The following is a 182,602-nucleotide window of genomic DNA, read 5'->3' as shown; positions in this document are numbered from 1 at the left end:
TTCCAGGAAAAACTTCTAAGCTTCAGGTAATAGTGAATCGTACTCTAAACCGACACAGGTGGTCAGGTAGAGAATACCAAGGCGCTTGAGAGAACTCTGGTGAAGGAACTAGGCAAAATGGTACCGTAACTTCGGGAGAAGGTACGCCGGTTTTGGTGATGGGACTTGCTCCCTAAGCTGAGGCCGGTCGAAGTGACCAGGTGGCTGCGACTGTTTATTAAAAACATAGCACTCTGCAAACTCGTAAGAGGACGTATAGGGTGTGACGCCTGCCCGGTGCCGGAAGGTTAATTGATGGGGTTAGCTTCGGCGAAGCTCTTGATCGAAGCCCCGGTAAACGGCGGCCGTAACTATAACGGTCCTAAGGTAGCGAAATTCCTTGTCGGGTAAGTTCCGACCTGCACGAATGGCGTAACGATGGCCACGCTGTCTCCACCAGAGACTCAGTGAAATTGAAATCGCTGTTAAGATGCAGTGTACCCGCGGCTAGACGGAAAGACCCCGTGAACCTTTACTACAGCTTTGCACTGAACTTTGAGCCTATTTGTGTAGGATAGGTGGGAGGCTTTGAAGCAGCGACGCTAGTTGTTGTGGAGCCGTCCTTGAAATACCACCCTGGTATGTTTGAGGTTCTAACTCTGGTCCGTTATCCGGATCGAGGACAGTGTATGGTGGGTAGTTTGACTGGGGCGGTCTCCTCCCAAAGAGTAACGGAGGAGTACGAAGGTGCACTCAGCATGGTCGGAAATCATGCAATGAGCATAATGGTATAAGTGCGCTTGACTGCGAGACAGACATGTCGAGCAGGTACGAAAGTAGGTCATAGTGATCCGGTGGTTCTGTATGGAAGGGCCATCGCTCAACGGATAAAAGGTACTCCGGGGATAACAGGCTGATACCGCCCAAGAGTTCACATCGACGGCGGTGTTTGGCACCTCGATGTCGGCTCATCACATCCTGGGGCTGAAGCCGGTCCCAAGGGTATGGCTGTTCGCCATTTAAAGTGGTACGCGAGCTGGGTTTAGAACGTCGTGAGACAGTTCGGTCCCTATCTGCCGTGGGCGTTGGAGATTTGAGAAGAGTTGCTCCTAGTACGAGAGGACCGGAGTGAACGAACCTCTGGTGTTCCGGTTGTCACGCCAGTGGCATTGCCGGGTAGCTATGTTCGGACGGGATAACCGCTGAAAGCATCTAAGCGGGAAGCCTCCTTCAAGATAAGATCTCCCTGAGGCCTTGAGCCTCCTGAAGGGCCGTGGAAGACTACCACGTTGATAGGCTGGGTGTGGAAGCGTTGTGAGGCGTTGAGCTAACCAGTACTAATTGCCCGTGCGGCTTGACCATACAACAGAGATGGTTACTAACGACTAGCTAAGCTAGCGGATTGTGAGTTAGAGACATACGATCCCTTGCGGTGTATTACTACAGATTGTTTTACCGACTTATTTGGGGTTATCGCCGGTCAATAATGACCAAGGCAAACAGCGATAACACGGCAGGCCAAGCACTTTGCTTATAAGACCAATGCCAACCCAAGCCAGTTTGCCTGACGACAATAGAGTTGTGGAACCACCTGATCCCTTGCCGAACTCAGAAGTGAAACGCAACATCGCCGATGGTAGTGTGGGGCTTCCCCATGTGAGAGTAGGTCATCGTCAGGCTTCTAATCCGAAAAGGGCCACCCAATAGGGTGGCCCTTTTTTTATGGCTGAAAATATTTAAAAAAACAAAAACAAAAGCTAAAAAAATAAGAGAGAGAAAGTAGAAAATACTTAGTAAAAATTAAATAGAAAAAATAAAAGTAATTCTGAAAAACTTTAATGCTCCACTTTCTCTTAAAAAGTCAGTCAGTAAATAAAAAAGAAAAAGCTAAAATTACCTGAGTACCTTAAACAGACGCTCTCCTAAAAAGCCTATAAAAATAGGTCTTTACCGACCTCCGTAGCAAACGCCTTTGCGTTCACTCAAAAAATAATCCAACAAAAATAACCCTCGTAAATACCAGAAAAGTACCCATACCACTCCCGCCAAAAATTAAAATTAGCCCATAAAAATATCGGTGATTTTTTAGTCTCTGCAGTAATCCCCTGTAACCACGGGGCCTGTAGCCCGTTTATTAAAGTTATGCACAACTCTATCCAGACTTTCTGTTAGTAACGTTCTGATCCTACTTTTAGTGGATAACCTGACACTTTTTCCGTTGGTTTTTTAATCGAATTATTTCATTGCACGAAATTAAAGGCTTCCAGACCTCTATCCAAAAGTTATGCACAGTACTATCCAAGAATTCTGTTAGTAACATCCCTGTAATGAAGAAAACATCTAAAAAGTTCCATTTTTACGATCTATTATCCAGTGTTGCAGTGGATAACCAGGACTGACTTTGCAGTTCTAAAAAGCTCGCTGGGGTATGCTGTTAAGGAAGCATTCTATTAACGACAAATTCCTCCGGGAGGCTTGCTAATGAGAGTTCTACTTTTAATTTCCATGTCATTAGTACTTTTAGCCGCTGGATCGCTAAGGGCGCAGACGTTGGTAGTAGGAAATAAATATGAGGGCACAGTGAGTTTTATTGACCTAGCTTCCGGCCAAGAGGTTAAGAAACCGGAAACTGGAGGTTCGCCCCATGAATTAATAGTGTCGCCGGATAAATCTAAAGTGGTGGTAGTTTCTTACCTTGAAGATGGCTACGTGGGAGAAGAGCTGAATGTATTCGATATCGCGAGCGGTAAGCGCCTGAAAAGAATTGATATCAGTCCGCACAAAGGCCCTCACGGTATCGCTTGGCTGGGCGATAGCAATAATGTGATTGTTACAACAGAAGAAACCAGCGACGTGATAAAGGTGGATGTGACTGAAGGAAAAGTATTGGGTGTTGCCCGTACTGATCAAGTAGGTAGCCATATGCTTGCACTATCCCCTGATCTGAAGACCGCCTACGTTACTAACCGGGGGTCGGATACGTTTAGTGTAATTGATACAGAGACTATGGAGTTGAAATCTACAATACCGGCAGGGGATGGGCCGGAGGCGGTGTGGGTAAGCCCCGATAATAGCGAGCTATGGATAGGAAATAATCAGTCAGAAAACATCTTTATTTTCGATACTGAAACGTTAAAGCAAAAAGAAACGATAGATGTTGGTTTTCTGCCTATCCGAATCAGGTTTCACCCCGAAGGCGAAGTGGTAGCTGTAGCAGACTTAAATGGTAATCGTATACTCGTGTATGACGCCAAGACCCGTAAACAGTTACATGAGATTGATGTCGGCAGCGCAGGGGCCAGACAGCCAGCATCGCTATTTTTCTCTCCGGACGGAAAGTTTTTGTTTGCCGGTTCTCAGAGAGACGGAAAAGTTGTTGAAATAGATACCGCAACTTGGAAAGTTAAGCGTATATTTAATGCGGGACAAGGGTCAGATGGTATTGAGTGGAGCCCAGTAAATATTCAGCAATAAATATTCCTGCACTCCACTGTTAAAATAATGAATCAGGTAGGAACTGTGTAGATTTTTAAGTCCTGAAATATTCCATCAATCGAATAATAATTTGGAATAGTTTCACTATGCACTCCACCTACGCGTTCTGCTACGGCTATGCTGGCACTATTTTCAGATAAGCATTGAATTTTCAACGCTTGAATATCGTGCAGATCTTTCAAGTAGCTAGATATTCTATTTACGATTCGAGTCACGATTCCATTGCCGTGGCAGCTTTTACATAGCCAATATCCTATTTCTGCATTTTGTTTTTTAAGATCAATTTCCTTGATACCAAAGATCCCGACTACCTTGCCTGAATAGTGGATCTTGTACCAGGATGCTCCGAAGCTATTACTGAATATTCTATCGGTAATATATTTTTCAGTGGTCGGGAGGTCGATAACAAGCTTTGCCCAATAGAGATATTTCTCTAGCAGTGGTCTGTTATTTTCAATTAAGGCAAAGATGATTTCTGTGTCACTATCCAAAAGTGGATCGAGTTTGATATCACTGTTTACTACTATAGGCTTTTTAGTCATCCTTTTGCCTCTCCATTTTTTAGCGATATTTTTAGTCATTAGCAACCTAACTAACTGGTAGAGTTTTCCTGATTAGGTGAAACAACAGAAAGAGCCTGTGGAAGGTCTCTAGGTTTCCAGCATAAAAGTTACCGGGCCGTCATTGACTAGTGAAACCTGCATATCCGCTGCAAATATTCCAGTGGCCACTGGCGTAAATTGGGCTTTGGAACTTTTAACGAAATAGTTGTAGAGCTCCTCCGCGTATTCTGGTGATGCGCCGCGACTAAAGCTCGGGCGTAAACCTCTATCAGTTTCGGCAACTAGTGTGAACTGACTGACAATCAGGAGCCCACCTCCCGCCTTTTTGAGGTTGAGATTCATACGCCCTTTACCATCGGGAAAAATACGGTAATTCAGGACTTTGTGCAGCAGCTTATCTGCACTATCGGTAGTGTCCTGGGCTTCGATACCTAGCAGCAGGAGGATACCCTTATCTATGGCCCCAACGGCCTCTCCCGCTACATTAACCTGGGCATGGCTTACCCTTTGGATCAATCCTTTCATCTCACTTCTCTCTGCTGCTCTGGAACCGATCGTCTAAATCGCCTAGATTAGCGGACTGTTCCCAGTAGAGAAACCGAGAATAACGGTATGAAGAGACAGCTAGTGGCACTGGTTGCCGGTGCACTTGCTGCGGTGAGTGTTCACGCAGCTGATAGCTATCCGGATAGTAAACCGGGTGCTCAAATTGATGAATATTTTGGTCAAAAGGTGGCTGACCCCTATCGCTGGATGGAAAAAATGTCCAGCGATGAGGTAAAGAGTTGGGTGGCCAAACAGAATGATCATTCATTACCGCGTTTGAAGGACCTGCCCGGGTGGCAGAAAATCAATGACCGGCTTGCAGAACTATGGCGCTACGAGCGCTACGGTGTTCCGTACAAGAAGGGCGATAGCTATTACTACAGCTACAACACCGGTGATTGGGATCAGAATGTTTTCTATAAGGCCTCTAGCCTGTCTGCTGAGGGCGATACGGTTTTAGATCCACGCACCCTAAGTGAAGATGGCACTATTGCTGCCAAGCGCCTCAAAGTCAGTCCAAAGGGCCGCTATCTGGCTTACGGTATCTCGGATGGTGGCACTGACTGGACCGACTATCGTATTCGCGACCTAAAGACAGGCAAGGATCTGAAGGAACAACTGACCGGTATCAAGTTTAGTGATGCCAGTTGGGCGCCGGATGAGTCCGGTTTTTACTATAGCCGGTACCCGTTTAACAGAGATGGCACGGCGGATGATAGCAAACAGGTAGCCGTATATTTTCACCGACTGGGAGATGCCCAGGAAAGTGATCAACTGGTCTATGAAATTACTGATCATCCCACCCGCAATCCAGGCGCGACGGTGAGTGACGATGGCAACTATCTCCTGTTTGGCATCTTCGACGGCTATGACTCGAACGGCTTTTACTATCGCGATTTACGGGATGAAAGCGGCAAGGTAATTAAGCTTCTGGATGACTGGGATGGCCTATACCAGTACCTCGGAAATAAAGGGAGCACCTTTTACTTTGAGACCAGTGCGGGGGCGCCGCTGGGCCGTGTAATCGCTATTGATCTGAATAAGCCGCAACGCAAACACTGGCGCGATCTGGTGCCGGAGACGACTAGTGCCCTGCAGAGTGCCAGTTATATCGGTGATCGCTTTGTGCTTCACTACCTGGAGGATGCGAAATCGCGAGTGCTGGTGACCGATACTAACGGTAAGAAACAGTACGAGCTGAAGCTGCCAGGGGTGGGCTCAGTGAAGGGGTTTTATGGTGAGCCGAATGAAGTTGAGACCTTCTACGCTTTCTCTAATTTTATTACCCCGCCGAGTATCTACCACCTGAATGTACTGACTGGTGAAACCAAACTGTTCAAGCAGCCAAAATATGCAGCAGACTTTTCCGATCTGACTGTGAGTCAGCATTTCTATAAGAGTAAGGACGGTACCCGGGTGCCTCTATTCCTCGTGCATAAGAAGGGAATGAAGCGAGATGGCTCCAACCCGACGCTGCTTTATGGATATGGTGGTTTTAACTCCGCTCAGTTACCGCGCTTCTACAACCGCTTTGTCGGTTGGTTGGATATGGGCGGCACCCTGGCACTGGCCAACTTGCGCGGTGGTAGCGAGTACGGCAATGCTTGGCACCAGGCGGGTACCAAGACGCAAAAGCAAAATGTCTTCGATGATTTTATCGCTGCAGCTGAGTGGCTGATCGAGGAGAAAGTCACTTCTCCTGAAAAGCTTGCTATTAGTGGTCGCTCCAATGGTGGACTATTGGCGGGGGCAACGCTGGTACAACGACCGGATTTGTTTGCGGCGGCATTACCGGTAGTCGGTGTCCTGGATATGCTGCGATATCATACCGCTTCCGCTAATGCCCGGCAGTGGTCGAGCGATTATGGGCTTAGTGAAAATCGCGATGAGTTCAAAGCGCTGCATGCCTATTCTCCGGTCCACAACACCCGTGAGGGCACCTGCTATCCGGCCACGCTAATCACCACTGCCGATCGCGATGATCGAGTGGTTCCCTGGCACAGCTACAAATTTGCGGCAGCCCTACAAAAAGATCAGGGCTGTGACAAACCAGTCTGGCTTGCCGTAGAGACTCGGGCTGGGCACGGTGCAGGCAAGCCGGTATGGATGCAGGTGGAAGACTTCGCCAATCAGTGGAGCTTCCTTGCCTACCAGCTGGGCATGAAAATCGAGTAGCCTTTCCAACTAACCCAACAAAAGTAATAGCGGGATCAATCAATAAAACTCCCGGTAGGACGATTGCAAAGGGGTTTAGTTTTGCGGCGGTGTCACTAATGAAGTTAGTGTGCCGCCCACTCTGTCGGAGTGGTGGTATCACCAACCGGTCTGCCCTTCCGGAAGGAGGTGGCTTCGATAGAGCTAATCACTGGGTATGAATAACGATAACAACTCATCCGGTGGATTTATGAAACACGCATTTGTAACCGGGGGAACCGGTTTTCTCGGCGCTAATTTGGTAGAGCAATTGGTTGGTGATGGATGGAAAGTTACCGCCATGCATCGGCGCACCTCTAATACCGATATGTTGCGCTCTCTGGGCGTTAATCTGGTTGAGGCCTCTCTGAATGACCCTCAGTCCCTTCAAGCTGCAATCCCAAATAATGTCGATGCGCTTTTCCATATGGCGGCTAATACCAGTATGTGGCGTGGCGGTAATGCCCAGCAGTGGAAAGATAATGTTGAGGGGGCAGCGAATATTGCCAAAGTTGCCAGAGAGAAAAATGTAAGGCGTATGGTGGTGACCAGCTCAATTTCTGCTTATGGCTACCATAAGGAAAGAATTACTGAAGAAAGTGATAAGCTGGCAGATGACCCTCATCATCACTATCTGTACACGAAAAAAAGAGAGGAAATTGCCGTTCGCAAGGAAGTTGAACGGGGCCTGGATGCGGTATTTCTAAACCCTTGTGCAATTGTTGGTAAATACGACACCACCAGCTGGGCGCAGACCTTTTTTCTGATTGATAAAAATCAATTACCAGGTGTTCCACCGGGCTGGGGTTCTTTTTGCCATGCCGGTGCAGTAGCGCGAGCCCACATCGATGCGGTTGAAAAGGGGCGGTGTGGTGAAAATTATATCTTGGCCGGAACGGATGCCAGTTTTTTAGAATTTTTTGGAAAGATCGCTGAGTTATTGCATAAACCTGTACCAAAACGCACCACACCGGCATTTCTAATTCAATCTATCGCCTGGTTTTCCGATCTCTGGTCTCGTGTGAGTGGGCAAGAGCCGGTTATTACTCCTGAAAAGGCCACGTTGGTAACGCGGAGAGTCGTTGCTAGTAGTGCTAAGGCTGAACGTGAACTCGGTTATCAATCGGGGGTGGCTTTGGATACTATGTTATGCGAATGTCGCGATTGGTTAGTACAGAACAATTTGTTGGAGTCGAAGTGAATCGTAATAATATTATTTTTGGGTTAGTTGCCTTGCTTTTGGTTTTACAGCTTATTCAGTATTACTTTTTCTCCGGCGCAAGCTAATCATAAAAAGGAAGTAATGATGGCGGAAAAGCGCTGTGACTGGTGCCTGTCTACACCACTTTATCAAAATTACCATGATGAGGAGTGGGGTAGGCCGGTTACCGATGACCAGATCCTGTTTGAGTTTTTGTTGCTGGAGGGGGCCCAGGCGGGCTTATCCTGGATTACAGTGCTCAATAAGCGGGAGAATTATCGTAAACTGTTTAATAATTTCGATGCTGAAAAAATTGCTCGGTACACCCCTAAAAAGGTAGAGAAATTACTTCTCAACCCGGGAATTATTCGCAACCGGCTCAAGGTTGAATCGGCCATCAAGAATGCACGGGCAACCCTCGAGTTGCGCGATCGCGGTATATCCTTAAAGGAGTTTCTCTGGCAGTTCACCGATGGAAGAGTGATTGTTAATCGCCCCCGCTCCATGAAGCAGGTGCCGGCCACTACAGCAGAATCTGATGCGATGAGTAAGGCGTTAAAGAAAGCGGGTTTTAGTTTTGTGGGATCAACCATTATGTACGCACATATGCAGGCAACTGGAATGGTCAATGATCACTTGGAAACTTGTCCGGCTCATCAGCGTTGTGTCGATGATGCACAGAATTTAGGTTTGGCTTGAATTTAAAATAGAGATTTATTTTTGGGGATCGATGAATATTAATAGCTTACTCAATGAGTATTGGCCCCAAGTAACTGCATTATCCCTAAAGTTGGCGGCCGCACTACTGGTAGTTTTGGTGACGCTGTTTGTGGCCCATCTTGCTCGCCGAGCGGTTGATCGTCTGCCGGACCGGTTTGATGTTACCTTGCGCCCGGTAATGCGCAGTATTTCGAGCTGGGCGGTTTATATTGTTGGCGCACTGCTGGTATTGGATGTATTTGGTATTAACACTACCAGCTTAATTGCTCTACTCGGCGCTACTGGTGTGGCAGTAGCCTTAGCATTGAAAGATACCCTGCAAAATATTGCTTCGGGGTTCCTATTGCTGGGATTGCGGCCGTTCCGCGTTGGGGATGTGATTCAGTTCGGTACCATAATGGGCACCGTTCGCGAGGTGGGGCTGTTTACTACGGAGCTGGATACCACGGATGGGCTGCGTATTACCGCACCCAACAGTGCTATCTGGGGGCAAGTGCTCACCAACTTTAGCCGCAATAAGACTCGCCGTATCGAGATTGTGGCGAGTATCGCCTATGGCGATGACATTGATCGCGGCCTAACAGTATTACGTCGCCTGGTAGAACAGGAACCCCGTATTCTCGCTGAGCCAGAGCCAAGTTTCGCTGTTAAGGCGCTTGCTGACAGCGCGGTCAATTTACAGTTGCGGGCCTGGGCTGCCAATGACCAGTACTGGGATGTTTACTGGTCCCTGATGCAAAAGCTTAAGCCTGCACTGGAGGCAGAAGGCTTGACGGTACCCTTTCCCCAGCGAGAGCTACATATCGTGGACCGGGTCACAAGCCGGCGTTAGTCCATTACCACAGGGTCACTTGTGGCAATATCTTGCTCCAGGTATTGGGCCCACCTAGTCCAAAATCTCCGATTTGCCTCAACTCAACGCAAACATATGGCGTTCTGGGGGGCATGAATCGACACCTCACCGAATTCGTGTCAAAGTTAGCGGCGTTTTTTTGTACAACTTTTGATCGAGATAGGAAGATGCCGATAAAGCTGAACAACCCACTGATCCCCAGCCTGCTGGCTGTCGCTATCCTTGCGGGCTGTCAGGGTGACAAGAGTACCCAGACTGTAGCCAACGCAGATAAGCCCCAAAATGCGGTTGCCGAGGCCTCAGTAACTGTAGATGCGGTTGCCGAAACCAAGCGCCTGACTGAGTGGCTGGATGAGCGTTATGAGGAACAGCTGCAGTTCAGTCCGATTCAGCTGTCCTACCTGGGTCGCAAAGACCACTACGACCAAATCGACGATATGAGTGAAGCCGCAGAGGCTCGCCGCTTGGTTTGGCAAGAGAAAAGTGTTGAAGAGCTCAAGAAGAATTTCGACTACAGCAAGCTGACCCAGGAAGGGAAAACCTCCTACGATATCTGGATTTATCAGTTTGAACAGGCCAAGGCCGCTGCGCCGTTTATCCGTCACGGCTACATCTTTGAGCAGATGGGAGGTGCACAATCGCAGTTGCCCAACTTCCTGCTGAACTTCCACAAGGTCGACAACGTTGAAGATATGCAGGCGTATATCACCCGTATCGGTGGTATCTCCCGCGCGATCAACCAGTTGCTTGACCGCGCCAAGCTGTCGTCCAAAGAAGGTATCCGCCCCCCGCGCTTTGCCTATGAGGGTGCGATTGATCAGTCCAGTAAATTGATTGAAGGCGCGCCGTTTACCGATGGTGAAGACGCGCCTCTGTGGGCCGGTGCCAAAGGGAAAATCGCTGAGCTGCTCGAAGCCGGTACTATTGATCAGAAGCAGGCAGACAAGCTGACTGCGGAAGCGCGCAAGGCATTAGAGACTGAGTTCTTCCCCGCATATCAAGGGCTGGTTACCTGGCTCAAAGCGGATATGCAGAAGGCCTCAGCAGAGCCTCAAGGTGCTAGTAGCCTGCCCAATGGTATGGCCTACTACAATCAGCGCCTGGCCAACACCACAACTACGGACCTGACTGCCGACCAGATCCACAATATCGGCCTGGAAGAAGTGGCGCGTATCCGTGGTGAGATGGAAACTATCAAGAAGCAGGTTGGTTTCGAAGGTAGCCTGCAGGACTTCTTCAAGTTTATTCGCGAAGATGGTCAATTCTACTATCCGAATACCGATGAAGGTCGCCAGGGCTACCTGGATGACTCAACCGCGTTCCTGGACAACATTACCAAGAAATTGCCGGAATACTTTGGCCTTCTGCCGAAAGCTGAGTTGGTCGTAAAGCGGGTTGAGTCCTTCCGCGAGCAGGATGGCGGTGCCCAGCATTACTACCCCGGCACTCCCGACGGTTCCCGCCCGGGTATTTACTATGCGCACCTGTCCGATATGAGTGCCTATTCCACGACTGATATGGAAACTGTGGCCTACCACGAAGGCAACCCCGGTCACCATATGCAGATCTCAATTGCTCAGGAATTGGAAGGTATCCCGCAGTTCCGCACTCAGGCTCACTTTACTGTCTATGTAGAGGGCTGGGCGCTGTACTCTGAGAAGCTTGCTAAAGAAATGGGGGCCTTCGAAGATCCCTATAACCTGTTTGGCCACCTGACGGCTGAAATGTGGCGAGCCATTCGCCTTGTTGTTGATACCGGCCTGCACGCCAAAGGCTGGAGTGAAGAGCAAGCGGTGGAGTACTTCCTGCAAAACTCTGCAATCCCCGAGACTGCAGTACGTTCCGAAGTGCGTCGTTACCTGGCGTGGCCGGGCCAGGCAACCGCTTACAAGATCGGTATGCTGAAGATTCAGGAGCTGCGTAAGCAGGCTGAAGATCAGTTGGGTGATAAATTCGATATTCGCGGATTCCACGATACTGTACTGGGTGGCGGTGCTTTGCCAGTGCCCGTATTGGAGAGCCGCGTAGCCTCTTGGGTGGAATCAGTGAAGCAATCATAAGCTTTTTAGCTGACTCTTTTAAAAAGCCGGGCATAGCCCGGCTTTTTTATTGGGCTTATTTCTGTGAATATCGTCTGTGTATAGAGGAAAGCTGGTTTTCCCTAAAATACTTGTTTATGGAAAAGTCCCAATGGATTCAAATATTTACTCTGCCCCAGAGGCTGAATTAGATACTGTTTCAGAAGATGAAGCGCAGTTTTATATAGTTTCACCAACCAAATTCTGGGTAATGAGCCTAGGTACAGTGGGTATCTATTCAGTTTATTGGTTTTACCGTCATTGGGCAGAATATCAGCGTGCTAGTGGAGAGAATATGTGGCCGGTTATGCGGGCGATATTCTCTATCTTTTTTACTCACTCCCTTTTTTCCAGGATTCAAAGCCGTATCGAGATTGATAAGGTGGATTACCGCTGGGTGCCGGCACTTTGGGCTACGTTATATGTGGTTTTTGCGATTGCCGGGGCTATTGTCGACAGGATTTCCTATTACTCCGATGTAATTTCATTGATCGATATAGTAAGCATACTCCTCTTACCCTTTACATTGTGGCCACTTTACGAGGGACAGAAAGCTGCCAATATGGTTAATGGAGATATTTCAGGACAGGCTAACTCGAGATTTACTCCCTGGAATTTTGTTTGGTTGGCTGTAGGGGCTGTGTTTTGGGGAGTGGGTATTTTTGGGGCTTATTATCTGCTGGGCAATGTATAAGAGAGGAGTATCTATGAGACGTTCAGGATTTATTATCGTAGCTCTGCTATTACAACTGTTTCCTTCCGCTTTATGGGCGGAGCCAACACCCACTGAAATTACCGTGCGCGCCAAGGCCATGGATGCCAAGTTTATTGGCTCCTCCATCGGTGGTGCCATGGTTATTATTCGCGATGCAGATTCTGGGGAAATTCTTGCCAAGGGGCTTACCCAAGGGAGCACCGGTGACACCACCAGAATTATGAAAACGCCCCGAGAGAGGTTCCAATCTATCGCCGATGGCGCTGCACATTTTACCGCTACACTGAATATCAGTGAGCCGGTGTTTCTGACGGTGGAAGTTCTTGCGCCGTATATCAAAAAACAGGCCCGAGTGGTGGCGCAGACACAGACATGGCTGGTTCCGGGAAGGCCTATTTCTGGTGATGGGCTGATTGTGGAAATTCCGGGAATGTTGGTAGATTTACTCAGCCCACAGACCCATCTCTATACAGGCTTGGACCAGAGTCCCTTTGAGATTCGCGCTAATGTGGTAATGATGTGCGGATGTTCACTTACCGATGGTGGGCTTTGGGATGGCAGTAAGATAGAAGTTGTGGCATTGGTTAAAAGAGATGGCAAATCATTTGCTCGAGTGCCGCTAGAGATACAGGAGACTATGAATACCTTTAGTGCGCCCTTTGCGACGGATTTGCCAGGTGTTTATGAAATTGTGCTATATGCCTATGATCCCAAGACTGGAAATACCGGTGTGGATCGGGGGAGCTTCATTGTGCGCTAGGCAAGTGCGGCAAGCCGTCTGAGATATGGATTTCTATGGATATTCGGCAGGCTAAAGAGAGTGACCTCGAAGGCATGTGGAGCCTCTTTAGTGTTGTGCGAATCAGAGGGGATCTGCCTTTCTCGCATAAGATCCGTCGAGAAGTGTTTTCTGCTCAATGGCTTAATGACGACTTACAGACTTATGTTGCCGAAGAGTTACCTCACCTGCTGGGGGTGTATAAATTAGGGGTTAATTTCCCTGGTATTCATAGCCATGTCGCGACAGCCAACTTTCTCGTGCACACGGATGTGCGCGATCGCGGTGTAGATCGTGCACTGGTCCAGCATGCAATCGCCAGAGCCCAGGACGCCGGCTATTTGGAAATGCAGTTCAACTACGTTCCCAGCGACAATGAATCCGCAATTACCCTTTATACCGAGCTGGGCTTCACTATTATCAAAACGCTAGATAGAGCATTTACCGACCCTTTGGGAAGGTTGCAAGATGCTTATGTTATGCAGCGGTTTTTACAGTAGCTCGCCTGGTTATGGACCGGCAAACCCCAAAACACCAACAGGAAAGCCGGGAAGCGCTAATTGAGGAGCATCGACCGGAGCGTATTGAGGCGCGCTTGCGAAGTCGTCCACAGTCACAGTGGCTCTCTGATTTTGTTTTGGGAGCGATAGATGGCTGCGTAACTACCTTTGCCATTGTTGCAGGCGCTTTTGGTGCAGGCTTCTCCGAAGCGGTTGTGCTCGTGATGGGCTTTGCCAACCTTATCGCTGATGGTTTCAGCATGGCGGTAAGCAATTATGAAGCTGCCAGTGTGGAGCGTGAGCAACGAGCCGCGGCTATGCGTACAGAGCGTCAGCATATTGCTTTAATTCCCGAGGGAGAGCGGGAAGAGATCAGGCAGATTTTCTATCGAAAGGGATTTCGAGGTGAAGTTCTCGATAATATTGTTGCCACTATCACCGCGAATCAAAAGCTGTGGATAGAGACAATGCTGGCGGAAGAGTACGGTATAAGCCGCTTAGAGCATAAGCCTCTGGGGGCGGCACTGATAACCTTCACCGCTTTTTTGTGTGTAGGTGCTATTCCCCTGTTGCCCTACCTTTTCCACAGCCTTAATCCCGCCGAACAATTTTATGCGAGCGCCGTTCTTTCGGTCTGCGCTTTTTTTGCTATTGGCTTGTGCAAAGGATTGGTGTTTTCCCACCACCTGCTGGTGGCGGGCTTAAAAACTCTGTTTTTTGGCAGTAGCGCAGCGGCCCTGGCACTCGCCGTTGGCTATCTACTGCGCCACTTGGTGACTTAATATTTATGCGGCTACCACTTTGTTGCGCCCGCCATTCTTGGCTCGATACATACGTTTATCTGCTTCGGCCAATAGCTGATTGAGTGGCTTGCCATTGGTGCTGCCTTCGACGACTCCGAGACTGATTGAGATTTTTACCGGGCGTGTATAGCGGCGACTGAGGGTGGATACTCTGCGACGAAGTTTTTCTGCAAGGACACTGCCGCCTTTCAAGTCAGTATTCGGCAATAGCAATAAAAATTCTTCGCCGCCCCAGCGCGCCACAATATCCTCAGATCGGGTGTTACTTTTCAGTATCTTGGCAACATCTTGTAATACGCGGTCGCCAAAGGAGTGCCCATAGGTATCGTTGATCGTCTTGAAGTTATCTAAGTCTCCGATAAGGATGACATATTGATCTTTCAGCTCATCATTCCGACGCTCTAATTCATGAATGGCGCGAAATGCTTCTCTGCGATTCGCTAATCCGGTCAATGTGTCCGTGGCAGCATAGGTCTCCAATTCACCTGTTAATCGCTGGAGGAGCTGTTGAGTTTGGTGACGGCTACTGTCAAGTAATGCAGTTAGAGCCGTGAGTGCACCAAATACTGCAATAAAACGCGCACGATAGGCCGTATCATATTTGGCCGTGAGCCCTGGGAAATCCGGATAAAACAGGATTGCTGCCGTAGCGAGACCTATGCCGAGCAGTGCAGTGGTGCCGGTTTTATAGCCGTAAAGGTTGATAAATCCGGGGACCAGCATAACTGCCCACATCAATCCGGTATTGTTTACACCACCAGTCATTAGTAAGTAGAAATACAGCGCCAATAAAAGAATTCCCACCAATAATGGCGTTTTCTCGGTAGGACCGATAATGTTGACAGTGATATATGCAAATAAAATAACCACCGCGACGATAAAAAGCGTCGATGCCTGCAGGATATTAGTTGCAGTAAGGGCGATGATCGCCATGGCTCCGGTGATAGCCATAGCGAATATCAGCATATAAGAGGAGGCCAATATCCGTCTGCGCAGATCTATGCGCTGCACTTCATCAATAGAGGTGGATATCGCGGGGTTTTGATTGTTATACCCTGAGCTCATAGTCATTCCCGTTGCTATACCGACTGCAACCTTCCGCTTGCTCGGGACCGTCCTGCATCATACAACTATGCTGGTAGCCACTGCCGGAGTGAAGCAATGGTGAGTATAGGGGGAATCTGTCACCGACCAAAGTAGCAAGCTACAGTATCAGTAACTCAAACTTTAGAACTGAGAAATCGTGACACAAATTCAACTGACTTCTGGCGATATCTTGACGATGCGTGGAGATGCTCTGGTGTGTCCGGCACACAAGCATCTTATTCGGGGGCGGGGGCTTTCAGCGCAGATTTATGCCCAGTGCGGGACTCGGTTAACCCCCCAATGTGCCAATCAAAGAGCATGCCCAGTTGGTGAAGCTCGCGTGACTCGAGCCTATGATTTACCGGTCGATTACTTATTGCATACTGTTACGCCCCAGTGGAGCAGTGGCGATCAATGGGGGAGCCAGGCCATAGTGCTGTTGAGACACTGCTATGAAAGTGTTTTAGAGTTGGCGATAGAGCGCGGCTGCAAAACGATACTGTTTCCGGCATTGGGAGCTGGCACTAACCGCTTCCCTCACGAGATTGCGGCACACCAGGGATTGGCCGTTTTACGCGCTTATGCCTCAAGGTTCGAGAGACTCACAGTTTGTTTGCACTCACAAACTGCATTGGCGCAGTGGCAGAAAGTTGAGCAGCGCTTTTATGGCCATAATTGATGTGTCACGGGTAATTGAATGGGATACAGCCTATTGTGTTAATTATTTAGTTAAGCACTATTGATTCCATGCAGTTAATGGTTCCTTCAATAACCTAATGTGGCGTATATAAAGTAGTTCTGCGGTGCAGGCAGATCGAACCACGGCATGTCAGTCTAACAAGCAATAACTTACCAAGTCGTCTTCTGATCTCATGAATTGAGAGTTATTCAGGTGCTATACAGTCTTTTCTAACTCTTCCGTTGATTATTAAGTGCTATGTCTCCACCTAACTATTTAGTTCTAACGTACTAAATATTGAAATCGTTAGTTGTAATGAGTCATCTATTCGCTAAAGATAGTTGTCAATAACTTAATAAATATGCATTATTTTTATATGTATTTTTTAAGCCTAAAAATTTTTAGTAACTATGGACCACTGCAAAGTCTGCATACAAGAACAAAATATCTATGAAGGCATAGGGCATAGATGTGCTTTGTGTCGGGGGTGAGTGTCCCCTAAAATGAAAAAGAAATCCTCTTTTTTACAGTTTCCCATGCCGCCTATGAATAGCCAGCGCGTTATTATTCACTGTAAGTAGGACTGGATTGTCATTCTGCTTACCACTTTCATTAGTGGCTCTTATAGTTACTTCTTATTTAAAATTTTTAGTATCTCAGCGAGAACAGTCTTTATCTGAGAACGCTATCTTGGCAGGCCTTACTACTGAGGGATATATTTTATCAATGCGGCCAGTAATGTTTGTTTCTATAATATTGTTTGCGACCTTCTTTAAGCTGCTTGCATACTTAATCCCTACGGAAAAATAGAACTTGATAAAGAGTTAAGTCTAAGATATTGGGAGACTATAGGTTGAGGCAATCAATTCGTAAAAATTTTAGAATCTTATCGTTTTTTTAACTTTGATAGTCTTGGGGATAAATAGTTATTTTGTTGCCAGCTCCAATAGAGTGAAATTTAACTCATTATTTTCCCTTTTTCCTAAAGAGTATAATTGGAGCCAAATTCAGGCGGTTGAAACAGCTAATGGCACTGGTCCGGCACCTAGCCGATGAATTCCAAAATACATTTTAAGAATGGATAATAAAAAATTAATTTAATTGATTGTAAGTTTTAGAGATTTATTGCCTCTTACCCCAGACTCAGAATTTATCTGCGAGATCAAAAGCACATTAAGTATGAGCAAAGTTTGACAGATAATGGTATTCGTTGGCTGAGATATATTTTGTCAAAGGATAACTTTGGTGAAGTGATGCATATCTTACAAGATACGCCGTAATAATTATTTTAAGGGCGGACTAAATAATAAATGGAAAGGACCCGATAAGGGCCCTTTTATTGAAATATTGAGCCGCCTTCCTTGAGAAGACGGTCAAAGTGTATCCAGGTTACTGGCAGGAACTCGCTTCCCAGTACTGGGGGGCGCTAGCCGGGGACCACCAGTTGGGACCAAAGGTAGACACATAAACCTGGCCTTCAAAGGTTACTAGGTCGCCAACTTGATAGCCTTCGTCACCAGCATATGGCTGCTGGAATTCGGGGCAGGAAGCGGTCTCACCTGAACCTTGATCGCTGTCGGTGTTGTCATCGGAACCGTTATTGGCGTTGTCGTCAGAACCGCTATCGGAGCCATTGTTGTTGCTATCGTCAGAGCCGCTGTCGGAACCATTGTCGGAGCCTTCGCCCTCAGTTTGACAGGTGGTTTCGGTCCACAGCGATGGCGCGGAACCTGGAGACCACCAGTTTGGCTCGTGGGTGGACTCGTAGGCGACTCCTTCAAAGACAACAACGTCACCGACTGAATAACCTGGGTCGCCGGCATAGGGCTGCTCAAACGCGACGCAGGCGCTGCTTCCGCCATTATTATTGCCACCGCCACTTCCGGTGTCGCCAGTATCTCCGGTGTCTCCAGTGTCTCCAGTGTCTCCAGTGTCTCCAGTGTCTCCAGTGTCTCCAGTGTCTCCAGTGTCTCCAGTGTCTCCAGTGTCTCCGGTATCTCCGGTATCTCCGGTGTCTCCGGTGTCTCCGGTGTCTCCGGTGTCTCCGGTGTCTCCGGTGTCTCCGGTGTCTCCGGTGTCTCCGGTATCTCCGGTATCGCCAGTATCTCCGGTATCGCTATCACTGGAGCCACCCTGTCCGAAAACTTCGAGTGCGGCATCGAGTAGTGGATACTGGTATTCATTGTTCTCCAATAGCATTCCACCGCGTAGCTGCCAGATCATCACGCCACCAAGGCCCTGGTCGAGCACATATTGGGCGCGTGCGGCGATAGAAGTCGTATCTTCGAAAGAGATAAAACCGCCATCCTCAAACCAACCATAGTGGGTGACGGCCTCGGGATCGTAAGCGGTCTGGAATGAAGAGTCGCTCTGCATTTTCTCAACGATCTGGTAGTAGCGCGTCTCGGTGTCAGAGCCCCAGTGAGCGACGTCTTGTCCGGAGGCGGCTTCACCGATTGCGGTGGCGCCAGCCACGCTGCGGCCGTAGTGGGACATACCCAGGGTGATTTTCTCAGCAGGAATATTGCCCTCAGTCATCCACATATTGCGGCAGCTGTCTGCGTCGAAGCCTTCGTTGACCTGGCCTTCATAGGGGTACAGCGGCGAGGTATGCTGGGCTACGGTATCCCAGTCGCCACCAAAGTCATAAGTCATCAGGTTGACATAGTCGAGGACTTCGCCCACAGCAGCAAAATCATAACCCTCTTCTGCAATCGAGGGGCCACAGGCCACGGCAGCGGTCAGTTCCAGATTTTTGCCGGTCTCCGCTTCAACCTCATCGAAGCGCGCGCGCAGCTCTTGCAGCAGGGTGGTGAAGTTTTCTTTGTCGATCGAGCGTCCGCCGTTCGGTGCATAGCCGGGGTATTCGAAATCGAGATCGAGACCATCGAAATCCCAGTCAGTAAGCAGTGTCACTGCATTTTCGATAAAGGCTGCACGTGCGGTGTCGCTCTCCATCATCTCAGAGACTTTGTGGGAGAGGGTCCAGCCGCCCATAGACAGGATCGCCTTGGCACCGTCGTCATGTACCGATTTTACAAAACCTGATTCGTGGTCATTCCAGCCCTGGCAGACCGCGGGCTGAATACTGGAATCGTATTGGCTGTAGGGGTGCCAGAATTGCGGCGAGCATTTTACGGGACCATCACCGGCGCCGCCGGAAAATGATTGGGCGCCCAGGCCGTAGAAAACGTAGGGGTCTGTAAAGTAGATGTTGCCGTCTTCGTCATTCCAGGCAAAGGCGTACTGAACGTGAGTGAGCTTGGAGAAATCCACGTTGTCATGGGTGAAGGATGAGTCGGCCCAGTATTCCCAATCGGCCCAATAGGCAGATACACGTTTAGAGGTTTCTTGTGCGCTGACGTTTCCGCTAATGGCGATTGCTGCTGCGAGTGCCGCCGCAGCTTTTAATTTAAACCCAAATTTAGATCCGCGTTCACTGCGGCTGCCCACCAACATCCTTGTTCGATCCTGAGATTGCAGGAAAGAAAACATTAGATTGACCTCCCATAGGTCTTAATTATGTATAAAGAAATTTGTCGTTATATGTGGAAAAATTTGAATAAGTGGAGAGGTAAAAGTTCCGCGAGGAAATGTGGAATAAATGTGCAAGCCACGGAGGGTAGTGGCTGAGTGGTTATATTTATTTCCGCTGTAATTTTATGATGGGGACAATAAAAAGTGCGGGCATAAATTTAATTGCACCTTCCAGGAATAAATATTTGAGCAGATCAACGATAAAAATGGTCGATTATTTAATATCAAAAGAAAATAAATTTTCTTTTTGGGGTAAGAGATCGGAAAAAAATACCGGATTCTGGCGAGCGATATTTACGGCCTCTTGCAGGCAGCCTCCCTGCAGTTTAGTGCAGCACGGCTTCTGTCGAGTTAATCAATCACCTCTTTACTATGGAATGTTGCTACGGAGAAGTTTTTGATTGTCCCTCTTCAGGGATTGAAGATGTCATGATATGGCAAAAACAAAAAAGGGCCCAGAGGGCCCTTTTTAAAGTTGAAGAAAATACTAATTATTTCTTCGCACGCTTGCGCATATTTTCCTGCAAAATTTTCTTGCGCAGGCGGATAAAGTTGGGAGTCACCTCTACCAATTCATCGTCTTCGATGAATTCCAGAGCCTGCTCAAGGGTGTGACGAATGGGTGGTGACAGAGTGAGCGCATCGTCAGTACCTGACGCGCGCACATTAGTGAGCTGTTTGGCCTTGGTAGGGTTTACTACCAGGTCGTTGCCACGGGAGTGAATACCGACGATTTGGCCTTCGTAGACCTCTTCGCCGTGGCCCAGGAACAAGCGACCACGATCCTGCAGTGCGAACAGACCATAGGCGAGGGTTTTGCCCTTGACCATGGAAACCAGTACACCGTTGATGCGCTTGGCCACCTCACCCTGCTTCACCGGACCGTAGTGGTCGAAGATACTGGTCATAATACCAGAACCACTGGTGATGGTAAGGAATTGGGAGCGGAAGCCGATCATGCCGCGCGAGGGCACGATAAAGGTTAGGCGCACGCGACCTTTGCCATCGGGCTCCATATTGGTGAGATCGGCCTTGCGCAGGCCCAGCTCTTCCATAATGGGCCCCTGATGAGGTTCCTCAACATCGATAACCACTTCTTCATAAGGCTCGTGGATCTCTCCGTCGACCTCTCTCTGCACCACTTCGGGGCGGGAAACGCCCAACTCGAAACCTTCTCGGCGCATGGATTCGATCAGGACAGACAAGTGCAATTCGCCTCGGCCGGAAACCTTGAACTTATCAGGAGAGTCGCCTTGCTCTACACGCAGGGCCACGTTGTGAATCAGCTCCTGGTCAAGACGCTCTTTGATGTTGCGCGAGGTAACGAACTTGCCGTCCTGGCCAGCAAAGGGGGAGTCGTTGACCTGGAAGGTCATGCTTACGGTGGGCTCGTCCACGCTCAGGGCGGGCAGGGCTTCTGGAGTATCCAGATCGCACAGGGTATCGGAGATATTTAGCTCACCCACACCGGTGATACACACGATATCGCCAGCACTGGCTTGCTCCACTTCTACACGCTCCAGGCCGAGGTAACCCATAACCTGCAGGACCTTGGCTTTGCGCGAGTTGCCCTCGCGATCGAGAACTACCACTTGCTGGTTCGGCTTCAGGGTACCGCGAGTGATACGGCCAACGCCGATTACGCCTACGTAGCTGGAGTAGTCCAGAGCGGAAACCTGCATCTGGAAGGCGCCGGTGGGGTCAACCTTCGGGGGCTCAACCTTGTCCACAATCATCTGGAACAGCGGCGTCATATCGTCGGCCAGGTCGGTGTCGTCGAGACCGGCGATGCCGTTCAGGGCGGAGGCGTAGACAACCGGGAAGTCCAACTGCTCGTCGGTGGCGCCGAGGCTGTCGAACAGGTCGAATACCTGGTCCATCACCCAGTCGGGGCGAGCGCCGGGGCGGTCGATCTTGTTAATCACCACGATCGGGTTGAGGCCCTGCTCAAACGCCTTCTGGGTTACGAAGCGAGTCTGCGGCATGGGGCCATCTACTGCGTCTACGAGCAGCAGAACTGAATCCACCATGGACAGTACGCGCTCTACCTCGCCGCCGAAGTCGGCGTGCCCTGGGGTGTCGACAATATTGATGCGGTAGTCATTCCAGCGGATAGCGGTGTTCTTCGCCAGAATGGTGATGCCACGCTCACGCTCTTGATCGTTGGAGTCCATGACGCGCTCGGCGCCTTCGTCGCGGCGGTCGAGAGTGCCGGACTGGGACAACAGCTTGTCCACAAGGGTGGTTTTGCCATGGTCTACGTGGGCGATAATCGCAATATTGCGCAGATTCTCTATCACTGGGGGCCTCTGGGCGTTAAATCTTGGTAAGTCGGGGCGGGGGCCTGCGGGGTTTCTACAGCAGCATTCCGGCCAAAGGCGGCGATTATAGGGGGGCCGCATGACAATTGGGAGTGATTTTGAGTAAAAAATCACCGCCCCGGGGCGCTGATCGCTTTAAAACCCGCGCGGGCGGTGATTGCCCGCGCCTTGAGCAGAAGTTACTTCTTAATGGTTTCCGGTCTGTGGGGAATCAGCGGGCGCAGCACGCCCACATTGCGAAAACCTTCATCCAGCAGGTGTGAGGCGTGCAGGCGGCTCATAACGCCTTTGGAGCAATACAGGAGGTACTCACGCTCTTGGTCCAGGTGGGCAAAGTTGTTGTTGAGACGGTAGAAAGGAATAGTCTGCACCTCACAGCCAAGCTCCAGTGGATCCAGCTCCTCTTCATCCGGGTGGCGGATATCGATAACCACAGCGCTGCCCGGCTCCTCGCGGATCTCCACGTCCGGCGCTTCGCCATCGACTTCTTCGATCACCTGATCAATATTCTGCATCACCCGATTGCTGATAGCGCGATCGAGGACGGTGAAATCGAAGCGGTTTTCCTCGGACTCCACTTTTTCTATCTTGGCGCGGGTGGTGGGTTTTACCGAGATAACGCCGCAGTACTCCGGCATATTGGCGGCAAACTCTTCGGTGCCGATGGCCCGGGAGGTGCGAATAATATCGGTCTTGTCGGTGGTGATCAGTGGGCGCAATACCAGGGTATTGGTAACACTGTCGATCACCGACAGATTTTTCAGGGTCTGGCTGGAAACCTGGGCGATGGCTTCACCGGTGACTACGGCGTCCACCTCCAGCTCCTTGGCGATCACATCGGCGGCGCGCAGCATCATGCGTTTCAAAATGACGCCCATATGGGAGTCGTCGACCCGCTCGAGAATCTCTGCCACGACTTCGTCAAACGGCACAGTGATAAAGCGCACCCGATGGGAAGCACCGTATTTGTTCCACAGGTAGTAGGCGACTTCTTTCACGCCCAGCTCGTGCTGGCGTCCGCCCAGGTTGAAGAACAGGAAGTGGGTGCGGATACCGCGCTTCATGGTCATGTAACTGGCCACGGTAGAATCGAAGCCACCGGATACCAGCGACAAAACCGGGTCTTGCGTGCCCAGGGGGAAGCCGCCCAGGCCGGGATGCTGCTCTTCGATCACGTTGAGCTTATCGTGGCGGATCTCCAGCTTAACGGTGATGTCGGGGTTTTTCAGTTTGACTCCGGATGCCTCGGTGTTCTTGTTGAGGCCGCCGCCCACGTACTGCTCCACATCCAGGGATTGGAAGTCGTGTTTGCCGGTGCGCTTAACCCTGACGCAGAAAGTCTTGTCCTTCAGGGCGTCTCCCCATACCGACAGGGTTTTCTCGTACATGTCATGCAGGTCGCCCAGGGGGAACTGGCGCACGCGGGAGAAGTTGGCGATGCCGGGGGTGTGAGAGAGCACCTCTTCGATACGTCCACCCAGGTGGGACACAGCATCGGGCGCGATCACATCGATCTTTTCCCAATCCTTTCGCACCTGGATACGGTCGTCCAGCTGGCGCAGCAGGCGCTGCAGGTTGTCCTTGAGCTGGCGCGACATGCGCTTGCGCACAGGGTTGCTCTTGATGGTGATCTCTGGAAAAAACTTGACGACAAAGTGCATGGGAATCCGTGGGGTACCGCATGTTGATAGAAGGTGCGGCATTATAAACTAGCCGGAGCCAAGTTGGTTGTGCACTGTTTGCGGGCGAAGCGAGAGCAAGTATGTTCTATTTTGGTGCGTATTTATGTGGCTGCTCGGCCACAATACATCTATCCTGGCTGCGTCAGCACTTTGCTGGGACTCGCACCGGCGCCAACCGGGACTATGAGGCGATTGCCCTAATTTGGCACACTCCTTGCTTTATTTCACGCCAGGTAGAGAGTGAATGCCGGCAGCGACAGCAAGGCATAGCGACCAATTACTTTTCAAGACCTGGAGGACTGCAATGTCAGCGAAAACGCTCGGTTTGATTAATGAAAGTGAAGCGAAATGGATAGACCTGCGCTTTACCGATACCAAGGGTAAAGAACAACACGTTTCCATCCCTGCGTCGGAAGTTGACGGTGAGTTCTTTGAAGAAGGCAAAATGTTCGATGGTTCTTCCATCGCCGGTTGGAAGGGCATCAACGAATCCGACATGATCCTGATGCCGGACGACGAGACAGCTTTCCTCGACCCCTTCACCGATGAGAGCACCGTTATCATTCGCTGTAACATCGTCGACCCAATTACTGGTCAGGGTTACGAGCGCGATCCTCGCTCCATCGCATTGCGCGCTGAGGAATACCTGAAGTCCACTGGCCTGGGTGACACCGCTCTGTTCGGTCCCGAGCCCGAGTTCTTCGTATTCGACGACATCACCTGGGGTGCCGAAATGGGCGGCGCCTTCTACAAGATCAACTCCGAAGAAGCAGCCTGGTCCTCAGGTCACAACTTTGCAGAAGGCAATATTGGTCACCGTCCCGGCGTTAAAGGCGGTTACTTCCCGGTTCCTCCGGTGGATTCCCTGCACGACGTTCGCGCCGCAATGTGTTCTGCGATGGAACAGATGGGCCTGCGCGTAGAAGTGCATCACCACGAAGTGGGTACTGCTGGCCAGTGTGAGATCGGCGTTGCCGCCAACACCCTGACTAAGAAAGCGGACGAAGTACAGATCCTCAAGTACGCTGTACACAACGTTGCCCACGCCTACGGCAAGACCGCGACCTTTATGCCCAAGCCGCTGGTTGGCGATAACGGTTCCGGTATGCACGTTCACCAGTCCTTTAGCAAGGATGGCGTAAACCAGTTTGCCGGTGACGCCTACGCTGGTCTGTCCGAAGCTGCTCTGTACTACATCGGCGGTATCGTTAAGCATGCTCGCGCCCTGAACGCGCTGTGCAACGCTTCCACCAACTCTTACAAGCGTCTGGTACCTGGCTTCGAAGCGCCGGTAATCCTGGCTTACTCTGCGCGCAACCGCTCTGCGTCTATCCGTATTCCTTTCGTGCCCTCCCCGAAAGGCAAGCGCATCGAGACTCGCTTCCCGGACCCGACCGCCAACCCATACCTGTCTTTCGCCGCACTGCTGATGGCGGGTCTCGACGGTATCAAGAACAAGATCCACCCTGGCGATGCTGCGGACAAGGACCTGTACGATCTGCCGCCGGAAGAGTTGGCTGAGTACCCGACTGTCGCTTCCAGCCTGGAAGGCGCCCTGGATGCTCTGGATCAGGATCGCGAGTTCCTGACAGCCGGTGGTGTATTCACTAACGATGCTATCGATGCCTACATCGAGCTGAAGCGTGAAGAAGTAGAGCGCCTGAACATGACCACTCACCCGGTTGAGTTCGATATGTACTACTCCGTGTAATGGCGACCGGCATCACGATGATGCCGTCGAGCTGTTCTCGAAAAGCCCGCGCCACCCTGGTGCGGGCTTTTTTATTGCGAGTACACTGTCAGTGGAAGTGAATTGAGTGCCGCTATGCGGAGGCTCAGGAATATCCCATTGGCCCGATCTGGGAAGAAAGGAGCGTCCGCCCTGCGGTCGAAAACACTATGGCAAGGTTTTGGCAATTAAAGGCCCTGTTACTCGCAATGCCTCTGGTGGCAGTTGCGGCTTCTCAAGAGAATGAAGAGGCTGGCGCGATCTACAAAGTGGTTGGGCCCGATGGCCAGGTCAGTTTTAGCGATACACCACCGGCAAATGGCAACTCAGAGAAAGTGGATTTAGCCCCAATCAATATTCAGCCAATTGCGCTGCCCCGCCAGCTGCCCACAAGAAAGCTGTCGCCCAAAAGTGATGATGGAGAGTTGGGGCCGGTATCGATTCGAATTGTGAGTCCAATTAATGAGGCGACTATTCCGCCAGGGCAGACACTGATAGCGCTTCAGGTGGATGTGGCCCCCAATTATCCAGAGGGCGCTAGCTTTTATGCGGTTATTGATGGGCAGCGCTGGCAGGGAAGTTCGGCTGGTAACTCCCTGGATATCTCCGCCCTGGTCCGCGGTACCCATACGCTCAAGGCGGTTCTGCTAGGGCCCAAAGGGCAAGTATTGGCCCAGTCGCAAACGATCACAATTCATGTCAAGCGCCCGATAGCTCGGGGGTGAATGTTTGAGGGAGTGCAAAGCTCCCGCTACCCCTTACTTCGCTCTAAAGTCCGCCTGCCTGTTTTTTGACCTATGCACCTTAATGGTGCATTCTCTCTGTGGTCGGCGGCATCCTATTTCTGAGACTGAATACTCGCAATGCCGTTGTTGCTAATCGCGCACTGATTGTGTCCGGTTGAAGCTGCTTCCGCCTACAAATGCCAGCTTATGCGCCATTTTGGTTTGCTTTTTGCACTGACTAGATACAGCGCTAGTTTGCTGGGGGTGACCAAATGGAGTTTGGTCAGAGCCTCGGAATGAATCGGAAATTTTGTGAATGCTGAATGATCGCCAGTTGCGCCAATTACTCGATAGCCTGACTTCCGCAGTGTTGGTGCTGGATGAAAACTTATCGCTTTGCTATTTGAACAATGCTGCTGAGGACTTGTTGGCCGCCTCCAGTACCCGGGTTAAAGGCTCGAAGTTGGAGGAGGTGGTGCGAGAATCTCCCTCTGCCTATGGTGCTATGCGGGAAGCACTGCGCAAAAATGAGAAGTATACAGTGCGCCGGGCCAGCTGGAGGTTGAACAATCTTGAAACCCGGACCGTGGATTACTCAGTCAGCCCGGTCCCCGAGTTTTCTGTGTTGCTTGTGGAAGTGCAGCCGATGGATCGCCTGTTGCGAATTGCCAGGGAAGATGCGCTGCTCAGTGCCCAGGAAACGACACGAAACCTGGTTCGCGGTATGGCCCATGAGGTCAAGAACCCCCTCGGTGGTATCCGCGGGGCTGCACAACTATTGCAGCGCGAGTTGCCGGGCCGGGAGTTAGACGAATATACACAGATTATCATCGAGGAAGTGGATCGCCTGCGCAATCTGGTTGACCGTTTATTGGGACCACGCCAGCCGGTAGTACTGCAACCGGTTAATGTGCACGAGGTTCTGGAGCGGGTTGCCCAGTTGCTGGATGCTGAGTGTATCGGTGAGCTTCAAATTCGCAGGGACTACGATCCGTCTATTCCCGATGTCCCCGCCGATAGCGAACAATTGATTCAGGCGCTGCTTAATATTGCCCGCAACGCCATGCAAGCCATCGATGAAAGTATTGGTCTCAGTAGTGGGGAAATGGTACTGCGCACGCGTATCCAGCGCCAATTCACCATTGGCCGCCGCAATTGCCCATTGGTCTGCCGTATCGAAATTGAAGATAACGGACCGGGCATACCGGAGGAAATTCGCGAGCGGATATTCTTCCCGATGATCTCCGGCCGCGCCGAGGGTTCAGGTCTTGGACTTTCGATTTCCCAGAACATTATCAATCAGCACAAGGGGTTGATTAAGTGTGACAGCCAACCCGGCCGTAGCATTTTCCAAATTTATCTGCCCCTGACTACCGAATTAGCAAATACAGGAACCTAGAGAATGAGTAATCGCGTTTGGATTATTGACGACGACAGATCAATCCGCTGGGTGCTGGAAAGAGCGCTATCGCGTGAGGGAATTGATACCCAGTGCTACGAGAGTGGCGACCGCGCCCTGGATGATTTCTATAGCGATTCACCGGATGTAGTAATCAGTGATATCCGCATGCCGGGCTCCGATGGCTTTAAATTGTTGCAGCGTTTCCAGGCTGAACGACCGAGCCTGCCGATAATTATTATGACTGCGCACTCGGACCTGGATAGCGCGGTAGCTGCTTACCAAGGGGGAGCCTTTGAATACCTGCCCAAGCCATTTGATATTGATGAAGCCGTAGCGGTAACTCGGCGCGCACTGATGCACGCCAGCGAACAGAGTGCTGAAGAACGGGTTGAGCCGGAAAATGGACAGGGTAACAAAGAAATCATTGGAGAAGCGCCGGCGATGCAGGAGGTCTTCCGTGCGATTGGCCGTTTGTCTCACTCCAATATCACCGTTTTAATCAACGGTGAATCCGGCACCGGTAAGGAGTTGGTGGCGCAGGCTCTGCACAATCACAGTCCGCGCAGGGATAAGCCATTTATTGCATTGAATATGGCGGCTATACCCAAGGACCTGATGGAGTCCGAATTATTTGGCCATGAAAAAGGGGCCTTTACCGGTGCCAGCTCCCAGCGTGCCGGACGTTTTGAACAGGCCAATGGTGGCACCCTGTTTCTGGATGAAATTGGTGATATGCCCGCGGATACTCAAACCCGGTTGTTGCGCGTGTTGGCTGATGGTGAATTTTACCGTGTCGGTGGCCACACCCCAGTCAAAGTGGATGTGCGTATTATTGCGGCGACTCACCAGGATCTGGAAGAGTTAGTATGTCAGCATAAATTTCGCGAGGACCTGTTTCACCGCCTGAATGTTATTCGCATCCATATTCCCAGACTGGCGGATCGCCGTGAGGATATTCCGCGATTGGTGAGACATTTCTTTAATGCTGCGGCAAAAGATCTGGGGGTGGAGTCAAAGATCCTAACCAAGGAAACTGAGGAGTATCTCTCTGGGCTGGATTGGCCCGGTAATGTGCGACAACTGGAAAATACCTGCCGCTGGATTACCGTAATGGCCTCCGGACGCGAGGTACATATTGAAGATTTGCCACAGGAGTTGCATCAGCAGGGCGCGACGACAGAAACACCGGCAGACTGGCAAAAAGCTCTGCGTCTGTGGGCCGACCAGGCCCTATCCTCTGGGCAGCGAGAAATTTTAAATGAGGCTGTTCCCGCATTTGAAAAAGCGTTAATAGAAATTGCGCTAAAGCATACAGCTGGGCGTAAACGCGATGCAGCTGATCTGTTGGGATGGGGTAGAAATACCCTGACACGGAAGTTAAAAGAATTGGAAATTGGTGGAGAGTAAATAACAGTGAGGTCTTATCAAACACCATGGGAAGACCTACTTGAAATATACTCATATCTCATTATCAGGCCGCTCTTAATTTTTTTTGTTCCTGATTGAGTCTTTTACTAGCAGTCATCTATTAATATTTATTTAGATAGGTATTTTGTGTTTCAGCGAATAAATTTGAAAATGCAGCTATGTATAGAATCCTGAGCGATATTTTTATTGCCTGCTAAAGTTAGAGTTAATTGCTGGTATTTAGATGATTGAGACGATATGACTGCTGATGAACTGAAAGTAGTTGCCGAGGTTCCATTTTTATTTTGGATTAAAGATCAAACAGGCGTATATCTATGGGGTAATCGCCAAATATGTCAATTGGCCGGTGGTGAAGTGACTGGTAAGACAGACCGGGAACTTCCCTGGTCAAATAATGCTGATGCATTAAAAGCTGCGGATGATCGGGTTTTTTCCTCAGGGAAACCCGAGCACCTGCAAGAGTATGTCGATAAATCCAGCCGTGGAGAGGTTACGTTGAATGTCTGCAAGTGGTTGGATGAATTTGAAGGGCGGGATTGCTGTTTTGGGATATCTTTTGTCATTGATTCCCAATAGCCCAATAGAGCACTGGGCTATTTCATCGTTTATTTAGTCGTTCCGGACTATTTATTATCAGGCTGACTCCTTTTTAACACCCAATTCACCAAGCGTTCGCGCTATATCCTCTGCGCTGGTTGCCGGCTTAATATCCTTGTCAATTTTTTTAATTCGTCCATCTTTACCGATATAAATGGTAACGCGACGGGCGATATTCATTACGGGAATAAGTACATCGTACGCTTTAGCCGTTTCACCGGTGGGGTCGCTGAGTAACGGGAAGTCCGCTTCGCTCTCTTCAGCAAATCGAGTGTTATCGTCAAGATCATCTGTACTGGCCATAAAGTAAGTGACTTCATAATCTTTGATCAAGTGACCGTTTTGGGCGAGCGATTTACATTCTATGGTGCAGCCACGGGTGAATGCCTTGGGAAACCAGGCGATCACAACAGCGCTTTTTCCCTGGAGGTCCGCCAATGTGTGGGTTTGGCCATCAGACCCCTTGAGAGTGAAATTTGGCGCGATTTCACCTACTTCCAGAGCGAGGCTGGGAAGGCTGATAAACGCAGTAATAAAGAAGGTCAGCAGGTATTTCACGAATATTTCCCTTGTAGTTTACCGATACGCCTATGCTACTGCCCTAAGGTCTAACTGGCCAATAGCTCAGCTATAACTGCTATGCTTTATGCGCCAAAGTAAGAATATTGGTGCGTCAATGCACCGTTATGGACTTGCCGTTTTGCAGGGGTTTAAATGCGCTTTGACAGCCTTTTCTATACTCTGCCACTTCCACTGATCTATACCATTTCAGTTGCCGTAGTGCTTTGCGCTTTAGCTGTGGGGATTTATCTGGGGCGGCGGCGGGTAGTGAATGCCAGTATCAAGGAGGATTCTTCCCTGGGCAGTGCGGTAGCTGCCACTTTGGGCCTAGTCGCATTCGTTTTGGCATTTACCTTTAATATGACAGCCGACCGATTTAATGAACGCAAGGCATTGCTGTTGCAGGAGGTCAATACCATCCAGGCCGCATATTTAAATGCGAGCTTTTTGCAATTGGATAAGCAGAATAAGGCGCGAGACCTAATAGCTGAATATGCAAATCTCAGGGATATTGACCCATCAATCGCCGTCACTCCGGAAGATGTAGCTCGCAGTGAGGAAATTCACCAGGCTCTTTGGCGTTTGATCGAGGCGCACATCGCACAGGATTACAACGCCGATTATTTACGCCAGTTTGCCGAGCAGGTTAACGGGATGGTAGATCTGCACCGTGCCAGGGTTGTGGTTGGGCTGCAATACCGTATACCGGGTCCACTCTGGCTCTCCCTGTACTTTATGACCATTTTGGCGATGCTGGCAATTGGATACCAGTTGGGTATAAGTCGCGGGGGATCTGCCCAGGTAGTTATAGCTTTGGCCCTGACTTTCTCAACAGTGATTTTACTGGTGGCGGATTTGGATCGGGCAAATGAGGGAGCACTGTTGGTTGATCAGTCGCCGATGAGCGATCTCAATTTGCAGCTGAAAGAGCTACAGGAGGCTGCCCCCTGAGCTGTTGTGCGAGCTGACTTTGCATATTAATTGGGTGGGGCGGAATTAAGGCTTTTCCGCCCCGGGGAACAGGTTAAAGATCTTCAGGTTTTTGTGGCATTAAGACATCTTCGGGATGCACAAACTCACGCATAAAAATTTCCCAGAAGGCGAGGAATAGTGCAGCGAGAAGGGGGCCTATCGCAAAGCCACTGATTCCAAACATAAACAGACCGCCGACAGTGGAGAAAAGCACTAAATAGTCGGGGAGTTTTGTGTCTCGACCCACCAATATTGGGCGTAACAGGTTATCTACCAGACTGATCACGGTGAAACCATAGGCGAGTAAAATCGTTGCCTTCATGGGTTCGCCAATAGCATAGAGGTAAATAGAAGCGGGGAACCAGATCAATGCGGCACCGACGGCGGGCAACAATGACAACAGTGTCATTAATACACCCCAAAGCACCGGTGCCGGTAGACCCAGCACCCAGAAAATAATTCCGCCCAAGCCGCCCTGGGTAATAGCGACTACCAGATTTCCTTTAATAGTTGCGCGAGTGACTTCAGCAAACTTTGCCAGTAAAAGGTGCTCGCGCTCATCACCCAGTGGTAGGGCATGGATAATCAGGTTTACCAGCCTTTCGCCATCGCGAATCAGGAAGAAGGTGAGGTAAAGCATTAAACCCAACATAACGAAAAAGTTAACAGTATTCTGTCCGACCTCAATCGCATTTTTTGCGACGAAGCTACCGGCATTCATCACTCCACCCATCAGGCGCTGCTTGGCCTCCTCGACATCCACGCCAATACTTTCGAGCGTGCTGTTAACCCTGGGGAAAGCACTGCGAATCTGTTCAAAAGATTTAGAAACATCAATTTGTCCTTCCTGGATCCGGTGATACAGAGTTACCGCTTCATTAATAAAAGAGGTGGCCACTACCAATACGGGTATCACCAATAGAACGATACACATAAACAGGGTTAGCAGAGCCATTAAATTAGGCGAATTGGGAAAGCGCTGCATCAGCAGACGGTACACGGGGTAGAAAATCAGTGCGGTGGCACAAGCCCAAAAAATAGGGGTAAAGAAGGGTTTTATTAGGAGTAAAAAAGCTACGCTGACCAATAACAAGGTCAATATAAATGAGCGCCTTTCCAGTTTTTCTTGCACTGCGACTTCCTCTGCTTCTCTTTCGGCAGCCCAGTGGTAGGGCGCCTAATTTTTGCTCTATCTAAGCAGATGCAGTGGGGTTTTACCAGCGCCTATATCCGCACGTATCCACGTGAAATCGAATGCCCCGATAGATTCCGAGGCCCATTTGCCACTCGCGGCCGTTGCGCTTGTGGATATCCCTCAGTACGGGCACCAATTGCTCTCGGGAGAACTTCTTTTTCGGAACTATATCCAGCCCGCAGAAATGCAGATGTTTACTTCCCTTGGAACCCCCGGCCTTACGGTTGTAATCCACTGTGCGCCACCCGGAGACCACTGTTACCGGGCCGACGCGGGGCACTATTTCCCGCTCGATTACCCGCAGAGTATTTATGATGCCCCACCAGAGCTCCTTGGGAGGGATGGCGAATGCGGGTTCGTCCAAATCCTGCCAGTCACTGCCCTGACGCAATAGCTCATAGGGTTGCACAACCTGTTCAACCCGGTTGGAGCGCAGGAATTTTTTGAGTTGAGTAAAGCGTGCATGGTTATTGCCTTTGCTCAGGAAGCGGCTGAATGCCCTCTCGGAAGCTGCCGGATAGCCCTGGATATCGTAAACCTCCGGGATCATTAGCAGCGGTAGGATATCGATAGGGGATTTCACCCGGTCATCAGCCTCGCGCGCTCGTTCGTAAGTAAAAACAAATAGACCGGTGAGAATTGCCAGTGCGATTGCCCCAATGATGATGATCCGCCGGCGCAGTTGACGCTGGCCGATTTCTACGCACTCTTTGTTACTTTGCATAACCATCGGGCAGCTCCCTCAATTACCAGGTGCGATAGCCACAGGTATCGACATGAAACAGGACATTGTCAATCAGGCCCATCCCGACATTGCTATCGGGACCGAGGCGTGCGTGCAGTGTGCTTAGCTCTTCAGCGAGTTCGTTTTTACCGATATTGGAATTCGGAATTAAGTCCAGCCCGCAAAAGTCACGGTGGCGGGGCTGGTCTTCGGTCGCAAGTTTTCGGTTGTAGGCATCAGTGCGGTAAGCGGAAACTACAGTGACAGGGCCAATTAGCGGTATTACCTGGTCTCGTACCAGGGTGAGGGTTTTCACAATATTGGACCACTGGTCCCTGGGTGGTATGGCGAATGGGGGTTCCCCCAGTTCCAGCCAGTCCCCCCCTTGTCGCAGAAGATCACGAATAGGAAAAACCTCAGCGACACCCCGGTCCCGAAGCAACTGATTGAGTGCTTGTACGCTGGAGCGGTTACTGCCCTCTCGCAGGAATTTGTTAAAGGACTCCTCGTTGGCGAGGCGATAGCCGCGCTGCTCGACATAGGGCTTCTCTTGCGAGGAGAGGAATAGATAGAGCCAGAGGGTAAACAGGATGGCACTGAGTATTAAAGTGAGGGCACTGACGACCACCCGATTGACTCTTTGCCCGGGCGGCCTGTGTGGGAACAGAGTTTCGAAGCGAGTAAACGAGTTACCTGCGGACATAGTGCTCGCGACTGCTGCTGAGAGAGTTTTTCCTCCGACGCTAAAATCGTCGGCGCCTGTTTACTCACTATAGCCGCAAAAATCGACGGGCTGCGGGCTTGGGATCAGCCACAAAAAAAGCCGCTGGTCCCGGGGGAGCAGCGACTTTTGGGTCACGGACAGCGCACTGTGCCCGACAACCTCTACTTAGGCTTTAGGGCCTGCATTTTTAACGTCTTCGCTGACATTGAACTTCTCAATGTTCTCGGCGAACAGCTTGGCCAGCTTGCCTGCCTGATCATCGTAAGCAGCTTTGTCAGCCCAGGCTTCACGAGGGTTCAGGTAAGACTTGTCCACGCCGGGCACTTCCATCGGGATATCCAGGTTCAGGGCATCCAGGTGCTCAGTGGCAACGCCTTCCAGGGCGCCGCTCTGGATAGCGGCAACGACAGCGCGGGTTACCGGAATCGGGAAGCGCTTGCCGTTGTCGCCGGAGCCGCCGGTCCAACCGGTGTTTACCAGGTAGACCTTGGAGCCGAACTCTTCGATGCGCTTCATCAGCAGGTCTGCGTACTCGCGCGGTGCACGGGGCATAAACGGCGCGCCAAAGCAGGTGGAGAAAGTCGGGTGGATTCCGGCCTCTGCGCCCAGTTCGGTGGAGCCTACGCGGGCGGTGTAGCCAGACAGGAAGTGGTAAGCCGCAGCCTCTTTGGAGAGGATGGATACCGGTGGCAGTACGCCGGATACATCGCAAGTCAGGAAGATAACATTCTTTGGCTCGCCGGCGCGGTTTTCCAGCTGACGCATTTCGACGTGTTCCAGCGGATAGGAGCAGCGGCCGTTTTCAGTCAGGCTGGTGTCGCAGTAGTCAGCAGTGCCGTGATCGTTGGTTACCACGTTTTCAACGATGGCGCCGAAGCGGATGGCATCCCAGATTACCGGCTCATTTTTCTGGCTCAGGTCGATGGTTTTCGCGTAGCAGCCACCTTCCATATTGAAGACTGCACCCTTGGTCCAGCCGTGCTCATCGTCACCGATCAGGTAGCGCTCGGGATCCGCGGACAGGGTGGTCTTGCCGGTACCGGACAGGCCGAAGAACAGGCAGGTATCGCCATCTTCGCCGACGTTAGCCGCGCAGTGCATTGGCATTACGTCTTTTTCTGGCAGCAGGAAGTTCTGTACGGAGAACATGGCCTTCTTCATTTCGCCGGCGTAACGCATGCCGGCCAGCAGTACTTTGCGCTGGCCGAAGTTGATAATTACGCAGCCTTCGGAGTTGGTGCCATCGCGCTCGGGCTCACAGACAAAGTGAGGAGCGTGCAGGATCTGCCACTCTTCCTTGGACTTGGGGTTGTACTTTTCGGCGCGGATAAACATGTTGCGGCCGAACAGGTTGTGCCATGCAGTTTGGGTGGTCACTACCACTGGCAAGTAGTGGTCTTCATCCTGGCCCACATGCAGGTGCTGAACAAAAGTATCGTGACCAGCAACAAAAGCCTCTACACGATCCCACAGGGCGTCAAACTTATCCTGCGGGAAAGGACGGTTGACGTTGCCCCAGGCGATGCTGTCGGCAGTGGAGGGCTCTTCTACAACAAAGCGGTCAGCCGGGGAGCGACCGGTGCGTGCGCCGGTTTCAGTCACCAGAGCGCCTGTATCTGACAGCTTGCCCTCGCCGCGCGTCAGAGCCTGCTCTACCAATTGTGCCGGTGATAGGTTCTTGAAGACCATCGCGGAGTCGTCGATCTGTGCCATTCGTGGAATACCCGTGAAAGTTGGACAGTAAATAAAATGGGGCTGCCCAAGGTTTAGACAGCCGTAGAAAATTTTGGGGGCGCATTATTGCAAAATTCAAAATATGCGGATACCAACTATGGCTATTTTGTAGTCAATGACAGCGCTGTCATGGAAAATAATGTCGACTTAAATTCAGGCAATTTATGGCCGAGGCCTTGATTATTCTTTTTCTGAATTTAATAGGGGGAGTAGAGGGACAGGTGGCAGGGCTGCGCTGAGGATTCGGCGGTTGCGCAGCCCTGCGCGCATTAGTGAAGAGTGTGGGGGGGAGCGTTGAGGAGCGACTCAATTTGATCCCGGTCAAAGCGGTACTGGGTGTTACAGAATTGGCAGTCCGCGATAATCTCACCCTGCTGCTCTTCCAGCAGGCGGTAGACATCCTCTGCACCCAGGGAAACCAGCGCGCGGGCGCTGCGCTCTCTCGAGCAGCTGCACTTGAAGCGAATAGTGTCGGTACCCAGGGTCGCCGGCTCCAATTGGTGGAATAGGCGGTGAATCAGCTCTGGGTGGGGAACGGTAAATAACTCCTCGTCAGTTACGGTTTCTGCCAAGTGAATCGCTGTTTCCCAGGCGTCCTGATTTTCTTCTTCCGTGGCGGCATTATTGCCCGGCAGAATCTGCAACATAAGACCGGCGACGGTATTGTCACTGCTTTCCAGCCATACGCGGGTAGCCAGCTGTTCCGATTGCTTAAAGTAGTCTTCCAGGCAGCCGGCCAGGTTGTCCTGCTCCATGGGAACCACACCTTGATAGCGCTCACCGCGCTTTGGCTCAAGGGTAATGGCCAGGGCTCCACGGGGGCCGATCATATCGCGCAGGGTGGCGGTTTCGTCGATTTGTGCACCCTCGGCAACCCGGGCGATGCCGCGCAGGTCGCTGTGGTGAGTGCACTCCGCCATAATCATCGGCACATCGCCTTCGCCACGGGCCTGGAGGCTCAGGACACCTTCGAACTTTAGTGTGGTTGAAAGCAGGCTGGCTGCAGTGAGGAATTCCCCCAGCAGGCGGGCTACTGGCGTAGGCAGCGGGTTGTGTTCCAGTACATCGCGGTAGGAATCAGTAAGTGTCACCACCTGTCCGCGAATATCGTGTTTGGAGAAAATAAAGCGTTCCAGCTGATCGGACATAGGTCGGGGGCTCTCGGTATTAAAACCGCAGGATTTTAGAGGTGGATATGCCTAAATGGTAGCTGTCGCTGATCATTGCTGGTGCAGTAGAGGAAGAATGTAGAGCGCTACCCCTTTATCACAATGGGTCAGCGCTCAAGTAGGAAAGTAACTAGCCGCAATAGTATTTAATTTCCCGCTGGAGCTTTTCAGCTATTTGCTGTCTCTCCCGCTCGGTGCGACGCACTTCTTTGCCGTTATTGTCGAGAAACACAACCCGCCCTTGAATGGCCTCAAGGTCACTGCGGGCCTTGTCGCAGGCTTTCTTCATCTTTTGCTGCTTTTCCTGTTTCTCGCGCAATTGGCGCTCGCGGTATTCATCATCAACCTTTTGAGAAACTCTCGATCTCGTTGCGGTTGTTAAAATAGGCCGCCGACTGCCATTGGAGCCAATAGAATTGATCGGGGCCAGATCCCCCGAAACATCCTCGGCTTTGGCGTCAGTCGGGGGGCGATCGCCAAAGTGTACCCGACCACTTTCATCGACCCAGCGGTACATCTCTGCGCTGCTTGCGGTTGCACTAGCGGCCAGTATAAGGCCGCCTATTACGGAACGTAGACACAGTAATTTCACGGCTACTCCATGCCCTTCTATATTTCTATTCTTCTTTATTGGCCAGCTGGCTGAATAACCCCTGTGAATGACGCTGGGGGATGTGGTAGGTCTGCAGTATCAGAGGCTGCTGTTCCTGGGCCTCTGCCGAATCCAAGACCATCCGGTATCCGGAGCGGTCGCGCAAATCTACAAAGTCCTGCTTGTTGCCTTCCATCAATTGAGCGAACTCGTCGAAGTCCTTGATGCTGTGGCCATTTACTGAGTCGATGATCCAGTTCTTCCAGTCGTGGTAACCGAGGTTCACATTGGCAGGCAGTACTTTCAGGGCGACGACCAGCTCGCGGCGTTCCTCGTCACTCCATTGATTGCGGGCATAGAGGTAGTCAATAGGCGCCTTGGAGTGCCAGTTTTTGCCCCAGCGTTTGATCAGGTTCATATTCAGGGGCACAAAGACAACACCGCCGTAGATATAGTAGCGGGGCTGGCGGTCAAATTGCTCTCCCAGCACCATAGCGCGTGAGGGAGGTGTTGCGGCCAGCGTGACCTCAGCGGTCTGCTCTTTACCATCGCGGGAGAAGCGCACCGGTAAACGTTCACCGACATGGTGGCGGTCCACGGCGTAGTGGTAGTTGGTGCGCTGGTTTTCCCTCCACTCCACAGTCCGGTCAGCCGCTACTTTAAAGCCATCGACTTCAAGCAGGACATCGCCGGGTTTAAACACTTCAGCTGCGGGGGAATTGTCGAACACTTTAACGACCATGGCGCCATCCTGGTCTTCCTCGAGACCGGCGGCCTTTTTCATCGATGGGCTTTCCAGGCTCTGGGTTACCAGTCCCAGTTCGGGGAACCCTTGGTGCACATTGTCCTTGGCATCTTCTAAGACATGAGCGATCACGCTGGGGGGGACAAAGTAACCCAGGTTTTCAGCGCTCTGATTGGTTTGCATGGCCACGCCGACGATGCGGCCATTGGAGATAACCGGACCGCCGCTGTTGCCCGGGTTGATTGCCGCATCTATCTGGCCCGCCATCAGGTAGCTTTCCGCATGGGCATAATACTGGTGCTCCACGCGGGAGAGTACTCCGCGGGTAATCGAAAGGGATTTGCCGCCTATGGGGTAGCCGTAGACGGTGACCTCTTCCTGCAGATCGGGCAATTTGCCCAGGGTCAGGGGGCGGGTATCATTGAAAAAGCTTTCGTCATCGACGGTCAGCAGGGCGAGGTCGGCATCGTGGGAGACAAATTTCACTCGGGCGCGGAATTTCTTTGCATCGCCGTGGCGCTGTACCTGGATGAAGCTGCCGTTGGCCACTACGTGTGCGTTGGTCAGGATTTGCTGGTTGCGGATAACGGCACCGGAACCGGACAGCTGCTTGGGGTTGAGCAGGGCCCAGGGATTGAAATAATCCGGGGCGGCGGCGGTGGTGTAAATCTTGATGATTGAGCGCTTGAGCTGCTCGTGTTCTCGGCTGTCTGCTAGGGCGGTTTGGGTACCGAGCAAAATCAGCAGGGAAATGGCGATCAGTCGTTTCAACATGGCTGTTTTCTATCCGGTTAAGTGGGGGCAGTTTAGCAGCTAAAGTGGGAAATGGCGGAAATTTCACCACTTTTGTCTGCTGAGTCTACTCTTGTTCCCGCAGGAAGCGGTGTATCTGGCGGCGTTGCTTTTTATTGGGTCGCTCCTGTTGTATCCCGGCATTGGCTGCCTGTCGCTCGGTTTTCTCTTTTTCCCGGCGGGCGATACTGTCTTCGGTCTCGCGGTATAAGGTGCGCGCAATCTCGGCGCCGCGCCGCTGATCCGATAGAGCGGTTACTTCAACTTCCAGTAAATCCCAGCCCTGGCGGATGCTCAGTTTGACACCGGTAGTGACTTCCTTGCTGGCTTTGACCCGCTGGCCATCGGCGTGGACTTTTCCACCTTCGATCGCCTGCTTGGCAATGCTGCGAGTCTTAAAGAAGCGCGCGGCCCAGAGCCACTTATCGATACGTACTTTTTCCATGGTTTCCTTGTGAAATCAGGCGGACCCGGTGTCCAGTCTACTGCGGTTAAAAGCCATGATCTCATCAAAATGATGGATCGCCGGGAAGTTGGTGATTTCCCGTTTGGGCCCGCAGCTATCCGGTTGGCGAATACACAATAGGTGGGCGATACCGTAGTCCTGGGCCGCGCTCAGAACAGATTGGTTATCGTCGACAAACAGGGTGTTCTCCGGGTCAAATTCCAGGTTATCTCGCAGAGAGTCCCAGAAATTGGCACTCTCCTTGGCATGTCCATAATCATGGGAGGAGATGATGCCGTCAAACCAGCGGTCGATACCGGTGATCTCCAGCTTGTGATCCAACCCTTGACGGTGCGCATTGGTCACGAGGTAGGTGGGCTTTTGCAGTTGTTGCAGGCCGCTCAGAAACGCCTCAGTGTGAGGGCGCAGGGCGATGCGGGTCTCGATCTCGCGCAATATGCTGAGGATATCCAGCTCCAGTTTTTCCGCCCAGAAGTCCAGGCAGTACCACTCCAGCGTACCGCGGCGGGCATTGATCTCAGCCTCGAGCTTCTGCTGGGCTTCCTGTGGGTCAAAGCCGTGGACTTCAGCGTAGCGCTTGGGCAGGTGCGTGAGCCAAAAATGATTGTCGTAATGCAAATCCAGCAGGGTGCCGTCCATGTCCAGCAATACGGTATCGATACTTCGCCAATCGAGCATGGGAGCTATGTACCTCTTTGAAATGGGGCGGGAAGACAAGTTTAGTTGGCTTGCCACTGCCTTCCCGGATCGTTTGCATTATGCCTGGGCGCGGCGGATTCCGTACAGGATACACAGTTGCGCACTGTAGTAGGTGAGCATAATGGCGGCATCGGCTAGCGGTAGTGGGGTGATGAACTTGTTAATAGCAATCAATGTATCTGAAGCCATAAAGATGACAGCCCCGGCAAATAGCAAGGTGGCGTCACCCTTGTGCATTGCGGCTGCGACCGCCATGGCGAGGATAGCCAGCAGATACGCTAATACTGCCGGGGCTAAATCCCCAGCAGCAGGGAGGATAATTTGAGCCAAAAGCAGTGCGGCAATCACTATAGGCAGTATCCGAATAAGGTTGCGCCGATTGGGGGGCTCCGCAAAACGCAGGAAGCCCAGCGCGTAGATTAGCTGGGCAATAAGAAAAGCACCCAGTCCAAACACAAAGTGTTGGGGGAATTGCATTTCGAGGAGTACATCCCCGATGGCGGAGGAACTGAGGGCTAGAAAAGTGAAAAGCAGGGTTTTGCCCCGCAGCTCCAGTCTGGCAATCATCATTAGGCACAGTATCGGCAGCGCTTTTAGCGCGGGCATCCACAAGTTATCCAGCTTCCAGGTATCCAGAAAGATGAATAAAGTGGCACTGGCCAGGAACATCGGTACCAGGTAATTGCGAAAGTTGTGCTGGGGTGCGGAATTTTCTACGGACATAGGTACTTACCTTATTTTTATTTTGTATACCTCCCCATCAATTTAACGGTTTTCCTCCGCATCATCGATAGCTTGTACTCTCTAATTCCAATTGAGTTTTCTCCAGTGCCGGCCGCGGGACATTTCTGGGGTAATATGGAGCATCGAAAATACATGCCCGGCAGTTGTTTGCCTTGAGCACTAGTCATGGAGAGCCTCACTGATGAAATCGGCCAATATTCTGGAAACAATCGGCAATACCCCTCACGTAAGAATCAATCACCTCTTTCGCCCCGATATAGAGGTTTGGATGAAGGTTGAACGCTTTAATCCGGGCAGCAGTATTAAGGACCGAATTGCCTTGGCGATGATTGAGGATGCAGAGCGTCGTGGAGCACTGCAGCCCGGTGGGGTAATAATCGAACCGACCTCTGGTAATACGGGTATTGGACTGGCGATGGTTGCTGCGGTGAAGGGTTATCGCCTGATCCTGACCATGCCGGAGTCTATGTCGGTAGAGCGTCGCCAGGTCATGAAGGCAATGGGCGCAGAATTGGTCCTTACACCTAAAGAGCGCGGTATGGGCGGGGCTATTGCTAAGGCGGAAGAGTTATTGGCCTCACATGCGAATAGCTGGATGCCCCAACAATTTAATAACCGCGCCAATGCTCAGGTGCACCGGGATGTTACCTCCAAGGAAATCTTGGCAGACTTTCCTGAAGGGCTGGATTATATGATTACCGGTGTGGGTACTGGCGGGCATATCACAGGCTGTGGCGAAGTCTTAAAAGAGCACTTTCCTAAATTACAGGTCTATGCGGTAGAGCCGGAGAAATCACCGGTGATTAGCGGTGGAGAAAAAGGCCTGCATCGTTTGCAGGGTATCGGCGCCGGCTTTGTACCCCAGGTACTCAATACGGAAGTGCTCGACGGTACTGTATTGGTGAGTGAGGAAGACAGTTTTGAAATGGCGCGTCGTTGCGCATTAAAAGAGGGAATTTTTGTGGGTATCTCCTCCGGTGCCAGCCTTGCGGCCCTGAAAAAGCGCGAGGGGGAGATGGATGCGGGCAGCCGGGTACTGGTGTTCAGCTATGACACTGGTGAGCGCTATCTGTCCGTTCAGGACCTTTTCTCCGCCTAAGATTTTATAATGGTGAATTCAAAGAGTATGGAGTTGTAATGGATAAAGCACTTTTGGAGCAGGTGATAGAGATCTGCAAACGCGCGGGAGAGGCGATTCTCGAGGTTTATCACAACAGCGCTGAGTTGGAAGTCGAGACAAAGAAAGATGATTCCCCAGTAACTGCCGCAGATCTGGCCGCCCACAAAGTACTGGAACCGGCGTTAGCACAGCTTATCGAGGGAGTACCGGTTTTATCAGAAGAGCAGGAAATGCCATCGTTCGAAGAGCGCAGTCAGTGGCAGCGTTACTGGATTGTCGATCCGCTCGATGGCACCAAAGAATTTATCCGACGCAACGGTGAATTTACCGTAAATGTCGCGTTAATCGAAAATGGCGAGCCCGTTTTGGGGGTGGTTTACGTACCGGTACTGAACATCACTTATGCCGGCTGCAAGGGCGAAGGAGCCTTTAAGCGGGATGCCAATGGCGAAACTGAAATTCGGGTGCGTCCACTGAAGCCGCGCCTGGATAATAGTGAAGTTGTTGAGCTTGTGGCCAGCCGCAGCCATGGAACCGGCACTGTCGACCAGTTGGTACAACGTATCGAGTCTGAGCTAGGAGCTGTCGAGTGCAAAAATATGGGCTCCTCGCTGAAATTATGCCTGGTTGCTGAGGGGGCAGCAGATTTGTATCCGCGTCTGGCTCCTACTTGCGAGTGGGATACTGCGGCAGCTCAGGCTGTAGTTGAAGCAGCAGGTGGTATTGTTGTGGACGAAGAGTTTAATTTGTTGCGCTACAACACCAAAGACTCTCTGCTAAATCCCTTTTTCTATGTAATTGGCGATTCTTCTTTTGATTGGCAATCCCTACTGCTGGATAAGTCCGCTGCTTAGGGTGTGACACCAATAAACATATAGAGAGTATATTTGTGCCTCCACCACCACTGGTGGAGGCTTTAAAGGGGATCTGGATATTTCCAAATTCAGGAGGCTCACTGATGTCTGGACCCGATCTGCGCTTTAACCAGGATAAAGGTGAAATTCGCTGTTTGCGTCGGGAACTGGAGGAGGAGATAAACTGGTTGCAGCGGCATTTTGAAGCCCTCTCCAATACAGTCGATGCAAATGATATTGCGTTGCGGCGCACCTATAACAGCATGCTATTTTCCCGCCGGGCCCTATTAGGTAGGATGCCCCGTTAACTAAATTCCAAATATTTTCTTGTGTGAAAAACTGTAGTGCTGCAGGTTTTAATTTGAATACGGCAGTTCTTCCTGCTCAGTGCTGTCACTTATAGTGTTGAATCTGTGCCAGCGCGAAATATTATTTTCCGGCTAATTAGCTAATTTCCTTGCCAAATTCCCCCGTAAAATGTAAATCAGTCTACGCTTTGGAAAGCTAATACATAAGAGTATTTTTCAATGCGCTACCCGGTTGTGGTGCACAATATTGAATATGCCGGATTTGGTGCCATTGCACCGGATCTGCCGCATTGCCACTGCTATGCCGATACCCTTGAGGGGACCCTGCAAAAAATGGCTGAAACGATTTTTCAGCGGTTGGAAGAGCTCCGTCAGGCTGGACAGCCAATGCCGCAAGCAGGTGATGTAGACAACCTGAAGAAAAACCCGGCTTTTGTAGGAGGCGTCTGGGCCATTATTGATGTAGAAACAACTTGAAATAATTTACTGAGCTTGAACTTGATGACTGGCTTTTTGATGTGAGTGGCGATGATAAAGCTATCCGTCTACCTGCTTTCCTTTTTTATAGCTGCGACCAGTTATGGATTCGAGGCGAATAATCCTTTTGATGGTGTCGCCACGGGAGAGTACCGGATTATCGGTACCGTTGGTTTTGGGAGTGGCGAGCAGCAGTTAAATAAGCAGAGGGATTCTTTTGGCTATGTCAGCCTTGGAATTACGCCGGCGGTAGGAGTCTGGCAAGTTGAGCTGCGGGCGTCACATTTTGATGATAATCATGTCACAGTAGATCAGGTAGGTTTAAATTTTAAAATTGATTTCACCCTGAATTGTCACGTTCAATGTCTCTATTGGATGGTGGGATATAATTATGCCGATGTGGATTTGAACAATGTTATAAGAAGAGGCTATTGGTATCGAGAATACCCACCATTTTATCCGGATGATCGATATATCTATATTATTGATGCCAGTGGCAGTGATACCTTTTGGAATGCCGGAGTGGGTTACCGAATTATGTGGACTCAGGATTTCGATACTTCATTAGAGTATAACTACAATAATATTGGCAAAATAGAACGTGTTAACCTCGGGCATCTGCGTACCCTGAGTTTGAATTTTTCCTATCGCTTTTAGTAGGTCCTCCGCCTTTTAACCTATTTTTCTCAATAATTTATTCGTAGAAATTTCTTAATTAAATACTGATTTTTTTAGAGAATGGAAAAGGGGCCCTGGGGCCCCAATAGTTTTTAAATTCGATAAATGGCTTTCAGCCAGAAGGTGCGTCCCGGTTCGTTAACCCGGGTCAACTGATCGAAACCAATAATATTGGCTCCAGAGCGACTGATATGTTCTGCGTAAGTCTCATCGAATAGGTTATCGATACCGGTAGTTACCAGTACACTTTTACTGGGTTTCCAGCCTGCATTGATGGAAACGACGTTGGCAGAGTCAGTTGCACCAATATCCTGACCAACAATATTGCCTTTGCCGATATCCACCCGGTCCTGGCTTGCGATAGCGCGCCATAAAACACCTGCTGACCACTGGGCCTGCTCAAAGTAGAGTCCCAGGCGGCCCTCCAAAGGAGGCAGTTGTGCAAGGGTAGTGCCATCGGTTTCGTTGGCACCGCGAACAGATGTTACGGTGAATTCAGTGCGCCACTGCTCGTTGAGCTGATATGAGGAGTCAAACTCCAAACCCCAGGAGCGCGCCTGGATGTTTCTGACAATGGAGGTAGTGCGAATATCGGAGGAGTCCATACCATCCATATTCATACTACCCATAGAATCCATGCTACTCATTACTGCCGCTTTTTCGTAATCCGTTTCAATCATCAGGTAGTCATCAATCTGATTGACGAATCCGGAGACACTGGCGGAGAGTTTTTCACCGCGATAGATATAGCCGATATCCAGCTGGGTGGTCTTTTCTGATTCGATATCCAGTGCGCTGTAGGAGTCTGCTGTCTCGTAGGAGAAAATTTCCCAATAATCGGGGAAGCGCTCGGTGTAGCCGAGCCCGGCAAAGAGTGTGGCAGAACTATTGGGGCCACTCTCGAGACCATATTCATAGCGCAGGAAGCCGCTGCTCAATAGCTCTGAGCGAGTTTCTCCCGCAGTGGGGTTATCCACTGAGGACATCATGGATAGAGCAACTTCATCGCGAAGGTCTTTTACTTCCCAGTCATCCACTCGTGCACCGGCGATCCAGCGTTGATTGGCTGCGACTTGCCAGCTGACCTCAGAAAATAACCCCAGCTGGCTAAATTCGGCATCGGCCTCTCGCTTCATATCCCGGTAGTCCATGGTGGACTGGTTCATGGTCGAACGGCCGGTGTGACGATTTTCCTGGGCATCAATTCCACTGGTCAATTCCACATCGTCCATAGGCGTAAACACCAGAGCCATCTTGAAACCTGTGGTCTCACTATCGAGATTCATGACCATGGGGGTAGCGGTGCTGGATAGCTCGCGCAGGCTGTAGTTATCCATGATGTGGTCGATATAGTTGTAGTAGGCCTGGAGCTCAATTGAGTCGAGCCAGCTACTGATATTGCTGCGGACATATTTCGCTTTGTGGCTCTCACGGGCAAACTTGGAACCGTCGACTCCCCGATCTGCATAGGCAGCTTCACCATCGCTAAATGCAGTATCAAACTCGACCCGTGTATCGTCGCTGGGTGTCCAGGCCAAATTGACCTGGCTGCTCCAGCGCTCATAACTGGAATTTACCTCATTGCCATCCCCGTCTTCGTAGTTGTCCGCAGATGCCGAGGTCGAGGAGCTGCGGATAGAAAAGTGCGGCGAACTATAGGATATATCGAATAGACCATCGCGACGCTCGGCACTGGCGCCGAGCAGGCTCGCATTCATATTCCAGTCGCTTTCAGTGGGGCGCTCCTGCTGCTGATTAAATACAACTACGCCGGCGGAATTTCCCGGGCCATAGAGGACGCTCTGTGGCCCTTTAATAACTTCAATTTCGTCCATTGCCTCGGGAAAAATATAGGCTGTAGGTGGGTCCATTCGGCTGGGACAACCACCCGCCATTGTTTCTCCATCCACTACCATTCCCAGGCGCGAGCCCCCCATTCCGCGAAGCATCGGATCGCCACTGGTACCGCCTTTACGCACTACGGAAAATCCCGGAATTGTTTTCAGGTAGTCGGCGCCGTCATTGGCAGGTAATGGCTGACGGGGTTTTTTCGGGTCGGTTACCAGGTTGAGGGGGAGTTCAGTCTTTACCCCAGTAACCACCATTTGTTCCATTTCACTATCTTTTAATGGTTCTGACTCTTCGGATTCTTCCGCTGCGAGATGTGCTGAAAAGGTACAGCAGGCAGCAAGTGCCAGGCTGAGAGGTTTTTTCAGAAAAATTTTTGCGTTGATGCTCTGATGCATGGTTTTCAATCCTTTTCGCTGGCGTTTCGAACACGCAGCAGTGAGCGCGCAGGCCTGAGTAATATTTGGTGCACGCGACATATCCCCACCTGAAAAAGTGGTCGTATTTTGGCAAGGCTCAAAGCGCTGAAAATGTTAAGACAGCAATGAGACTTGCGGTCCACAGCGAACTGCGGAGTGATGATGTTGGAATAAAAAAGGAATTAAACCGGGGGGGCGCGAATTAATGGGCGGCTGTAAGCGTTAGAGATAACGCGGAAAAAAGCCGGATAAGAGGGCGGTTGAGTAAAACCGGGTAGGACTATTTCCAGTTCTGTAGTTGGTGCGCTGGCAATACTGGCAGCGGCGGAAAAATTACAATGGTTATCGGCAAATGAGTGAGCGGTAAGCGTATCGTGGTTGTGGCTTGAAGAGTGGTCGCCGTGATGATCGCTGTGAGAGTTCGCTTTGAGGGTATTGAGCAATAAAGCGCTGCGGCTATCGCCATGGCAGAGCCCATAGGGCGTTCCCGCTGCAAAATCTGCCGGCATAAAACCTGCAGGAACCAGGCCTCGCGCGCTGAGAAATACCAGCAATAGCAATAGCGCCTGCCACTGGGACAGACGGGAACAGTATTGGGTGGTGCGCTTACCGCTCATAAATAAGAAGGTCTGTACTTTGCCCGGGCCCATTTTAAATACCCGGAGATGAGTAACAAGAGGTTAACGGGTGATACAGCAAAGTGCCACTGCCCCAAGTTAACTTTTGCGAACTAATACGAGGTAAATTGAGCTTTATCAGGTTTTGTTGGAATTTAATTTCTTTTCTTCCGCGCATTCTAAAAATAAATCTAACTTTGCTGGAAGCTAAAGGTTCCAGGAGGTAGCGCGCTCAATAAGAGATTCCCGGGATTGGGGAGAGTTCCCGGACAGCCCTGGATTATTGCGGGTAGTGGGAAGGTTATAGAGAAGGTTTAAATAGTGGGGGCTCGGAGAGTCCCCACTCGGTGAATTTGACGATTCAGATTCTGCCGCTGCGCTTTAGGCGCCAATAGGCCTCTACCAGAGACTGGTGCAAAAGCTCCGGCCTCGAGTCAACCACTATGACATTGTGTGCCTGCAAATGCTGAAGTAATTGCTCCCTGCGGCGCAGGAAGTCCCTCGCTGCTGCGCTGTTTACTGCACTATCAAAGTTCTGAATCGGCTGTTGCAGCAATTTGTCCACAGAAGTCTCCCGCAGACTGGCAATCATCACCAGGTGATTGCGCGACAGCAATTTGACTGCTGCTAGGAGTTCGTCACTATCTTCATCGCGCAAGTTGGTAATCAGGATTACCAGGGCACGTCGCTTGTGGTGGGCCATCAACTGTTGTGCGGCGCTAGTGTAATCTGCGCTACTAGTGCCAGAGTGGAGGTCGTAGACATTATTCAGCAGTAGGTTGATTGCACTTTCGCCTTTTACTGGAGGCAGCTGTCCACCACTGCTCTCCTGTGCCGCAGCAAATGCCTGCAAGCCGACCGCGTCCCCCTGTTTGATGGCGACATAAGCTGAAAGTAGCAAGCCATTGAGTGCGTGGTCAAAGTGGCTCAACTCGCCGTCTTTGGCACGCATCCTGCGGCCGCAATCCAGCATGTAAATAATTTCCTGGTCGCGCTCGTCCTGGTATTCACGGCTGATCAGTTTGCGCAGCCGTGAGCTCGCGCGCCAGTCCACCTGTCGCTGGCTGTCTCCCTGGCGGTATTCCCGCAGTTGGCGGAAGTCCATGCCCTCACCGCGACGCTGCTGCTGGTGCAACCCCATCAGGCGCAGGCTCTGTTCGGTGGAAAGAGATTGCAGTGAGGAGATACCGAGAAAATTGGGGTAGACCTTGACGGTCTGCTCCTGTCCCAACCATACCCTTGTCTGCCAGAGTCCCCAGGGAGAGTTGGCCAGTACCTCGATTCGTCCGAAAGAGGCGCTGCCTCGGCGACGGGGTACCAGGTCGTACTCGATGGTGATTTCCTGGTCGGGGTTAAGTTGTGCGGAGCGCGGCAGCCCTGTCGATCCCAGTTGCTGTGGGATTGAGTCGGAAACCTGGAGTAATAGTGGGCGTGGGCCGGTATTGTGAAGTTTTAGCCGCGCAGTATTGCGTACGCCCAGGGCCAGGTTGCCTGGCAATCGCCGCAGCCCCTGCAGACCGGTTACACGGTAACCGGTGAGATAGTCCAGCAGGGTGGCGCTGATTAACAGCGCACTCGCTCCCCACCAAAGGTTGCCGATAAATGAGCTGGCTTGCGGAAACCAAATTCGCGCTGCTGTAATTGCCAGAGCTGCCAGGCACCAGTAGCCGAGCAGTTTGACCAGGCGCGGACTCGGGCCGGTGCGACCGCTTTGTGCTGGTGCTGCCTGTTGCTCTGTTGCAGCTACAGTCTGTGTCACAGTCGCGGCGCCTCAACACTGTCGATAATCATTGCCAGCGCCGTATCAGCAGTTTCACCGTCAATTTCCATATCTGGAGATAGGCCGATGCGGTGGCGCATTACCGGGATGGCCATGGCCTTGATATCATCCGGCAGTACAAATTCCCGTCCCTGTAACAGCGCATTGGCGCGAGCTGCCTGCAGCAGGCCGATACTGGCGCGCGGGCCGGCGGAGCTGCGCAGCTGGGGGGATTGACGGGTGGCACGTACCAGGCGCACAGCGTAATTCAATACCTGCTCGTCCAAGCCCACCTGAGGTACCAGGGCCTGAAGTTGCTGCAATCCCTCGACAGTAATTTCCCCGGCCAGCTTTTCCTGCAGGCTGCGCTCAATTCGGCCACTGCTGGCGGCGGCGGCCAATTTCAGTTCCGCTTCGAGGCTGGGGTAATCGATGAGGACTTTCAGCAGGAATCGGTCCAGTTCCGCCTCTGGCAGCGGGTAGGTACCTTCCTGCTCGATGGGGTTTTGAGTGGCGAGTACCATAAATGGACTGGGTACTTTCAGTGCCTGGCCGTCGATAGTGACCTGCTTCTCTTGCATCACTTCCAGCAGGGCGGCCTGGGTCTTGGCGGGGGCGCGGTTGATTTCATCCGCCAGCAGCAGGTTGGTAAATATCGGCCCGCGACGCACCTCAAAGCGGCTCTCTCCCATGTTGTACATGGCGTGGCCGGTAACGTCGGCGGGCATCAAATCCGGGGTAAACTGGATGCGGCGGAAATTGCCGCCAAAGCAGTTGGCCAGGGTGCGCACCAGAAGGGTTTTGCCGAGTCCGGGTACACCTTCGAGTAGTACGTGGCCAGAAGCCAGCAGAGCTACGAGTACCTGGTCAACCACCTGCTCCTGGCCAATCAGCAACCGGTTGATATTGTTGCGCAGTATCTGAAGTTTGGCGGACGCAGCCTGCCAGTCAGGTGACGGGCCCGTGGTTTGTTGTTCTGGTTGAAGGGTGGTCTCGTTCATAGGACTGCCTCAATTCGCTGCAGATTACGCATGTGTTCAGTAAATGTTTCTTCGGTTGTAGGGGGCTTGCCCCACAAGGTTTCAACTATTAGCCGTTCATCCATACCGGTGGAGGCACAGAGCTTGTCGCACAGTTTGCGTTTTTTAGTGGCGTTGATATGGGTGGCGCCAAGGCGACGTAGAAGCTCTTCCCGATGGCCGCGCAGCAGGGTTTCCCCCTGGTCGTCCTGCCAGTAGTAATGGCCGCAGGCGGATATATGTTCTAGCAGAGAACGGCGGGACACTTCTGGCTCCGGCTGCAAGGGGCCGAAGCGGCGCCCGTGTAGTAATAGCCAAGCGAGTAAGGCCAGTGCGCCGGCGAGAAAAAACTCTGCAGCGTATTGACGAGCAACCTTAGAAAGGGTTTCAAAGCGGGGGCGGGTGAGAAAGACAAACTCTCCTTCGCCGGCCAGCAATTGTAAGAAATAGGCGTGATCGAAGTGGCCAATACGCTGGGACTGCCACAGGGTGCTGTCAGTCATCAGGGTAATCACACCATTGCCGCGCTCGAACTGCATAAACGGTACGCCGACATCGCCGCGTCGTACTTTTGCCCAGAAGACAGGTCCATCGGTGATAGTCTCGTCATTAAACGAAGGGTGGTAGAGCAGGTGGCTGGCATCGAGGTATAGCTGTATTTCGCTGCCGCCCTCAACAGGCAGGGTTACCAGATCCTCTTCTGACACATCGGGGTTGCGAGGTTCCTCTTGTTCCTTCGGCTCATCTTCCGTTTCGCCTTCGTCCAGTTTGCGATTGTGCTCCCGCATGGCATCAGCGGGGCTCTGCTCAGGCTCGAGTACGGCATCCTCCCCGAGCAGTTGCTCCAGGGTTTCTTGCAGTTCGAACTTACTGTGTCCCTCTTGGATAGAGACGTCCATGGACTCAAGTAGCCAATCGCGGTTTTCACTGCGCCCGGAGTCGCTGTCGAAGTTGCCGGTATAGGCTACAACGATGGCGTGGCCACCGCGCTCGACCCACTCTAGAAGTTCTTGGGCCTTGGTGGGGTTATAGACCTGGCTGGAGCTGTTGATAAACAGGGTGGCATCGGAGGAAAGGCCTTGGAGTACAGATATATTATCTGCCTGATGCGGCGCCAGTTGGATATCGGTGAGGTATCTTTCTGCTGCCAGGTAGGGATTTCGTCTGGCTTCCATGCTCCAGCCGCTGTCGATCTCCTTGGAGTAGCGCTCGTAGAAAGTGAGGAATAGCCATACAAGTGCCACGCCACTTATGACCAGGGCTGCCAACAGAATTCTCTTAGCGGTCATTGCCAAATTCCTCCTGCCATTGGCTACAAAGTGAGCTTACCTGAGCCTCTTTTGGCGGCCGGTGGGCATAGGCAAGCTGCTGCCAGTTTGCAGTAAGCTCTTGTACAAATTGACTCAGGGCGGGACTTACTGGGCGCTGTACTTCATTCGGCTCCTGTTGCCTTACTTGTACCAGCTGTGCGCATTCACTTTCGGTAAGGTGATCGCCAAAATAAAACTCGAAGTCTTCAATCAGGTGAGAGAGGGTGGCGCGGTACAATAGTCCCAAACTGGCTCGCTTGTCTCCCTCTGTCCACAGGCGCATGACCTCCGCGCAAACGTCATCGGGCAGACTCGATTGGCGTACATCCAGGCCGAATAGGGTTTCGGGGACGGGCTGCTTTTTCTTTGGCTTAGGCTGCCATTTCAAGCTCTGAAGAATTTTATCGTGATGTCTCCAAAGCAGATAGCCCAGGCCGAATACCAAGCCAATCCAAAGCAGCAGCTCCAGGATTTTCGCAATTGTTGGGCCCCATTTAACTTCATCGTCAACTTCAGGCGTATCTTTAGAGTTCTCAAAAAGCCATTCGATAAAGTTAATTAACCACTCGGGGAACTTTTCTTTGACGGCTTCTGTTTCAGATTTGTCTTTTTTGCGCCAACCACTGATCTCTTTCATTTGATGAAATTCATCGCCAGCGAGGATTTCGTCAATATGCTCTTGGGCCTGCTGCGGGGTTTCCAAAGATGCGGCGCTGGCGGGGGGCGCTGGAATTAATGAGCCAAAGGTGAGCCCGCAGATCAGGATTAGCGCAGCAGTGCTTGGTTTTCTTCTGCGGTGGGACTCCTGTTCACGCTGCTGGCGTTCCAGCAGGTCCCGAAACTGGATTTCTATATCCCAGCCTTCCAACTCAATACGACGGCCAATATAAAGGCAAAATCCGCTAACGATATAGAAGGGGGCTACTGCTGCCATAACAAACAGGTAGAGTCCGTTATATATCCATTCCAGCCATTGAGTATCCCCTTGGAGCAGAGGGATCCAATCGATCCCATCGGAATACTGTTCAGGGATAAACAGAAATGCCATCACACTTAATGCGGCAAGTAGAAATATCTCAATATGGTAAAGCGTTAGTGTTAGCCAGGTGGCGGCCCCAGAGTGTTTGCGGTGCAGTACCCCAAGGCGCGAGGTACGGGCCTTACCTGTGGATTGCTCCAGCACGGTGACTGGCATATCGAAAGAGCGTGTGGGGCTCAGCCGACGGAGGGTAAGCCACATAAACCAGTCGCGACGATTCTGGCTAAAGAAATGCTTCAATGCCTCACCAATGGATACCGGTGAGCCAAATAATGCGCGGCTGATCATAAACAGGGGCAGCCGATCAAATACGGGTTTCAGCCACCAAATAAATAAGATGGAGAGCGTTGGTGACTCTGGAAACAGCCAATAACACAAAGCAAATAGCGGTGCTGCAGGCAACAGGTAGACTATAAAAAGTTGCCACCAGTATTTTCGTGCCAGGGCGATACCGAGATCGACAGACTCCCAGGGAGAGCGCAAGCGGGCTCGCACTGCCAGATTCTTAATTTGCATGAGTTGCGCCCTCCCTGCGTCCCGCCAGGATAAAGTACGCAAAGACCAGTACCCAAAACAGGGCGCCTACCCCGAGCTTGATCGCAATCGGTGTGCTGGCACTGGAGGACCAGAAGGCTTCAAGGAAAGCGGCAATCACCAGCATCAGGAAAGTGCCGTACATAATCTTCATTGCTTCGACAGCGGCCAGGCGCAGTGCGACCGTGCGTCGGTGTTGGCCCGGATCCACTAGAGAGCGTCCCAATATCAGGCCCGCTGCTCCCGCCAGTACTATGGCGGTCAACTCAAAGGCGCCGTGGCCAATCACAAATGGGTAGAAGGTGGAGACAAAGCCCACCCGGGTGATATGCCCAAACGCTGCGCCAATATAGATGCCGTTAAACACCAGGAAGAAAATTGAGCCCAGGCCAAACAGTACACCGCCGGCAAAGGTGCGAAAGGCGATGCCAATATTGTTTTTGATATAAAAACCGAACATGAACAGGTCGGTATCAGAGCCGCGCTCGCGGCCCAGTACCCGGTTGCCCGGATCATACATGGATTCAAAACCCATAACCTGTTCCGGTGACATTACTGCGTACACCAGGGCATCGTTGTTGTAAGTGCCGACTCCCAGGATCAGGCCAGGTATTAAAAACAAAGCGGATGCCAGCAGTACTGCGCGGCTATTAGCGCGCACGGCTTGGGGAAAACCTGCCAACAAATAGTGCAACCATCCCTTGCGGCGCAAGGTTTCCTGGCGGTAGACACGGTGATGTGCCGCCATAACCAGCTGGTTGAGGTGGTCTATCAGGCGGTTGGTATATTGCCGCTCCTTTGCCATTGCCAGCTGCTGGCAAAGGTTGCGGTAGGCGACGGGTAGGTCCAGGGCCGCAACTTCGGACTTGTTCCGATCCGCTTTCAGCCAGGCTTCTAATTGCTCCCAGCTGTCGCGGTAGCGATTCTCAAAGTCTCTCTGCTTCATAGGTACCTCTGCCTATCCCCTGCCACCGAGTAGCCAACTGCCCACGGAGCGCAGGTAGCTCAAGGCATCGCTGTCCCTTTTCCGAGTAATCGGTTCGAGCAGATTGGCGAGCTCTTGCTGACGCGCTTCGCTTAAATCCTGGTGGCGCTCCAAAAGGCTAACCAGTGCCTGTTGGTCTTGCTGGCGAAGGTTTTGTGGTGGTGGGAGCGGGGTGGTATCCGGCAGGGCAACAGGTGCCTTTTCCTCTTCGCGATAGACCACCAGGGTGGCTGCTGCCAGGTCGCCAAGGCGCTGGAAGTGACGCCCCAGTGTCATGCTTATTACGCCAGTGGCGTAGGCAAATGGCATAAAATCCGCAAAGCGTAGCAGGTTGCGAACGATGGATGCTCCCCAGGATACCGGCGTAAGGTTGTCGTTGACCACCATTAGGCCAAAGGCCTTTTTGCCCGGTGTCTGGCCGTTCCGCAAAACTTCAAAAAACACCGGGTAAAACCACTCGAGAAGAAAGGCGCAGACGAGCCAGATACCCGCACCGGCAAAGCCGGCAAATAGCAGCGCAAAGCCGATCGCAGCCAATATCAATGATCGATAAAACACATCCACTGCATACGCAAGGATACGTGGCACGGGCCCAGCGGCCCGCGCGCGCAAATCAATCCCCTCGGGTGTTTCGACGTTATAGGTGGTATCCAGCAAGCCACCGCTCCTGTTTGGTAGAACCGATTATGTGTTTTGAGTGGGGGCGCCGAAGACCTGACGGTAAGCAACGCCGTAAGTCGCAAAAATCCAGGGAAGGGCGAATATTAATCCTATGAGGAATAGAAGGCTGCCTGCAACGTAAATGACCATCATTACCAGCAAAAGGCCAAAAAAGGCGAACCAGTTTTTGGTGATGGCTTTACGTGAAGCCTCCATAGCCTGCCAGGGACCCAGGTTGTGATCTACGATAAGCGGCAGGGCCATCATATAGGCGACTGAAAGATAGATACCGGGAATAAGTAACAGGTAAAAGCCAATCGAAACGAGGAAATATAATAAAAACATTGCCAGGCCAAGGGGCACGATTTTATCGAAATAGGAGAATACCTCGGTGGCGCTGGTTTTTTCTCCTCTGGCAATCTTTATACTTACCATCATAGAACCTGCCATAAGAGGGGCAACGATCACTATTACGGCGATAGGCGCTAAGATGACTAGGAATAGCATGCCTGATAAACCAGCAGCCGATGATATAGAACCCCACATTAATGCCGCTAGGATGAGCATTATTGCGGATGCGCCCAGTGCGTAAAGAATAAAACTAAGCCATATAGTTCCCATATTGCTTAGTGATAATTGCCACCCTTCACTGAGGGCTTCACCGAGAGAAAACGAATAGTCCCCTGCAATCCCCTTCTCTACAGAGCCGAATTCCTCCATTTCCCGCGTACTTGCCAAATCGGCTTTTGGTGCCGTATAGATGTCACTCATCCTGTTAGCTGTCCTTATTGAGATTTAGATTATTAATGGGGTGCAGAGTCTTGGGAGGGAAATATCTCATAGGCAGGAGTGGCGAACAATGCCACGCCAATACATTGGCAAATTAGGTGATACATCTTTCTCAGCATAAAATCCCCGGGGAGTGACTAAGGAATAGAATTGATGAAAAAAATACTGTGGATGAGCGGCCTGGTTTTGGTGTTGATTACCGCTGGGTATGTCGCCTTGCCGTTTTATTCCATCGAGCAATTGCAGCGTGCGGCGAAAATGGCTAAATCCAATCAGCCGCAGGTTAGAGCTGAGAGTATCGACACGTTAGAGCGCTATGTCGATTTTCCTGTTTTACGTGACAATTTAAAGATCCGCTTACAGCAGCAACTTAGGAATTCTCTAAGTAACTCTATTCCTCAGGAATTTGATGAATTACTCAGTGCTGGTGCAAATTTCTTTATGGATCCACTTTTACAACAGTTTATTACTCCTGAGGGCATTGCCGACCTTCTTCGTGGGGGAGAGGATCTGGAGGCATTTCAGCGGGAAATTTATCGACAGGGTGGTGAAACACCGGATATTTCCGAGAATGAGACTTCTGCAGCGGAAGAGAATGAAGATTCCTGGCAGCGCATGGGGTGGCATTTTACCGACCTCAATCATCTGAGTGTTGAATATGGTGAGCATGGTCGGCCTGAATTGCGCATGTTGATGCAACGCAATGGTCTGCGCTGGCAGCTGGTGGACATTCAGCTAATTGGTGATAGAAGTGGAGAGAGTCAGGAATGGAGATAGAAAATTCAGTCAACGTCTTTGGTGATCCACTGGTGCCTTGTAGCCTGGACCCGAAGACAGGCTTCTTTCGCGATGGCTGCTGTAACACCTGTAAAGAGGATCTCGGTTCTCACACCGTCTGCGTTGCCGTGACTGATAAGTTCCTGGAGTTTTCCCGCAGTCGCGGCAATGATTTGAGCACACCGGTAGAGGAGTTTAATTTTCCCGGTTTAAAGGAAGGGGATCGTTGGTGTCTCTGTGCCGCGCGCTGGCTTGAAGCGGAGAAATTGGATATGGCACCCCGGGTATTTTTACAGAGTACACATGTGAAGGCGCTGGAAATTATTCCTATGCAAACATTGCGTCGCTATGCGCTGGATTTGCTTTAGTTGATTGGGTGGATCAGCTTCTTGCCCACCTATTAACGCCCTTCAAATGGCGGCACGTCCCTGTGTCGCCACGCTACAAACAAGATAGCTATCGGAACTTAAGAAGGCAGGAAGTCGATTGAGTAGTTCTTGGTAGTACTCTCAACGTTGGCAGAACCAAAATTGATCATGCGGATTCTCGCCAGCAACTTGCGTTCAAGTGCCGGGTTATTGAGCTCGCTCTCTACCAGTTTGATCGACGCGATAGCACCATTCGGTGCGATCACCAACTGTACGGTGAGTCTTCCCTGCAGAGTTGGGTCCCTGCGCAGCGCGCGATTATAGATTCCAATAATGGCCTCTTTATTGGCTTCCATAACACTGCGAATGGAATCGTCGGTACGTATGGATTTTTGCCCTCGGGCCTTGGCCACCGCTTCTTTGGCTGAACCCGTTGCCTGGGTACTTTGTACTCGGGTGTTCTCACGTCCGGCCAGTGAGACACCACCGGTATCCCGACTTACTCTACCGGCGGCAACGCCGCCACTGGAGGCTTTTGACTTATCCGCGATCATACTGCGTTCTATTTTAGTGGCAGTAGCATTCCCCGAGCTGAGCTGGCCCCGGCTAATATCCGATGTATTAAAACTCTCGCGCATATCCAGCAGATCATCGGCGAGTGCATTCAGACCGCTATTGGCCGCTTTCTCCCGGGCCTGCTGTACCTTGGCAACCGGGGGATTTTCAACCTTGCGCGGCTTCTCCACAGGCTTGGGCTTGTCGGGTGTTTCCGCTTTCTTTTTGGGTTTCTCTTCGGGCTTTTTCTTTTCCTCGGGCTTCTTTTGCTCTTTGGGTTTCGGCTTTGGCTTGGGTTTTGGCAATTCCTTTTTTTCCAGAATCACTTTGGCCAGCTGTGGTGGCACCCTTTCGGCCTGTTCCCGGGTGAGTTCGGGTACTGGCGCCAGTGCAACGGCAATGCCACTGATGGCCAGGGCTATCAGGCCACCGCGCAGCAATTTGATAAAGCGCTGATCCTCCTCTCTTGAGGCGGACCAGGGAAGCACTGTTTCCTGTAGTTGCCAGGGGGCGTAACTAATGGTTGCTGTACTCATATCAGGATTCCACCCCCGAGGGATCTTCCGGCGCTGTTTGTTCTACGGCGAAAGACATATCGCGGAAGTCTGCGGCTGCGCAGGTGTGCATGATCTGCTTCAGCAACTCATAGGGAACTTGTTCATCACCTAAAATAGTCACTGCTCGGCCCAGAGTTTTCTGGGCTTCGCTCAGCTCTCCCGCTCGTTCAGCACGGTATTTAAGCTCTGTTACCAGGGCTTCAATATTCTCTGCGCTGGGATCGATGTCATCGATGCTGGCGATAAATCGGTCCCCGACAAACAGCTGTTTATTGTTGACCCGCACTACAGTAGTCACCTCGGGTTTCTGTTGTGAGGTGGACTTGGGCAGTTTTATGGTTTTATCAGTCTGCAGAACCTGAACATCACTGGTTGAGTTCACCAGAAGGAAAAATACCAGGATGGTGAAGATATCCATCAGTGATACCAGGTTCAGTTTTGACTGCTGCTTTTTTTGCCTTTGCCTGCGCTCTTGCAGTTTTGCGGCTGCATTTATCTTCATAGTTTGGCCCCGCTATTTTGTCTGCTCCGGTGCATCGCCGAGAGATATCTGGGGGAACAGTTCTGCATCAACAACAGATGCGGCCACTACAGCCCGGTAGCTGCGTGCAGTATCCATGGCGGCGACCAGAGTTTTGTAAGGCGTTCCCTTTTCTGACAGGATCACCAGATCATCTTTGTCGATAGATTTTTCTCGCAACTGCCGTTTTATCTGCTGTAAAACGATAGATATCGTGGCGAAATCCGGTGAGTTTTCTTCGTGTGGGATGCGTTTAACCCGCTGCCCAGCGGGATAATTGATATCGACATACTGCGTGCGCAAAACGAGTTCGAGCTGGTGATTTTCCTCCACACTGCTGGAACTTCCATCGCTGATACCCGGCAGGTTCAGCTTGAGCACGGAGATATGGGAAAACACCATATTTAGCAGTAGCACAGGAACCAAAATGGTCATCAAACTCATAAACGAGGTGATATCGAGTTCCGCTTCCTCATATCCACGCCGGCGAATATTTATGTTCAGCATGGCGGTATCCCTTAGCTGTTAGCGGTGCGTTGTTCCGCTTTCTGTGGGCGTCCCATGGTCAGCAGATTAAGGAATTTAACCCCGGCCATTTGCAAACTATCGACAATCTCATTGGTTTTATTTTGCAGCATTGAGTTAAACAACAGCAGGGGAATGGCAGAAATCAAACCGAATGCTGTAGTGTTCATCGCTACGGAAATACTGGTGGAGAGCATGGTCGCTTTTTCAGATGGGTCGGCACTGGCTACTGCGGTAAATGCAGCAATCAGACCCATAATAGTGCCGAGTAGGCCCAGCAGAGTGGCAATATTAGCGAGAGTGGCCAAGTAACTGGTGCGTTTTTCCAGACGGGGAACTGCTTCGAGAATCCCTTCCTCAATAGCCAGGGCAATATTTTCCTCGCGCTTGGCAAATTGCAAAGTGTTGATGCCCGCTGCGGCGATACGGCCCATTGCTGCATCGTTGTCTCGGGCCAGCTGCAAGACACTTTGATAGCTGCGTTTTTGCAACATGGACAATACTTGTTGATACGCCTTTTTATTGGCATTCCGCGCGCGTGATAAAAATATCCAGCGCTCTACTACCATTGCCAGTCCGATCACCAGGACTACCGCAATTGGGTACATGAAGGGTCCGCCATTTTGGAAAAAACGCAGCATCGCTTGAGTGAATTCCATGATTTAATTCTCCACAGATAAAGTTATAAATTTGTAGTGCAAAGGGAGAGCGATTGAGTTCCCACCCTTGGTGTATAAAGAGGGCCGCGGGACGTTGAAGCCTGCTGCGGCGGTTCCATGTCTTCGCTGTATAAATTCAGCAGCGCCGCTTCCATACGCCGCAAAAAATTATTTTTTATTTTGATGGGTCGGCCTAATCGGTTTTTTCCTGTTCAGCTTGTAACAGCTTTATTTCCCGCCGAAATTCCGAATATTCCTGATGTTCAAATACAGAGGAGAAAGTTTGCGGCAGAACGCTGTCGAGCCTTTGTAAACTGTCGGCTTGCTTCCAGGGAATGATATATAAAACCTTAGGTTGTTCCTGACTGCCAATTACGGTGGACTCCAGCGTTGTTATTTCCTCTGCTGTTGCGCCATATGCAAAGATAGACAGGCTCAGTATGAGCCTAGAAAATAATTTCATTGTTAAAGTCTCCGCTCCAGCTCGAGTATCCATGCACTGAGCAATTTATCCTGTTCAGTACCGGAATCTTGCGCTGCCATATAGTGCTGAAGGGCGCGCTCGGGTTGTTGCAGGTAAAGGTCGTAGAGGATTCCCAGGTTGCGGTGTGCATCGGCATAGTGTGGCCAACGCTCTATGGCCGCGTTGTAGTATTGCTCCGCATCTTCGAATCGCCCCCGGTCACGCATCAGCGCGGCGAGACGATTCCAGGCAAATACATTGTTATCGTTTACAGCAATGGCCTGTAGAAAGCTGCGCTCGGACTCCTCGTATTTCTCGCCGGAATGCTGCACGATTGCCAGGTTAAGCCAGGCTCCAGAGAGCTCCGGCCACTTTTCGGTAATTTGGAGCAGTTGCGATTCAGCTGCAGGTAAATCATTTGCCTGAAAATTCTGGCGAGCCAGTTCCATCGCCGCACGGGCCTGTTGCGGTACCCTTTTAACATCTCGCAAGTAGGGATTTTCTGTCAGTTGTTGCGCGGTGTCACTATCTGCGGGCGATATCGTCTTTTGCAGACCGCTACATGCGGAGAGTAAAAAAAACAATAGCGCAGTAGTGAATAACCGTGCGATTGAAGATATTTTCTGTGCGCTCAATTCAGTGCAGTGCATCACTCCACTCCAGGGTTTTTTCTTCTTTTTTGTAGCGTGCAGGTAGCAGCTCTCCCAGTGAGTGGAAGCTGCGTTTAACCCAGTCGTCGTAAATACCTTCAACCGTGCGCTGGATATTGGCCTCGTGAAGCTCTATGGACTTCTCCTCAAAGGGATAGGCCTGTTCCTCCAGCAGAATTTCGTATTGTTCCAATTCCAGCTCGTTCAGGTTTTTAGGGCGCTGTGAGTCCATCAGGTCACGGCTGAGCTGTCGGTACACTTCCGCGAGGCGATAGTTTGCTTGAGGGGTGAATTCTGCGATGCCAAACTCCAGGACTTTGCGGTAATCCGCCACGGTAGTTTGCATGGCCCGCTTTTTATTAGCGAGACTGGTCTTTAATGGCAAGCGCAGTGCCAGTTCAGCAAATTTCGCATAACTTTGTTCCGCCAGTTCACTTTGAGAATAAGCGGCCAGGTAACGCCCGCGGGGTGACTGCAGCGAGTTCTGTGCAAGTTGTTGTAGCCAGTAATTCCGCTTGGTGGGCTTTTTAGTCTGAGCGTAGATTTCGACCAGCTGAAATTGCGCTTCCAGACGTTGCTCAGCGGGCTCTGGCCACAATTTGCTGTAGTTGCGATAGCTTTCAATAGCCCTGTTGTACTCACCGGCTTTTTGCAGGTTTTCTGCAGCCATAAACAGGGATTGACGGCGAACTTCCCGATCCGGATCTGTAGCGGCTAATTGCAGTAATTCTGAGGCGGCAGCCGCCGGCATTTCCAGAGCTTCAAAGATAACGATGGCTTTGGCAGCCAGTGTCGGCGTCAAGGTGTGCGCGGGATAAAACTGGCGGAAATCAGCGAGTTCTGTGCTGGCGCGCTGCCACTGCCCTAATTGAATAAGAAAATTAATCGCATCATATTGGGCGGTGGCCGCAACCTCTGTGCGCCCGCTATCGCGGATACGCAGCAGGTGATTGAGGGCTTCCTCACTGGGAGCGGCATCCTCACTCTCGCGCTGGGCCAAAATGATTTCTGCCTGGCGATAGATGGATAACTGCAATTGGCGCAATGCGTCTTTGCGCAGCTTATCGTCTGGCTGGTAGCCGAGCGCGCGAGTATAGGCAGCCTCTGCCTGGGGATATTGCTTCAGGGAAAAATGGCTGTGGGCCAGTATTATTGCAATACTTAGTTGCTGTTGCCTATTGGCTGGCGGTTGCCATTGATCGGCGTGCTCGGCAGCGGCGATGGCTTCGGCAAAGCGCGATTGTTGTAACAACTTATCGGCAGCGGCCAGCTGTACTGGCAGAGCTTCTCGGGTCTTGGGGCCAGCTCTGTGCAAATTTCAGGCTCGCTTCGATATTGCGATCGAGCCACAGGATTTTCTGTTCCGACTCTTGATCCGGAGTTTGTTCATGCACTCTGGCTGCACTGAGGATGGCTCCGTAGCCGGCTTCGGCAGCATACTTGGGATCTTGGTATTCCCAGGCGACCTGGCTGTAAGCGCGCCAGGCGGCGGGGTGATCTGCAGCCTGCTCAAGACACTCTGCCATCAGGAAAACCATGGATGGCGTGCGTGGATCTTGTGGAAAAGTCTGCGCGTATTCCTGATATAACGCGGCGGCGCTGCGATAGGCACCCAGTGATTGTGCGCTGACAAGGCGACGTTCTTTCACCTTATTCGCGGGTAGTTTTGTGACCTGCTGAGCCAATTCCTGAGCGCGGGCGTGGTCAAACTGGGCCAATTCATACAGCCATGGTTGCAGGGTTTTGGCCAACTCCTGTTGTTGAGTTTCACCTGCTGCTTGCCAGTAATCACTGTTCACACCATAGCGACGCACAAAGTCCCGCTTCGTGGGCAGAACTTCCTTATGTAGTCTCCCCGCTTGCAAGGTTTCAACGGCGAGAAGATGAAGCTGTGGGGCTTGCTGGGTTTGTGGGTAGTGATTGACGAATTGTAAAAAGGTATCGGCACTATTGCGGAACAACTCTTTTTCCCGATACCAGGTACCGAGTGCACTGTATAGCTGGTGCTGATAGGGACGTGGCTCTCCATTGAGGTTAAAAGGCTCAATGGCTTCAGCACCTCCCAGGTAGCTGAAGTTTAATGCGAGCCCGCGCAGGCTGTCTTCACGCAGGCGTTGCCGCCCAACAGGGAGTTCCTCCCCCTGTTCCTCACTGTGCAAAATATCCAGCGACTGGAGAAAAATTTCTGTGGATGCGCGGTAATTGCTCGATTTAAATTCTGACCAAGCCAGCATATAGCGAGCATTATCCGTAAATGGACTCGGCCCCTGCTTGAGCAATGCACGGAAATCTCGGGCGGCACTGGGGTAGTCTTTGCGGTTGAATGCCGCCTCGCCACGGCGGAATAAGACTTCGCCGATAAACGGTGAGTCCGGTGCGCTACCGGCAATCTTTTCCAATGCCTGTAAGGCCGCAGGCATTTCCCCGTCCAGTGCTCGGGCGCGGGCTAAGCGATAGAGAATGTAATCATCTTTTGGGCGCTGTGCAGAGAGGCTTTGGTAATAATCGACCGCGCTGGAGTAGTCGACAATAGTATCCGGATTGTCGGACTGTTTTTGCTCCAGTCGTTCCATTTCCAAGTCAGCCAGGCGCAGATGGATTTGTTGCCGAACCTTGGGATCGGTGTGGCTCTCCAGTGCCATGCGGTAACTTTGCACCAGGTTTTCCAACGCGATAACGGTTTGCACGGGCGGACTTTGCGGTGCCTCTTCCTGGGGGCTGGGTGGGTTGGCGCGGGGCAGGTCAGCCAGGGTTTGTACCGGTTGATTGCCGCAGGCTGTCAGGGCACAGCAAATACCAATAGCCAGGGAGCGCAGGGTAAACACAGCTGCCGGATGCGGGGCGTTATTCATTGTCTGCGGCCCCGGTATTATCCGTGTCACTGTCAGCCTGAGAGGCTGCGGGAATTGCCTGGATTTCAGCGTCTTGCAGACGTGCGATAGCCAGGCGTGTGTGGGCCATATAATTGTGAATTTGCTGCTGCTCCCTACCCAGCTGGGCGATAACTTCTCGGCGTAGGTCGGCTTCAATCAATTCGCTGGCTCGACCAATCGCCGCTTGCTGAGCTGGAATTTCGTCACCGGCGGTGACCACCCGATAGGCTAGTTGGCGCAGTTGTGGCCCTCGCTGTGCTTCGGTATCTGTTTTCTTGCGTTGTTCCCGCCCCCTGCGTAACTGATCTTCGAGCAGTTGTAGGGATTTTTGCTGCTGCCACAACTTCTCGTGATACTGTTCACTGGCTTGCCAAAGCAAAATCCCCCGGGCTTTCGCCAGGGTTTCTGCTTGTTGTTGGCTGGCTTTGCCGCTGTCCTGGATTTTTTTAAGACGTTCTTGAGCGCCGGTGAGAATTTCCAGTAATTCGAGGGTTTCACTTTGTTCATTTGGAGTGGCGGTGGTCGCCAATAAAGTGAGTGCGTCGCGCTCCTGTTCAATATGCTCGAGAGCTGCCCTCAAATGATCATATTGCTGTGTTGCCATCTGCAACTGCTGGTCAAACTGGGCGCTATTGTAGTTATCAATAATCGTTGTACGGCGCAGGTGACGCTCTTCGATAAGGTCAGCAAATTGAGGTAGTTTATCTTGCCAGGTCTGTAGGACCTGGGTGAGCTGCTGTAGATCGCGCAACTCGGTGAGCCGCAATTGGAAGCGGTCACTTTGCAGGATTGGCCGCAGGAAGTGCTGGTTGTCACGCAATAGGGGAGAAGCCTGGGCTAGTTGTAACCAGCCATAGCGCCAAGCCTCGCGCTGAACAGGATCATAGGCCAGCGGTTCCGTCGCCAGGTCTTGCTGTAACTGGTGTAACTCAGTGAGCGTTTCCAGGTAATAAGCTTCAGCGCTTTGATATGCTCTGAGGGCTACAGAGCGATTTTCCAGTTTTTCGTAACCATAAGGCAGGGCTACCATCGCTTCCCGTGCGGCGGGACTGTAGCGGTGTTTATCCAGTAAAAATTGCAGTGCGTCTATGCCCGCTTGGTAGTCCTCACCATTGATAGAGGACCAAGCCATTCCCAGGAGTGCGCGAGTTGCCCAGGGCGTGTTGAGGCGAACCCTGGAAAAGGCTTCTTTAGCTGCGCTGTGTTGCTCTGCAAGAGCCAGGGCGTACCCCATACCAATATGGGCTTTATCAATGAGTATGGGAATTTCAGATGAAGGAATATCAATTGTTTCTGCAAAATCAACAGCGACTTGATATTCGTGAATTGCTGCAGGCAATTGGCCGGACCTGGCAAAGGCAGCGCCTAAGTTGATATGTCCCAATAACTTTTCCGCAGGGTATAAATCGCTGGTTTCCAGTAATTTTTGAGCCGTGGTGAGGTCTTTATTGCGCAGCGCTAAGTTGAGAGGTAGAGAGGACTCCTCGGCAACCCCTGACTTTTCCAAGTGTGCTGCTGCGCTGACAAAATCACCGTTCAGGTAATTTAATTCGGCCAGCTTTAACCAGGCAGTGCGGCGATATTTTGGCGCAGCCTCGACATTACTCTGCTGTTCAAAAAGTTCAGCTGCTCGTCTATGTAAACCAAACCCTAGGCTGATCCCGCCCTCTATCAATGCGGCGTTATCCCTGTGAATTTGAATTGAATCCCGCTGTTGAGCAACCAGCAGTGTGCTCAGGGCATCAAAGTAATCCCCTTCAAAATACTCGTAAAGCGTAGCGCCATAAGCCAGGTCTTGAGCCCTTTGGTATTTTTGTGGGGCTCGCTGCTCATTGCTGGGACCGTTTGTTTCGGCCACAGTATCAGCTTCCTGAGCGCAAAGGTTACTTGCGGCAAGGATGAGCGCCAGGGATAGGGTGCGGGTAAAAGATGGGTAGTACATGGCTAATCAGGGCGTTGGCCACTGCACCAACTCAAACTCCGGCTGTTGTTTTCCGGAGTTGTCTGAGATAACCAGTTCAATAACGGCGGGCTCATCACTTTTATTCAATTCCAACTTGGCTGCCCGCTTGTATTCGCGCCCTTCGGGCCCAAGGCCAGTTATAAAAGCAGAAATAGTGTAATCACCGGATTTTAGGTTGCTTTTGTAAAGCGGTTGAATACCACCGCGAATCAACGCTTCCCGCTGATGTTCCGTATACAGATGACTTGCACTTAACTTGTTATCGATGTGTAGCTTTACTGCATCCAAAGTAAAATAGTGGCCTACATCCATAGACACATAAAAGGCGATTTGGCTCTGTGCGGGATAGAGCAAATCTTCTTCAAGAATCAATAAATCCCTGTTTAATTTAAGTACATCGCGCTTTAATTCTTCCAATTTCTCCGCAGAGAAATCGCTTTCCTGAGCCTGCACAAACGCAGAGCCTAAAAGGCCGATAAATAAAATAAAGCACTGAAAGGGGCGTCTCATGGCAGACCTTTTGATAGGAATTGGCATTATTCTTTGGTCGGCGCAAATTATGTCAGGGGATCAACGATCTGATGTGATCTTGTTGGCAAATTTTCTATGAAGATAAAACGGATTACTCAAAGATTCTCCAAACCGCGACTGAAAAACAACTTCCGGTTACTATCTATAACTACTGCTTCAAATTGGGGCAATCGATTAATAAGTGCCAAGCCTTTCTCTTTTCCCAGAACAAACACACTGGTAGAAAGGGGGTCGGTATCAAAGCCGCGGGGGCCAATAATGCTGACACTAATCAACTTATCAGTGTCTTTTGCAGAAGTTTCCGAGGGTTTTCCTGTGGATGGGTTAAAAATATGGTGCACTCTATCCTGCTGCTCATCAATAAAATAACGCTCGTAATCACCTGAGGTAGAGATAGCAATATCACGCAGGGGGATAACCGCAGCATTTTTACTTTTTTCACGGGGGTGGCGAATACCCACTAACCAGGGTTGCCCCTGTTTATCTCCCAGCATGCGTGCATCGCCACCGGCACTGACGCTGGCGCAGCAAATGTCTGCCTGCTTGAGGATCTCAATTGCCCGATCAACCGCATAGCCTTTGGCAATTCCCCCCAAATCTATTTTTGTGCTTTTGTGGCCAAAACGGAGTGTATTGGCCTTTTTATTCAGTTTTAAGTGGCGGTAATTCAACGCTTCTAACAACGAGTCCGTCAGCTGGGCGTCTGCCTGTCTTTGCTGGCGAAAATCATAGTGCTTGCCGAGGGTGGCATAGCTGATATCGAACGCACCATCAGTGAGCTGACTAAACCAAAGGGATTTATCAATCAGGTTGGTGAGTTCTTTGGATATATTGACGTTCCCCCGGCCAGCTGTGCGGTTGACGAGAGATAGTTCACTGTTTTCCTTATAGGGTGAGAGCTGATCGTCAAGGCGATGGAACTCTGTCATGACCTCTTCAATAAGGTGCTCGGCTTCATTGCCGTCCTCGTGCCAAAGTTGCAGGCGAACCTGAGTCCCCATAATTGCACGTTCAGCGTAGTGCCACTCGGCCACAGAAGGAATCGCGCAAAGTGTGGCACCGCACAGTAATAGTGATTTAAAAAAGCGGAACATCACTTATCCAACTTAAATAATGGGGGCGAAGGCAGTCATGCTGTCTTGTAAGTTACTATCGCCGAGGCCATGGTTGGGAAATAAGGTGGAGAAATTACCTTGCTCTCCGTGCAGGGCCATATAATTGAGCACTACAGTTTCCACCAATAAATTGACGTTGTTAGCGGCGGGGGTGGATGTTGTTTCTACGTCACCGGAGCTGCGCATATAGCCGAGTTGCTGGTGGATCGCCTGTTCGTCCGCCGTGCCACCGAGTAATTGTGGTCGGCCCGCCGGGTTGTATACCAGGAAAAATGAGGCGGCTGTCTGTTGGTCATCACCAGTCCAGACACCTTTGCCGCGGCCCTCTACAGAGTCGTCCAGCATTCCATTAGAGAAAACGGAACCATCACTAAAAACGTAAATCATCAGGGGCTGGTTGCGGCGGGCGGCATACTCCAGGCAAGCGCCAATACAGCGCCCAGCGCGCAAATCGCGAATCTCTCCTGTGGCGCGGTCGCCGGTATGGTAGTCATAGCCACCCATGGTAATAGTGCCTGCACCGGCATATCCATTGACGACCAGCTTCATCACTGAGGCAGTCTTTTGGAACTCTCTGTCTCCACTCAATTCTGAACTGGTAAAAACACCGGATGGCCCGACGATATCTGGATCGGATTCGGGATTTAAATCGGCCGGGTTGCCAAAGCGATCAGCCAGGTCAGCACTTTTCATATAGCCACAACGCACCAGGTCTTTAATGACTGCATCGGTGCTGACTTTAGTATTTACGTTGCTGAGTTTCGCTTCGGAGATGCGGTACATGGACTCCATCACTGCGACAGTGTCCTCCTGACTGAGCAGCCCCACCAGGTCTCCTACATCTACAAGGCCAGTAACGTCGGAAGAGCGATCCACTTTGGTGGGGCGAACTTCGGGGTTGATCATGGCGGAAGGAGCCATGGAGTTGCCACCGGAATCACTGGAGCTGGAGCCGATCAGGGCCAGCAGGGAACCGTTGGCTCCCGCTTGGTTAATACCGTACATGGGATTGTGTGGGTTGTTGCCGGTGTCATTTTCCGAGCGAGCGGGAATAACTGCACCGTTGGTCGCCGATGCTGTGCCAGCAGCGATTTTTTCCAGAATGCCTCGCAACATACCGCTGTCACTATGGAAGGCGAGACCCAGGTCAGTATTGATAAATTCATCACCGAGGGAGGGAACCATATCCCCGGGGAGGCCTTGCTTGTTGTAGCCGGCTGTGCCGAGAAAATCCATTTGTCCGCCCTCTTTACCTACCAGCACATTGGAGCCTGCGATATTTGCACCGCCGGCGAGATCGAAACAAATAAAAGGAATTTTACCGGCACCGAATGCACTGACGTCACAGGGCCCGCCATTGGTTTTTCGCAGTGCTTCCAGGTCCGAGGAAAGGGCTGCATGGGCACTACGGGGATTGGCAAACAAGCTGAAGACAGAGCCGCCCAGCACTGTTCCCATACCCGCTCGGAAGCCTTGAGCGAGAAAGTCGCGGCGTGTTACCGGGCGGTGGTGGTCCGGGTGCCGTAGGGGCTGGTCCAGATCAAAGTGTTTTTTCTTGCTCATAATATTCCCGGATATAGTTTTCGGTGTGCCGGCTCTTTATTGTGGAGGGGCTCTACCGGCGAAAGTTTTGCCGACAAAGCCGCTAGTCTTTTTTATGCGATCAGTGAATCAGGATCATGGCACTGCCCATGGCGGCAGCACATACGGCTTTCACCGTAGTTTCTGTGCGACCTGAATCGCAGCTGCTGCCACAGGCGGTCATGGTGTCGATAAGCGTGTCCAGTTCTGTCTCTACAGAGGCCAGGTCCGGGGCGCTGGCAAGTTGCGAGACGCTGCCGTCGTGCCAGTTCATCTCGTGGCCAAGCAAACCTTCCATGAGCGGATCGATAATCTGCGCGCGCTTGCTGGCGCTGTCGAAGGCGGTGTCTGCGGAAGCGCTGAAGTCAAACCCACTGAAGTAGCTGCTGCGCTCACTGGAGTCCACCAGGGTGCTGCAATACTTCACTGCCAGCTGGGTGATACCCATTTGCTGTGCAGCGAGGAATCCTTCAATGTCACTTTCAACCGGAAGCTGGCGTTTCACAGTTTCCCAGGTTTCATAAATCTCCGGGTGGGACATGGAGACTCCGGTCGCCTGGGACAAGCTTGCATGGATTTGTTCAAATCGGCGCAGACCTATGCGCGATTGCGCTTCCAGATCAGCGGCATCCGCAGGTTCAGCTGGAGTAACCTCAACCCGGTTATAGGTTTCGCTGCCGATTTTTTCGAAGGTCAGGAAAAATTCATCATCGAGGGGGCCTTTATCCAGAGTGATAATGGTCCCGAGCCTGGAAAGCTGCTGGCCTTCACCTGCTACGTAGCTATTGTCGACTGCAGTGGATAACTTGGACCAGGCCTGGCCCACCTCCGCTTCGCGGCCATTAATACCGATACGCATTCCCTCAATGGCGATTCCAGATGGATCGACACTGTCGTCGAGGCTGACAAAGGTGGGTTCACTGAACAGGTAGGCATAATTATCAAATTGCTGCACAGTAAACATTACATAGCTTTCGGCAATGCCTGTGTGCTCTTCAACTTTGAATAACAGCAGGTATTTTTCACCGACGCCGACTTCGTAGTTGGTAGCGATATCCTCTTCCGATAGGGCGCGGGAGTGAATTGCCAAAAGGCGAATGGAGCCTTCCCAACTGTTGCCGTTACTGACTTCGCTGCCTACTGCGAGAGCAAAGGTATCGTCCCAGGTAGAGAGTAAACCGGATTCACTTGGGTCCGGCTCCCCGGTATTTGCACCGTTAACGTAAAGCTTGCGTCCGTTAATTGGATCGTAAGTGGCCACCACATGCTGGAGACTGGCTTGTACAACCTGGTCGGCATCATCGGTTGCCAGGGCAGGCATACCGTCCGCATCGGTGTTGTCATTGCGGTTTTGCACGGTGTAACTGTATTGATCCTGGCCGAGAGTGAAGTTGCGAATATCATCGCCACCGGAATAGGTGACGATACGCGCAGGCCCATCCTGTGAGACGTTGGCGGGTGCCGCCCAGATTTCAATTGAGTATTCACCGGTGGCTGTGAGTGTATCGTAAAGTTTGCTGCTGGTTGCAGTAGCCCCCTGTGCTTTACCCCCCTTCAATTGCAGCCCCCAGGAGTCGATCCACTCCACATCGCCAGATAGGGCGAGATCAATTGCGGGGTTAACTCCGGAGGTATCGTAGGCAGTGGTGCCGCTGCCGGTTTTAAATTCATAGAGAGCAATTGCATTGCTCTCTATACGGCCGCCACTACTCGCAACAATACCGTCTGTGAGGCGCAGTGCCTTACTGATAACCCAGTCGGGGTCTACCTCGGTGACATTGATAGTGTCGGCGAAGGCTTGGATCGCATCGGTCATTTCCGCTTCGTTATCTGAGCAGTCATCCCAGCAGTTGTGAAATTCACTGCCCAGGCGCACAGAGAAACGGGAGTCGGCTGGAGAATCCAGGTTAATTTTGCTGACCGCAGATGCGTAGGCGAGATCGACATCAGAGCTGGCAAAGTAGGGGGTTTGTGCCGTTGTCGCATCTTCACTGTGACAGTTGGCACAGTAGCTGCGCAACAGAGGGTAAACTGTAGTGCTAAAGCTGCCGCTGGATTCGGGGAAACTTTTACTGGCACCCACCTCACGCTCGACAGGTGCGACAAGGGTGATTGTATTGCTTAGGCCGCCGCTAGCCCGAGCCCATTCCTCGATGTAGTTGGTAATAATTTCCGCACAGGCATCATCGCTGGAAAGCCAACAATTGTGCCCACCACCAACCTTGGTTACCAAACGGGATTCATCGGGAACTGATAAGTTAATTAACTCACGCCCGGCATCGTAGGCAGCATTAATATCATCGCCGCGGACAAAATGTGGGCTCTGGTTATTTTCAATATGACAGCTGCCGCATCGATTTGTCGCTGCCAGGTTATCCCAGATGTACTGTTTATATTGATTGACATCATCAGTTTCAGGGTCCGGTCCGGAATAGGCAGCGGTGCCATCGTTGTCGCTGGTATCCGGTTGGCTTTCGGTGCCCTCTCCACTGCCACCACTACAGGCACTGATTGCCAGGGCAGCACAAAATAGTGAAGCGATACGAAGCGTGCGAACTATCAGTGTATTTTCTATCACTGGGAGACTTTTATAGGTTTTCATTTTTTAATCTCCCGCGCAGTAAACCGCAGTGTCTGCGTATACCTGCTTAAGTTTGTAGCCGGTATTGCTGAAATCATCGGTAATTGTTTCGATTCGGTTGCGGTCGGTAGAATCTTCCGGCTCGCGCAGACAAACTTGGCGAAACACCTTAGTTACTTGGCATTTGGCGAAAGCTCGGCTGTTAGACAACTCCTCTCCCAGGGATTTGATGCCGTTGCCGTTGCCGGACAAGGTGTCGCTCCAGCCCAGATGCATATTTATGCCCTCGCGCCAGTAGTTAACCCAGCTGTCGTCGGGAATGATAAAACCGTGGGGAAAATTGCCGCTGTTGATCAGGTTTTTGGCCTTAACACGGCTGCCGGTTTCTGGATCTATATCACCGGCTGCGTTGTAATCCAGGGCTCCCTCTTCTCCATCGGGATCATTGTCTGCATCGTATACATAGTCGTAGTAAGCGAATGCCTGTGCCATGGGGTCCATGCCGCTGTGGCAACCGATACAGTTATTTTGGAATACCCGACTGTCGCCCCCAGGGCTGCGGCTTACGTCCTGGCGAATACGATCCGGTGAGCGGGAAGTATCCTGCACCTGCTCCATGTCGTTACACAGGTGATTGAGCATGGTAAAGCGAAACATGGCGCGATTGGTTCCCGCACTAAAAAAAGCCTTGGCAGCTGCGCGGCTGGTAAGAACGCCGGCGGTGGCATCTGCGGGGAGACCATTGAGAGAGGATTGAGCTTCCTGCACCAGATTGTCCTGCAGGGAATAACCCCCGGCTTCCAGTGTCTCGTAGTGGTCGTTATTTCCCGTGTTGTAGGAGGGCAGGCCAGAAATATCACCGGTGTAGAGAATATTTGCCGAGAGCAGTTGGCGGAAGTCCATATCGTCCCGAACCATGCCGATTACCGTCGCAGTGTAATCATTTAATGGTTCAAATACGTCCTGCTCCTCATTAGTCCAGGGGGTGGCCAGATTTTTTAGGGTGACATTATAGAAGGCGTCATTCTCCATTGCCGTATACGCCGCAGCGGTGGGATCACCGTTTTCTATATCCTCTGCCATATCCAGCAATACACTCTCGCTGGGAATGGTTCCGGTGATGCGGCTGTGAATTTGGAGAGCCTGGTCCTGCGATGCTGATAGGGCAGAATTGCTCCACAAACCTACTCCGAGCAGTGCGGTTACCGTGGTGAGCCGGAGTACACGCGCTCGAGACGAATTATTTTTCATTGGACTATTTTTGTCGGTGAGATCACTGGGATGTGGCAAAGCAGTCTAAAAGCAGATTTCAACAATGTCAGAATGACTTTCAATATTTGCGTCCCAGTTGGCAAACTTTTTGTGCGCAACTTGCGAGAATTAGCCTCAGCGGTCAAAGCCGTATAAAAAAGTTCTTAGGCTAAGAGCACAAAAAAGGCGTGTGCTGCTCGTGCCAAACCCGGGTGGATAACAAAAATGAAATGTTTGCGTGCGCTACCGCTTTTGCTATTGGTGACGGCCTGTAGTGGCGGTGGCAGTTCCAGTGGTGGTGAAGACCAAGCCGAAGATCCCGTGGTGGAGGACTATCCTGTTGCTTTTGTACTTCGTCAATTAAGTAGTGACGATGATGGCAGCCTCCTTCAGGATAATATTTATGAGCCCGGGGAATTTTTTGCCGGAGCTCAACTGATTTTAAAAGACCGTGCAACCGCCAGTGCTGCAGAAACTGTCATTACTGCAAATATATTTGACGGTGATTACGATGTAAAAGATCTGAATACTTCAGCAGATGGTAGCCAGCTTTTATTTGCTATGCGGGCACCGGAAATAGAAGACGCTGATGACGATGAGCAGCCTACCTGGAATATTTGGGTATACAACACCGAAACAGAAGAACTCAATCGGGTAATTGAGTCAGATTTAACTGCTGAAGAAGGCCAGGATATCGCTCCCGCTTTTTTACCCGATGGACGCATTATTTTTTCTTCTACCCGCCAGCGGCGCTCCAGAGCTCTTTTACTGGATGACGGTAAACCGCAATTCTCGGCCCTGACTGAAAATCGAGAGGAGCCGGCATTTGTACTCCATGTAATGGAAGCGGACGGAACCGATATCACTCAGATATCGTTTAATCAGAGCCATGATTTAAATCCAGTTATACTGAGCGATGGACGGGTCCTGTTTAACCGCTGGGACAATGCGGCAGGTATCGATAAATTAAGCTTATATACAGTAAATCCAGATGGTTCTGACCTGGCGGTTTATTACGGTTATCACAGTCAAAATACGGGTACAGAAGAGACTGAGGCCGCCTTCAATCGACCGCACGAAATGCCGGATGGCCGCCTTTTGGTAACGTTGCGCGCTCCCTCTGGGCTCACTTATGGTGGCGATCTCGTGACTATCGATGGAATTGTTTATAGCGAAGCCTACAGTGAGCCGGAGCAAAGTGGTGAAATGGTCGGGCAGGCTTCTATCACTGTTGGAGAAGTCACTACCGACGATACTATTTCTCCCCATGGTACTTTTGCTTCCGCATGGCCATTCTACGATGGGACAAGTCGTTTGTTGGTAACCTGGAGTGAATGCCGGGTTATCAATGAAGAAACCGAGCTGCTGGAGACCTGCCCGGATACTCTTGCCGAAGACGAAGAAGTTCAATTGGCAGACCCACTCTACGGCCTGTGGATTTACGATTATATCGCCGGCACCCAGCTTCCTATTGTGGTTGTGGAAGAGGGAGAAATGATATCCGAAGGGGTTACTCTGGAGCCTCGCACTGAGCCCACCTATATTCCAGACCCCGTCCCGGGAGTCGATGTCGATGCGGATCTGGTGGAGGAATCTGTCGGAATCCTGGATATTCGCAGTGTTTATGATTTTGATGGTGAAGATATTGCCGGAATCGAAACCTTGGCGGATCCCGCCCAAACCACAGCAGATTTGCGGCCTGCACGATTCCTGAAAATTTCCAAGGCCGTGGGCATTCCCGATGATGATGTTCTGGACTTTGATGGGGCAGCATTTGGCCGCAATGGTAATCAGGGCATGCGTGAAATATTGGGTTATACCCCAATCCAGCCCGACGGCTCCGTCAGGGTAAAAGTTCCCGCAGATATGCCCCTGGTAATTTCCGTTGTCGATGCAGATGGAAAACGCATTTTCGATAGTCATAACAACTGGTTACAGCTACAAGCGGGTGAAGTGCGAAGTTGTAACGGTTGTCATACTAGCGATAGCGAAGCTCTTCATGGCCGCACGGATATGCAGCTGGAAGCAGCTTGGGTTGGAGCGCCGACCTCGGCAGCACCATTTGCCAATACTGAGCCCGCACTACTGGCGGAAATGGGCGAGACTATGGCTCAATTATTGGCCCGGTATATTGGTGAGGCTGAACTTGAAGGAGATCTGCACTTTACCGATTTATGGACTGATCCTGCGGTACGGACTAAGGATGATGAGTTATTGCTTTCATACGGTGATTTGAGTACGGATGCACCGGTGGAATCCACCTGTTTAACAGAGTGGGAAAGTAATTGTCGAATCGTCATTCACTATGAACAACATATTCAGCCGCTCTGGGATTTCCCCCGTGAAGTATTGGATAGTACAGGAGCAGTAATAGCTGATTATACCTGTACAGGCTGTCACTCTCCTGTTGATGCTGCCGGAGCAACCCAAATACCCGATGGGCAATTAGATCTCACAACCTCGGCTTCCTCTGTTAATGATGCTTGGTTTGTTTCCTATTCCGAGCTGGTGGCCGATCGCGCTGAATTGGAGTTATCCAGTGGGGTGCTAACACCGCGGCTCGTACAGGAATTTGATGATGATGGAAATCCTGTTTACGAGGTTGATGAGGATGGCGAATTAGTTCTCGACAGTAACGGTGATCCGATCCCGGTAATGGTTACCGTCAATATTTCCTCTCCCTTGACGAGCTCTGCTCTTGAGAGCTCGTTTTTTTCTATCTTTGAAAATGGTGGCGCACACCAAGGGTACTTAGAAGATGCCGAGTTGCGCTTGATTGCCGAGTGGTTTGATATTGGCGCTCAATACTATAACGATCCTTTTGCGGCGCCGGCAGATTAAACCATGTTGAAGTTACACCAAAATTCTATTGGCAGTTTCGCGGTATTTGTATTGCTGCTACTTTTTTCTGGACAGGCTTCTTCTGAACGAACTTTGATGGAATCTGATTCTTCAGATGAAACCCCACAAGAAGAATTGGTTGAGACGGAGACTGAGACTGAGAAAAAATATAAAGGCCTTGAGGATGCAGAGCTGGTTACAGTCGGTAATGCATTTATTAATATTTACCGAGGCCCGGGGCGCGGTTACCCGATATTCTATGTCGCTGAGTATGGTGAACAAATTTGGCTGCTTAAACGCCGCACCGACTGGGTAAAAGTGCTTACTTCACGCAATAAAAGTGGCTGGGTAAAAGTTGACGACTTACGTGAAATCTACGGAGAAAATGGAGAAATTGTTCGAGTTCCTCTACCGGATTTTTCCGATGTTGACGACGGTTACTTTTACCTAGGTTTGAATTACGGTGATTTTGCTGGAGCGGAATCCCTGGGAGTTAGCCTGGGCTACCAATTTACTGCCAATCTGGCTACTGAAATACGTGCAACCCAGGCGGTAGGTTCCTATTCAGACAGCCAAGTCTATCAGGTGGCAATGGTCCACCAGCCATTTCCACGTTGGAAAATATCCCCTTATTTTGTTTTGGGAGCCGGGATAAATGTTACCTCTCCAAACGCCACTATCGTTGCCACCGAAGATCGGCAAGATACAACGATGTTGGCGGGCGTAGGGTTGCGTACTTACTTATCGCGCCGTTTTGCCATCAGGGCTGAATACACAAATCACTACTTGCTTACTACGCAGGAAAATAATCAGGAGATAGTCGAGTGGAAACTTGGTTTCGACGTATATCTGTAGGCTCTGCGGCGCTTTCCGCACTGGTGGGGACCCAGGTATGCAGTGCTCAGCAGGATGATGAAGTACTTGCGGATATTGTCGCACCTGAACTGGAGCGGCGAGAGATACGTGACGCCCTGATAGATAGTGAAAATATAGAAATTGGTCTGTTTGCTGGTGTTATCAATGTCGAGGATTTTGGCTCAAATTCCCTGTACGGTACTTCAGCGGCCTACCATATCAGCGAAGATTTTTTTATTGAGGCCACCTATGCCCAGACTGAGTTGGGAGAATCCAGCTTTGAAAGATTGAGCGGTGCAGCACCGCTGTTGACTGATGAGCAGCGTGAACTCAGTTATTACAATACCTCTGTGGGCTGGAATATTTTCCAGGGTGAGTACTTTGTATTTGATGACTGGGCTTTTAATGCCAATTTTTATGTTGCGGGAGGTGTGGGAAATACCTCGTTTGCTGACGAGGAGCACTTCACTTACAACTTTGGTGCAGGAGTGAGAATGCTTGCCAACGATTGGCTCGCAGTGCGCCTGGATGTTCGCGACCATGTTTTTGAGCATGAATTATTTGGCGAGGCCCAAGTCACCAATAATCTGTCTGCCCAATTGGGACTTACCATCTTTTTTTAATTGATCATCAAAAAATAACAAGGACTCTTCCATGAAATACCTGGCTGCTTTCCTGACGCTGCTTTTATCGATGTCACAGGCTTCCGCCGCAGAGCCCTCTAAGGATTTTACCTTGAGTTCCAACCAAGGCGGAAATTTGAGGCTTGCAGAGCAGCGCGGCGATGTCATTATGCTGAATTTCTGGGCTTCCTGGTGTGGCCCTTGTCGTCAGGAAATGCCGCTGTTGGATCAGCTACATGCTCGCTATGAAGCTGCTGGCTTCCAGGTTTGGGGAGTCAATGTGGATGCACAGCGCAAGGATGCGGACTCGCTATTAGCGAAAATTCCAGTGGATTTTCCGATTCTTTTTGATAGCAAAGGGGAAGTGAGCAAAATGTATGGTGTTGCCGCTATGCCCAGCACCGTATTTATTGATCGTGATGGCAACGTTCGCTATATCCATAAAGGTTATCGTGATGGGGATGAAGCTGCCTATAAAAAAATGATTAAGGAATTGATTCGGGAGTAGTGTCATGCGTGCACTATTGCTAGTTTGCACTTTCTTGATGAGTACAGGTTGCACTGTTAACCCGTGGATTGCACCCTACGAACGACAATTTCTTGCGGATCCTATTATGGGGTTTGAGCAGGATCCGGTAGCTGCTCGCTATATGAATCACGTGTATGAAGCTCGCGAAGCTGCGCGTGGAGCTGAAGGAGGCAGTGGAGGTGGATGTGGTTGTAACTAAGCTTCTATCTCGCTGGGGCGGGTTGGCATTTTTGGCACCGCTCGCTGCCGTGGCCGCAGTGCTTCCCGAAGAGCGGGCAGACAATATGTATCACGCCTATAGCGGTGGTGGAGTGACCATTGATGGGCCTTCAGTATTGATTCGCCAGAATGTTGGCAACAATATTTCCCTGTCTGCCAATTACTATGTGGACATGATTTCCGGGGCCTCTATTGATGTGGAGGCCACGGCCAGTGAGTATTCGGAGCAGCGGGATGAGTACTCCTTGGGTGCTGACTACCTGGTGGATAAAACTACTATCAGCGTGGGGTACACCAACAGTTCTGAGAATGACTACGAGGCACAAACCGTTGCTTTCGGCATCAGTCAGGGTTTCTTTGGCGACCTAAGTACTATCGACCTGCGGGTTAGTTACGGAAGTGATGATGTGTTCCGCAATGGCGACGATAATTTTGCCGAGGAAGCGCAACACCGTCGCTACGCATTTAGTTGGAATCAGATTCTCACGCAAAAGCTGATTGCAGAGGTGAGTGTCGAAACTGTGTCGGATGAAGGGTATCTCAACAACCCTTATCGCAGTGTTAGGTATCTCGATGAAGCATCTGGAACAGGATTTAGCTATCAGGCCGAGGTTTACCCCAGAACTCGTAACAGTGATGCGGTTGCCCTAAGGGCCAAATATAGATTGCCCTATCGCGCAGCGATTAAAGGGGAGTATCGACACTATGCGGATAGTTGGGGAATCGTTGCAGACAATGTAGAGTTTCGCTATACCCATCCTTGGAAAGAACAAGACGAGTGGGTTTTTGAAGGAAAGATCCGTTACTATCAGCAGAGTAGTGCAGATTTTTACAGCGACCTTTTTCCCTATCTCAACGCTACCAACTTTCGTGCTCGTGATAAGGAGTTGAGTAATTTCACAACCTTGGCCCTTGGCCTGGGAGTGTCCTATGAGTTGCCACGGCGCTGGTCTCTATTAAATCGCAGGAATACAATTAATCTTTACTGGGATCATATTCTATTTGACTATGATGACTTTCTCGATGTCACAGTACACGGTTCAGCTACATCTATCAGTCCTGGTGACGAACCCGCTTATAGTTTCTCTGCCAATGTAATTCGATTATTTTGGTCGGTCCGTTTTTAGGAATGGGGGCCTCTGCGTTCTATTTTTCAGTAAAAGAACAAGATGCAGAGGCTTTATAGTTTGAGTCAAATTTGACTGTTGATTTATTGCATAGAGTAATCCCGCAGAATTTTTCCAATCCTTATACGATAGTTGTCAAATAGTTGTTTTTTGCCTAGGTGTTGTGCATCAAAATGAGCCTTGTGATTTTTCCAACTCACTACAGATTCTTCATCCCGCCAAATAGAGAGTGACAAAATTTTTTCTGGCTGATTGAGGCTTTGAAATCTCTCGACTGAGATAAATCCATCGAAGCTGATTAGGTGTTCTTTTAGGTCGGCTGCAACGGCCAGATATTTGTCTTTTCCTGAAGGTTTTGGTGTAACTTCAAATATGACGGCGATCATCAGTGACTTTCCTGTGGGAACTTCAGGTAGGTTTCTGGCACAGCATTTAAAAAGCTTCGCTTCTCTTCAAGAATAAACTTCTCTCTCGTCGCAAACTGAAAATTTTCACTGCCCTGAGGAGACTGCTTAAGCAGTTTTCGATATTGTTCATAATGAGCCAAGCTATCGAAATTAATAATACCAAAGGCCTGAAAGTTGGTGCCCTCAGAAGGTAGAAAATATCCTAATAGTCGTCCGCCACAATTGGGAATGATCTTGCCCCAGTTCTCAGCATACTGCCGGAAAGCATCAAGCTTAAACGGATCGATCTTGTATTCAATAAAACAGGTTACAGTCATCTAAGTTGCCTCTATTCATAATTTGCTGGCATTCTAGATGGTTTAATTTTCTATACTTCGGTGTTCAGCGAACTGTTGCGAGGATAACCATGGAACCTGACATTTCGGTAATATCCAGTTTGATTGGGGATCGGGCGCGCTCAAAAATATTGATGGCGCTTATGAGTGGAAAAGCACTGACAGCAACAGAGTTAGCCTGTGAGGCTGATGTGACTGCACAGACTGCAAGTAACCATCTTTTCAAGCTGGTAGATAGCAAGCTGCTGATAGTTCGCAAGCAGGGTAGGCACAAGTACTTTCAGCTGGCGAGTCATCAAGTTGCCGAAGCGCTAGAGGCACTGCTCAATCTGAGTAGCACCCTGGTACCTCAAAAAGTTACCACTGGGCCCACAGATCCAGATTTAAGGAAGTCCCGCATCTGCTATGACCATTTAGCAGGAATGGCTGGTGTACTATTGTACGAGGCCCTATTGGCTAGTGAGTTGCTCTCTGAGCAATCACAGCAAGTTTCCTTGACCAAAGAGGGTGAAATATTTTTTCAGGAACGAGGAGTAGCCGTAGCTAGTTTTAAGCAGCGTAAGCGCCCGGTTTGCAAGTCATGCTTAGACTGGAGCGAACGAAAAAGCCACCTTGCAGGCAGCTTGGGTCAATGGATACTCGAAGATGCCTTGGCAAAGCAGTGGGCGGTAAGAAGAGCGGATTCCAGGGCGATTACTTTCTCCCAGAAGGGGCTTTTACTGTTCTCGAAGCGTTATCAGATTGATCACTCCAAGTTGCTATAAATTATTTGTCAGCTCGTTATCAGATTAAAGGAAAGCCCCGTTAACCATATCAACTGTGCTCCATAGCTGAGACGTTGGTGCAGACCGGGGTTGGTTTTTTCTTCGTAGGCTTTTTTTAAGGTAACAGTAAAATAGATAGAAGCGAGCAAGCAGGCTGTACTAAATAGCCTGAATTCTATTGAGAAGTAACTACTGAAAGTACTTAGCAATGGCGCAATGAGTAAAGACAACAACATAAGCATCCCCGCCCAAGAGTGTATCTGGCATTCAAGACTAGGGGTTTTTGTATAGGGATCTGCATCCATAGGAAAGTAACCCGCAATCCAGGTTCCAATACCGTGGATGATAATTAAAACTCCAATAATGGTAAGTACAACTGGGGCCTGTTCAATTTGAATTATATGCAGGCCAAATAAGAAGAATAATATGCCAAGTGGGTAGTTGTTAATGAGGGGGGAGAGCTTCTGGGTTGGGCTTCCAACGGCTCCTAGTTCGCTACAGAATTGTCTTGAATGGCTATAGCCAGAGTATTTTGCTCCTGCCAATGTAACACCTACAACCATCCATACCAGCGAGATAAACCCCAAGTAAGCAAACACTGTATATGCCCCGACTGGTTATGTTGGGGTAGAAGATAGCACCAGATAAAAAGTCCTTTCAAGTTAATCCTTGTCTTCGATCGTGCCAGGTTTATTGCTATTTCAACTTTATCTAAAAGCGATTCTTGCCATAAAGATAGGTGTTTTTGTCCTTATTGTTCGTATCGTTTTAATTATTTTTTTATTAGTTTAAGTCTAATAGAGTAATTAATTTTTTATACTAGATCAGGTACTGGAAAAGGAGTTGAGGGGTCGAAAATGGATAATAATGACAGCAATAATTTTTCTAATGCCATAGAAGTACTATCCCTCGCAGCGCGGTATGCTGAGGAATATGTTTCCGATATTCGCGATCGTCGCGTAAGTCCGTCCGCTTTTGATATTGATCAAATGCAATTTTTTAACAGTGACTTGGCCCGGGCTGGGGAACCGGCAGAGGCTGTTGTCGAGAGCCTGCATCGTTATGGTTCTCCGGCAACAGTTGCCAGTACCGGTGGGCGATTTTTCGGATTGGTGGTAGGTGGGGCTACGCCAGCTTCTATGGGCGCGGCGGTAATGAACGCCGTTTGGGACCAAGTGGCGGTTCTGGAGGCGTCGGCGCCTTCTGCAATTTATCTGGAGCGTATTGCGGCAAACTGGATATTGGAATTGTTAACCTTGCCGATGGAAAGTAGTGTGGGTTTCACCACAGGGTCATCTATGGCCAATATGGTGTGCTTGGCTGCTGCGCGAAATACACTTTATCAAAAATTAAATATCGACCTGGCAAAAAGCGGGCTAACCGGTGCGCCGCCACTGCGTATTGTTGTTTCTGAACAGTCCCATGTCACAGTTCACAAAGCGCTCTCTATTCTTGGATTTGGTATGGATCAGGTGATTAAAGCGCCCTGTGATGAACAGGGGAGGGTACGAGCAGATACTTTTCCCGAGGTTGATGAAACCACCATTATTTGCCTTCAGGCGGGCAACGTAAACTCCGGCAGTTTTGATCCGTTTGCAGACATAATTCCCGAAGCTAAATCCAAAGGTGCCTGGGTACATGTCGACGGTGCCTTTGGTTTGTGGGCAGCGGCATCTCCAGCGAAATCAGTGTTGACTACTGGAGTAGAACAAGCAGATTCCTGGGCTGTAGATGCTCATAAATGGCTAAATACGCCTTATGACTGCGGTTTGGCAATTTGTCGAAAGCCGAGGGCTGTACACAATGTGATGACAACCCAGGCGCCATACTTACAAGTGGGATCGCTGGTGCCCCCCAAGGATATGGTGCCAGAATTCTCACGTCGGGCCAGAGGGGTGGAAGTGTGGGCGGCGATTCAGGAGATGGGCCCGAAGGGAGTAGCGGCGATGATTGATCGCTGCTGTATCCATGCCCAGCATCTGTGCGAAGGCTTGGCAGAAATGGGCTATGAGATCCTTAACGATGTAGTGTTAAACCAGGTGGTGGCAACTATTGGCACTGCGGAAGACATTCAAGAGATAGTCAGGACCATACAGGAGGAGGGCGTTTGCTGGTTTGGAACGACTACCTGGAGAGGAAAAGCGGCCCTGCGTATTAGCGTCTCTTCCTGGGCGACTACCGATAATGATATTGCCCTCACCCTGGATGCTATTTGCCGGGCGACGGAGGCTCAGATGTCCAGATAACCCTTTGTGTGACTTGAAGTACTAGGGGCCTTCTAAAGTAAATAGCACTTAATGTTTACGTCTTTTAGGTCAGGCTGGGGTAGTTGGTGAATTATTTGGAGGCCCTCTTGTTTCCACCTTTGGCGGTAGCAGCCAGTTTCAGTTGCGAGCGCCGTCTATCCTTGTTGAATGGGCGCGGATCTGGGCCATTATTTTCAAGCTTTTGCTTGCGGTATTACTATTTCCGCCAACTCAGCCACTTTTTCAGCACATAAAGGTGAGGGGCTCGGGTAGAACGATGACTTTTTGGCTGGTTTTAATTCTTTTTTTAATTCTACTCTGGCTTCTGTGGATGGCGTTTTGTAGTCCCAGTTTAAGTCGCAATGAGCTACTGAAATTCTCTTTTAATCAACTTACGCTAGCCGGTGGTTTATCCGTTAATTATCGCGAGATGGGGCCAGTTGATGGCGTTAATATACTTTGCCTTCACGGTGGTGGTGATTCACTGAGCGCCTGGAATGCCTGGGCGACAAAATTGGCAGAAAAATATCATGTTATTTTGGTGGACTTACCTGGGCATGGATTGACCGACCCGTTACCAGGAGGCACTTATACACCTAAGCATTTTGCCGATTTTATTGCAGAATTTGTCGCAACCCTGAAACTTAGGGACTTTGTGATCGCTGGCCATTCATTTGGTGGAAATGGGGTCTTACGCTATTTAACAGGACATCCGAATATACCCAAGGCCGCTATTCTTGTCTCTCCCGGTGGTTATAAATGTGGCAAGGGACTGGAAATGCCTGCCGGTATTGCTCGATTTGCCACCAGCCATTCGGGGCGAAAAATGGTTGCGCACATTGGTAGTCGTGGATTATTGAGAAAAATGCTGGCTTCCAAATTTTTCTACAATCCGCAGGCTCTGCCGGGGGAAATGTTGGAACGAATCTATTTGCTTTCCCGCTATGAGAAGAATCGCGGTACAGCGATCAATTTGGTTGCTAATGCCACAATCAATTTCCAGCCGTTGCCGGACTTGGAGACTATTAAAATTCCAGTTTTATTTATCTGGGGGGCAGAAGATCAAATTATTCCCTTGTCCGTAGGAAAGTATTTCTCTGACAAGTTGCCTAATGGAGAGTTAATTGTGTATCAGAAGATGGGGCATATGTCCCATGTCGAAAATGCTGAACAAAGTGTCACCGACGCAATGGAGTTTTTGCAGCGTCAGGGGCTGTGACAATACTGTGGAAAATTTAAAAAAGAGGCCGCAGTGCGGCCGAGTTTGGGGGGATGAAAATCAAGAGCGCCTAATTGATGACAACCAGGCCGGCTTTCACTATGTCGTAGTGACTGAGTTCTGGTACCTGCTGATGTAGGTCGCTTTCCAGTCGATCGATGGATTCCAGTTGTGTACACAAGCGGTTTGCAGACTGCTCAATACTCTTACCGCGCTGTTCCAGTAAGCGCTCCGCCTCTTCAGTGGCCTGTTCTTCAATGCTTTCTCCGCCGGTAAAGGCAGCTTTGAAGGCATGCCAGGCAATAGTTCCCGCGGACTCCATAGCGAGGCGTTCGATACGGGGTTCAAACTCTTCAGAGATGGTTTTCTCTATATAGTTACCCATTTCCTCGTTTCCCAGCTGGTAGATCTCGCCCTCTCGATTGAGGCGGTCCTCAGTGCGCTGGATCAGGTCGGCGGAAAACTGTTGGAGTTCGAGGATATCCGGGTGGTCCGGCCCGGCGAGGGTGCTGATGGCAATGGATAGGCCATCCATTGCAATATCGACCGCCTCAAGGGTGAGTACCAGTGTGTCGCGACCGGCGATGTGTAGCTGTTGGCGGTATTCCTGAAGTAGTTGCTCCTGCTGAGAATTGAGGGACAGCAACTCACCATCCACTGATAGCTGGTTGGGTAGCTGAAATGTCACCAGTTTTCCGTCTTCCCCATCGACGGTAAAGAAGTCCGGGCCTACTTCAATAGCGTAATTCGTAGACACTGTGCAGGTGCTGGTATCGACATGAAAAGAATCGTGGGCCATTGCCTGGGTACTGATACCGAGGCCTATCAAGGTTGAAAGTGCGATTGGCTTCCACATATGCCGGTTTCCTATTGTGTGTCTTTTCAATGTGACGCGCCTGAGTAGCCGAACAGATGCAGGCAGCTAGAAATATTCTTCATTTTTTCCTGACGCAGGCCCGGGGAGTGATGGCCAGGCGTGGATGTTCCAGCGGGTATTCTGTATTTTTAGCCCATAACACTTAATAAATTGAGGGTATTCAATGTTCATAAGCAGGCACATTGCCGCACTGTGCTTCTTGATAGTCAGCACAATGGCACAGGCCGGGAGCATCGCGGAGTACACCGCAGGCATGCATAGGCACAGCGGCTTCCACGACTTTTACTGGGACGAGGCTAACGGCCGGGTGTTGTTGGAGATCGATGAGTTTGAGCGCGAGCTGCTCTTGCTCACCGGGCTGGCCCAGGGACTGGGTTCAAACCCGGTGGGCCTGGATCGCAACCAGGTGGGTGAGAGCCGCTTGGTGAAGTTCCAGCAGTCGGGTAACAGGGTATTACTGCATCAGGTGAACCTGAAATACCGTGCCCAATCAGCAAATGCGGCTGAGCGCCGCGCGGTTGAGGAAGCTTTCGCTTCGTCCGTACTCTGGGGCTTCAAGGTGCTTGCCCAGAGCGATAAGGCGGTACTGGTGGACTTTACGCCCTTCCTGTTGAGCGATCAGCACGGCATTGCTACACGTCTCAAGGGCGCAGAGCAGGGCAGTTACAGTGTGGATAAGAGCAAGTCGGCAGTTTATCTGCCCCGCACAAAAAACTTTCCCAAGAATAGTGAGTTTGAGGCCCAGCTAACTTTTGCTGGATCAGCTCCGGGAAACTATCTGCGCGAAGTGGTTCCGACCCCTACATTGGTGTCCCTGCGCCAGCATATCTCCCTGATTGAATTGCCAGATAACGACTATGAGCCCCGCCGTTTTCACAGCCGCAGTGGCTACTTCCCGTTCGCTTATCGAGATTACGCTACGGCGATTGAAGAGCCTCTGGACCAGCGTTATATCTACCGTCATCGACTGGAGAAGAAGTCGGGTAGCGATGAGGTTGTGGAGCCGATTGTTTACTACGTAGATTCCGGAGTGCCTGAGCCGGTGCGCAGCGCCCTGATCGAAGGGGCGAGCTGGTGGGACCAGGCATTCGCTGCAGCAGGATTTAAAAATGCGTTTCGCGTAGAGATTCTGCCGGAGGGCGTCGATCCTTTGGATGTTCGCTATAACGTGATCAATTGGGTACACCGCTCCACTCGCGGTTGGTCCTACGGTTATTCGGTTTACGATCCCCGCACCGGCGAAATTCTAAAAGGCAATGTTACCTTGGGGTCCCTGCGTGTTCGCCAGGACTTTCTGATTGCTCAAGGGCTTGTACAGCCCTACCGCGGCGACACCGTCAGTACTGAGCAGCTAAAGAATATGGCCCTGGCCCGTATCCGTCAGCTGTCCGCTCACGAAGTAGGCCACACCCTGGGGCTGGCGCACAACTTTGCTGCCAGTAGCGAAGAGCGCGCTTCAGTAATGGATTACCCGGCTCCGCTGGTCTCTCTGCTGGGAGGTAAGTTGGACCTGACAGATGCCTACGCCACTGGCATCGGCAGTTGGGATAAGTTGGCGGTTCGCTATGGCTATGGCGAGAGCGATGATGAAAAAAGTTATCTCGACAGTGTTATCGCTGAGGCCGGGGAACAAGGGCTGCGCTTTATTTCAGACCCGGACTCCCGCACCATCAATAATGCTCACGCAGTCTCACACCTTTGGGACAACGGCACCGACCCATTGACGGAATTCCAGCGGATGGTCGACTTGAGGCGTCATGCCCTGGATAACTTCTCTGCGGCGGCAGCGCCGTTATCCGCGCCCCGCTCTGACCTGGAAGAGACCCTGGTGCCTGTGTACTACGGTCATCGCTACCAGGCGGAGGCTGTGGGCAAATTGATTGGTGGCTTGGACTATGACTATGTCTACAACGGTACCGATCAAAATAGCTATACCCTGGTGCCCGCAGAGCGACAACAGCGGGCAATTGATGCACTGCTGGATACACTTTCGCCGCAGTTTCTCACCTTGCCGGAGCAGGTCTTGCAGCTGATTCCGCCCAAGTCCTATGGCTACGAACGTACTATCGAGAGCTTCCCCTCATATACGGGGGTAGCTTTTGATGGGGTGGCTCTGGCGGAAGCGGCTGCTGGGCATACGCTATCAATCCTGATGGACCCGCAGCGCGCGGCGCGAATGAATCAACAGAGTGCCCGCAGCAGTGAGGTACCGGGGTTTGCTAGCCTATTGCAGCGCTTGAGCGCGCTGGCTCTGCAGGGTGAGGGTTATACCGGCCTGCAGGCGAGTGTGCACCAGCGGGTTAATCACGCCTATATCGAGCAGTTGATGTTACTGGCCAGTAATGCAAAGGCAGACGAATCAGTGCGGGCCAAAGCGCATTTGGAGCTGGCAAAACTTCTACAGGAAATTGGTTCTATGCGGCTGTTTGGCGATGATCCTGAGGGCTATAGTGCGCACTATTACTATGAGGCACAGCGCATCGATGCCTTTAAGCAGGGCAAGCTGGAAGTAAAACCTGGTGCGGTTAAAGCGTTGCCGCCAGGATCTCCGATCTGATCTGAAACGGATAAAAGGGGTGGGCTGTAAACGCTCACCCCCTTTGGGCATTAACCGCGAATAAACTGGGACTTCTTTACCCAGTGATTTCCTCGGTATTGTCGAGTGGGGGTTGGGTTTTTCTTCGCCCAGAAAAAGTGGCGGTTAAACTGAAATTCCGCATCGTAACCCTCCGCCAGCGCTGCCAGGGGCATGGCTTGCCAGCTGGTCTGGCGGCGTTTGCTGGTTGCCTCCAGCAGGTACTCTTGATCGTTCAAGATGGCCACTACCCAGGCGTGACCCTGACCTTTATGGGTTCCGAGTGCCACCCGCGCATCCACTCCCAATTCGATCAGCCAATCTGCCAGTAAAATAGCGTGGTCTTCACAGTCACCCCGCTTTTGGTAATAGGCCTGCCGGGATGTTTGCCAAATGTCTGACAAACCGGCGTATTGCAGGTGATCGTATTGGTACTCTTTATTCATAGCCAGTGTATAAAGAGGCACCCAAAGCTGTTGAGTCTTAAAGGGCTTGAACCCCACCAGGTAGCTGTTGGCAAAGTGGTGTTGCTGGTCCAGTCCCCGGGCGGACGCTGTCGCCGCCTCAATTCCCTGCCAGTTCCACACTGAGACATGAGCGCTCTCTTCCAGTGAGCGTTTGTCGACTACTTTCTGGATGGTTTTTTCTTCCAGAGGATAGCGGGTACCCACCACTCGCACTACACCTTGTTGTGAGTCCACAATACTGGCTAACTGACTGCCGCTGCTACCAAAGCTCCGTAAATTATCGGAAAGGGGGATTTCCGGTGTGCTTTTAGTTGGCGGCTCCTGTGTATTAGCTCGCCGTACAAGTTCAGGGGTGATCAGTGCGAGGGAAAGTATCAGTGTGATAGCCAGCCACTTGCGCATAGTGCTATCCCTTGAGGCCAAACGAAATAATGATGGCAACAAATATCAATATAGTTGATGCAAATATAGATACGGCGATATTGCCATTTTTTAGCTCGCCTTCGATATCTACAGAGCGAAGCAGTTTCTTATCAATGGTAATCAGTGCGGTGATACCAATAAATAACGCTAGCAGCGTATAAATTAGGTTAATGCCCAGGTTAAACAGGGTTGCCGTTAAAAATTCCAGTTCCATAAATCCTTCAGGCTAATTATGTTTATTAGTGACTGTTAATGGAATAATTTAAGCATAGGGCCTGATTGAGTGCAAAGGATGACCGACCCAGATAAACCGGCAGATGAATTTACAGGTGATTATCACCCTTAATTGGTAATCCGGACTTGTTGATTAGTATTTTATTTGGCTGGGTTGCAATTGGGGAATAGCTCTAGACGAAGAGTTGCTCCGTCGAAGGGCTTTTACGCTTAAGCTACCGGGAAAGCCGTTTGAAGAAGTGTATTTATTAGCTCGGTGTTATCCAGGCGGGAACCTGGATAACACACCGAGTTTGATTAGTTATCAATCTCGGTCATTTCATTCAATACAAACTCTTCAACGGCGCCCTCGGTTGCTTTCATATAGTCTTCCAGGTGCTTATTGTTCATGTGGGTTTGCCACAGATCGCGAGTTTCCCAATTTTCATAAAACAGGAAGTGTGCAGGATTGTCATTGTCTTGATGAAGGTTGTAATTAATGCAACCAGCTTCTGCTCGTGTTGTATTAATGAGTTTTAACAATTCAGATTTCACCAGGTCAATTTTGTCGGCCTTGGCTTTAATGTTGGCAACGATAGTGAGCCTGCTCATGTGAACGCCTCTTTGTTTCAATATGTGTTGGATTAAGGTTTGTACTCTTTTCCTTGATCCTTTCAGAGGAGACCTAGTGAACAGCTTAGCTGTCTCCTGGGTAAGGACTGGGATGTCGAGCTGATGAAGTCATTCTAGATCTAGATTGCATCGCTAGAAACACTATAATCTTTGAATCTTTATCAAAAATATATTGAAAATATGCAGCTTGAAGACTTGAGGGTCATTCTTAAAGTGGCTGAGTTTCGCAGTATCACTGCGGCCGCCGCCAGTCTCGACTTACGCACTGCAACTGCTAGCGCAGCGATCAAGCGTGTGGAGAGCGCGCTGGGAGCGGACTTGTTTATTCGCACGACGCGGCAATTGCGGCTATCCAGTGCTGGGGAAAGGTTTATTCCCAAATGTGAGGAGGCCCTCCTGACTTTGGACCTCGCCCGGCAAAATCTCAAGGAAGACAGCGGTCAGATAGATGGCGAGCTTCGCATAGGTGCATCCTCGGACCTGGGAAGGAACCTCGTAACTCCTTGGTTAGATCAATTGTTGCAGGAGCACCCGGGGCTGAGTCTAAGAGTGAATATCAGTGATAGCCAAGTGGACTTTTACCGGGATCCTGTGGATATCGCGTTGCGCTACGGCCCCCCAGCGGATGCCAACCTGTATGGTTTTAAGATTTGTGACGTGCCCCGTTTATTGTGTGCAACCCCGGCCTACTTACAGGAAAAGGGTTCCCCGAAAACACCGGAGGATCTCTCCGCACATAATGGCCTTTTTTATCAGCTTCACGAGATTGTGCACAATAATTGGGAATTTTTTCGGGGCGAAGAGATATACAAGATACGTATGTCTGGGAACAGGTCGTCAAATGACGGTGACCTGGTGCGACGTTGGTGTACCTCTGGCTATGGACTTGCCATTAAGTCATGTCTGGATATGTCTGCGGATTTACTTTCCGGTCAGGTAGTGGCCACTATGCGAGACTATAAACCCAAGGCGACGGAGCTATGGTTGGTATCTCCGGGGAGGCAGTCAATAACACCGACGGTACGATTAGTGCGCGACACTTTGAGAGAACGGTGTTCGGGCGTTTTAAAGCAGCTGCTCGCTGAGGGATTACTCTCTGAGAGCGATTTCAGTACGGGGGTGGATATATCTTGAGTCCCAAATAGTTTCTTAACCCTGTGGCTATCTATAAAAACTCTCAACAGGTTTTTCTCGGTTCTGGCAAAGGAAAGGGGAGCTTTGCTCCCCTTTCTTGTTTAAGCCCTAGTTAATCCGAATGGGATCAGGAGCCGGAGCAGCCGTAGGTATCCAGGTAGTCATAGGCTGCTTTTGCCTGGACGAGGCCGTAGCCGTAAGCATTATCTCTTCCCGCATCACCGAGATCTTCCGCTGTGGCTGTAAGGGCGTTGCGGATCTCTGTATTGCTACAGTTGGGGAAGTGGCTCCATACCAATGCGGCAACACCGGCAACGTGTGGGGTAGCCATGGAAGTGCCATTGAAATATTCGTAGCTTGTAGCCTCATTTTCCAAATCTACGCTGGCACTCAGCTGCGTGAGTAGAGTTGCACCATCAGTGTCAGAAATACCAACCGAGGGAATAGTGGTTACAGTATCGCTCAGGGTTGCGCTGGAGAGTAATCCCTCTTCATTGTTGTAAATAATCGCTCCGATACCACCACCGGACTCACAATTTAAAACTTTCTCCGCAAAGCTGATATTGCCTCGCGCAATCAGGCAAATCTTACCTGCCGCACTGGTGCAAGCGGATTCAGCCGTACCACAGTCTTCCATTGAACCGGTGATTGCACCAGCTGGGGTGCCTGATATTGGGGCTGATTCGATGTCAACACTGCCGACGGTTAAGCTAGAGATTCTGCCAGTATCAGTGGGAACAGAAGATAGAACCTGTACTCCGGGGGCGGAAAGTTCTACCTGGTCAGTCTGCTGAGAGGAGGACCAGATAGCTTTATCGCTATCGATAGCACCGACGGATACAACAGAGGAGTATGAGGCTGGGTAGGAGTGCGCAGTGTTACCGTCGTTTCCGGCTGCCGCGATGGACAGGATTCCCTGACGATTTAGGTTGTTAAAGGTTCGTCTTTCGAGGAAGTTGGCACTTTCACCGCCCAGACTCATATTGATGATGTTGGCACCATTGTCGGCACAAACCTCTGCGGCTGCCATCAGGGAGGAGGAGTAGGCCCAGCCGTCGCCATCAAACACTTTTACAATATGCAGGTTAATATTACTGCTGGGCATCACGCCAACGACACCAGTACCATTATTCATCGCAGCGATAGTGCCGGCCACATGGGTACCGTGACCGCTTTGATCTTCATACCAGTTACCTGCGCCGCTTGGGTCACTGGTACCAGTGACGGCGTTTCCGGATAAATCTTCGTGAACCAGGTCGTAGCCGGAATCAATAATACAGACTGTGCGGTTGCCGGCCTGAGTATCACCTAGTTGATCTGCCTGCACCATGGTGATCCCGTAGGGGGTTTCCTGGGACATCGGATACCGCTTAACGTCTTCTTCAATAAAAGCAACATCCGGGTTCGAGCGCATTTCTTTTAGGGTTGTTGCAGACATATGTGCTGCCATCGCATTCTGGCGGCGTATTTCAAGAGCCTGTCTTCCGCCTCTCTTCTTCATAAAAGACTTAACGGATTCGCCTTTTCCCTGCTTGAAAGTCACGATATAACGCTTGTCCTCAGCAGTGGCGTTGCCGGTCACGGCGAGCGCTAAAATGCTGGCTGCAAATACAGACAAGGATTTATTCATTGGATGCTCCTGAAGATTTCTATGTTTATTGTTGCTTTTGTCGACGTTCTAATTTCAAGTTTTTTAGTTGTTGATATTTACTTGAGCGTCGAAGAGGGGAATTTATCAGGCTTTTCTTGTCGTATGAATAATTATTTTTGACTGCTGTTGTTTTTGTTTTCTTATTGAATTTATATTTTGTTTTATTTTTATCTTTTTAAGGATGTTTTTAATTTTTTTTAAGTGTGGTCGTAGCTTTTATTTTTTGTTTGCTAGATTTTTAGGTTGTTTCTATTTCTGTGGGGAGTTATTGGGGTTTTAAAGTTGAAGCTCCGAGAGTCATCTTGATACCTAATAATGGAAATTGTGAGTTGGAGCAAAGAATTCTAGTTTGAATGCAGCATGTCAATTATTGTTGACTAGATGAGTAGCATTAAGGTGTGTTTCTATTTTTCATCGGTATTCATCCGTTTGGAACGATATAAGGCGGCCAGTCATACATGAGAGTACAGGCTGGCCGCTATCGCTAGCTTTTATCCCTCTTCAGTCGAAGTTGCGCCAGATAAATCCTTATCTACTTTGAGCTCGGTAACTGACCCCATACCAAGTTTACCAATTTTATCTTTTATCTTGGTTTTGTCTCCAACGATAATCCAGGTAAATTGATCAACCTTTAAAGTGTCTCGAGCAAGTGAATGGATTGAAGGTAGATCGACATTGCGAACTTCATTTGCATAACCTTCCATATAATTCAAAGGTCGATCGTAGGTAACCATTCCAGAAATAGCTCCTGATACAGCTCGAACTGTTTCAAAACGGCCGGGCAATTCATTGATTCGCTTGTCTTTAATTTTCTGCAGCTCGTCTTCTTTTGCTGGAGAATCGCCGACATAGGCTTGGAGTTCTTTATAAAGCTCTTTTAAAGATTCACTGGTCTTGTCCGTTTGAACTGGTGCATAGACTAAGAGCGGTTGCTGTCCTTTGGCCCCAGTCATAAATGAATAGGCTCCATAAGCCCAGTGCTTATCCTCCCGCAAATTCATATTAATTCGCGCGGTAAAAGTGCCTCCAAAGATATCATTCATCATATGTAAGGCTTCTCGCTGTGGCATCGTTTCCGACGGAGCCAGGAGGCCGCCAATAATTATGCTCTGTTCAGCTCCCGGTTTATCAATTAGATAAATTCTGGTTCTTTCTGGGTGCGCAACCTGTTGTAGATTCTTTGTAGGTAACGGCTCTTCGGGTGCTTTCCAATCTGCAAAGTGCTGCTCTAATTTTTTTGTCAGATCACCCATGCTGATATCTCCGACTGCAACCAGAGTGGCATTATCGGGGCGCATCCAGGTTTTGTGGTAATTTACCAGATCTTCACGGTTCAGGGAGCTGATAGAGCTTTCTGTTCCCGAACCGGTGAGAGGAACTGCATAAGCATGTCCTTCACCATATAAAAGAGGTGGCAAATTCCGCAACGCCATGTTTACCGGCTGGGTTTTTTCCTGCTGGATTCCTGCTATCCACCGAGCACGTTTCCGCTCAATCTCTTCATCGGAATAGGCTGGATGCATTACGATATCGGCAAACAAGGATATGGAGCTATCGAGATTGTTTTTTAATGCGTTGAGCCGTACAGAAGAAGTATCAATGTTCGAACCAGCCGAGATTCTGGCCCCTAACATTTCTGCTTTGGCATCAATCTCTAAGGCGCTTAATTTTTTAGTCCCTTCCTTTAGCATGGACATGGCATAGCTAGAGGTTCCCAATTTAGCACCCTGGTCTGCAGCGTAACCGGCATTAAACATAAGGCGAATATCGACTACTGGCGCAGAGTCGCGTTGGGCAAGTATCACTTTTAGACCGTTAGAGAGTTCCGTGGTCTGTAATTCTGGAAATGGGATGCTGGGGAATTCACCGGTATCGGGTAATTTAGACCTATCTGCACCAGTCTCGGAAGTAGTGTATTTGGGGAAAGGGTGTACTTCCAGATTATAATCACCACTGGAAAGCCATTTTACTGCGGCTTCTTTTACCTTTTGAGGGCTGGTGTTTTGCATTTTGGTTAACGCTTCCAGGTAAGCGTTGGGATTGTCGAGGTAGAGTTCACCCCGAGCCAAAATTACGCCCTTACCGCCCCAGCCACCTACCTGCTCGAGGTTGCGTGCTTGGGATGCATAGTGGCTCATATTAACCCTTGCAAGTTCCTCTTTGCTTGGCCCTTCCTTGAGAAAACGTTGTAGTTCTTCCTCAATGGCGGCCTCTACTGTTGCGAGTTCAACCCCGGGCTTTACATCGGCAACAATAGGGAAGATGGAAGACAATTCAAATTCATGCAGCCCAATATTAACTTTGGTAGCGATTTGATCTTCGTATACGAGGCGCTGGTAGAGCCGGGAGTTTTTTCCATCCCCCAAAACTGCTGCTGCCAGAGCAATAGCTCCAGCATCGTCGTGAGCTAGATTAGGGGTATTCCAGACTTTATAAAGACGCGATTGAGCAACTTGATCAAACATCTGCTCACGGCTGGACTGATCTCGCTTGGCAATCCACGCTTTTTTCTTGATAAGAGGAGGGCCGGAGGGAATGTCGCCAAAAAAATGGGCTGCTTTTTCTTTTGCTGTTTCTACATCAATATCACCGGCAAGTACTAGTACGGTATTAGCTGCGCCGTAATACTGTTTAAACCACTCGTGAACATCTTCAAGAGAAGCTGCATTCAGGTCTTCCATTGAGCCGATGGTGGTCCAGGAGTAGGGATGCCCAGCTGGATAAATTGCTTTCTGCATCCGCTCCCATACTTTCCCATAGGGCTGGTTCTGGCCCTGGCGCTTCTCATTCTGCACAACGCCACGTTGCTCATCGAGTTTTTCCTGAGTAATTGCGCCCAATAGATGACCCATTCGGTCAGACTCCATCCATAGAGCCATGTCTAAGGCATTGGAGGGTACTGTCTCGAAGTAATTTGTGCGATCCAGCCAGGTGGTGCCATTCATGCCCGTTGCACCAGCCAGTTCAAACGGTTTAAAAAACTCGTCATCGTAGTTTTCTGAACCATTGAACATCAGGTGCTCAAACAAGTGCGCAAACCCTGTTCTCCCAGGCTTTTCATCTTTTGAACCAACGTGATACCAGACACCCACGGAAACAATAGGAGCCTTGCGATCCTCGTGGACGATTACACGCAGGCCATTGGGCAGAGTAAATTTCTCATAATCTATTTTCAGGGACTCAAACTTATTTTCTAACTTCTCGGAGATAAACGGGTCTTTTTTGATCTCGGGATTTTTATTATTTTGGGGAGCGTCACTGCAAGCTGAGAGCGCAATAGCGAGCACTAATGGAGTACTGTACTTCCGTACCGTTTTCATAATGGTTTCCTTGTCCATTTTTCCTATAGGAGAGAGTTATCGTTCCATGGCTTTTTTTATAGTTCTAAACTGGCATTAGGTGATTTTCTTTGTGCTTCCATTAAATTAGATTTGGAGCACCAAACCAGCATTGGAAAACCCTGCATTGGTATAAGCAGAGAAAGCTGCCAGAAAGCCTGATAATAAATGGCTGGTTTGGGGCTTAGCAAATTTAAGTTGTAATTTTTTGGGCGTACGACTCAGTAGGCTTGGCGTATGATTTCAATACCCGGAAGAATCGCTCGATTCCAAGCAGCGTCAACTTCTGGTGAGTATTCCTCGTCGTGCTGTCTAATGGTGGCGAGCAGGGCGTCGAGCCAGAGGCGATACCATTCTGGGCGAATATTATAGCCATTGCGATCGTGACTTTTACCCAGAGCGCGCAGCTTGGTGTCTGGCATGCCGCGTGAATAAAGCACTAGCTGCATAATGCCGTTACGCAAAAGATGGCGCTGGGCTTTCATATCTGTATTGGCAAAGAGCTGGCGAATATCTGTAGAACTTCCCATAAAGCGATCATAAAAATCCACAAAAAACTGTTCTTTATTGCAACAGCGTCCATAGCTTTGAAAAACGATATCACTATCCGTTGGTTGCATCGTTTTGGTTACCTCTTATGTTGGCCACCCTCAGTTTTACTTTTAAGTGGCCTGTGTGACTAATATGCATTTGGAAGGGGGGCGGCGATTCTATCGATCGAACTTGGGTGCGGGAAGAGTAATTTGACTGTAAATGCGTGTTATCTGGCGTAATTAAAAAGTAGTTCTCAACCGGTGAATTACTAAATCGCCATTGTCACTTTGGGCTCCAATCAGCTTTCTCCTCATCGCTAGATGCCGATCGTGAGCCCCACAGCATATGTATGGACTCTTATAGCTACTTAAATAGCGGAGCGATTGCGGCAGTATCGTGAGAAAATCTAAAGTTGCTATAAGGCTGTTTGAAAATTGGCTCCAGGTGCCATCTTGAATGGAGGTGATTGCTCGCTTACAGCGCAAGTCAAGGGCGATAAGCATCGACTACAACTGATTATATGACCCAGAAGACAGTAACAACTGCGCTAATAATGCGTAGATTGGCTGTTATAACAACGTATTCCCCTGTTTTTAATATCGGCATCAATAGGTTCCAGTTGATATAATCGCCGCCCACATTTTTCAGTTAATCGAAGTAGAAGAGGATTGGCTAATGGCGGTCAAACTGATGGCAGATCTCGATCTCGCTGGTAAGCGCTTACTTATCCGTGAGGACCTGAATGTACCGGTTAAGGACGGTCGTGTAACTTCCGATGCACGTATTCGCGCGGCACTACCGACGATAAAAGCCGCCATCGAAGCCGGGGCTAAAGTGCTGTTGATGTCCCATCTGGGGCGCCCCACAGAGGGGGAGTACGCGGAAGAATTCTCCCTGGCCCCTGTTGCTGCACACCTGGGTGAGCTGTTGGGTCGTGATGTGGCGCTGGTCAAAGAGTGGCGCGATGGCGTTGAACTGGCCGATGGGGAAGTTGCCCTGCTGGAAAATGTACGTTTCAACAGCGGTGAAAAAAAGGACGATGAGTCTCTGGCAAAGGCCTATGCCCAGTTGTGCGATATCTTCGTGATGGATGCCTTTGGTACTGCCCACCGGGCCCAGGCTTCCACCCATGGTGTGGCTAAATTTGCACCGGTTGCTTGCGCCGGCCCTCTGTTGGCTGCTGAGCTGGACGCATTGGAGAAAGCCCTGGCTGAACCGGCGCGCCCGCTGGTTGCTATTGTTGGTGGTTCCAAAGTTTCTACAAAATTGACGGTACTCGAAAGCCTGGCTGACAAAGTCGATCAACTGATTGTTGGTGGTGGTATTGCCAATACCTTCCTGGCAGCCAGCGGCAAGCCAGTGGGCAAGTCCCTTTGCGAGCACGATCTGGTAGATACCGCCAAGGCCCTGATGCAGAAGTGTGATATCCCTGTGCCAACTGATGTAGTCACAGGTAAAGAATTCAGTGAATCCGCCGCAGCGGAAACCAAAAGTGCCGATGCTGTGGTTGAAGACGATATGATTTTTGATATCGGTCCGAAATCCTCCGAGCAACTGGAAGAAATTCTCAGCAGTGCGAAAACCATTATCTGGAATGGTCCTGTAGGTGTGTTTGAATTTGACCAGTTTGGCAACGGTACCGAGCACCTCTCTAAAGCCATTGCCGAGAGCGCAGCGTTTTCTATAGCTGGTGGCGGCGACACCCTGGCAGCTGTGGATAAGTATGGCATTGCCGACAAGGTTTCCTATATCTCCACGGGTGGCGGTGCCTTCCTTGAATATGTTGAAGGTAAGAAGCTTCCAGCGGTCGCTATACTGGAAAGCCGCGCACAAGACTAAATAACGAAAAGTAAGGCCTGTCGCAATTTGCAGGCAGGTCATAAAAGCAAAAATACAAATACTACGAGTAGACGAGAAAGGAATTAATTATGGCTCTTATCAGCCTGCGCCAAATGTTGGACCATGCCGCAGAGCATGGCTACGGTGTACCTGCATTTAATGTAAACAATCTAGAGCAGATGCGTGCGATTATGGAAGCGGCCAAAGAGACCGATTCTCCAGTAATCGTTCAAGCCTCTGCGGGCGCCCGCAAGTATGCCGGCGCTCCCTTCCTGCGCCACCTTATTCTTGCGGCTATTGAGGAGTTCCCTGAGATCCCGGTAGTTATGCACCAGGATCACGGCACCAGCCCCGCCGTTTGCCAGCGCTCTATCCAACTGGGCTTTAGCTCAGTGATGATGGATGGTTCCCTTGAGGAGGACGGCAAGACCCCGGCTTCTTACGAGTACAACGTAGATGTCACTAAGCGCGCGGTGGATATGGCCCACGCCTGTGGTGTTTCTGTTGAAGGTGAGTTGGGCTGCCTGGGTTCCCTGGAAACCGGTATGGCGGGAGAGGAAGATGGTGTTGGCGCTGAGGGCAAGTTGTCCCACGATCAGCTGCTGACCGATCCGGAAGAGGCTGCTGACTTTGTACAGAAAACCAAGGTGGATGCCCTGGCAATTGCCTGTGGTACCAGCCACGGTGCTTACAAGTTTACTCGTCCGCCCACAGGGGACATCCTGGCCATCGACCGTATCAAAGAGATTCACGCTCGTATTCCAGGCACCCACCTGGTAATGCACGGTTCCTCTTCTGTACCCCAGGAGTGGCTGGCTGTAATCAATGAGTTTGGTGGTGAGATCCCGGAAACCTACGGCGTACCTGTTGAGCAGATCTGTGAAGGTATCAAGTACGGTGTGCGCAAGGTCAATATCGATACCGACCTGCGCTTGGCCTCGACTGGTGCCACACGTCGCTTCCTGGCTCAGAACCCATCCGAGTTTGACCCGCGCAAGTTCTACAAAGCCGCTATGCAGGCGATGAAGGAAATCTGTATCGCTCGTTATGAGGCGTTTGGCACTGCTGGTAATGCCAGCAAGATTCGCCCTGTTAGCCTCGATGTTATGAGCGAACGCTACGCTGCCGGTGAGCTGGAGCCGCAAATCAAGTAACAGTCTTCCACTGTTGCGAAGAGGTGGGCTCTATGCCCACCTTTTTTCTTTTCAGGTTGTCTTTCCCGCTACGATATCACTACCCCTACCGCCAAAATGCAGTACCATTGCACTAATGGATACTTTGCAAGACCTCAGCACCTACGATAATAGCCCGGTAATAAAGCGACCGGACTACTCTGCATTGCGTCAGAAGTTGCCTGAACTGGATTTTGGCGCTGACGAAACCCCTCTGTGCAAAGAACTGCGGGATTATCGTAATTTTTACGATTTGCATTTTCCCCGAGCCCATAAGACCGGAGTCGGCACTTTTAAAGTTGCCGGATTTGAACTGGTTTCACAGTATTGGATGGTCGAGAATCCCAAGGGCACCTTGTTTATTTGCCATGGCTATTTTGATCATACGGGTATTTATGGTCCGGCAATCCGCTTTGGCCTGGAGCGGGACCTCAATGTAGTGATTTTTGATTTCCCCGGACATGGTTTATCCAGTGGTGAGCGTGTAGCTATCCATACTTTCCTGCAATACCGCCAGGCGTTTGATGGACTGTTGGAAGTTGCGCGAAATAAGTTGCCCGGGCCTTGGCATGCAATGGGCCAGAGCACCGGTGGCGCTGCACTACTGGCCCATCTGCAATACAGCCGCTGGCAGCCACTGGATAAGGTCTTTTTGTTGGCTCCCTTGGTAAGGCCGTCAAACTGGGCCTGGCTAAATCGCTGGAAATATTATGTGGGCCGCCTGTTTATCCGCGAACCCGGCCGGGCCTTTACGATTAATACCCACGATGTGGAGTTTTCTCGACGTCAGGCACTCAGGGACCCCCTTCAATCTCAATCAATCTCTATGAGCTGGCTCAGGGCGATGGTGGATTGGTTGCAGACATTTCCCCGCACGGCACGCAACCCGCGCCCGATCCTTTTGGTTCAGGGAACGGATGATAAAACCGTTGATTGGCGTTATGGTCTTCATGCTGTTCGGAATCGTTTTCCCAATTGCCACCGGGTATTGATACGCGGTGCCCGGCACCAGATGATTAACGAAACCCAACCTTATCGCCATCAAATATTAGCGGCGATGGATGAGTGGTTAACCAAATAGGCTGTGAGCGATAACTTGTATCGCTCAACTCGCAGAGTTTTGACCTGCACTTTTCACTCGGAAAGCCTTAGCGAATCTACTTAGTTAGAAGAAATGAACGCTCTGTAAATTTCCCCGATAAGGTCGAAGACGCCATCCATGCCTTATGCGGCGGTGCCCAAGTACAATATGTCCTTTCCTTCTCCTTTGGTCAAAAACTCTATTAATACTCCTCATGAGGCCAGCGCCAAGCCAGCCAAATAATAGCTAATTTGAGAATAATCTCGATAAATCCCAGATAGAAGTAGAAATACCAGGTGGACATTAAAAATGTTACAAATAAGAAAATAATGAAAGCTGAGGATGTAATAATATTTATCCAGCGAGAGATAGATGGTTTAAGTAATAAAGTAAGGGCAACCATAATACAGGGGAGTGACACAATGATTGATACAGTAAGTAGTGACTCTTGTGTGACCGCTCCAAATGGCCCGAACCCCTCAATTATTCTATCTATTTTTCCTGTCCTAAATAGCCCAAAGAAATCCCCATAGATGTAAAGTAGTACTACTGAAGCCCATAGCCCGGCTATTTTAATCTTAACATCTAAATGACTGTCAGTGAGCTTGGTCGATGTGCTCTTTAAGTTGTCTTTATCGTTCATGACATTCCCTCGATCTTACTGGTAGATAACTTTTGATTTGATTCGGTAATAGTTGGTGGAGTTCTAATGCCCATAATTAGTAACCATAGACAGGTTCCGATCTCCCCTAGAGAGGCGGGTACTCTAATAAAAGCGGGGATTTGATATTCAGGGAAAAGTAAATTTGCGCAGAACCTTACTAAATAGCTAAGGCATCCTGCCATTAACAGTATGCCCAGTATTTTTGGTAGTAAGTTTGATTTGTAGACCAGGTATCCGAAAGGAAGTAACCATAATCCCCAGAGAACATGGATTATTTGGATTCCGTTACTATACGATTTTAATAACAATAATACCTGGGTATAAATTTGTTCTTTTTCAAAAGTTAGGAGATATTCTGCTCCGCTAAGAAGTGTGAGAGCATCAACTTTGTTAACTATATTGAGTAGAGTAAATGGAATACTGGTGAGAGCAAAAATAACCATTAACAACGCACATCCTCTATTTACAGGTGCAAGTGTGCGATATAAAGCTAGTGGCAGTATTGAAAATAGTATATAGAGAAGTATCCCGCCTAAAATTCCTAATCTATATAGAAATTCATATTCCAGGATGTTTTGCGCTGTTAATGATGCATTTTCCCACGCTGTGGGAATTTTAGAAGGCACATATACTAAAGAAAATATTCCCAACAATATAGTAAGTAAATAAATAAGCCCAGAAAGTCTGGCATATTCTTTTTGAGTCATTTTATATCCTTGTAAAATCAAATTGACAGATAGAGAGCCAATAGTCGGTTAGGTCCTAGTCGCTGTAGCTATATAAAGGGTGCTACGGTGAAATTCCAACCACGGTAATCAGCTGGAATTTCATAAGAAGAATATGGTCAGCAAAGACGTACTTATGGTGTTGCTCCGTTGTGAATAGAGGTAAAGATTCTGTATCGCTAACGGTACTGAGACTATTGGGTGTGGGGTACTAGCTATTGACGCCATGGTGGTCTCTTTAGAGTCACTGTATGCAAAGAAACCTATTGGAATATTGAGTTGTGTGCTACCCAGCTAGGCATAGGCTGCGGAAAGCGTGGTTTGAAGTGCGGAATAGTGAGATAAGTGATTTGGAATGGTATGGCCATCCAGAAGCTTTGTGAGCCACCAACCGTATGCGGCTCACACTGTTTAGCCTGCTGTTAATCGGTTTGTTGACTGGCTTTCTTGGATTCGGAGGGACTCGGTGTGGAGGCTGGCTTCTTGCGGGGTTTATCACTTTTCTCCGAAGTCTGTTTTGCACTTGTGGGAACTCTGTTAGTAGGGTATTCAACCTTACAGGTACCCTGTCCATTGTCCGATAGCACAACTTCATCCAGGTCATCCATTACCCGAATTGGGCCCGAATAGAATTTACGCATTCCCTTAATAAAGCCGATCTTGTCAGCTTCAGTAACGGGGGGTGGTATTAGGTGTGTTAAGGCAACCGATTTTACTCCCGCTTTGGTTGCCATCTTGGCAATGTCCAGAGTATTGGAATGGTAGTGGATAATTTGATTTGCCTTCTCATATCGCAAACGAGCGCGGCGGTTATCCCCGGTTTGCTTCAGCTTGCTGATGTATTGGGCATAGCTGAGAGCCTCAGAAATCAGTAGATCGGCATCCCGTTCAATTGGCTCTAGCGCATCGAAAACATGGGTATCACCAGTAATGATGACTTTACAGGGGCCAAAACGTATCTCGTAACCAAATGCGGGAAAAACCGGTTCGTGATGTACGGCAAACACAGAGACATAGGTATCCCTGTGGTGCCACACATCTTGTACGACCTCGCTTTGATCCCCGGCAATATTCACTAGGTGGGGAGTGGCGACCGCTAGGACTGGATCGAGAATTCCCTGCCTATTTGCCGATCGAAAAAGGATGTCCGGCCCAAAACTCTTGTTAATTCCATCCAAAATGCGATGGATGCCGTAGGGTCCGTAGACATTAATAGGTGAGTCGGCACCAACAAACCAGGACTCGTTGATCACCATGGCCAAACCACCAAAGTGATCCGAGTGCCAGTGGGTAATAAAAATGGGGTCCAGCTGGGCGAGATTAAGGCCGAGCTGGCCAATTCTTGCTGTAGCTCCTTCGCCGGCATCCACGAGGAATAGTTTCCCACTGCTGCGAATAGCAACACAGGCGGGATGGCGCAAGTATTGATAGCCCGGATCTGGCGTGCCAGTTCCACAAAAGTAGATGTGCATTTTGCCATCATCTTCCACATAAGGTGGGTAACGCTTCAGAGATTCAGGCTGCTCGGCCAGGCTTGAAATCGCGAAAAACACCCCGAGGGCAAGAGTGGCAAATATATCAACGATCAGTCGCATGGTTTTATAGATTCCAGTCGGTGCGGAAAATACATACCAAGGATATGCAGACATTTTTAAACGTACAAAAAAATGATGAACAATTTTGGTCAAGTCTGTAGATGACGTGGACTCATGCCTTGTAAAGGATCAGGATTTAGGCTGCTATTAACTTAGTTTGTCATCAGGATTTTTATAGATGGTGGTTGGCTGTCCTTCCAGGCCGGAGTAAAAGAGAATAATAGTTACCGGAGTATCATCATCATTGCGCCCATAATGCCATTTGTCGGTAACTTCGATAAATGCCTTACCTGCCCCCAGAGTAAGCGTTTCCTTCTGTCCTGGGAGTACAATGGTTAAAGTGCCCTCTGCTACATAGACACCATTGAGCACTGGATGCTTGTGTACGGGCATCTGTTCGCCCACCGGGATAGTAACGCTAACAATCGTTAATTCCGGTTGCCCCGGTTTCATTTTTGGTAGGGAATGTCCTTCCCAGTCCTTTGTAGAGGAAACTAGAGTTTCAAACTTTACGTCTTTGGTTTTGTCCTGGCCAAATATATTTTCCGAGATAAATGCAAGTGTCAGAATGGCAAGGAAAAGCAGGTGGCGGCTCATTGAACTTTCCGGCAATCTTATGGAGATTTATGTAATTCTCATTCAAGAATTAATGCTGTCCAATAAATTCGGGATAATCTCTACGGACCTACGCCGGAGAAAAAATTGGCTTTTAAATGCCCCCTACTAAAAAACTGATTACATTTGGCGGAATAGATGCAGGTAACGCCGGCTTACCGGGAGTATTTCTTCCCTATTTAGCAGGGTAATTTGAGCGGTATCTCCGTCCCTTATTACATGGCGAACGGCCTTTAAATTGACGACAACAGAGCGATGAACCTGGGCAAAGAGTTCGGGGTCAAGTTGGTGGGTTAGATCCTTTAATGGCGTGCGAATACAGGCCTCCAGATTGTTATTGCCGGATTCGCTCCAGGCTACCAGGGTATACTTCTCATCTGAACGCAAATAGTGCACATCTTCTACCGGTATCATCCGCAATTGCTGGCCTATGGAAGCGCGAATCCAGCGCAGGTATGGTTTGTCTCCCTTGGATTGAAGCTGTCTCGCTAATTGCTCGAGTAACTCCTGTTGATGATTGACGGGTTTGCAACTGCTGAGCCGTTCCCTAAGCCGCTCGGCGGTATCGGCGAGCCGCTCAATCTCTACCGGTTTTACCAGGTAGTCCAGTGCACCCTGGCTAAAAGCTTCCACGGCGTAGTTGTCGTATGCGGTAACGAAAACTAAATGGGCCCGACGCCCGATACTCTGGGCTGCCTCAATACCGGACTTGCCCGGCATATGGATATCCAGAAAACAGATATCGGGCTGCTTTTCTTCAAATAGTTCTACGGCTTCACGACCATTGCGGGCCTCAGCAACAACCTTCAGCTCCGGCCAAACACTTTTGAGTTTGCGGACCAAAGACTGGCGCAGCAGTGGTTCGTCGTCAGCTACTAAGGCGGTGGTGGGCGTGGCACTCATATTTGCTCCTCGGCGGGGAATAGCAATTCGGCACAAAGACCTGTGGGCTGTTGGTCGATCAAACGCAAGCCTGCACTATCGCCATAGGTGAGTTGCAGTCGCTCTCTCAAAGTTGCCAACCCTGTCCCGAGACTGTTGGAATTGTCCTGGATGCCGATACCGCTATCGGTGACGGTGGCAATACAGAGGCCCTGTTCCAGCTTTATTTCAATATCAATACGTCCCCCTTCCTCACTGGGGTCTATGCCATGGCGGACGGCATTTTCAACCAGTGACATCAGAGACATGGGCAGGCAAGACTGACTTCGCACCTCGTCATCAGCGTTGATAGAAAATTCCAGGCGATCCGGCATACGCATTTGCATCAGGCCCAGGTAAGCCTGCACCAGAGTTAGCTCTTGCTCGAGGGTACTTTGCTCCGACTCAAGTTTCGGTACTGCGGCGCGCAGGTAGGCAATCAGGTTGTTCAGTAGTGCGGGTGCCTGAGGGGATGAAGACTCTACCAGCTCTTGTACATTGGCGAGTGTATTAAATAAGAAGTGTGGGGCCACCTGGGATTGCAATAAACGCAGCCGCGCATTGAGCGCCTGGTGCTCCAGGGCACCCCGCTGCCGTTCAAAAAGTTGCGCCTGCTCTCGTACAGCAATATCCCGCTGGCGCAACAGCGCAGACATAGCGAGCCAGGGCCCGAATAACATGCCGGTCACCGCTATCAGGAGAAAACTCCAGTGTCGGCTGTGGTCCTGCCAAAGTGGAAGTGCCCCCGGTTCTGTCAAGGCAGGAGACAGGATTAGCAGCGATAGTGGAATAGAGATTGCCACACCCACCACCTGTATTACCCAGCGAGGTAATCGTTGAGGCAAGTTGCGCGGCCATTGCTCGAACAGGCAAAAAGTAACCAATGCTGATATGGCAGCTGTACTGGTTTGCAGTAGGAGCTCTGTATAAGTACCTTTCCAGCCGAAGCTGAGTAGCAGGGTCCAAAGCAGAGTAGCGAGCAAAACAGTCAGCGACCGCTGCCTGCTGGGTAGCAGTCGCACTTGAGGTGGGTTGGCTGTCGGCGAGTAATTCATGATGGCCGCCTTCGGTTAATTTAGGCGGCCATTCTTACACAGGTTTTACCGTTAAAGCGCTGCCTTACCTTGTAGATGCAGCTTTCTCCGCTGTGCCAACGCATCGACAGAGTAGAGCGCTAGACCCAGCCAAACAAACATAAAGGTGGTGAGTTTTTCTTCGCTGAAAGACTCACCCAATACCTGGGTGGCTACCACCAGCATCAGTGTGGGGCCGATGTATTGCAGGAAGCCCAATGTGGATAAGTTGAGCCTGCGTGCGGCGATCGTGAACAGCAGCAGGGGAACCAGGGTAATGGGGCCGGCAAAGAGCAGTAAGCTGTTTAACTCCAGGTTGTTGTTCAGCAAGTTGCTGGTGGGGCTGTCGCTCCAAAACAGGTAGATTACGGCCACTGGCAATATAAAGAGAGTTTCTACCGCGAGGCCGGTAAGGCTTTCCACAGGGGCCTGCTTGCGGGCCAAACCGTATAGCGCAAAGGAGCAGGCCAGGAACAGGGCAATCATCGGTATGCGACCAAACTGCCAAAGCTCATAGGCAATGCCGGTAGCGGCCAGCGCTACAGCGATCCATTGCAGTCGCCGCAGTTTCTCACCCAGGAACAGGACCCCCAGCAAAATATTGATCAGTGGATTGATGTAGTAACCCAGGCTGCCCTCGAGCAAATGGCCGTTATTGATCGCCCAGATAAACACCAGCCAGTTACCGCCGATCAATACCGTGGTCAGGGCCAGCATCCGCATCTTCTTGCCATCGCGCAGGGTGGCCAGAAAGTCCGGCATTTTGCGTACAATCAGCAGAATACCAATAGCGAGTACCAGCGACCAGATACTGCGGTGGGCAAGGATTTCCGCAGCGGGAATATCCTGTAATTTATTGAAGTACAGTGGCGCCAGCCCCCAAATGAGGAAGGCGGAAATCCCGGCGAGAAGGCCGGTTGAGGCGGAATCATTACTACGCAAGGGAGCACCTGCTGTGGATAACTCTGGCTTTGATTCAGGGGTGGCACGTGGATGTGGTCACCTGGGCCTGAAGCAAAAGAATAGGTCTGGCCATTGTAGAAGCGGTGGCCGGGGGGGATCAATCTTTTTTACCGCGAGGAAGGCTCCGATTGGCGTGTCATTGGCGGGTATTTGTGGGTACCCGCCAACGACCGAAAGGCTTAGAAAAGCACGCGGCAGCGCAGGGTGCCGGGGATACTCTTCAATTTTTCCAGTGCCAGATCAGAATACTCTGCGTCCACATCGATTACTACATAGCCCACTGTTTCATTGGTTTGCAGGAACTGTGCGGAGATATTGATGGCATTTTCTGAGAACACCTGGTTGATAGCGCTCAGTACACCGGGCACATTCTTGTGAATATGCAGCAGGCGGTGGGTATCCATGTGACCGGGCAGTGCTACTTCCGGGAAGTTCACAGAGCTGGTGGTGGTGCCGTTATCGGAGTAGTGAGCGAGTTTCTCCGATACTTCTGTACCGATATTCTCCTGGGCCTCCACAGTGGAGCCACCTACGTGAGGGGTCAGCAGCGCCTTATCGATTCCGCGTAGGGGAGAGACGAATTCGTCGCTGTTGCCACGGGGCTCAACCGGGAAGACATCGATCGCCGCACCGGCCAGGTGATTGCTCTTCAGTGCTTCTGCCAGGGCATCAATATCTACCACAGTGCCGCGAGAGGCGTTGAGGAGAATACTGCCGGGCTTCATCTGCGCGATCTGCTCGGCGCCCATCATCATTTTGGTGGAAGGCAACTCTGGTACATGCAGGGAGACCACATCGGATTCCGCCAACAATTCCGGAAGTGAGTTTACTTGGGTGGCATTGCCCAGCGGCAATTTGGTAATCACATCGTAGAATCTGACTCGCATCCCGATAGCTTCGGCCATAACAGAAACCTGGGAGCCGATAGCGCCGTAGCCGATAATGCCCAGGGTTTTGCCACGGGCCTCATATGAGCCCACCGCTGACTTCTGCCAGCCGCCGCGATGACACACAGCATTTTTCTCTGGAATACCGCGCAGCATAAAAATAGTTTCGGCAATAATCAGCTCGGCAACGCTGCGAGTGTTGGAGTAGGGCGCATTAAATACCGCGATACCCAGTTCCGTCGCCGCCTGTAAATCCACCTGATTGGTGCCGATGCAAAAACAGCCTACGGCTACCAGTTTGGACGAATGTTCCAACACTTTGCGGGTTAACTGGGTACGCGAGCGAATACCGATAAAGTGCGCATCGGCAATTTTCTCGATCAATTGATCTTCAGGCAGGGAGGTCTTGAGGTACTCCACATTGGTGTAGCCTCGGGAGCTGAGTAAGTCGACGGCGGACTGGTGTACGCCTTCCAGCAACAGGATGCGGATTTTATCTTTTTGCAGGGACTTCTTTTGATCGGAACTGTGCGGAGCCATAAACTATCTCTTCACTGAGTGCGAATAACAGGTGCAAAGTGCTTAGATCACTTCTTCGGGGGTGCCGCAATTTTGGCGAAGGCGCGATCATAGCACATGCAGCCTCCAAGGCTTTATTCGAAATTTCTATCCTAACTATCTTGTTTATCTATGTACCAACATCAATTTACCTGTGGCAGTGAAGTACCGTTTGGTTTGGGGAAGGTTGTCTGTGTGGGGCGCAATTACGCAGACCACGCGGCGGAGTTAAATAATCCGGTGCCAGAAGAACCCCTGCTATTTATCAAGCCGGCAACAGCAGCGGTACCTATGGCAGACACCATCCATTTACCAGCGGGGCGCGGCAGTTGTCACTTTGAAGGGGAGCTTGCCCTGTTGATTGGTAAGCGTTTGAGTAATGCCAACGTGGCAGAAGTCCCTGGGGCCATTGCTGGCTTGGGCCTCTCCCTGGATTTAACTTTGCGCGACCTCCAAACGAAGCTGAAAAAAGCGGGACATCCTTGGGAAAAGGCCAAGGGGTTTGATAAGTCATGCCCTCTTTCTCCCTTTGTGAAACTCGATTGGTTGCCGGACTGGGACAAGCTCAGCTATTCCCTATGGCTGAATGGTGAACTGCGCCAGCAGGGTAAAACCGAAAATATGCTGACACCAATTCTCGATCTGGTGGCCTATGTCAGCAGTTACTTTACGCTCGAACCCGGCGATGTGGTTTTGACGGGCACACCAGCGGGAGTGGGCGAATTACACCACGGCGATAATCTGGCGATGCAGTTGGAAGATGATTGGCTGCGTGTGGAAACGCAGGTAGCTTAGTTTAGAATGACTTCAGCCCTTTGATTTGTGATCACATTTTCGATATAACCGGGAAAACTATCTCCAAGTTAAATGAGGTGTGTCATGTCAGCGAAAAATAATATCCCCCAAAACCTGCAGGAATGGCAGGCTCTGGCGGCCTCACTGAAGATCGAGGGTCGTGCCTTTATCAATGGCAGCTATGTCGATGCCCTTTCCGGTGAAACTCGCGCCACTTTTAATCCCGCAAATGGTGAAGAGCTGGCGCAAGTTGCCAGCTGCGGTCCAAGTGACGCGGATTTGGTGGTAAAGGTGGCTCGGGAAACCTTCGAGTCTGGTGTTTGGTCGAAAATGCCGCCAATGCAGCGCAAAAAAATTATGGTGCGCTTTGCAGAGCTGATGGAAGAGAATCTGGTGGAAATTGCCCTGCTCGAGAGCCTCGATGCGGGTAAGCCGATTGGCGATACCATGGCCGTGGATGTCCCTGGAGCGGCCACTACGATTCGTTGGAGCGGTGAAGCAATCGACAAGATTTACGATGAAGTGGCCCCGACCGGCCCCGGTGAGCTGGGCTTGGTTACCCGTATGCCTCTGGGGGTGGTGGCCGCCATTGTGCCCTGGAACTTCCCTTTATCCACCACCGCCTGGAAACTGGGGCCGGCCCTGGCCACCGGCAACAGCGTTATCCTGAAGCCCGCGTCTAACACACCGCTGACAGCGATTAAGCTGGCGGGCCTGGCTAAGGAAGCGGGCCTGCCGGATGGCGTGTTAAATGTGCTACCGGGACCGGGAAGTAGCTTGGGCAAGGCCTTGGGTCTGCATATGGATATCGATTGCCTGACCTTTACAGGCTCCACCGAAGTAGGCAAAACCCTGACCGAGTACTCAGGTCAGTCCAACCTCAAGCGTACTTTCCTTGAGCTCGGCGGTAAAAGCCCGAATATTGTATTTGCCGATGCAGATCTGGATAAGGCGGCAGAAGCAGCGGCCCTGGCCATTTTCTACAACCAGGGGGAGACCTGCACCGCCGGATCGCGTCTGCTGGTTGAAAAATCTATTGCCGATGAATTTATTCAAAAGGTGGCTAAAGCGGCAGAGTGCTTTAAGCCCGGGCATCCGCAAAACCCAAGTACCCGTATGGGTGCCCTGATCGATCGCAGCCAGTTTGATACGGTTGAATTTTACGTGGCCAAGGGCCTGGAGCAGGGTGCCCAATTGGTTTGCGGCGGCAAACCGGTAGATGAAGTAGCAGGCGGTTACTACTATGAGCCAACGGTATTTCGCGGTGTCACCGGTGACATGACGATCGCCCGTGAAGAAATCTTTGGCCCGGTACTGTCTGTTATCGAGTTCGAGACAGAGGAAGAAGCACTCGCCATTGCCAACGACTCAATCTACGGCCTGGCGGCGGGTATCTGGACCAATAACCTGGGGCGTGCCCACCGTATGGCCCGGGATATATACGCCGGCTCTGTTTGGGTAAATAACTATTTTGGCGGTGATATCACCGTACCATTTGGCGGTTTTAAGCAGTCTGGAAATGGCCGCGATAAGTCGCTACACGCGCTGGAAAAGTACTGTGAACTCAAGTCCACCTGGATTGATTTGAGCTAGCTTTTCAGATTTGAGGGCCGGATTCCCGGTCCTCATGCATTTTTCCCACTCACGCCGGAATTGCCACTAGACATACAGGGCTCCGGTGTAGTCAGTGTTTATCTCCCTCTACCTTCATACCAGCTGCCGGATCGACGCGCAGTGGATTTTCTGGCGTGAATTATCTAGTCAGCTATACCTAACTTATTGCCCTGAGAAAAGTTTGGGGCGACATTTTCAGGATATGAGTATTCCAGTTCACGAGTTTTATAGCGTGTAGGGGTGCTGATTTGAACAAAACTACCGTTCTATTTGTGGCTTTAAGTGCCATTGGTGCGACCTATGCCCATGCTGAAAAAGCGCCAGTTTTTGGCGAAATAGCAGGGCTTGTTAGCGCAGAAAAAATTTATACGAGTATGTCTCACAATAACAATCTCAAGCAGAGGCAAAGAGAGTGGATCAGGCTATTTGTCAATCGTGGTGATCAAGTTAGAAAAGGGCAGAAAATTGCTGAGCATCGCAATAGAAAAGGAAAAATTGTCCTTGAATATATTGCCAATCGCTCAGGCAGAATTCTATTGAACAGCCGTTCAGCAGTTGACTCCGTAGAGTCTATTCTGGAGATCATTACGGTTGGAGAAGAGAAATACTGTGAATATGAAAACTGTGGTTTGATCGGTGTGCGCTGAGAATTTTCAGGAATTGCCGGCTTGGCAGAAGCAGGGTTTGTTTGCAGATTAATAGCTGTGTAATCTGGGGATTCCTGATATTTGTGCGGCCCAATTATGAAACTTATTTATACCCATGAAAACCGTTTGCTGGTTGAGTTGGCAAAGAGTCGACTTGAAGTTGCGGGAATAAAAACACAATTAAAAAACGAATATGCCCAGGGGGCTACTGGTGAATTAGCCCCCAACCAGGTTTGGCCAGAATTATGGTTAGAGCGTGACCGCGATTTGGAGCGGGCCCGACAGGTCCTGGCTGAGGCTGAGGTGGATTCGAATAGCTGGTTCTGCCAGGCATGTGGGGAAGATAACGGTGCAGCTTTTGATTACTGCTGGCAATGTGGAGAACCCAAGCCAGCAGGAGCTGACTAAAGCGGAGTTTTGTGGGTCGCATATCACAATGCAAGTACTTCTCAACATTGATGTCGATGACTTAAACCGGGCGATCAATTTTTATCGAGATGCATTTGGCCTCTACGAAGGTCGCCGCCTGGGAACGGATATGATTGAGATGCTCGGTGGCACTGTGCCTATATTTCTACAGCAAAGGGATTCGGGGATCTGGCCGATAAACAGTAAAAAAAATATAGGTAGCTATGATCGGCACTGGACGCCGGTAAATATGGATATTGTTGTAGAGGATTTGCTTCTGGCAATAGAGCAGGTGGTCGATGCTGGTGGACAGATACAGGGTGAAATCCAGCAAAAAGAATGGGGAGTTAAGTCTTCATTAACTGACCCCTTTGGAAATGAGTTCTGTCTGGTACAGTTTGATGGCAGTGGTTCTGATACTATCAGCTTGTAGAGAGTAGCTATTCAAATACTTAAACCTATCACCTTTCAATTAATATGATCTTTTTATCTTAACTCATGAATTCATGGCTTTTTCGATGATTAAAGTATGGATTATGTAGTGATAATTCGTAAAAGATTTACAGGTGTCTTATGACTGTTACGTCCCATGGTGTGTCTATCGGTTTGGAACAGAAATTCGATTATATTTTCCTTACTGTGAAGGCCCGTGGTAAGTTGACCCATGATGATTACGAAACCATGGTACCAATGTTAACCGCAGCAATAGAAAAAGTTGAGCACCCAAAAATAAACGTATTTATGGATGCTCGAGAATTGGAGGGGTGGGAGCCTCGGGCGGCTTGGGATGATTTTAAGTTGGGTATTGAATACGGCCGGGAGTTTAACCGGGTTGCCGTACTTTCAGATAAACGCTGGCTAAAAGTCGCCGGAAAAGTAGGTAGCTGGTTTATTGGTGGTGAATATCGAACATTTGAATCAGAAACTGAGGCGAAAGCTTGGCTGGAGGAAGATACCTAGATTTTGAAGTGATAAAGCCAGAATAGAAAAATAAAGTATTTGTCCATTAAAGGCTTATTAAATAATAAATTATATAAGGATTAGATCGTATGTTTGAGTGGATAGCCAGCCCTGAGGCCTGGATAGCATTGGCCACGTTGGCGGCGCTGGAGATAGTGCTGGGCATCGATAATATTATCTTTATCTCCATTTTGGTTGGACGGTTGCCTCCAAAACAGAGAGAGCCCGCGCGCTTTATTGGTCTTACCCTGGCAATGGTGACCCGGTTGGTTCTGCTTTTCTCTATTGTATGGATTATGGGCTTGGTCGAGCCACTATTTAGCATCTATGGCATGGAAATTTCAGGTCGCGATATTATTTTGGTTGGCGGAGGGCTGTTCCTAATCGCTAAAGCTACCCATGAAATTCACAATAGTCTCGAGGGTGAAGAGGAGAGTGCATCCTCGCTCGGCAGTGCGGGATTTTGGATGGTGCTACTACAAATTGCACTATTGGATATTGTCTTTTCCTTGGATTCTGTAATTACCGCTGTGGGATTGGTCGACGAGATCTCAATCATGTCAATAGCGATTATTCTGGCGGTAATCGTTATGTTGGTAGCGGCTAAACCAATCGGGGATTTTGTTGATCGTCATCCTACCGTGAAAATGCTGGCACTATCCTTCTTAATTATGGTGGGCTTAACTCTGGTGGTTGAAGGGTTTGATGTCCATGTACCTAAGGGATATATCTACTTTGCCATGGCGTTTTCAATGGCTGTGGAGTTCCTCAATTTGCGCATGCGCAGTAAGAAAGCCCGTAAGACCCCACCGGTAAAGTTACATCACGCTCTACGTGAGGATAGTTAAAATAGTGAGAGGGTGGAGGTGTTCCTCCACCCTGGATTACTGTCTGGTTTACAAAAGTACCCTTAGTTACTATTTTTAAGCTTCAATATTAAGTAAGTAAGGCCCAGTGCGAGAGTGGCTGTAGATAACCCCAAAAGCTCGCCAGCATTGACCTTATCCAGATCTAAAATAATAAATTTTCTGGATAAAGCCAGAATAGCAATAAGTACGACAACTTTGGTTTGAATAATACTCTGTTGACGTGTAACTACATATTGAAGTGTATGGCTAAATTCCAGTGCAATCAGTAAAGTAATAATTTCGCCAAATATTGTTTGAAATACCTTGTGGTCCAGAGGGTCCTGCATGCCCACCAGTAACATATTGTATACAGAATATCCCAATCGACTGATCGCGACTATTACGATTACAACAATAATAAAAGTCAAAATTAAGGCAATCAGGCTTTCAAATTTTCGATAGTAGTTGTGAATTGCCTTATCTGTAATCGAAGTTTTTTCTTCTGGGCTGTCCATGCCTTACTTCTCGTTAAACTCATAAAATTAAAGCTAGTTTCTGTCAGTGAGCTTCTTAATCCAATCCTGATTTAATTTCCCGTTTTAGTAATGAAATTACCTTGCTACTTAGCGGCATCATTCGATGTAGTATCACTGGAACTTCGTAGGATGTTCCCAAGCCCAGGATAGCACTACTATGGGGCATAATGGTTATGTCATAGGGTGTCCAGATTGAAGCCGGTTCGGTAACCTCCAATTTTTGAATGCCTAAGTTCAACGCGCGTAAAAAATCACTGCCGATCCGCAATTGTTTCCCACCTTTGTAAGGAAGAAAGTTTGCCCAGTAACTACCATGATGGGGAGAGGAAATTGATATAAATTTATGCACCCGCTCCAAACCATTAAGGGCTTGTAAATAATACCGAGCGATTATCCCTCCCATGCTGAATCCCACCAGGGTACAGGTAGTTTCTTTATCTACGATGTGCTCCAATTTTGCGAAAAGCTGGGACGAAAGGTGTTCCATACCATGCCAGCCGGAGTTATAGCGTAGGTGGATATAGTGTACGTCATAATTTTCGGCAGCTAATTCGTGCTGCATTCTAAGTAAGGAGGTTCCTCGATCAAAAATTCCAGGTATTAAAAGAACAGTTCGGCTTTTACGTTTCATTCTTGTCGCAGGAGAAGTGATGCGTTAGGAAAAGCTTCAATCGCAATAGTTATTTGTCTGCCAAAAACTATTGGGAGCTTGATAGAGAAGTATAGTTGCAGAACTATTGTTGGATGCCACAAAGTAGCAAAGTAGTCTTAAGGGATAAGTTGGAATGCCGGCAACTATGTCTTTTATTTATATAGACGCCGGCATCTGAAATAAAAAAGTAATTCAAGCGTCTGTTTGAGGGTTTCCAAATATAAATATTAATATTTCATCGAGTCTAGAATTCCATGATTTCTCATCATGGGCATGACCCTCAAATACTTGGGTTTGCCAATTTAAATAGGAATACCCTTTCTGGCGCATGATTTTATCCACAGCCCGTTGCAGAGGCGGGTAATAAGCATCCAGGGTTTCTGTACCATGGTCAAAATAAAACCGGTGACTTCCAGGCTTAGGTAAATTTGCCTCTAGATAGTCGCGAATAGCCTCAGCTATCGGTAGTTTGTCGTCGGGGTTAATCCCTGGCCAATGGGTGGATATAGCTGCAGCCGTAGAGAACACTTCGGGGTACTCTGTGACCGCATAGAGTGATATTAATCCTCCCATACTCGCGCCGGCAATAAAGGTGTCGCTGTGATCACCACTCACAGCGTAATGACTATCAATATAGGGTTTCACCTTGGTCACCAAAAATTGTAAGTAAAGATCTCCACGCAATTCGGCTTGGTTAAATGGATGTTGGACCTGTGAAGCTTCTTTAGGCAAAAAACTCCGAGCTTTCTGGGGGAAGTAGTCACCGTGGCGAAGTGTCTCAATGTTATCGATAGCGACAACAATGAAGGGACGTACCTTCTTTTCTGCTATTAACCGAGAGGCGACTTCATCCATGCCCCACTCCTGGCCATTCCAGGTGGTTTTACTGTCGAACAGCATCTGTCCATCGTGCATATAAAGGACGGCATAGGGTTTCTGTGTAGGATATTGATCAGGCAGCCATACATGAATTGGGCGCTCAGCAAGTCCTTCCAGTGTCAGGGAGGGCAGTGTTTCAAGCTTTCCTGCCGATACCTGTACTTCTTTAGGGGGTTCTTCAGCTGTACACGGTGGTATTAGACTGAAAAGAATACCGAATAATAAGGTCTTATAGATATCCATAGCGCCCTGCCTTTGGGGTGTAGATAAAGTTCTACTCTATCTATAAAACCAGTGGCAGGGCTCCTCCCCCTAAGGGGCTGACTTTGGTGTTGGGCCTTCTTTAGAAATAACTGCGGACATCCCAGGTTTCACGTTTATCATCCAATTCGAGCATCGGTCTCATTATAGAGCTATGCCCCTGTCCACCGAGAACGAAAACTTTGGTACCCGGTTGGGCGACGGCTTGGATATTGGCATACATACGGAAGTTTCTGGACCACCATTTGGAGGATAGATCGGCACCGATAAAGTTATCACCCTGGCCAATGTCATTGAGCATTATATAGGAGCCTACGTTTATTTTATCTTCAGTGGGGTCATTGTGCTTGTCCAGAATTTCCTCCAATGACAGTGAGGCATGCATCTCATTAAATCGAATGCCCCAAGCCTTCAAAAATTCATCAGTTATTTTTTTTCGCTCGGGCGAATTACTTTCTAGATAGGATAAAAGTTCGCCATAGGGGAGATCTTGGCTAGCATCATAGCAGATGACTTTAGGCAGGCCGGCCTTCTTGGCTACTCTGAATCCCAGCTGTTCGCTTTCTCCTCTATTTAGCTTGTGCTCACCCTTGACATATTTGGCAAAGCGCTGATTCATTTTACTTTCGTCATTGGTGTGGCATTCCAGAAGAACATGTGTTGGCGAGTCGGCGGCAATCCGTGAGGATAGGTCCTCCAAATACCTTTGACTTTCTTCGGTATAAACATCAATAACTTGTGTTTTCACCACATCTTTACTGGGTTTGCTGAAGTGGCTAAAGTGAAAGCTACCAAAAAGCATAACTTGTGCGGGTTCTGTAGTTTCTACTGGCTCTGCATAGGCACTTAGACCAATAAGTCCCAAAGAAAGCATAATTGAGCCAGTGATTTGTCGTGTTAGGTTTTTCATTTAATATCCTTATTTTATTATTTAGCTTCTATAGTTTGGCTAAGTACTACACGAAATGAATAAGTTTGAATTTGACAGCGATAAAACAGCTCAAAATTGAATGCTTTAAATTGGTAATGCCTGCTTATAACAAGATAAATAAAGTGATTTTTCTGATCTGAAAAATTTTTTATTAATTTATTGCGGTGGGACTTGAGAACTCAGGGCTATTTTAGTAATAACCCCAAGTTGGTACGGTATCATTGTTAATGTATGTTTACTTAAGTACCACTTCTTAATCTGGTCACTTCAACATCTGCATTACGCATTTTAGCGGAATGGGCTACTTCCTTGCTGACAATAGTCTTTCCTATCGGAGAGAGTGAAATTGCCGCAAGCTTAAGGTGCTGTAAACCAAAAGGTATACCAATAATGGTAATAAAACAGGCAATAGCATGCAGAAGGTGGCCAATAGCAAGCCAGATACCAGCCAATAGGAACCAGATAATATTTCCGACTAAACCAAAGCCGCTTGTCCCAATATCACCGCGCAGGGTGAGTTCTTCTCGGGAAATTGCCTCCTTGCCGAAAGGGAAAAAGGAAAATTTGCCGATTACAAAGCAGGCTCTTCCCCAGGGAATACCAATAATACTGATAAAGGCAATCAGCGAGCAAAACCACCAGCAGAGTCCCATAAAGACACCGCCAAGGATAAACCAGAGGAAATTTCCAAGTGTTCGCATAACTACCCCTACCAATTCGGTTTATTAGTGAAAACGGTAATCTACTGATGTTACCGCAAATCCTAATCGCTATATCATTTATTTAAATTACAGTAGTTAGACGCAAGTCCTCACGTTTTAGATTCAGTTAAGGATACTTTCCTCGGTCTATACATGACCAGCTGGTCAGTCTGGGCGTTGGCTTGGATTTTACCCATTGGGTATAAAATTTACGGTATCAGCTCATTTGCCGGAGCATTACTATTCAGCAAGCGATGACATTGACTACTCCCTGTTACTGGTAGACCTGACTGCAATATACCCAATTGATCCAAGACAGTCCCTTGGTCCCAGTAAATATGCTCAGAGCTGATTTTTCTATTGGAGAAGCTAATAATTCCCACATGGGGGACTGATAGCTTCTTCCCTGTTGCTTCGATACCAGGTGCGAACCAATCCATACGAATAGAATGGGTAAAGTGAAGAATAAACTCATCCACTAAGCTGTCTTTGCCCACGGTGCGGGAAAGAAGCTGTAAATTTATATCCGCTGGCATTTGAGGAATAAATATATCCCTATAAAATTTTCGTAAGGGTTCTTTTCCCGTTGCGCCGGTACTAACCGGTACATGAATTAATACGGGATTTTCTGTCATGGTAGCAATTGCGGCGTCGGCATCTTTTAGATCGAATTCGGCCTCGGTATGGATTTCCCAAAGTTGAATTAAGTACTTTTCATCGTCATTGTATTCCATCTCATTCACCTTCCCATTTGAGGCGCAATATTACTAATCGTTGAGTTAATCTATCTTGTGCCAAAGGCAGTATCGCAATGTTTATAAATATCAATAAGGTCGGGAGCGTCAACAGTGAATATGACGATCTTGCAGCTACCTATAGTGATGGCTAATTTTTAGTACAGAATCAGAGAGTTTGTAGTACTAAAAGACCATAAATTATTGAGGAGGAGATGAAGGGAAGTTGTTTGAATGTTTGTAGATTTAGGGAGCCTCTGAATAACTGCGTGATACCTCTGGCTTGCAAAGCGGTTCACAATCAAGACGCGGCTTCGCAGGAATGTCTAGACCTTTCAAGAAGTCGCAACGCGGAGTGTGAATCGCTCTGCGAGCCCCGAAGGGCGGGCCTTGAAGGCTACAGCTGCTGCGTTGCAGCTCTTGCCAAGGGCTACGGCCATTCGCGGCGAGCTGAGCCTAACATCTGCAGCCTTCAAGGCCCGCAGAGGCATTACGGAGTTATTCAGAGGCTCCCTCGAATGCGTTACCCGTTCTACAAAGATAACGCATTCTTAATCCTTTAGCCGCGCCAGTAATTATTGGCTGCTGCAACGGTTTGGAAGTTAATGGCAACAACCTGAGAGGAGGCGATCAGGCTATCTGCATTTTCCTCATAGGCGGACCTCAGCTTACCCCGTACTTCATCTGAAGGCTGGGTATATTTTACTCCCATCCTGGATAGTTTCATTGCAAGTTCAAAGCCTTGTTGTGCATTTTCAGTAATTAGGCTTTCTAACCAGATTTGCGACATGGACATCCCTCTCTACTATCGGGTTGATTGATAAAGTTGTGGGAGCTGCTGAGCCCCAGTTATTTTGTGTATTTACTAAGGGTTGAATTCAGTCCAATATGTATTGGCTGATATATTTGTTGAACTGAATAAGATCGAAAGAACCTCTTATTTCGAACCTTACCTTACCGATCTCGCTTAAATAAACTTCTATTTCACAGTCCAGATCAAAAGTGCCAGCGGTCTCAACAGAGAATGCCTGGATCTTGCTGAAAGGCAAAGAGGTGTAGTCTACTTTTGAGCCCGTGATACCCTGAACATTGGCGGCAATAATGCGTTTGTTGGTGAAAACTACCTGATCGCGAATAGTTTTAAAACCTGCAAAAATAAACTCCCCCTCGATCAGGAACTTATTAAAGTCATCCCTGGATTCAGAGATATCTATAGGCTTGAGTTTAAATACTGGTGAGTTTTTAAAATCTATCACGGGTTATCCCTGTAATTCTATTGGAGGAGGAGATTACCACTGTGACGTATTAAGTTACAGATGATTTACTTTTTGGTTGTGTTTTTATGTTTAAATTTATTTAATTATTATGACAACTTCCACAATAGAGGATCGATCATAAGTAGTTGGTAATTTTTGAAATGCTTATCTCTCTATTCACTGGATTCTTGACTCGATTATTTCAGTATCACTAGGGATAAACAGCAGTGGCTATATCTGTCTATTGATTTGCAAGGCTTCCAAAAAAAGCTGCACAGCGGGATGAGTTGTTGCACTTTTTTTGAAGGTGACAGCATTTTGTATTTGGTAGTGAAACTTCTCCGGTAACAGGGGGAGCAGGGTTCCTTCCCCGACATATCTGCGGGCCAGGTATTCCGGTAGGAAACCCACAAAGCACCCAGAAAGTATCATCGCCAACCTGGCCGCCATATGGTTGGCTGTGGATCGCTTGGGAAACAATCGATACAGGTGCGCTGCACCAGAGAGAACAGTATGACTGGGTGCAGCTAACTCCTGCTGGGTGAGTAGCTCCTCATCAATAGCTGACACCTGGGCACAGGGGTGGCTGTTACTGCAATAGAGAATCGATTGGTGATAAAACAGGGGTTGGTACTCCAGCCCCGGCCGACGCGAGTGCAGGGGGTTGATACCGATATCGGCGCGGCCTGCGAGGATTTCCAACTCGAGCTTCCTGAGGGGCGGCCAGTTGTACTTCGAGGTGGAGTTGTGGGGCCTTCTCACGCAGTTGTGCAATAGTTCCGGGCAAGTTCAATTGCGGTATTTCCAATACATCGTCGGGCATTACCAGGCGCAGGGTACCGGTGAGTTGGGATTGGATTGCATTGACCTGGCTTTTGAAGGTATCCAGGTGCCCATCGAGCTCCAAAATAGCCCGATACAAGGCCTCCCCCTCCGGGGTCAGTTTGAAGTCGGCCCTGCCTCGAGAGCGCAAGCACAACTGCATACCCAGCCGTGTCTCCAGGTCGGAGATATGCACACTGATCGTGGAGCGGCTGATATTCAGGGTGACTTCGGCAGGGGTGATGCCTCCGGCGTGCACAACCTCGCGGAAGACGCGCAGCAGGCGCAAATCCATATCGCTGAGGCGGCCTCCCAGGGCGTTTTTGGTTTTGCTCATGGCTGCACTTCCAGGTTGTTTTCGGCGCTGCGGGCTGCGGATTCGATTAAAGTTTGATAAATATAAACTTTAGTTGGAAAAATACTACTATTCTCCTCAGTCAGCTGCGGCCAGAATCGCCGCATACTACTAATAACATCTATTTACTAGGAATTTTCCTGTGAAACTTGCAAATTCGGACCTGTTGAAATTTCAGAACTATATAGCGGGCGAATGGCGTGACGCTGCCGCCACTGTAGATGTATGTGACCCGGCAAATGGCGAGTTGCTGGGCCGTGTGGCCGACGGTACCGCAGAGGATGCCGAGGCGGCGGTGGCGGCTGCCAGTGAAGCCTTCCCAGCTTGGAGCCGCCGTACAGCTGGTGAGAGAGCTGCGGTGCTCAAGCGCTGGTACCAGCTGATCGTGGATAACAGCGACGACCTGGCAATGATCCTTAGCCTGGAGCAGGGCAAGCCGGTAGCGGAAGCGAAAGGTGAGATTATCTACGGGGCTTCCTTTATTGAATGGTTTGCGGAAGAGTGTCGCCGAGCCTACGGCCAGACGATTCCGACTCACAACCCGGCCATGCGCCTGAATACCATCCGCCAGCCGGTGGGTGTGGTGTCCTGTATTACCCCCTGGAACTTTCCTAATGCCATGATCACCCGCAAGGCGGGCCCGGCACTGGCGGCGGGCTGTACTGTGGTGATCAAACCGGCCCTGGAGACGCCACTATCTGCTCTGGCGCTGTGTCAATTGGCGGAAGAAGCGGGCCTGCCCAAGGGGACTATCAATGTAGTTACCGGCAGTGATTCTCCGGGAATTGGCAAGGTTCTGACCCAAGATCCCCGTGTGGCCAAATTCACCTTCACCGGCTCCACTGCTGTGGGCAAGCTGTTGATGTCCCAGTGCGCCAGCACCGTGAAAAAAATGTCCATGGAGCTCGGCGGCAACGCGCCGTTTATCGTATTTGACGATGCGGATATGGATACCGCAGTCAGCGCCTGTATGGCGACCAAATTCCGCAATGCGGGCCAGGTGTGCGTGGCCACCAACCGTATTTACGTGCACGAATCCGTGCACGATGAATTTGTGGAAAAGCTGCGCGAGCAGGTTGCCGCCCTGAAGATCGGCCACGCTACCGAGGAAGGGGTCAATATGGGCCCGATGATCTTCCGCAGGGCTGTGGACCGGGTTCAGGGGCTGGTACAGGATGCGGCTGAGGCCGGAGCAAAAATTGAAATTGGCGGTGAGCAGCTGGCCAATGGCGATAACTTTTTTGCGCCAACCATCCTCACTGGAGTTACCGATACCATGCGTATCGCCCAGGAGGAAATTTTTGGCCCTCTGGCGGCGGTACAGAAGTTTTCCGATGAGGAAGATGTGGTTCGCCGTGCCAATGAAACGCCCTACGGCTTGGCGGCTTACGTGATGAGTGAAAACATTCGCCGAGCCAATCGTGTGGTAGAGGCGCTCGACTACGGCATGATTGCCTGTAACACCGGGGTTTTCTCCACCACTGTGGCACCCTTCGGTGGTGTTAAAGAGTCCGGTATTGGCCGCGAGGGCGGTGTCGAGGGTATGGCCGAATTTTACGAGACCAAATATTGCTGTTTCGGGGCCTGAGCCCCGGTCTGAACACAACTGGCCTGCGCTTGTCCTAGGTGACAAGCGCCCGAACAGATTTTCGGGAGCCTGTGGCTCCCCTACTTAAGAGTTTGAAACTTCAGGGAACTTGCGGAGATTAATACTATGTCTGAGATGCAAACCGATGCTTTCTGGATGCCGTTTACCCCCAACCGCACCTTTAAGTCTGCACCGAGAATTGTAGAGCACGCCGAGGGGATTTATCTCACGGAGAAAGGCGGTCGCCAGGTTATTGATGCGACTGCGGGTTTGTGGTGCAGCAATGCGGGTCACTGCCGTTCTGAAATTGCAGAGGCAATTTACCAACAGGCAAAAACACTCGACTACAGCTCTATTTTTAATTTTGGTCACGAGTTGGGTTTTGAGTATTCCGAGCGTCTGGTAAAGCACACTCCCGATGGCCTGGACCATGTGTTCTTCGGTAATTCCGGTTCCGAGGCAGTTGAGAGCGCCCTGAAAATTGCCCTGCAATACCAGCGTGTACGCGGCAAGGGCACTCGCACTATGTTTATCGGCCGTGAGAAGGGTTATCACGGAGTAAACTTCGGCGGTATTTCTGTGGGCGGTATTCCTCCTAACTACCAGGGTTTTGGCCAGCCGGTGAAAGCCAACCATATGCGCCACACCCTGGATATCGAGCGCAATGCATTCAGTCGTGGCCTGCCGGAGCACGGTATTGAGTTGGCTGAAGACCTGGAGAGACTGGTAGCTTTCCACGGTGCCGACCAGATTGCCGCTGTGATTGTTGAGCCATTTGCCGGTGCCGGCGGTGTGGTATTGCCTCCCAAAGGCTACCTGCAACGCCTGCGGGAAATCTGTGATAAGCACGACCTACTGCTGATTTTTGATGAAGTCATCTCTGGCTGGGGCCGTACCGGTTCTGCATTTGCCTCCACCGAGTTCGGCGTAACCCCGGATATGATCACCTCCGCGAAGGGGATTACCAATGCCACAGTGCCCCTGAGTGCGGTATTTGTCAGCGACGAAATTTATAAAACCGTGATGAATGCGGCTCCCGATGGTGCGGTGGAATTCTTCCACGGTTATACCTACTCAGCACATCCGGTTGCCTGTGCGGCGGGTATGGCGACTCTGGATATTTACGAGCGCGAAGGCCTGTTGACCCGCGCTGCCGGTGAAATTGGCCAGCACTGGGAAAATGCCCTGCACAGCCTGGCTGACCTGGACAATGTGATCGATGTGCGCAATTACGGTTTGGTCGGCGCTATTGAGTTGCGCGCGCCGCAGGATCTGAAAGGGAAATACGGAGCTAAAGTCTCTGGTATGGCCTGGGAAGCTGGAGTGATGGCCCGTGGTATTGGCGATGCCCTGTGTATGTCCCCACCGTTGATTATCGAGAAGCACGAGATCGATGCTGTTGTGGATAAACTGCGTGGCGTGATCGGCGCTCTGGCCTGATTATGCTATTGCGGCAGCCCGTTTGGGCTGCCGTTCTCTCCAAATTACTCTTGTGCCAGAAGGAAAGAATACACTTCTCTCGAGACGCGCTGTGTATTCTCTCCTTCCTGCCTTATTAGTTTTCTCCCTTCCTCTCCTTTCATGACCCGCAGGGCAGTTTGCGTAACTTCCCTATTGTCGTTTAGAGCTACACTGAAAATAGTGGTCTGCGGCGCGGTCACAGTCTTTGCAGAGTCGACTGCCTGGCCGCGCTCGTAGGCTGCCTTTAAAAACCGCCGGGGAAAAATTCAATTCCCTGATGGTAAGGGATTCTTCAATATGGAAAGTTACTCAACCTGGGGACTTTTCTATGTCCGCTGACACTCCTCCCCTGGCGACCGGACCTATTTTGCAGGTGTTGTCTGCAAACTGGTGGCTACTCTTGCTGCGCGGTATTGTCGCGGTGATTTTTGGCGTGCTGACTTTTGTCTGGCCGGGATTGTCCCTGTTGACCCTGGTGTTGCTTTTTGGGGTTTACGCTTTCCTGGATGGTATTTTTTCCCTGGTTGCGGCGGTGATGGGGCGGCATAAGTCCACTCCACTGTGGTGGTTGATTGTCTCGGGGCTGATCAGTTTGGCTGCGGGAATTGTGACTTTTATTTTCCCGCAGGTTACCGCTTTAGTGTTGGTCGTTTTTATCGGTGCCTGGGCCCTGGTGCGGGGTATCTTTGAAATTGTCGGTGCTGTTCGCCTGCGCAAGGAAATTGATAACGAGTGGCTGCTGATCGCCATTGGTGTTCTCTCGGTGATTTTCGGAGTTGCGATTTTAGTCAGCCCCGGGGCTGGTGCTCTGGCGTTGCTCTGGGTAATCGGTGCCTATGCGATTATTTTGGGGCTGCCATTGATCTGGTTATCTTTCCGACTGCGCAAGCATAATAAATCTGCTTCTTCATAACCGTTTAACTCAAATACGCTCAGTAATAAAAAAGGCCGGTATTACTTAGTAATACCGGCCTTTTCGAATTGCTATTTAGATAACAGCTTTTGTTTTTTATTGTTTAGCGGCGAGATTGACTGCCTTCGGCAATGCCCCCATTAACGCTTTGCCTTTTTTCTCCAGTGCCATACACAGCTGGATTCGCTCCTCGGCTTGCGCGAGGCTGCGCTGGTATCCGGGGGCTAAATCACCTTGCTGGGCAAAGAGTTGTTGCAGTTCGCCCAGGTGCTGTTTATCGCAGAAGGCGGCGGCAAGTGATGGGGTGCGGCGGCGGATCTGGGCCGGAATCTTATCTACTACTTTGTCAAAGTTCTGTTGCAGCCACTCCCAGTGCTGTTCCTGAACCCTGGGCTGGGCCAGGGCGTAATGGATCAGGCCAAATGATTCTCTCGGCCCCATTTCGTCGCTGAGCGCTAATGCTTGAATGGTTTCCACTTGCTTGGGATTGTTGCTGGTGCCGATGGCATTGGCACTGGCATTTTCAAAGCGGGGATCATCCAGCTCGGCGCGGACTTTGATCAGGTGTGCGAGAAAATCTTCCCCTGCATCCTGTACTGCCACACTCAGGGCTGCCTGGTATAGGTCAGAGCTTAACGCCTTCGCATCCCGTTCCTGTTTAAAGCCGGTAAAGGCGGTTGCCATTTCCTGTAACTGCTTGCGCGAGTCAGGATCTTCTGCAACTTGCGCCATAAAGGTTAGCAGGTCGCTGTGCAGCATCTGCTGGTCGCTATCACTGCTATTGGCGCTGCGATTTAGTATCGGCAGGTACAGGTTCTGGGCAAAGTTCAGGAATGCAGAGCGCTGGGATTCACCCAGGTAATTATCCCGGTACTTCTGTAGGTAGCGCAATGGCATGGTGATAACCTGGCGCTTGTCCGCCACTGCGGATTTGCGCACTACTTCCAGCAGTGGTGCCGCAGTGAGATTGCCGGCCTCGAAAGCTGAGAAGGCGCTGTCGATAATGGACAGCTGTTCAGTGGCAGAGAACTGGGCAAGCTGTTTAATCAGTGCCTGCCACTGCGTCTTGGGAAGGTTCCAGCGGTAGTAGCCGCTGCCCTGAGCATTGGGCATTACCCAATTTGGGCAGGCACCGCCGGTAATCTCCAGGGTTTCCCTTGGCTCAGTCAGGATCTGGCACTGCTGCACGCCGCTATCGGTGCTGAAGCAGAAGGGGATGCTCCATTTATCGCTGGCGTCGGCGATAGGGGAGCCGAGTGGCCTGTAACGGCTCTGCTGAACCACTAGCGAGGCCTTGCCGTCGCTATTGCAGTCCATGGAGATATCCAGTTGTGGAACCCCTTTTTGCTCGACAAAACTGCGGAAAGTCTCGGTCAGTTCCGGGGTGTTGGTTTCCTGGCCGATCACTTTGTAGAAGGGTGGTGAGTCGGCCACGCTGTCGGAGAAGGTTTCCAGGTAACGTCCCAGTGCCGGGCGGAAGTTTTCCGCTCCGAAATAGGTGTCCACCATGTGGATAACGCCCAGGCTCTTCGAGTAGGTGATCGAATCGTAGGCGTTGCGAATATTGTTGTTGTCCGCGATGGGCTCACGAATGGCGCGGGTGCTGGCCAGGGAGTCTAGCTGCATGGCGCCGATCGCATAAGTCGCTGCGTTGAGGTCGTGCCCCTCTTCAGGTTCCATAATGGTGAGGGCCAGCGCCTCCCCCCAGGTAGCAAAACCTTCCTTCAGCCACAGGTCGTCCCACCAGGGAGGGGTGACCTGATTGCCAAACCACATATGGGCAATTTCGTGCGCATGAACTTCTACGAGAGCCAGGCGGGTGCCGGGAGCCGGGTTGTCGCCCACCAGGATACGCTGTTCGCGATAAGTAATTGCCGCAGACAACTCAGTAGCGCCACTGGGCCACTGGGGGGCGGCAATAATGTCCAGCTTCTTGAATGGGTAGGGGCGTTGCAGCTGGGTCTCGAAGGTCTCCACCATTTTGGGGGTGATATCGAGGATGTAGTTCATATCCTCACCGCGACCTTTACGGGCGAAGCCGCGCAGGGGTATGGGGTCTTTGCGGTATTTACTCGGCGGAATGGCTGGGCGCTCAACCTGGTCAAAGGGGCCGACAGACAGGGACAGCAAATAGGTGGACATCGGTGGTGTGGTGGCGAAAGTGACTTTCTCCATGCCGTCACCTGCCGCTTCGCGCTTCAGCTCAGGCCCATTGCTAATCGCTGCGTAGCCTTCGGGTATTGTCAGGCTGACAGTAAAGGGCGCTTTCAGGCCTGGCTCGTCGAAACCGGGTAAATACTTGCGGGCCTGGATCGATTCAGATTTTGCCAGGGCATAGGCATCGCCCTGCTCCTCGACCTTAAAAAGCCCGGCCAGGTTGCGATCAAATGCAGCACTGTAGTCGATGTGCAGTTTGAAAGTGCCCGCATCGATCTTCTCCGCAAACTCTACTGCGGCAACACCACTGTCCAGTACTTCCCGGTATTCGGCCGGAATCTGGCGGCCGTCATCGAGCTGTGCGTAGACTTCGCGCACATCCAGGTTTTTGCCATGCAGCCAAATATGTCGGGCACCCTCCGCCAGCTGGATATCGATATCCACCTTGCCGGTGAAGGTGTCTTTGCGAGGGTCCAGCACCAGTTCCAGTTGGTAATCCAAGGGGGTAGTGCCCTCGGGCAGGCGCCCTTCGGGAGCCTTATCAAAATCGAGGCCTTTAGCCTCGACTTCCTGGGCGGTACTGGTTTTTGCTGGTTCCGATGCTTTTTCTGCGGGGTTACAACCTGCTACTGAGAGCAGGGCCGCAGTTAGCAGGGCGAGCGGGATGTTCTTTTTCATGGTAGGGGGAGCACTCAGCCAAAAGGCTGATTGTACCGCTTTGGAGAAAAATTACGCGATGCAAATAGTTGGGTTGAGGGGACGGTGGGAGGAAACCCGGCAGTGAACGCCGGGTTTCTGTGGGGAGACCTACAGGTGCGGTACGGTCAGGCTAGAGACCTTGCTGCTGCTGTAGGGCACTGTGATGGTGTAATTGGTATTTTCCGGCTTCTGGTAGATGTACCCCTGAGTATCGATGGCCAATACTACACGGTGGCCAACCGGGACATCGTAGCTGGTGGTGAAAAAGTCCACTTCGAACTTTTGTTTTTGCCCAGACTTGTCTGAATGCAGGGTAATGGGGGCGTGAGTTATCAGGCGTCCCAATCCCAGCGGACCCACATCGTAGAGGTGCACGTTGAGTTGCACTTCTTTTTTGCTGGGTTCCACCCACATTTCGAGTCTGGGTTCGCCGCGAATCTTCAGGGTTTCCCACTGAATCGGTGATTTGTACTCGATGGCGTAGTAGCCGTTGATAGCGATCATGGGCGCGTAAACGGGGATACCGAAGCCTTCCAGTGCATCGGAAACCAGCGGGATACCGGTGCCTGCAAAGGTATCTGAGCCGCCGTGGAATTCGTTACTCCAGCTCCAACCGTCGTACTTGTCGCTCTCCATTTTTGCATTGTTAAACATGGTAAAGCGTGGCTGCAGGTACCAGGTGGTGCTTTCGTCCGTTACTGGGTAGTCCTCGAATTGCTCCAGCTCATTGCTGATGCGCACAGTCATATCCACCTTGGGTTCGGTGTCGATCCCGTTGTCCTCGCCTTTAAGGTGGTGGTCGAACCAGCGGAAACTGGTGGACCAGATATGGCCATTGTTACCGGTAAGAGTCTCGGTAATCGCGTGGGTGCCGGGGTTTAGCATGAGTTTCTTGGGCCCTTCGAGCAGGGAGTAGAAATCGGTCATGCTATTCGGCTTAAACAGGTAGTCGGCGAAATTGTTTGAGAGCAACACCGCTGTGCCGTTTTGATTGATTTCGTCCACGTAACTCATTGCGGAGCGCTCAGCACCGAAATTAATTACCTGTTCCATATTTTCGCCGTCGCGCAGGTTGCTCCATACCTGCTCGAGTTCGGCCTCTTTCTGGAAGGCCGTAGTAACAAGCAGCGTGCCCCATACCAGGTTGACGGTTTCATTGGGGTACAAAGCTTCCACTACATCTGCCCAACCGGATAGCGCAGCTACTGCATCGACGCGTGGGTGCTTGGCGGCACTCAGTAGTGAAATTCCACCGCCGTAGGAAATTCCGGCCATACCCAGCTTGCCCACCGGGTAATTGGTTTCCAGCCAGTCGATCAGGACTCCCACATCGTTAAGGCTGTTATCCCCTGCGACGTCAACAAGTCCTCCCGAGTGCCCAAATCCCCGGGTGGAGTAGCTGAGCACCAGGTAGCCGTTTTCTGCCAGCTCTTTGGCCTGGAAGTGGTACTGGTGCTTCTCCAGCCCCCAGCTGTTGGTAAAAATAACGGTGGGGTAACCGTCTGCTGGTGCGGGAGTCTCCGGGATAAATAAGTTCGCATCCAGGACCGTACCGTCAAAAGAAGTAATATCCACGTCGGCGATATATTCCGGTGCCGACCAGGCATGAGCAGACATTAGGGCGCCGCCAAGCAGCGCCAGTAGTGGCTTGGTATTCATTAGTTTTCTCTCATCTGATGAAATCATTATTATTTTTTTGACCAGGATTCCCTCCTTGGTCGACCCCGTACTATAGGAGTTCATCCTAGTTTTGTACGTAAATAGGGCTAAATTTGAGACGTTTGTCTCGCTTCATGTCGCAATCTGCTGCAGAAAACTGTTTGTGAACAGCTATCTATTTTGTGTCTTTCCGGTCACACAAAAACAGGCGAAAAGCTGTTTTGTGATCAAATTGATCTTTTTTTGATCAGTGAAAACCGGTACTGTGTCGTCTTCGCTAATCAGCTAGGGAGGGCTTCAGCAACAATGACCCGGTGGCCCGAACTATGGTTTCTCGTTCAGTTGTTCTATTAGTACTTTGTTTCGGATTTATCGCTTCAGCCTACGCCGCGCCGCGTGGTTTGGGGGAGGTGACCTGGTATGAAGTCGACAGTGATAATTTTCGCGTGATTACCGACGGTGATCCCAACGCAGTCAAAAGTCTGGTAGCAGACCTGGAGCGCTATCGCGCAGTGGCCTTGGAGTTACTCGATGCAGATCCAAAAAGTGAGCGATTAACTATTTATGCGGCCGCAGACCGGGACACCTATGCAAACCTGGTGGGTGTTGAGCTGGCGGATATGACCAACGGTTTGTTCGATACCTCTGCGGAGGGTAACTATGCCCTGGTAAACCTGGATGGCCGCAGCGTTGAGAGGCAGCTCAAAGCACGCGAATTCCTGTTCCACGAATACACCCATTTTCTGAGCTATAACGGCAACACTACCCACTACCCCTATTGGTATAGCGAGGGGTTTGCTGAATTTATGGCAACCATGTCATTCCCGGAAAAAGGTACCTACGAAATTGGCTCCATTCCCAGCGAGCGGGCTATGACCCTGATGTATACCGGGCTTATGCCGCTGGAAGACCTGTTGCGTGCGACAGTGTACAACACCGATGCGGACGAAAAGGCAGATGTCTATGCCGGAGGTTGGATTCTGTCTCACTGGTTGATGATGAAAAGCGGCAAGCAGGATAATTTCGATAATTTCGTCAAAGCCTATAACGATGGTGCCGACCCAGTACTTGCCCTGGAAGAAGCGCTGGGGATGTCGGTGAAAGAAATTGAAAAGGCCTATGTCGCCACTTATAAGGCGGATAGCTTTGAACATTTTAGTGGTGCTATCCCCGCGGACTTTAAAGAGGCCAGCCCTAGGGTTAAACGCCTCAGCAAAAGAGAGTCGGTGAGCATCCTGGCTGGATTTATCGCCCAGTCCGGTTACAACCTGCTGGCTTTGGATGAGTTGATTGAATATGCCTACAGTACGGGTATTTACAGTACTGAGCTGGCTGCGATTAAAGCGAGTGCCGATCTGCGATTGGGTAATTTCCCCCAGGCTAGCCACCTTTTGGCCAGTGTCCCCACTAAGGACCGGGGCCAGCTCTGGTACTTGAGTGCCCATGCTTGGTTAACGGTTAATCAGCAGGCGGTGGCGCCCGGTAGTAAGCGGGATCTTCGCAGCTTGAAAATGGCGCGGGAAGAGTTCGACTTCCTGGTGAAGGAAGAACCGAAAAATGCATCTCACTGGTTTGGCCTGGCGATGGCTATGGAGATGCTGGATTACCCCCGAGAGGAATATCTGGAAAAGCTGGAGCAGGCTTACAAGCGTGCCCCCCGTGAGCTGCATATTGCCCAGTGGCTGGCAGAAGAGCTCTACCAAAAGAAAGATGCGGAGTATTTTGCCCGAGTGGCGAAGCCGCTGATGTTCGAGCTCCCAGACGAGGAGCAGAACAAAGAAATAAAAATGAGGTTGGCAGAGCTGAAGGGCAAACCCAAGTCATCATAGCAACCATAAGAGCGCTCACTGAATAAAAAAGGCTTGTCACTCTGTGTAAGAGACATCCGACATTCGCCAACGTATATTTGCCCGGCAATTGACTTTGCCGGGCTTTTTTTTAGGGGATAATTTCCCTGCAAACTGGTACGATTTCTGTAACAGCGGCAATTCCATATTGCGAAGCATAGCGAGCGCGTTAAGGGTAATGCTTCTCATAGAATAAGAAAGGGTGCACTGTGAGCAGAAAACGGTTTTTCGTTATATTTCCGCTATTTGTCTTAATATTGCTGCTTGCCGCATGCGAGAGTAATAGAGATCCTGTTGTAGAAAACTCAAAGGTTTTAACGGAATCTCCCCAACAACCGATACCAACGCCGCAGAATAAACAGCCCGCAAAGCCGCAGTTTGAAAATTATGTAGAGCAAGGAGATCTGCCAGCCCTGTTAGAGCGAGGTGTATTGCGCCTGTTGGCTCCAAGGGGCCCCCAGGAGAGCGCCTTACCACGAGAAGGACTACCTGCAACAGAGTGGCGAAAACTTGCGGAAAATTTTGCTCGTAGCCGGGGATTAAAGCCTCAGTGGGTTTACGTAGGTAACTTTTCCGATTTAATTCCGGCGGTTATTGATGGACGTGGGGATGTAATCGCCACCAATTTTTCCCGCACCGAAGAACGCAAATTATCACTGGGTTTTACCCGCCCATTACAATATGTTGATGAGTTGCTAATTACTCATAAAGAGTTCGAGGTGGAAGAGGCTGTGCCCTTGCAAGTTGTGCTGCGGCGGGGCAGTGCATTTGCTGAAACCCTGGAGCAGCAAGTCGATAGGGAAAATTACAGGATCACTTACCTCGATAAGCCGGTTGCAACCAGCGAGCTTATCGCGGCTGTAGCAGCGGGTGAATACCCCGCAACAATTATTGATAGTAATTTGGCCGATGTACTTCTAACTGATTACCCTCAACTCACAGCCACCACAGAACTCGATTCCCGCAGGCCTATAGCCTGGGCTGTACGCAAAGGTGCTATCGCTTTGAGGCGTGAGTTGAATGAGTTCTTTACCGCAGAATTGGTATTGGCCAGTCAGAACCGAGAACAGCCACTGAGAGATTGGCAGGCAATAAAGGAGAGCGGAACTTTAAGGGTGCTCACTCGCAATCACCCCGCTTCCTACTTTATCTGGCGCGGTGAGTTGATGGGGTTTGATTACGATCTGCTAAGGAAGTTTGCTCGTGACCATAAATTACGCCTGAGCATGGTTGTGCCCGATAAGGACCAGGATTTGGTCGAGGCATTGAATGATGGAATGGGGGACATGATTGCTGCATCCCTTACTGTTACCGAGGCCCGCCGCCAGCAGGGATTGGCATTTTCCAAGCCTTATATGACAGTTACGGAACAGGTAGTAGCCGCAAAATCAAAGGTGCCTGATAAAGAGCTACCCCTTCCAGAGAACCTGCTTTCTGGGCAAACAGTAGTGGTTAATCCCACCACGAGCTATCACGAGAGTCTGGTCAAAATAATGGAAAAGCAGCACGGGCAAGATATGGTGCCGCTACAGATCCATCGTCTAAAAGGCGCTACCAGTGAGTTTCTTATTGATGCAGTAGCCAGGGGTATTTTTCCCTATACCGTAGTTGACTCACACTTGGCCGCCATTGAAAGCACTTACCGGGATGACTTTACTGTAGTGGGGGAGTTGCCAGGGGAGCGAGATATCGCCTGGGCCGTTCGAACTGGCCAACCGGAATTACTGGAACAACTGAATAACTTTCTGAACAAGCACAATCGGGACCTGTTCTTTAACGTTACTTACAATAAATATTTCAAGGAGCAAAAGCGTATCCTACAACATCAAGGGCAGCGCCTGCGCAGCACTGATGAACTATCGCCCTTTGATCCCATAGTAAAGAAATATACTGAGGCTACCGATCGGGATTGGCGTATGGTGGTTGCGCAGATGTATCAGGAGAGTCAATTTAACCCCCAAGCTCGCTCCTTTGCCGGTGCTCAGGGCTTGATGCAGGTATTACCTCGGACTGCACGACAGATGGGAGTTAACAATTTGTATGATCCTGAAAACGGTATCCGCGCAGGTGTATCTTATCTGGGGTGGTTGGATAAACGTTTTCCTGAAAATATACCCCTAGAGCAGAAGATCTATTTTACCCTGGCTGCATATAATGCGGGTCACGGCCATGTCAGGGATGCGAGGGCGTTAGCCCGACGACTGGAGTGGGACCCTAACCAGTGGTTTGGCCATGTTGAAGAGGCCATGTTGCTGCTGTCCCAGCCTGAATACTATCGCAATAGTCGTTTTGGTTACGTGCGCGGCAGGGAGCCAGTTAATTATGTGCGTGAGATACGGGATAGATATATTGGATATTTAGGAGTTGAGCGCCATCAGAACTATACAGATATTGATGGCAGCATTGCTCCCGATTAATTAATGCATCCCATCAGTGGGCCTCTGCAAGCCAGAGGCATTGTGGGTTTGCTCAAGGGTACTTTATTGATTGCCCTTTAGCTCCAGCGCAGCTGTATTGCGGAGGCGAGAGTTTCTTGCGGCCCAACTTTAGAGGCTCCACCAATCAAGTAGAGGCTTTCTCCTAGGGCTACTGCTCCGTGACCGTGTCGTGCCTGAGGCAAATGGCCCTGATTGTTCCAATCATCTGTGACTGGATCGTAAATCCAAATATTGTTAAATGCAGTACCAGTCTTCCAGTTGCCATTGAGGCCAAATGCCTCACCGCCGGTAACTATTAATTTATTATTTAATGGGGTTGCTGTGAGCCCGGCAACAGCTTGGGGGAGGGGGCGAATCTTTTCCCATTTATCCAGGCTGGGGTCATAAACTTCGGCGTAAGTTAGATTCCCGGCCTTGCGACCATTGTCGCTAACCTGGCGGCCACCAACAACATAAATTCTGTTATTTAAAGTTACCCCACCTGCGGAGTTTCGCTTGATACTGGCTGGTGCTGCTTGCTCCCAATGATCTCCTCTTGTAAGCACATAATGAGAATTGGTATCTCTATTTTTAGACTGTTCGTTGGGGGCCTTACCGCCAATGACATGGATGTTCTCCCCAATATTGGTGTAAATAGATTCAGCCAAGGGCCGGGGGAGAGGGCTGGTTTCTATCCAATGCTTATATTCGCTGGAAAGTTTATAAACGGTATTTCGGGCTTGCCAAGCGCTATCAGAATCGCCAAAAAATCCACCGATGCCATATAGGCTGTTGGAATTACTGGCCATGCCAAGGTGATGTCTTGACTCAGGTAAATTGGGCCCTGGCCTCCAGTTTTGTTCCCGCGGAGAAAAGATATGTGTTTGTTTAGTTGGAGAGAGACCGAAGAAAACTGCTGTATCCGATGGGATAAATCCCCCTGCTACATAGATCTCGCCAGAAAAGACTGCGGGGTAAATCTCCTGTAAAGGCATTTCCAGGCTGGGAAGACTTGATATAGATAGACTGGTAATAGCCTCTTTAGCGGTTAGATTGACTCCACCAAAAGTAAGGGAAGCTAAGCTGGAATATTTAATAAAGGATCTTCTGGATAGCGTCATAGTAACAAACACTCTCACACTGACCGATAAAGAATACCTATTGATTATAATTTTTTACCTAAAAATAGGCTAAAAGGGTCATTTTTATAGTGACTGAAAGGGTCGCAATCGTCAAATCCATAACGGCGATAGAGAGCGATTGCGGGAGCAAAAGCTTCAGTGCGGCCTGTCTCCAGCTTTATCTCTTTATATTTACGCTGCTTTGCCTCCTCCAATATTCTTTCTATCAAGGCGCGGGCAACGCCTTTGCGCAGAAACAGAGGATGAGTTTTCATGGATTTTATTTCACCCAAATTAGGGTCGATCTCTTTTAGAGCAGCACATCCGGCCAAAACTCCATCAATTCTTGCCCCCCAAAAGGTAATCATGGGGTCATTTAACTCATCAGGATTTAGTGCGTGAACGCTTCCAGGTGGGGAATGTCGGTACATTTCCCGTAGATGAGCTTCGAGAAGATTGTTAATGGAACCGTCGGACAGATCGTCTAATTGTACTGATATATACATCTTTATTTGATTGTCTTTCTTTTTAAAATAATGGCTTAAGCAGGAACGCCCGTTAATCTTTTGGGCTTTGAAATGTCACTTTAACAATATTTTCAGAGAAGGATAAGTATAAGTTGGCTGGTGCAATAGGTATGCTTTATTAGGGGGCATTGAGAAAAAATATATAACTTTTTGCACCGTTTTATTACGCATAATACCCGGCCAAAATCCTGGCAAGGGGAACTAAGGGCTGGATATTGCCCTTAGTTCAACATTAATAGCTAGTTTAAAGAAGATTTAGAGTAATCGCTTCCCGATATTGATACAGCGTTCACCGGAGTAGCGATGATTTTTTAATGCTTTTACCAATATGGGCTTAAGTTGTGGTTTTTCTTTCACTAGCTCGGCGACCTTATAGTTCTGTATAATGTTCGAATGAATATTATTGATGCATGAAGATTACCCGCTTCCGCTCAGGAGGAGAAACGTCGAACTGCGGTAAAGCTTTGGAAGAAATCGGAGCCTACAGTAGAAATTGCAAGAACACTGGATGTTTCCAGCCGTGCTGTGCAAAATTGGATTAAGGCTTACAAATTTGACGGATTCGAGGCATTAGCCGCTTAAAAGCGCGGCTATTTGAAAGTGGTGAATCGCAGCCTAACGGCAGAGCAAGAAAAGCAGCTTCAAAAAAATCGTAGCTGAACAGCTCAAACTTAACTATGCTCTGTGGACTTGTAAGACTTTCATGGAGCTAATCGAACGTGAGTTTGGCATAAAAATGTCAATTCGAACGGTCGGTGATTATCTGAAGCGCTGGGATTTTACACCTCAGAAGCCCGCCATACGCGCCTATGAGCAAAACCCCAAAGTAGTTAAAAAATGGATGGAAGAAGACTATCCATATATTAAACAACGTGCCAAAAAGGAAGGTGCAGAAATTTACTGGGGTGATGAAACGGACATTCGCAGTGATTGTCAGCATGAACGCGGCTATGCGCCAAAAGGAAAACCACCCATTGTGAAGTTAACCGCAAAGCGAGCTTCACTCAACATGATCTTAGCGATTACAAATCAAGGGACAGTGCGCTTTCAAATTTACGAAGGAAGCATGAATGCCGACAGATTAATTGGCTTTCTTAAGCGATTAATTAAAACCGCAGGCAGAAAGGTTTACCTCATTCTAGATAACCTTAGGGTACATCATGCCCGAGTGATTAAAGCTTGGCTGTCAGAGCATGAGGATGAGATAGAAAAATTTTATTTGTCATCGTATTCACCTGAATTGAACCCAGATGAGTATTTGAACTTCGATCTTAAAGGGGGTGTATATAGTGGGATTCCAATACAATTCAAAAAAAGTTAGAAAAAACTACTTTCTCACATGAGAACGCTACAGAAGAAGCCTGCGCGCGTAGTTTCCTACTCTAAGCATAAGGAAATTTAATATGCAGCATAGATGAACTATTGGGCCTCCGGGTTAATAGTAAAGAAGTGATACAGAATTCTGAACACTACCGCCAGAGGCTATGTATTAATTAATGCATTCGTTAAAAAGTGGAGTATTTAGAGTTTGAGCAGAGCGATCACTCACTATGCCCAAACTTTAATTAATCTAAGCAGGCTGGATCTGAAGTAACAAAAATATTTCCCGCCCATACGTTACTACTACTGCAGTCTAGATCCAGAGGTGAAAATAAATCAAAAATACCATTATCAATTGCTGTATTCGACACAATTACATTTTGAGTAGCATTTAAGTCGAGCAGATAGATGCCATAAGATGTATTGACACTAGCTTCATTGCCAGTAATAGTATTATTGTCAGCATCGTATATTTCTATACCCACGTTATTATTGTTTATAGAATTATTGACGACTGTAGTAAATTCACCCCTAAGCTCAATCCCTGCTTCGTCATTAGAATCTATTGTATTTAAAACAACGACATTAAATGATCCATCAAGATCAATCCCATCTTCAGTATTTAGTATTTCATTACCAGAAATAAAGTTACCATCTCCATCAAGTTCGATACCTTCATCATCAACCGTATCAATAATATTATTAGTGATTATGTTGGAATTTGAACTGGATCCAATATCTATTCCATCATCATCGGTATTGAAAGAGGAGGTATCGGTTACTGTATTGAAGCTACTATTGATAACAATGGCATCATCATCTGAGTCAATTATATTGATTGTAGATACTCTATGGCTTCCAGTACCCTCTATCTGTATGGAGTCAAAACACTCCTGAATATCACCATTGCTGAGCCTGGCTGCAGTACCCGTTAAAAGTATCCCATCACCTGTCGCGTTTACACACATTAAAGTGTAACCACCCATATCAAGGCGGCCCGAAGGTCCCTCAATAGTAAGAGATGGGTTAAAAATAGTTGAATCACAGGATAGGTCTTCTGTGAGAGTTTCCGAGGTTGTGATAACGTCGCCACAGCTAACGGCACTGGCAACTATGGGGACGGCTAATGTGCCAATTAAAATCGTCACTGAGGTAAGATGCATTGCTGTACTTTTCATAAGTTTTCACTCACGTTCTTGTAGTGATATGGATAGCTGTAAACATTAATCAAAGCTCAAATAAAAAAATAACAGAAAAAATCTAGAACTAATTACTACAAATCCATGTAGATAAAATTTCACTCAGGGGTCAATATGTAAAGATTCTGGCAGGTCTGAATCTTCTTCAAAAGTATCGGTTTGAAATAAATTGGCTCCATTTATTTCGATAACTTATTAAGTTTGTTATGAAAACCCCTGATATTATATAGCAGCCAAATGGTCCATCCGGAAGGTAATGTTATTTAAAGAAATTGTTCATCCTCACTAACGACCTGATCCTACCCACCAACGACGGACACACTCTTATGCGATAAACTATGCAGCAGAGGTGCTCTAGACAAGATCAAATAAACCAACCAAAACCGCTCGTAAACAATACTCAGAGGAGTATAGAAAAGATGCCCTGGCACTGGAAACTGGCCTAAATTGTGGTGAGGCCGGCCTGGTAAAGCCAATGTTGCTGCCAGGAATTAAGATCTTTGTCCGCAGCTTTGCCCAGGTGGTTGATAAAGTCATTGAGGGTTGAATTGTCGTAAGACAAGGCCTTTAAGTAATTATTGACGCCTTTGCGAAATTCTTCTTTGCCCAAATAGTAGGGCAATTGCTTGAGTACTGAGCCGCCTTTGCCATAAGTAATTCCATCAAAATTGGCAAAGGCTTCGTCAGTATTGTTGACTGGTAGTTGAATAGCGTGGGTAGTGGGGCGTTGATCAGTGTGGTAAGCCCATTGCTTGGCACCTAAGTAATAGTTCTCCCAAGCGGTAGTGAATTCGCTATTTTCGGCTAGAGCCAGATTGGCCGTGTAAGTGGCAAAGCTCTCATTGAGCCAAAGGTCATCCCACCAATTCATGGTGACCAAATTACCAAACCATTGATGGGCCAGCTCATGGGCAATAACATTGGCGAGGCGCATCCGCTGGGCCTGGGTCTTTTTTCCTCGGGATATGTAAGAATCGTTAAATGTTACAGCCCCAACATTTTCCATAGCGCCGGCGTTAAAATCAGGTACTAGTATTTGATCATATTTTTTAAATGGATAATCAATTTCAAAGTAGGGCTGAAAGAACTCAAAGGATTGTTTGGTGAAGGTAAACCAGTCTTCTGTTTTTACGTAATTTGCCAGGCTCTGTCTTGCCATTAAGCGAAGGGGAATATCTCCTGCCTTGTCTTCCCAGATGTGGTAAGGACCTGCATGGAAAGAGAATATGTAAGATGAAAATTTCTTGGTTTGAGGAAAAAACCAGTGGTTTGATTTCCTTTTCTCTTCTACTCTCTCCTCTCTTTCCGCGCTAACTACTACCCAGTCTTTTGGAGCCTTTACATCCAGGGTGTAGCGTGCTTTCAAATTGGGTTGGTCAAAATGTGGGAATAGGCGATTGGCATCATAAGGTTCAAAGTCCGTATATAAATAGACCTTTTCGTCTTTGGGGTCTTTAAAGCGATGTAATCCTGAGCCATTGTTAGAGTACGGGTGTTGATAATTCACCGTAATCGTGTGGGATTTTTCTGGTAGATTTTGATAATCAATAGATATAAAGTAGTTGTTGTACTCAAATGGAACAGATCTTCCATCGACCTGGATTGAATCAACCGCACCACCGGAAAAATCTATAGTGAGCGGCTGTTCAAGTATTTTTCTAAAATTGATATCTGCGTGCACAATTCCGGAGAAGTTCTTAGCTTGACTATCCAGATTGATGCTCAGCCGATAGTCCACTTCAGCAATTTGCTGACGACGAATGTCAGCATAAGATTCTGAAAGTCCTGGGGCTGTGGTTCTAATAGGAGATGAAATTTTCTTTGCTGGTGAGCTTATTTCTTGCTTAGTAGTTCTTTGCTCACAGGAACTTAATAAAATACCACATAGAATCGCTATAACCACTTTGTACTTTAGTAATACATTTGTAAGGCGAATATATTTGTTCATGGCGCTATTTTTAATATAGAGTTATTGAATTACTATTTGCGATTTACTTTGTATCATTAAAGATAGCTAGGCGGCGATATAAATTTTCCGTATCAGGAGGGGAAATCTTTTATACAGAGTGAGAAGGAATAGGTTCTGGCTACTGGCCGTTTGCGACCTCAGTAATTGATTCCGCTAATGCGTTGATAACTCCGTCAATTTCCTCTGCCTGTGCTATAAATGGGACGCCGATTTGCAATGTGTCGCCGCCGTAGCGAATATAAAAGCCTTTTTCCCACATCTTCATAGCAATTAAGTAAGGCCTGAGTAATGGCTCATCCGGAGCTGATTCGATTGTCAGGCCTGCGGCAAGTCCACAATTACGAATATCTTCTATTAACGGTAACCCATTGAGTTGATGGATATGGTCTTCCAGGATATGGGCAAGCTCCGCAGATCTCTCAAATAAATTTTCTTTCTTTAAAATATCCAGTGTCGCCAATGCCGCTGCGCAGGCTAGTGGGTGCCCAGAGTAGGTATAGCCGTGGGGAAGCTCCAGTTGGTATTGAGGTCCTCCATTTTCCATGAATATCTCGTAGATATCTTGACGCACAGCCACAGCGCCCATGGGAACAGCGCCATTTGTAAGCTGTTTGGCTGTATTGAGCATATCCGGGGTCACTCCAAAAAACTCTGCTCCGGTGGCTTTCCCCATGCGTCCGAAAGCGGTAATGACTTCATCAAATATCAACAATATGTCGTATTGAGTACATATTTCCCTAAGGCGATGGAGATAGCCTTTTGGTGGGGGCAATACTCCCGCAGACCCCGCTACGGGCTCGACAATAACAGCGGCAATGTTTTCAGAACCGTGCAGTTTGATAAGTTCCAGCAACTCGTCTGCCAGGAAACTTCCCTGTTCAGGCTGTCCTTTAGCAAAGCGGTTGTGGGGTAAAAGGGTGTGGCGAAGGTGGTCAGAATCTAAAGATGAGCCAAAGATTGCTCGATTAGCGCTAATACCGCCCACACTAAGACCGCCAAAATTAACTCCGTGATAGCCTTTCACGCGTCCGATGAATTTTGTTTTCCCTGGAGCGCCCATCTTCTGCCAGTAGGCTCTAGCTATTTTTAGAGAGGTTTCTGCGGATTCAGAGCCGGAGTTTGTAAAGAAAATACGATTGAGCCCCATGGGCATCATCTGGCTGACACGCTCCGCTAGTTGGAAGGCTCCCGGGTGGCCATATTGGAAAGCGGGGGCATAATCCAGAAGGGCTGCTTGCCGGGTAATGGAGTCAATTATCTCCGGGCGGTTGTGTCCAGCACCACAGGTCCATAAGCCAGAGAGACTATCGAATATGGGGCGGCCATCAGCACTACGGTAATAGCAGCCGTCGGCTGAGGTAATAATACGGGGATCTCTTTTGAATTGACGATTCCCGGTAAAAGGCATCCAGTAAGCATCGAGCTGTGATTTACTAAGTCCCGCTGATTTGTCGTTCATTTTTATTTTCCGACATTTGGCCTTATCGCATTAATTTTGGACCAACTTTTCTACTTTATAAATTGATTCTCACTAACTTTAGTTTCATAAGTGGGGTTTATTAATAGAGTATTGAAGTATTGCCTATGGCAGGAGTTGAGTGCCGGGGGAGGGTTTGCCGGAATGGCCTAAGGGAGAGAGGGAGATGAGAGGAGAAGAGAACCGGGGGCATTAGCCCCCGGTAATATTGCTGATTAAACAGCAGTGGCGATTCTGTCCACATAGGGGGCGAGTTCTGGTTTGTTCTCCAGAATCTCCTGCCGGGACAGACCGTCGATCTCGTGGGGGAATACCAACCACTCTTCGGTCTTGTGGATAAAGTAATCCGGCTCGCGCTTGGCCTTGTTGTTCTTCGGCTTGTAGTAAGGGGTCGCGATACGAATCTCCGGCGTGTTCTTCTTACAGGCAGCGCGCAGGTCTTCGATAGTTTGCTCAATACTCAGGCCAGAGTCGTGCACATCGTCCACGATCAACAGGGAGTCGTGGGACTCCAGGCGCTTGATCAGGTAGTTCAGGCCATGCACGCGCACTTTCTTATCGCGCTCACCGATACCGAGATAGGAGGAAGTGCGGATAGCGATATGGTCTGCATCCACTCCCATCACGTGCAGCAGCTCTTGTACAGCGATGCCCACAGGAGCGCCACCGCGCCAAACACCGACAATATAGTTTGGGCGAAAGCCGTCCTTATAGATTTGCTCGGCGAGAGCATAAGAGTCTATCAGGAGCTGCTGTGCGCTAATAAAGTGCTTTTTCATCAATGTACCCCTCAGAAAAAGGCAAACTTGGCAACAAAGAGTGCCGCTAACACGTAGACACTGATGCTGACGTCTTTGCTACGTCCGCTCAGCGTTTTAATAACTGCGTAGGAAATAAAGCCCAGGGCGATTCCGTGCGCGATCGAGAACGACAAAGGCATCATCACTGCGGCGATTACTGCCGGTGCGGCCTCGGTAATGTCATCCCAATCAATAGATGACATACCGGAAGTCATCAGGACGCCAACATACAGCAGAGCACCTGCGGTTGCATAGGCCGGAATCATACCGATTAGGGGCGAGAAGAAGGTCGCCAACAGGAATAGCCCGGCGCAAACCACAGCGGTCAGGCCTGTGCGACCACCGGCGGTTATACCTGCAGTACTCTCTACATAACAGGTAGTAGTGGAGGAGCCCAGCACAGAACCAACGACAGATGCGGAGCTGTCGGCCATCAGGGCCTTGCCCATTCCAGGCAACTTGCCATCTTTATCCAGCAGTTTGGCGCGATCAGAAACGCTTAACAGGGTGCCTGCGGTGTCGAACAGGTCGACAAACAGGAAGGCAAAGATCACGCTGATCATGCCTACTTCGAAGGCGCCAGCGATATCCAGCTCCAGGTAAGTCGGTGCCAAGCTGGGAGGCGCGGATATCAGACCGGTGAACTCTACCTTACCAATTGCCAGGGCGATGACGGTTACCGCAAGGATACCGATCATCACTGAGCCCAGCATACGGCGATAGGACAGGGCCACAATAATAAAGAAGCCCAGTGCTGCCAGGATCGCCTCAATTGACTTGAGGTCGCCCAGGGTTACCAGGGTAGCGGGGCTGGCCACAACGATACCGGCACTCTTCAGGGCAATGATCGCCAGGAACAGGCCAATACCCGCTGCCAGGGATTGTCGCAGGGAGAGGGGGATACTATCGATAATCCACTCTCGCAGCTTGAAGATACTGAGCAGCAGGAAGATTACCCCTGATATAAACACCGCACCCAGGGCTACTTGCCAGCTGTAGCCCATTTCACCGACGACAACGTAGGCAAAGAAGGCATTGAGGCCCATACCCGGTGCCAATGCGATGGGGTAGTTGGCGTAGAGCCCCATAATCAGGCAGCCAATAGCGGCTGCAAGACAGGTCGCCATAAACACAGCGCCCTTATCCATACCCGCTGCAGCCAGGATATTGGGGTTCACAAAGATGATGTAGGCCATCGTCAGGAATGTGGTAACGCCGGCAATCACTTCCCGGCGAACATTCGTCTGGCGCTCTGAGAGCTTGAACAACTTCTCCAGGAATGAGGCATTGCCTCCCACCTGCGGGATGTCGGACCCTGGGGTCGCCGATGTTTGGATATCAGTGGGTTTCATATCAGAAGTGGTACTTTACTAGCAGGTTAACGTTGCGCTCGTTGGAATCGACACCATAAGTGCCATCCTTGATTCCGAACTTGTCGTTCCAGTGTACGTACTCAATACCCGCGTACAGGGTCTTGGGTTCACCCCAGGTGGCGCCGGCATCCCATTTCAGCTGGGAGGTAAAGTTGGTGCTCGGATGTGAATCTTCAGAAGCACTGGTCCAATCGATAAACCCGTCGTAGACAAAGCTGGCATCACCCAGGGTAAAGGGCATAGCCCAAACCAGGGTCAGCTGCTCGTTGCTGGCCTTGTCATCGTTATCGCGGTGGTAAACATTCGCCTGTACAAAGGAAAAACCGGGTACCGCGAGATCAAAGCCCACACCTGTCAGGTAATTGGTGAAGTGGGGGCCTGTGGCCGTCAGGTGATCCGGGTCATCCATATTGCCTATCTCCACAGTTGTGGCGACAAGCACATCGGTAACCGGTCCGAAAGCCAGCTCACTGCCGCTGAGCTTGCCTAAGCTCAGGCGGGGAGAGATCTCACTATACAGCTCATTGGAGCCATCTTCCGAGTCCAGGTAGTCGGCAAAAATAAAGAGGTCACCCCAGCTGTGGCCACTGGCGTGCTCGAAAGTTACTACGGATCTCTCAGAGTCATCCGTGGTCTTGCTGTAGTCGACTTTGTAATCGTGGCCGTAAAGAAGGCTCAGGCTGTTGTCACTCCAGGTCATCTCAGCTTGGGCAGCTACGGACAACAGGCTAGAGGCCAGCAGTAGCAGGGGCTTGGTTGGTTTCATTCTATTACCTCTGTTACAGCGACAGGCGAATTTCGCACTGGCGGCCGATGAGAAAATCGGCAGTTGGTTAAAAAATAGTCGCGGAATGTACCAGAACTTAACCCCTGTTTTCCAGTGTTTTTTCTCGGGATTTACGCTTTTTTCCGAGCTTTTTAGGTAACTCTGCACCAAAAAATCACGCAGAGAAAAAACAAAGTACTCACTTGTTGGCTAGCGATGGGTTGGAGTAGCAAAAAAGTAGTGTTTGATTGGATTGAGAGCAGGGAATCGCTAAATTGCTGGGGTAATCTAGGTAAATTGTCCATAAGGTCGGTGTTGCTCCCTGATGGTGCTTGCATTGGCAATAAGAATGCTTTTGGTGCTTTTGGTGCTTTTGGTGCTTTGTGGGGACCCTGCTAAGCGGCATTTAATTTTGATGATACCGGCAGTCCCTCAGCTTGGTAGCTGAAATATGCTGATCGAAGTAGGTTTTTTGGGCGCACTTCAGGTTAAGAGTTCAAAGTCAGCCTTCCTTTATATAAGCGGGAACCGGTCTGAGCTTGACGATGGTGATTGGGAAATATTAATAAACTTTTAACCTGGGTAAAAATTATTGGGTTTGGGGTGCCTGGTAGGAAGTTGTCCCAGAGAGAGCCATAAGGAGGCTTATAGCGGGGGCGACTGCGAGGGTGGGCAGATGTTACTCAGGTGATGCCAGCCGGTGCGCTGTATTTTTGGATGGGAATAGTTACGTTATGCAGACTGTGAAGACTGGGGCGAGTATTGCGATCGCCCCAATATGCCTTTTCCAATTTTGCGTTTGGAATCAGGCTACCTGCTGTTCTGTACCTGACTGGTGCGCCAGGTATTCCTCGTAAGTGCCTTGAAAATCGATCAGTGCTTGATCTTTGATTTCAATAACTCGGGTTGCCAGGGATGAGACAAACTGACGATCGTGACTCACAAAAATAAGTGTGCCCTCATATTTCTCCAGTGCCTTGTTTAGGGCTTCGATGGCTTCCATGTCCAAGTGGTTGGTTGGCTCATCCATGATGAGCACATTGGTGTCCATCATCATTAGCTTGCCAAACAGCAGGCGATTTTTCTCGCCGCCAGAGCAGACCTTTGCCTTTTTATTGGCATCATCTGCGGTAAATAATAGTCGGCCCAGAATACCCCGCACAGCCAGATCATCGTGCTTGGGGGTGCGCCACTGGGACATCCACTCAAATATCGTCAGGTCACCATCAAAATCTGCACTGCTGTCTTGTGGACAGTAGCCGATAGCGGCATTTTCTGACCACTTGACGACTCCGCTGTTTGCTTGGATCTCATTGACAAGACAGCGCAGGAAGGTTGTTTTACCAACGCCGTTCTCACCGATAATTGCCAGGCGCGCACCGGCTTCCAGCAGCATTTCGCCACTTTGAAATAGCGTTTCACTGTCAAAACCATGGGTAAGCCCCTCAAGAGTCAGCGCCTGGCGATGCAATTTTTTACACTGGTTAAACGTAATATAAGGGCTGACCCGACTGGAGGGTTTGATTTCGTCCAGCTTGATTTTTTCCATCTTCTTCGCGCGGGAGCTGGCTTGCTTGGCTTTGGATGCATTGGCAGAAAAGCGGTTCACAAAGCTCTGTAGCTCGTCCAGTTCGGCACTTTTCTTGGCATTCTCTGCGTGAAGTTGTTCTTGTATTAGCGTGGAGGCCGCAACAAAGTCCTCATAATTGCCGGGGAAAACCCGCAATTCACCATAATCTATGTCGGCCATATGGGTGCAGACAGAGTTCAGGAAGTGGCGATCGTGGGAAATGATGACCATTGTGCTTTTGCGTTGATTCAGTACATCTGCCAACCACTTGATGGTGTGGATGTCCAGGTTATTGGTCGGCTCATCCAACAATAAAATATCCGGGTCGGCAAATAGCGCTTGGGCGAGTAATACACGCAATTTCCAGCCGGGAGCTACCTGTTTCATCAGGCCAAAATGCAGGGATTCGTCGATGCCAGCTTCAAGCAGGATTTCTCCCGCACGGCTCTCTGCACTATAGCCATCCAGCTCAGCAAATTGGACTTCAAGCTCGGCTACGCGCATGCCGTCTTCTTCGCTCATTTCCGGTAGCGAGTATATACGGTCACGTTCCTGTTTAATTTCCCACAGGCGGACATCTCCCATGATGACCGCATCGACGACGGTGTACTCTTCAAATGCAAACTGGTCTTGGCTCAAAGTACCCAAGGTGCATCCAGGCTCAATGGATACGTTGCCGGCCGAGGGCGCCAAAGCACCACTCAAGATCTTCATAAAGGTTGACTTTCCACATCCATTGGCCCCGATAAGGCCATATCGGTTGCCATTGCCGAACTTTACAGAAATGTTTTCAAACAGTGGTTGGGCACCAAACTGCATGGTGATATTCGCGGTGGAGATCAAGAGCGTATTCCTGAGGATTACAAATGGGCTCTGGTAAGCCAGTTTCGCCAAAATAGGAGGCGTGATGTGGGGGTCGCACTATAAGGATTTGGCGCTGAAGTGTCGAGGAGTACGTTCAATAACTAAGCAGTTTCTCCGCGGGTTCGATATTAGAGATTGAAATATATATGTTAAAGTATACTCCTAGGCTAGGAGGATATTCCATTTCGGGGTGGGGTGCTATGATATGCATCTGTATGCTCCCTGAGTCCGGGCTCTTTAGCTAAAGCTATGGGCCCTAATATTAGGAATATTCCCGGTATAAGTTGCCAGCGCGTAAAGCGGCCACTTTTATTTAAATAATTAACGGGATCACTTGATCTTATTTGTATCCTTTGGGTGGCTCCGACGGCAAAGTAAATGTTAATGCTGTTAGGGGGGAGGGTTGAAGGGCTAATGACTAGCAGATGTCAGTCAATCAATTTTTGATCTCTATGAGGAGCTAGCAAAGACTGGAGGCTATATGAAATCGAATTGTTTGCACCTTGCGATTCCGGCAGGGGACCTGGAAACCGCCAAGAAATTCTATTGCGATGTCTTAGGCTGCAAGACCGGCAACAGTGAAGAAGGTCGCTGGGTAGATATCGACTTTTGGGGTAACGAACTCACTCTGCACCAGAGTGAGGAGAAGCTCCCCAATGTTCGTCACAAGGTGGATATGGGAGAAGTGGCTGTTCCTCATTTTGGCATTCACCTGCCGGAAGATGAGTTTCAGGCATTGAAAGGCCGTATCGAAGCTGCCGAGTTGAAATACCTGGACAAGCCCTACCGTCGCTTTGTCGGCAATGAATACGAACAGGAAACCTTTTTTATCGAAGATCCAAATGGCAACGTCCTGGAAATGAAAACGATGGTTAATCCTGAACTGATGTTCAAGTAATCATCTGTGCCCTGCAGATAATTGAATCTGTGGGGCTGAGTTTCTCCCGCTATTCCCTGTCCTCGCTTATTCTTGCTAAGAATGAGATGCCTTAATCTGGGGTTGAGTTCTGATTGCCTGAATAATACCTCCGATAACTATCAGTAAGCTGCCGGCATAAGTATTCCAGGTTGGGAGTGTGCTATAAACAAACCAATCCAATATGCCGGAGAAAATCAGGCTTGTATATAAATAGGGAGATAAGCTGGCAGGTCTGTTTACCCGACGATAGGCTTTAGTGCGCAAGGATTGATTGCTGATTGTCGCCAGGCTAAAAGCAATAATCACAATCACAAAACTTACCGAGTCCGATAGAGATACCGCGACTTTCGTAAGCTCCCCAAGATTTCCTTCAATCAATAAAATGGCAAGCATATAGAGGCTGGATAGGCCGAACATCTTGGTGGTTGAAGATATCGTATTTTGCTTCTTTGAAGAGTGGTGCATTACAAACTGTGAACAAGCTCCAAAGAAGCCCGATAGCAGGCCCACAATCATATAGCTATCAAAGCCAGCAGTTGGCTTCAATATAAAAGCAACGCCGAGAAAGCTGATTAAACAGGCCGCTAATGTCTTCTTTTTTATCGGATCCTTTTTGGCAAACCGGGTAATAAAAGGGAGAAATAAACCTGACGTTGAAAATAGAAGGGCGGCGACAAGTAGAGAGCCTTTGGACAAATAATAAAACAGGCAATACTGAGCGAGACAAGTGAATAACGCCCTTGCACCATCAATCCTGTCTATTCGATGAGTCACAGGGTTTTCATCGAAAACAACGAGGCAAATCCAGGTTAGGATTAAAAATGGGGCAAAGAAACGAATAAAGACCACCAAGGATAAGGAGCTAAAGGTAGTTAGTTCTTTACCAAATAGCCCGGTTAGCGACATACAGCTGGCCGCCAGAATTGCGGTAATGACACTGAGGGCAAATTCTCTATTGGAAATGCGGGTACTCATGGTTTACTAGCACCCTCACTAGCAATAATCTCATCGACTGTTTTTACACTGGCTATCTTCGTGAGGAAGTCCAGGCTATTCTGTTTATTGTTTTCCGTGTCAGACTCACAGGCATCTGAGGCAATGAGTACTGAAAAGTCTCTATCGTGAGCTTCCCTGGCTGTCAGTTCGACTGTATTTTGTGTTGATACCCCACAGAGAATAATCCTTTCTATATTGTTGCTAGCAATAAGTACTGGGAGTTCGGTCCCATAGAAGCCACTGACACGCCTCTTATAAATAGATATATCGCTATCAGTGATATTGAGATCATCAACAAAAGCAGTGCCCCAGCTTTTCTGACGGAGGGCGCCTATATCTTTGATATAGCTGAAGAGGGGAGAGTTAGAGGAAGATTCCCTGTAGTCGGTGGAAAAAGCGACCCTGATATGGCAAATAAGATGACGTCGTGCTCTTCCCCACGTAAGGAGTTTATTGCTGTTTTCAATAACTCTATTCTTATAGACTCTTGGGGCCGCTGCTGATATTTGTCCCTTTGGATGACAAATATCGTTGATAAAATCGAGGGTAATGATTGCAGTCTTCATGACCAGGGTCTATTGAGGCGAGTATTGGTTTAGTTTAGTAATGATTAAGGAAGCCTTCGATAAAGAATTTTATGATCTATATAGAGTTTATGATTTCTTTGTCATAAATTGCTTTGCCCTTTTTTTTATTGCTGCCACTTCACTCTTCTCAAGCTTATCCAAAAGGCTGAACATCATTGTCATTCTATGATTGCCCTCTAGCATTTTTCTTTTTTCAATTAAGAAATTCCAGTAGAGGCTGTTAAATGGGCAGGCCTTCTCTCCAGTTCGTTGTTTGACGTCATAAATACAGTCGCTGCAATAGTTGCTCATTTTGTTGATATAGGAGCCACTACTAATATAGGGCTTTGTTGCAACCAATCCACCATCGGCGAACTGGCTCATTCCCCGCGTGTTAGGCATTTCAACCCACTGAATAGCATCTATGTAAATACCGAGATACCAACTTTCCACCTGGTCAGGGTCAGTTTGTGTTAATAGCGCAAAGTTACCGGTAATCATAAGCCGTTGGATATGGTGAGCATAGGCATTTTCCAAGCTATTCCTGATGGTGTTATGAAGGCAGTTCATGGACGTTTTGGCATCCCAGAAAAAATCTGGCAAATTATTTTTATTCTTCAACTTATTCTGATGCTCATAACTGGGCATAGACATCCAGTAGACACCGCGCATATATTCTCGCCAGCCCAATATTTGGCGTACAAAACCTTCAATCTGGTTAAGTCCTATTGAAATTTTTCCATCTTCCCAAGATTTTATCGCTGTATCGATAGCCTCTTTTGGAGATATGAGTTTACTATTTAGGGAGAAGCTAATTCGGCTGTGATAAAGAAAGGCTTCATCTGGATCCATTGCGTCCTGAAACTCGCCAAAATGAGCAAGTAGATGTTTACAAAAATGACGAAGTAGTTTTATAGATTCCTCCCTGCTGGTTGGCCATATAAAATTCTCTGGATCAATCTCTCCAATACTCTTAACTCCAGACTTTTTTATACGGGATAAAGTTGAAGTGACATTACTTGTTATTTTTCCCTGCTTGGGTTTGCCCAGCTTTCCATTCCATTTTTTTCTATTGCTTTGGTCGAAATTCCACTTTCCCCCTTCAGGTTTTCCATTGTTCATCAGAATGTCATGCTTCTTCCGCATATAGTGGTAGAAGCTTTCCATAAGTAGAGATTTTTTCCCCTGGAAGAAGTTTGCCAGCTCTTTTCGGGTGGTTAAAAAGTGTTCAGTGTCGTAGGCTTGAAATTCTATTGATAGTCTCTTTTCTAGTTGTAGCAGCTGCTGATCTAGTCGGTACTCATCGGGAAGTTGGTACTCAAATTTTTCAATTTTGTGCTTTCTAATAATATCTTCGATATTTTTTGTAAGGTTTTGTTTGTTGTTTTTATCGTCTATTCGATAGTAAATAACATTGCAGCCCCTATTTTTAAGCCACTCTGAGAAAATCTGCATAGCTTCAAAAAAGGCAACGATTTTTTGGATGTGGTGAACAACGTAATCGGTCTCTTGGCGCATTTCAGCCATAAAGTAGATTTTTTCCTCCTGGTTACCTCTAAACCAGGAGTGTTTTTGGTTCAATTGATCCCCTAATAGCAAGCGCAGCGTTTTCACATCTCACTTCCTTTATTTAGGTCTTAATATGCCTATAGATAGATCCTTCTATTCACTCCCACATTTTCTACAAAAGTAGAGTCATGGGAGATCAATAAAAATGTTCCGGGGTATTCTACTAGCGCAGTTTCCAGCGCTATACGCGACTCCAGATCCAAGTGATTGTCTGGTTCGTCCAGTAGTAGCAGGTCTGGAGCCTCAGTGCCACGAGTAGCGGCAAGTAAAGCAACCTTTAGTCGCTCCCCTCCACTTAAAGTATTGGTAGAGCGAAGTGCAGAATCACCTCGAATATTCATTGTGGCTAGGGCTGTGCGCCAGAAGTTGGTATCTTTATCAGGGTGCAGGCGGGATAAAGTTTCCAAGGCAGATAGATTTCCATTTAGTTGACTTAGGTTCTGATCCAGATAAAAACAGCTGCCAAAAGTTTTACACAAACCGCTGCGAGGTTTAACTCGACCAGCAATGATCTTTAGTAGCGTTGTCTTTCCGCTACCATTGGCGCCACAAATATGCCAGCGATCGCCACTGTGCATGGTGAGTGATATGGGATCACTCTGAATACCGTAGGGCAGTTTGAGATCCTCAACATGCAGACGAATACCACCCGTTAGCCCTGTTTTGCTAAGTTGCATATTTGGGAGCTTATGACTCTTATAGTCCTTTTGGCAACTTTCTAAATCTAGCTTTAACTTATGGTGCTGACGATCCAGGTTTCTAGTCAGCTTGCCTAAACTTTGCCCTGCACGATCTTTTTTCGCATCTAGTAGCGATTTACATTGGGAACCTTTTAATTTCTTACCCTGGTTTTTTCTGGTTGTAGTTTTTTCAGCAGAACTTTGCTTAAGTTTGTTTAGGCTTTTTATATTCTTTTTGGTATTTTCAATTTTCTTTTCTACAGACTGTCTCTGTATCTCTTTTTCTTTCTTGTAGTGTGAATAGTTACCACCATATGTGCGTAGTTTTCCTGAAACTAGTTCCACTATCGTGTCAGCTTGTTGGAGTAAGCTTCGATCATGACTGACCATTAGAATTCCGGCAGAATGGTTTCTAATTTTCTGCTGTAACCATTTTCTACCGTCTGAATCTAGGTGATTACTAGGCTCATCCAGTAGCAGGTAGTGTTTTTTATGAGAGAAGGCATTGATTAGAGCCAGTCGGACTCTTTCACCGCCGCTAAGATTGCCGATAGGAGTGTCTAACGTGAGATTTATTCCGGCGCTGTATAAATGCTGTTGCCAAATTGTAGGTAGTTCCCATGAATCTGAGACACGTATCAGATCTTCCTCACTCTGATTGCCAGATTCAATACGTGAAAAACAGTCATAGAGGCCCGTAGGGTCGAATATATCTACAATTCTCTTGTTGGAATTGCTGCTCACTTGATCCACTTTAAGGTAGTCCGTGTACCAAGTAATACTTCCCTGTTCAGGCTTTAGTTTCCCAATCAAAGCCTCTAAAAAAGCCGATTTTCCACTGCCATTATTTCCCACTAAGCCAGTAAATCCCGGAGGGAAGTCAAGATGGATCCCCTTAAATAGAGATTTCTCAGGGACGTTTAAGTAAAAATTTTTTATAGAACAAATGCTCTGCATGTCACCCTCCGGTAGTCGGAATGGGTGGCGCAATACCATGATCTTGAGAGAAAGTTGTAGAGAATGGAGTACGCCACTTGCACGGGAATTGATGGCCTCTTAAGAAACCGGTTTATCTCCAGTGTGTGCAAGGCTTAATTCATTGGCGTAGATAGCTCCAAAAAGAAAAGTTGTTAAGTGTTAGCTTAATAAAGTTTCAAAAAGACTTCAAGTCCCAACCTATAAGCACTCATTTGGTACTCTCAACTCTTAAAATAAAGTGGTATAAGAGTATTATTGATATTACATTGAGATGATGCATTTTTACGACTTGATTTAGAACAATAATTGTTTAAAAGCGGGGGTTACTATGGTATTTGAAGGTTTTATAGCAATTTGTCTATTGATCGTAAGTACTATGCTTTTTTCTTTTATCGAAAATCACAGCGGGAACGATTTTTAAGAGACTATCAATTCCATCCGTCTCTCAAACAAAGAGTGAAGAAAAAATACCCTCATCTCAGCAACAAGCAGCTGGGTATGGTACTTGATGGGTTGAGGGAATATTTTATTATCTGTCAAACGGCTGGTAGACAAATGGTCGCTATGCCATCTCAAGTGCTTGATGTCGCTTGGCATGAATTTATATTAAGCACACAGATGTATCGCAATTTTTGTAATAAAGCTTTTGGACACTTTCTGCACCACACACCCAATGAAGTTATGCCAGATAAGGATACAGCTAGTGAGGGGATTAAGAGGGTGTGGCGAATTGCTTGTGCTCGAAGTGGTATAAGTCCATCCAAGCCAAAGTCGTTACCTCTGGTTTTCTCAATTGATAAAAAGTTGGGGATTAAAGATGGATTTCATTATTCGCTAAACTGTCGATCGAGAAATAGTCCCGCTGCGGATCACTGTGCCAGTCATATTGGTTGTGCCGCGAGCTGTCAAGGCGGAACTTCCGGCAGTGTCTTCTCTGGTATTTGGGGTGGCGGCTCCTCTTCAGATTCTGGAAGCAATTGTGGTGGGGGCTGTGGCGGGGGTGGCAGCTAGAGGCAGCTATCACTGCTCTAGCAATCCTGTTCAACGTGATTAATGAGTGACACCCTGAACTTCGCAAAGCTCTTCAATTTCTTCAGCGCTAAAGCCGAGCTCACCCAGCACAGCGTGATTGTGCTCTCCCAGAGCTGCCCCTCGGTTAAATAAGTGGGGCTTTTGGCCGTTAAATCTAAAGGGTGTGTTGATCTGTTTAATATCTCCATTCACAGAACAGATCATCTCTCTGGATTGGATAAGATCGCTATCAGCAGCTTCTTTAAAATTAAGTACGGGTTCAATACACGCATCAATATCCTGAAATATATCAATCCATTCTTTCTGGCTTTTTGTGGCAATAATTTCTGCAATATCTTTCTTAAGTGTTTCTTGTTGTCCGTCTTGGACAATGCGAGTCAGCCACTCCTTTCGGCCTATTTTTGTTAAAAATTGCTCAGCAAATTGTGGCTCTAAACTTCCCACAGAAAGATAGCGGTTATCTGCCGTGCGATAGTAATCATAATAACTTCCACCGTTTAGCAGCTCGGATTCCAGCTTGGGATCGGTATTTAAAGCCAGTGCATTGGCCCCACTAATTGCGTTTAACGCGAAACTACAGTCCGTCATACTGATATCGATATAACTGCCTTCACCGGTTCTCTGACGATGATATACCGCAGCCAGTATCGACATAACCGCATGGTGTGAACCGCCGGCGATGTCTGCTATCTGTGTGCCGCTCAGGCAGGGGCCATGGTCACGGTTGCCGGAATAGCTGGCCAGGCCAGATAGTGCGAGATAATTGATATCGTGCCCGGCACGTTGCTTTAATGGTCCAGTCTGTCCATATCCGGTAATCGAACAGTAAATAATGTCTGCGCGCTGTTGGCTTAAGCTTTGGTGGCCAAGGCCCAGCCTATCCATCACTCCCGGGCGGAATTGCTCGATCACAATATCGTATTGCTGAAGCAATCGGTGAATCACCACTTGCGCCTTTGGATTTTTAAGATCGATCGCCAGGGAGCGTTTGTTGCGGTTAATGGTTGCGTGGGCGGCGGATAGGGAAGCCGTGTCATCGACTAAAGGCGGAAAGCCCCGTAGTAAATCTGGGCGTGTGGGAGACTCGATTCTTAGTACTTCGGCGCCCAAGTCCGCCAATAGCATAGTGGCATAGGGACCGGGAAGTAGGGTAGAAAAGTCGAGTACTTTAAGCCCCTCAAGAGGGGCGCAATGATTCTTCGTTTGCTGTTTCACTTTTTATTTCATTATTTTAATTGAGAACAGGAATTTCAATCTAGCACTTTAATTTAGTCATCGCGCAGGAGGTCCCGGGAAATAATTAATTTCATAATTTCATTGGTTCCGGCATAAATACGTGCTACACGAGCATCGGCCCAAGACCGGGCGATGGGGTATTCCCACATATAGCCATAGCCGCCATGTAACTGAACACATTCATCCAAAAGTTTGCATTGGAAATCTGTACTCAATAACTTGGCTTTCGCTGCAGTTGCAACGTCGAGTTCCTTTTTATAGTGAAGCTCCAAGCAGCGATCGATAAATACCCGAAGAGCGGTTAACTCACTGTCCAGTTCAGCCAGTTTGAATTGTGTATTTTGGAAGGCAGAGATGGGTTTGCCGAAAGCCTTGCGATCCCGTACATAATCAATCGTCCATTGCAAGGCTGCTTCTGCATTAGCTATTGCATAAATTGCCACACTTAAACGCTCTTGAGGCAATTCCTGCATTAAATAAATAAATCCCTGTCCCTCTCCACCGAGAAGGTTTTCCGCAGGGACTTTGACATCATCAAAGAACAACTCTGAAGTATCCTGGGCCTTCATGCCTATTTTTTCTAGATTACTGCCTCTCTTGAATCCAGGGCTATCTGCTTCCACAAGCAGCAAACTGACCCCAGAGGCCCCCTCGTGAGGGTCGGTTTTGGCCACGACAATAACCAGGTCTGCCTGCTGTCCATTGGTAATAAAAATCTTGGAACCATTGAGCAGATAGTGATCCCCTTTGCGCACAGCTGTGGTTCTCACGCCTTGTAGATCCGATCCGGCACCAGGTTCGGACATGGCGATAGCGGTAATCATCTCACCACTAATGCATTTGGGAAGGTACTTTTTCTTCTGTTCTTCCGTGCCGTAATTAATAATGTAGGGCACTGCAATATTAGAGTGCAGGCCCCAGCCAATACCGGAAAGTCCCGCTCGGGCCACCTCCTCATCAATAATGGAGTTGTAGCCATAGTCCAGCCCCAAGCCACCATACTTTTCGTCAACTTGCGGACACAGAAAGCCCATTTCTCCAGCTTTATTCCACAGTTTACGATCTATCTGACCATCTTTTTCCCACTGATGGTGGTAGGGTACAGCTTCATTTTCTAAAAATTTACGTAAAGTTTCTCGAAACTGTTCGTGATCTTCGTTGTAAACAGTTCTTGGTACCATCCTTACACCACCGCATTTTATTACTGAAAAATTGAACCAGTGTTTTGATTGGCGATGTAAACAGCAAGACTTTAAAAGCCTGTTTACATCGCTCAAACCCCTGGGTTAAGGGTTGTCCGCCAGAGCTTTTCCTGACTCTGCCAGATCCAGCAAAATTGCTGGCGGGGCAAATCGATCTCCATAGGCATCAGCCAGTTGCTGGGCGCGTTGGGTAAACGCTTTCAGGCCAAACTGGCTGATGTATTGCAATGCACCACCGGTCCAGGGTGGGAAGCCGATACCGAAGATAGAGCCAATATTGGCATCGCGTACGCTGCGTAGCACATCCTCTTGATAACAGCGAAGTGTCTCCAGAGCCATAATAAACAGCAGCCGTTCCTTCACATCTTCTATCGGCAGTGCCTCTTTGGCGGGGAACTCCTTCTCAAGGCCACTCCATAAGTGCTTTTTCCCGCCCTCAGGGTAAGTATAGAAGCCGCCACCTGCGGCCTTACCAGCGCGACCAACTTCAAGCATTCGGTCGATCACTCCGTCGGCGGGATGCGTGGGGGCGGGTTTACCCTCTTTTTGCAGGTCATTGATGGTCTGCTGGCGTATCCGGCTCATCAGCGTTAGAGAGACCTCGTCACTAACAGCTAGAGGGCCGACTGGGAAGCCAGCTAGGGCTGCGGCATTTTCAATGGTGGCGGGATTAACCCCTTCGCTAAGCATGCCGATACCTTCATTGGTAAAGCAGCCGAATACCCTTGAGGTGAAGAAGCCACGGCTGTCGTTAACAACGATAGGAGTCTTGCCAATCTGCAATACAAAGGCGAAGGCTTGGGCGAGAGTCTCATCACTGGTTTGCTCCCCACAGATAATTTCCACCAGTGGCATCTTGTCGGCAGGGGAGAAGAAATGTAGGCCGATAAATTGCTGGGGACGGTCGGAAGCTTGAGCGAGCCCAGTGATCGGCAGTGTCGAAGTATTGGAAGCAAATACTGCATTTTTCGGCAGCTGTGCTTCGGCTTCCTGGGTAACTTTACGCTTGAGTTCCCGGTCTTCGAAAACTGCTTCTATCACCAACTCACAATCAGCCAGGTCGGTATTGCTGTCTGTGGGCGTGATACGGGAGAGGATCTGATTGACCTTGTCCTCGGTAATGCGACCCCGCTGTAAGCGTTTTTGCAGGGATTTCTCTGCATATTGTTTGCCGGCTAAGGCACCTTCCATGGATACATCTTTTAATACGACATCAACACCTTTACTGGCACAGGCGTAGGCAATGGCTGAGCCCATCATGCCGGCGCCGAGTATGCCAATTTTTTGCATGGGCGACGTTTTATGATCGCGGGCGGCGGCGGGCAGCGATGCTCCGGCTTTGACTTCGTTGAGTGCAAACCAGAAAGTACCAATCATGTTTTTGGCAACCTGCCCGCAAGCGAGGCCTACAAAGTGTCGGGACTCAATTCGCGTAGCAGTTTCGAAGTCGACCCTTGACCCTTCGACGACGGTTGCCATTATCGACTCTGGGGCCGGCAGACATCCCTTGGTTTTTTTCTCCAGCATTGCTGGGGCGATCATCAGTAACTGCGCATTTTTAGGGTTCGTTGCGTCCCCTCCCGGCATCCGGTAATCCGGTTGATCCCAAGGCTGAGCAACAGGTTGCTCACTATTCTCTCGAATATAAGAGACAGCCTTCTCTAGTAATTCACTTTCACTGGTAACGAGCTGATGTATCAGACCGGCTTTGAGAGCCTGTTGCGGCCTCACCTGTTTTCCTTCAAGTAGGTAGGGTAGAGACTCCTGGATACCTAAAAGGCGGGGCATACGTACACAGCCGCCACCACCAGGTAGTAAGCCTAATGTGACTTCAGGCAATCCCAGTTTTATTGCGGTGCTATCGATAACAATGCGCTGATGGCAGCTGAGGGCAATTTCCCAGCCACCGCCCAAAGCTGTGCCATTAATCGCAGCAACGACGGGTTTACCCTGGGTTTCCAGCCAGCGCAGGTTGGCTTTCATTGATTCGCAGGATTCGAAGAAAGGTTTAGCTTCTTCAATTTTTGCTGCAAATAAAGATTTGAGGTCGCCGCCGGCAAAAAAGGTATTTTTTGTGGAGCGAACAATAATTCCAGAAAATTCTTGCTGCTTAAGTTGCTCAACCGCTGCGCTCAGCGACTCGGTAAAATCCCGATCCATCACATTGGCTGAGGCATTGGGGTTGTCCATAATCAGGTGGACAATATTGTGATCGTCTTTTTCCAGGCGAATGGATTTCATAGTCTGCCCCCTAAACTCTTTCGATAATGGTTGCTACACCCATACCGCCGCCCACACATAGTGTGACCAGGCCGTAGCGAAGTTGCCGTTGTTCCAGCTCATCCAATACTGTGCCGATCAGCATTGCACCGGTCGCGCCGAGGGGGTGGCCCATAGCGATTGAGCCGCCGTTAACGTTGAGTTTTTGTGGGTCCACGTCCAACTCGTGTTGGAAACGCATCACCACTGCCGCGAAGGCTTCATTCACCTCAAAGAGGTCAATATCCTGCACCGTCAGGCCTGCGGCCTTTAGGGCTTTGCGAGTGGCGGGCGCGGGGCCTGTGAGCATGATAGTGGGCTCAGTGCCCACTACCGCAGCGGAGACAATACGGGCGCGGGGGCTGAGCCCCAGATCCCGCCCGGCCTGTTCACTGCCGATCAGCAGGGCGGCTGCGCCATCGACGATTCCTGAGGAATTTCCCGCAGTGTGAACATGGTTGATTGATTCGACCTGTGGGTAACGGGATATGGCAATGCTGTCGAAGCACAGGTCACCCATCCCGGCAAAGGACGACTTGAGTTGTGCCAGGGCCTCTATGGACGCATCTGGGCGCACCAGCTGGTCGTGATCGAGAATGGTCAGGCCATTTTGGTCGCGTACGGGAATCACAGATTTTTCGAAAGCACCGCGCTTCCAGGCGGCTGCCGCCTTGTGCTGAGAGTCCAGCGCAAAGTTATCCACATCCTCGCGGGAAAATCCGCCGAGTGTAGCGATCAAGTCCGCGCCAATGCCCTGGGGTGCAAATCCAGTATCTATTGCTGTACGTGGGTCCATCGCCCAGGCGCCGCCATCGCTGCCCATGGGCACCCGCGACATGGACTCTACACCTCCGGCCACTACCAGATGCTCCCACCCGGAGCGAACTTTGGTAGCGGCGAGATTGACCGCTTCGGCACCGGAGGCACAGAAGCGATTCAGAGTTACGCCACCGATATCCCAGTCCCAATTGGCAGCTAAAGCTGCCACTTTTGCGATATCGGCACCCTGATCTCCGATCGGTGTAACACAGCCCATAACGATATCGTCCACTTTGGCAGTGTCGAATCTATTGCGGGTCTGTAATTCTTTCAGGAGATCTGAAAGCAGGGTGATAGGTTTGACTTCGTGAAGGGCACCGCTGGATTTGCCTCTGCCCCGCGGGGTGCGGATAGCATCGTAGATGTAGGCTTCGGTTGGCACGGTTTTAGCCTCTTTTTATTTTATGGTTTCGCTTATTACCATAGTGCGGTGCAGCTTGGGTTCAATGATAAAAATTGCCACGGAAGATGACTCAGCTTCCAGGTACTACCGAAAAATTCCTAGTCAAATATCTTTTTATTTATTCCAAATTAACCTAACCATGTGGAGGTACTGCCGTACACTCAAGTAAGGCGCCTAAATCTATTGAAATTTTGGCACGGTAAATTGGCACTTAAATTATCTTTGCGACTGGAGGAATTCCATGTCAGGCAGGGTTATGGGTGATTCAGGGCAGCTGAGAAAAATTTGAATGGGTAACACATGGGTGACCCCGGACAAATAAATGTACTTTGACGGTCCCCGAGGTGGTGAGCGAGGTTTGGCTATGGCGGATAATGTTTTGGATATGGCTACCGGCCAATTGGGCTCCGGGGGTATTGATGCGCTGACAAAGGCTTTGAATTTGCCGGCAGGGCAAGGTGAAGCTGCACTCTGTTCAGGCGTTGCTTACATACTGGCTGGTATGTTGAACAGGGCCAGTAGTAAAACAGGAATGGGTTATTTATTTAATTTAATTTCTGAAAGTGAAGCGCTGGATTTGTCTAAATTCGCCACCGCTATCTCCTCACCAGAAAAGTTGAAGTCAATTACAGATATCGGTGAGAAAATGCTGGAAAAAATTTTCAGCAGTCGTAAAAAAGAGGTCCTGGAAGTTGCAGCGAATAATCTGGGTAAAGAGGGCGGAGATCTATTGAGTGTATCCGCACCGATAGTTACTTCGTTGATGCAAAGCCAGGCCAAAGCTCAAAAAATGGATGTTTCCGACTTGGCTTCATTCCTGATTGGGCAGCGGGAGCATTTACAGGGGTATATACCGGATAACCTTCTTCAAGCAATCGACGTTCCAGATTTTGGAAGGTTGGGAGACGCTCTGGTTACCCATGGCCACGCCAAACCCCAGGAGCCTCGGGCTACAGCAATTCAAGGGCCCGAAGAAAAACGTAAACCGGTTAGTTTCAGTAGCTGGTTTTTTCCTTTGCTGTTGGTACTTGTGGTTCTCTACGCATTGAATATGTGTATGTTGAAAGGGAAAAAGGAAAATTCAGTAAGCAATCCTTCCATGACCTCCCAGGAAGCGAGCTTTATGGAGTCCGCTTCACAGCCGGTAGGGGATTCCCCCCTTGAAAAAGCGGAAGAGGAAGCGCAGCTGGGTCCCGATAACTTTTCCAGTAATTTGCGTGATTATCTCAAGAGCTTTTCAGACAATCCCGACCGGGAATTCCCCATGCGGGTGAACTTTGAAAAGGGAACCGCAAAAATCACTAACCCTGCAGCTGAGGATATCGATGCTCTGGCAAAAATCATGCAAGACAACCCCAACTTAACCATTGCGATTGAAGGGCATGTTAAAGGTGAGGGCAATGAAATTGCAGAGCAGGAAATTTCCCAAGAACGCGCGGATGTAGTGAAAGAACTTCTATTGAAGAAGGGGATAGCGGCAAATCGTATCACTGCAACAGGAATGGGCTCGGCTAAGCTTGTCCCGGAAGACATGTCAGAGAAGAGGGACCAAAAAGCCCTTAATGTTGAGCGAGTTAGTATCCGGGTAGTGACAAACTCTCAGGAGTAGCCGGGATACGGGAATCCCTTTGAAGGATATTTTCCAAGGTAGATTTCATTTATAAAAAATCCCGGTCTTTTGACCGGGATTTTTAGTGTCGCCTTAACTACGGAATTTATCCCTGTAAGCTCCGGGGGCTAGCCCCGTCCACTTTTTAAATGCGCGATTAAAAGCGCTGGGTTCGGAAAAGCCCAGGCGCTCGGCAATTTCAGCTACAGCAGTTTCCTGCTGCTTCAACTGGTAAACCGCCATATCCCGCCGAACAGAGTCTTTAATATCCTGCCAGCTGTTGCCCTCCTCTTTGAGGCGGCGGCGCAGCGTCTGTGGAGATGTGTATAAACGTGCGGCGACATCATCCAGTGACAGATTTTCGATACTGTTTTGCTGTTGCAGCATACGGCGAATACGACCGGTGAAACTGTGGTCGGATTTGTATTGGGTCAACAGGCACTCGGGGGCGCGGGACAGGAAGTCTGCCAGCTGTTGCTCATCGCGTACCAGGGGCATTTGCAAATAGCGAGTGTTAAATACCAGGCAGGTTTCACCTTGGTTAAAGTAGTGCCTGCAAGGGAACATATCGCTGTAGTCTTCGTTGTAGTCGGGCGGGGGAAACGCCAAAAGAACGCGCTCTAATAAAATGGTACGGTCGATCAGCCAGCTAAAAAAGCGCAACCAGATTACCGCGATAGATTCGACGAAAATTTGGTTGGGCAATTTTTTTTCATTGGTGTGGTGAATGATCAGTCGAGCTTCTTCACCGTCCTCGACCAGCTTGATGTGCAAGTCGTCACTCACCATGCTGATAAAGCGGCTAGAGCGAAGCAGAGCTCGGCGCAGGTTGGGACAGGTGATACAAGCGTGCCCCATCATGGCAAAAGTGCCCGGCAGCCAAGGGCGCGCCAGGAATCCTCCTGACTCATCGTTCAGAAAATCCCACTCAAGGCGTAACAAGTTGGCCATCTGCTCCCGGCCAACGCGGCTATCGGGATCATCTAGCTGGGCGGGGGCGATTCCGCTATCGATGAGTAGTTGTTGGCAATCCAGTCCGGTCGCTTGTGCACCAACCAGATGGGCCTTTACCGCAGCGGCGGGAATACCTAGCCCCGCTTCGCGGAGTTTGGGGTTTTCATTGTCCACTCTTTCAGCCTCACAATTATTTTCTGTCTGCTGCTGTATTACGGTATGGATTATGCGCAAACAGAGAGAGAAAGTCAGGCTTCTGCTTAATTTATATGCAACTGCCTGTGCTTTTATTAGTGGTGACAGTTTCGAACTTGATGGGCTTATGGAATAAAAGTTGTCTATTTCTGTCTTTTAATGTGTATTTTTTGCGTTAACGACTGAAAATCCCAGTGTTGCTCTCAACAATTTTCTATGCTTGTTCCTCTGTGGACTGACAGTTCTTTTAAAGTTTGATAGCGATAGTGAATCACTATTTCCTCGACCTGTAAGTCATATTCGTCAACAATAGGAAAAATTCCGTTAGTGAAGGACTGGTCAAATGTCACCGACGTCTGTTGCAAGTCTGTTAAACCCGACCATCTGCCGGCGAATGTTGATTGCTTACCTGATCGAGCATATTCCGCGTCCCAATAATCCTACTTTGGAGGAGGCAACTGGATGGCCTCGCCGTACGGTGCAGGACATTATTGCGAAAGGATTGCCGGGGCATGGCACAGTTGTAGAGTTCATTCAGGAGGGCGTGCGCCACAATGACGGCTACTACCTGCTGCGTGATTGGGGGTCTTTTGACAAGAATTGGGTGAAAACCAATTTGCCGATTATTTGCCAAGTGTTAGATGTAAAGCTGGATTTGAGTGACGCAATGAGCTGATCAGAGCGCCACTCACAAAGTTGGATTACTGCTGTGGCGCATGGCTTTGCTGAAGAATTTTGTTCACTTTCTCCAGTAGGGCGGGATTCGATTTAATGCTGTTGGCAATTTCCTGGTATTTGGTTTTGGAAAGGCCGGCTTTTTCAATTGCGGCGATCATTTTTCCCTGTGCTTCTTTGTTAATCGCTTCCGCTTCCTTGATATCGGCAGCAGCTTTCAGTTTGGGAGCGTATTCTCGACTCAGCATCACGATAGAGCGATAGGCGTTGGCAAATTGCTTTAGCTGCGGTTCGCTAAACGAAGCTTTGGGGGCGGTTGTTTGGCTGGTAGCAGGTTGTGCGAAGGTCATCGGCACGCTGAGTGATATTGCCAATACAGCCAGGTATTTCAAAAAGAGCTTCATCGGGCACTCCAAAAAGTATAAGGACGCTTTTGCTTCTCAGAGGGAGCACCCAGCGTCACGTTGGGGCTGTAAATTTATGCTTGTGGCGGAGCTTTAGTGACCTGTACCAAGTCTAAAGCGAGTAGCTATTAGTCTTCAGCGTAGTCAGTTTCTGGCGCCTTGTAGCGCCTTTTTCCGCCAGCAAGGAGAATTTTTCCTGGAGTGGTTGTGAGGTCATAAAATTTAGCGAGCGGCTGTCGCCGCTCATAATGCAGGAAAACTGCACCGGATTTAAACCGAGGTGGGCCTTGCGACTAACGGTCGTTGTGATCAGCTAGAAAATCCAGAGAAATTTCTTGCGTTTTTTCAGCGACTGTTCGCAGCTATTGAGTTGTTGCTGATATTTTTGCGCCCTGGCAGATACCTTGTGGGATACATTCTTTAGCCAGGCTTTATTCTGGAAAGTGCGCCGATTAAAACCACCGTGCCCCTCGTGGTAGGCGAGGTAAAGGCTGTAGGTGTCATTGGCGCGTATCTGGCACTGGCGTGCACTGGTGTTGTTATACCAGCCGATAAAATCGATGGCGTCGCCAAAATCATCCCGATCGGCACCGTAGTTAAAGGAAGACCTTTGGTAGTGGCGCCAAGTGGTCCCCAGAGCCTGGGGATAACCGTAGGCATCGGAAGGCCTCGGGCCGGGGATAAAGCCCAGGATCTTGGTGCGCGGGGGCTTGGCATCATGCACAAAACGGGATTCCTGGTGCATGATTGCCATCATCACTGCAATTGGAGAGCCCCATTTTTCCTCCGCGTCTTTTGCTTCGCCGTACCACTTCTTTTTTTCCTGGAAAATAGAGCAGACGTTGTCGAGATTACTTGGAGGTGCGGTTGCACAGCCGCTGCTCAGTGCAACAGCACTGAGCAAAACCAGCAGTCCGCATTTTTTATTTTTTTTGTGCATAACTATTTACGACATGTTTAAACGGTAATGGTCTTCACTCCGGCACTGGTGCCAAGCAGTAAAATATCGGCGGAGCGCTTGGCAAAGATACCGTTGGTCACCACACCGGTAATGTTATTGATGGTTTCTTCAAGGACAGTGGGGTGTTCGATACGCAGATTGTATACATCGAGAATGGCATTGCCATTATCTGTGATCACACCTTGACGATAAACCGGATCACCGCCCAGTTTAACCAGCTCCCGGGCAACCAGCGAGCGTGCCATGGGGATAACTTCAACCGGTAGGGGAAACTCTCCCAGGACTTTTACCCACTTGCTCTCATCGGCAATGCAGATAAATTCTTCAGAGCAGGCCGCCACGATTTTTTCTCTAGTCAATGCAGCACCACCACCTTTGATCATTTCAAGGGCCGGATTCACTTCATCGGCACCATCCACATAGAACTGGATGCCGTCGACGGCATTAAGCTCATAAACGGGAATGCCGTGGGATTTGAGTCGCTGTGCGGAGGCTTCAGAACTGGCCACAGTACCGTCAAAGGTACCTTTGATCTCCGCCAGGTAATCGATAAAGAAGTTAGCGGTGGAACCGGTACCTACGCCGACAATGGAATTGTCCTCCAGGCGCGGGGCGATATAGTCGATAGCGGCGCGAGCTGTCGCCTGTTTCAATTCATCCTGGGTCATACTCTGGATAGTTTCCTTTGCAATTATTTCGCCTTAATTTGTATCTGACGATAAAAAAAAGCGCGTCTGGTTGTTTTTTGTGGCAAATATGCTTCTCAAGGCTTAGACTGTCATGCCGGTGCTGCGCTTCACACAGGGCCTTTGTAACCCTGCTATTAGTCTACGCTGAGTCGCGCACAGTAATTAACCGCTACGGCCGTCAAACACGTCATGCCCAAGTCCTATATCAAGCGCATTTTAGACGCACGTATTTACGATGTCGCTACCGAGACGCCATTGGAGCAAATGCGCCAACTCTCCCATCGCTTTAACAACCGGATTCTGTTGAAGCGCGAAGATCTGCAGCCGGTGTTTTCCTTCAAGATTCGAGGGGCATACAACAAGCTCCTGCAGTTGCCCGCCGAGGAGCGGGCCCGGGGAGTGATTGCTGCATCGGCGGGCAACCATGCCCAGGGGCTTGCCCTGAGCGCTGCCCAAATGGGAGTGCGCGCCACTATAGTGATGCCCAAAACCACCCCGCAAATTAAGGTGAGCGCTGTGCGCATGCGCGGTGCCGAAGTCGTGCTACATGGAGATACCTTTGATGAGGCGGCGGCGAGGGCTCGAGAGCTGGTTGAAGAGCGGGGGCTGGTATTTATCCACCCCTACGATGACCCCGATGTAATCGCCGGCCAGGGCACCGTGGCTATGGAGATGCTGCGACAGCACTCGGGTAACCTGGACGCGGTGTTTATTCCGGTCGGAGGGGGTGGTTTAGCTGCGGGTATGGCCGCCTATATCAAATATGTTCGTCCGGAAACCAAAGTCTACGGTGTAGAGCCGCAGGATGCTGCCTGTCTGGAGGCCGCGCTGAAAGCCGGCGAGCGCGCTCGGCTAGCGGAGGTGGGGTTGTTTGCCGATGGTGTTGCCGTTGCACAAATCGGTGAGGAGACCTTCCGGGTTCTGCGCGAAACCGTGGATGGGGTTATCACTGTTAGTACCGATGAAATCTGTGCGGCTATTAAGGATATATTCGAGGATACACGATCTATCGCTGAGCCGGCCGGGGCCGTCGGTTTGGCGGGGCTGAAGAAATATCTGGAGCAAAACGACAACCGCAATGGCACCTTCGCCACAGTGTGCAGTGGAGCCAATATTAATTTTGATCGCCTGCGCTACATTAGCGAGCGCACTGAGATCGGTGAAAAGCGCGAGGCGGTCCTCGCGGTAAAAATTGCTGAGCAACCGGGAAGTTACCTGCAGTTCTGCCGGGATTTAGGGGACCGCTCAATCACTGAGTTTAACTATCGTTTTGCCAGCGATAACGAAGCGCATATCTTTGTGGGTCTGCAGGTGGTATCTGAGGAAGACCGCAGCCAATTGGTCAGTCAGCTTGAGTCCAAAGATTATCAGGTTACCGATCTTACCGATAACGAAATGGCGAAACTGCATATTCGCCATTTAGTGGGAGGTAGAGTGCCGGGCTTGCCCGACGAAGTCATTTACCGCTTTGAATTTCCCGAGCGCCCGGGCGCCTTGCGCAAGTTCCTCGAGCATCTCGCCGGGCGTTGGAATATAACGCTGTTTCACTATCGCAATCACGGGGCAGCTTATGGGCGTGTCCTTGTGGGATTGCAGGTGGAGCCGGCAGCGAGGGACGAACTAAAGACACTATTACACCAGCTTCAATTTCGTTTTTGGGATGAAACGCAGAATCCGGCTTATCGGTTATTTTTGGGCGCTTAAACCATCGCTTCCCGATACCTGAGAAAGACGTCTCATTTATCGAAACGTGTATAGACTGCAAATCCTGTTTTGTCGAACTTGCTTGTCTAATTTTGAGACAAAAAACTCATAAAATATCCAATAAACGGTTACTATTACGCCGCTTCTTGAGTATTGTCTATTCGCGTGGAACTTTTGCTGTGGCTCTGGTCATAAGCGGGGCGAAACGCATATAAAAACAAAATTATCGTACAGGATGGTCCCAATGAAAGCCGATGCGCTGACAATCGCTGTGGTTGTCTTTGTCGCGGGCGTTCTGTTGAGTACCAGTGGTTTATCTGAGGTATTTTCTTCCGAAGCTGAACCGCCGGCTGCTCTGCAACAGGGAGTGGTTACCCGTTAGGCTGATGCCGGGGGGGCGCTCTGCCCACGAGCAAACACAAAAAAAGCCGGACACTGAGGTGTCCGGCTTTTTTTGTGTTCCACTACCCACTTTTTAGCGGCAGCGGTAAATCCTTTGCTCTGTAACCACCATATCCAGTGGAATATCCCAATTGTCTATGGGCAGGTTATCCACACATTGTAGATGGTGCGCCGCGCCGATAAGTTGTGGTCCAGTGCCTGGTAATAACTGTTTGCGCTCAAAAGTCCGATCGTAGAAACCGGCCCCCATACCCAAGCGCGCTCCGCTGGGGTCGAAGGCGACCAGAGGAACCAAAACAAGATCCAGGAGCTTGGGAGCGCGGTAAGCTGTGCGTACAGGCTCCGGAATGCGATAGCGATTGCGAAAAGCCAGGGGCTCGCCTTGCCAACGCCTGAACCGGAGGTGGGGGTGTGGTTCTGCCGGTAGCTGTGGCAAATAAAAATGTTTTTGTGGAAAACGTTGCAGCAGATAGCGGACATCCAGCTCGCCATCAGTCGGCCAATAGATACCGACATGCACTGCTCGATTCATTTGTGGGATACGGCTCAGGAGAGTGATGGCTGCACGGCCATGCAAACGCTGTTGATAGGCGCTGAGTTCCCGTCGCCCCGCGCGCATACGGCGGCGCAGTTGCGTTTTGGTTTCAGTCATTGTGGGAAGAGAAGAGCGTGAAGAAATAGGGTACCCCGAGTGTGCGGCTGTAGACGGAGCCTTGAACCGTAAGGTTCAAGGTGGTGGGATCCGGAGTACATAAGGCTTTCCGCTACAAGGCGGACTTGCTCACCAGCACCCGCTGGAAACCACCGGGGTAAGATTATCGGCTCAAGGACATAGTCTGCTGGCCAACACCCCAGGGTATGAATCAATTATAACTTGTAGAGCGGGGGGCTGTTAACCAGAAATTTAAATGAAGTGACCGGTAGCAGAAAGTGGCTTCTTGTCACCTTACTCCTGAAGTTTTTCTTCCGAGTCTATTTCGCCCAGTGCACTTTGCACCTTATCAGTAAGCCGCTCCAACATTTCCTCTTGCAGGGGAATGGAGCTGAGCTCAGCTTTCGCCTGGATAAGCTCGTGGGCAATATTAAGCGCTGCCATTACGGCGATACGCTCTAAGCCGATGACAGTACCTGTTGCGCGGATGCGGGACATGCGTTCGTGTAGCAGGTGTGCCGAAGCCTGTAGTCCGGCACGCTCGCTTTCCGCGCAGGCGACACGGTACTCTTTATCGAGAATAGAAACAGTTACAGTTTCGGAGGGTGATGCGGTTTCAGACATCAGGTATCTTGCGTTAGCCCCTTAAGACGGTTAATCATAGCTTCTACCCGCGAGCGGGCGGCCTCGTTATTTTTTATCAGGCGCTGGCGTTCACGCAGCCAGTCGGCTTCCTGCCGGCGTAATTCACGATTGTCATCCGCCAATTGTTGACAGCGGGCAATGAGTGAATCCACGGTGCTTTCTAGCGCTTGCAGCTTATCCATATTTCCTGCATTTGAGGTCGACGTCTGAGTTCGCAACACGACAGACTGCGAGGGATTCCGCTACTATATTGCCGGCGTATTGGTGGGTCAATCGCTGCACCTGCGCGGACAATCACAAAATTGTCTCTTAATGCCTCAAATTCCCGGTTTGGCACCAGTGTGACGGCCGGATTGAAAAGCCTAATTTACAAAAAGCTGTACGGTAACCATGACTTCTGAAGCTAGCCGATTTGAACTCCTCGCCAACGCCATTCTCTCAGCTGGGGGGCAGGCTGACCCCAGTGAATTGCACGGTTTTATCTGTGGCATTTTGGCGGCGGGCGAGCGACCGGACAAACAGCGTTGGCAGAATGAGCTGGCCGGATTGCTCGATGTGGAGGCGGTGCCGGCAGATCTCAATCGGGATTTTTTCCAGCTGACTGAGGAAAGTCACAAGCAGCTCGACGGCTCTAACTTCGATTTTCAGTTGGTGTTGTGCGATGACGAAGATGTTGTCTCCCGCGCTCTGGCGCTGGGTCATTGGTGCGATGGGTTCCTGCACGGCTTTGGTGTCGGCGGGGCCCGGGAAAAATTGATGCCCACCAGTGATGAAGCTTTAAAAGATATTAGTGCCATCGCCCAATTGGATGCCGAGCATGTTGAAGAGGGTGAGGAGACTGAGCTGCAACTGGTGGAACTGCAGGAATACGTGCGCGTAGCCGTACTCAATATATTTACTGAGGTAAAGGGTAAGGACTCCAATAGCGAGCCCACCATTCACTGATGTCTAAGACCCCGAAAACCACAGCGGGAATCAGTCGATCTGAGTACGCCCGCCGACGCAACCGCCTGATGGCAGAATTGCCCGCAGGTAGTTTGGCAATCGTGTCATCTGCTGGGGAGCAACTGCGTTCCCGGGATACTTATTTTCCGTTTCGCCAGGACAGTGATTTTTTGTATCTCACTGGGTTTGATGAACCGGAAGCGCTGCTGGTTTTGGTGCCGGGACGAACACAGGGAGAAACCTTGTTGTTCTGTCGCGAGCGCGATGCGGAAAAAGAAAAGTGGGATGGCCCGCGCCTGGGGCCGGAGCGCGCGATGCAGCAGTGCGGCTTGAACGATGCATTTCCCATCGGTGATCTCGATGATATTTTGCCGGGGCTGCTAGAAGGGCGCGAGCTGCTCTATTTCCCCATGGGCCGCTACGCCCATTTGGATAAGCGAATCCGCAATTACCTGGAGCGGATTACCGCAGCGCCGGATACCGGGGGGGCACCGGAAATGGTCGACCTCGATTACCAGTTGCGGGAAATGCGACTGATTAAGTCGGCCCAGGAAATTCGCTTAATGGAGCAGGCGGCCAAAATCAGTGCCGAGGCACACAGCCGGGCTATGACCCGATGCCAGCCGGGCCTTTACGAATACCAGCTGGAGGCTGCCCTCCTGCATACCTTTGTCGACTCCGGAGCCCGGGAAACAGCCTACCCCACTATCGTTGGGGGTGGTGGCAATGCGTTGGTGATGCATTATTGCAGTAACAATGCCCAGTTGCGCGATGGGGACTTGGTGCTGGTGGATGCGGGGTGTGAGTACCGTGGTTATGTGGCCGATATTACTCGCACCTACCCGGTTAATGGTTCATTTAGCGGACCGCAGCGCGCACTTTATGAGATCGTTTTGGCGGCACAGCAAGCGGCGATTGGACAGGTTTCAGTGGGCAATCACTGGGATCATCCCCACGCTGCCAGTGTTGAGATAATCACTCAGGGGTTGGTCGATTTAGGACTGTTGCGAGGCGACACCCAGGGGTTGATAGAGTCTGGCGCTTATCGGCAGTTTTATATGCACCGGGTTGGCCATTGGCTGGGCATGGATGTGCACGATGTGGGTGATTATCGCATTCATGGAGCTTGGCGCCAGCTGGAAGCCGGAATGGTAATGACGGTCGAACCCGGAATTTATGTCCCGGAGGACGATGAGAGTATTCCCGCAGAATTTCGCGGGATCGGGATTCGAATTGAAGATGATGTCGCACTTACCAATAGAGGGCCTCAGATCCTCTCAGCAGCGGCTCCAAAAGCGATTGAAGATATTGAATACACCATGCTTCACGGGCGGGACTTACTGACCCGTTAGAAGTGATTGTTGGATTGTTCGGCCAATAATATTTCAATGCCGAATAATCAAAGGGGGAATTGGGATGGGTGAGTCGGCGCGTAAAGTAGATGTGGCCATTGTCGGTGGCGGTATGGCGGGAGCCAGCCTGGCATTGATGTTGTCACATTTTTGTCCTCAACTCAGTGTGGCGCTCCTGGAGCAGAGAGCACTGCCGGATGCCGCTGCCAGTATTCAGTTGCCGAGTTTCGACACGCGAGCCACAGCCATTGCCGCAGGCAGCTTGCAGTTGTTTGCGGAGCTTGGACTCTGGCCTGCTCTGCAAGCCTATAGCGCCCCGATTGATCGTATTCATGTGAGTGACCGGGGGCATGCATTTGGCGCCTCCCTCTCGACCCGTGAGGGACAGGGAGTCAACTTTGAGGGCATTCTGGGCACAGTGATAGAAAATGCAGCGCTGGGCCCGATTCTCCACAGTGCACTGACTAGCACTTCCACCCAATTATTAGCGCCGGCGCAGGTTACTGACATTACCATGACCTCTGCGGGCGCAAACCTGTTGTGGCGATCCGAGGATAATTCCCCCGATCAGGCGCTGTCCTGCGGATTGGTGGTCGTTGCCGATGGGGTGAACTCTCCCCTTTGCCGCCAGCTGGGAATAGAAATCAGCTCGGTTAAGTACTCTCAGAGAGCGCTGGTCGCTACGGTCGCTCTGCAACAGCCTCACCAAGGTGTGGCTTACGAGCGCTTCACCCGAATGGGGCCCATGGCACTTTTACCGCTGCCAGATAGAGAAGGGCAGCACCGCGCGGCACTAGTGTGGGCTTGCGAGGAAGCAGAGGCTGAGCGTGTCGGTGTAATGCCTGAGGCTGAACGCCTGAAAAAACTCCAGCAGGTATTTGGCTGGCGTGCCGGACGTTTTATTAAGGTTGGAGCCGTTCAGGGGTATCCACTGAGTTTATCGATCGCCCAGGAACAGTGGCGCCGGAATGTGGTGTTGATGGGCAATTGCGCCCACTTTCTGCACCCAGTAGCAGGGCAGGGTTTTAACCTGACTCTGCGGGACTGTTATGGATTGGCGCAAGCCCTGTCGACAGTGACGTCGGATACATTGCCAGGGCGGCTCGATTTCCTGCAGGAATACGGAGAGATGCGCCAGCTGGACCAGCAATTGACGATTGGATTCAGTGACCGTATTCCCACACTGTTTTCCTCTTCCGGTTGGCTGCAACAGGGAATTCGTCAGTTGGGAATGCTCGGCCTTACAATGGTCCCGCCGCTGCGCCGGGAATTTGTCAGTCAAGCGGCGGGATTTGGGCTTTAAAAGGTGCAGGGTCGGGGACGGCTACTGCCACTTCAGCGGAATTGGCTTTTATGAACAGACATCGTTTGGATTTTGCCATTGTGGGTGCGGGCATGGTGGGCATGGCCCAGGCAGCGCTGCTGGCAGTTCGGCACCCGGGCATGCGTCTGGCCTTGCTGGAGGCGTCCCCGGAAACAACGCCGCAATTGTCACCGCAGTATGAACCCCGCGTGGTGGCCCTGACACAGGCCTCCCGCGAGCTGCTCGAAGAGGTGGGAGCCTGGGATGATATTGCCAGCCGCCGCGCCTGCCCCTATGTGGAAATGCGGGTTTGGGATGCAGATGGAACCGGCTCAGTAAGCTTTAACAGCCGCGATGTGCAGCTGCCGAATCTCGGTCATATCGTCGAGAATAATGTCATTGTCGCCGCGTTAAGAGCACGGCTGGAAACCCTACCCAACGTGGAGTTGGTCAATGGTTTTCGCCTGGAGAGCTGGTGGCGCGACTGCGGACTCTGGCATTTACAGCCCCGCGGTGAAGATCGCTTAAATGAAGAGGATGGCCTCCGTGAGCAACCTGAGATAGTGCGCACCCGCCTGTTAATCGGTGCCGATGGCGCCCGCTCTAAAGTGCGGGACTTACTGCATATCCGCTCCCAGGATACCGATTACCATCAAACTGCGTTGGTGTGTGTCGCGCGCAGTGAGAAATCTCACCGTCACACCGCTTGGCAGCGCTTTTTACAAACGGGTCCACTGGCATTTTTACCTCTCGCGGGGTTGGGGGATGACAATCACTGTGCCGTGGTTTGGTCTGCGGATGAAGCGTTGGCGCAGGAGCTATTGATGCTGGATGACCAGGCCTTTGCCCTGAACCTGGAAAAAGCCTTTGAGAGCCGCTTGGGCAAAGTGGAATCCGTCAGTGAGCGCTTTTCCTTCCCCCTGCGCGCGCGCCATGCGGAACGCTATCGCGGTCCTGGTGCTGTATTGGTGGGAGACGCCGCCCACAGTATCCACCCCCTCGCGGGCCAGGGTGTAAATCTTGGGCTGCAGGATGTACGGGTGCTGGCAGATGAAATTGACCGCGCTATGGCACGCGGCCTGGAGCCCTCTCACTCTTCAGTGTTGGCCCGCTACGAACGCCGCCGTCGCGGCGACAACGCCGCCACTATGAAAGCGATGAGCGCCTTTAAGTCTTTGTTCGGTGCTGGCGATGTGCACTGGCGCTGGCTGCGTAACACTGGGTTGAGCATGGTAGATGCAAGCCCCATGTTGAAGAAGCGGATTATTATGCGGGCTATGGCGGTTTAAATTTGCTATTCCCGCAAAAATGGATCGGGAGAAAGTGCTCAGTGGGGGTGTCAGAGAAGTTGCTGGTGTTTACCTATCTACTAAGTGGCTTTTCCCTGAGGCAGAGGGGAATTAAAAGCCTTGCTGTCGGTAAAAAAGGTTAATTTCAATTGAGTCACTGGATTACTGTTTACTCATTTCCTATATCAAAGGATCTCAGCGCGCTTTTTCGCTTAATACAGCGTTACCAATTGCCATTGAGAATTGCTGAGGAAGAAAATCAGCAGGCGTTGCTGACGACAGATTCAGGTATAGCTGAATTGCTGAAGCCGCTTTTGCAAGATTGGGAGCGGGGATTAGTTGATCTGGACAGAGTTCAGCTAACAAAGGCGGAACCAGAGGACGGCGATCATTTACCGGGTGAAGAGGGACAAGCACCAAAGGAGAAAGCACCTGTAAGCCCCTCATTTTTACCGACTTTCCCAATGGATAAAACACCGATTAGTTTACTGCTTATCGGCCTGTGTTTTTTTGGTTGGTTTTTACATTCCAATAATCTGTCTGCCCCGCTTTTAATATATCCAGATACCAGTGGTGGCCCACTTTTCTCACAGTCGTCTTTAATGTGGCACTTGGAGAGAGGGGAGTTTTGGCGATTGTGGACCCCTGCAATCATCAACTTGTCTTTTCAGCATGCCCTGTTCAATGCTCTGGCTATCTGGATACTTGGGCGTCCATTGGAAGCACGCGGAGGGCCATTTATTTATAGCCTTCTAGTGTTGCTCGGCGGGATTGCAGCTAATTTATCCCAATATGCCTGGAAGCCCGAGGTGATATTCGCTGGAATGTCGGGTGTTGTATACACGCTGGTCGGATTTGCTGTGGTGATGCAGCGTTGGCAACCGGCATGGAGAGATATACCCCCGGGTATTATTACCCTGGCGATTGTGTGGATGATATTGTGCGTTCTTGGAGTGATTACCTATTTTACAGGGATCGGCATCGCCAATGCTGCGCATTTAGGAGGCTTTTTTGCCGGTTTTTTGATTGCGCTGGTTTACTGCGTTGCTGGTGGTGCGCGAAAATTTAACTCTTATCCCGCTTCAACCTGAATTATATGATTTTACTGATAACCTACGTTTTTATTGCCCTTGGCTTTTCTTTTCTGTGCTCGATAGCAGAGTCAGTTATTCTCAGCGTAACTACCCCATACGTGCGCCTGATGGAGCGGGAGGGGCATAAAGCGGGGTCTTTGCTGCGCAAATTAAAATCCGATATTAATGCCCCCCTGGCCGCTATCCTCACCCTGAATACCGTTGCGCACACAGCGGGTGCTGCAGGTGCCGGTGCCCAGGCAGCAGCGGTTTTTGGCAATGAGTACCTGGGTATCGCCTCAGCGATCCTGACCCTGCTGATCCTGGTTTTTTCTGAAATTATCCCTAAAACCCTGGGAGCCGTGTACTGGCGCCAATTGGCCCCAAGCACCGCTTATGTATTGCGCGGCCTGGTTTGGTTACTCCACCCGTTTGTAAAAATGTCCGAGTGGTTGACCAAAGGCCTGTCCCACGGCCCAACCCTGACGGGCTTTAGCCGCGATGAGTTCGCCATTATGGCGGAAATTGGCGAGGCCGAAGGGCAGCTAGAGCAGCGGGAGTCCAGCATCCTGCGCAACCTATTCTTCACCCTGCGGGACCACTCCGTACGCGAGGTGATGACTCCCCGCACGGTGGTCTTCTCCCTGCCGCAGGACATCACTGTGGAAGAGGCCTACGAGGATGCAGAGAAAGGGCGTTTCTCCCGTATCCCAGTCTATGAAAATCGCGACCCGGATTGTGTGGTGGGTTTTGTATTGCGACAGGAGCTATTGCTGGCCTACGCGAAAGGTGAGCACCAGAAAACTCTGGCGGATTATCGCCGTGAAATGTTGATCCTGCCGGAAACAGCCACTATCTACCAAGCGTTCCAGAAAATGCTGTCCCGCCGCGTGCAGATTAGTGCGGTTATGGATGAATATGGCAGTCTCGAGGGCTTGGTGACCCTGGAGGATCTACTGGAGACCCTGCTAGGGGAAGAAATTGTCGACGAGGCAGATAAAACACCCGACCGCCAGGAGTTGGCTAAGCGTTTGTGGCGCTGGAGATCGAAGAAGTACGGCCTCAAAGTCGACGAATCCGCAAACACAGAAGAGAACGCGGAAGAGGCTGGTCAAGGGCGCGATCGAGGCAGCGACTGATTAAGAATTTATCTGATCAAAAAGTGATCATTTCTGCACTAGCCCAATACAGCGGGTATTGGGTATTGCCCGATTCCCAAACGCGGGCGAATGCAGGATAGAGCGCCAGCGGAATCTTTGACGGCCTCTGTGAACCTGGACAGGTTTTACTACCAATGCCTGCTAGGCTTGCAGAGCATATATATTGCCGCGCCTGCCCCGCTGGAAAGGCCGGTACCCAAGCCGCTAGAATACGCCGCTTCGGAACCTGACGGACTGAGATTTTAAAAATGGGAAATAGAACTCCTCTGTATGACACGCATGTCGCTATGGGCGGCAAAATGGTGGATTTCGGTGGATGGGACATGCCGCTGCACTACGGTTCGCAGCTGGATGAGCACAACAAGGTGCGCACCGATGCGGGGATGTTCGATGTCTCCCATATGACCGTGGTCGACGTAGATGGCGCCCAAGCTCGCGACTACCTGCGCTACCTGCTGGCCAATGATGTGGCCAAGCTGGATGGCAACCCGGGTAAGGCCCTTTACACCGGCATGCTCAATGACAAAGGCGGTGTGATTGACGACCTGATCGTCTACCTGCGCGATCCCGGCTACCGAGTGGTTGTTAACTGTGCAACTCGCGAGAAAGACCTGGCGTGGATGCGCAAGCAGGCAGAGTCCTTCGATGTGACCCTGACAGAGTGCCCGGATGTAGCGATGGTCGCTATCCAGGGCCCCAATGCCATCGAGAAAACCAAAGAGGTTTTGGGCATTGATTGGACTTCCGCGATTGATGCACTAAAAGTTTTCCAAAGCGTTGCCCGGGGTGGCTGGTTCGTAGCGCGCACCGGTTACACCGGTGAAGATGGCCTGGAAATTATGTTGCCGGGTGAAGACGCCGGTGGTTTCTGGCGCGCCTTGGCCGAAGCGGGCGTTTCTCCATGTGGACTGGGTGCACGCGACACCCTGCGCCTGGAAGCGGGTATGAACCTGTACGGACATGAGATGGACGATGAGACCTCTCCGTTGGTTGCCAACATGGCCTGGACGGTTGCCTGGGCACCGGAGAGCCGCAACTTTATCGGCCGTGGTGTTCTGGAGCAGGAAAAAGTCGATGGTGTTAAGCACAAGCTTGTAGGCCTGGTGCTTGAAGAGCGCGGTGTATTGCGCGCAGGTCAACCGGTAGTGGTAGACGATAGTGATGACCGGGGTATCATTACCAGCGGCACTTTCTCCCCCACACTGGGTTACTCTATCGCCTTGGCGCGAGTTCCGGTGAGTGTTGGTGATACCGCACAGGTGGAAATCCGTAAGAAACTGCAGCCAGTCAAGGTGGTTAAGCCCTGCTTCGTACGCAACGGCAAGTCAGTTATTTAAGCGTCGCCCAGAGGTGTACGCGTCACTAAGACAATAAACTTAGATGCTTAATCAAGGGATAACAGCATGAGCGAAATCCGCAATGAATTGAAATACCTCTCCAGCCACGAGTGGGCACGCCTGGAAGAGGACGGCACCGTAACCATCGGCATCAGCGATCACGCTCAAGATGCCCTGGGTGATGTGGTTTACGTTGAGACTCCAGAAGTGGGCACCAACCTGGCTGCTGGTGACGAGGCAGGTGTAGTTGAATCCGTTAAAGCTGCCAGCGATATCTACTCCCCGGTTTCCGGTGAAGTAGTTGCTGTCAATGAAGCTCTGGAAGACGCTCCGGAAACTGTAAACTCCTCTCCTTACGACGATGGCTGGTTCTTCCGCATCAAGCCCTCCGACGTGAGCGAGCTGGACAATATGCTGGATGCAGACACATATCGTTCAGAGTCTGAAGACTAATAGAGCGAATGTGCTGAAAAGCATATTAAAAAAAGGCTGTGGCTAATCCCCACAGCCTTTTTTATTTGTCATGAGCTTTTTAAAGTTTGCTATCTTCTGAACTTGTATACCTAGAGTATGAGATAAATCCCTAATTAAAGGTTTAGAAAAATGCAATGTCAAAATGAATATCTTTTTAATTCCTGTGCATTTATTTCTTCAATTTAAATTAAATTTCCTACTTTCATTATCAAAAACCAATGATGAACGATTTAATTTCAGCCATTCTTTAAGCTCACCGGGCTGTAAATTTTGATCTGTAAGATAATTGAAAAAATCTATATTACTTCTGTAAGGGTTGTCGTATGTGCTTCCATTTTCGTTATTTGCAAGATAATCTAAAACAGGTATAAATCCTGTGATGCCCAATGGGTATGCCAAATACGCGAGTTCTAGTTTATTGACATCAGGTGACTGCCATAGCTTTTCTAATGAGGGGGTTAGAGTCAGCCATTCTAATTTTTCTATTCTTGAATAAAATATATGGCGATTTGCGCCACTATTAAAGAACGATTTCAGTATTAGATCCTCTGTGGCTGGATCATTTATCTGGGAAAATGCTGTCGCGAAGTGATAGTTAACATGACCATTCTTGTTTTCAACAAACTGTATTATTTCTTCTTTGAAATCTTTGCTCCAGCCATTTCTAGTTATGGCTTCGATAAGCCAAGGATATTTAGAAAAGTGTTTTTTCACAAAGTCTTTCATGCCCCTATCGGATATCATGGAAATGTAAGCATCGGATATATAAGAGTTCGGTGAATGCCAGTTAGATTTTGCCATTGGTAAGAAGTCTTCTTCATTACCTTTTAAAGCACGAGAAATCATGCTGACTTGCGGGTCGGTTTCTGTGTAGCTACGCTGGTTGCTTGATAGATAGAGTATTGTTTCAATGAAATCTTGTTTTTGGCAAAGAGAAGCATTCGCGGGTAAGTGTACTTTTTTCAATAAAGTAAAATCTGGTTTTCGATCTTTGACGGAAATTCTCTTGATAAGTTCTTGATCAGACATCCCATAATTTATTTGGAGACAATTCACCTCTTCATTACCAAGAATAATTTCCCGATTCTCTGGGTTCTCCGTGCATCCAAATAAAAGCAGTGATAATGTAGTTAGTTTTATGTTTTTTTTCATTTTTTCACCTCTAGATTTTCACAATAACCAACATGGTTGACGATAAAGAATGAGGTAAGCTGCTAATTGGTTGGTTAGCCTCCAAAGAACAAGCCAGTAATCCCATGGGATCGCATACCAACCAGCTGACCACGAAAGAACGATACCAGATCGAATCCTTCAATGAACAGAAATATTCATCTTGAGTCATTGAGTTACTACTTAATTTTCCCAGCAAAAACAGCTTTGTAGACCTCAATAGATTTATCTTTACTGTATAGAGAATTATCACAGCAAAGCATTACGAAGACAGCATGGGCTTTGTAATTAATCTAAGTTCGAATTCACTATGAAGATATAATGCGACTATTGGCTAAAAACGTAAAACCCGTACCAATTGTGGGTTAAATGAAGCTTGGCAGATGTTAAAAAATAGTAATTTGCGAAAATTTATCGCTGGATAGGTAAGCTCAATAGGAGATTGCGGCTACCAAGGAAGGCAAAGCTGATCGAAACCGTTCAGGCCTTCTTAGTAGAAGGTAATCTAATTCCAGAGAGCAATGAAATTATAGAAGGAACGATGATTTTCGATGAAAACACCAAACTTGGCAACAGGAAGGGAGATACAGTTTGTGGTCAAGGTAGCTATCTTGTTGCATTAGTTGATCGAGTTTCTAAATTATTGCTTACTCGGGGAGTGCTAAATAAGAGTAAGAAGACAGTAAATGGTACGATTTAGTAGTTACTGAAGCCGAATCAGGCAATATGTAAGACAACAACCTTTGGTATTGGAAATTCGAGTTAAACGAAAATGCCAATGTCCGACTGAGGCTTTCCCTAAAGACATGGAAATTGGAAGATACTTAAAAGTCAAATTGATGATGCAGTATTTCGAATTAATAATTGGTAAAAGGAATTTTTAAACTACTTGAGTACACTAGGAATTCTAGTGGACAGGCGTGTGCCAATTGTTTTGGTATTATAGAGTCTGGAGTCGAGTGATAAAATACAATTAACTGTTAATCAGTCAATTTATTTAATATGGTTACATTTTCAGATTGCACCGTTCACGCGCTTCACCATAACCTATTATTAAATAGGTACATACCACAAGAACTAGAAGTTTGAGTTTTACAAATTTACGTAACAATTAAGTTTGGACCCTATTGCTAATAAAAATACATCTATTGACAAATTCTCAGTGCCGGTTGAACTAGTATCTAAGGCGCTATTTACACTTACTTCTGATTTTTAAAAATTAAATACAAGGTCATAAACATTTCCATTAAACTCTCTAAAAGCTATCAATGGGTTAAGCTTAGCATCTTCAATAGTGGCTTCAATACGACCAATCAAGCATTCGGAGAGTTCTGCACGAATAAAAGTTTCTAGTAACACACCCATTGTTAGTCCTTTTCGCTAATTAGGTTCCACCTCTGTATTAAACCAAGCGAATAGGTTAAGCCGAGAATTAAACATATGCCAGAGCTGGTTAGCCAAAAAGTTAGCGAATTATCTGGGAAGGCTGGCATTATGAAATAAAAACCCAGCGCACGAGCCAAAAATATCGTTGAGATTAGTATCAGGCCAAGCCGAATCAGCGGTAACCTCACAATTAAACCCGCACCAGAAAAAGCGTAGCTAGCCCAAAGCAGTAGAACGGCTGAAATTACGCTAGTTACAATAGTTGGGTAGGGGTGGCCACTTTCAGCTAGTTGAGCCATATGCTCACCGGCACCGAGAAATCGATACCAATCACCGCCAAATACTATACACCCGATATGAACTAAAGCAGCTAACACTGTGAGTATCCCTGCTACCTGCAAATAATTAATTCTCTGACTGACCATTTATTCTCCTTGACTGGTCTATTCGTATAATCGAAAGTGGACGAAATCATATCACTTATCAGCATGCCCAGAGAATGGAAAACGACTCAAATCAGGGAAAGACATCCACTAGTATACCAACCAGTATCGATTGAAGAATATTCCAGTGGCATATCACGTGTACAGTATATCCGCCTCGCCTCCTTTGGAAATGGAAAAAACGTTATAAATTAACTAGTTAGGATGCATGCTGCAGTATTTTAAATATCAGAATGTATGATAAGTAGCACCCAGCCAAAATATACGGCTTGAGAAGAGTAATTAATGAGCTTTCAGGGACATTGAACTTTTAAATAGGTACGATCATGCAGGATATCTCTCCAAAATTATTGGCTGAAAATCAGAGTGCGAATGCCAATGGGTAAGTCACATAAAACCCATGGCAATATATCCAATACTTAGAAGATGCTTAGCCTTTTTCTTTTGAAATGAGGAGTACGTTTACTTAGTTATTTTTGATTGTCTTGTGCCTTGAGGTTCTAACGTAAAGGCTATTAAAGATTGCCAATTTTCTACATGCTCCGATATTTTCCAAGGCGATAACTTACAAAAAATAGGCACAAAAATGATCTTATTGAAATTTATTAAGTTTGTTTCAGTGTCAAATCTGCGTAAAATCGATAGATATTTATTGGTATTTTGGTCGTAAATGAGGCACTTTTTGAAGGCCGATGACCAAAGAGATTCAATAGAGCAAGATTTCTCTAAAAGAACCACTCTCTCAAAGGAGAACGATAGCGTGACGTAAGAGTAAGTAAAAGGCGCTGACCCAAGGTGCGGGAACACCAGGGGCCAGCTAACCAAATTGATACCTTAACTATCAAAATGGCTGTATGGATCATACGCTAGAAACCCGCTCGTCTCCAATAAATTGGAGTACATCCAGCGGCTTGGAGAGATTCTCTAAGCTTTGGGAGCGTTGCGTCCGCCTTTTCTTCTTCCATGCCTACCGTTCTCGCGCTCCCCCTGCATTCTTCAACAGATTAGTTTCTCAGCCGTCCATCAATAAAAGTCTACCCATGGCTTGAATATCAGAGAATAGAAATATGTTGATCTTAAAGCGTAGAACTGGTGAAAACCTAAGGATCGGAGCCAATGTCTCAATCACAGTATTGGAAGTTAAGGGAAATCAGGTAAAGATAGGAATACAAGCTCCCAGATCACTTCCAGTTCACCGTGAAGAAATTTACATACGTGTCCAGAAGGGAAGGGTGCAGGGGAATAGAAACTGTTGAGAACTTGGCCCTAATTATGGAACATCCAAAGCATCGGCATCAAAACCTTAGCAGAGCTTCGGTCTTGGTGCCAGGTACCGTTGCTAGTTACGTCTATTCACCTGATGGTACCACTTGATAAATACCGGCCTCATCTAAAAAAACGCCATTGGACATCATATAAACAAAAACTAACACAGATAAGATAACTACTGCTAAATGAACCTTCGTTGCTGAATTGGCGTACTTAGAAAGATAGTCCAGGCCATTCTTTTGGCCTGAAGTGGATGCAATGGCGAATGGTAATAATACAACTATTGCTAGTCCAGCTAAGAAGAAGTATGAAAGATATTCCTCATAGTAATAAGGGAACCATGACTCATAGAAAACTGTAAAAGTAAGGTAATATGCAGCAAGTGCAAGTAGGAGTGTAATGGTAAAAATAAATAGTTTCTTCAAATCAAATACCAAGACTTTCAATAGAGCGTAGGCTCCTGTAGTTAACAAGTTTTACAGTGAAGGGTTCTTCTTCAGAAGAATAATAACAAAAGATGGGTGCTAAAGCTCACCCTATCAATGAGCTTGTTGCAAACTCTCTTCATTATCTATCACAGAGATTGTTCTCTCTATGAATCTTTTGTAAGCCTTTTCAGGTATAAATGTGGTTTTATCGCTCGCGTTGAATTTCTGTAAAATGCTCTTTAATTGTGTATCCGCTATTATTTTCTCTAAATCTGATTCTTTATGATAAAGTTCTCGAACTCTATCTATCCATGCAAAAGTATTCTCTCTAAATTCAATTAGAGATGATTTATTGGCAGTAACACCATGCCCGGGTATGATTAAGCTTTGATCATCACCCATGTTTAAAATAGTATCAACTGCGTTGCCGAAGCTTTTAATTCCACCGGCATAAAATGTGGGGTGCCAGCTAGTATCGAAAATATCACCAACAAATATTGCATTACTCCCCTTGTGATAAAATATATTGTCAACCGGTGAATGAGACTTAACTCTAATGTGAGTAAACCCTTCTGGAGGAATGTCACCTTCTAGAAGCTTTCCACCTTTACTCTCAAAATACTTATTGCCTCCAGTGTGATCAGAGTGAGCATGTGTATTTAAGATAAAAATAACAGGCTTGTCGTAGATCGACTGAATCACTTGGTCTAATTCACTCAGATGATTATTTCCCGGCATAGGGTCAATTAATATCAAGCCATTTTCTACAGCTATTAAACCGATATTAGTACCATATTCCTTTCCACTTAAGATATATAGTTGTTCAGATATTTTCATCTTAACTATGCTTGATGAAGCAGTGGAGCTGATGAGTATGAATATTATTGAAAGAAGAATTTTGAAAATATTCAAAGCAAATCCTTTTGCATTTTAGTTAAATTTCATCGATATGTTAAACACCGTAAGACATGGTAATCAACATGTCGTGAGCTTTGATTCCTAAGTTTTGCTTACCTTACGTAATTTAGATACACCTCTGTGTCAGGGCTAAATCTAACTTTACAGGGTGTCTACTAAACGTGATTAAAAGCCCACTGTGAAGACTGGAAGTTCGTCAGCACCGGAGTTAAGCTCGTAGGGAGTCGTTGACAGTATTGTTATGGTTTTGGTGACTTTGTACGGAAATCACCATGTTAAACACCAGCCTTGATCATAGACTTGATTTTTTCTGCCTTTTCAAAGTGATCAAGTTGGTGTGTTTCTATCCACCATCTCGCAGCCTCCATTAGAATTTCTGGTTGATCATTCTTGTTTTTAAAAAATGCATAGAAAGATACACCTACGTTGCTGCCTTTCTTTTCTATCTTTTGATTACAAACATCAATGATCTTTTTTCTAAGCTCTGTCCTCATCAAATTTTTTCCTTATTTTCTCTTACTCCACTCAAAATGGTAGGCGTCTACTCAACGGGGGAAGGTTTCCTTTTTGCGCTGACGATATTGCCTACCCTTGTTAACTGTTTGGCCATAATAACTTCTCTACTTGATCATATTTCTCAGCTACTTTAAGAAATGGCTCGGCCCAGCCGCTACTTAAGCTAACTTCTTGCAATGGTCCAGTTGGTGCAAATAGAACAGAAGCTTCGACTTTTTCTGGTAAAGCATACGACTTTACCATATTAAGTAGTTTCTGGATTTCTTTAGTTGCCTCTTCAGAGTCATTCCATGAAGACCAACAAAAGTCATTATCTGGAATCTGTACCAGCTCTATCGCAGATTCCAGTACATGAACTAAAGCTTCATAAGGCTCTGTCTCATTGATTGTGCCGTGTATTAATTCTTTTGTACGATCTAATTTCATAGAGACAGTTGACGCCTCGCATCAGGCGCAGCCTTTTGGAGGTCGCTCTGCATGCATGTGTTATAAGGCATTTTTATCCTATCTGCTTCCAAATTACTGCAGATCCAAGACTGACTAGTCCAATTACGAATGCAAGATATTGAAACCCACTTACCCAGCCTATAGAGATTTTATTTACTAGGGGCCAATCGGCTATGGGGGCCTGTTGAACTGAAGAAGGCAT

168 protein-coding genes, 2 rRNA genes, 1 other RNA gene and 1 pseudogene (2 of these 172 only partly in view) are annotated in these 182,602 nt (G+C 49.5%); 70 read left to right on the top strand and 102 right to left on the bottom strand.

All coding sequences use genetic code 11. From position 1 onward, the window contains the following. The 3 genes from ACJJIY_RS04155 to ACJJIY_RS04145 all read left to right on the top strand — a co-directional run. Nucleotides 1–1,341, top strand: a 23S ribosomal RNA gene (locus ACJJIY_RS04155) (it extends 1,541 nt beyond the left edge of the window). A 201-nt stretch (nucleotides 1,342–1,542) separates the two neighbouring features. Next, nucleotides 1,543–1,658, top strand: a 5S ribosomal RNA gene (gene rrf / locus ACJJIY_RS04150). Between the two features lie 802 nt (nucleotides 1,659–2,460). Next, nucleotides 2,461–3,453, top strand: a complete 993-nt coding sequence (locus tag ACJJIY_RS04145; protein WP_445359167.1) for a YncE family protein — start codon at nucleotides 2,461–2,463, stop codon at nucleotides 3,451–3,453. 32 nt (nucleotides 3,454–3,485) lie between these two features. On the opposite strand, the gene ACJJIY_RS04140 is transcribed toward ACJJIY_RS04145, so the two are convergent. Both ACJJIY_RS04140 and dtd read right to left on the bottom strand, forming a co-directional pair. Beyond that, nucleotides 3,486–4,055 (bottom strand): GNAT family N-acetyltransferase, encoded by a 570-nt coding sequence (locus ACJJIY_RS04140; protein WP_445359166.1) that lies wholly within the window; start codon nucleotides 4,053–4,055, stop codon nucleotides 3,486–3,488. 69 nt (nucleotides 4,056–4,124) lie between these two features. Then, the gene (gene dtd, locus ACJJIY_RS04135; protein ID WP_445359165.1) at nucleotides 4,125–4,562 is read right to left on the bottom strand and encodes a D-aminoacyl-tRNA deacylase; all 438 of its coding nucleotides are present in this window, start codon (nucleotides 4,560–4,562) and stop codon (nucleotides 4,125–4,127) included. A gap of 87 nt (nucleotides 4,563–4,649) precedes the next feature. Here dtd and ACJJIY_RS04130 point away from each other — a divergent pair, with 87 nt between their 5' ends. From ACJJIY_RS04130 to ACJJIY_RS04090, 9 genes are all read left to right on the top strand, one after another. Beyond that, nucleotides 4,650–6,758 (top strand): prolyl oligopeptidase family serine peptidase, encoded by a 2,109-nt coding sequence (locus tag ACJJIY_RS04130; RefSeq protein WP_445359164.1) that lies wholly within the window; start codon nucleotides 4,650–4,652, stop codon nucleotides 6,756–6,758. Nucleotides 6,759–6,987: 229 nt separating this feature from the next. After that, complete coding sequence (locus tag ACJJIY_RS04125; RefSeq protein ID WP_444926213.1) at nucleotides 6,988–7,977, top strand: SDR family oxidoreductase; 990 nt, start codon at nucleotides 6,988–6,990, stop codon at nucleotides 7,975–7,977. Nucleotides 7,978–8,082: 105 nt separating this feature from the next. Beyond that, nucleotides 8,083–8,676 carry a DNA-3-methyladenine glycosylase I gene (locus ACJJIY_RS04120; protein WP_445359163.1) on the top strand — a complete coding sequence of 198 codons (594 nt, stop codon included), beginning with the start codon at nucleotides 8,083–8,085 and terminating at the stop codon, nucleotides 8,674–8,676. 31 nt (nucleotides 8,677–8,707) lie between these two features. Further along, nucleotides 8,708–9,529: a mechanosensitive ion channel family protein gene (locus tag ACJJIY_RS04115; RefSeq protein WP_445359162.1), complete on the top strand. Its 822-nt coding sequence runs from the start codon at nucleotides 8,708–8,710 to the stop codon at nucleotides 9,527–9,529. A gap of 188 nt (nucleotides 9,530–9,717) precedes the next feature. Continuing rightward, complete coding sequence (locus tag ACJJIY_RS04110) at nucleotides 9,718–11,610, top strand: DUF885 domain-containing protein (RefSeq protein WP_445359161.1); 1,893 nt, start codon at nucleotides 9,718–9,720, stop codon at nucleotides 11,608–11,610. Nucleotides 11,611–11,740: 130 nt separating this feature from the next. Further along, nucleotides 11,741–12,322 carry a hypothetical protein gene (locus ACJJIY_RS04105; RefSeq protein ID WP_444918527.1) on the top strand — a complete coding sequence of 194 codons (582 nt, stop codon included), beginning with the start codon at nucleotides 11,741–11,743 and terminating at the stop codon, nucleotides 12,320–12,322. Nucleotides 12,323–12,335: 13 nt separating this feature from the next. Further along, the gene (locus ACJJIY_RS04100; protein ID WP_445359160.1) at nucleotides 12,336–13,103 is read left to right on the top strand and encodes a hypothetical protein; all 768 of its coding nucleotides are present in this window, start codon (nucleotides 12,336–12,338) and stop codon (nucleotides 13,101–13,103) included. Between the two features lie 35 nt (nucleotides 13,104–13,138). Further along, nucleotides 13,139–13,621: a GNAT family N-acetyltransferase gene (locus ACJJIY_RS04095; RefSeq protein WP_445359159.1), complete on the top strand. Its 483-nt coding sequence runs from the start codon at nucleotides 13,139–13,141 to the stop codon at nucleotides 13,619–13,621. Between the two features lie 11 nt (nucleotides 13,622–13,632). Continuing rightward, nucleotides 13,633–14,403, top strand: coding sequence for a VIT1/CCC1 transporter family protein (locus tag ACJJIY_RS04090; RefSeq protein ID WP_445359158.1), 771 nt, complete (start codon nucleotides 13,633–13,635; stop codon nucleotides 14,401–14,403). Between the two features lie 3 nt (nucleotides 14,404–14,406). On the opposite strand, the gene ACJJIY_RS04085 is transcribed toward ACJJIY_RS04090, so the two are convergent. Then, nucleotides 14,407–15,489, bottom strand: coding sequence for a GGDEF domain-containing protein (locus tag ACJJIY_RS04085; RefSeq protein WP_444895763.1), 1,083 nt, complete (start codon nucleotides 15,487–15,489; stop codon nucleotides 14,407–14,409). Between the two features lie 178 nt (nucleotides 15,490–15,667). On the opposite strand from ACJJIY_RS04085, the gene ACJJIY_RS04080 reads away from it, so the two are divergent. After that, nucleotides 15,668–16,189, top strand: a complete 522-nt coding sequence (locus tag ACJJIY_RS04080) for a macro domain-containing protein (RefSeq protein ID WP_444895764.1) — start codon at nucleotides 15,668–15,670, stop codon at nucleotides 16,187–16,189. A 1,389-nt stretch (nucleotides 16,190–17,578) separates the two neighbouring features. Here ACJJIY_RS04080 and ACJJIY_RS04075 read toward each other — a convergent pair. The 3 genes from ACJJIY_RS04075 to thiI all read right to left on the bottom strand — a co-directional run bounded on the left by ACJJIY_RS04075 (nucleotide 17,579) and on the right by thiI (nucleotide 23,708). Then, on the bottom strand, nucleotides 17,579–19,684 hold the full coding sequence (locus ACJJIY_RS04075; protein WP_445359157.1) for a glycosyl hydrolase family 18 protein: 2,106 nt from the start codon (nucleotides 19,682–19,684) through the stop codon (nucleotides 17,579–17,581). 533 nt (nucleotides 19,685–20,217) lie between these two features. Continuing rightward, nucleotides 20,218–22,026: a translational GTPase TypA gene (gene typA, locus ACJJIY_RS04070; RefSeq protein WP_282930811.1), complete on the bottom strand. Its 1,809-nt coding sequence runs from the start codon at nucleotides 22,024–22,026 to the stop codon at nucleotides 20,218–20,220. A 200-nt stretch (nucleotides 22,027–22,226) separates the two neighbouring features. Continuing rightward, on the bottom strand, nucleotides 22,227–23,708 hold the full coding sequence (gene thiI, locus ACJJIY_RS04065; protein ID WP_445359156.1) for a tRNA uracil 4-sulfurtransferase ThiI: 1,482 nt from the start codon (nucleotides 23,706–23,708) through the stop codon (nucleotides 22,227–22,229). A gap of 101 nt (nucleotides 23,709–23,809) precedes the next feature. Between thiI and ACJJIY_RS04060 the strand changes: the two genes are divergently transcribed. From ACJJIY_RS04060 to ACJJIY_RS04035, 6 genes are all read left to right on the top strand, one after another. Beyond that, complete coding sequence (locus tag ACJJIY_RS04060) at nucleotides 23,810–24,058, top strand: hypothetical protein (RefSeq protein ID WP_444934430.1); 249 nt, start codon at nucleotides 23,810–23,812, stop codon at nucleotides 24,056–24,058. Next, on the top strand, nucleotides 24,034–25,440 hold the full coding sequence (gene glnA, locus ACJJIY_RS04055) for a glutamate--ammonia ligase (protein ID WP_108734896.1): 1,407 nt from the start codon (nucleotides 24,034–24,036) through the stop codon (nucleotides 25,438–25,440). The genes ACJJIY_RS04060 and glnA overlap by 25 nt, the downstream gene beginning before the upstream one ends. A 188-nt stretch (nucleotides 25,441–25,628) precedes the next feature. Continuing rightward, the gene (locus ACJJIY_RS04050) at nucleotides 25,629–26,183 is read left to right on the top strand and encodes a DUF4124 domain-containing protein (protein ID WP_444895769.1); all 555 of its coding nucleotides are present in this window, start codon (nucleotides 25,629–25,631) and stop codon (nucleotides 26,181–26,183) included. A 316-nt stretch (nucleotides 26,184–26,499) separates the two neighbouring features. Next, nucleotides 26,500–27,582 (top strand): nitrogen regulation protein NR(II), encoded by a 1,083-nt coding sequence (gene glnL, locus ACJJIY_RS04045; protein WP_444895770.1) that lies wholly within the window; start codon nucleotides 26,500–26,502, stop codon nucleotides 27,580–27,582. A gap of 3 nt (nucleotides 27,583–27,585) precedes the next feature. Next, the gene (gene ntrC, locus ACJJIY_RS04040; RefSeq protein ID WP_444906939.1) at nucleotides 27,586–28,992 is read left to right on the top strand and encodes a nitrogen regulation protein NR(I); all 1,407 of its coding nucleotides are present in this window, start codon (nucleotides 27,586–27,588) and stop codon (nucleotides 28,990–28,992) included. A gap of 258 nt (nucleotides 28,993–29,250) precedes the next feature. After that, nucleotides 29,251–29,589 carry a PAS domain-containing protein gene (locus tag ACJJIY_RS04035; protein ID WP_444926202.1) on the top strand — a complete coding sequence of 113 codons (339 nt, stop codon included), beginning with the start codon at nucleotides 29,251–29,253 and terminating at the stop codon, nucleotides 29,587–29,589. A gap of 57 nt (nucleotides 29,590–29,646) precedes the next feature. Here ACJJIY_RS04035 and ACJJIY_RS04030 read toward each other — a convergent pair whose 3' ends face one another. Then, the gene (locus ACJJIY_RS04030; RefSeq protein ID WP_445359155.1) at nucleotides 29,647–30,168 is read right to left on the bottom strand and encodes a peroxiredoxin family protein; all 522 of its coding nucleotides are present in this window, start codon (nucleotides 30,166–30,168) and stop codon (nucleotides 29,647–29,649) included. Between the two features lie 156 nt (nucleotides 30,169–30,324). Between ACJJIY_RS04030 and ACJJIY_RS04025 the strand changes: the two genes are divergently transcribed. Next, nucleotides 30,325–31,122 (top strand): bestrophin-like domain, encoded by a 798-nt coding sequence (locus tag ACJJIY_RS04025; RefSeq protein WP_444906943.1) that lies wholly within the window; start codon nucleotides 30,325–30,327, stop codon nucleotides 31,120–31,122. Nucleotides 31,123–31,195: 73 nt separating this feature from the next. On the opposite strand, the gene ACJJIY_RS04020 is transcribed toward ACJJIY_RS04025, so the two are convergent. From ACJJIY_RS04020 to ACJJIY_RS03975, 10 genes are all read right to left on the bottom strand, one after another. Then, the gene (locus tag ACJJIY_RS04020) at nucleotides 31,196–32,275 is read right to left on the bottom strand and encodes an AI-2E family transporter (RefSeq protein WP_413663709.1); all 1,080 of its coding nucleotides are present in this window, start codon (nucleotides 32,273–32,275) and stop codon (nucleotides 31,196–31,198) included. A gap of 82 nt (nucleotides 32,276–32,357) precedes the next feature. Continuing rightward, nucleotides 32,358–33,068, bottom strand: coding sequence for a D-Ala-D-Ala carboxypeptidase family metallohydrolase (locus ACJJIY_RS04015; RefSeq protein ID WP_445359154.1), 711 nt, complete (start codon nucleotides 33,066–33,068; stop codon nucleotides 32,358–32,360). A gap of 16 nt (nucleotides 33,069–33,084) precedes the next feature. Beyond that, entirely contained in the window at nucleotides 33,085–33,765 is a 681-nt protein-coding gene (locus ACJJIY_RS04010; protein WP_445359153.1) for a hypothetical protein, read from the bottom strand. Nucleotides 33,766–33,951: 186 nt separating this feature from the next. Next, nucleotides 33,952–35,499, bottom strand: a complete 1,548-nt coding sequence (locus ACJJIY_RS04005) for a phosphoenolpyruvate carboxykinase (protein ID WP_282930824.1) — start codon at nucleotides 35,497–35,499, stop codon at nucleotides 33,952–33,954. A 290-nt stretch (nucleotides 35,500–35,789) separates the two neighbouring features. After that, on the bottom strand, nucleotides 35,790–36,668 hold the full coding sequence (hslO, locus tag ACJJIY_RS04000) for an Hsp33 family molecular chaperone HslO (protein ID WP_445355456.1): 879 nt from the start codon (nucleotides 36,666–36,668) through the stop codon (nucleotides 35,790–35,792). A gap of 151 nt (nucleotides 36,669–36,819) precedes the next feature. After that, on the bottom strand, nucleotides 36,820–37,281 hold the full coding sequence (locus tag ACJJIY_RS03995; RefSeq protein WP_444926197.1) for a DUF4124 domain-containing protein: 462 nt from the start codon (nucleotides 37,279–37,281) through the stop codon (nucleotides 36,820–36,822). A gap of 25 nt (nucleotides 37,282–37,306) precedes the next feature. Further along, nucleotides 37,307–38,764, bottom strand: coding sequence for a S1C family serine protease (locus tag ACJJIY_RS03990; RefSeq protein WP_445359152.1), 1,458 nt, complete (start codon nucleotides 38,762–38,764; stop codon nucleotides 37,307–37,309). Nucleotides 38,765–38,885: 121 nt separating this feature from the next. Next, the gene (locus ACJJIY_RS03985) at nucleotides 38,886–39,263 is read right to left on the bottom strand and encodes an Hsp15 family ribosome-associated heat shock protein (protein ID WP_444906949.1); all 378 of its coding nucleotides are present in this window, start codon (nucleotides 39,261–39,263) and stop codon (nucleotides 38,886–38,888) included. Nucleotides 39,264–39,278: 15 nt separating this feature from the next. Continuing rightward, nucleotides 39,279–39,962 (bottom strand): GMP/IMP nucleotidase, encoded by a 684-nt coding sequence (gene yrfG, locus ACJJIY_RS03980; protein WP_445359151.1) that lies wholly within the window; start codon nucleotides 39,960–39,962, stop codon nucleotides 39,279–39,281. Nucleotides 39,963–40,040: 78 nt separating this feature from the next. Next, entirely contained in the window at nucleotides 40,041–40,706 is a 666-nt protein-coding gene (locus ACJJIY_RS03975) for a lysoplasmalogenase (RefSeq protein ID WP_445359150.1), read from the bottom strand. Nucleotides 40,707–40,908: 202 nt separating this feature from the next. On the opposite strand from ACJJIY_RS03975, the gene cysK reads away from it, so the two are divergent. The 5 genes from cysK to ACJJIY_RS03950 all read left to right on the top strand — a co-directional run bounded on the left by cysK (nucleotide 40,909) and on the right by ACJJIY_RS03950 (nucleotide 44,143). Next, on the top strand, nucleotides 40,909–41,826 hold the full coding sequence (gene cysK / locus ACJJIY_RS03970) for a cysteine synthase A (RefSeq protein ID WP_445359149.1): 918 nt from the start codon (nucleotides 40,909–40,911) through the stop codon (nucleotides 41,824–41,826). Nucleotides 41,827–41,864: 38 nt separating this feature from the next. Further along, on the top strand, nucleotides 41,865–42,701 hold the full coding sequence (gene cysQ, locus ACJJIY_RS03965; protein ID WP_282930833.1) for a 3'(2'),5'-bisphosphate nucleotidase CysQ: 837 nt from the start codon (nucleotides 41,865–41,867) through the stop codon (nucleotides 42,699–42,701). 104 nt (nucleotides 42,702–42,805) lie between these two features. Beyond that, a complete protein-coding gene (locus ACJJIY_RS03960; RefSeq protein ID WP_445359148.1) occupies nucleotides 42,806–43,009 on the top strand; it encodes a hypothetical protein in 204 nt (67 codons plus the stop codon). Between the two features lie 219 nt (nucleotides 43,010–43,228). Beyond that, nucleotides 43,229–43,486: a type II toxin-antitoxin system HicB family antitoxin gene (locus ACJJIY_RS03955; protein ID WP_108734877.1), complete on the top strand. Its 258-nt coding sequence runs from the start codon at nucleotides 43,229–43,231 to the stop codon at nucleotides 43,484–43,486. A gap of 51 nt (nucleotides 43,487–43,537) precedes the next feature. Then, nucleotides 43,538–44,143, top strand: a complete 606-nt coding sequence (locus ACJJIY_RS03950; protein WP_413663699.1) for an outer membrane beta-barrel protein — start codon at nucleotides 43,538–43,540, stop codon at nucleotides 44,141–44,143. A 113-nt stretch (nucleotides 44,144–44,256) separates the two neighbouring features. On the opposite strand, the gene ACJJIY_RS03945 is transcribed toward ACJJIY_RS03950, so the two are convergent. The 9 genes from ACJJIY_RS03945 to ACJJIY_RS03905 all read right to left on the bottom strand — a co-directional run bounded on the left by ACJJIY_RS03945 (nucleotide 44,257) and on the right by ACJJIY_RS03905 (nucleotide 55,125). Then, complete coding sequence (locus ACJJIY_RS03945) at nucleotides 44,257–46,491, bottom strand: TonB-dependent copper receptor (protein WP_445359147.1); 2,235 nt, start codon at nucleotides 46,489–46,491, stop codon at nucleotides 44,257–44,259. 122 nt (nucleotides 46,492–46,613) lie between these two features. Continuing rightward, nucleotides 46,614–47,081, bottom strand: coding sequence for a hypothetical protein (locus ACJJIY_RS03940; protein ID WP_445359146.1), 468 nt, complete (start codon nucleotides 47,079–47,081; stop codon nucleotides 46,614–46,616). Between the two features lie 328 nt (nucleotides 47,082–47,409). After that, nucleotides 47,410–48,807, bottom strand: coding sequence for a DUF58 domain-containing protein (locus ACJJIY_RS03935; protein WP_444895786.1), 1,398 nt, complete (start codon nucleotides 48,805–48,807; stop codon nucleotides 47,410–47,412). Further along, nucleotides 48,804–49,808, bottom strand: a complete 1,005-nt coding sequence (locus tag ACJJIY_RS03930) for an AAA family ATPase (protein ID WP_445359145.1) — start codon at nucleotides 49,806–49,808, stop codon at nucleotides 48,804–48,806. The genes ACJJIY_RS03935 and ACJJIY_RS03930 overlap by 4 nt, the downstream gene beginning before the upstream one ends. Continuing rightward, nucleotides 49,805–51,115 carry a DUF4350 domain-containing protein gene (locus ACJJIY_RS03925; protein WP_444915253.1) on the bottom strand — a complete coding sequence of 437 codons (1,311 nt, stop codon included), beginning with the start codon at nucleotides 51,113–51,115 and terminating at the stop codon, nucleotides 49,805–49,807. The genes ACJJIY_RS03930 and ACJJIY_RS03925 overlap by 4 nt, the downstream gene beginning before the upstream one ends. Beyond that, a complete protein-coding gene (locus ACJJIY_RS03920; RefSeq protein WP_444906956.1) occupies nucleotides 51,105–52,691 on the bottom strand; it encodes a DUF4129 domain-containing protein in 1,587 nt (528 codons plus the stop codon). Before ACJJIY_RS03920 ends, ACJJIY_RS03925 begins: the two co-directional genes overlap by 11 nt. Then, the gene (locus tag ACJJIY_RS03915) at nucleotides 52,681–53,655 is read right to left on the bottom strand and encodes a stage II sporulation protein M (protein ID WP_413663692.1); all 975 of its coding nucleotides are present in this window, start codon (nucleotides 53,653–53,655) and stop codon (nucleotides 52,681–52,683) included. The genes ACJJIY_RS03920 and ACJJIY_RS03915 overlap by 11 nt, the downstream gene beginning before the upstream one ends. Nucleotides 53,656–53,667: 12 nt before the next feature. Then, nucleotides 53,668–54,351 carry an RDD family protein gene (locus ACJJIY_RS03910; protein WP_444895790.1) on the bottom strand — a complete coding sequence of 228 codons (684 nt, stop codon included), beginning with the start codon at nucleotides 54,349–54,351 and terminating at the stop codon, nucleotides 53,668–53,670. A gap of 27 nt (nucleotides 54,352–54,378) precedes the next feature. Next, nucleotides 54,379–55,125, bottom strand: a complete 747-nt coding sequence (locus ACJJIY_RS03905) for a DUF2189 domain-containing protein (protein WP_413663690.1) — start codon at nucleotides 55,123–55,125, stop codon at nucleotides 54,379–54,381. A gap of 171 nt (nucleotides 55,126–55,296) precedes the next feature. On the opposite strand from ACJJIY_RS03905, the gene ACJJIY_RS03900 reads away from it, so the two are divergent. Both ACJJIY_RS03900 and ACJJIY_RS03895 read left to right on the top strand, forming a co-directional pair. Next, nucleotides 55,297–55,920, top strand: coding sequence for a DUF2939 domain-containing protein (locus ACJJIY_RS03900; protein ID WP_445359144.1), 624 nt, complete (start codon nucleotides 55,297–55,299; stop codon nucleotides 55,918–55,920). Continuing rightward, nucleotides 55,911–56,288, top strand: coding sequence for a DUF2237 family protein (locus tag ACJJIY_RS03895; RefSeq protein WP_413663688.1), 378 nt, complete (start codon nucleotides 55,911–55,913; stop codon nucleotides 56,286–56,288). Before ACJJIY_RS03900 ends, ACJJIY_RS03895 begins: the two co-directional genes overlap by 10 nt. Before the next feature lie 98 nt (nucleotides 56,289–56,386). Here the strand turns inward: ACJJIY_RS03895 and ACJJIY_RS03890 are convergent, their stop codons facing one another. The 14 genes from ACJJIY_RS03890 to ACJJIY_RS03825 form a co-directional block, all read right to left on the bottom strand. Further along, nucleotides 56,387–57,379 carry an AgmX/PglI C-terminal domain-containing protein gene (locus tag ACJJIY_RS03890; protein ID WP_413663687.1) on the bottom strand — a complete coding sequence of 331 codons (993 nt, stop codon included), beginning with the start codon at nucleotides 57,377–57,379 and terminating at the stop codon, nucleotides 56,387–56,389. A gap of 1 nt (nucleotide 57,380) precedes the next feature. Beyond that, nucleotides 57,381–57,902, bottom strand: a complete 522-nt coding sequence (locus ACJJIY_RS03885) for an ExbD/TolR family protein (protein WP_413663686.1) — start codon at nucleotides 57,900–57,902, stop codon at nucleotides 57,381–57,383. Between the two features lie 12 nt (nucleotides 57,903–57,914). Then, nucleotides 57,915–58,427 (bottom strand): biopolymer transporter ExbD, encoded by a 513-nt coding sequence (locus ACJJIY_RS03880; protein ID WP_413663685.1) that lies wholly within the window; start codon nucleotides 58,425–58,427, stop codon nucleotides 57,915–57,917. Between the two features lie 11 nt (nucleotides 58,428–58,438). Continuing rightward, on the bottom strand, nucleotides 58,439–59,104 hold the full coding sequence (locus ACJJIY_RS03875; protein WP_445359143.1) for a MotA/TolQ/ExbB proton channel family protein: 666 nt from the start codon (nucleotides 59,102–59,104) through the stop codon (nucleotides 58,439–58,441). A gap of 193 nt (nucleotides 59,105–59,297) precedes the next feature. Beyond that, on the bottom strand, nucleotides 59,298–59,567 hold the full coding sequence (locus ACJJIY_RS03870) for a hypothetical protein (protein WP_444915257.1): 270 nt from the start codon (nucleotides 59,565–59,567) through the stop codon (nucleotides 59,298–59,300). 2 nt (nucleotides 59,568–59,569) lie between these two features. Continuing rightward, nucleotides 59,570–60,217 (bottom strand): tetratricopeptide repeat protein, encoded by a 648-nt coding sequence (locus tag ACJJIY_RS03865; protein ID WP_445359142.1) that lies wholly within the window; start codon nucleotides 60,215–60,217, stop codon nucleotides 59,570–59,572. Further along, on the bottom strand, nucleotides 60,204–61,532 hold the full coding sequence (locus ACJJIY_RS03860; RefSeq protein WP_445359141.1) for a tetratricopeptide repeat protein: 1,329 nt from the start codon (nucleotides 61,530–61,532) through the stop codon (nucleotides 60,204–60,206). Before ACJJIY_RS03860 ends, ACJJIY_RS03865 begins: the two co-directional genes overlap by 14 nt. Further along, nucleotides 61,471–63,069 (bottom strand): tetratricopeptide repeat protein, encoded by a 1,599-nt coding sequence (locus ACJJIY_RS03855; RefSeq protein ID WP_445359140.1) that lies wholly within the window; start codon nucleotides 63,067–63,069, stop codon nucleotides 61,471–61,473. Before ACJJIY_RS03855 ends, ACJJIY_RS03860 begins: the two co-directional genes overlap by 62 nt. Beyond that, entirely contained in the window at nucleotides 63,062–65,032 is a 1,971-nt protein-coding gene (locus ACJJIY_RS03850; protein WP_444895797.1) for a hypothetical protein, read from the bottom strand. The genes ACJJIY_RS03855 and ACJJIY_RS03850 overlap by 8 nt, the downstream gene beginning before the upstream one ends. A 6-nt stretch (nucleotides 65,033–65,038) precedes the next feature. Beyond that, nucleotides 65,039–65,563: an AraC family transcriptional regulator gene (locus ACJJIY_RS03845; protein ID WP_444895798.1), complete on the bottom strand. Its 525-nt coding sequence runs from the start codon at nucleotides 65,561–65,563 to the stop codon at nucleotides 65,039–65,041. 116 nt (nucleotides 65,564–65,679) lie between these two features. Continuing rightward, nucleotides 65,680–66,678: an FAD:protein FMN transferase gene (locus ACJJIY_RS03840; protein WP_444895799.1), complete on the bottom strand. Its 999-nt coding sequence runs from the start codon at nucleotides 66,676–66,678 to the stop codon at nucleotides 65,680–65,682. Between the two features lie 12 nt (nucleotides 66,679–66,690). Beyond that, complete coding sequence (locus tag ACJJIY_RS03835; RefSeq protein ID WP_413663678.1) at nucleotides 66,691–68,262, bottom strand: hypothetical protein; 1,572 nt, start codon at nucleotides 68,260–68,262, stop codon at nucleotides 66,691–66,693. A 100-nt stretch (nucleotides 68,263–68,362) separates the two neighbouring features. Further along, nucleotides 68,363–70,882 carry a LamG domain-containing protein gene (locus ACJJIY_RS03830; RefSeq protein ID WP_444895800.1) on the bottom strand — a complete coding sequence of 840 codons (2,520 nt, stop codon included), beginning with the start codon at nucleotides 70,880–70,882 and terminating at the stop codon, nucleotides 68,363–68,365. Between the two features lie 3 nt (nucleotides 70,883–70,885). Then, nucleotides 70,886–72,112, bottom strand: a complete 1,227-nt coding sequence (locus ACJJIY_RS03825) for a hypothetical protein (RefSeq protein ID WP_413663676.1) — start codon at nucleotides 72,110–72,112, stop codon at nucleotides 70,886–70,888. A 225-nt stretch (nucleotides 72,113–72,337) separates the two neighbouring features. Here ACJJIY_RS03825 and ACJJIY_RS03820 point away from each other — a divergent pair, with 225 nt between their 5' ends. The 6 genes from ACJJIY_RS03820 to ACJJIY_RS03795 are packed head-to-tail and all read left to right on the top strand — an operon-like array spanning nucleotide 72,338 to nucleotide 78,306. After that, entirely contained in the window at nucleotides 72,338–74,953 is a 2,616-nt protein-coding gene (locus ACJJIY_RS03820) for an HzsA-related protein (protein ID WP_445359139.1), read from the top strand. A 3-nt stretch (nucleotides 74,954–74,956) separates the two neighbouring features. Continuing rightward, the gene (locus tag ACJJIY_RS03815; RefSeq protein WP_444895802.1) at nucleotides 74,957–75,808 is read left to right on the top strand and encodes an outer membrane beta-barrel protein; all 852 of its coding nucleotides are present in this window, start codon (nucleotides 74,957–74,959) and stop codon (nucleotides 75,806–75,808) included. Next, nucleotides 75,778–76,431, top strand: coding sequence for an outer membrane beta-barrel domain-containing protein (locus ACJJIY_RS03810; RefSeq protein ID WP_413663673.1), 654 nt, complete (start codon nucleotides 75,778–75,780; stop codon nucleotides 76,429–76,431). The genes ACJJIY_RS03815 and ACJJIY_RS03810 overlap by 31 nt, the downstream gene beginning before the upstream one ends. Nucleotides 76,432–76,462: 31 nt before the next feature. Continuing rightward, nucleotides 76,463–76,939, top strand: a complete 477-nt coding sequence (locus ACJJIY_RS03805) for a TlpA disulfide reductase family protein (protein WP_413663672.1) — start codon at nucleotides 76,463–76,465, stop codon at nucleotides 76,937–76,939. Nucleotides 76,940–76,943: 4 nt separating this feature from the next. Then, the gene (locus ACJJIY_RS03800; RefSeq protein WP_413663671.1) at nucleotides 76,944–77,159 is read left to right on the top strand and encodes a DUF4266 domain-containing protein; all 216 of its coding nucleotides are present in this window, start codon (nucleotides 76,944–76,946) and stop codon (nucleotides 77,157–77,159) included. Next, a complete protein-coding gene (locus tag ACJJIY_RS03795) occupies nucleotides 77,095–78,306 on the top strand; it encodes a DUF3570 domain-containing protein (protein ID WP_444895803.1) in 1,212 nt (403 codons plus the stop codon). Before ACJJIY_RS03800 ends, ACJJIY_RS03795 begins: the two co-directional genes overlap by 65 nt. Nucleotides 78,307–78,389: 83 nt before the next feature. On the opposite strand, the gene ACJJIY_RS03790 is transcribed toward ACJJIY_RS03795, so the two are convergent. Both ACJJIY_RS03790 and ACJJIY_RS03785 read right to left on the bottom strand, forming a co-directional pair. Continuing rightward, nucleotides 78,390–78,692, bottom strand: coding sequence for an antibiotic biosynthesis monooxygenase family protein (locus ACJJIY_RS03790; protein WP_444895804.1), 303 nt, complete (start codon nucleotides 78,690–78,692; stop codon nucleotides 78,390–78,392). After that, nucleotides 78,692–79,030, bottom strand: a complete 339-nt coding sequence (locus tag ACJJIY_RS03785) for an NIPSNAP family protein (RefSeq protein ID WP_444895805.1) — start codon at nucleotides 79,028–79,030, stop codon at nucleotides 78,692–78,694. Before ACJJIY_RS03785 ends, ACJJIY_RS03790 begins: the two co-directional genes overlap by 1 nt. 89 nt (nucleotides 79,031–79,119) lie before the next feature. Between ACJJIY_RS03785 and ACJJIY_RS03780 the strand changes: the two genes are divergently transcribed. Then, nucleotides 79,120–79,812: an ArsR/SmtB family transcription factor gene (locus ACJJIY_RS03780; protein WP_444895806.1), complete on the top strand. Its 693-nt coding sequence runs from the start codon at nucleotides 79,120–79,122 to the stop codon at nucleotides 79,810–79,812. Nucleotides 79,813–79,820: 8 nt separating this feature from the next. On the opposite strand, the gene ACJJIY_RS03775 is transcribed toward ACJJIY_RS03780, so the two are convergent. Then, on the bottom strand, nucleotides 79,821–80,411 hold the full coding sequence (locus ACJJIY_RS03775; protein ID WP_444895807.1) for a DUF998 domain-containing protein: 591 nt from the start codon (nucleotides 80,409–80,411) through the stop codon (nucleotides 79,821–79,823). A 258-nt stretch (nucleotides 80,412–80,669) separates the two neighbouring features. On the opposite strand from ACJJIY_RS03775, the gene ACJJIY_RS03770 reads away from it, so the two are divergent. Together ACJJIY_RS03770 and ACJJIY_RS03765 are read left to right on the top strand one after the other, a co-directional pair. Next, on the top strand, nucleotides 80,670–82,058 hold the full coding sequence (locus tag ACJJIY_RS03770) for a pyridoxal phosphate-dependent decarboxylase family protein (protein WP_444895808.1): 1,389 nt from the start codon (nucleotides 80,670–80,672) through the stop codon (nucleotides 82,056–82,058). A gap of 277 nt (nucleotides 82,059–82,335) precedes the next feature. After that, nucleotides 82,336–83,277, top strand: a complete 942-nt coding sequence (locus tag ACJJIY_RS03765; protein WP_445359138.1) for an alpha/beta fold hydrolase — start codon at nucleotides 82,336–82,338, stop codon at nucleotides 83,275–83,277. Nucleotides 83,278–83,347: 70 nt separating this feature from the next. On the opposite strand, the gene ACJJIY_RS03760 is transcribed toward ACJJIY_RS03765, so the two are convergent. Next, nucleotides 83,348–84,133: a DUF2884 family protein gene (locus tag ACJJIY_RS03760; protein WP_413663664.1), complete on the bottom strand. Its 786-nt coding sequence runs from the start codon at nucleotides 84,131–84,133 to the stop codon at nucleotides 83,348–83,350. A 184-nt stretch (nucleotides 84,134–84,317) separates the two neighbouring features. Between ACJJIY_RS03760 and ACJJIY_RS03755 the strand changes: the two genes are divergently transcribed. Beyond that, complete coding sequence (locus ACJJIY_RS03755) at nucleotides 84,318–86,711, top strand: zinc-dependent metalloprotease (RefSeq protein ID WP_445359137.1); 2,394 nt, start codon at nucleotides 84,318–84,320, stop codon at nucleotides 86,709–86,711. 50 nt (nucleotides 86,712–86,761) lie between these two features. Here the strand turns inward: ACJJIY_RS03755 and ACJJIY_RS03750 are convergent, their stop codons facing one another. From ACJJIY_RS03750 to ACJJIY_RS03740, 3 genes are all read right to left on the bottom strand, one after another. Then, the gene (locus ACJJIY_RS03750) at nucleotides 86,762–87,598 is read right to left on the bottom strand and encodes a transglutaminase domain-containing protein (protein WP_282930871.1); all 837 of its coding nucleotides are present in this window, start codon (nucleotides 87,596–87,598) and stop codon (nucleotides 86,762–86,764) included. Between the two features lie 4 nt (nucleotides 87,599–87,602). Then, nucleotides 87,603–87,833, bottom strand: a complete 231-nt coding sequence (locus ACJJIY_RS03745) for a DUF350 domain-containing protein (protein WP_108734840.1) — start codon at nucleotides 87,831–87,833, stop codon at nucleotides 87,603–87,605. A gap of 317 nt (nucleotides 87,834–88,150) precedes the next feature. Beyond that, nucleotides 88,151–88,444 carry a putative quinol monooxygenase gene (locus ACJJIY_RS03740; protein ID WP_282930872.1) on the bottom strand — a complete coding sequence of 98 codons (294 nt, stop codon included), beginning with the start codon at nucleotides 88,442–88,444 and terminating at the stop codon, nucleotides 88,151–88,153. Between the two features lie 171 nt (nucleotides 88,445–88,615). Here ACJJIY_RS03740 and ACJJIY_RS03735 point away from each other — a divergent pair, with 171 nt between their 5' ends. After that, on the top strand, nucleotides 88,616–89,599 hold the full coding sequence (locus ACJJIY_RS03735) for a LysR family transcriptional regulator (protein ID WP_444926165.1): 984 nt from the start codon (nucleotides 88,616–88,618) through the stop codon (nucleotides 89,597–89,599). Between the two features lie 127 nt (nucleotides 89,600–89,726). On the opposite strand, the gene ACJJIY_RS03730 is transcribed toward ACJJIY_RS03735, so the two are convergent. From ACJJIY_RS03730 to ACJJIY_RS03720, 3 genes are all read right to left on the bottom strand, one after another. Next, on the bottom strand, nucleotides 89,727–91,229 hold the full coding sequence (locus ACJJIY_RS03730) for a S8 family serine peptidase (protein ID WP_444895811.1): 1,503 nt from the start codon (nucleotides 91,227–91,229) through the stop codon (nucleotides 89,727–89,729). 512 nt (nucleotides 91,230–91,741) lie between these two features. Continuing rightward, the gene (locus ACJJIY_RS03725; protein WP_444895812.1) at nucleotides 91,742–94,570 is read right to left on the bottom strand and encodes a M16 family metallopeptidase; all 2,829 of its coding nucleotides are present in this window, start codon (nucleotides 94,568–94,570) and stop codon (nucleotides 91,742–91,744) included. A gap of 239 nt (nucleotides 94,571–94,809) precedes the next feature. Then, nucleotides 94,810–95,208 (bottom strand): globin, encoded by a 399-nt coding sequence (locus ACJJIY_RS03720; RefSeq protein ID WP_413663658.1) that lies wholly within the window; start codon nucleotides 95,206–95,208, stop codon nucleotides 94,810–94,812. Between the two features lie 589 nt (nucleotides 95,209–95,797). Here ACJJIY_RS03720 and ACJJIY_RS03715 point away from each other — a divergent pair. The 3 genes from ACJJIY_RS03715 (at nucleotide 95,798) to ACJJIY_RS03705 (ending at nucleotide 99,214) form a co-directional block, all read left to right on the top strand. Further along, complete coding sequence (locus ACJJIY_RS03715) at nucleotides 95,798–96,961, top strand: phosphoglycerate kinase (RefSeq protein WP_445355477.1); 1,164 nt, start codon at nucleotides 95,798–95,800, stop codon at nucleotides 96,959–96,961. Between the two features lie 89 nt (nucleotides 96,962–97,050). Further along, on the top strand, nucleotides 97,051–98,115 hold the full coding sequence (gene fba / locus ACJJIY_RS03710) for a class II fructose-bisphosphate aldolase (protein WP_282930878.1): 1,065 nt from the start codon (nucleotides 97,051–97,053) through the stop codon (nucleotides 98,113–98,115). Nucleotides 98,116–98,230: 115 nt separating this feature from the next. After that, on the top strand, nucleotides 98,231–99,214 hold the full coding sequence (locus tag ACJJIY_RS03705; protein ID WP_444918474.1) for an alpha/beta hydrolase: 984 nt from the start codon (nucleotides 98,231–98,233) through the stop codon (nucleotides 99,212–99,214). Between the two features lie 202 nt (nucleotides 99,215–99,416). On the opposite strand, the gene ACJJIY_RS03700 is transcribed toward ACJJIY_RS03705, so the two are convergent. The 8 genes from ACJJIY_RS03700 to serA all read right to left on the bottom strand — a co-directional run bounded on the left by ACJJIY_RS03700 (nucleotide 99,417) and on the right by serA (nucleotide 107,197). Further along, entirely contained in the window at nucleotides 99,417–99,857 is a 441-nt protein-coding gene (locus ACJJIY_RS03700; RefSeq protein WP_445355478.1) for a DUF6326 family protein, read from the bottom strand. After that, on the bottom strand, nucleotides 99,854–100,585 hold the full coding sequence (locus ACJJIY_RS03695; RefSeq protein ID WP_444911719.1) for a DUF4386 domain-containing protein: 732 nt from the start codon (nucleotides 100,583–100,585) through the stop codon (nucleotides 99,854–99,856). The genes ACJJIY_RS03700 and ACJJIY_RS03695 overlap by 4 nt, the downstream gene beginning before the upstream one ends. Nucleotides 100,586–101,025: 440 nt before the next feature. Beyond that, nucleotides 101,026–102,252, bottom strand: coding sequence for an MBL fold metallo-hydrolase (locus ACJJIY_RS03690; RefSeq protein ID WP_445359136.1), 1,227 nt, complete (start codon nucleotides 102,250–102,252; stop codon nucleotides 101,026–101,028). Between the two features lie 93 nt (nucleotides 102,253–102,345). Then, nucleotides 102,346–102,795, bottom strand: a complete 450-nt coding sequence (locus tag ACJJIY_RS03685; protein ID WP_445355480.1) for a cupin domain-containing protein — start codon at nucleotides 102,793–102,795, stop codon at nucleotides 102,346–102,348. A 138-nt stretch (nucleotides 102,796–102,933) separates the two neighbouring features. Then, nucleotides 102,934–103,716, bottom strand: a complete 783-nt coding sequence (locus tag ACJJIY_RS03680; RefSeq protein ID WP_444926159.1) for a LytR/AlgR family response regulator transcription factor — start codon at nucleotides 103,714–103,716, stop codon at nucleotides 102,934–102,936. Continuing rightward, complete coding sequence (locus ACJJIY_RS03675) at nucleotides 103,713–104,789, bottom strand: sensor histidine kinase (RefSeq protein WP_445355481.1); 1,077 nt, start codon at nucleotides 104,787–104,789, stop codon at nucleotides 103,713–103,715. Before ACJJIY_RS03675 ends, ACJJIY_RS03680 begins: the two co-directional genes overlap by 4 nt. Before the next feature lie 51 nt (nucleotides 104,790–104,840). Then, complete coding sequence (gene rarD, locus ACJJIY_RS03670; RefSeq protein ID WP_444906985.1) at nucleotides 104,841–105,749, bottom strand: EamA family transporter RarD; 909 nt, start codon at nucleotides 105,747–105,749, stop codon at nucleotides 104,841–104,843. 200 nt (nucleotides 105,750–105,949) lie between these two features. Beyond that, entirely contained in the window at nucleotides 105,950–107,197 is a 1,248-nt protein-coding gene (gene serA / locus ACJJIY_RS03665; RefSeq protein WP_445359135.1) for a phosphoglycerate dehydrogenase, read from the bottom strand. A 150-nt stretch (nucleotides 107,198–107,347) separates the two neighbouring features. On the opposite strand from serA, the gene ACJJIY_RS03660 reads away from it, so the two are divergent. From ACJJIY_RS03660 to ACJJIY_RS03630, 7 genes are all read left to right on the top strand, one after another. Next, a complete protein-coding gene (locus ACJJIY_RS03660; protein ID WP_282930887.1) occupies nucleotides 107,348–108,010 on the top strand; it encodes a fumarylacetoacetate hydrolase family protein in 663 nt (220 codons plus the stop codon). A gap of 84 nt (nucleotides 108,011–108,094) precedes the next feature. Then, nucleotides 108,095–109,603 carry an aldehyde dehydrogenase gene (locus ACJJIY_RS03655; RefSeq protein ID WP_445359134.1) on the top strand — a complete coding sequence of 503 codons (1,509 nt, stop codon included), beginning with the start codon at nucleotides 108,095–108,097 and terminating at the stop codon, nucleotides 109,601–109,603. 269 nt (nucleotides 109,604–109,872) lie between these two features. Continuing rightward, a complete protein-coding gene (locus ACJJIY_RS03650) occupies nucleotides 109,873–110,271 on the top strand; it encodes a hypothetical protein (protein ID WP_445359133.1) in 399 nt (132 codons plus the stop codon). Nucleotides 110,272–110,367: 96 nt separating this feature from the next. Beyond that, the gene (locus ACJJIY_RS03645; RefSeq protein ID WP_282930890.1) at nucleotides 110,368–110,679 is read left to right on the top strand and encodes a putative signal transducing protein; all 312 of its coding nucleotides are present in this window, start codon (nucleotides 110,368–110,370) and stop codon (nucleotides 110,677–110,679) included. After that, nucleotides 110,621–111,112, top strand: a complete 492-nt coding sequence (locus ACJJIY_RS03640; RefSeq protein WP_282930891.1) for a VOC family protein — start codon at nucleotides 110,621–110,623, stop codon at nucleotides 111,110–111,112. Before ACJJIY_RS03645 ends, ACJJIY_RS03640 begins: the two co-directional genes overlap by 59 nt. 140 nt (nucleotides 111,113–111,252) lie before the next feature. Further along, nucleotides 111,253–111,639, top strand: coding sequence for a SpoIIAA family protein (locus tag ACJJIY_RS03635; RefSeq protein ID WP_445359132.1), 387 nt, complete (start codon nucleotides 111,253–111,255; stop codon nucleotides 111,637–111,639). A gap of 89 nt (nucleotides 111,640–111,728) precedes the next feature. Beyond that, a complete protein-coding gene (locus ACJJIY_RS03630) occupies nucleotides 111,729–112,487 on the top strand; it encodes a TerC family protein (RefSeq protein ID WP_445359131.1) in 759 nt (252 codons plus the stop codon). A 62-nt stretch (nucleotides 112,488–112,549) separates the two neighbouring features. Here ACJJIY_RS03630 and ACJJIY_RS03625 read toward each other — a convergent pair whose 3' ends face one another. The 10 genes from ACJJIY_RS03625 to ACJJIY_RS03580 all read right to left on the bottom strand — a co-directional run bounded on the left by ACJJIY_RS03625 (nucleotide 112,550) and on the right by ACJJIY_RS03580 (nucleotide 119,596). Continuing rightward, a complete protein-coding gene (locus ACJJIY_RS03625; protein WP_282930894.1) occupies nucleotides 112,550–113,002 on the bottom strand; it encodes a phosphate-starvation-inducible PsiE family protein in 453 nt (150 codons plus the stop codon). Between the two features lie 55 nt (nucleotides 113,003–113,057). Then, a complete protein-coding gene (locus tag ACJJIY_RS03620) occupies nucleotides 113,058–113,654 on the bottom strand; it encodes a lipase family alpha/beta hydrolase (protein ID WP_445359130.1) in 597 nt (198 codons plus the stop codon). A gap of 213 nt (nucleotides 113,655–113,867) precedes the next feature. Continuing rightward, nucleotides 113,868–114,797: an alpha/beta hydrolase gene (locus ACJJIY_RS03615; RefSeq protein WP_445359129.1), complete on the bottom strand. Its 930-nt coding sequence runs from the start codon at nucleotides 114,795–114,797 to the stop codon at nucleotides 113,868–113,870. A gap of 100 nt (nucleotides 114,798–114,897) precedes the next feature. Continuing rightward, nucleotides 114,898–115,725, bottom strand: coding sequence for a DUF5694 domain-containing protein (locus ACJJIY_RS03610; RefSeq protein ID WP_445359128.1), 828 nt, complete (start codon nucleotides 115,723–115,725; stop codon nucleotides 114,898–114,900). Nucleotides 115,726–115,985: 260 nt separating this feature from the next. Further along, a complete protein-coding gene (locus ACJJIY_RS03605) occupies nucleotides 115,986–116,447 on the bottom strand; it encodes a YccF domain-containing protein (protein WP_444911708.1) in 462 nt (153 codons plus the stop codon). 209 nt (nucleotides 116,448–116,656) lie between these two features. Then, nucleotides 116,657–117,181 carry a nuclear transport factor 2 family protein gene (locus ACJJIY_RS03600; protein ID WP_445359127.1) on the bottom strand — a complete coding sequence of 175 codons (525 nt, stop codon included), beginning with the start codon at nucleotides 117,179–117,181 and terminating at the stop codon, nucleotides 116,657–116,659. A 559-nt stretch (nucleotides 117,182–117,740) separates the two neighbouring features. Then, complete coding sequence (locus ACJJIY_RS03595; protein ID WP_108734816.1) at nucleotides 117,741–117,971, bottom strand: hexameric tyrosine-coordinated heme protein; 231 nt, start codon at nucleotides 117,969–117,971, stop codon at nucleotides 117,741–117,743. A gap of 88 nt (nucleotides 117,972–118,059) precedes the next feature. Beyond that, complete coding sequence (locus ACJJIY_RS03590) at nucleotides 118,060–118,437, bottom strand: PH domain-containing protein (protein WP_282930901.1); 378 nt, start codon at nucleotides 118,435–118,437, stop codon at nucleotides 118,060–118,062. A 231-nt stretch (nucleotides 118,438–118,668) separates the two neighbouring features. Then, nucleotides 118,669–119,139, bottom strand: coding sequence for a substrate-binding domain-containing protein (locus ACJJIY_RS03585; protein ID WP_445359126.1), 471 nt, complete (start codon nucleotides 119,137–119,139; stop codon nucleotides 118,669–118,671). After that, nucleotides 119,027–119,596 carry a LysR family transcriptional regulator gene (locus ACJJIY_RS03580; RefSeq protein WP_445359125.1) on the bottom strand — a complete coding sequence of 190 codons (570 nt, stop codon included), beginning with the start codon at nucleotides 119,594–119,596 and terminating at the stop codon, nucleotides 119,027–119,029. Before ACJJIY_RS03580 ends, ACJJIY_RS03585 begins: the two co-directional genes overlap by 113 nt. A 160-nt stretch (nucleotides 119,597–119,756) precedes the next feature. Between ACJJIY_RS03580 and ACJJIY_RS03575 the strand changes: the two genes are divergently transcribed. From ACJJIY_RS03575 to ACJJIY_RS03565, 3 genes are all read left to right on the top strand, one after another. Next, nucleotides 119,757–121,202 carry an NAD-dependent succinate-semialdehyde dehydrogenase gene (locus ACJJIY_RS03575; RefSeq protein ID WP_445359124.1) on the top strand — a complete coding sequence of 482 codons (1,446 nt, stop codon included), beginning with the start codon at nucleotides 119,757–119,759 and terminating at the stop codon, nucleotides 121,200–121,202. Nucleotides 121,203–121,328: 126 nt separating this feature from the next. Further along, on the top strand, nucleotides 121,329–122,642 hold the full coding sequence (gene aptA, locus ACJJIY_RS03570) for an omega-aminotransferase AptA (protein WP_282930904.1): 1,314 nt from the start codon (nucleotides 121,329–121,331) through the stop codon (nucleotides 122,640–122,642). Between the two features lie 349 nt (nucleotides 122,643–122,991). After that, the gene (locus ACJJIY_RS03565; RefSeq protein WP_445359123.1) at nucleotides 122,992–123,576 is read left to right on the top strand and encodes an HdeD family acid-resistance protein; all 585 of its coding nucleotides are present in this window, start codon (nucleotides 122,992–122,994) and stop codon (nucleotides 123,574–123,576) included. A gap of 96 nt (nucleotides 123,577–123,672) precedes the next feature. On the opposite strand, the gene ACJJIY_RS03560 is transcribed toward ACJJIY_RS03565, so the two are convergent. Further along, on the bottom strand, nucleotides 123,673–126,411 hold the full coding sequence (locus ACJJIY_RS03560) for a M1 family metallopeptidase (RefSeq protein WP_445359122.1): 2,739 nt from the start codon (nucleotides 126,409–126,411) through the stop codon (nucleotides 123,673–123,675). 129 nt (nucleotides 126,412–126,540) lie between these two features. Beyond that, complete coding sequence (locus ACJJIY_RS03555) at nucleotides 126,541–128,091, bottom strand: CocE/NonD family hydrolase (protein ID WP_445359121.1); 1,551 nt, start codon at nucleotides 128,089–128,091, stop codon at nucleotides 126,541–126,543. A gap of 326 nt (nucleotides 128,092–128,417) precedes the next feature. Here ACJJIY_RS03555 and ACJJIY_RS03550 point away from each other — a divergent pair, with 326 nt between their 5' ends. Together ACJJIY_RS03550 and ACJJIY_RS03545 are read left to right on the top strand one after the other, a co-directional pair. Further along, a complete protein-coding gene (locus ACJJIY_RS03550) occupies nucleotides 128,418–129,920 on the top strand; it encodes a hypothetical protein (protein WP_445359120.1) in 1,503 nt (500 codons plus the stop codon). Between the two features lie 227 nt (nucleotides 129,921–130,147). Then, complete coding sequence (locus ACJJIY_RS03545; RefSeq protein ID WP_445359119.1) at nucleotides 130,148–132,355, top strand: transporter substrate-binding domain-containing protein; 2,208 nt, start codon at nucleotides 130,148–130,150, stop codon at nucleotides 132,353–132,355. 77 nt (nucleotides 132,356–132,432) lie between these two features. Here ACJJIY_RS03545 and ACJJIY_RS03540 read toward each other — a convergent pair whose 3' ends face one another. Both ACJJIY_RS03540 and ACJJIY_RS03535 read right to left on the bottom strand, forming a co-directional pair. Further along, nucleotides 132,433–133,476, bottom strand: coding sequence for a Kelch repeat-containing protein (locus ACJJIY_RS03540; protein WP_445359118.1), 1,044 nt, complete (start codon nucleotides 133,474–133,476; stop codon nucleotides 132,433–132,435). Nucleotides 133,477–133,520: 44 nt separating this feature from the next. Next, entirely contained in the window at nucleotides 133,521–133,907 is a 387-nt protein-coding gene (locus ACJJIY_RS03535; RefSeq protein WP_445359646.1) for a GNAT family N-acetyltransferase, read from the bottom strand. 582 nt (nucleotides 133,908–134,489) lie between these two features. On the opposite strand from ACJJIY_RS03535, the pseudogene ACJJIY_RS03530 reads away from it, so the two are divergent. Further along, nucleotides 134,490–134,585 (top strand): annotated as a pseudogene (locus ACJJIY_RS03530) (helix-turn-helix domain-containing protein); the annotation flags it as partial. 67 nt (nucleotides 134,586–134,652) lie between these two features. Next, nucleotides 134,653–135,324, top strand: coding sequence for an IS630 family transposase (locus ACJJIY_RS03525; protein WP_444916185.1), 672 nt, complete (start codon nucleotides 134,653–134,655; stop codon nucleotides 135,322–135,324). A gap of 244 nt (nucleotides 135,325–135,568) precedes the next feature. Here ACJJIY_RS03525 and ACJJIY_RS03520 read toward each other — a convergent pair whose 3' ends face one another. From ACJJIY_RS03520 to ACJJIY_RS03490, 7 genes are all read right to left on the bottom strand, one after another. Continuing rightward, nucleotides 135,569–136,501, bottom strand: coding sequence for a NosD domain-containing protein (locus tag ACJJIY_RS03520; RefSeq protein WP_445359117.1), 933 nt, complete (start codon nucleotides 136,499–136,501; stop codon nucleotides 135,569–135,571). 463 nt (nucleotides 136,502–136,964) lie between these two features. Continuing rightward, a complete protein-coding gene (locus tag ACJJIY_RS03515) occupies nucleotides 136,965–138,470 on the bottom strand; it encodes a M1 family metallopeptidase (RefSeq protein WP_445359116.1) in 1,506 nt (501 codons plus the stop codon). A gap of 139 nt (nucleotides 138,471–138,609) precedes the next feature. Beyond that, entirely contained in the window at nucleotides 138,610–139,950 is a 1,341-nt protein-coding gene (gene aptA / locus ACJJIY_RS03510) for an omega-aminotransferase AptA (protein WP_413663624.1), read from the bottom strand. Nucleotides 139,951–140,183: 233 nt separating this feature from the next. Continuing rightward, nucleotides 140,184–140,747 (bottom strand): phosphoribosyltransferase, encoded by a 564-nt coding sequence (locus tag ACJJIY_RS03505; RefSeq protein ID WP_413663623.1) that lies wholly within the window; start codon nucleotides 140,745–140,747, stop codon nucleotides 140,184–140,186. Between the two features lie 11 nt (nucleotides 140,748–140,758). Beyond that, a complete protein-coding gene (locus ACJJIY_RS03500; RefSeq protein WP_444895840.1) occupies nucleotides 140,759–142,120 on the bottom strand; it encodes an NCS2 family permease in 1,362 nt (453 codons plus the stop codon). A 1-nt stretch (nucleotide 142,121) separates the two neighbouring features. Next, nucleotides 142,122–142,907, bottom strand: coding sequence for an outer membrane protein OmpK (locus ACJJIY_RS03495; protein ID WP_445359115.1), 786 nt, complete (start codon nucleotides 142,905–142,907; stop codon nucleotides 142,122–142,124). 805 nt (nucleotides 142,908–143,712) lie between these two features. After that, nucleotides 143,713–145,320, bottom strand: a complete 1,608-nt coding sequence (locus tag ACJJIY_RS03490) for an ABC-F family ATPase (RefSeq protein WP_445359114.1) — start codon at nucleotides 145,318–145,320, stop codon at nucleotides 143,713–143,715. Between the two features lie 502 nt (nucleotides 145,321–145,822). Between ACJJIY_RS03490 and ACJJIY_RS03485 the strand changes: the two genes are divergently transcribed. After that, nucleotides 145,823–146,239 (top strand): VOC family protein, encoded by a 417-nt coding sequence (locus ACJJIY_RS03485; RefSeq protein ID WP_445359113.1) that lies wholly within the window; start codon nucleotides 145,823–145,825, stop codon nucleotides 146,237–146,239. A gap of 75 nt (nucleotides 146,240–146,314) precedes the next feature. Here the strand turns inward: ACJJIY_RS03485 and ACJJIY_RS03480 are convergent, their stop codons facing one another. From ACJJIY_RS03480 to ACJJIY_RS03465, 4 genes are all read right to left on the bottom strand, one after another. Continuing rightward, a complete protein-coding gene (locus ACJJIY_RS03480; RefSeq protein ID WP_445359112.1) occupies nucleotides 146,315–147,235 on the bottom strand; it encodes a DMT family transporter in 921 nt (306 codons plus the stop codon). After that, a complete protein-coding gene (locus tag ACJJIY_RS03475) occupies nucleotides 147,232–147,822 on the bottom strand; it encodes a cysteine hydrolase family protein (protein WP_445359111.1) in 591 nt (196 codons plus the stop codon). The genes ACJJIY_RS03480 and ACJJIY_RS03475 overlap by 4 nt, the downstream gene beginning before the upstream one ends. An 87-nt stretch (nucleotides 147,823–147,909) precedes the next feature. Beyond that, on the bottom strand, nucleotides 147,910–149,436 hold the full coding sequence (locus tag ACJJIY_RS03470; RefSeq protein WP_445359110.1) for a cryptochrome/photolyase family protein: 1,527 nt from the start codon (nucleotides 149,434–149,436) through the stop codon (nucleotides 147,910–147,912). A 32-nt stretch (nucleotides 149,437–149,468) separates the two neighbouring features. Then, nucleotides 149,469–151,028 carry an ATP-binding cassette domain-containing protein gene (locus ACJJIY_RS03465; RefSeq protein ID WP_445359109.1) on the bottom strand — a complete coding sequence of 520 codons (1,560 nt, stop codon included), beginning with the start codon at nucleotides 151,026–151,028 and terminating at the stop codon, nucleotides 149,469–149,471. 375 nt (nucleotides 151,029–151,403) lie between these two features. On the opposite strand from ACJJIY_RS03465, the gene ACJJIY_RS03460 reads away from it, so the two are divergent. Further along, nucleotides 151,404–152,060, top strand: coding sequence for a glycine-rich domain-containing protein (locus tag ACJJIY_RS03460; protein ID WP_445359108.1), 657 nt, complete (start codon nucleotides 151,404–151,406; stop codon nucleotides 152,058–152,060). 39 nt (nucleotides 152,061–152,099) lie between these two features. Here the strand turns inward: ACJJIY_RS03460 and ACJJIY_RS03455 are convergent, their stop codons facing one another. The 4 genes from ACJJIY_RS03455 to ACJJIY_RS03440 all read right to left on the bottom strand — a co-directional run bounded on the left by ACJJIY_RS03455 (nucleotide 152,100) and on the right by ACJJIY_RS03440 (nucleotide 157,979). Continuing rightward, on the bottom strand, nucleotides 152,100–153,296 hold the full coding sequence (locus ACJJIY_RS03455) for a CaiB/BaiF CoA transferase family protein (RefSeq protein ID WP_445359107.1): 1,197 nt from the start codon (nucleotides 153,294–153,296) through the stop codon (nucleotides 152,100–152,102). A 53-nt stretch (nucleotides 153,297–153,349) separates the two neighbouring features. Continuing rightward, a complete protein-coding gene (locus ACJJIY_RS03450) occupies nucleotides 153,350–154,498 on the bottom strand; it encodes an acyl-CoA dehydrogenase family protein (protein WP_445359106.1) in 1,149 nt (382 codons plus the stop codon). Between the two features lie 105 nt (nucleotides 154,499–154,603). Beyond that, nucleotides 154,604–156,760, bottom strand: coding sequence for a 3-hydroxyacyl-CoA dehydrogenase NAD-binding domain-containing protein (locus ACJJIY_RS03445; RefSeq protein WP_445359105.1), 2,157 nt, complete (start codon nucleotides 156,758–156,760; stop codon nucleotides 154,604–154,606). Nucleotides 156,761–156,770: 10 nt separating this feature from the next. After that, nucleotides 156,771–157,979, bottom strand: coding sequence for an acetyl-CoA C-acetyltransferase (locus ACJJIY_RS03440; protein ID WP_444892236.1), 1,209 nt, complete (start codon nucleotides 157,977–157,979; stop codon nucleotides 156,771–156,773). Between the two features lie 343 nt (nucleotides 157,980–158,322). Here ACJJIY_RS03440 and ACJJIY_RS03435 point away from each other — a divergent pair, with 343 nt between their 5' ends. Then, nucleotides 158,323–159,609 (top strand): OmpA family protein, encoded by a 1,287-nt coding sequence (locus ACJJIY_RS03435; RefSeq protein ID WP_445359104.1) that lies wholly within the window; start codon nucleotides 158,323–158,325, stop codon nucleotides 159,607–159,609. A gap of 93 nt (nucleotides 159,610–159,702) precedes the next feature. On the opposite strand, the gene ACJJIY_RS03430 is transcribed toward ACJJIY_RS03435, so the two are convergent. Further along, nucleotides 159,703–160,737 (bottom strand): AraC family transcriptional regulator, encoded by a 1,035-nt coding sequence (locus tag ACJJIY_RS03430; protein WP_282930930.1) that lies wholly within the window; start codon nucleotides 160,735–160,737, stop codon nucleotides 159,703–159,705. 364 nt (nucleotides 160,738–161,101) lie between these two features. Between ACJJIY_RS03430 and ACJJIY_RS03425 the strand changes: the two genes are divergently transcribed. After that, nucleotides 161,102–161,434, top strand: coding sequence for a helix-turn-helix domain-containing protein (locus ACJJIY_RS03425; RefSeq protein ID WP_413663608.1), 333 nt, complete (start codon nucleotides 161,102–161,104; stop codon nucleotides 161,432–161,434). A 25-nt stretch (nucleotides 161,435–161,459) separates the two neighbouring features. Here ACJJIY_RS03425 and ACJJIY_RS03420 read toward each other — a convergent pair whose 3' ends face one another. The 3 genes from ACJJIY_RS03420 to rpiA form a co-directional block, all read right to left on the bottom strand. Next, nucleotides 161,460–161,837, bottom strand: coding sequence for a DUF4168 domain-containing protein (locus tag ACJJIY_RS03420; RefSeq protein WP_282930932.1), 378 nt, complete (start codon nucleotides 161,835–161,837; stop codon nucleotides 161,460–161,462). Between the two features lie 313 nt (nucleotides 161,838–162,150). After that, a complete protein-coding gene (locus ACJJIY_RS03415) occupies nucleotides 162,151–162,777 on the bottom strand; it encodes a transglycosylase SLT domain-containing protein (RefSeq protein ID WP_282930933.1) in 627 nt (208 codons plus the stop codon). 17 nt (nucleotides 162,778–162,794) lie between these two features. After that, nucleotides 162,795–163,466, bottom strand: a complete 672-nt coding sequence (gene rpiA / locus ACJJIY_RS03410) for a ribose-5-phosphate isomerase RpiA (protein WP_444892233.1) — start codon at nucleotides 163,464–163,466, stop codon at nucleotides 162,795–162,797. A 210-nt stretch (nucleotides 163,467–163,676) separates the two neighbouring features. On the opposite strand from rpiA, the gene ilvA reads away from it, so the two are divergent. Further along, complete coding sequence (gene ilvA / locus ACJJIY_RS03405; RefSeq protein ID WP_445359103.1) at nucleotides 163,677–165,191, top strand: threonine ammonia-lyase, biosynthetic; 1,515 nt, start codon at nucleotides 163,677–163,679, stop codon at nucleotides 165,189–165,191. A 244-nt stretch (nucleotides 165,192–165,435) separates the two neighbouring features. Next, nucleotides 165,436–165,573, top strand: coding sequence for a hypothetical protein (locus ACJJIY_RS03400; protein WP_192879435.1), 138 nt, complete (start codon nucleotides 165,436–165,438; stop codon nucleotides 165,571–165,573). Nucleotides 165,574–165,666: 93 nt separating this feature from the next. Here the strand turns inward: ACJJIY_RS03400 and ACJJIY_RS03395 are convergent, their stop codons facing one another. From ACJJIY_RS03395 to ACJJIY_RS03380, 4 genes are all read right to left on the bottom strand, one after another. After that, nucleotides 165,667–166,245, bottom strand: coding sequence for a 5-formyltetrahydrofolate cyclo-ligase (locus ACJJIY_RS03395; protein WP_445359102.1), 579 nt, complete (start codon nucleotides 166,243–166,245; stop codon nucleotides 165,667–165,669). A gap of 28 nt (nucleotides 166,246–166,273) precedes the next feature. Then, nucleotides 166,274–166,454: non-coding RNA, 6S RNA (ssrS, locus tag ACJJIY_RS03390), on the bottom strand. Between the two features lie 85 nt (nucleotides 166,455–166,539). Further along, a complete protein-coding gene (locus ACJJIY_RS03385) occupies nucleotides 166,540–166,869 on the bottom strand; it encodes a cell division protein ZapA (protein ID WP_413663605.1) in 330 nt (109 codons plus the stop codon). Continuing rightward, a complete protein-coding gene (locus ACJJIY_RS03380) occupies nucleotides 166,869–167,072 on the bottom strand; it encodes a TIGR02449 family protein (protein ID WP_108734784.1) in 204 nt (67 codons plus the stop codon). Before ACJJIY_RS03380 ends, ACJJIY_RS03385 begins: the two co-directional genes overlap by 1 nt. A gap of 208 nt (nucleotides 167,073–167,280) precedes the next feature. Here ACJJIY_RS03380 and ACJJIY_RS03375 point away from each other — a divergent pair, with 208 nt between their 5' ends. The 8 genes from ACJJIY_RS03375 to gcvH all read left to right on the top strand — a co-directional run bounded on the left by ACJJIY_RS03375 (nucleotide 167,281) and on the right by gcvH (nucleotide 175,802). Continuing rightward, nucleotides 167,281–167,835: a UPF0149 family protein gene (locus tag ACJJIY_RS03375; protein WP_413663604.1), complete on the top strand. Its 555-nt coding sequence runs from the start codon at nucleotides 167,281–167,283 to the stop codon at nucleotides 167,833–167,835. Beyond that, on the top strand, nucleotides 167,835–169,187 hold the full coding sequence (locus tag ACJJIY_RS03370; protein ID WP_445359101.1) for an aminopeptidase P N-terminal domain-containing protein: 1,353 nt from the start codon (nucleotides 167,835–167,837) through the stop codon (nucleotides 169,185–169,187). The genes ACJJIY_RS03375 and ACJJIY_RS03370 overlap by 1 nt, the downstream gene beginning before the upstream one ends. Nucleotides 169,188–169,251: 64 nt before the next feature. Beyond that, nucleotides 169,252–170,490: an FAD-dependent monooxygenase gene (locus ACJJIY_RS03365; protein WP_445359100.1), complete on the top strand. Its 1,239-nt coding sequence runs from the start codon at nucleotides 169,252–169,254 to the stop codon at nucleotides 170,488–170,490. A 50-nt stretch (nucleotides 170,491–170,540) separates the two neighbouring features. After that, nucleotides 170,541–171,779: a UbiH/UbiF/VisC/COQ6 family ubiquinone biosynthesis hydroxylase gene (locus tag ACJJIY_RS03360; RefSeq protein WP_413663601.1), complete on the top strand. Its 1,239-nt coding sequence runs from the start codon at nucleotides 170,541–170,543 to the stop codon at nucleotides 171,777–171,779. Between the two features lie 149 nt (nucleotides 171,780–171,928). After that, nucleotides 171,929–172,870: a rhomboid family intramembrane serine protease gene (locus ACJJIY_RS03355; RefSeq protein WP_445359099.1), complete on the top strand. Its 942-nt coding sequence runs from the start codon at nucleotides 171,929–171,931 to the stop codon at nucleotides 172,868–172,870. Nucleotides 172,871–172,875: 5 nt separating this feature from the next. Continuing rightward, on the top strand, nucleotides 172,876–173,991 hold the full coding sequence (locus tag ACJJIY_RS03350; protein ID WP_444907019.1) for a CNNM domain-containing protein: 1,116 nt from the start codon (nucleotides 172,876–172,878) through the stop codon (nucleotides 173,989–173,991). Between the two features lie 269 nt (nucleotides 173,992–174,260). Further along, on the top strand, nucleotides 174,261–175,349 hold the full coding sequence (gene gcvT, locus ACJJIY_RS03345) for a glycine cleavage system aminomethyltransferase GcvT (protein WP_445359098.1): 1,089 nt from the start codon (nucleotides 174,261–174,263) through the stop codon (nucleotides 175,347–175,349). 66 nt (nucleotides 175,350–175,415) lie between these two features. Further along, nucleotides 175,416–175,802 carry a glycine cleavage system protein GcvH gene (gene gcvH / locus ACJJIY_RS03340; protein WP_444895858.1) on the top strand — a complete coding sequence of 129 codons (387 nt, stop codon included), beginning with the start codon at nucleotides 175,416–175,418 and terminating at the stop codon, nucleotides 175,800–175,802. 198 nt (nucleotides 175,803–176,000) lie between these two features. On the opposite strand, the gene ACJJIY_RS03335 is transcribed toward gcvH, so the two are convergent. Beyond that, complete coding sequence (locus ACJJIY_RS03335; protein ID WP_445355510.1) at nucleotides 176,001–176,975, bottom strand: hypothetical protein; 975 nt, start codon at nucleotides 176,973–176,975, stop codon at nucleotides 176,001–176,003. 1,230 nt (nucleotides 176,976–178,205) lie between these two features. After that, entirely contained in the window at nucleotides 178,206–178,358 is a 153-nt protein-coding gene (locus tag ACJJIY_RS03330) for a hypothetical protein (protein ID WP_445355511.1), read from the bottom strand. A 1,531-nt stretch (nucleotides 178,359–179,889) separates the two neighbouring features. On the opposite strand from ACJJIY_RS03330, the gene csrA reads away from it, so the two are divergent. Then, nucleotides 179,890–180,078 carry a carbon storage regulator CsrA gene (csrA, locus tag ACJJIY_RS03325; protein ID WP_444895861.1) on the top strand — a complete coding sequence of 63 codons (189 nt, stop codon included), beginning with the start codon at nucleotides 179,890–179,892 and terminating at the stop codon, nucleotides 180,076–180,078. A 93-nt stretch (nucleotides 180,079–180,171) separates the two neighbouring features. Here the strand turns inward: csrA and ACJJIY_RS03320 are convergent, their stop codons facing one another. From ACJJIY_RS03320 to ACJJIY_RS03300, 5 genes are all read right to left on the bottom strand, one after another. Further along, nucleotides 180,172–180,537 (bottom strand): hypothetical protein, encoded by a 366-nt coding sequence (locus ACJJIY_RS03320; protein ID WP_444895862.1) that lies wholly within the window; start codon nucleotides 180,535–180,537, stop codon nucleotides 180,172–180,174. Between the two features lie 93 nt (nucleotides 180,538–180,630). Beyond that, nucleotides 180,631–181,356, bottom strand: a complete 726-nt coding sequence (locus ACJJIY_RS03315) for an MBL fold metallo-hydrolase (protein WP_445359097.1) — start codon at nucleotides 181,354–181,356, stop codon at nucleotides 180,631–180,633. A gap of 356 nt (nucleotides 181,357–181,712) precedes the next feature. Beyond that, nucleotides 181,713–181,931, bottom strand: coding sequence for a DUF6500 family protein (locus ACJJIY_RS03310; RefSeq protein WP_444895864.1), 219 nt, complete (start codon nucleotides 181,929–181,931; stop codon nucleotides 181,713–181,715). 100 nt (nucleotides 181,932–182,031) lie between these two features. Then, the gene (locus ACJJIY_RS03305) at nucleotides 182,032–182,379 is read right to left on the bottom strand and encodes a hypothetical protein (RefSeq protein WP_444895865.1); all 348 of its coding nucleotides are present in this window, start codon (nucleotides 182,377–182,379) and stop codon (nucleotides 182,032–182,034) included. 73 nt (nucleotides 182,380–182,452) lie between these two features. Beyond that, a protein-coding gene (locus tag ACJJIY_RS03300) for a hypothetical protein (protein WP_445359096.1) crosses the window boundary here: on the bottom strand, nucleotides 182,453–182,602 show its final stretch. It continues 231 nt past the right edge of the window; only the last 150 of its 381 coding nucleotides appear in the window; the start codon falls outside the window, past its right edge — the gene reads right to left on this strand; it ends in the stop codon at nucleotides 182,453–182,455.

The sequence above is a fragment of the Microbulbifer maximicatervae (SeqCode) genome (genome assembly GCF_052468155.1).
Note: the sequence above shows the minus strand (reverse complement) of the source record. Positions and strands in the feature narration are given on the sequence as shown.

What these genes read in the sequence shown, in the direction of transcription:
- ACJJIY_RS04145 (WP_445359167.1), top strand. Translation starts at nt 2,461, where the DNA reads ATGAGAGTTCTACTTTTAATTTCCATGTCATTAGTACTTTTAGCCGCT.
- ACJJIY_RS04140 (WP_445359166.1), bottom strand. Translation starts at nt 4,055, where the DNA reads ATGACTAAAAATATCGCTAAAAAATGGAGAGGCAAAAGGATGACTAAA.
- dtd (WP_445359165.1), bottom strand. Translation starts at nt 4,562, where the DNA reads ATGAAAGGATTGATCCAAAGGGTAAGCCATGCCCAGGTTAATGTAGCG.
- ACJJIY_RS04130 (WP_445359164.1), top strand. Translation starts at nt 4,650, where the DNA reads ATGAAGAGACAGCTAGTGGCACTGGTTGCCGGTGCACTTGCTGCGGTG.
- ACJJIY_RS04125 (WP_444926213.1), top strand. Translation starts at nt 6,988, where the DNA reads ATGAAACACGCATTTGTAACCGGGGGAACCGGTTTTCTCGGCGCTAAT.
- ACJJIY_RS04120 (WP_445359163.1), top strand. Translation starts at nt 8,083, where the DNA reads ATGGCGGAAAAGCGCTGTGACTGGTGCCTGTCTACACCACTTTATCAA.
- ACJJIY_RS04115 (WP_445359162.1), top strand. Translation starts at nt 8,708, where the DNA reads ATGAATATTAATAGCTTACTCAATGAGTATTGGCCCCAAGTAACTGCA.
- ACJJIY_RS04110 (WP_445359161.1), top strand. Translation starts at nt 9,718, where the DNA reads ATGCCGATAAAGCTGAACAACCCACTGATCCCCAGCCTGCTGGCTGTC.
- ACJJIY_RS04105 (WP_444918527.1), top strand. Translation starts at nt 11,741, where the DNA reads ATGGATTCAAATATTTACTCTGCCCCAGAGGCTGAATTAGATACTGTT.
- ACJJIY_RS04100 (WP_445359160.1), top strand. Translation starts at nt 12,336, where the DNA reads ATGAGACGTTCAGGATTTATTATCGTAGCTCTGCTATTACAACTGTTT.
- ACJJIY_RS04095 (WP_445359159.1), top strand. Translation starts at nt 13,139, where the DNA reads ATGGATATTCGGCAGGCTAAAGAGAGTGACCTCGAAGGCATGTGGAGC.
- ACJJIY_RS04090 (WP_445359158.1), top strand. Translation starts at nt 13,633, where the DNA reads ATGGACCGGCAAACCCCAAAACACCAACAGGAAAGCCGGGAAGCGCTA.
- ACJJIY_RS04085 (WP_444895763.1), bottom strand. Translation starts at nt 15,489, where the DNA reads ATGAGCTCAGGGTATAACAATCAAAACCCCGCGATATCCACCTCTATT.
- ACJJIY_RS04075 (WP_445359157.1), bottom strand. Translation starts at nt 19,684, where the DNA reads ATGTTTTCTTTCCTGCAATCTCAGGATCGAACAAGGATGTTGGTGGGC.
- thiI (WP_445359156.1), bottom strand. Translation starts at nt 23,708, where the DNA reads ATGCACTTTGTCGTCAAGTTTTTTCCAGAGATCACCATCAAGAGCAAC.
- ACJJIY_RS04060 (WP_444934430.1), top strand. Translation starts at nt 23,810, where the DNA reads ATGTTCTATTTTGGTGCGTATTTATGTGGCTGCTCGGCCACAATACAT.
- glnA (WP_108734896.1), top strand. Translation starts at nt 24,034, where the DNA reads ATGTCAGCGAAAACGCTCGGTTTGATTAATGAAAGTGAAGCGAAATGG.
- ACJJIY_RS04050 (WP_444895769.1), top strand. Translation starts at nt 25,629, where the DNA reads ATGGCAAGGTTTTGGCAATTAAAGGCCCTGTTACTCGCAATGCCTCTG.
- glnL (WP_444895770.1), top strand. Translation starts at nt 26,500, where the DNA reads ATGCTGAATGATCGCCAGTTGCGCCAATTACTCGATAGCCTGACTTCC.
- ntrC (WP_444906939.1), top strand. Translation starts at nt 27,586, where the DNA reads ATGAGTAATCGCGTTTGGATTATTGACGACGACAGATCAATCCGCTGG.
- ACJJIY_RS04035 (WP_444926202.1), top strand. Translation starts at nt 29,251, where the DNA reads ATGACTGCTGATGAACTGAAAGTAGTTGCCGAGGTTCCATTTTTATTT.
- ACJJIY_RS04025 (WP_444906943.1), top strand. Translation starts at nt 30,325, where the DNA reads ATGCGCTTTGACAGCCTTTTCTATACTCTGCCACTTCCACTGATCTAT.
- ACJJIY_RS04015 (WP_445359154.1), bottom strand. Translation starts at nt 33,068, where the DNA reads ATGGTTATGCAAAGTAACAAAGAGTGCGTAGAAATCGGCCAGCGTCAA.
- ACJJIY_RS04010 (WP_445359153.1), bottom strand. Translation starts at nt 33,765, where the DNA reads ATGTCCGCAGGTAACTCGTTTACTCGCTTCGAAACTCTGTTCCCACAC.
- ACJJIY_RS04005 (WP_282930824.1), bottom strand. Translation starts at nt 35,499, where the DNA reads ATGGCACAGATCGACGACTCCGCGATGGTCTTCAAGAACCTATCACCG.
- hslO (WP_445355456.1), bottom strand. Translation starts at nt 36,668, where the DNA reads ATGTCCGATCAGCTGGAACGCTTTATTTTCTCCAAACACGATATTCGC.
- ACJJIY_RS03985 (WP_444906949.1), bottom strand. Translation starts at nt 39,263, where the DNA reads ATGGAAAAAGTACGTATCGATAAGTGGCTCTGGGCCGCGCGCTTCTTT.
- yrfG (WP_445359151.1), bottom strand. Translation starts at nt 39,962, where the DNA reads ATGCTCGATTGGCGAAGTATCGATACCGTATTGCTGGACATGGACGGC.
- ACJJIY_RS03975 (WP_445359150.1), bottom strand. Translation starts at nt 40,706, where the DNA reads ATGTCCGTAGAAAATTCCGCACCCCAGCACAACTTTCGCAATTACCTG.
- cysK (WP_445359149.1), top strand. Translation starts at nt 40,909, where the DNA reads ATGAAATCGGCCAATATTCTGGAAACAATCGGCAATACCCCTCACGTA.
- cysQ (WP_282930833.1), top strand. Translation starts at nt 41,865, where the DNA reads ATGGATAAAGCACTTTTGGAGCAGGTGATAGAGATCTGCAAACGCGCG.
- ACJJIY_RS03960 (WP_445359148.1), top strand. Translation starts at nt 42,806, where the DNA reads ATGTCTGGACCCGATCTGCGCTTTAACCAGGATAAAGGTGAAATTCGC.
- ACJJIY_RS03955 (WP_108734877.1), top strand. Translation starts at nt 43,229, where the DNA reads ATGCGCTACCCGGTTGTGGTGCACAATATTGAATATGCCGGATTTGGT.
- ACJJIY_RS03950 (WP_413663699.1), top strand. Translation starts at nt 43,538, where the DNA reads ATGATAAAGCTATCCGTCTACCTGCTTTCCTTTTTTATAGCTGCGACC.
- ACJJIY_RS03945 (WP_445359147.1), bottom strand. Translation starts at nt 46,491, where the DNA reads ATGTCGCGTGCACCAAATATTACTCAGGCCTGCGCGCTCACTGCTGCG.
- ACJJIY_RS03940 (WP_445359146.1), bottom strand. Translation starts at nt 47,081, where the DNA reads ATGGGCCCGGGCAAAGTACAGACCTTCTTATTTATGAGCGGTAAGCGC.
- ACJJIY_RS03930 (WP_445359145.1), bottom strand. Translation starts at nt 49,808, where the DNA reads ATGAACGAGACCACCCTTCAACCAGAACAACAAACCACGGGCCCGTCA.
- ACJJIY_RS03925 (WP_444915253.1), bottom strand. Translation starts at nt 51,115, where the DNA reads ATGACCGCTAAGAGAATTCTGTTGGCAGCCCTGGTCATAAGTGGCGTG.
- ACJJIY_RS03920 (WP_444906956.1), bottom strand. Translation starts at nt 52,691, where the DNA reads ATGCAAATTAAGAATCTGGCAGTGCGAGCCCGCTTGCGCTCTCCCTGG.
- ACJJIY_RS03915 (WP_413663692.1), bottom strand. Translation starts at nt 53,655, where the DNA reads ATGAAGCAGAGAGACTTTGAGAATCGCTACCGCGACAGCTGGGAGCAA.
- ACJJIY_RS03905 (WP_413663690.1), bottom strand. Translation starts at nt 55,125, where the DNA reads ATGAGTGACATCTATACGGCACCAAAAGCCGATTTGGCAAGTACGCGG.
- ACJJIY_RS03900 (WP_445359144.1), top strand. Translation starts at nt 55,297, where the DNA reads ATGAAAAAAATACTGTGGATGAGCGGCCTGGTTTTGGTGTTGATTACC.
- ACJJIY_RS03895 (WP_413663688.1), top strand. Translation starts at nt 55,911, where the DNA reads ATGGAGATAGAAAATTCAGTCAACGTCTTTGGTGATCCACTGGTGCCT.
- ACJJIY_RS03890 (WP_413663687.1), bottom strand. Translation starts at nt 57,379, where the DNA reads ATGAGTACAGCAACCATTAGTTACGCCCCCTGGCAACTACAGGAAACA.
- ACJJIY_RS03885 (WP_413663686.1), bottom strand. Translation starts at nt 57,902, where the DNA reads ATGAAGATAAATGCAGCCGCAAAACTGCAAGAGCGCAGGCAAAGGCAA.
- ACJJIY_RS03880 (WP_413663685.1), bottom strand. Translation starts at nt 58,427, where the DNA reads ATGCTGAACATAAATATTCGCCGGCGTGGATATGAGGAAGCGGAACTC.
- ACJJIY_RS03875 (WP_445359143.1), bottom strand. Translation starts at nt 59,104, where the DNA reads ATGGAATTCACTCAAGCGATGCTGCGTTTTTTCCAAAATGGCGGACCC.
- ACJJIY_RS03870 (WP_444915257.1), bottom strand. Translation starts at nt 59,567, where the DNA reads ATGAAATTATTTTCTAGGCTCATACTGAGCCTGTCTATCTTTGCATAT.
- ACJJIY_RS03865 (WP_445359142.1), bottom strand. Translation starts at nt 60,217, where the DNA reads ATGCACTGCACTGAATTGAGCGCACAGAAAATATCTTCAATCGCACGG.
- ACJJIY_RS03855 (WP_445359140.1), bottom strand. Translation starts at nt 63,069, where the DNA reads ATGAATAACGCCCCGCATCCGGCAGCTGTGTTTACCCTGCGCTCCCTG.
- ACJJIY_RS03850 (WP_444895797.1), bottom strand. Translation starts at nt 65,032, where the DNA reads ATGTACTACCCATCTTTTACCCGCACCCTATCCCTGGCGCTCATCCTT.
- ACJJIY_RS03845 (WP_444895798.1), bottom strand. Translation starts at nt 65,563, where the DNA reads ATGAGACGCCCCTTTCAGTGCTTTATTTTATTTATCGGCCTTTTAGGC.
- ACJJIY_RS03840 (WP_444895799.1), bottom strand. Translation starts at nt 66,678, where the DNA reads ATGTTCCGCTTTTTTAAATCACTATTACTGTGCGGTGCCACACTTTGC.
- ACJJIY_RS03835 (WP_413663678.1), bottom strand. Translation starts at nt 68,262, where the DNA reads ATGAGCAAGAAAAAACACTTTGATCTGGACCAGCCCCTACGGCACCCG.
- ACJJIY_RS03830 (WP_444895800.1), bottom strand. Translation starts at nt 70,882, where the DNA reads ATGAAAACCTATAAAAGTCTCCCAGTGATAGAAAATACACTGATAGTT.
- ACJJIY_RS03825 (WP_413663676.1), bottom strand. Translation starts at nt 72,112, where the DNA reads ATGAAAAATAATTCGTCTCGAGCGCGTGTACTCCGGCTCACCACGGTA.
- ACJJIY_RS03820 (WP_445359139.1), top strand. Translation starts at nt 72,338, where the DNA reads ATGAAATGTTTGCGTGCGCTACCGCTTTTGCTATTGGTGACGGCCTGT.
- ACJJIY_RS03815 (WP_444895802.1), top strand. Translation starts at nt 74,957, where the DNA reads ATGTTGAAGTTACACCAAAATTCTATTGGCAGTTTCGCGGTATTTGTA.
- ACJJIY_RS03805 (WP_413663672.1), top strand. Translation starts at nt 76,463, where the DNA reads ATGAAATACCTGGCTGCTTTCCTGACGCTGCTTTTATCGATGTCACAG.
- ACJJIY_RS03800 (WP_413663671.1), top strand. Translation starts at nt 76,944, where the DNA reads ATGCGTGCACTATTGCTAGTTTGCACTTTCTTGATGAGTACAGGTTGC.
- ACJJIY_RS03795 (WP_444895803.1), top strand. Translation starts at nt 77,095, where the DNA reads ATGAAGCTCGCGAAGCTGCGCGTGGAGCTGAAGGAGGCAGTGGAGGTG.
- ACJJIY_RS03790 (WP_444895804.1), bottom strand. Translation starts at nt 78,692, where the DNA reads ATGATCGCCGTCATATTTGAAGTTACACCAAAACCTTCAGGAAAAGAC.
- ACJJIY_RS03785 (WP_444895805.1), bottom strand. Translation starts at nt 79,030, where the DNA reads ATGACTGTAACCTGTTTTATTGAATACAAGATCGATCCGTTTAAGCTT.
- ACJJIY_RS03780 (WP_444895806.1), top strand. Translation starts at nt 79,120, where the DNA reads ATGGAACCTGACATTTCGGTAATATCCAGTTTGATTGGGGATCGGGCG.
- ACJJIY_RS03770 (WP_444895808.1), top strand. Translation starts at nt 80,670, where the DNA reads ATGGATAATAATGACAGCAATAATTTTTCTAATGCCATAGAAGTACTA.
- ACJJIY_RS03765 (WP_445359138.1), top strand. Translation starts at nt 82,336, where the DNA reads ATGACTTTTTGGCTGGTTTTAATTCTTTTTTTAATTCTACTCTGGCTT.
- ACJJIY_RS03760 (WP_413663664.1), bottom strand. Translation starts at nt 84,133, where the DNA reads ATGTGGAAGCCAATCGCACTTTCAACCTTGATAGGCCTCGGTATCAGT.
- ACJJIY_RS03755 (WP_445359137.1), top strand. Translation starts at nt 84,318, where the DNA reads ATGTTCATAAGCAGGCACATTGCCGCACTGTGCTTCTTGATAGTCAGC.
- ACJJIY_RS03750 (WP_282930871.1), bottom strand. Translation starts at nt 87,598, where the DNA reads ATGCGCAAGTGGCTGGCTATCACACTGATACTTTCCCTCGCACTGATC.
- ACJJIY_RS03745 (WP_108734840.1), bottom strand. Translation starts at nt 87,833, where the DNA reads ATGGAACTGGAATTTTTAACGGCAACCCTGTTTAACCTGGGCATTAAC.
- ACJJIY_RS03740 (WP_282930872.1), bottom strand. Translation starts at nt 88,444, where the DNA reads ATGAGCAGGCTCACTATCGTTGCCAACATTAAAGCCAAGGCCGACAAA.
- ACJJIY_RS03730 (WP_444895811.1), bottom strand. Translation starts at nt 91,229, where the DNA reads ATGAATAAATCCTTGTCTGTATTTGCAGCCAGCATTTTAGCGCTCGCC.
- ACJJIY_RS03725 (WP_444895812.1), bottom strand. Translation starts at nt 94,570, where the DNA reads ATGAAAACGGTACGGAAGTACAGTACTCCATTAGTGCTCGCTATTGCG.
- ACJJIY_RS03720 (WP_413663658.1), bottom strand. Translation starts at nt 95,208, where the DNA reads ATGCAACCAACGGATAGTGATATCGTTTTTCAAAGCTATGGACGCTGT.
- ACJJIY_RS03715 (WP_445355477.1), top strand. Translation starts at nt 95,798, where the DNA reads ATGGCGGTCAAACTGATGGCAGATCTCGATCTCGCTGGTAAGCGCTTA.
- fba (WP_282930878.1), top strand. Translation starts at nt 97,051, where the DNA reads ATGGCTCTTATCAGCCTGCGCCAAATGTTGGACCATGCCGCAGAGCAT.
- ACJJIY_RS03705 (WP_444918474.1), top strand. Translation starts at nt 98,231, where the DNA reads ATGGATACTTTGCAAGACCTCAGCACCTACGATAATAGCCCGGTAATA.
- ACJJIY_RS03700 (WP_445355478.1), bottom strand. Translation starts at nt 99,857, where the DNA reads ATGAACGATAAAGACAACTTAAAGAGCACATCGACCAAGCTCACTGAC.
- ACJJIY_RS03695 (WP_444911719.1), bottom strand. Translation starts at nt 100,585, where the DNA reads ATGACTCAAAAAGAATATGCCAGACTTTCTGGGCTTATTTATTTACTT.
- ACJJIY_RS03690 (WP_445359136.1), bottom strand. Translation starts at nt 102,252, where the DNA reads ATGTCTGCATATCCTTGGTATGTATTTTCCGCACCGACTGGAATCTAT.
- ACJJIY_RS03685 (WP_445355480.1), bottom strand. Translation starts at nt 102,795, where the DNA reads ATGAGCCGCCACCTGCTTTTCCTTGCCATTCTGACACTTGCATTTATC.
- ACJJIY_RS03680 (WP_444926159.1), bottom strand. Translation starts at nt 103,716, where the DNA reads ATGAGTGCCACGCCCACCACCGCCTTAGTAGCTGACGACGAACCACTG.
- ACJJIY_RS03675 (WP_445355481.1), bottom strand. Translation starts at nt 104,789, where the DNA reads ATGAATTACTCGCCGACAGCCAACCCACCTCAAGTGCGACTGCTACCC.
- serA (WP_445359135.1), bottom strand. Translation starts at nt 107,197, where the DNA reads ATGGCTCCGCACAGTTCCGATCAAAAGAAGTCCCTGCAAAAAGATAAA.
- ACJJIY_RS03660 (WP_282930887.1), top strand. Translation starts at nt 107,348, where the DNA reads ATGTACCAACATCAATTTACCTGTGGCAGTGAAGTACCGTTTGGTTTG.
- ACJJIY_RS03655 (WP_445359134.1), top strand. Translation starts at nt 108,095, where the DNA reads ATGTCAGCGAAAAATAATATCCCCCAAAACCTGCAGGAATGGCAGGCT.
- ACJJIY_RS03645 (WP_282930890.1), top strand. Translation starts at nt 110,368, where the DNA reads ATGAAACTTATTTATACCCATGAAAACCGTTTGCTGGTTGAGTTGGCA.
- ACJJIY_RS03635 (WP_445359132.1), top strand. Translation starts at nt 111,253, where the DNA reads ATGACTGTTACGTCCCATGGTGTGTCTATCGGTTTGGAACAGAAATTC.
- ACJJIY_RS03630 (WP_445359131.1), top strand. Translation starts at nt 111,729, where the DNA reads ATGTTTGAGTGGATAGCCAGCCCTGAGGCCTGGATAGCATTGGCCACG.
- ACJJIY_RS03625 (WP_282930894.1), bottom strand. Translation starts at nt 113,002, where the DNA reads ATGGACAGCCCAGAAGAAAAAACTTCGATTACAGATAAGGCAATTCAC.
- ACJJIY_RS03620 (WP_445359130.1), bottom strand. Translation starts at nt 113,654, where the DNA reads ATGAAACGTAAAAGCCGAACTGTTCTTTTAATACCTGGAATTTTTGAT.
- ACJJIY_RS03615 (WP_445359129.1), bottom strand. Translation starts at nt 114,797, where the DNA reads ATGGATATCTATAAGACCTTATTATTCGGTATTCTTTTCAGTCTAATA.
- ACJJIY_RS03610 (WP_445359128.1), bottom strand. Translation starts at nt 115,725, where the DNA reads ATGAAAAACCTAACACGACAAATCACTGGCTCAATTATGCTTTCTTTG.
- ACJJIY_RS03605 (WP_444911708.1), bottom strand. Translation starts at nt 116,447, where the DNA reads ATGCGAACACTTGGAAATTTCCTCTGGTTTATCCTTGGCGGTGTCTTT.
- ACJJIY_RS03600 (WP_445359127.1), bottom strand. Translation starts at nt 117,181, where the DNA reads ATGGAATACAATGACGATGAAAAGTACTTAATTCAACTTTGGGAAATC.
- ACJJIY_RS03595 (WP_108734816.1), bottom strand. Translation starts at nt 117,971, where the DNA reads ATGTCGCAAATCTGGTTAGAAAGCCTAATTACTGAAAATGCACAACAA.
- ACJJIY_RS03580 (WP_445359125.1), bottom strand. Translation starts at nt 119,596, where the DNA reads ATGAGCAAAACCAAAAACGCCCTGGGAGGCCGCCTCAGCGATATGGAT.
- aptA (WP_282930904.1), top strand. Translation starts at nt 121,329, where the DNA reads ATGTCTGAGATGCAAACCGATGCTTTCTGGATGCCGTTTACCCCCAAC.
- ACJJIY_RS03565 (WP_445359123.1), top strand. Translation starts at nt 122,992, where the DNA reads ATGTCCGCTGACACTCCTCCCCTGGCGACCGGACCTATTTTGCAGGTG.
- ACJJIY_RS03560 (WP_445359122.1), bottom strand. Translation starts at nt 126,411, where the DNA reads ATGAAAAAGAACATCCCGCTCGCCCTGCTAACTGCGGCCCTGCTCTCA.
- ACJJIY_RS03555 (WP_445359121.1), bottom strand. Translation starts at nt 128,091, where the DNA reads ATGAATACCAAGCCACTACTGGCGCTGCTTGGCGGCGCCCTAATGTCT.
- ACJJIY_RS03550 (WP_445359120.1), top strand. Translation starts at nt 128,418, where the DNA reads ATGGTTTCTCGTTCAGTTGTTCTATTAGTACTTTGTTTCGGATTTATC.
- ACJJIY_RS03540 (WP_445359118.1), bottom strand. Translation starts at nt 133,476, where the DNA reads ATGACGCTATCCAGAAGATCCTTTATTAAATATTCCAGCTTAGCTTCC.
- ACJJIY_RS03535 (WP_445359646.1), bottom strand. Translation starts at nt 133,907, where the DNA reads ATGTACCGACATTCCCCACCTGGAAGCGTTCACGCACTAAATCCTGAT.
- ACJJIY_RS03520 (WP_445359117.1), bottom strand. Translation starts at nt 136,501, where the DNA reads ATGAAAAGTACAGCAATGCATCTTACCTCAGTGACGATTTTAATTGGC.
- ACJJIY_RS03515 (WP_445359116.1), bottom strand. Translation starts at nt 138,470, where the DNA reads ATGAACAAATATATTCGCCTTACAAATGTATTACTAAAGTACAAAGTG.
- aptA (WP_413663624.1), bottom strand. Translation starts at nt 139,950, where the DNA reads ATGAACGACAAATCAGCGGGACTTAGTAAATCACAGCTCGATGCTTAC.
- ACJJIY_RS03505 (WP_413663623.1), bottom strand. Translation starts at nt 140,747, where the DNA reads ATGAAAAAGCACTTTATTAGCGCACAGCAGCTCCTGATAGACTCTTAT.
- ACJJIY_RS03500 (WP_444895840.1), bottom strand. Translation starts at nt 142,120, where the DNA reads ATGAAACCCACTGATATCCAAACATCGGCGACCCCAGGGTCCGACATC.
- ACJJIY_RS03495 (WP_445359115.1), bottom strand. Translation starts at nt 142,907, where the DNA reads ATGAAACCAACCAAGCCCCTGCTACTGCTGGCCTCTAGCCTGTTGTCC.
- ACJJIY_RS03485 (WP_445359113.1), top strand. Translation starts at nt 145,823, where the DNA reads ATGAAATCGAATTGTTTGCACCTTGCGATTCCGGCAGGGGACCTGGAA.
- ACJJIY_RS03480 (WP_445359112.1), bottom strand. Translation starts at nt 147,235, where the DNA reads ATGAGTACCCGCATTTCCAATAGAGAATTTGCCCTCAGTGTCATTACC.
- ACJJIY_RS03475 (WP_445359111.1), bottom strand. Translation starts at nt 147,822, where the DNA reads ATGAAGACTGCAATCATTACCCTCGATTTTATCAACGATATTTGTCAT.
- ACJJIY_RS03465 (WP_445359109.1), bottom strand. Translation starts at nt 151,028, where the DNA reads ATGCAGAGCATTTGTTCTATAAAAAATTTTTACTTAAACGTCCCTGAG.
- ACJJIY_RS03450 (WP_445359106.1), bottom strand. Translation starts at nt 154,498, where the DNA reads ATGGTACCAAGAACTGTTTACAACGAAGATCACGAACAGTTTCGAGAA.
- ACJJIY_RS03445 (WP_445359105.1), bottom strand. Translation starts at nt 156,760, where the DNA reads ATGAAATCCATTCGCCTGGAAAAAGACGATCACAATATTGTCCACCTG.
- ACJJIY_RS03435 (WP_445359104.1), top strand. Translation starts at nt 158,323, where the DNA reads ATGTACTTTGACGGTCCCCGAGGTGGTGAGCGAGGTTTGGCTATGGCG.
- ACJJIY_RS03425 (WP_413663608.1), top strand. Translation starts at nt 161,102, where the DNA reads ATGTCACCGACGTCTGTTGCAAGTCTGTTAAACCCGACCATCTGCCGG.
- ACJJIY_RS03420 (WP_282930932.1), bottom strand. Translation starts at nt 161,837, where the DNA reads ATGAAGCTCTTTTTGAAATACCTGGCTGTATTGGCAATATCACTCAGC.
- ACJJIY_RS03415 (WP_282930933.1), bottom strand. Translation starts at nt 162,777, where the DNA reads ATGCACAAAAAAAATAAAAAATGCGGACTGCTGGTTTTGCTCAGTGCT.
- rpiA (WP_444892233.1), bottom strand. Translation starts at nt 163,466, where the DNA reads ATGACCCAGGATGAATTGAAACAGGCGACAGCTCGCGCCGCTATCGAC.
- ilvA (WP_445359103.1), top strand. Translation starts at nt 163,677, where the DNA reads ATGCCCAAGTCCTATATCAAGCGCATTTTAGACGCACGTATTTACGAT.
- ACJJIY_RS03400 (WP_192879435.1), top strand. Translation starts at nt 165,436, where the DNA reads ATGAAAGCCGATGCGCTGACAATCGCTGTGGTTGTCTTTGTCGCGGGC.
- ACJJIY_RS03395 (WP_445359102.1), bottom strand. Translation starts at nt 166,245, where the DNA reads ATGACTGAAACCAAAACGCAACTGCGCCGCCGTATGCGCGCGGGGCGA.
- ACJJIY_RS03385 (WP_413663605.1), bottom strand. Translation starts at nt 166,869, where the DNA reads ATGTCTGAAACCGCATCACCCTCCGAAACTGTAACTGTTTCTATTCTC.
- ACJJIY_RS03380 (WP_108734784.1), bottom strand. Translation starts at nt 167,072, where the DNA reads ATGGATAAGCTGCAAGCGCTAGAAAGCACCGTGGATTCACTCATTGCC.
- ACJJIY_RS03375 (WP_413663604.1), top strand. Translation starts at nt 167,281, where the DNA reads ATGACTTCTGAAGCTAGCCGATTTGAACTCCTCGCCAACGCCATTCTC.
- ACJJIY_RS03370 (WP_445359101.1), top strand. Translation starts at nt 167,835, where the DNA reads ATGTCTAAGACCCCGAAAACCACAGCGGGAATCAGTCGATCTGAGTAC.
- ACJJIY_RS03365 (WP_445359100.1), top strand. Translation starts at nt 169,252, where the DNA reads ATGGGTGAGTCGGCGCGTAAAGTAGATGTGGCCATTGTCGGTGGCGGT.
- ACJJIY_RS03360 (WP_413663601.1), top strand. Translation starts at nt 170,541, where the DNA reads ATGAACAGACATCGTTTGGATTTTGCCATTGTGGGTGCGGGCATGGTG.
- ACJJIY_RS03350 (WP_444907019.1), top strand. Translation starts at nt 172,876, where the DNA reads ATGATTTTACTGATAACCTACGTTTTTATTGCCCTTGGCTTTTCTTTT.
- gcvT (WP_445359098.1), top strand. Translation starts at nt 174,261, where the DNA reads ATGGGAAATAGAACTCCTCTGTATGACACGCATGTCGCTATGGGCGGC.
- gcvH (WP_444895858.1), top strand. Translation starts at nt 175,416, where the DNA reads ATGAGCGAAATCCGCAATGAATTGAAATACCTCTCCAGCCACGAGTGG.
- ACJJIY_RS03335 (WP_445355510.1), bottom strand. Translation starts at nt 176,975, where the DNA reads ATGAAAAAAAACATAAAACTAACTACATTATCACTGCTTTTATTTGGA.
- ACJJIY_RS03330 (WP_445355511.1), bottom strand. Translation starts at nt 178,358, where the DNA reads ATGGGTGTGTTACTAGAAACTTTTATTCGTGCAGAACTCTCCGAATGC.
- csrA (WP_444895861.1), top strand. Translation starts at nt 179,890, where the DNA reads ATGTTGATCTTAAAGCGTAGAACTGGTGAAAACCTAAGGATCGGAGCC.
- ACJJIY_RS03315 (WP_445359097.1), bottom strand. Translation starts at nt 181,356, where the DNA reads ATGAAAATATCTGAACAACTATATATCTTAAGTGGAAAGGAATATGGT.
- ACJJIY_RS03310 (WP_444895864.1), bottom strand. Translation starts at nt 181,931, where the DNA reads ATGAGGACAGAGCTTAGAAAAAAGATCATTGATGTTTGTAATCAAAAG.
- ACJJIY_RS03305 (WP_444895865.1), bottom strand. Translation starts at nt 182,379, where the DNA reads ATGAAATTAGATCGTACAAAAGAATTAATACACGGCACAATCAATGAG.